The organism is Flavobacterium mesophilum (assembly GCF_039581405.1).
Taxonomy (GTDB): Bacteria; Bacteroidota; Bacteroidia; order Flavobacteriales; family Flavobacteriaceae; genus Flavobacterium.
This window is the reverse complement of the sequence record NZ_JBCPXZ010000004.1, coordinates 1-230,686: the sequence shown is the minus strand read 5'-3', so window position 1 is coordinate 230,686 and position 230,686 is coordinate 1. Positions and strand designations below refer to the sequence as shown.

At 34.0% G+C, this 230,686-nt stretch carries 203 protein-coding genes, 6 tRNA genes and 1 riboswitch (1 of these 210 cut by a window edge); of the genes, 100 read left to right on the top strand and 109 right to left on the bottom strand.

Annotated features, from left to right (window positions below):
• The 6 genes from AAYQ19_RS14175 to AAYQ19_RS14150 all read right to left on the bottom strand — a co-directional run.
• On the bottom strand, positions 1–721 hold the 5' portion of the coding sequence (locus AAYQ19_RS14175) for a multicopper oxidase family protein (RefSeq protein WP_343537097.1). It extends 1,520 nt beyond the left edge of the window; only the first 721 of its 2,241 coding nucleotides appear in the window; its start codon is at positions 719–721; its stop codon lies off the left edge, out of view.
• 212 nt (positions 722–933) lie between these two features.
• On the bottom strand, positions 934–3,462 hold the full coding sequence (locus AAYQ19_RS14170; RefSeq protein WP_343537096.1) for a heavy metal translocating P-type ATPase: 2,529 nt from the start codon (positions 3,460–3,462) through the stop codon (positions 934–936).
• A 229-nt stretch (positions 3,463–3,691) separates the two neighbouring features.
• On the bottom strand, positions 3,692–4,252 hold the full coding sequence (locus tag AAYQ19_RS14165; RefSeq protein WP_343537094.1) for a helix-turn-helix domain-containing protein: 561 nt from the start codon (positions 4,250–4,252) through the stop codon (positions 3,692–3,694).
• A gap of 2 nt (positions 4,253–4,254) precedes the next feature.
• Entirely contained in the window at positions 4,255–4,785 is a 531-nt protein-coding gene (locus AAYQ19_RS14160) for a DUF3347 domain-containing protein (RefSeq protein WP_343537093.1), read from the bottom strand.
• A 97-nt stretch (positions 4,786–4,882) separates the two neighbouring features.
• The gene (locus AAYQ19_RS14155) at positions 4,883–5,242 is read right to left on the bottom strand and encodes a hypothetical protein (protein ID WP_343537092.1); all 360 of its coding nucleotides are present in this window, start codon (positions 5,240–5,242) and stop codon (positions 4,883–4,885) included.
• A gap of 71 nt (positions 5,243–5,313) precedes the next feature.
• Complete coding sequence (locus tag AAYQ19_RS14150) at positions 5,314–6,147, bottom strand: AraC family transcriptional regulator (protein WP_343537091.1); 834 nt, start codon at positions 6,145–6,147, stop codon at positions 5,314–5,316.
• A 105-nt stretch (positions 6,148–6,252) separates the two neighbouring features.
• Between AAYQ19_RS14150 and AAYQ19_RS14145 the strand changes: the two genes are divergently transcribed.
• The 4 genes from AAYQ19_RS14145 (at position 6,253) to AAYQ19_RS14130 (ending at position 14,616) form a co-directional block, all read left to right on the top strand.
• Positions 6,253–7,419: an MFS transporter gene (locus AAYQ19_RS14145; protein ID WP_343537090.1), complete on the top strand. Its 1,167-nt coding sequence runs from the start codon at positions 6,253–6,255 to the stop codon at positions 7,417–7,419.
• 547 nt (positions 7,420–7,966) lie between these two features.
• The gene (locus AAYQ19_RS14140; RefSeq protein WP_343537089.1) at positions 7,967–11,194 is read left to right on the top strand and encodes a SusC/RagA family TonB-linked outer membrane protein; all 3,228 of its coding nucleotides are present in this window, start codon (positions 7,967–7,969) and stop codon (positions 11,192–11,194) included.
• Positions 11,195–11,214: 20 nt separating this feature from the next.
• Entirely contained in the window at positions 11,215–13,005 is a 1,791-nt protein-coding gene (locus AAYQ19_RS14135) for a RagB/SusD family nutrient uptake outer membrane protein (RefSeq protein WP_343537088.1), read from the top strand.
• A 27-nt stretch (positions 13,006–13,032) separates the two neighbouring features.
• Positions 13,033–14,616, top strand: a complete 1,584-nt coding sequence (locus tag AAYQ19_RS14130) for a DUF4957 domain-containing protein (protein ID WP_343537087.1) — start codon at positions 13,033–13,035, stop codon at positions 14,614–14,616.
• An 80-nt stretch (positions 14,617–14,696) separates the two neighbouring features.
• Here AAYQ19_RS14130 and AAYQ19_RS14125 read toward each other — a convergent pair whose 3' ends face one another.
• The 4 genes from AAYQ19_RS14125 to AAYQ19_RS14110 all read right to left on the bottom strand — a co-directional run bounded on the left by AAYQ19_RS14125 (position 14,697) and on the right by AAYQ19_RS14110 (position 17,096).
• Complete coding sequence (locus tag AAYQ19_RS14125; RefSeq protein WP_343537086.1) at positions 14,697–14,897, bottom strand: hypothetical protein; 201 nt, start codon at positions 14,895–14,897, stop codon at positions 14,697–14,699.
• Positions 14,898–14,966: 69 nt separating this feature from the next.
• Positions 14,967–15,887, bottom strand: a complete 921-nt coding sequence (locus tag AAYQ19_RS14120; protein ID WP_343537085.1) for a helix-turn-helix domain-containing protein — start codon at positions 15,885–15,887, stop codon at positions 14,967–14,969.
• Positions 15,888–15,889: 2 nt separating this feature from the next.
• Positions 15,890–16,453 carry a DUF6642 family protein gene (locus AAYQ19_RS14115; RefSeq protein WP_343537084.1) on the bottom strand — a complete coding sequence of 188 codons (564 nt, stop codon included), beginning with the start codon at positions 16,451–16,453 and terminating at the stop codon, positions 15,890–15,892.
• 121 nt (positions 16,454–16,574) lie between these two features.
• Entirely contained in the window at positions 16,575–17,096 is a 522-nt protein-coding gene (locus AAYQ19_RS14110; protein WP_343537083.1) for an Lrp/AsnC family transcriptional regulator, read from the bottom strand.
• A gap of 97 nt (positions 17,097–17,193) precedes the next feature.
• On the opposite strand from AAYQ19_RS14110, the gene AAYQ19_RS14105 reads away from it, so the two are divergent.
• Together AAYQ19_RS14105 and AAYQ19_RS14100 are read left to right on the top strand one after the other, a co-directional pair.
• A complete protein-coding gene (locus tag AAYQ19_RS14105) occupies positions 17,194–18,090 on the top strand; it encodes an EamA family transporter (protein ID WP_343537082.1) in 897 nt (298 codons plus the stop codon).
• Complete coding sequence (locus tag AAYQ19_RS14100; RefSeq protein WP_343537081.1) at positions 18,084–18,866, top strand: alpha/beta fold hydrolase; 783 nt, start codon at positions 18,084–18,086, stop codon at positions 18,864–18,866. Before AAYQ19_RS14105 ends, AAYQ19_RS14100 begins: the two co-directional genes overlap by 7 nt.
• On the opposite strand, the gene AAYQ19_RS14095 is transcribed toward AAYQ19_RS14100, so the two are convergent.
• Positions 18,843–20,306 carry a glycoside hydrolase family 130 protein gene (locus AAYQ19_RS14095; protein ID WP_343537080.1) on the bottom strand — a complete coding sequence of 488 codons (1,464 nt, stop codon included), beginning with the start codon at positions 20,304–20,306 and terminating at the stop codon, positions 18,843–18,845. The genes AAYQ19_RS14100 and AAYQ19_RS14095 overlap by 24 nt on opposite strands.
• Positions 20,307–20,787: 481 nt before the next feature.
• On the opposite strand from AAYQ19_RS14095, the gene AAYQ19_RS14090 reads away from it, so the two are divergent.
• The 3 genes from AAYQ19_RS14090 (at position 20,788) to AAYQ19_RS14080 (ending at position 23,958) form a co-directional block, all read left to right on the top strand.
• A complete protein-coding gene (locus AAYQ19_RS14090; protein WP_343537079.1) occupies positions 20,788–22,596 on the top strand; it encodes a glycoside hydrolase family 2 protein in 1,809 nt (602 codons plus the stop codon).
• Between the two features lie 103 nt (positions 22,597–22,699).
• Positions 22,700–23,329, top strand: a complete 630-nt coding sequence (locus tag AAYQ19_RS14085) for an MgtC/SapB family protein (RefSeq protein ID WP_343537078.1) — start codon at positions 22,700–22,702, stop codon at positions 23,327–23,329.
• 44 nt (positions 23,330–23,373) lie between these two features.
• Positions 23,374–23,958 (top strand): 5'-methylthioadenosine/S-adenosylhomocysteine nucleosidase family protein, encoded by a 585-nt coding sequence (locus AAYQ19_RS14080; protein WP_343537076.1) that lies wholly within the window; start codon positions 23,374–23,376, stop codon positions 23,956–23,958.
• 52 nt (positions 23,959–24,010) lie between these two features.
• Here the strand turns inward: AAYQ19_RS14080 and AAYQ19_RS14075 are convergent, their stop codons facing one another.
• The 7 genes from AAYQ19_RS14075 to AAYQ19_RS14045 all read right to left on the bottom strand — a co-directional run bounded on the left by AAYQ19_RS14075 (position 24,011) and on the right by AAYQ19_RS14045 (position 30,307).
• Positions 24,011–24,850, bottom strand: coding sequence for a DUF4249 domain-containing protein (locus AAYQ19_RS14075; RefSeq protein WP_343537075.1), 840 nt, complete (start codon positions 24,848–24,850; stop codon positions 24,011–24,013).
• Positions 24,851–24,854: 4 nt separating this feature from the next.
• Complete coding sequence (locus AAYQ19_RS14070; RefSeq protein ID WP_343537074.1) at positions 24,855–27,473, bottom strand: TonB-dependent receptor; 2,619 nt, start codon at positions 27,471–27,473, stop codon at positions 24,855–24,857.
• A 103-nt stretch (positions 27,474–27,576) separates the two neighbouring features.
• Complete coding sequence (locus AAYQ19_RS14065; RefSeq protein ID WP_343537073.1) at positions 27,577–28,419, bottom strand: FecR family protein; 843 nt, start codon at positions 28,417–28,419, stop codon at positions 27,577–27,579.
• Positions 28,420–28,428: 9 nt separating this feature from the next.
• A complete protein-coding gene (locus tag AAYQ19_RS14060) occupies positions 28,429–28,638 on the bottom strand; it encodes a C1 domain-containing protein (protein WP_343537072.1) in 210 nt (69 codons plus the stop codon).
• A gap of 47 nt (positions 28,639–28,685) precedes the next feature.
• A complete protein-coding gene (locus AAYQ19_RS14055; RefSeq protein ID WP_343537070.1) occupies positions 28,686–29,207 on the bottom strand; it encodes an RNA polymerase sigma factor in 522 nt (173 codons plus the stop codon).
• Between the two features lie 292 nt (positions 29,208–29,499).
• Positions 29,500–29,976: a hypothetical protein gene (locus AAYQ19_RS14050; RefSeq protein WP_343537069.1), complete on the bottom strand. Its 477-nt coding sequence runs from the start codon at positions 29,974–29,976 to the stop codon at positions 29,500–29,502.
• A gap of 73 nt (positions 29,977–30,049) precedes the next feature.
• Positions 30,050–30,307, bottom strand: a complete 258-nt coding sequence (locus tag AAYQ19_RS14045; RefSeq protein ID WP_343537068.1) for a hypothetical protein — start codon at positions 30,305–30,307, stop codon at positions 30,050–30,052.
• A 383-nt stretch (positions 30,308–30,690) separates the two neighbouring features.
• On the opposite strand from AAYQ19_RS14045, the gene AAYQ19_RS14040 reads away from it, so the two are divergent.
• The 8 genes from AAYQ19_RS14040 to AAYQ19_RS14005 all read left to right on the top strand — a co-directional run bounded on the left by AAYQ19_RS14040 (position 30,691) and on the right by AAYQ19_RS14005 (position 43,261).
• Positions 30,691–31,701: a LacI family DNA-binding transcriptional regulator gene (locus AAYQ19_RS14040; protein WP_343537067.1), complete on the top strand. Its 1,011-nt coding sequence runs from the start codon at positions 30,691–30,693 to the stop codon at positions 31,699–31,701.
• Between the two features lie 501 nt (positions 31,702–32,202).
• Positions 32,203–34,203, top strand: coding sequence for a beta-mannosidase (locus AAYQ19_RS14035; RefSeq protein ID WP_343537066.1), 2,001 nt, complete (start codon positions 32,203–32,205; stop codon positions 34,201–34,203).
• Between the two features lie 188 nt (positions 34,204–34,391).
• Positions 34,392–36,668, top strand: a complete 2,277-nt coding sequence (locus AAYQ19_RS14030; protein WP_343537065.1) for a GH92 family glycosyl hydrolase — start codon at positions 34,392–34,394, stop codon at positions 36,666–36,668.
• 104 nt (positions 36,669–36,772) lie between these two features.
• Positions 36,773–39,055, top strand: a complete 2,283-nt coding sequence (locus AAYQ19_RS14025; RefSeq protein ID WP_343537063.1) for a GH92 family glycosyl hydrolase — start codon at positions 36,773–36,775, stop codon at positions 39,053–39,055.
• 4 nt (positions 39,056–39,059) lie between these two features.
• Entirely contained in the window at positions 39,060–40,520 is a 1,461-nt protein-coding gene (locus AAYQ19_RS14020; protein WP_343537062.1) for a glycoside hydrolase family 125 protein, read from the top strand.
• Between the two features lie 135 nt (positions 40,521–40,655).
• On the top strand, positions 40,656–41,558 hold the full coding sequence (locus AAYQ19_RS14015; protein WP_343537061.1) for an ROK family protein: 903 nt from the start codon (positions 40,656–40,658) through the stop codon (positions 41,556–41,558).
• 260 nt (positions 41,559–41,818) lie between these two features.
• The gene (locus AAYQ19_RS14010; protein ID WP_343537060.1) at positions 41,819–42,763 is read left to right on the top strand and encodes an ROK family protein; all 945 of its coding nucleotides are present in this window, start codon (positions 41,819–41,821) and stop codon (positions 42,761–42,763) included.
• Positions 42,764–42,892: 129 nt separating this feature from the next.
• Entirely contained in the window at positions 42,893–43,261 is a 369-nt protein-coding gene (locus AAYQ19_RS14005) for a DUF488 domain-containing protein (protein WP_343537058.1), read from the top strand.
• Here the strand turns inward: AAYQ19_RS14005 and AAYQ19_RS14000 are convergent, their stop codons facing one another.
• The gene (locus AAYQ19_RS14000) at positions 43,262–43,975 is read right to left on the bottom strand and encodes a LytR/AlgR family response regulator transcription factor (protein WP_343537057.1); all 714 of its coding nucleotides are present in this window, start codon (positions 43,973–43,975) and stop codon (positions 43,262–43,264) included.
• Between the two features lie 66 nt (positions 43,976–44,041).
• Positions 44,042–45,100, bottom strand: coding sequence for a sensor histidine kinase (locus AAYQ19_RS13995; protein WP_343537056.1), 1,059 nt, complete (start codon positions 45,098–45,100; stop codon positions 44,042–44,044).
• 380 nt (positions 45,101–45,480) lie between these two features.
• Here AAYQ19_RS13995 and AAYQ19_RS13990 point away from each other — a divergent pair, with 380 nt between their 5' ends.
• From AAYQ19_RS13990 to AAYQ19_RS13960, 7 genes are all read left to right on the top strand, one after another.
• Entirely contained in the window at positions 45,481–47,358 is a 1,878-nt protein-coding gene (locus tag AAYQ19_RS13990) for a sodium:solute symporter family protein (RefSeq protein WP_343537055.1), read from the top strand.
• A 242-nt stretch (positions 47,359–47,600) separates the two neighbouring features.
• Complete coding sequence (locus tag AAYQ19_RS13985; protein WP_343537053.1) at positions 47,601–48,566, top strand: glycoside hydrolase family 130 protein; 966 nt, start codon at positions 47,601–47,603, stop codon at positions 48,564–48,566.
• Between the two features lie 7 nt (positions 48,567–48,573).
• On the top strand, positions 48,574–49,641 hold the full coding sequence (locus AAYQ19_RS13980) for a carbohydrate-binding family 9-like protein (RefSeq protein ID WP_343537052.1): 1,068 nt from the start codon (positions 48,574–48,576) through the stop codon (positions 49,639–49,641).
• Positions 49,642–49,694: 53 nt separating this feature from the next.
• Positions 49,695–52,841 (top strand): beta-galactosidase, LacZ type, encoded by a 3,147-nt coding sequence (gene lacZ, locus AAYQ19_RS13975; protein ID WP_343537051.1) that lies wholly within the window; start codon positions 49,695–49,697, stop codon positions 52,839–52,841.
• 5 nt (positions 52,842–52,846) lie between these two features.
• Positions 52,847–55,168: a glycoside hydrolase family 20 protein gene (locus AAYQ19_RS13970; RefSeq protein ID WP_343537050.1), complete on the top strand. Its 2,322-nt coding sequence runs from the start codon at positions 52,847–52,849 to the stop codon at positions 55,166–55,168.
• 17 nt (positions 55,169–55,185) lie between these two features.
• Positions 55,186–56,670 carry an alpha-L-fucosidase gene (locus AAYQ19_RS13965; RefSeq protein WP_343537048.1) on the top strand — a complete coding sequence of 495 codons (1,485 nt, stop codon included), beginning with the start codon at positions 55,186–55,188 and terminating at the stop codon, positions 56,668–56,670.
• Position 56,671: 1 nt separating this feature from the next.
• The gene (locus tag AAYQ19_RS13960) at positions 56,672–58,915 is read left to right on the top strand and encodes a GH92 family glycosyl hydrolase (RefSeq protein WP_343537046.1); all 2,244 of its coding nucleotides are present in this window, start codon (positions 56,672–56,674) and stop codon (positions 58,913–58,915) included.
• Between the two features lie 226 nt (positions 58,916–59,141).
• Here the strand turns inward: AAYQ19_RS13960 and AAYQ19_RS13955 are convergent, their stop codons facing one another.
• The 4 genes from AAYQ19_RS13955 to AAYQ19_RS13940 form a co-directional block, all read right to left on the bottom strand.
• Positions 59,142–61,268 carry an alpha-L-fucosidase gene (locus AAYQ19_RS13955; protein ID WP_343537044.1) on the bottom strand — a complete coding sequence of 709 codons (2,127 nt, stop codon included), beginning with the start codon at positions 61,266–61,268 and terminating at the stop codon, positions 59,142–59,144.
• 53 nt (positions 61,269–61,321) lie between these two features.
• Positions 61,322–62,764, bottom strand: a complete 1,443-nt coding sequence (locus AAYQ19_RS13950; protein ID WP_343537042.1) for an alpha-L-fucosidase — start codon at positions 62,762–62,764, stop codon at positions 61,322–61,324.
• A gap of 39 nt (positions 62,765–62,803) precedes the next feature.
• Positions 62,804–63,811: an isoaspartyl peptidase/L-asparaginase gene (locus tag AAYQ19_RS13945; protein ID WP_343537041.1), complete on the bottom strand. Its 1,008-nt coding sequence runs from the start codon at positions 63,809–63,811 to the stop codon at positions 62,804–62,806.
• A 218-nt stretch (positions 63,812–64,029) separates the two neighbouring features.
• Positions 64,030–66,486 carry a prolyl oligopeptidase family serine peptidase gene (locus AAYQ19_RS13940; protein ID WP_343537039.1) on the bottom strand — a complete coding sequence of 819 codons (2,457 nt, stop codon included), beginning with the start codon at positions 66,484–66,486 and terminating at the stop codon, positions 64,030–64,032.
• Positions 66,487–66,970: 484 nt separating this feature from the next.
• Between AAYQ19_RS13940 and AAYQ19_RS13935 the strand changes: the two genes are divergently transcribed.
• The 10 genes from AAYQ19_RS13935 (at position 66,971) to AAYQ19_RS13890 (ending at position 83,692) form a co-directional block, all read left to right on the top strand.
• Positions 66,971–67,837, top strand: coding sequence for an AraC family transcriptional regulator (locus tag AAYQ19_RS13935; RefSeq protein WP_343537037.1), 867 nt, complete (start codon positions 66,971–66,973; stop codon positions 67,835–67,837).
• A 360-nt stretch (positions 67,838–68,197) separates the two neighbouring features.
• Entirely contained in the window at positions 68,198–68,545 is a 348-nt protein-coding gene (locus tag AAYQ19_RS13930; protein ID WP_343537036.1) for an L-rhamnose mutarotase, read from the top strand.
• The gene (locus AAYQ19_RS13925) at positions 68,532–69,359 is read left to right on the top strand and encodes an amidohydrolase family protein (RefSeq protein WP_343537035.1); all 828 of its coding nucleotides are present in this window, start codon (positions 68,532–68,534) and stop codon (positions 69,357–69,359) included. The genes AAYQ19_RS13930 and AAYQ19_RS13925 overlap by 14 nt, the downstream gene beginning before the upstream one ends.
• A gap of 73 nt (positions 69,360–69,432) precedes the next feature.
• Positions 69,433–70,212: an L-fucose dehydrogenase gene (locus AAYQ19_RS13920; protein WP_343537034.1), complete on the top strand. Its 780-nt coding sequence runs from the start codon at positions 69,433–69,435 to the stop codon at positions 70,210–70,212.
• A 24-nt stretch (positions 70,213–70,236) separates the two neighbouring features.
• The gene (gene galB / locus AAYQ19_RS13915) at positions 70,237–72,774 is read left to right on the top strand and encodes a beta-galactosidase GalB (RefSeq protein WP_343537033.1); all 2,538 of its coding nucleotides are present in this window, start codon (positions 70,237–70,239) and stop codon (positions 72,772–72,774) included.
• 21 nt (positions 72,775–72,795) lie between these two features.
• A complete protein-coding gene (locus AAYQ19_RS13910; RefSeq protein WP_343537032.1) occupies positions 72,796–74,133 on the top strand; it encodes an alpha-L-fucosidase in 1,338 nt (445 codons plus the stop codon).
• A gap of 117 nt (positions 74,134–74,250) precedes the next feature.
• A complete protein-coding gene (locus tag AAYQ19_RS13905; RefSeq protein ID WP_343537031.1) occupies positions 74,251–76,920 on the top strand; it encodes a glycoside hydrolase family 3 protein in 2,670 nt (889 codons plus the stop codon).
• Positions 76,921–77,477: 557 nt separating this feature from the next.
• On the top strand, positions 77,478–78,491 hold the full coding sequence (locus AAYQ19_RS13900) for a LacI family DNA-binding transcriptional regulator (RefSeq protein WP_343537030.1): 1,014 nt from the start codon (positions 77,478–77,480) through the stop codon (positions 78,489–78,491).
• Between the two features lie 274 nt (positions 78,492–78,765).
• Positions 78,766–82,095, top strand: a complete 3,330-nt coding sequence (locus tag AAYQ19_RS13895; RefSeq protein WP_343537029.1) for a SusC/RagA family TonB-linked outer membrane protein — start codon at positions 78,766–78,768, stop codon at positions 82,093–82,095.
• Between the two features lie 31 nt (positions 82,096–82,126).
• Positions 82,127–83,692 carry a SusD/RagB family nutrient-binding outer membrane lipoprotein gene (locus AAYQ19_RS13890; protein WP_343537028.1) on the top strand — a complete coding sequence of 522 codons (1,566 nt, stop codon included), beginning with the start codon at positions 82,127–82,129 and terminating at the stop codon, positions 83,690–83,692.
• A 350-nt stretch (positions 83,693–84,042) separates the two neighbouring features.
• On the opposite strand, the gene AAYQ19_RS13885 is transcribed toward AAYQ19_RS13890, so the two are convergent.
• From AAYQ19_RS13885 to AAYQ19_RS13875, 3 genes are all read right to left on the bottom strand, one after another.
• Entirely contained in the window at positions 84,043–85,011 is a 969-nt protein-coding gene (locus AAYQ19_RS13885; RefSeq protein ID WP_343537027.1) for a M20/M25/M40 family metallo-hydrolase, read from the bottom strand.
• Positions 85,012–85,101: 90 nt separating this feature from the next.
• Complete coding sequence (locus AAYQ19_RS13880; RefSeq protein ID WP_343537026.1) at positions 85,102–86,433, bottom strand: alpha-L-fucosidase; 1,332 nt, start codon at positions 86,431–86,433, stop codon at positions 85,102–85,104.
• Between the two features lie 69 nt (positions 86,434–86,502).
• A complete protein-coding gene (locus AAYQ19_RS13875) occupies positions 86,503–88,173 on the bottom strand; it encodes a GLPGLI family protein (protein ID WP_343537024.1) in 1,671 nt (556 codons plus the stop codon).
• A gap of 549 nt (positions 88,174–88,722) precedes the next feature.
• On the opposite strand from AAYQ19_RS13875, the gene AAYQ19_RS13870 reads away from it, so the two are divergent.
• The 10 genes from AAYQ19_RS13870 (at position 88,723) to AAYQ19_RS13825 (ending at position 102,693) form a co-directional block, all read left to right on the top strand.
• Positions 88,723–90,906, top strand: coding sequence for a glycoside hydrolase family 3 N-terminal domain-containing protein (locus AAYQ19_RS13870; protein ID WP_343537023.1), 2,184 nt, complete (start codon positions 88,723–88,725; stop codon positions 90,904–90,906).
• A 57-nt stretch (positions 90,907–90,963) separates the two neighbouring features.
• A complete protein-coding gene (locus AAYQ19_RS13865; RefSeq protein WP_343537021.1) occupies positions 90,964–93,222 on the top strand; it encodes a GH92 family glycosyl hydrolase in 2,259 nt (752 codons plus the stop codon).
• Between the two features lie 228 nt (positions 93,223–93,450).
• Complete coding sequence (fucP, locus tag AAYQ19_RS13860) at positions 93,451–94,740, top strand: L-fucose:H+ symporter permease (protein WP_343537020.1); 1,290 nt, start codon at positions 93,451–93,453, stop codon at positions 94,738–94,740.
• Positions 94,741–94,792: 52 nt separating this feature from the next.
• Positions 94,793–96,412 (top strand): UxaA family hydrolase, encoded by a 1,620-nt coding sequence (locus AAYQ19_RS13855; protein WP_343537019.1) that lies wholly within the window; start codon positions 94,793–94,795, stop codon positions 96,410–96,412.
• 92 nt (positions 96,413–96,504) lie between these two features.
• Entirely contained in the window at positions 96,505–97,269 is a 765-nt protein-coding gene (locus AAYQ19_RS13850) for an SDR family NAD(P)-dependent oxidoreductase (protein ID WP_343537017.1), read from the top strand.
• Positions 97,270–97,274: 5 nt separating this feature from the next.
• Complete coding sequence (locus tag AAYQ19_RS13845) at positions 97,275–98,012, top strand: (Fe-S)-binding protein (RefSeq protein WP_343537016.1); 738 nt, start codon at positions 97,275–97,277, stop codon at positions 98,010–98,012.
• A gap of 47 nt (positions 98,013–98,059) precedes the next feature.
• On the top strand, positions 98,060–99,433 hold the full coding sequence (locus AAYQ19_RS13840; protein WP_343537015.1) for a lactate utilization protein B: 1,374 nt from the start codon (positions 98,060–98,062) through the stop codon (positions 99,431–99,433).
• Positions 99,433–100,017: a LutC/YkgG family protein gene (locus tag AAYQ19_RS13835; protein WP_343537014.1), complete on the top strand. Its 585-nt coding sequence runs from the start codon at positions 99,433–99,435 to the stop codon at positions 100,015–100,017. Before AAYQ19_RS13840 ends, AAYQ19_RS13835 begins: the two co-directional genes overlap by 1 nt.
• Before the next feature lie 30 nt (positions 100,018–100,047).
• Positions 100,048–100,902: a fumarylacetoacetate hydrolase family protein gene (locus AAYQ19_RS13830; RefSeq protein ID WP_343537013.1), complete on the top strand. Its 855-nt coding sequence runs from the start codon at positions 100,048–100,050 to the stop codon at positions 100,900–100,902.
• Between the two features lie 159 nt (positions 100,903–101,061).
• Positions 101,062–102,693, top strand: a complete 1,632-nt coding sequence (locus tag AAYQ19_RS13825) for a beta-N-acetylhexosaminidase (RefSeq protein WP_343537011.1) — start codon at positions 101,062–101,064, stop codon at positions 102,691–102,693.
• Positions 102,694–102,869: 176 nt separating this feature from the next.
• Here AAYQ19_RS13825 and AAYQ19_RS13820 read toward each other — a convergent pair.
• Positions 102,870–102,943: transfer RNA gene (locus tag AAYQ19_RS13820), tRNA-Met, on the bottom strand.
• A 153-nt stretch (positions 102,944–103,096) separates the two neighbouring features.
• Between AAYQ19_RS13820 and AAYQ19_RS13815 the strand changes: the two genes are divergently transcribed.
• Positions 103,097–103,489: an START-like domain-containing protein gene (locus AAYQ19_RS13815; protein WP_026727620.1), complete on the top strand. Its 393-nt coding sequence runs from the start codon at positions 103,097–103,099 to the stop codon at positions 103,487–103,489.
• A gap of 54 nt (positions 103,490–103,543) precedes the next feature.
• Positions 103,544–104,380, top strand: coding sequence for an aminotransferase class IV (locus AAYQ19_RS13810; protein ID WP_343537010.1), 837 nt, complete (start codon positions 103,544–103,546; stop codon positions 104,378–104,380).
• Here AAYQ19_RS13810 and AAYQ19_RS13805 read toward each other — a convergent pair.
• The 7 genes from AAYQ19_RS13805 to AAYQ19_RS13775 all read right to left on the bottom strand — a co-directional run bounded on the left by AAYQ19_RS13805 (position 104,377) and on the right by AAYQ19_RS13775 (position 110,883).
• The gene (locus AAYQ19_RS13805; RefSeq protein WP_026727618.1) at positions 104,377–104,937 is read right to left on the bottom strand and encodes a YqgE/AlgH family protein; all 561 of its coding nucleotides are present in this window, start codon (positions 104,935–104,937) and stop codon (positions 104,377–104,379) included. The two genes, AAYQ19_RS13810 and AAYQ19_RS13805, sit on opposite strands and share 4 nt — an antisense overlap.
• A 128-nt stretch (positions 104,938–105,065) precedes the next feature.
• Positions 105,066–105,338, bottom strand: a complete 273-nt coding sequence (locus AAYQ19_RS13800; protein ID WP_132988368.1) for an HU family DNA-binding protein — start codon at positions 105,336–105,338, stop codon at positions 105,066–105,068.
• A 180-nt stretch (positions 105,339–105,518) separates the two neighbouring features.
• Entirely contained in the window at positions 105,519–106,466 is a 948-nt protein-coding gene (gene fmt / locus AAYQ19_RS13795; RefSeq protein ID WP_343537008.1) for a methionyl-tRNA formyltransferase, read from the bottom strand.
• Positions 106,466–108,361 (bottom strand): RecQ family ATP-dependent DNA helicase, encoded by a 1,896-nt coding sequence (locus tag AAYQ19_RS13790; RefSeq protein WP_343537007.1) that lies wholly within the window; start codon positions 108,359–108,361, stop codon positions 106,466–106,468. Before AAYQ19_RS13790 ends, fmt begins: the two co-directional genes overlap by 1 nt.
• A gap of 64 nt (positions 108,362–108,425) precedes the next feature.
• A complete protein-coding gene (locus AAYQ19_RS13785; RefSeq protein WP_343537006.1) occupies positions 108,426–108,959 on the bottom strand; it encodes an AAA family ATPase in 534 nt (177 codons plus the stop codon).
• 178 nt (positions 108,960–109,137) lie between these two features.
• Positions 109,138–109,914: a hypothetical protein gene (locus AAYQ19_RS13780; protein ID WP_343537005.1), complete on the bottom strand. Its 777-nt coding sequence runs from the start codon at positions 109,912–109,914 to the stop codon at positions 109,138–109,140.
• Positions 109,915–109,965: 51 nt separating this feature from the next.
• Positions 109,966–110,883 (bottom strand): alpha/beta hydrolase family protein, encoded by a 918-nt coding sequence (locus tag AAYQ19_RS13775; RefSeq protein ID WP_343537004.1) that lies wholly within the window; start codon positions 110,881–110,883, stop codon positions 109,966–109,968.
• A 263-nt stretch (positions 110,884–111,146) separates the two neighbouring features.
• Here AAYQ19_RS13775 and AAYQ19_RS13770 point away from each other — a divergent pair, with 263 nt between their 5' ends.
• From AAYQ19_RS13770 to AAYQ19_RS13755, 4 genes are all read left to right on the top strand, one after another.
• Positions 111,147–111,443 (top strand): DUF493 family protein, encoded by a 297-nt coding sequence (locus AAYQ19_RS13770; protein WP_207294875.1) that lies wholly within the window; start codon positions 111,147–111,149, stop codon positions 111,441–111,443.
• A gap of 4 nt (positions 111,444–111,447) precedes the next feature.
• Positions 111,448–112,167: a DUF4290 domain-containing protein gene (locus AAYQ19_RS13765; protein WP_343536999.1), complete on the top strand. Its 720-nt coding sequence runs from the start codon at positions 111,448–111,450 to the stop codon at positions 112,165–112,167.
• An 89-nt stretch (positions 112,168–112,256) separates the two neighbouring features.
• Positions 112,257–113,570 carry a UDP-N-acetylglucosamine 1-carboxyvinyltransferase gene (gene murA, locus AAYQ19_RS13760; RefSeq protein WP_343536998.1) on the top strand — a complete coding sequence of 438 codons (1,314 nt, stop codon included), beginning with the start codon at positions 112,257–112,259 and terminating at the stop codon, positions 113,568–113,570.
• A 102-nt stretch (positions 113,571–113,672) separates the two neighbouring features.
• Positions 113,673–114,548: a cation diffusion facilitator family transporter gene (locus AAYQ19_RS13755; protein ID WP_343536997.1), complete on the top strand. Its 876-nt coding sequence runs from the start codon at positions 113,673–113,675 to the stop codon at positions 114,546–114,548.
• A 254-nt stretch (positions 114,549–114,802) separates the two neighbouring features.
• Here AAYQ19_RS13755 and AAYQ19_RS13750 read toward each other — a convergent pair whose 3' ends face one another.
• From AAYQ19_RS13750 to AAYQ19_RS13740, 3 genes are all read right to left on the bottom strand, one after another.
• Positions 114,803–117,292: a DUF5686 and carboxypeptidase regulatory-like domain-containing protein gene (locus tag AAYQ19_RS13750; RefSeq protein WP_343536995.1), complete on the bottom strand. Its 2,490-nt coding sequence runs from the start codon at positions 117,290–117,292 to the stop codon at positions 114,803–114,805.
• Between the two features lie 192 nt (positions 117,293–117,484).
• On the bottom strand, positions 117,485–117,898 hold the full coding sequence (aroQ, locus tag AAYQ19_RS13745; protein ID WP_343536994.1) for a type II 3-dehydroquinate dehydratase: 414 nt from the start codon (positions 117,896–117,898) through the stop codon (positions 117,485–117,487).
• Positions 117,899–118,032: 134 nt separating this feature from the next.
• Entirely contained in the window at positions 118,033–118,593 is a 561-nt protein-coding gene (locus AAYQ19_RS13740; protein ID WP_343536993.1) for a porin family protein, read from the bottom strand.
• 274 nt (positions 118,594–118,867) lie between these two features.
• Here AAYQ19_RS13740 and AAYQ19_RS13735 point away from each other — a divergent pair, with 274 nt between their 5' ends.
• The 7 genes from AAYQ19_RS13735 to AAYQ19_RS13705 all read left to right on the top strand — a co-directional run bounded on the left by AAYQ19_RS13735 (position 118,868) and on the right by AAYQ19_RS13705 (position 125,069).
• Positions 118,868–119,377, top strand: a complete 510-nt coding sequence (locus AAYQ19_RS13735) for a putative outer membrane beta-barrel protein (RefSeq protein WP_343536992.1) — start codon at positions 118,868–118,870, stop codon at positions 119,375–119,377.
• A 164-nt stretch (positions 119,378–119,541) separates the two neighbouring features.
• Positions 119,542–120,123 carry a porin family protein gene (locus AAYQ19_RS13730; RefSeq protein ID WP_343536990.1) on the top strand — a complete coding sequence of 194 codons (582 nt, stop codon included), beginning with the start codon at positions 119,542–119,544 and terminating at the stop codon, positions 120,121–120,123.
• A gap of 301 nt (positions 120,124–120,424) precedes the next feature.
• On the top strand, positions 120,425–120,982 hold the full coding sequence (locus tag AAYQ19_RS13725; protein WP_343536988.1) for a porin family protein: 558 nt from the start codon (positions 120,425–120,427) through the stop codon (positions 120,980–120,982).
• Between the two features lie 91 nt (positions 120,983–121,073).
• Positions 121,074–121,697 carry a porin family protein gene (locus AAYQ19_RS13720; RefSeq protein ID WP_343536986.1) on the top strand — a complete coding sequence of 208 codons (624 nt, stop codon included), beginning with the start codon at positions 121,074–121,076 and terminating at the stop codon, positions 121,695–121,697.
• Between the two features lie 155 nt (positions 121,698–121,852).
• Positions 121,853–122,434, top strand: coding sequence for a porin family protein (locus AAYQ19_RS13715; RefSeq protein ID WP_343536985.1), 582 nt, complete (start codon positions 121,853–121,855; stop codon positions 122,432–122,434).
• A gap of 76 nt (positions 122,435–122,510) precedes the next feature.
• Positions 122,511–123,407, top strand: a complete 897-nt coding sequence (xerD, locus tag AAYQ19_RS13710) for a site-specific tyrosine recombinase XerD (protein ID WP_343536984.1) — start codon at positions 122,511–122,513, stop codon at positions 123,405–123,407.
• A gap of 141 nt (positions 123,408–123,548) precedes the next feature.
• Positions 123,549–125,069 (top strand): PAS domain-containing sensor histidine kinase, encoded by a 1,521-nt coding sequence (locus AAYQ19_RS13705; RefSeq protein WP_343536983.1) that lies wholly within the window; start codon positions 123,549–123,551, stop codon positions 125,067–125,069.
• Between the two features lie 72 nt (positions 125,070–125,141).
• On the opposite strand, the gene rny is transcribed toward AAYQ19_RS13705, so the two are convergent.
• From rny to AAYQ19_RS13690, 3 genes are all read right to left on the bottom strand, one after another.
• Entirely contained in the window at positions 125,142–126,701 is a 1,560-nt protein-coding gene (rny, locus tag AAYQ19_RS13700) for a ribonuclease Y (RefSeq protein WP_343536982.1), read from the bottom strand.
• A 209-nt stretch (positions 126,702–126,910) separates the two neighbouring features.
• The gene (locus tag AAYQ19_RS13695) at positions 126,911–127,204 is read right to left on the bottom strand and encodes a cell division protein ZapA (RefSeq protein WP_132988385.1); all 294 of its coding nucleotides are present in this window, start codon (positions 127,202–127,204) and stop codon (positions 126,911–126,913) included.
• A gap of 7 nt (positions 127,205–127,211) precedes the next feature.
• Entirely contained in the window at positions 127,212–127,502 is a 291-nt protein-coding gene (locus AAYQ19_RS13690; protein ID WP_133525290.1) for a coiled-coil domain-containing protein, read from the bottom strand.
• A 179-nt stretch (positions 127,503–127,681) separates the two neighbouring features.
• On the opposite strand from AAYQ19_RS13690, the gene AAYQ19_RS13685 reads away from it, so the two are divergent.
• The 4 genes from AAYQ19_RS13685 (at position 127,682) to AAYQ19_RS13670 (ending at position 133,066) form a co-directional block, all read left to right on the top strand.
• Entirely contained in the window at positions 127,682–129,364 is a 1,683-nt protein-coding gene (locus AAYQ19_RS13685; RefSeq protein ID WP_343536980.1) for a M23 family metallopeptidase, read from the top strand.
• Between the two features lie 11 nt (positions 129,365–129,375).
• Entirely contained in the window at positions 129,376–131,838 is a 2,463-nt protein-coding gene (locus AAYQ19_RS13680; RefSeq protein WP_343536978.1) for a TonB-dependent receptor plug domain-containing protein, read from the top strand.
• Between the two features lie 76 nt (positions 131,839–131,914).
• The gene (locus AAYQ19_RS13675; protein WP_343536976.1) at positions 131,915–132,637 is read left to right on the top strand and encodes a CREC-EF hand family protein; all 723 of its coding nucleotides are present in this window, start codon (positions 131,915–131,917) and stop codon (positions 132,635–132,637) included.
• A gap of 9 nt (positions 132,638–132,646) precedes the next feature.
• Positions 132,647–133,066: a hypothetical protein gene (locus AAYQ19_RS13670; protein WP_343536974.1), complete on the top strand. Its 420-nt coding sequence runs from the start codon at positions 132,647–132,649 to the stop codon at positions 133,064–133,066.
• On the opposite strand, the gene AAYQ19_RS13665 is transcribed toward AAYQ19_RS13670, so the two are convergent.
• The 5 genes from AAYQ19_RS13665 to AAYQ19_RS13645 form a co-directional block, all read right to left on the bottom strand.
• A complete protein-coding gene (locus tag AAYQ19_RS13665) occupies positions 133,058–133,759 on the bottom strand; it encodes a DUF2971 domain-containing protein (protein WP_343536972.1) in 702 nt (233 codons plus the stop codon). The two genes, AAYQ19_RS13670 and AAYQ19_RS13665, sit on opposite strands and share 9 nt — an antisense overlap.
• A 120-nt stretch (positions 133,760–133,879) precedes the next feature.
• Positions 133,880–135,709, bottom strand: a complete 1,830-nt coding sequence (locus tag AAYQ19_RS13660; protein WP_343536970.1) for an ABC transporter ATP-binding protein — start codon at positions 135,707–135,709, stop codon at positions 133,880–133,882.
• A gap of 235 nt (positions 135,710–135,944) precedes the next feature.
• Complete coding sequence (locus AAYQ19_RS13655; RefSeq protein WP_343536969.1) at positions 135,945–137,672, bottom strand: phospho-sugar mutase; 1,728 nt, start codon at positions 137,670–137,672, stop codon at positions 135,945–135,947.
• 52 nt (positions 137,673–137,724) lie between these two features.
• Positions 137,725–138,681 carry a glycosyltransferase family 2 protein gene (locus tag AAYQ19_RS13650; RefSeq protein WP_343536967.1) on the bottom strand — a complete coding sequence of 319 codons (957 nt, stop codon included), beginning with the start codon at positions 138,679–138,681 and terminating at the stop codon, positions 137,725–137,727.
• A gap of 9 nt (positions 138,682–138,690) precedes the next feature.
• Positions 138,691–139,221, bottom strand: coding sequence for a DUF4199 domain-containing protein (locus AAYQ19_RS13645; RefSeq protein ID WP_343536966.1), 531 nt, complete (start codon positions 139,219–139,221; stop codon positions 138,691–138,693).
• A gap of 249 nt (positions 139,222–139,470) precedes the next feature.
• Here AAYQ19_RS13645 and AAYQ19_RS13640 point away from each other — a divergent pair, with 249 nt between their 5' ends.
• On the top strand, positions 139,471–139,725 hold the full coding sequence (locus tag AAYQ19_RS13640; RefSeq protein WP_008464817.1) for a type B 50S ribosomal protein L31: 255 nt from the start codon (positions 139,471–139,473) through the stop codon (positions 139,723–139,725).
• Between the two features lie 223 nt (positions 139,726–139,948).
• On the top strand, positions 139,949–141,124 hold the full coding sequence (locus AAYQ19_RS13635; protein WP_343536960.1) for a GlmU family protein: 1,176 nt from the start codon (positions 139,949–139,951) through the stop codon (positions 141,122–141,124).
• A 130-nt stretch (positions 141,125–141,254) separates the two neighbouring features.
• Here the strand turns inward: AAYQ19_RS13635 and AAYQ19_RS13630 are convergent, their stop codons facing one another.
• Positions 141,255–141,698, bottom strand: a complete 444-nt coding sequence (locus tag AAYQ19_RS13630; protein WP_343536959.1) for a PepSY-like domain-containing protein — start codon at positions 141,696–141,698, stop codon at positions 141,255–141,257.
• Between the two features lie 245 nt (positions 141,699–141,943).
• On the opposite strand from AAYQ19_RS13630, the gene AAYQ19_RS13625 reads away from it, so the two are divergent.
• Together AAYQ19_RS13625 and AAYQ19_RS13620 are read left to right on the top strand one after the other, a co-directional pair.
• Positions 141,944–143,578, top strand: coding sequence for an ABC-F family ATP-binding cassette domain-containing protein (locus AAYQ19_RS13625; RefSeq protein WP_343536958.1), 1,635 nt, complete (start codon positions 141,944–141,946; stop codon positions 143,576–143,578).
• Positions 143,579–144,079: 501 nt separating this feature from the next.
• Positions 144,080–145,510, top strand: a complete 1,431-nt coding sequence (locus AAYQ19_RS13620; RefSeq protein WP_343536957.1) for an anion permease — start codon at positions 144,080–144,082, stop codon at positions 145,508–145,510.
• Here the strand turns inward: AAYQ19_RS13620 and AAYQ19_RS13615 are convergent.
• Positions 145,507–145,812: an N-acetyltransferase gene (locus AAYQ19_RS13615; protein ID WP_343536956.1), complete on the bottom strand. Its 306-nt coding sequence runs from the start codon at positions 145,810–145,812 to the stop codon at positions 145,507–145,509. The two genes, AAYQ19_RS13620 and AAYQ19_RS13615, sit on opposite strands and share 4 nt — an antisense overlap.
• 283 nt (positions 145,813–146,095) lie before the next feature.
• On the opposite strand from AAYQ19_RS13615, the gene AAYQ19_RS13610 reads away from it, so the two are divergent.
• From AAYQ19_RS13610 to AAYQ19_RS13600, 3 genes are all read left to right on the top strand, one after another.
• Positions 146,096–146,755: an alpha/beta hydrolase family protein gene (locus tag AAYQ19_RS13610; RefSeq protein ID WP_343536955.1), complete on the top strand. Its 660-nt coding sequence runs from the start codon at positions 146,096–146,098 to the stop codon at positions 146,753–146,755.
• A gap of 175 nt (positions 146,756–146,930) precedes the next feature.
• Positions 146,931–147,233 (top strand): hypothetical protein, encoded by a 303-nt coding sequence (locus AAYQ19_RS13605; RefSeq protein ID WP_343536954.1) that lies wholly within the window; start codon positions 146,931–146,933, stop codon positions 147,231–147,233.
• 155 nt (positions 147,234–147,388) lie between these two features.
• Positions 147,389–147,754 (top strand): hypothetical protein, encoded by a 366-nt coding sequence (locus AAYQ19_RS13600; protein WP_343536953.1) that lies wholly within the window; start codon positions 147,389–147,391, stop codon positions 147,752–147,754.
• Positions 147,755–147,957: 203 nt separating this feature from the next.
• On the opposite strand, the gene AAYQ19_RS13595 is transcribed toward AAYQ19_RS13600, so the two are convergent.
• Complete coding sequence (locus tag AAYQ19_RS13595) at positions 147,958–148,473, bottom strand: hypothetical protein (protein WP_026727579.1); 516 nt, start codon at positions 148,471–148,473, stop codon at positions 147,958–147,960.
• A 169-nt stretch (positions 148,474–148,642) separates the two neighbouring features.
• On the opposite strand from AAYQ19_RS13595, the gene rpmH reads away from it, so the two are divergent.
• Positions 148,643–148,804, top strand: coding sequence for a 50S ribosomal protein L34 (gene rpmH / locus AAYQ19_RS13590; RefSeq protein WP_008464848.1), 162 nt, complete (start codon positions 148,643–148,645; stop codon positions 148,802–148,804).
• A 144-nt stretch (positions 148,805–148,948) separates the two neighbouring features.
• A complete protein-coding gene (carB, locus tag AAYQ19_RS13585) occupies positions 148,949–151,804 on the top strand; it encodes a carbamoyl-phosphate synthase large subunit (protein WP_343536951.1) in 2,856 nt (951 codons plus the stop codon).
• A gap of 316 nt (positions 151,805–152,120) precedes the next feature.
• Here carB and AAYQ19_RS13580 read toward each other — a convergent pair whose 3' ends face one another.
• The 4 genes from AAYQ19_RS13580 to AAYQ19_RS13565 are packed head-to-tail and all read right to left on the bottom strand — an operon-like array spanning position 152,121 to position 154,161.
• Positions 152,121–152,657: a GFO_1091 family lipoprotein gene (locus AAYQ19_RS13580; protein WP_343536949.1), complete on the bottom strand. Its 537-nt coding sequence runs from the start codon at positions 152,655–152,657 to the stop codon at positions 152,121–152,123.
• A 1-nt stretch (position 152,658) separates the two neighbouring features.
• Positions 152,659–153,186, bottom strand: a complete 528-nt coding sequence (locus AAYQ19_RS13575; RefSeq protein ID WP_343536948.1) for a GFO_1090 family protein — start codon at positions 153,184–153,186, stop codon at positions 152,659–152,661.
• A 20-nt stretch (positions 153,187–153,206) separates the two neighbouring features.
• Positions 153,207–153,665 carry a PG0215 family putative anti-sigma factor gene (locus AAYQ19_RS13570; RefSeq protein WP_343536947.1) on the bottom strand — a complete coding sequence of 153 codons (459 nt, stop codon included), beginning with the start codon at positions 153,663–153,665 and terminating at the stop codon, positions 153,207–153,209.
• On the bottom strand, positions 153,652–154,161 hold the full coding sequence (locus tag AAYQ19_RS13565) for a GFO_1088 family ECF-type sigma factor (protein WP_343536945.1): 510 nt from the start codon (positions 154,159–154,161) through the stop codon (positions 153,652–153,654). The genes AAYQ19_RS13570 and AAYQ19_RS13565 overlap by 14 nt, the downstream gene beginning before the upstream one ends.
• Positions 154,162–154,322: 161 nt before the next feature.
• Between AAYQ19_RS13565 and AAYQ19_RS13560 the strand changes: the two genes are divergently transcribed.
• Complete coding sequence (locus AAYQ19_RS13560; RefSeq protein WP_343536943.1) at positions 154,323–155,795, top strand: GFO_1087 family putative carboxy terminal peptidase; 1,473 nt, start codon at positions 154,323–154,325, stop codon at positions 155,793–155,795.
• 72 nt (positions 155,796–155,867) lie between these two features.
• Here AAYQ19_RS13560 and AAYQ19_RS13555 read toward each other — a convergent pair whose 3' ends face one another.
• The 7 genes from AAYQ19_RS13555 to AAYQ19_RS13525 all read right to left on the bottom strand — a co-directional run bounded on the left by AAYQ19_RS13555 (position 155,868) and on the right by AAYQ19_RS13525 (position 163,343).
• On the bottom strand, positions 155,868–156,920 hold the full coding sequence (locus AAYQ19_RS13555) for a YncE family protein (RefSeq protein WP_343536941.1): 1,053 nt from the start codon (positions 156,918–156,920) through the stop codon (positions 155,868–155,870).
• A 5-nt stretch (positions 156,921–156,925) separates the two neighbouring features.
• Entirely contained in the window at positions 156,926–158,779 is a 1,854-nt protein-coding gene (locus AAYQ19_RS13550) for a TonB-dependent receptor plug domain-containing protein (RefSeq protein WP_343536940.1), read from the bottom strand.
• A gap of 27 nt (positions 158,780–158,806) precedes the next feature.
• Positions 158,807–159,013: riboswitch (cobalamin riboswitch) on the bottom strand.
• A gap of 67 nt (positions 159,014–159,080) precedes the next feature.
• Positions 159,081–159,617, bottom strand: coding sequence for an alpha-ribazole phosphatase (gene cobC / locus AAYQ19_RS13545; protein ID WP_343536939.1), 537 nt, complete (start codon positions 159,615–159,617; stop codon positions 159,081–159,083).
• Positions 159,602–160,399, bottom strand: a complete 798-nt coding sequence (locus AAYQ19_RS13540) for an adenosylcobinamide-GDP ribazoletransferase (protein ID WP_343536937.1) — start codon at positions 160,397–160,399, stop codon at positions 159,602–159,604. The genes cobC and AAYQ19_RS13540 overlap by 16 nt, the downstream gene beginning before the upstream one ends.
• A gap of 176 nt (positions 160,400–160,575) precedes the next feature.
• Positions 160,576–162,255 (bottom strand): nicotinate-nucleotide--dimethylbenzimidazole phosphoribosyltransferase, encoded by a 1,680-nt coding sequence (gene cobT / locus AAYQ19_RS13535; protein WP_343536936.1) that lies wholly within the window; start codon positions 162,253–162,255, stop codon positions 160,576–160,578.
• Positions 162,256–162,348: 93 nt separating this feature from the next.
• The gene (gene cobU / locus AAYQ19_RS13530) at positions 162,349–162,873 is read right to left on the bottom strand and encodes a bifunctional adenosylcobinamide kinase/adenosylcobinamide-phosphate guanylyltransferase (RefSeq protein WP_343536935.1); all 525 of its coding nucleotides are present in this window, start codon (positions 162,871–162,873) and stop codon (positions 162,349–162,351) included.
• Between the two features lie 107 nt (positions 162,874–162,980).
• Positions 162,981–163,343, bottom strand: a complete 363-nt coding sequence (locus AAYQ19_RS13525) for a C1orf53 family protein (RefSeq protein WP_343536933.1) — start codon at positions 163,341–163,343, stop codon at positions 162,981–162,983.
• 95 nt (positions 163,344–163,438) lie between these two features.
• Between AAYQ19_RS13525 and AAYQ19_RS13520 the strand changes: the two genes are divergently transcribed.
• The 3 genes from AAYQ19_RS13520 to AAYQ19_RS13510 all read left to right on the top strand — a co-directional run bounded on the left by AAYQ19_RS13520 (position 163,439) and on the right by AAYQ19_RS13510 (position 166,484).
• The gene (locus AAYQ19_RS13520) at positions 163,439–164,581 is read left to right on the top strand and encodes an ABC transporter substrate-binding protein (RefSeq protein WP_343536931.1); all 1,143 of its coding nucleotides are present in this window, start codon (positions 163,439–163,441) and stop codon (positions 164,579–164,581) included.
• A 1-nt stretch (position 164,582) separates the two neighbouring features.
• Entirely contained in the window at positions 164,583–165,608 is a 1,026-nt protein-coding gene (locus AAYQ19_RS13515; protein ID WP_445709696.1) for a FecCD family ABC transporter permease, read from the top strand.
• A gap of 99 nt (positions 165,609–165,707) precedes the next feature.
• Positions 165,708–166,484: an ABC transporter ATP-binding protein gene (locus AAYQ19_RS13510; RefSeq protein ID WP_343536930.1), complete on the top strand. Its 777-nt coding sequence runs from the start codon at positions 165,708–165,710 to the stop codon at positions 166,482–166,484.
• Here AAYQ19_RS13510 and AAYQ19_RS13505 read toward each other — a convergent pair.
• The 3 genes from AAYQ19_RS13505 to AAYQ19_RS13495 form a co-directional block, all read right to left on the bottom strand.
• Complete coding sequence (locus tag AAYQ19_RS13505; RefSeq protein ID WP_343536928.1) at positions 166,471–167,217, bottom strand: hypothetical protein; 747 nt, start codon at positions 167,215–167,217, stop codon at positions 166,471–166,473. The two genes, AAYQ19_RS13510 and AAYQ19_RS13505, sit on opposite strands and share 14 nt — an antisense overlap.
• Before the next feature lie 771 nt (positions 167,218–167,988).
• Positions 167,989–168,447 (bottom strand): tRNA (cytidine(34)-2'-O)-methyltransferase, encoded by a 459-nt coding sequence (locus AAYQ19_RS13500; protein WP_343536926.1) that lies wholly within the window; start codon positions 168,445–168,447, stop codon positions 167,989–167,991.
• 75 nt (positions 168,448–168,522) lie between these two features.
• The gene (locus tag AAYQ19_RS13495; RefSeq protein WP_343536924.1) at positions 168,523–169,086 is read right to left on the bottom strand and encodes a pseudouridine synthase; all 564 of its coding nucleotides are present in this window, start codon (positions 169,084–169,086) and stop codon (positions 168,523–168,525) included.
• A 399-nt stretch (positions 169,087–169,485) separates the two neighbouring features.
• On the opposite strand from AAYQ19_RS13495, the gene AAYQ19_RS13490 reads away from it, so the two are divergent.
• Positions 169,486–169,860, top strand: a complete 375-nt coding sequence (locus AAYQ19_RS13490) for a hypothetical protein (protein ID WP_343536922.1) — start codon at positions 169,486–169,488, stop codon at positions 169,858–169,860.
• A 148-nt stretch (positions 169,861–170,008) separates the two neighbouring features.
• The gene (locus AAYQ19_RS13485) at positions 170,009–170,761 is read left to right on the top strand and encodes an SDR family NAD(P)-dependent oxidoreductase (RefSeq protein ID WP_343536921.1); all 753 of its coding nucleotides are present in this window, start codon (positions 170,009–170,011) and stop codon (positions 170,759–170,761) included.
• Between the two features lie 56 nt (positions 170,762–170,817).
• Here the strand turns inward: AAYQ19_RS13485 and AAYQ19_RS13480 are convergent, their stop codons facing one another.
• The 5 genes from AAYQ19_RS13480 to AAYQ19_RS13460 form a co-directional block, all read right to left on the bottom strand.
• A complete protein-coding gene (locus AAYQ19_RS13480) occupies positions 170,818–171,345 on the bottom strand; it encodes a MepB family protein (RefSeq protein WP_343536920.1) in 528 nt (175 codons plus the stop codon).
• A 90-nt stretch (positions 171,346–171,435) separates the two neighbouring features.
• Positions 171,436–173,460 (bottom strand): hypothetical protein, encoded by a 2,025-nt coding sequence (locus AAYQ19_RS13475; RefSeq protein WP_343536919.1) that lies wholly within the window; start codon positions 173,458–173,460, stop codon positions 171,436–171,438.
• Positions 173,457–174,008, bottom strand: coding sequence for an RNA polymerase sigma factor (locus AAYQ19_RS13470; protein ID WP_343536918.1), 552 nt, complete (start codon positions 174,006–174,008; stop codon positions 173,457–173,459). The genes AAYQ19_RS13475 and AAYQ19_RS13470 overlap by 4 nt, the downstream gene beginning before the upstream one ends.
• A gap of 49 nt (positions 174,009–174,057) precedes the next feature.
• Positions 174,058–174,456, bottom strand: a complete 399-nt coding sequence (locus tag AAYQ19_RS13465) for a hypothetical protein (RefSeq protein WP_343536917.1) — start codon at positions 174,454–174,456, stop codon at positions 174,058–174,060.
• 7 nt (positions 174,457–174,463) lie between these two features.
• Positions 174,464–175,339 (bottom strand): protease complex subunit PrcB family protein, encoded by an 876-nt coding sequence (locus AAYQ19_RS13460; RefSeq protein WP_343536916.1) that lies wholly within the window; start codon positions 175,337–175,339, stop codon positions 174,464–174,466.
• A gap of 188 nt (positions 175,340–175,527) precedes the next feature.
• Here AAYQ19_RS13460 and AAYQ19_RS13455 point away from each other — a divergent pair, with 188 nt between their 5' ends.
• The 3 genes from AAYQ19_RS13455 to AAYQ19_RS13445 all read left to right on the top strand — a co-directional run bounded on the left by AAYQ19_RS13455 (position 175,528) and on the right by AAYQ19_RS13445 (position 178,330).
• On the top strand, positions 175,528–176,901 hold the full coding sequence (locus AAYQ19_RS13455) for a DNA recombination protein RmuC (protein WP_343536914.1): 1,374 nt from the start codon (positions 175,528–175,530) through the stop codon (positions 176,899–176,901).
• A gap of 51 nt (positions 176,902–176,952) precedes the next feature.
• On the top strand, positions 176,953–177,501 hold the full coding sequence (locus tag AAYQ19_RS13450; RefSeq protein WP_343536912.1) for an acyl-CoA thioesterase: 549 nt from the start codon (positions 176,953–176,955) through the stop codon (positions 177,499–177,501).
• A 289-nt stretch (positions 177,502–177,790) separates the two neighbouring features.
• A complete protein-coding gene (locus AAYQ19_RS13445; protein ID WP_343536911.1) occupies positions 177,791–178,330 on the top strand; it encodes a YceI family protein in 540 nt (179 codons plus the stop codon).
• A gap of 91 nt (positions 178,331–178,421) precedes the next feature.
• Here AAYQ19_RS13445 and AAYQ19_RS13440 read toward each other — a convergent pair whose 3' ends face one another.
• Positions 178,422–179,333 (bottom strand): TIGR01777 family oxidoreductase, encoded by a 912-nt coding sequence (locus tag AAYQ19_RS13440; protein ID WP_343536910.1) that lies wholly within the window; start codon positions 179,331–179,333, stop codon positions 178,422–178,424.
• Positions 179,334–179,431: 98 nt separating this feature from the next.
• Between AAYQ19_RS13440 and AAYQ19_RS13435 the strand changes: the two genes are divergently transcribed.
• Together AAYQ19_RS13435 and AAYQ19_RS13430 are read left to right on the top strand one after the other, a co-directional pair.
• Positions 179,432–180,094 carry a TetR family transcriptional regulator C-terminal domain-containing protein gene (locus AAYQ19_RS13435; protein WP_343536909.1) on the top strand — a complete coding sequence of 221 codons (663 nt, stop codon included), beginning with the start codon at positions 179,432–179,434 and terminating at the stop codon, positions 180,092–180,094.
• Entirely contained in the window at positions 180,091–181,395 is a 1,305-nt protein-coding gene (locus tag AAYQ19_RS13430) for an ABC1 kinase family protein (RefSeq protein WP_343536908.1), read from the top strand. Before AAYQ19_RS13435 ends, AAYQ19_RS13430 begins: the two co-directional genes overlap by 4 nt.
• Before the next feature lie 142 nt (positions 181,396–181,537).
• On the opposite strand, the gene AAYQ19_RS13425 is transcribed toward AAYQ19_RS13430, so the two are convergent.
• The 13 genes from AAYQ19_RS13425 to AAYQ19_RS13365 form a co-directional block, all read right to left on the bottom strand.
• On the bottom strand, positions 181,538–182,833 hold the full coding sequence (locus AAYQ19_RS13425) for a cryptochrome/photolyase family protein (RefSeq protein WP_343536907.1): 1,296 nt from the start codon (positions 182,831–182,833) through the stop codon (positions 181,538–181,540).
• Between the two features lie 337 nt (positions 182,834–183,170).
• On the bottom strand, positions 183,171–183,680 hold the full coding sequence (locus AAYQ19_RS13420; RefSeq protein ID WP_343536906.1) for an SRPBCC family protein: 510 nt from the start codon (positions 183,678–183,680) through the stop codon (positions 183,171–183,173).
• A 39-nt stretch (positions 183,681–183,719) separates the two neighbouring features.
• Positions 183,720–184,160 (bottom strand): sterol desaturase family protein, encoded by a 441-nt coding sequence (locus AAYQ19_RS13415; protein ID WP_343536904.1) that lies wholly within the window; start codon positions 184,158–184,160, stop codon positions 183,720–183,722.
• 243 nt (positions 184,161–184,403) lie between these two features.
• Entirely contained in the window at positions 184,404–185,243 is an 840-nt protein-coding gene (locus tag AAYQ19_RS13410) for a phytoene/squalene synthase family protein (RefSeq protein ID WP_343536902.1), read from the bottom strand.
• 4 nt (positions 185,244–185,247) lie between these two features.
• Positions 185,248–186,714, bottom strand: a complete 1,467-nt coding sequence (crtID, locus tag AAYQ19_RS13405; protein WP_343536901.1) for a bifunctional phytoene desaturase/3,4-desaturase — start codon at positions 186,712–186,714, stop codon at positions 185,248–185,250.
• A gap of 34 nt (positions 186,715–186,748) precedes the next feature.
• Positions 186,749–187,651 (bottom strand): MerR family transcriptional regulator, encoded by a 903-nt coding sequence (locus AAYQ19_RS13400; RefSeq protein WP_343536899.1) that lies wholly within the window; start codon positions 187,649–187,651, stop codon positions 186,749–186,751.
• A 264-nt stretch (positions 187,652–187,915) separates the two neighbouring features.
• Positions 187,916–188,416 (bottom strand): tetratricopeptide repeat protein, encoded by a 501-nt coding sequence (locus AAYQ19_RS13395; RefSeq protein ID WP_343536898.1) that lies wholly within the window; start codon positions 188,414–188,416, stop codon positions 187,916–187,918.
• 96 nt (positions 188,417–188,512) lie between these two features.
• Positions 188,513–189,070, bottom strand: coding sequence for a DUF4256 domain-containing protein (locus AAYQ19_RS13390; protein ID WP_343536897.1), 558 nt, complete (start codon positions 189,068–189,070; stop codon positions 188,513–188,515).
• Between the two features lie 18 nt (positions 189,071–189,088).
• Positions 189,089–189,754 (bottom strand): DNA alkylation repair protein, encoded by a 666-nt coding sequence (locus AAYQ19_RS13385; protein ID WP_343536895.1) that lies wholly within the window; start codon positions 189,752–189,754, stop codon positions 189,089–189,091.
• 27 nt (positions 189,755–189,781) lie between these two features.
• Positions 189,782–190,360 (bottom strand): YdeI/OmpD-associated family protein, encoded by a 579-nt coding sequence (locus tag AAYQ19_RS13380; protein WP_343536893.1) that lies wholly within the window; start codon positions 190,358–190,360, stop codon positions 189,782–189,784.
• Positions 190,361–190,371: 11 nt separating this feature from the next.
• On the bottom strand, positions 190,372–190,749 hold the full coding sequence (locus AAYQ19_RS13375; protein ID WP_343536891.1) for a DoxX family protein: 378 nt from the start codon (positions 190,747–190,749) through the stop codon (positions 190,372–190,374).
• Between the two features lie 7 nt (positions 190,750–190,756).
• Entirely contained in the window at positions 190,757–191,224 is a 468-nt protein-coding gene (locus AAYQ19_RS13370; protein WP_343536890.1) for an SRPBCC domain-containing protein, read from the bottom strand.
• Positions 191,225–191,230: 6 nt separating this feature from the next.
• On the bottom strand, positions 191,231–191,554 hold the full coding sequence (locus tag AAYQ19_RS13365; RefSeq protein ID WP_343536889.1) for an ArsR/SmtB family transcription factor: 324 nt from the start codon (positions 191,552–191,554) through the stop codon (positions 191,231–191,233).
• Between the two features lie 327 nt (positions 191,555–191,881).
• Here AAYQ19_RS13365 and AAYQ19_RS13360 point away from each other — a divergent pair, with 327 nt between their 5' ends.
• A complete protein-coding gene (locus tag AAYQ19_RS13360; RefSeq protein WP_343536888.1) occupies positions 191,882–192,367 on the top strand; it encodes a nuclear transport factor 2 family protein in 486 nt (161 codons plus the stop codon).
• Between the two features lie 15 nt (positions 192,368–192,382).
• Complete coding sequence (locus AAYQ19_RS13355; protein WP_343536887.1) at positions 192,383–193,006, top strand: hypothetical protein; 624 nt, start codon at positions 192,383–192,385, stop codon at positions 193,004–193,006.
• Here AAYQ19_RS13355 and AAYQ19_RS13350 read toward each other — a convergent pair.
• Genes AAYQ19_RS13350 through AAYQ19_RS13340 form a run of 3 tightly spaced genes read right to left on the bottom strand, consistent with a single transcriptional unit; the run spans position 193,003 to position 196,540 of the window.
• Positions 193,003–194,748, bottom strand: a complete 1,746-nt coding sequence (locus tag AAYQ19_RS13350; RefSeq protein WP_343536885.1) for a CocE/NonD family hydrolase — start codon at positions 194,746–194,748, stop codon at positions 193,003–193,005. The genes AAYQ19_RS13355 and AAYQ19_RS13350 overlap by 4 nt on opposite strands.
• Before the next feature lie 23 nt (positions 194,749–194,771).
• Positions 194,772–195,485, bottom strand: a complete 714-nt coding sequence (locus AAYQ19_RS13345; protein WP_343536884.1) for a LytR/AlgR family response regulator transcription factor — start codon at positions 195,483–195,485, stop codon at positions 194,772–194,774.
• Entirely contained in the window at positions 195,482–196,540 is a 1,059-nt protein-coding gene (locus tag AAYQ19_RS13340) for a sensor histidine kinase (protein WP_343536883.1), read from the bottom strand. The genes AAYQ19_RS13345 and AAYQ19_RS13340 overlap by 4 nt, the downstream gene beginning before the upstream one ends.
• Positions 196,541–196,725: 185 nt before the next feature.
• Between AAYQ19_RS13340 and AAYQ19_RS13335 the strand changes: the two genes are divergently transcribed.
• Together AAYQ19_RS13335 and AAYQ19_RS13330 are read left to right on the top strand one after the other, a co-directional pair.
• A complete protein-coding gene (locus tag AAYQ19_RS13335) occupies positions 196,726–197,070 on the top strand; it encodes an avidin-fold protein (RefSeq protein ID WP_343536881.1) in 345 nt (114 codons plus the stop codon).
• Positions 197,071–197,241: 171 nt separating this feature from the next.
• On the top strand, positions 197,242–197,829 hold the full coding sequence (locus AAYQ19_RS13330; protein WP_343536879.1) for a helix-turn-helix domain-containing protein: 588 nt from the start codon (positions 197,242–197,244) through the stop codon (positions 197,827–197,829).
• A gap of 58 nt (positions 197,830–197,887) precedes the next feature.
• Here the strand turns inward: AAYQ19_RS13330 and AAYQ19_RS13325 are convergent.
• The 6 genes from AAYQ19_RS13325 to AAYQ19_RS13300 form a co-directional block, all read right to left on the bottom strand.
• Positions 197,888–197,970 (bottom strand) — tRNA-Leu (locus AAYQ19_RS13325).
• A gap of 44 nt (positions 197,971–198,014) precedes the next feature.
• A tRNA-Lys gene (locus AAYQ19_RS13320) sits at positions 198,015–198,087 on the bottom strand.
• A 160-nt stretch (positions 198,088–198,247) separates the two neighbouring features.
• Positions 198,248–199,399, bottom strand: a complete 1,152-nt coding sequence (locus AAYQ19_RS13315) for a DUF6438 domain-containing protein (protein WP_343536877.1) — start codon at positions 199,397–199,399, stop codon at positions 198,248–198,250.
• Between the two features lie 125 nt (positions 199,400–199,524).
• A tRNA-Leu gene (locus AAYQ19_RS13310) sits at positions 199,525–199,607 on the bottom strand.
• Between the two features lie 44 nt (positions 199,608–199,651).
• Positions 199,652–199,724: transfer RNA gene (locus AAYQ19_RS13305), tRNA-Lys, on the bottom strand.
• Positions 199,725–199,764: 40 nt separating this feature from the next.
• Positions 199,765–199,837, bottom strand: a tRNA-Lys gene (locus AAYQ19_RS13300).
• 127 nt (positions 199,838–199,964) lie between these two features.
• Between AAYQ19_RS13300 and AAYQ19_RS13295 the strand changes: the two genes are divergently transcribed.
• On the top strand, positions 199,965–200,483 hold the full coding sequence (locus AAYQ19_RS13295; protein WP_343536876.1) for a shikimate kinase: 519 nt from the start codon (positions 199,965–199,967) through the stop codon (positions 200,481–200,483).
• On the opposite strand, the gene AAYQ19_RS13290 is transcribed toward AAYQ19_RS13295, so the two are convergent.
• Both AAYQ19_RS13290 and AAYQ19_RS13285 read right to left on the bottom strand, forming a co-directional pair.
• Positions 200,475–200,975 (bottom strand): phosphoribosyltransferase family protein, encoded by a 501-nt coding sequence (locus AAYQ19_RS13290; RefSeq protein ID WP_343536875.1) that lies wholly within the window; start codon positions 200,973–200,975, stop codon positions 200,475–200,477. The genes AAYQ19_RS13295 and AAYQ19_RS13290 overlap by 9 nt on opposite strands.
• Positions 200,976–201,098: 123 nt before the next feature.
• Positions 201,099–201,494: an RNA-binding S4 domain-containing protein gene (locus AAYQ19_RS13285; protein ID WP_343536874.1), complete on the bottom strand. Its 396-nt coding sequence runs from the start codon at positions 201,492–201,494 to the stop codon at positions 201,099–201,101.
• A gap of 79 nt (positions 201,495–201,573) precedes the next feature.
• Between AAYQ19_RS13285 and bamM the strand changes: the two genes are divergently transcribed.
• On the top strand, positions 201,574–202,695 hold the full coding sequence (bamM, locus tag AAYQ19_RS13280; RefSeq protein ID WP_343536872.1) for a BamM family beta-barrel-assembly machinery protein: 1,122 nt from the start codon (positions 201,574–201,576) through the stop codon (positions 202,693–202,695).
• A gap of 77 nt (positions 202,696–202,772) precedes the next feature.
• Here bamM and AAYQ19_RS13275 read toward each other — a convergent pair whose 3' ends face one another.
• From AAYQ19_RS13275 to AAYQ19_RS13265, 3 genes are all read right to left on the bottom strand, one after another.
• On the bottom strand, positions 202,773–203,726 hold the full coding sequence (locus AAYQ19_RS13275; protein WP_343536871.1) for a transketolase family protein: 954 nt from the start codon (positions 203,724–203,726) through the stop codon (positions 202,773–202,775).
• Positions 203,727–203,801: 75 nt separating this feature from the next.
• The gene (locus tag AAYQ19_RS13270; protein WP_343536869.1) at positions 203,802–204,653 is read right to left on the bottom strand and encodes a transketolase; all 852 of its coding nucleotides are present in this window, start codon (positions 204,651–204,653) and stop codon (positions 203,802–203,804) included.
• Between the two features lie 306 nt (positions 204,654–204,959).
• The gene (locus tag AAYQ19_RS13265) at positions 204,960–205,253 is read right to left on the bottom strand and encodes a hypothetical protein (protein WP_343536867.1); all 294 of its coding nucleotides are present in this window, start codon (positions 205,251–205,253) and stop codon (positions 204,960–204,962) included.
• A 397-nt stretch (positions 205,254–205,650) separates the two neighbouring features.
• Between AAYQ19_RS13265 and tgt the strand changes: the two genes are divergently transcribed.
• The 13 genes from tgt (at position 205,651) to AAYQ19_RS13200 (ending at position 219,402) form a co-directional block, all read left to right on the top strand.
• Positions 205,651–206,781, top strand: coding sequence for a tRNA guanosine(34) transglycosylase Tgt (tgt, locus tag AAYQ19_RS13260; RefSeq protein ID WP_109190358.1), 1,131 nt, complete (start codon positions 205,651–205,653; stop codon positions 206,779–206,781).
• A 102-nt stretch (positions 206,782–206,883) separates the two neighbouring features.
• Positions 206,884–207,972, top strand: a complete 1,089-nt coding sequence (locus AAYQ19_RS13255) for an LptF/LptG family permease (RefSeq protein WP_343536865.1) — start codon at positions 206,884–206,886, stop codon at positions 207,970–207,972.
• Complete coding sequence (locus AAYQ19_RS13250) at positions 207,959–208,846, top strand: DMT family transporter (protein ID WP_343536864.1); 888 nt, start codon at positions 207,959–207,961, stop codon at positions 208,844–208,846. Before AAYQ19_RS13255 ends, AAYQ19_RS13250 begins: the two co-directional genes overlap by 14 nt.
• Positions 208,847–208,958: 112 nt before the next feature.
• Positions 208,959–209,912, top strand: coding sequence for an acetyl-CoA carboxylase carboxyltransferase subunit alpha (locus tag AAYQ19_RS13245; protein ID WP_320568535.1), 954 nt, complete (start codon positions 208,959–208,961; stop codon positions 209,910–209,912).
• A gap of 140 nt (positions 209,913–210,052) precedes the next feature.
• Positions 210,053–211,597 (top strand): replicative DNA helicase, encoded by a 1,545-nt coding sequence (dnaB, locus tag AAYQ19_RS13240; protein WP_132987443.1) that lies wholly within the window; start codon positions 210,053–210,055, stop codon positions 211,595–211,597.
• A gap of 134 nt (positions 211,598–211,731) precedes the next feature.
• The gene (locus AAYQ19_RS13235) at positions 211,732–212,109 is read left to right on the top strand and encodes a hypothetical protein (protein ID WP_343536862.1); all 378 of its coding nucleotides are present in this window, start codon (positions 211,732–211,734) and stop codon (positions 212,107–212,109) included.
• 653 nt (positions 212,110–212,762) lie between these two features.
• Positions 212,763–213,515: a hypothetical protein gene (locus AAYQ19_RS13230; RefSeq protein ID WP_343536860.1), complete on the top strand. Its 753-nt coding sequence runs from the start codon at positions 212,763–212,765 to the stop codon at positions 213,513–213,515.
• 125 nt (positions 213,516–213,640) lie between these two features.
• A complete protein-coding gene (locus tag AAYQ19_RS13225; RefSeq protein WP_343536858.1) occupies positions 213,641–214,390 on the top strand; it encodes a hypothetical protein in 750 nt (249 codons plus the stop codon).
• 117 nt (positions 214,391–214,507) lie between these two features.
• Positions 214,508–215,257 carry a hypothetical protein gene (locus AAYQ19_RS13220; protein WP_343536856.1) on the top strand — a complete coding sequence of 250 codons (750 nt, stop codon included), beginning with the start codon at positions 214,508–214,510 and terminating at the stop codon, positions 215,255–215,257.
• 118 nt (positions 215,258–215,375) lie between these two features.
• Positions 215,376–216,125: a hypothetical protein gene (locus AAYQ19_RS13215; protein ID WP_343536855.1), complete on the top strand. Its 750-nt coding sequence runs from the start codon at positions 215,376–215,378 to the stop codon at positions 216,123–216,125.
• A gap of 107 nt (positions 216,126–216,232) precedes the next feature.
• Entirely contained in the window at positions 216,233–217,024 is a 792-nt protein-coding gene (locus AAYQ19_RS13210) for a sensor histidine kinase (protein ID WP_343536854.1), read from the top strand.
• 114 nt (positions 217,025–217,138) lie between these two features.
• Entirely contained in the window at positions 217,139–217,804 is a 666-nt protein-coding gene (locus AAYQ19_RS13205) for a response regulator (RefSeq protein WP_343536853.1), read from the top strand.
• A 338-nt stretch (positions 217,805–218,142) separates the two neighbouring features.
• The gene (locus tag AAYQ19_RS13200) at positions 218,143–219,402 is read left to right on the top strand and encodes an asparagine synthetase B (RefSeq protein WP_343536852.1); all 1,260 of its coding nucleotides are present in this window, start codon (positions 218,143–218,145) and stop codon (positions 219,400–219,402) included.
• A gap of 61 nt (positions 219,403–219,463) precedes the next feature.
• On the opposite strand, the gene AAYQ19_RS13195 is transcribed toward AAYQ19_RS13200, so the two are convergent.
• The 13 genes from AAYQ19_RS13195 to AAYQ19_RS13135 form a co-directional block, all read right to left on the bottom strand.
• The gene (locus AAYQ19_RS13195; protein WP_343536850.1) at positions 219,464–220,267 is read right to left on the bottom strand and encodes an endonuclease/exonuclease/phosphatase family protein; all 804 of its coding nucleotides are present in this window, start codon (positions 220,265–220,267) and stop codon (positions 219,464–219,466) included.
• 52 nt (positions 220,268–220,319) lie between these two features.
• Positions 220,320–220,550 (bottom strand): hypothetical protein, encoded by a 231-nt coding sequence (locus tag AAYQ19_RS13190; RefSeq protein WP_343536848.1) that lies wholly within the window; start codon positions 220,548–220,550, stop codon positions 220,320–220,322.
• Between the two features lie 83 nt (positions 220,551–220,633).
• The gene (locus tag AAYQ19_RS13185; protein ID WP_343536846.1) at positions 220,634–221,302 is read right to left on the bottom strand and encodes a DNA-binding transcriptional response regulator; all 669 of its coding nucleotides are present in this window, start codon (positions 221,300–221,302) and stop codon (positions 220,634–220,636) included.
• An 11-nt stretch (positions 221,303–221,313) separates the two neighbouring features.
• Positions 221,314–223,098 (bottom strand): tetratricopeptide repeat-containing sensor histidine kinase, encoded by a 1,785-nt coding sequence (locus AAYQ19_RS13180; protein ID WP_343536844.1) that lies wholly within the window; start codon positions 223,096–223,098, stop codon positions 221,314–221,316.
• Complete coding sequence (locus tag AAYQ19_RS13175; RefSeq protein ID WP_343536842.1) at positions 223,098–224,576, bottom strand: tetratricopeptide repeat-containing sensor histidine kinase; 1,479 nt, start codon at positions 224,574–224,576, stop codon at positions 223,098–223,100. Before AAYQ19_RS13175 ends, AAYQ19_RS13180 begins: the two co-directional genes overlap by 1 nt.
• A gap of 411 nt (positions 224,577–224,987) precedes the next feature.
• Complete coding sequence (locus AAYQ19_RS13170) at positions 224,988–225,422, bottom strand: carboxymuconolactone decarboxylase family protein (RefSeq protein ID WP_343536840.1); 435 nt, start codon at positions 225,420–225,422, stop codon at positions 224,988–224,990.
• A gap of 79 nt (positions 225,423–225,501) precedes the next feature.
• A complete protein-coding gene (locus AAYQ19_RS13165; RefSeq protein ID WP_343536839.1) occupies positions 225,502–226,074 on the bottom strand; it encodes a Crp/Fnr family transcriptional regulator in 573 nt (190 codons plus the stop codon).
• Positions 226,075–226,218: 144 nt separating this feature from the next.
• Complete coding sequence (locus tag AAYQ19_RS13160; RefSeq protein ID WP_343536838.1) at positions 226,219–226,893, bottom strand: hypothetical protein; 675 nt, start codon at positions 226,891–226,893, stop codon at positions 226,219–226,221.
• Positions 226,894–227,046: 153 nt separating this feature from the next.
• On the bottom strand, positions 227,047–227,391 hold the full coding sequence (gene rplT, locus AAYQ19_RS13155; protein WP_008464948.1) for a 50S ribosomal protein L20: 345 nt from the start codon (positions 227,389–227,391) through the stop codon (positions 227,047–227,049).
• 154 nt (positions 227,392–227,545) lie between these two features.
• The gene (rpmI, locus tag AAYQ19_RS13150) at positions 227,546–227,743 is read right to left on the bottom strand and encodes a 50S ribosomal protein L35 (RefSeq protein ID WP_026727505.1); all 198 of its coding nucleotides are present in this window, start codon (positions 227,741–227,743) and stop codon (positions 227,546–227,548) included.
• Positions 227,744–227,859: 116 nt separating this feature from the next.
• Positions 227,860–228,408, bottom strand: a complete 549-nt coding sequence (gene infC / locus AAYQ19_RS13145) for a translation initiation factor IF-3 (protein WP_091497511.1) — start codon at positions 228,406–228,408, stop codon at positions 227,860–227,862.
• 22 nt (positions 228,409–228,430) lie between these two features.
• Positions 228,431–230,377 carry a threonine--tRNA ligase gene (gene thrS, locus AAYQ19_RS13140; RefSeq protein ID WP_343536831.1) on the bottom strand — a complete coding sequence of 649 codons (1,947 nt, stop codon included), beginning with the start codon at positions 230,375–230,377 and terminating at the stop codon, positions 228,431–228,433.
• 128 nt (positions 230,378–230,505) lie between these two features.
• On the bottom strand, positions 230,506–230,686 hold a 181-nt coding region (locus AAYQ19_RS13135; protein WP_343536829.1), incomplete at its 5' end, for a hypothetical protein.

The following is a 230,686-nucleotide window of genomic DNA, read 5'->3' as shown; positions in this document are numbered from 1 at the left end:
CAGGTTTAAAATCAGAAAGTTGTTGTTCGTTTTTTCCGTTAAGAAGAAACTTTTCATAATAAACATCACTGACGTCCATGGCATTCATTCGTTTCCATTCGTTGGTTACTTTCGTAGAAAAATGACCTTGTTTGATGGCTTCGGCATAACTTTGTGTTGTTCCTTTTTTAATGGCAAACCAATCGTTGGCATTGTGCAACATTCGCTGAATATTCTCAGGTTTCAAATCCGACCATTCGCTTAAAATAACCGGAATTGTCGGCAAATCATCAATTCCTTTTCTAATGGTTGGATCGTCTTTTTTCTTATTGATGATAAAAAGTCCATACAAACCAATTTGTTCCTGTAAACCAGAATGGCTATGATACCAATACGTTCCGTTTTGAATAATTGGAAAAGTATATTTATGAGTCGTTCCCGGTTCAATTGGCATTTGCGTCAAGTACGGAACTCCGTCTTCTTTATTTGGAAGAAACAATCCGTGCCAGTGCATCGAAGTCGTTTCTTTTTTTAATTCGTTATGCACATAAATTTCTGCAATATCGCCTTCGGTAAAAGTCAAAGTCGGCATCGGAATTTGTCCATTTACTGCAATCGCACGTTTTTCTTTTCCAGAAAAATTGACAATTGTATCGCGAACGTACAAATCGTATCGGACCACTTTTTGGGCTTTTAGCTGAAAAGCGATTAAGAAAAATATAAAGAGATATTTGATTTTCATGATAGATTATAATTTTTAAATCGTTGGTCTAAATTGAGCGCAATTTATTTTTAACACATAGAAACATTCCCGATAGCTATCGGGATTATGTCTAAAAAGAGAATAAAAGAAACTAGTTTCCACACATAGCGCTATGTGTATTGCAATAAGTGAAACGCCTTTACACGCAATACAGAACTATGTTTCTATGTGTTTAAATAATTTCGTCCAGCCTACAATTTTAGATTTCTCAATCGCAAAGCATTTACGATTACCGAAACAGAACTCAAACTCATAGCAACAGCTGCTAACATTGGCGAAAGCAAGATTCCTAAAAACGGAAATAAAATTCCTGCTGCAATTGGCACTCCTAAAGTATTATAAATAAAGGCAAAAAACAGATTTTGTTTGATGTTTGACATTACGGCGTGGCTTAAGTTTTTCGCTTTTACAATTCCGTTTAAATCGCCTTTTACTAAAGTGATTTTAGCACTTTCAATCGCAACATCAGTTCCAGTTCCCATCGCAATTCCGATATTCGATTGCGCCAAAGCAGGCGCGTCGTTGATTCCGTCTCCAGCCATTGCGACTACTTTGCCTTGCGCTTGAAGACGTTCGATTTCTTTCAATTTATCTTCCGGAAGACAATCGGCTTTAAAAGAACTCAAATGCAAATGATCGGCAACGGCTTTTGCTGTGTTGTGATTATCTCCAGTTAACATAATGACTTCAACGCCTTGATCGATTAATTCTTTAATTGCTTTTGCGCTGTTTTCTTTAATTGCATCGGTAATCGCCACAAAACCTAGAACTTCATTTTCTATAGAAATATACGAAATAGTTTTTCCAAGATTTTGCTCGGCAGTTACTTTGCTTTCTAAATCTGAAGAGATAGAAATACCAATTTCATCCATTAATTTTTTATTTCCTAAAGCTATTTTTTTGCCTTCGATAGTTCCGAAAACTCCTTTTCCGGCAATAGTTTCAAAACCTTCAACATCTTTTAAGGAAGTATTTTTTGCTTTTGCGAAAGAAACTACGGCTTTTGCCAAAGGATGTTCACTATGCTGATTCAAAGAAGCAATGTTTTGAAGCAGAAAATCTTCGTCATTATTTACGGCATATATTTTTTCAACTGATGGTTTTCCTTCCGTAATTGTTCCTGTTTTATCGGTAATTAAAACATCAATTTTGTTCATGTTTTCTAGGGCTTCGGCATTTTTGATTAAAATTCCGTTTTGAGCGCCTTTTCCAACGCCAACCATTACTGACATTGGAGTTGCCAATCCAAGTGCGCAAGGACAAGCAATAATTAATACCGCAATAGCATTAATCAATCCGTAAACATAAGCGGGTTCTGGACCGAATTTTGCCCAGGCAAAAAAGGTTAAAACTGAAATAATCACAACAGTCGGAACGAAATATTTAGAAACGCGATCGGCTAATTTCTGAATTGGAGCGCGAGATCGGCTGGCATTATTTACCATTTCAATAATTTGAGAAAGCATGGTTTCTGAACCTACCTTTTCAGCAATCATTACAAACGATTTTGTTCCGTTTATTGTTCCAGAAATTACAGCATCGCCCGTTTTTTTATCAACAGGAATTGGTTCTCCCGTAATCATAGATTCGTCGATACTGCTTTCACCAGTCGTTATTTTTCCGTCGACAGGAATTTTTTCTCCCGGTTTTACACGAAGCAAATCGCCTTTTTTAATATTGTGGATTGAAATTACTTTGTCAATTCCGTTTTCTACTAAAGTAGCTTCTGTCGGCGCTAGTTTTAATAATTCTTTAATTGCACCATTGGTTTGTCCGTGTGCTTTGGCTTCTAATAATTGTCCTAGTAAAACCAAAGTGATAATGACAGTCGCAGCTTCAAAATACAAATGAATGGTTCCGTGATGCGATTTGAATTCCGATGGGAAAATATCAGGAAAAAACATTCCGACAATACTAAATAGGAAAGCAACGCTGGTTCCAATTCCGATTAGCGTGAACATATTTAAATTCCAAGTAACAATTGATTTATAAGCACGAACGAAAAACATCCAACCTGCATAAAATAAAACTGGAAGAGAAAATAGAAACTGAACCCAATTCCATTTTTCAATTGGCATTATATTGTAAAGCGGATTATTCGGAATCATTTCTGACATAGAAATAATGAAAATTGGAAGCGTAAACAAGATCGCAATTTTCATTTTTTTTACTAAATCAGTATAAGTTTTGTTTTCTTCGCTTTCAGAAGCTTGCATCGGAACCAAATCCATTCCGCAAATCGGGCAATCGCCGGGTTCGTTTGAAACGATTTCTGGATGCATCGGACAAGTAAATTGTGTCGCTGTTATCGCAACTTGCGGTACTAAATCCATTCCGCAAACTGGGCAGTCTCCGGGTTTGTTGTATGTTTTATCGCCTTCGCAATGCATCGGACAATAATAAACGCCATTTGCACTGTGTTGTATTTTTTTAGGTTCTGATTTATGATGCTCATGATTCTCTTTTTTATGGCCCGAACAGCAAGATTTTGGTGCTTCGCCATGATTTTTAGGAGAATCCATTTCAATAGTATAATTTCCCGCAGCAGATAAAACTTCTTGAAATTTTTCTGTCGGAACATGTTTCTCCATTATAATCGTAGCAGTTGGCGGATTCAAAGTTACTTCTGCCTGAACGCCTTCAACTTCGTTCAAAGTTTTTTCGACTTTGGTTCGGCATCCGTTGCACGACATTCCTGAAATTATATATTGATGAGTCATTGTATTGGTTTTTAAGTATTACAATGCAAATTTCTGAACTATCGACGAGTTCGGTTTGTAGAATTTTGGGAATGATTTGTAAGATTTACAAAGTTTTATTTAACCGCAAAGAACGCAAGGTTTTTTTGATTTGCGAGACTTTGTAAAAACGCAAAGTTCGCAAAGCTTTATCTTAAAAATATCTTTGCGAACATTGCGTAAACCTTTGCGTGCTTTGCGGTTAGATTAACTACAAATTCTCAATCTGAATACGTTTTTTATCTTTTGATTGTTTGAAAGAAGTAGGAGTGAAGCCTGTGATTTTTTTGAATTGATTACTTAAATGCGCCACATTGCTGTAATTTAGAATATCGGCAATTTCACTTAACGAAAGTTCATTGTAAATCAGTAATTCTTTTACTTTTTCAATTTTCTGACTGATGAAATACTTTTCAATCGTGGTGTTTTCAATTTCCGAAAACAAATTGCTCAGCGAATTATAATCTTGATTCAGGTTTTCAGCCAAATAATCAGACAAGTTGATTTTGAGATCATTGTTTTTATGATGAACCAAATCGACGATGAGGTTTTTTATTCTTTCAACCGTTTTTGTTTTTTTATCATCAATTAAATCAAAACCTAAAGTTTGCAGGTTTTTCAATAAAACTTCTTTCTGCTCATCGCTGATTTCTTGTTCCAATTCAACTTCACCCAATTCCACAGCAATAGTTTGAAGTCCGAGTTTTTCAAACTCAGACTCCACAACCATTTTGCATCTCGCGCACACCATGTTTTTGATGTAGAGCTTCATATTTATTTGATCGTTTCTACCACATTTCCGCAAGTCAACATCGAAGAACCGTAATACGGATTCTTAACTGCTTTTTCTTTGCTTAACCAATCAGCGTCTGCCATTGGGCAATATTGTTTGTAGATTGGCTGATCTGGACTTGAAACTTTTATTAAATCGTAAGTGCTTTTAGATAAAGATTTAAAAGTCTCACGTTGTTTTTTAAGATCTGTTGTTGATGAAATACTTTTGGCATCAGCAGTTAATTTTTTAACCACTTTCATCCAAACCGTATGTTCGTTGCCTTTTAGTTTGTCCATTTTTACGGCAGAAATCGCTGTCAGTAAAGTTGCAGCTTTCGCCGAAGTCAATTTACTGTCACTTTTAATAAGTGCATCTTTCACATTAAAATAAGCATCATAAACTGATTGAAGCTGGCTCGCATCAACAATTTCGGTTGTTCCTGATTTTGATTTTACTGTATTTGCCTGAATGTTATGTGTACTAAATAAAACTGTTAGTACTGTTGCTAAAGCTATGATTGATTTTTTCATTGTATATAATATTTGGTAAAGGATTTAATTTCCTTTAAAATTAATTAAAAAAGTTGATTTCGAAAAGACCCAATATGGGCTGTCACAAATACAATAATTATATTTTCGGCTTTAGCCAAATAGAAGTAAATCCAGAAGAAATAGTAGAATTAGTGTAGGATGAAATGGTGCTTTTTAAAGAAAAATTAAAAACATCATTTTGTAAATCAAATTCATTTGAATTCAAAATAACGAATTGCAAGGCCGAAGTTGTACATCCCGAATGACGGCATTTACCATCGCATGAATGTTTTTCCTCTTTACTAGTTTTCTTTTCACAGCATTTTTTAGAACAGCTGTTTTCTTCTTTAGAAGCAATTTCTTTATGATTTCCCATATTGCATGCGTAAGTATAACTCGGATTCAAAAAGAAACTAAGCGTTACAAAAAGCAGTATGATGTGGATTTTCTTTTTCAAAGAAATTGTTTTTTAGATGCACAAATTTAGCTAAAAATATTCGAGGAAATTACTTTTTAAGATTTCGATAACTACAGTTTCTTAAAATCAGTTGGTTTCATGTTTTTACGTTTCTTGAAATAATTCGTCAAATGACTTTCGTCGGTAAAACCAAATTCGTAAGCAATCTGTTTAATCGGCAATTGATTGTTGTGAAATCTTTTTTCGATTAAAGTCATTCTCAAATTATGAATGTATTCTCGATAACTGATGCTGAAAGTCCTTTTGAAATAAGCACTAAAATAGGTTTGTGCTATATTAAAATGTTCAGCAATCACTTTTACTTGAACCAATTTTGGCTGATAAATATTCTGATGAATGTAATTGGCGATTTGTTCATTGTCCAAATGTGTCGATTGCATCTGCAGATTCATGCATCGAATTGTTTCTTTGATCAAACCAAAAATGGAAAGAATCTGATAGAAAACAATAGGTGATGAGGTAACATCTATGTAATGTCCGTACGTTATAATGTTTTCGACTGTATTTTTTAAAATCGTTTTACAGGGCTCGTCAAATTTTAAAACCGTTTCTTTTAAGATTTTGTCTCGCATGAAGCTTTCCGGAGTATTCACAAGAAAATCATCGCAAGTTAAATTCTGCTTCGAGTTGAAATAATTATCAGTGAATTTGATAAAAATGAATCGGGTGCTTTTCTTAATATCAAAATAGTGTTCGTCGTCTGGTGAAATCACAAACAAATCACCAGCTTTATATGGAAGTAAATTATTGTTCAAATGATGAACACCGCTTCCTTTTTTAATATAGATGATTTCATAATACGTATGCGTATGCGGAGGAAGATGAAATTTCTCTTCTTCAAATTCATCTAGAACAAGCGTTTTAAACTGATTTAATTTAGGCATAACTTAAATTTACAATTTTATATCGTAAATGTACAACTTTTTTAAAGGTTAACGGTGTTAAATTTGCATCGTAGAAATATAATATTCCTTTCTGCTAAAATCAAAATGAAAAAAAGTCTTATTGCCTTGTCTTTAGGAGGTTTAACCATAGGAATAACTGAATTTGTAATGATGGGTTTACTTCCTGATATTGCTTCAGATATGAAAGTCTCCATTCCGGTTGCCGGATATTTAATATCATCTTATGCACTTGGTGTTGTTATTGGCGCACCTTTATTAGTAATCGCGGGACGAAATTATCCGCCTAAAAAAATGCTTTTAATATTAGCATTGATGCTTACTGTTTTTAATGCACTTTCAATTGTTGCTCCTAATTATAATTTCTTGTTTGCTTCAAGATTTCTTTCTGGATTACCACACGGCGCTTTTTTTGGAGTTGGAGCGGTAGTCGCAAGTCGTTTGGCTGATAAAGGAAAAGAAGCGCAAGCAATCTCTATTATGTTTGCTGGTTTGACGATTGCGAATTTAATTGGTGTTCCAATTGGTACATATATAGGTCATCACTTTATTTGGCGTTACACCTTTATATTAATTGCTTTTGTTGGTTTGTTGACTTTCTTGTTTATTTCGCTTTGGATGCCAAAACTGGAGAAAGCTGGAAATGTAAACATGAAAACACAATTGCAATTTTTCAAAAAAACTGAAGCTTGGCTGATCATCGGGATTACTGCGATCGGCTTTGGCGGACTGTTTGCCTGGATCAGTTATATTGCTCCTTTATTAATAAATATTTCTAAATTTTCGCCAGAAGACGTTTCTTCAATCTTAATTTTAGCAGGATTGGGAATGGTCGTTGGGAATTTTGTGGGAGGCAAATTGGCGGATAAATATTCGCCAGCACCAACGGTACTTGCGTTATTGTTCGTGATGGTGCTTGATTTGCTTATGGTTTACTTTTTCTCTTTCAATCAATATATTTCATTATTTCTGACCTTTTTGACAGGAGCAATTTCTTTCTCAGTTATCGCACCAATTCAAATGCTTATGATTAAAACAGCCAAAGATGCTGAAATGATTGCCTCAGCAGCACTTCAAGGAAGTTTTAATATCGGTAATGCTTTAGGGGCTTTCTTGGGAGGATTACCTTTAGCAGCGGGTTACAATTTTGCTTCACCAAATCTTATAGGTATTGCTATGGCCGTAACTGGAATGATAATTACATTTACTTTAATGCAAAAGCACAAAGCAAATTTACAATTGCAGCGCGCTTAAAAAACGTATAGATTTTTCAAATGCCCTTAAACTTAATTGTTTAAGGGCATTTTTTTTGAATTCATTTTTAAAATTGGTCCATAGTTCTAAGTGTTATTGTAAGAATTAATTGGGTTTTTATGGTTTCTTTAAGTTTTTTGTTCTTCCTCTTCTTCAAAATTGATTCAATATTTTTTTTTCATGTAATCGATTGTTTTTTTGATAAAAACGAAAGAAATTAATATTTGACAATAATATAATTACTATTTATTCATAATATAAATTGCATTTGTGGTATAAAAAAGTGCTTTTATTTTTGATATGTAATTTTTTTTAGCAAATTTTTATGAAAATTAATTTTTTATATAAAAAAAATATCTATGTTTGTGTAATCGATTACATGACTTGATTTTTATTGATTGTAACTTATTTTTTACAAGCGAAATCGATTGAAAGACCTTGCAGTTACTGAGTTTGGTTTAAATTCAAGACGGCAAAAACATCAAAAATTAGAATTTCAAAACCACATAAATTACCATTAACCAATTAATAACTTAAACAATAAACCATGAACTTTAAAGAATTATTAAACAAAGGAGCAAATTATTGCTCTGTACTTGTTTTCTTATTGTGCTTGCTTATGAGTAGTCAGGTAAATGCACAGACTACTACAATAGAGGGAACCGTTAAGGACGCTGCCGGGCTTACTTTGCCGGGAGTAAATGTGCTTGAAAAAGGAACAAAAAACGGTGTTTCTACTGATTTTGATGGACGCTACAAGATCAAATTAACAAATCCTAAAGCTGTTTTGACTTTTTCATTTATCGGATTTGGAACTAAAGAAGTTGCTGTTGCAGGAAAAACAAAGGCAGATGTAGTTCTTACTGAAGATTCTAATAACTTGAATGAGGTTGTTGTAATTGGATATGGAACATCTAAAAAATCTGATTTAACTGGTGCTGTTGCAACATTTTCTGGAAATGAAGCGCGTAAAATTCCGGTTCCTAACGTTGCAGAGGCTTTGACAGGACGTATTGCTGGGGTTTCGGTTAGTACTTCTGAAGGTTCGCCAGACTCGAATGTTCAAGTTAGAATTCGTGGAAACGGTTCTTTAAGTCAGGATGCATCTCCATTATATATTGTTGATGGATTTCCAGTAAATAGTTTGAATGATATTTCTTCTTCAGATATTGAGACTATGACAGTACTTAAAGATGCATCGTCTACAGCTATCTACGGTTCTAGAGGAGCTTATGGAGTTATTATTGTTACTACGAAAAAAGGTAAAGATGGTAAAATTGCAGTAAACTTCAATATGTTCTATGGAATGAAACAGATGGCAAATACGATCCCTGTTACATCTCCTGAGGATTATGTGAAATGGCAATATGAGTATGCATTGCTTGATCAAACTGATAAAACTATTTTGAGTAATCCGAGTTCTTACACAAAATATTTTGGGAATTGGCAAGATTATGACCAATACAAAGGCATGAAAGGAAACGATTGGCAAAAACAAGTTTTTGGACGTACAGGTGAAGTTCAAAGCCGTGACTTGTCTATTCGTGGTGGATCTGATAAAATCAACTACAATTTCAACTATGCTCATTACGATGAAAAAGCAATTATGTTGGGATCAGATTTCAACAGAAATAACTTGTCTCTTGCTTTAAACAGCAAAGCTTCTGATAAGATTGATTTAGCTTTTACAGTTCGTTATTCAGATACAGAAATTAATGGTGCTGGTATGAATGAGCAAAATGAGGTTTCATCTGCAGATTCTCGTTTGAAAAATATTGTTGGATATGCTCCAATCCCAGTTCCGGGTTTAACTACTGATGATACAGACGAAGCAGTAGCGCAAAACTTGACTCATCCATTTGTGGCTATTACTGATAATAATCGTCAGCAGTTCAGAAAAAACTTCAATACTTTAGGAAGTTTTTCTTGGAAATTGACTCAAGATTTAGTTTTCAAATCTGAATTAGGTTTAGACAACTATAACTACCAAGACTATCGTTTCTACGGACGTACAACTTATTATGTGAAAAACAATCCAGCGGCAGAAAGACAAAATATGCCTGCCATGATCATGATGGACAGAAAAGATACTCGTTTTAGAAATGCAAATACACTTAATTATGATTTGAAAAAATTAGTTGGTGAAAATCATAATTTAAAATTCCTTTTTGGAGAAGAAACTATCAACTACCAAAGAAATGATCTTACAAGTACAATTCAGGGTTATCCATTATCTTTTGAGTTAGATGAAGCGAAAAAATTAACTACTCAAGGTACGCCAATTTCAGTTGATAATTTTTATTACCCAGATGACAAATTACTTTCTTTCTTCGGGCGTGCAAATTATGACTACAAAGATCGTTACCTTCTTACTGCAACTTACCGTGCCGATGGATCAAGTAAATTCTTAGGTAGCAATAAATGGGGATTCTTCCCAGCAGCAGCGGCGGCTTGGAAAATTTCAGGAGAAGAATTTATGAAAGATGCTTCATGGATTAATTTGCTTAAATTGAGAGTGAGTTATGGTGAGGCTGGAAACAATAATATTCCTCCTGGACAAATGGTTCAAAGTTTCATTTCGTCTACATCTACTTGGATTAATGGTGTTGATAATTTCTGGGCAGCTTCAAAAACAATGGCTAATCCAGATTTAAAATGGGAAACTACTGTTACACAAAATATTGGTTTAGATTTTGACTTATTCAAAAATAAAGTAACAGGTTCTGTTGAGGTTTATAAAAATAAGACGAAAGATTTATTAATGCTTTTCCCAATTTCTGGAGGTTATGATAATCAATACAGAAACATGGGTGAAATTCAAAACAGTGGGGTTGAGGCAACTTTAAACCTTAATCTTATCGAAAGAGAAAAGTACGGAGTAAGTTTGTCTTTCAACGCTGCATTTAATACAAACAAAATCAATTCTCTTGGTGTAATGAGCAACTTTACTGCAGCATCTGGATGGGCTTCTTCATCAATTACAGGAGATTATTTAGTAAACGTAGGACAGCCATTAGGTATCATGTACGGATATAAGAGCGATGGACGTTATGAAGTAAGTGATTTTGATTACGCTGCAGGAGCTTATACTTTAAAAAGCGGAGTGCCAGATGGTTCTACGGTAGTTGGTAAAATGCAACCAGGTGCTATGAAATTAAAAGATATTGATGGTGATGGAAAAGTAAATGCAAATGACTTAACTGTTATTGGAAATGCAAATCCAAAAAGCACTGGTGGTATGGTGTTGAATGCAAATGCTTATGGATTTGATCTTTCTGCTGCTTTTAACTGGAGTATTGGAAATGATGTTTACAATGCAAACAAAATTGAATTTGCTTCTTCAATTCCGAATGGTCAATACAGAAATTTAAGCACTGAAATGGCAGATGGAAAAAGATGGACAAACCTTGATCCTGCTACAGGACAATTGGTGACAGATCCTGCTGCATTGACTGCTTTAAATGCAAATACAACAATGTGGTCACCTTATATGCCACGTTATGTGTTCAGTGATTGGGCAGTTGAAGACGGATCTTTCTTAAGACTTAATACTTTGAGTTTGGGTTATACAACTCCAAATGCTTTGACTTCTGCTTTAGGAGTTTCTAAGTTGAGATTTTATTTTACAGCTAGTAATGTTTTTGTTTGGACAAACTATTCAGGTCCAGATCCAGAATCTTCAACTAGAAGAAGCACGCCTTATACACCGGGAGTTGATTATTCAGCTTATCCGAGAAGCAAACAGTTGATATTTGGTCTAAACCTTAATTTTTAATTCAGTAAAACTTTCACAAGATGAAACATAAGATATTAATAGCAGGAATATTTGTTGCAAGCCTTTTTGCTTCTTGCTCAGACGATTATTTAGATGCTCCGGCAAAATCAACCTTAGATGAATCAGTTATTTTCTCTAGTCCAGGTTTGGCCGAAGCCGCAATTGACGGAATTAAAATCCCATTTGCTGAAACCAACTCTTACAGAGGGCGTTTCCTTCCTTTTTACGGATTAAATACAGATACAGAGTGGTACAACTCGTCACAAACTGTAAGTGATGCATCAGATTTATGTACATACGATGCAAAACCGAATAACTCACAAATGAATACGGCGAATAATTCTTGGGCAATGAGCTATTCAGGTATTGAGCGTGCTAATATTTGTATTCGTGGTCTGCGTGCATATGGTAACCCAACTCCAGGATCTCAATTAGGATACTTATTAGGTGAGGCTTTGACTTTAAGAGCAATTTATTACGCTGATTTGGTAAAAGCTTGGGGAGATATTCCAGCAAGGTTTGAACCGTTAAATAATGCGACAATTTATATTGCAAAATCAAGCCGCGATGTGATTTACAAACAACTTTTGGCTGATTTAGCTGAAGCAGCAACATTAGTTCCTTGGCCAGGTGAAATTAAAGAGACAACTAGTGTTGAGAGAATTAATAAAGCCTTCGTAAAAGGTTTCCGCGCTCGTTTAGCAATGGCGGCAAGTGGTTATCAGCAATATCCTGACGGAATCAGAAGAAGTACAGATCCAGAATTATCAGTTGCAAATATGTATGCATTGGCATTAGCTGAATCACGTTCGGTTATTGCAAGTGGATCAGCTCATTTGGAGTCTTCATTTGAAACATTTTGGAAAAAATACAATCAAGAATATTTAGTAGCTGGAGGAGAATCATTATGGGAACTTCCTTTCTCAGATGGTAGAGGACGTATGTTGTTTACTTTTGCAGTTCGCCATACAACAAACGATCAGTTCCATGCAAATGGAGCAAACCGTGGAGGAACAGCAGGACCACTTCCAACAGTTTTCTATGATTATGATCAGAAAGATACAAGAAGAGATGTTACTTGTGTTCCTTATAAATACGGAACTGCTGTAAACAATATTGCAAAACAAGAATTGGGAGCATTAAATACATGGTATTTTGGGAAATATCGTTATGAGTGGATGACACGTTTTGTTACTTCAACAAATGATGATGGTGTGAATAAAATCTATATGCGTTATGCTGAAGTTCTTTTAATTGCTGCAGAAGCGGCAAATGAAATAGAAGGACCAGCAGCTGCGGCGCCATATTTGAAAGCAGTAAGATCAAGAGCATTTGCTGCAGCTGACCAAGCTGTTAAAGTTGATGGTTATGTAAATGGTTTAACAACAAAAGATGCAATGTTTAAAGCACTTGTTGACGAAAACAAATATGAATTTACAGGTGAAATGGAGCGTAAACAAAATCTTATTCGTTGGAATTTGCTTAAAGCAAAAATGGATGAGGCTAAAGCGGCTATGAAAGATTTGTCTGCTCGTACAGGACAGTATTCTGATGTTCCAGCAACATTGTATTACAAATATAAAGCAGATAATGTGAGTCTTGATATCTACGGTTTGAATCGTGGAGAAACTACTAATCCTGGAACTGGTTGGAGCAGTTTTGTTTGGACATGGACTGGTACAACAGCAGATACTAAGATCAATACTTTGTACAAACCAGGAGTTAATCCTGATAATAGACAATTCTGGCCAATATGGCAAGTATTCCTAGACGGAAGCAACGGAAAATTGACTAATGATTATGGGTATTAACGTTCTGTAAATTAATAAAGTAAGAGTATGAAAACAAAATATATTTTAAAAGGAGCAATTGCGGCATTAGTTCTCGCATTGACTTTTTCTTCTTGTGAGACTTTTCACGATGAAGTAATTGATACTTTGGATGTAAACAGAGCGTTTTCTCCAATAGACCTTAAAGCAACAGTGAGAAATGAAACTTCTGTAGAGCTGAATTGGACAGCCAAACCAGATGCAGATCATTATGTAGTTCAATTTAGTGCTGATGATCCTGAGTTCAAAACTATTTTCAAAACAATAAATGTTGCACCATCTGAATTGCCAGTGAAAGTGCAGCTTGAAGGAGAAACGGTATATTCAATCCGAGTAAAAGCGATAAGTTCAACTGGTTTAGAAGATTCTAAATGGTCGATTACAACTGCTACTACTTTGTCTGAACAGCTTTTTGTTTCGCCAGTACCGGCATCAGATATTGAAGCGACACAAGTTACTTTAAGATGGCCTGCAAACACTAGTGCAACTACTATTACAGTTGAGCCAGGTACTGTGACCCATACTCTTACGGCAGCTGAAAAAGCAGCAGGAGTTGCTGTTGTAACGGGGCTTAAAGGAGAGACGGCTTATAATGCCTATTTATGGAATGGAACAAAGAAAAGAGGTGCGGTAACTTTTACAACTGGAATTGATATTGGAACTGGTATTTTAATTAAGGCAGAAGATAATAATTTAATTCAAAAAATTACTGATTCTCCAAGTGGTTCTGTTCTAGTATTAATGCCAGGAGATTATACAGCTCAAACTGGATTAGTAGCTATTACTAAAACAGTAACGATTAGAGGTCTTAGAACAGAAAATAAGCCAAAGTTAAAACTTAATTTTACTCTTGCTAATAATCCTGCAAATGCAAGTGAAGTGGTAAATTTCTCTTTGATTGATTTAGATATGAGCGGAAGCGGATTAACTGGCGCTGCGATAGCGATAAGCAGCGCTGCTCCAACACAATTAGGAGATGTTTTAATAAGTAATTCTTATGTTCATGATTTTCCTTCTCAGTTAATGTATGGAAATGCGACAGCTAAATTAAAATCATTTACCGTTGATGGAAGTACTATTAAAAATGTAAATACTGCAGGTTCGGCTGACTTTGTTGACTTTAGAGCTACTTTTGTTGCAAATGTTTCTTTAACAAAAAGCACATTCGATACTTGTTCATCGCGCGATTTTGTTAGGCTAGATGCTGTTCTTCCTGCTAATGGAGGTTTTTCAGGAACAGGTTTAACAAGTAATGTGTTAATTGATCAATGTACAATATATACTCCTACATTGCCTGCAGCAAGTAGAATCTTGTATTTACGTTTTGTTTCGAATTTAGCAACTGTGCGTAATACGTTGCTTGCCGTTGGATCTGCAGTTTATACAAACTCAACAGCAACTGCTGCGCCAACGTTCTTGAATAATAATAATTTCAATTCACCTAATTTGCAGCTTGTAGGAAGCAACAATAGACCTGATGCGTCTGCAACTGTGCTAGACCCACAATTTACAAATGCAGCTGGAGGTAATTTTACAATTGGAAACCAAGCTTTAAAAGATAGAAAAGTTGGGGATCCACAGTGGATTAAATAGATATTAATTAAATATTTTTATAGTTAGTTTGAGAGGGATGCAATATTAAATTGCATCCCTTTTTTATTTTGGAGGATGAATTACTCTAATTCAACACAATCGAAAAGTCCGTTGTTTAAAACCAAATCGGTTATTTCGTGTTCGCTGTCAATTCGCAGAATATTATCACAATCTTCGAGGTCAAAATTCCATGAAGTTGTAGGCAGTAATTCGTCAAGAAGGGCAGAAGCTTGCGCTAATTTTGTTTGACTATCAACAGTAGTTTTGAAAACATAAATCATAATTTGCAGTTTTTGATGGGCAAATTTCTGAAAATGTATTTCGATTAAATAGGATTCTATAATCTAAAATTAGGATTTATCAATCATTTTTCGGTATTGAATAGGAGAAACTCCTTCGTGTTTTTTGAAAAAACGACTGAAATAAGATTGGTCTTCATGACCCACTCTTGCTGCAATTTCGTTAATAGAAAGTGTAGTTTGAAATAGTAAATATTTGGCTTCCAGTAAAATGTTTTCATCAATCCATTTTACGGCTGATTTTCCAGTTACGGTTTTTACACATTTGTTTAAATGATTGGGCGTAACACTTAACAATGAAGCATAATGATTGACTTGATGATGGGTTTTAATATGAAGATGAATTAATTCTTTGAATTTACTTGTGATAATTTCTGAAGCCGAAATATTTTTAGAGGACTTAACGGCATTTTTATTCATCTCAAAAAATAAAGCAATCAAATAGCTTTGCACAATATTTAAATTGGCAACAGTAGTTTCGGTATATTCTTCTTGTAAACGTTTAAAAATGGCAGTAACTATTGGAATATCTTCTGCAACTAATTTTGTTTTTGGATTTCCTGAAATTTTTAAGAAATCAAATTCATTAAGTAGTTCTCGACTGCCATACTTTCCGATTAAAATATCAGGGTGAAATTGGCAAATGTAGCCGTTGTATGTATTGTAAATGTTTTTTATCGAAAAGACTTGGCCAGCTGGAACCATAATAATTTCATTCGGGATCGTCTCATATTCTTCAAAACCCAAATTCATTTTATGACTTCCAGATTCGACAAAAATCAAAGTATGGCACAGGTGTTTTGAGGGCGGAACCGGAAATTGCAAATGCATCATTTCCTCTGTTTTTAAACAAAAGAAATGATCCGAATTCGATTTGAAAAGCAAATGCATCGGATTGTCTTCTCCAAGAAATTTTTCTCGGAATCCTTTTGCTTCGTACGTTTTTATTTTCTCTGCTGTATTTGATTTCATCCTTAGTAATATAATCTGAAATCAAGAAGTTTGCAAAGAGCATAATGTTTTTGGTACAATTCCTCAACCACTTCAGTAAGGTCATCGTTTTCTTGATACAAACTAAAGAAGGCTTTGTCAATTGTACTGCAACTCGCTATTTTGTTGTACGTAGATCCATAGCCAGAAATGGCGCGTGCACCTGTTATGTCTAAGAAATATTGCGCCTCTTCATCGTTGAGGTCCAGTCTTTTTTTGTTGGCAAAATGAATAATTTTCCCTTTCATTTTTCCTTCAAAAAGTTCTGCTATTTCCTCAATGCTGTAATAATAATCATGAAGACAAATATTGTTTTCCTGTCCAGGCATTACCAAATAAATGATTTCATAATCTTTAAAATTATGATCGTCATATAATAAGGTGTTTAAGCTTTCCTCAAGACCTTCAATAGTGTCGCAGGTTTTATGAATGCTGGAAATACCTTGGTCAATTGCAATTTCTTCAAGATTTTTAACCACATCAGTTGTAGTAAAATCATCTACATCAGGAACGCCTTCAAGGCAGAAAATAAATTTTTCATTATCCATACCATGTCTTTTGGATTTCGCTTTGAAAGCGGAAATGTGGTTTTAGACAAAAGTATTTTTTTATGCGGAAAAACAGCTATTTAACACTGATTTTAACGTGGATTTTTGATTTGATTAAGGTTTAGAAATGAAGCTGGGTGGATTGTTTGATATAATTCATGACAAATGAACTCTGAACTTTGCTGATGTTTGGAATATCTGAAAGCTTTCTTATGAAATCATTAAAAGCTTCAGGATCCTTAACAACGACTTTTAAAACATAATCGAAAATGCCACCCGTAACATATCCTTCAACTACTTCATCAAGTGCGGCAACTTGTCTGGAAAATTCTTCAACGATATCTAATTGTTGACTGTTAAGAGAAATATTAATGATTACTGTAAAATTTAGCCCTACTTTTTTTTGATCAATAATGGCGACATAATCTTTGATGTATCCTTCATTTTCTAATTTTTTTATTCGGTCGTAGACAGATGTTCTCGACATATTTAATTTTTCTGTCAGATCAGTAATGTCGAATCTAGCATTTTTCTGAAGAATTCGAAGTAGCTCTATTTCTTGTTTGCTTAAATCTTGCATCGGATTTTTTCCGGTTAAAGTATAAAAAAATATTTTTATTTTGTACAAAAATCTGTTTAACATACTTTTTTTGGAATAAATACGTATTATTTTAATATATAATGTTTGTTGTTCTTTGATTTATATATTTGAGTGTACAAAACATATTTTATTGTAGAAAATGAACAAATATATTATCATCGTTGCGCTTGGTGCATTAAGTTTTGGAATGTTATCTTCCTTTGCAAAAATCGCATATACGCAAGGTTATACTCCTGCTGAAATTACTTTGACTCAAGCATTTGTTGGCACAGTAATTTTATGGTCGATTGCTATTTTTAGAACATTGAAAAAAGGACAGAAACTTACTTTGAATTTACAATTGTTATTGGCGGGAACTTCAATGGGAGCTTCGGCATATACTTATTATCTTTCAGTCGCTTTTATTCCTGCTTCTTTAGCGATTGTTTTACTGATGCAAATCACTTGGTTGAGTATTGTTATAGAATGGATATTCTTTAAAAAAAGGCCTAGTAATATTGAAATTGGCTCGGCAGTTTTTATCATTTTTGGAACTGTTTTGGCTGGAAATCTATCAGATTTGAATAATGCTTCTATTTCAATAAAAGGAGTTTTGCTGAGCTTGTTGTCGGCATTGCTTTATACACTTTATATTGTTTTTACTAGTAAAGTTGGAAAGAAGACTCCAATGTTCGAAAAGAGTGCATTAATGACAAGTGGTTCTGCGATGATTATCTTTTTAATTAATTTTGAAGCAATCACGACAAGCAACCATCTTGATTTTGGGTTGTTGCAATGGGGAACTTTTTTGGCAATTTTCGGAACTGTGATCCCGCCAATTTGTTTTACAGTTGGAATGCCAAAAATAGGAGCAGGATTAAGTTCGGTTTTGTTGACTTTGGAGTTGCCTGCCGCTGTTTTTTGCGCACATATTATTTTAGGAGAAAAAGTTACATTTTTACAGATAATAGGAATTGTAATTATGCTTGGCGCAATTATATATCTTAATATTGCCAAAACGAAAAAACAAAAGAAAATTCAGGAAGCGATATGTTAATTAATATAAACGGAAACAATCTTTATATCGAATATCAGAAGAATTTCGAAAACAAGCCAACAATTGTCTTCCTGCATGATTCTTTAGGATGTATAGAACTTTGGAGAGATTTTCCAAAGAGAATTTCAGATGCTTGCCAATGTAATTTGTTGATTTATGATCGATTAGGATATGGAAAGTCAGATCCAATGCTGAGCTTTGTTCGAAAACCAAATTATTTAGAATCAGAAGCTGAAATTTTAAATCAATTGCTGGGGGCTTTAAATGTTGAGAATGCCATCTTATTTGGCCATAGTGATGGTGGTTCGATAGCATTGATTGCAGCGAGTAAATTTCCCGAGCGAATAAAAATGGTTATTTGCGAAGCCGCGCACATTTTTGTTGAAGAAATTACGCTTAACGGTATCAAAGAAGCGGTCGAAGCTTACAACACGACCAATCTTTCTTTGAAACTTCAGAAATATCACGGAAATAAAACTGAAACTGTTTTTAAAGCTTGGACTGAAACTTGGCTTCGAGATGACTTCAGAAATTGGAATATCGAACATCTTCTTCCTAAAATTCATTCCCCTTTACTATTTATTCAAGGAGAAAATGATGAATATGGGACTTTGGACCAAGTAGAGAAAACTCTAGCTTTAGTAACTGGAGAATCAGAAAAATATATTGTTCCAAATGCAGGTCATACACCACATAAAGAGGTTTCAGATTTTGTAGTTTCTAAAACAACTGAATTTATAAAGAATCATTTATCAACTATTTCTCAAAGCAATTAACAATTCGGTTAGATTGACCGTTGCATAAGTCGAGGAATAATCGGAAACGGCATAAGGCAAAATCAAGCTGTTGTTGTGAATAATTGCACCGCAAGAATAAACCACATTTGGTACATAACCTTCACGTTCATCTTCCAGAGGCGCAAGTAACGGTTCTGGAAGTCTTCCAATTTCTTTTGAAGGATCATCAAGATCAAAAAGTGATGCGCCTATGCAATAGCGTCGCATTGTGCCAACGCCATGAGTAATAACTAGCCAGCCTTCTTCGGTCCATAAGGGCGAACCGCAATTTCCTATTTGGGTAAATTCCCAAGTATAGCGCGGTTTTTGCAAAAGAATAGGATTGTTCCATTGTGTTGCTCGCTCAGAATACATAATGTAATTGTTGACACCATCAATTCGGGCAAGCATGGCATATTTTCCATTGATTTTTTTTGGAAACAATGCTAGATTTTTATTTTGTGCACCATCGCCGTGTAGTGGCAATACTCTAAAACTATAAAAGTCTTCTGTTATAATCAATTTTGGTAAAATTGCGTGTCCGTTATATGCGGTATAGGTTGCCATAACACGCGAAGAGCCATCATCATCTGTAAAACGTACAAATCGGGCATCTTCAATTCCGCGACTTTCCGATTCGGAAATTGGAAAAATAACACGTTCTGTAATATCAGAATCATGACTGAACTGAACATCGTAAAAGGAATTGGCAAGCCAGATTATTTCTTCAAGTGCCGTTCTTCTTTCCTGACGAATTGAAGGGTCATTCAAAGCGGTATTGACTAGATTTTTTAATACTACAAATTCAAATGCATCCGGCAAATCCTGCATGATTTGATCTATATATTTGTTCGTGGTATGCATTTCAGACAATTTCGTTAGAAATCGTTCTTTGTTTAATAAAGTTTTATGCTCAATTTCGGCTTTATCAATTTGATTGCCAATTTTCATGATTTGTAAATTATTGTCTTTATCGAGAATTCCTCTTCTAAAAACAATAGAAGAAATATGTCCTTCTCCCGTTGCTCTAAACGAAATGATGACACGTTTTTCGCCAATTTCAAGACCCGATTGATCAAAATCTTCAATAATTGAAGGATTGAAAATCGCAGCTGATTCGATCGCATATTCCATCGTACAATAGGAACCTATAAGCATTTTTCGATTCAATGAAAGTGCTTCGTAGTCAATTTGCATGGCTACAATGAGCGGTTTTATTTTTTCGCAGTGTCTAAAAAATATAGCCGAGATATTTCGGTGCCTTCTGGCAAATTCACGCAGTGTTTGTTCCAAGGTTTCATAAACCTGTTTTTCGTCGAGTGTCATAATCCGTATTACCATCTGCTGGGTTCGTTCGTCGCCATTCATAAAATATCGGGCAACAACTCTTCTGGAATCTGGGGTAAATTTTATGTTTTTTCGGATAACTGATACTCGCATAGTTTTATTTTTTTTAATTGTAATAAAATAAGTGCCTTTAGTAAAATTTATTTCGGGGAATTAAAATTTGCTTTAAAAAATATAGAATTAAAGCGTTTAAATAAGAAAATTATTGTGCATATTCTTAAGCATAAACAAGTTAGTGATTTTGTTAACGAAAAAAAACATTATTATTAAAAATTTTGCATTTGTGTTTTAAAATTAAGACTGAATTTTAACAAAAGACGTAGTTTGGAAATAGAAAAAGTGAAATTTCGTCCTTGTTGAGAAAAGTAGACTTTTTAAGATTGTCCATTTTTTATAAAAATGAATAATTTCTAGCTCAAAACGTATTAAAAGATGGATTTTGGGCTATAATTGATAAGTATTTGATGGGGTGTTTTGAAGATAATCTGAACTTTTGTAACCCCAATTCTGCTGATAAAAATTTAACTTTAGCGATTAAGAATTTCGAAAAAGAAAAAAATAAATGTTTTTAGTTATGAGAAAAATTATAATGCTGTGCTGTGCTTTTTTGTTTATTGGAAAAACTATAGCGCAGGAAGTACCACTATTGTCCAATATTTCGGCAAGAAACAATATTAACTTAAACGGACAATGGCGTTACATTGTAGATCCGCTCGAAAACGGATATTACGATTATCGTTTAATGCCATTAAAAGACAATGGATTTTTCGAAAACAAAAAGTTTAATACGAAGGAACTTTCAGAATACAATTTTGCGACGGCAGCGGTAATGCAGATTCCGTCAGATTGGAATTCAAAAGACGAAAGACTGTTTTTTTATGAAGGAACGGTTTGGTTTGAAAAAGACTTTAATTATAAAAAAGATGCCAAAACAAAAGGTATTCTTCATTTTGGCGCTGTAAATTATGATGCGAAAGTTTATGTAAACGGAAAATTGGCTGGAACTCATATTGGAGGTTATACGCCTTTTAATTTTGATGTAACCAATTTGCTAGTGGATGGAAATAATTTCGTGGTAGTAAAAGCAGATAACAAACGCCACAAAGACAATGTTCCGACTGTAAATATGGATTGGTGGAATTATGGTGGCATTACAAGAGATGTAAATTTAGCTCAAGTCCCGAATACGTATATTGAAGATTATTTGGTTCAATTGAACAAAAACGAGAAAGGAAAAATTTCTGGTTGGATCAAATTAAACAATGAAACAGCAAACGAATCGGTTTCGGTTTCAATACCAGAGTTAAAAATCAATAAAGAAGTAAAGACCGATGCAAAAGGAATGGCTTATTTTGAAATCAAAGCGAATCCAGTTTTATGGACGCCTGAAAAGCCAAAATTATACGAAGTAAAAATAAGCAAAGCTGATGAAAATTTGGTAGATCAAATTGGTTTCAGAACTATTGAAACTAAAGGAAAAGAAATTCTGCTAAACGGAAAAAAAGTCTTTTTGCGAGGCATCAGTATTCACGAAGAAGCACCTTTTAGATCAGGGAGAGCGTGGTCAACAGAAGATGCTCACACGTTGCTGACTTGGGCAAAAGAATTAGGGTGCAATTATGTTCGTCTGGCGCATTATCCTCACAATGAAAATATGGTAAAAGAAGCGGAGAAAATGGGATTAATGATTTGGTCTGAAGTTCCTGTTTATTGGACGATTTCATGGACAAATCCAGATACGTATGCCAATGCAGAACATCAATTGCATGATATGATTTACAGAGATAAAAACCGTTGTGGTATTGTGATTTGGTCAATTGCAAACGAAACCCCACATGGTGATGATCGCGATGTCTTTTTAAGTAAATTAGCAAAGTATGCTCGTACTCAAGATAATTCTCGTTTAATAAGTATGGCGATGGAAGTGACCAAAAGCCCAAACAATGTAAATACATTGCAGGACAATATGAATGAATATGTTGATATTGTGAGTTTCAATCAATATTTAGGTTGGTACCGAGGAACAAACGAATCTTGCAAAGATATGACATGGGTCATTCCGTACAATAAACCAGTTATAATTAGTGAATTTGGGGGCGAGGCTTTGCAAGGCTTACATGGAGATAAAAAAGATCGTTGGAACGAAGAATATCAAGAAGAATTATATATTCAGAATACACAGATGTTCAATCGAATTGAAGGTTTGGCAGGAGTATCACCTTGGATTTTAGTTGATTTTAAATCACCAAGAAGACAATTGCCAGATATTCAGGATTTCTTTAACAGAAAAGGCTTGATTTCAAGTTCAGGAATTAAGAAAAAAGCTTTTTATGTGATGAAAGATTGGTACGCACAAAAAGAGAAAGAATACAAAGACAATTAAGAGTAATTGTTTGCTACGATCCGAAACCTCCAAAGTCATTTTGATTTTGGAGGTTTTTTTATGTTTTTTATGTAATTTTAACTTGAAAAAACAGGAGATATAAATGGAATTAGAAATTGTAGTCAGATTGCTTTTAGCTGCCTTTTGGGGAGCTTTAATTGGTGCCGAAAGAGAATATCGGGGAAAAGCTGCTGGTCTTCGAACCACAATAATGATTTCTGTGGGAGCTTGTTTTTTTACCTTTATGTCGATTTGGATCGGAGGATCAGGAAATCCAGACCGAATTGCTTCGAATATTGTAACAGGTTTAGGTTTTCTTTGCGCTGGTGTTATTTTCAGATCAGATAGTCATGTCAGCGGCATTACAACTGCAGCAACAATTTGGTCGGTAGCGGCAGTGAGTATGGGAGTAGGAGCTGGGTATTATTTTGCTTCAGCTTGTGCCGCATTAATGATTCTTTTGATTTTGACCATGCTGACCGTTTTGCAAGACAAAATTGATATCAGCAATGAACATAAAATACTTCGTATTACATTTAAGCGTACCGAAGATGGCCATCAAAAATGCAAAGAACTTTTCTCGGAATATGACATAAAATCAAAACTGATTATTCAGCGCTGTAATCAAGATCATGTTACTTTAGAATGGCAAGTACATGCTTCCAAAAAATCAATGGAGTTGCTGACAACAGCACTTTTACAGAATCCAATTTTCGAGGAATTGATTTTGTGATTGAATTTAACCGTATTTTTGCCAACGGAAAATTAAAATCAATCATGATAAAAATTAATCAAACGGAATCTTTTGCCGTTGAAGATATATTATTCTGTTTTGCTTTGGAGTCTGAAGCAGCAGAAGTTTTTAAAGAAAATAACATTTTATTTACTGGAATTGGAAAAGTAAATGCAGCTTACGAATTGGCGAAAGCAATTCAAAACAAAAAGCCTTCCATAATTATAAATCTTGGATCTGCGGGAAGCAGCACTTTTCAAAAAGGCGAAGTTATTTGCTGTACTAAATTTGTACAACGTGACATGGATGTTCGTGGTTTAGGTTTTGCCTTATTTGAAACGCCATTATCTGGTTTGCCTCCGGTTTTAGAATATGGTTTGAAAATGGATGATATGAAAGAAGGAATCTGTGGAACTGGCGATAACTTCGAAATGCAACATTCTTCGCACATATATAATATCGTTGATATGGAGGCGTATGCTTTGGCGATGATTGCGATGAAGGAAAATATTCCCTTTTTATGCCTAAAATATATTTCTGACGGAGCTGACGATAATGCTGCAGAAGATTGGACGATTCAAGTTCATAAAGCGGCAATTGCTTACGGTAAAATTTTAGGATTGATCTAAAAACAGAAAAGCCTTAACATAATCGTTAAGGCTTTTCTGTTTTTGTAAAAATCTATTTTACTAAGTAAGAAACCTGATCAGCTTCGCATAATCTAAAGTAACCCAATGCATAATTATTTACATTGTTTGGGTTTACAATATTCCCTCTGATATTTCCCGGTGGAACCTGAAACGGATTTGAGTTTGAAGCTTCCAAAATCAATTTCATATAATTAAAAAAGTTTTTAGAAATACCACGATGCAAAATATTCAATGTATTTCCAGGCTTCATATCTTCATGCGAATATCTCGTGTTTATTTGGTTTCCGTTATAGAAATCGTCATTTGTTATTTCGTATGCTGGAAAAATTAAAAATTCGCTTTGATAATCGGTTAAGTAGAAATTGACTTGGTCAGCAGGATCGGTGTAATAAAAAGTGACTTCGATTACATCTTTTCCGCCAAAATCAGGAACTATTTTCTGTTCTACTTTATCGATTGGTGTTACCGATGTCAGCTTTTCAACAGCCGTATAACTTTGCCCTTCGGCTTGAACAAACAATTTATAATCCATGTCAATTACAGGAACAAAATTGGTGCATTTATAAACTCCTGCTTCGGCTTCGGTAAAAGTAAAAACGTCGCCATTACTGTTTTCCACACGTACTTGTGCGCCAGAAACTTTTGGCGTTGTGCCATTGTAATAAGGCGCCGTTTTGCTGATTTTTATGGTTTGTTCATTTCCTGCAGTTCCTTTTTTCCAAACGATTTCGGCATCAATTACCAGTTTGGTTTCGCCAGTTTCCAAATCCAGATTTACGACATCTTCACAAGAGCTGAAAAACAAAACAGAAAAAAGACTCAATAAAACCAATGCTTTATTCATGATGCTGTATTTTTTTAATTTTTTCATAGCATTAAAATTTAAAATTATAAGAAACTCCAGGCACAATTCCGAAGATTGAAAGCCTTCTTGTTTCATTCATTCCTGTATCTTCATTGGTTGTAAAATTCATTGAAGCGGCATTTTTTCTATTGTAAATATTATAAATGCTGAATACCCAATAGCTTTGCCATCCTTTCTTTTTCTCTGGTCTTGGCGTATAAGTTGCAGCAACATCTAAATGATGGAAAAGTGGTAATCTGTTTTCATTTCTCAAAGAATAATTTGGAACGTGGATGCCACCAAATTCATAATAACCATTTGCATACGTCACTGGCTGACCAGATTGCAAAGTGAAATTTCCATTAAAAGACCATTTCGGACTAAATTCATAACTCCCAACAACACTTAAATTATGCAATTTATCATAACCAGATAAATACCAATCGCCGTTTGCAATTCCTGGTTCTTCAGGCGTTCTTCCCGGTGTTTTTTGTTCTGCTCGAGATAAAGTATATGAAATCCATCCAGTGAAGTTTCCGGTGTTTTTTCTCAGCAATAACTCCATTCCGTAGGATCTTGCTTTTCCGTTCAAGATAACTTGTTCAATATTATTGTTGGCCAAAACATCAGCTCCGTCGATATAATCAATTCGGTTTTGGACATTCTTATAAAATAATTCTCCCTCAAAAGAATAATCGCCGTCTTTGAAGTTTTTAAAATATCCTGCTGCATACTGATCTAGCATTTGCGGTTTGGTGAAAGGTCCGCTTGGGGTCCATATGCTCATTGGCAAGGGAGATTGCGTATTCGATAAAATATGAATGTATTGCGCCATTCTGTTGTAACTTGCTTTTATAGAAGTGTTGTCATTAAAAGCATAAGACAATGCCGCTCGAGGCTCAAAATTATCAAAACTGCTTATCGTTTTTCCTTTTCCATAATATACGCTTCCAGTTGGCGTTCCTTCCTGATAAATATTATATAACGGATTAAAAATTACCGATTGACCATTTTCATAAGTACTAATTTCTTCTGAACCTAAACGATAAAACATGCTGTAACGAAGTCCGTAACGGAAATTCAATTTTTCTGTAATCTGATTTTCAAAATCGATAAATGCTGAAGTTTCTAAAGCATATTTTTTATCCAATTGCTGATAATTAAACTGGGAATCAGAACTTGTTGGCTGTACAACTCCCGGATTGAAATTATAATACAAACCGTCGATTCCGTAGTTTATTTTGAATTTTTCTGATTTCTGGTAAAACCAATTGTACTTCAATCCGTAACTTTTTATGTTGCTGTCCCATTCAAAATTTTCTGAAGAAAGTCCTAAATTGAATTTGTAATCACTGTAAAAAGCCGAAAGATTAGTATTTAAACGCTCTGAAAATTTATGTTTCCAGCTCAAGATTCCCATCGTGCTTCCGTAAGTGCTTGAAAAACGCTCATTGATATCAAATAAATCATTTCCTAAATAACCAGAAAATGAGATCGTATTATTAGCATTGAAACGATAATTAAATTTAGCATTCAAATCATAAAACATGGCAGAGTTTTTATTGTCTGCCAGTTTCATGAACAAATGCGCATACGAAGCACGTCCGGAAAGGATGAACGAACTTTTCTCTTTCTGTATTGGTCCTTGAACCAAAAGGCGGCTCGAAATAATTCCGATTCCACCGTTTACTTTATATTCTTGAAAATCTCCGGTTTGTTGTGCTACATCCAAAACAGAAGAAACACGTCCACCAAATCGAGACGGAATACCGCCTTTATATAAATCTAAACCATTGACAATATCAGCATTAAAAATCGAGAAAAAACCAAACATATGTGAATCTGCGTAAACAGGAGCACCGTCTAAAAGAATCAAATTTTGGTCGGCAGCGCCACCACGAACGTTAAAACCTGATGAAGCTTCTCCGGCATTGGTAACTCCAGGCAAAGTCAAAATTGATTTTAAAGGATCTGGTTCGCCCATTGCAACAGGAATTCTCTTGATTTCTTGCATCGAAAGCTTGTTGACACTCATTTGAGTGTTTTTAATATCTGTCGCTTTGTTAGTGGTCACGATAACTTCGCCCAATTGCTGACTGTCTGATTCGATATTGAAATTGATAGTCGCATCATCAGAAATCGTGATTTCTTTTTCCTGATTTTTAAACCCAACATAACTAATTACAAAAGTGTAAGTGCCATCTGGAACCTCAAGATTGAATTTTCCATTATAATCTGTTATGGTGCCAGTTTCCAATTCTTTAATGAAAATATTGGCACCAATAACGGGCTGTTTTTCGTCATCAATAATTTGGCCTTTCAGCTTGTTTTTTTTTTTAGCCGTTTTGTGAGATTGCGATTTCTGTTTTACAAAAATATTGTTGCCAACAACAGAAAATTGTATCGTTGCCGTTTTGTTTAATTCAGAAATAAGCTTGTCGATTTCGATTTGTTTATAGGTATTTTTCTTTGTGAAATATTTTTTGTCAGTATCGATTTGATCTGTAAAGGCAAACTTAAAGTCACTTTGATTTTCAATCTGTTTGAAAAATTCTTTTAAGGTCATATTCTGATCTACAGTAACATTTACCTTTTGTGCAGACATGCTTAAGCTGAGTAAAAAAAAGCATGCTGAAATTATATGCTTCATGAATTTTTGTATTTTTGAATATTATTGAATGGAATAACTTCGTGTTATTCTGACTATATAAGGAGGATGTGTAGTTTCGCGGCTTGCATCCTTTTTTTCTTTTCTATTGAAAAGTAATCTGTTTTAAATCTTCATTTATTTCAAAATTTAGGTTATACATTTCGGATATTAATTGTACAATTGTTTTTAAATCTTCTTTTTTATTGATTCGGATTGTGATTTTCTGCTCTAGATTTTCTGATGGAAGAATTACTTTATAGCCATAATTTTTCTCAATGTATTGACTTAGAACCGAAAGCTTTTCGTTGTCAAAATCTATAAAACGGCTGAATTCTTCAACCGAAGCAGTTTGGTTTCCGTAAGTGAATTTTTCTCCCGGCTTCAAAATCCATTTTTGATTTTGCCCTTTTACATTCATCTGAACGCTTCCTTCATAAAGTTCAACAGTTACTTTTTCGTCTTCCGTTTCATTAACAATAAATGAAGTTCCTAAAACCGTAGTTGTCGTTTCATTACAAAAAACCTGAAAAGGATGTTGTTTGTCTTTTTTGACTTTGAAATAAACTTCACCATCAATTTCGACTTTTCGGTTTAAAGCAAAATTTGCTCCGTATGAAATTTTGGAATTCGGACTTAATTCTATTTTTGAACTATCCGGCAAAACGACATATTTTATTTTTGAAGTTGTATTCTCAATTATATTTTCGGCAAGTACAATTGTTTCTTGTTGTGGTTTAGTATTGAAATAAATTCCAGTTCCAATAAGCACAAAAAGCAAAACCGCCGCCGCTGAATAATAGCGCCAAGGTCTAAGTTTTCGTTTTTCTGTGGCGAAAGTTTTTGAATGAAATTGTTTCCACGAAGCTTCTTTCTCATCATTTGAATGCGAAAGTGGGGATTCATTCCATAGTTTTTTGAACTCTTCGTCAAATTTTTCTTTATCCATTTTTTGATATTAAATGATTTGACACTGAAAACCTTGTTTGGTAAAAACACCGTACACCATTTCTTTGATGTCACGATTGGTTTCGATTTTGAGGATGTTTTCTTGACCTTTTCGGTCAAAATTTATGATACAGTCAGAAATGACGAATTGCAAAAGTGCTACAAGTAAGGTAGCTTCTTTCTTGGTTCTGACATTAGTTTTGTACGCTTCGATGTGCATTTTTTTGTTCTTGTTTTTAGATATAACAAACGAGAACAAAAAAGTTCCTAATGGTTTTCGATTTTTTTTCGAATAAATTTACTGGCGAGATAAATATGATTGGCAATTGTTTTCTCAGAAAGTTCTGTGATTTCTGCAATCTCCTTATAGCTAGGGTTTTCCAGTTTGTGTAAAGTGAATATTTTTTGTTGCTGTTCCGGAAGCTGATTGATGAAATTGTGCAATTTTTCGCTTCTTTCATCAAAAACGGCAGTATCAGTTTCTTCTTGTGCAACCTCAACTTGAAAGTTATCAAGCTGAATTATTTTGTTTTCTCTATTGATATGATTGATGATGATGTTCTTGCAAATGACAAATAATTGCTTATCCAGCAAAACATCTTCGTTGAGCAGTTCTTTTTTATTGTATAATCTGATGAAAGTCTCCTGAACAAAGTCTTCTGGAGTTAATACTTGAGAATTAAATCGCTTGGCAATATTTTTCAGTTTGTCGTAGTATTTGAAGTAAACTTCCTTAAAAGCTTCTTCATTACCTTTTTTTAAACTTAAAATTAACTTTTTATTGTCCATAACGAAAAATATCGCGACTAGCTTTTAACTAGTGAAAACTCATTGGAGTCAATATTATTGTATTCAGAATTGAACACTTTCAATTCAGAATGTAATAAGTTGCAAAGAACCGTAATTTAATTGAAGATTTGTCGTCGTTATTGGAAAAATGTTACAAAACGGAATTGTTTTTTTAAGAAGAAATTTTTGTTCGCTGATGATTTTGCGAAGCGAGCAATAAAAAACCGCTAAATTATTTTAGCGGTTTTTTTATAAAATTGAATAAAGTAAGTTTTTGAATTAAAAATGAAAATTAATGATGTCCATTTCCTCCTCCGTGCCCATTTCCATTGTTCCCGTGTCCATGGTTTCCATTATCTTTTCCTTGTTTGTTATTTCCTTTTCCAGGTTTTGGGCCTATAGTTTGTTGCGGTTTCCCTTTATAACCTTTTCCGTATTTAACTTTATGCGTTTTGAAATTATCATAAGGTGAGTTTCCTCTGTAATCTGTCAATACAACTTTGTATTCGTTGTAAAGATCATAGTTTCTATAAACAGTTGGTAATGATTTGGCTCTAATCCATTTTCCATTATTGATATAAATGTAATTAGCAGTATTGATATCATAATAGGTTTCAAGATCTGGCAAATAGTAATAACGTACATCAGTATATCCAACTGGGCCCCAAGCTGGTGGCGTGCCAATATTTACATTCACATTTACTTGTGCATTCGAAAAATAAACGGTGAGAAACAAAATTCCTGTTGCTAAAAATTTAAATGATTTCATAATATGTAATTTTTAAATTATTATTACTTGAATACATCCAAAAAGCGTACCTAAAATTTGTCTAATGCTAAAATCAGCTATTTTCCTCCTCTAAATTAGCAGCAGAAATTTGATCTAAGATATTGGTTTGGTTGGGCGAAATGTAGTTTTTTATTTCAGGAGCATTTTCTTTCTTGAAAAGAAGATCTAATGCATTGTACAATTTTAATAAAACATCTCGGTCAGCCTTTTCAATCTCTAATGCAGTGTTAAAATTAAAAACGTAATTATTGGAATTACGTACCTCAACTTTTATCGTTTTTGATGTGATTTTAAATTTAACTATATCCATTTTTCTGTGTAAATTAATTTGTTGCAAAAATGAGATTTTAACGTCAATTAGCGTTGCAAATTTGTATGTTTTTTTATGTTTTCAATTTTATAATACTAAAAATACGAATTTATTTAAATTAAATCCTAATTCATGATGAATTGATGTTAGGATATTATGCAATAATTCAAGCGGATTTAATTGTTTAAAATCGTTATTGAGAATATTGTGTCTTTTAACTAAGTTATAAATGTAAAATTCTTATAATTGCGAATAATTTCATTTAATATTAATGATAAAAAAATGATTTGTTTAAATATAATTTTTACAAAAACGTTTTAGTTATTATTTTTGTTTATATTTGTGATTACGATTATAGATAACCCAATAAATTAACGCATTACATGAAAAAGATTACAATAAAGGATATTGCTACAGAAGCTCAGGTTTCGGTATCTACAGTATCTTTTGTTATAAATGGTAAAGGCGAAAAAATGGGAATTAGTGCGGCTGTTATCAAGAAAGTACAAGATGTAGCAGAAAAGCTTAATTACAGACCGAGTATGATTGCGACCAGTTTACGAACTGGAAAAACAAGATCAATCGGGCTTATTGTTGAAGATATTTCGAATCAATTCTTTTCTGATCTTGCTCGAGTAATTGAAGACGAAGCCAAAAATATTGATTACAGGGTTTTTTACTGTAGTACTGGAGATGATGATGAGCGTTCAGAAGAATTGATACACAGTCTTTTGCAGGCTAATGTTGACGGATTTATTATCACGCCGACTAAAAATCTTGAAGAGAAAATTGATCTGCTTTTGAAGCTAAAAAAGCCAATGGTATTGATCGACAGATATTTTCCGGGACAAAATGTAAGCCATGTCGTAATGGATAACTACGAAGCAGCAAACTCGGCAACTAAATTTTTGATTAAAAAAAATCGTAAAAATATCGCTGTCGTTAATAATACTTCTGAAATGATTCAGATGAAGTTGAGAGAAGATGGCTATAAAGATGCTTTGAAAGAAGAAGGAATGTACAACGAAGAGCTTGTATTGCACTTAGATTATCACAGCAATGAAGAAACGAGAATTGATGGTCTTGTGAAATTTTTTAAGAAAAACACAAAAATTGATGCCGTTTTGTTTTTGACGAATTATATGGGACTTTCTGGGCTTCAAGCTTTGCGAGGCATGGGAATCAGTATTCCTGAAGATATTTCGATTATTAGTTTTGATGATCACGACAGTTTTAAATTACATACTCCAACCATCACTGTTATAGCACAGCCTATTGTCGATATTGGAGTGAAAGCAATTGAATTGCTAATGAGTCAGATGACGAATATGGAAACATTTGAGGTTGAAAAAAGTCTAAAGAAAGGTGATTTGATTATTAGAGAGTCAGTCTGATTTTCTAAATTTTAAAGAATAAAAAGAAAAAACGATTCGTTTTTTTTTGAGATTTTACTAAATCGTTTTAGGTTGTTTTGACGGTTTTACAAGCGTAAAAGCCACCGAACAAAGAAAATATTTAAAATATAAAATAGATCAAAAAGTTAATTCAGAGCAGGACTTTAATTGTTTTTAAATGGTTGAATTTTGGTTAGTTTAGTTGAATTAAGCCGGGCGAAATTCCTGCAACTCCCGGCTTATTTTGAATTTAAGATGGTGTACTGATTTTGGTAGTAAAAAAATCAGAAAAATAGAAATAGGAATAATTGCTTTTGCAATAAATAAAAGAATAAGTTAAGCTTGGCAGCCGTAAAAAAGGAAAATGATTTCAGTGATATTTTGTTAGTTACCTTTTATTCTGATACAAACCTAAGAGAAGGAAATAATTGTAAATTCAATTGTCCTTCTCCAACTGCCGGCGATCCTTTGCGATGCAAATTAACTTAGCAATTGATTGAAATGAATTATAGAAAAAGAGTTTATTGTTTTTTGGGCATTTGTGCAGCAAATTTTTCATTTGTTGCCAATGCTCAAAATGTTAATATAAAAGAAGGCTGGAAATTTCGTGAAATAAAAACCGAAAAATGGTCTCCTGCAACAGTTCCAGGTGAGGTGCATACAGATTTGTTGAACAACAAAGCAATTCCGGATCCATTTTACAGAGATAATGAAAAGAAACTGCAATGGATTGAAAAGAAAGATTGGGAATACAAAACTACTTTTCAAGTAACGACAGCTTTACTAAAAAAGAAAAACGCCGAATTGGTTTTTGACGGATTAGATACGTATGCAACCGTTTATTTGAATAATAAAGAGGTTTTAAAAGCAGATAATATGTTTCGTCAATGGCGAGTGGAAGTGAAAAATTTGCTGAAATCTGGAAATAATGATTTGGTTATTGTGTTTAAATCGGCGCAAAATGTAGCGGATTCATTGGCCAAAAAAGATTTGCCTTTTGTAATTCCTGATAATCCGCGTGCCTATGTTCGAAAAGCGCAATATCATTTTGGATGGGATTGGGGGCCAAAATTCACGACTTGCGGTATTTGGAAAACACCGCGTTTAGAATTTTATGATAAAAAAACACCTGAGAAACCTTATGTGTTGAACCGTAAAATAGAATTGGTTCAGGAGCCAGACAGTGTTGGTAAATCATTTTATTTCAAAATTGATGAAAAGCCAGTTTACATGAAAGGCGCCAATTATATTCCGTCAGATGCTTTTCTTTCGAGAATGACAAAAAAAGAATATGAGAAAGTAATTTCAATGGCAAAAGGTGCCAATATGAATATGCTTCGCGTTTGGGGTGGCGGTATTTATGAGGATGATTATTTTTATGATTTATGTGATAAAAACGGCATTTATGTATGGCAGGATTTTATGTTTGCCGGAACAATGGTTCCTGGCGACAAAGCCTTTTTTGACAATGTAAAAGCCGAAGTTCAGTATCAAGTAAAACGCCTTCGCCATCATCCTAGTATTGTTTTATGGTGTGGTAACAATGAAATCGACGAAGCCTTTAAAAATTGGGGTTGGCAAAAAAGCATGAACATGTCGAAACAAGATTCAACGCGTTTGTGGCATGATTATGTTCGGTTGTTTCAGGATAGTATTCCAAAATGGGTAAAGGAAGTTGACAATAAACGACCTTATGTAAGTTCTTCGCCTTTATTTGGCTGGGGAAAGAAAGAAAGTCTTACGCAAGGTGACAGTCATTATTGGGGTGTCTGGTGGGGACTTGATGATATAGAAATAATGAACTCTAAAACAGGCCGTTTTGTAAGTGAATATGGAATGTTGGCAATGCCAAATTATGCTTCCATCGAAGCGTTTACTTTGCCAGAAGATCGCTATTTGTATTCAGATATTTTAGAAGCGCATCTAAAAGCTGGAAAAGGTTTCATGAAATTAGATTCTTATTTGAATCGATATTTCATAAATGAGGAAAAAATCAAGAAAATGAGTGTTGAAGATTATACGTATCTCACGCAATGTCTTCAATATTATTCTTTAAAAAACATTATCGGAATTCATCGTTCAAAAGCGCCGTATAATATGGGAACCTTGGTTTGGCAACTTAACGATTGCTGGCCTGTAGCAAGCTGGAGCGTAACCGATTATTATGACCGTCAGCCAAAAGCGGCGTGGTACGCAATGAAAGAAGCTTATAGAGATGATAAAAAGCCCGAAATTGATTTGATGCGTCCGATTAATTTAAAACTAGAAGATCCAAAAATCACTTATAAAATCTCAGGAAATAAAGTGACTTTGAAAGCTTCAAAAGCAGCAAAATATGTATATGTTTCCATAAAAGGATATACCGGAAAATGGAATGATAATTATTTCGATCTGAAAGAAGGAGAAGAGAAAACAATTACGTTTGAAGGTAAAATAGCAAAACTAGACGTGAAGATTGTTTCTTTATATGAGGTTTTAGCAAGGTACAAAGAAACAAAGTAACAAAGGGACAAAGTAACAAAGGGACAAAGTAACAAAGAGACAAAGGTTCAAAGGTTTTTCGTAGAGACGCACTGTAGTGCGTCTAACGCAAAGAATGTAAATTTTAAATTAAAAATATCCGTGTAAATCAGTTTAACCCGTGTCATTCGTGGGTCAAAAGTTACGCAAGCCAAAATAAAAAAGAATATATGTTTACAAAATGCACCAAAATAGCTGTCAGCGGTATTTTCGCTTTAAACTTGTTTTTTTCAACTTCCGCGGAAGCGCAGAAAAAAAGTGCGAATCAAAATAACATAGATTATACCAAATATGTAAATCCGCTAATAGGATCAGCGGGGCATGGTCACGTATTTGTGGGTGCGAATGTTCCGTTTGGTGCCGTTCAATTAGGGCCTGTAAACATTTTTGAAGGTTGGGATTGGTGTAGTGGTTATAATTATGCGAGTAATACTATTTTAGGTTTTACTCACACACATTTAAGTGGTACTGGAATTGGAGATTTAAATGATATCTTATTGCTTCCGGTTACAGGAAAAGTGCCTCTTTTTAAAGGCACAAAAGAAGACATGGCAAATGGGTATGGTTCTTACTTTTCGCATGCAAATGAAGTAAGCAAACCAGGCTATTACAGTGTCATTTTGGATAAATATAAGATTAAAGCCGAATTGACAGCAAGCGAAAGAGTTGGTTTTCATAAATACACTTTTAACTCGCCGTCTGATGCTCATGTTTTATTAGATCTTGCAGATGGAGTTGGCTGGGACAAACCCGTAAAAACATTCATCAAAAAAATAAACGCAACGACATTGGCTGGTTATCGTTTTTCAGCAGGATGGGCGGCAGATCAGCGTGTTTATTTTACAATGGAATTTTCGGAACCTATTTCAAATTTGGCTTTATACGATGATAAAGCACCAGTTTCAGGAACTGAAGGTGAAGGTTTAAAAATGAAAGCAGTTGTTGATTTTGCTACTTTAAAAAACAAACAAGTTTTGGTTAAAGTTGGAATCTCGCCAGTGAGTTCTGAAAACGCTTCGGCAAATATAAAAGCTGAAATTCCGAATTGGGATTTTGATCAAACGGTAAAAACGGCTTCTTCAAAATGGAATGCAGAATTAAATAAAATTCAGATTACAGGAAATGACAAAACAATGAAAGTTTTTTATACTTCATTGTACCATACCATGTTTGCGCCTTCAATTTTTAATGATGTAAACGGCGATTACAGAGGAACGGACAAAAAAGTGTATGAAAAAGCAAATTTCACTAATTACACTACTTTTTCACTTTGGGACACTTATCGCGGACTTCATCCATTGTACACCATCACGCAGCCAGATAAAATTAATGATATCGTAAAATCATTTTTGGCGATTTACGAACAACAAGGGCGATTGCCGGTTTGGCATTTAATGGGGAATGAAACCAATACCATGAATGGAAATCACTCAATTGCTGTAATTGCTGATGCCTACTTGAAAGGATATCGCGATTATGATGTGAATTTGGCTTATGAAGCTATGAAGAAAACAGCCATGCAAACGCGTGACGGAATGGATTATGTTCAAAAATTGCAATACATTCCGGCTGACAAAATGTTGGAAAGTGTTGGAAATGCTCTAGAATATGCAATTGATGATTATTGCATTGCACAAGTAGCAAAAGCTTTAAACAAAACCGAAGATTACGACTATTTCTCAAAGAGAGCGAATTTGTACAAACTTTATTTTGATAAAGAAACGACTTTCATGCGCGGAAAATTGACAGATGGAAATTGGAGAACACCATTTAATCCACTTTCATCAGCGCATCGAAAAGACGATTATGTTGAAGGAAATGCGTGGCAATATACTTGGTTAGTTCCTCAAGATCCGTATGGATTGATTGATTTGTTTGGAAGCGAAAGCAAATTTTTGGCCAAACTAGATTCTCTTTTTCAAATAACAGATAAAGTTGAAGGTGAAGAAGTTTCTCCTGATATCAGCGGTTTAATTGGGCAATATGCACAAGGAAATGAACCAAATCACCACATTCCGTATTTATACGCCTTCGCTGGACAACCTTGGAAAACAGCAAAATTAATTCGAGAAATTGATGAGAAATTCTATTCAACAAAACCAGATGGATTATGCGGAAATGAAGATTTAGGACAGATGTCGGCTTGGTATGTTTTATCCTCAATGGGATTTTATTCGGTTAATCCAGCAAACGGAGTTTACGTTTTAGGAAGTCCGTTAGTGAATTCTGCAACAATTCATTACAAAAAAGAAATTTCGTTTACCGTAAAAGCAGTCGACAACAGTGCTTCAAATATGTATATTCAAAAAGCAGAATACAACGGAAAACCTTATACAAAATCTTATATCACACAAGATATGATAGTTAAAGGAGGAGAACTGAAATTGTATATGGGGAGCAAGCCATCTGCAACATTTGGAGTAAAAAAAGAAGATAGACCTTTTTAGTTTTCGGTCGCAGTCTCAGTTTTCAGTGTTGGAAACGATAGAGTTAAAAGTTCAGTTTAGCCTATAGCTTATTGCTTAAAGCCTAATGCAAAAAATAAAAAAATATGAAATTAAAGAGCTTAGTTTTTTTAGGATTAATACAGTGCGGTATTGCTACGGCACAGGTAAAACCTATCGATCCAGCAGAATATGTAAACCCGTTAATGGGGACGCAATCTGTGCATAGTTTGTCCAATGGAAATACGTATCCGGCAATTTGCAGGCCATGGGGAATGAATTTCTGGACACCACAAACTGGGAAAATGGGTGACGGATGGGCATATACATACACAGCAGAAAAAATAAGAGGATTTAAGCAAACCCATCAGCCATCGCCTTGGATGAACGATTACGGTCAGTTTTCGATTATGCCGGTAACTGGGAAAATAGTAGTTGCCGAAGCAGATCGCGCAAGCTGGTTCAGTCATAAAGCTGAGGTTTCAAAACCGTATTACTACAGTGTTTATCTAGCAGATTATGATGTTACAACTGAAATCACGGCAACTGAAAGAGCAGCGCATTTTCAAATCACTTTTCCTGAAAATGAGCAATCTTCAATTGTAGTTGATGCATTTGACAAAGGTTCGTACATCAAAATTATTCCTTCAGAAAATAAAATAATTGGTTACACAACGCGCAACAGTGGAGGAGTTCTAACTAATTTCAAAAACTATTTTGTACTTGTTTTCGATAAGCCATTTGCAACAAGCAGCACATGGAATGAAAAAGGTGTAGAAAAAGATAAATTAGAATTGCAGGACAATCACGCAGGCGCGGTGGTAAGTTTCAAAACTAAAAAAGGTGAAATTGTAAACGTAAAAACGGCTTCGTCATTTATAAGTCCAGAACAAGCGGAATTAAATTTAAAAACCGAATTAGGAAATGCGACTTTCAATGAAACGGTTGCAACTTCTAAAAAAGAATGGAATAAAGTTTTAGGAAAAATTACGGCCGAAAGCAACGATGTTGATCAATTGAGAACATTTTATTCGTGTTTGTATCGAGCAACTTGTTTTCCTCAAAAACAATATGAAATAAATGCCAAAGGCGAAACGGTACATTACAGTCCGTATAACGGAAATGTTTTGCCGGGTTATATGTACGCAGGAACAGGATTTTGGGATACTTTTCGAGCGTTATATCCTTTGTTGAATTTGGTTTATCCTTCTGTAAACAAGGAAATGCAGGAAGGTTTGATTAATGATTATAAAGAAGGTGGCTTTTTGCCAGAATGGTCAAGTCCAGGTTTCAGAAATGTAATGGTTGGAAATAACTCTGCTTCTGTGGTTTCTGATGCTTATATGAAAGGGCTTCGCGGTTATGATATCAATATTTTGTATGAAGCATTGCTTCACGGAGCAAATAATGAAGGTCCGATGGATGCAGTGGGAAGAAAAGGAGTTTCGTATTACAACACTTTAGGATATGTTCCTTATGATGTGAAAATTAACGAAAACGCAGCGCGAACACTAGAATATGCTTACGATGATTTTGCGATTTGGAAATTGGCGAAAGCCTTAAATCGTCCTAAAAAAGAAATCAGTTTGTTGGAAAAACGAATGATGAATTACAAAAACTTGTTTAATCCTGAAATTGGATGGATGAGCGGCAGAAATAAAGATGGAAGTTTCCCGAAAAACTTCAATCCGTTAAAATGGGGAGATGCTTTTACAGAAGGAAACAGCATGCATTACAGCTGGAGTGTTTTTCATGATATTCAAGGATTGATTAATTTGATGGGCGGACAGAAAAAATTTGTCGAGAAATTAGATGCTGTTTTTACAACGCCACCCGTTTTTGACGACAGTTACTACGGTTCAGTTATTCATGAAATCCGCGAAATGCAGATCATGAATATGGGGCAATATGCCCACGGAAACCAGCCAATTCAGCACATGATTTATTTGTACAATTATGCAGGCGAACCTTGGAAAACGCAATATTGGTCAAGAGAAGTAATAAATCGTTTGTACAAGCCAACTCCAGATGGTTATTGTGGAGACGAAGATAACGGCCAAACTTCGGCTTGGTATATTTTCTCGGCAATGGGATTTTATCCTGTTTGTCCAGCAACAGATGAATATGTTTTGGGCGCGCCATTATTCAAAAAACTGACTTTGGAATTAGAGAACGGCAAAAAGCTGTTTATAAACGCTCCTAAAAATTCTGAAACCAACAAATATGTTCAAGAATTAAAATGGGATAATGCAGATTATACTAAAAATTTCATCAATCATTCAGATGTCTTAAAAGGCGGAGAATTGAATTTTGATATGTCTGCCGAACCAAATGTACAAAGAGGAACTGCGCCAAGTGCTTTTCCATATTCTTACTCAAATTCAAAATAATACTATGCAGTCACGTAGAAAATTTATAAAAAACGCAGGGATTTTTTCCGCTGGATTATTAGCCATTCAAACGGATGTTTTTGCTTCGCAGTCAAATGCATTTGATTTTGCTTTGAAAGATTTTATCAGCAAAAGACCGCCTTTGGCAGAACGAAAATTTACAAGTCCAGCGATTGAAGCTGCAATTGTTCGTATCAAAAAACAAATTGCCAATCCAGAATTAGCTTGGTTGTTTGAAAACTGTTTTCCAAATACTTTAGATACCACAGTTGATTTCGAAATTATCGATGGAAAACCTGATACGTATGTAATTACGGGAGATATTGATGCCATGTGGCTTCGTGATAGTACGGCTCAAATTTGGCCCTATATTCCGTTTGTGAAAGAGGATAAAAAACTGGCTGAATTGGTAAAAGGTGTAATCAATCGTCAGACAAAATGCATCTTGTTAGATCCTTATGCGAATGCTTTTTATAAAGATTTTTCTAAGATAAGCGAATGGAAAAATGACTTGACCAAAATGAAGCCAGGAATTCACGAACGCAAATGGGAAATCGACAGTTTGTGTTACCCGATTCGTTTGGCGCATGGATATTGGAAAGAAACTGGCGACTTAAGTCTGTTTGACAAACAATGGAAAGAAGCCATGCTTTTAGTTTTGCAGACTTTTAAAGAACAACAAAGATGGACTGATAAAGGTCCGTACACTTTCCAAAGAGAAACAGCTTGGGCAACTGATGGCGTGCCTTTGAGCGGTTACGGATATCCTGTAAAACCTTGCGGATTGATTGTTTCTACTTTTAGGCCAAGTGACGACAGTACTTTATTTGGCTATTTGATTCCGAGCAATATGTTTGCGATTGAAGTTTTAGGATATTTAATCGAAATTTTCTCTTTGCCAGCCATGTTGGATAAAGATTTGGTTGCCAAAGCAACAGAATTAAGAGGTCAGGTTCAGAAAGGTTTACAAGAAAACGGAATTATCGACCATCCAAAATTTGGAAAAATAATTGCTTTTGAAGTAAACGGTTACGGCAGTTTTCACATGATGGATGATGCCAATGTTCCTTCTTTACTTTCATTGCCATACTTAGGCGCAATTGAGCCAGACAGCCCATTATATTTGAATACCCGAAAAGTAGTTCTTTCAGAAAACAATCCGTTTTTCTACAAAGGAAAAGCAGGTGAGGGAATTGGTGGCCCACACACCGGAGCCGATACAATTTGGCCAATGAGTATTGTTTTGAGAGCTATTACGAGCGTCGATGAAAAAGAAATCAAAGCCTGCATCAGCAATTTGATTAAGACAAATGCCGATACTGGCTTTATGCACGAATCGTTTCATAAAGATGATGTGGCAAAGTTTACCCGAAAATGGTTTGCTTGGGCGAATACACTTTTTGGAGAAATGATTGTACACACGAGTATCAAATACCCACAAATTTTAAAAGATAAAAATTTATAAAACCTTCGAAAAATAATAACGAAATCAAGAGGTTGAATTAGTTATAGTTTCAAAATGCTATTGGAAAAGTTTATGAATGAAATGAATATTGTTGAGCTAAAGCCAGATTTTAAGAAAATAGATAAAAGTGAAAAAATGAATAAAGAATATGCCGTTGGAGTTGACATTGGAGGAACACATATTACCGCAGCAATTATAGATATTGCGAATATGAAAATGATTGACTTTTCGGTACATAAAGAATCTTTTGATTCTAATTTGCCAGTCGATCAGGTTATGAATATTTGGGAAAAAGTGATTCGCATTTCAATAGAAAACTCAAAAGTAGAAGAAGTAAAAGGACTTGCCGTGTGCATGCCTGGTCCGTTTGATTATGCTAATGGACTTTGCTGGATAAAAGATCAATCTAAATATGAACATTTTTATGGTTTGAATGTTCGTTATTTATTTCAAGGAACGCTTAATTTGTCTAGTGATTTTCCAATTCTTTTTGAAAATGATGCTGTTTGTTTTGGAAAAGGCGAAGTTTTTAAAGATGCTGCAAATCTTTCTAAAAAAGTGATGGCAGTAACGCTGGGCACTGGACTTGGCGCTTGTTTCATTGATAAAGGCGTTTCGGTTTCAACAGGTGAATTAGTTCCTACTGACGGAGAAATTTATAATTTACCTTTCAAAGACGGTATTGCAGAAGATTATGTTTCGGCGCGCGGGCTTTTAGGAGGCTATAAAACATTAACAGGAAAGACTCTTAAAAATGGTTTAGAACTTTATAATCTGGCACTTGCTGGAGATGAAATTGCCATAAAAGTTTTTGAACAAATGGGCGAGGACTTGGCTGAGGTTGCAATTCCTTGGATGACTAAATTTGGTGCAAATCATTTTATCATTGGAGGGAAAATTGCAAATGGAAGCGAATTTTTTCTTTCAGCCTTCGATAAAAAAATTAAAGAAAACGGTCTAGAAGTTAGTGTCGTTATTTCTACAGATAATGAAGGAGCAGCTTTATTAGGCGCCGCTAGCATGCTGTACAAATTGTAATCAAACTTAATTAAGATAAAAAAACACCATTCTGTATTTCTGATGCAGAATGGTGTTTTTTGTTTTTCCAAAACTAAAAGTCATTGAAAAGCATATTATTTAGTACCGCCATTTGACAATATATCATTGTTAGATAAAAATCTTTCTGTTTAAGTTTGAAATGATGCTTAGTAATGAAAAGTTCATGTGGAAATGCTTTAATTACATTGTGTTAGGAGCACAAAGTGTCGGTTTCGGTTAAACAATTAAAATAAACAAAAATGGCAATAATTATAGGCGTGGACATTGGAGGTAGCCACGTAAGCAGCGCAGCAGTTGATAGTGAAAGTTTTAAAATAATGCCTAAAACTTATTTTTGCTGTGCCGTCGATTGTATGGCAGCAAAAGAAACAATTCTTCAAAAATGGGCAGAAGCAATTAATCAGACTATTGAGGTTCTTGAGAAAAATCAATTGATTTTAGAAAATGAAACGATTGGAATTTCTTTCTCAATGCCCGGTCCTTTTCAGTACGAATCTGGAGTCGCAATGTTCAAAGGCAACAATAAATTTGAGTCTTTGTTTAATGTTTCGGTTTCTGATGAACTTTTGAAATACATCAAAAACAAAAATGTAAGTTTCAGATTTTTGAATGACGCAAGTTGCTTTGGCGTTGGCAGTACATTAAAGCAAATAACAGACTCAGAGCATGAAAAAGTAATTGCAATTACTTTGGGAACGGGTTTTGGAGCAACTTTTTTAAATGATAAATTGCCTTTAACTCAAGGCTTGAATGTGCCAAATAATGGCTGTCTGTGGGATAAACCATTTGAAGATGATATTGCAGATAATTACTTTTCTACGCGATGGTTTTTAAAAGAATATGAAAATGCTTCTGGCATAACTGCGAAAGATGGTGTAAAAGAAATTGCAGCTTTGGAAAACCATTCTACAGCTAAAATTTTCGACAGTTTTGCAGATAATCTAACGGAATTTTTATCGCCGTATATTATAAATTTCGATGCCGATTTATTGGTGATCGGCGGGAATATTGCAAAATCCTATAAACTGTTTTTATCCAAATTAGAGGAAAACTTCAAAAGCAGAGATATTGATCTTGCTATTTCTATTATTGATGAAACAGAAGAAACCAGTATTTTAGGATCGAGTTATTTGTATAACGATGTGTTTTGGGAACGCATTAAAGATGAATTGCCGAATTTTTAATATGCTCTTTTAGAAATGTATAGCGTCGATTTCTTTTAAGAGAAATATTCTATTCGTATCTTTATGAAACTAGGATCGTATTCTGAATTTTTCAGATTCGATCCTGTTTGTAAATTATGCCACTAGAAAATGAAAGATATAATTTTAAAAAGAGTTTACGACGCCAAGGAAAAAGACGAAACGTATCGGATATTAGTCGATCGATTGTGGCCGCGTGGTATGAAAAAAGAAGATTTGCATTTTGATGAATGGGATCAAGAAATAACGCCTTCACAAGAATTGCGCTTATGGTTTGCTCATAAAGAAGAGCGTTATGAGGAATTTTCGAAACGATATCTAGAAGAATTAAAAACGAAAACAGAAGAAGTAACGCGTTTGCGAAATATTGCAAAAGATAAACCTTTGACTTTGTTATATGCGGCAAAAGATCCGGTTATTAATCACGCGGTGATTTTGAAAAGCTTTTTGGAAAAAGGAAGTACCAAAACTTTGAAATAATTAAGAAGAAGAATTTAAAATTCTTTGCTTCACCTGTTCCATATATGATCTTCCAATTACATATCGAAGTCCTTCAATTTCGATGCTGTTTCCTTCAACGGCATCAATCTTGTCAATGGCAATTGTAAAAGAGCGATGAATTCGTAAAAAATTTCGCTCCGGCAATAAGTCGGTGAAATCAGACATCGTGCTGTGAATAATGTATTTATTCGTCAGCGTGCTGATTTTTAAATAATCTTTCAGACTTTCAATCACTAAAATTTCATTCAGGAAAATTTTCTTCATTCTTTTCTTGTCAATTTTAACAAAGATGAATGGATTGTCTGCGGTATTTTCGGGAGTAATGTTGTTTATAGTTTCAAGACGTTTGCTGACCTTGTTTAAGGCTTTCATGAGTCTTGGAAATTCAATTGGTTTTACTAAAAAATCCACTACATCAAGTTCGTAGGTCTCAATAGCAAATTGGCTGTAAGCGCTGGTAATAATGACTAACGGCGGATTTTCAAGACTTTTTATAAAATTTATGCCATCCAAAACCGGCATATTAATATCTAAAAAAATGACATCGACTTTATTGTTTTTTAAGAAATTGAGGCCTTCAATCGGGTTGCTAAAAGTATTTAGAACCTCAAAATCTTCAAGGGGTTCCAAATAATTTTTAATAACATTGATTGCCAAAGGCTCATCATCAATAATCAAACAATTTATTTTCATTTTTTTATTATTATTTTTTGCGGAAAATAATTTAGCAGGCACTGTTTTTACACAGCAAAAGTCGTGCTAAGTGACTTTAATTTTAAGCTTTACAACAAAAATATTCTTTTTCTTTTTAAAAGAAAGATTATACTCGTTTTTATTGTAACCCAATTCTAATCTTTTCTTTACATTTTCGATTCCGATGCCGCTCGCAATGTTGAAATTGTCTTCGTGAATCGTAAATTCTGGTTGCGGATTCGAAACGCTAAAATGCAGATAATCATCTTTTACTTTAAAATTGATATCAATCACTACTTTTCCTGTGTTCTTATTTACACCATGTTTAAAAGCATTTTCAATAAAAGTCAAAAGAATAATTGGCGCTATTTCCTTGTCGTGAATATCGCCCGAAATGGACATGTTGATTTCCAGTCGGTCGTCATTTCGAATGCGTTCCAAATCAAGATAATTTTGAATGCAAATGATTTCATTTTCTAAACTCTGTCTTCTGTTTTTTGTTTCATATAGCATGTAGCGCATTAACTCAGAAAGTTTTGTGACGATTCTTGGTGTTTTGTTTGATTTCTCAACAGCTAAAGAATAAATGTTGTTGAGCGTATTAAAAAGAAAATGAGGCGAAATTTGAGATTTTAGGAAAAGCAATTCGGTTTCTAATTGCGATTTTTCTAGATCGACAACTCTTCTTTGTTCTTTCATAAAATCCAATGTAATCTTAATCGCTGTCACAAACGTAATTACATAAAGTTCCCCAATCATCATATCGATAGTGTAGGTAAGCGTCAGTTTGTCAATTTTGGTTGGACCTTCTGGCCAGACATCATGATTGATAAGCAAATAAGTAAGATTGAACTTTAGAACAACCATCAAAAATATAGACGTCAAAACGGCAAGTATGTACAAAAGATATTTTTTACGGTAAACCAAATACGGCATAAAAAGCAAAATATTCAGATAACATAAAGTCATGTGAATAGGAAAACCTAGTAAATTACTTTTGAACGAATAGACGTAATCATTAAAGTAAATTCCCCAGCGAAAAGTGTTAAATAAAAAGTACGTCAACCAGAAAAACACGTGGTAGCGCAAGGGAATCGAATAAAATCTACTGGAACTGAAATTCATAATAATACTACGTTTTGTAACTTTTTTTGATGTTTGTCTTCGTTTAGATGTCGTTTGTCTAAATTACTTTAAGCAAAAATCAATTTTGTATAAATTTAAAGTTAAATTATTAGACAAAAATAATAGTCAACTAGTTTTTTTGTCAACGCTAATTTATTACAAACAATAATAAAGTCTTAAATAAAATATCATTATGCTTACCAAAAGTCAATACCGCATCATCAACAGGTTTTTCTTAAGAATTCTAAAATCAATGTAGAATTACTTTCTTCTAAACCTTTGTTTTTCTTGCCATTTATTTTAGCGGGAATAATAAAAATCGATCCACTTTAGAATGCCCCAACCAAAAAATAACTAACCAACTAATACCATAAAATTTAATGAATATCATTGACATAGCGATCATCATTGCCTACATCGTGCTTTCTGTAGGAATAGGAATTTGGATTTCACGAAAAGCATCAAAAGGCTTAGATGATTATTTTCTTGGCGGAAAAACAATCAAATGGTATTTTTTAGGATTAAGCAACGGATCTGGAATGTTTGACGTTTCAGGAACTTCATGGATGATTGGAGTTTTGTTTTTATACGGTGTCAAAAGCTTTATGTTTATGTGGCTTTGGCCCATTTGGAATCAGATTTTTGTGATGATGTTCCTTGCCGTTTGGATTCGAAAATCAAAAGTAATGACGGGTTCGGAGTGGATTTTGACTCGTTTTGGAAGCGACAAAGCCGGAAAAGCATCACATATTATTGTGGCAATTTTTGCTATTATTTCTACTATTGGTTTCATCGCTTACTTTTTTGAAGGAATCGGAAAATTTGTAACCATCATTCTTCCTTGGGATTTAACGCTTCATTATGGTGATTTGGTTTTACTAACATCAGAGCGTTCTTATGCCTTATTAATTATATTTTTAACTACAATTTACACTGTTAAAGGCGGAATGTTCTCTGTAGTTGCAACTGAGGTAGTTCAATATCTTATCATGATTACAGCAGGAACTTTAATTGCCGGTTATGCATTTGTAAATTATACCGATATTCAAATCAATTCGGTGATTACAGAAGAATGGAAAAATGTCTTTTTCGGATGGCAATTTGAAACGCAGTGGAGTGAAAAATTCCAAACCTTCAATAATTTAATTGATTCGGAAGGCTATAAAATGTTCGGTGCTTTTATCGGAATGACTTTATTCAAAGGATTTTTCGCGAGTGTCGCCGGGCCAACGCCGAGTTATGATTTGCAAAGAATTCTTTCAACAAAATCAGTTAAGGAAGCGGCTTATATGAGCGGTTTTACTAATTTGATTTTATTCATTCCAAGATATTTATTAATTACTGGAATCGTCGTAATTGCATTAGTAAATCTAGCGCCGGAATTAAATGCAAATGCAGGTTTGACTGGAGCTGATTTTGAATTGTTGATGCCAAAAGTGGTTAACTTATACATTCCCGTTGGAATCAAAGGATTGTTATTGGCTGGTTTATTGGCGGCTTTTATGTCTGGATTTTCAGCTTTTGTAAATGCTGGGCCGGCTTACATTGTAAATGACATTTATAAAAAATATTTCAAGCCCGTAGCATCTAATGCGCATTACATCAAAGTAAGCCAAATTTCCTCTTTTTTGGTAGTTGGTTTAGGCGTTTTTATGGGCTTTTTTGCCGAGTCAATCAACTCTTTGACTTTATGGATTACCAGCGCACTTTACGGAGGTTACGTGGCAGCCAATTTCTTAAAATGGATTTGGTGGCGTTTTAATGGCTGGGGTTATTTCTGGGGAATGTTCGCCGGATTAATCATCGCCTCATTGCAATTTATTTTAGGACAGAATCAAGCCAATTTAACGGAAGGTTCATTTTTATATAATTTATCACATGTACAAGCCATTTACCTCTTTCCGTTAATTTTTGGCTTTTCTATTTTGGGTTGCGTTTTAGGAACTTTCTTGAGCGAACCGACAGAGATGGAAGTATTAAAATCTTTTTATTCAAACGTAAGACCTTGGGGATTCTGGAATCCGGTTTATAAAGTTTTAAAAGCGGAAGATGCTACTTTCGAAAAAAATAAAGATTTTGGAAGAGACATGATCAATTGTGCAATCGGAATTGTATGGCAGTCGAGCATGATTTTGCTTCCGATATTTTTTATCATCAAAGATTATCCAAAAGCAATTGTAGCATTAATTGTCTTTTTGGCAACAACAACCATTTTGAAATTTACGTGGCTGGATAGAGTTCGAAAAATCGAAGAATAACTAAATTTTGATCCACATAGAAACATAGTATTTTATTTTTAGAAAAGAAAAATGACAAAAGAGAGATTCCACACATGCTAACTTTTGGACTAACCGAAACCTTTTTTTTATTTTAAAAACTATGTTTCTAAGTGTTTTAATTAAAAGAAAATAAGAAACAATTTCAATATCATTTTAAGAAATGAAAAACGCATTTTCAGATGTTGAAATAATTAAAAATAATAAGCAAAAAACTAGAAAAAATGAGCAGTATTCCTTGGCAAGACAGACCCGAAAACAGTAATGATGTAATGTGGAGATATTCTAACAATCCCATTATACAAAGATACGCCATTCCGTCATCAAATAGTATTTTTAACAGTGCTGTTGTTCCTTTTGGAGATGGTTTTGCGGGTGTTTTCAGATGTGATAACAAAGCAGTTCAAATGAATATTTTTGCTGGATTTAGTAAAAACGGAATTGATTGGGAAATCAACCACGAACCAATCGAAATGAAAGCTGGAAATACAGACATGATCGAGTCTGCTTACAAATACGATCCGCGTGTTGTTTTTATCGAAGACCGTTACTGGATTACTTGGTGCAATGGTTATAACGGACCAACAATCGGAATTGGTTATACTTTTGATTTTAAAGAATTCTTCCAATGTGAAAATGCTTTTTTACCATTTAACCGAAATGGAGTTTTGTTTCCGCAAAAAATCAATGGGAAATATGCGATGTTAAGTCGCCCAAGTGATAATGGACATACGCCTTTTGGAGATATTTGGATCAGCTATAGTCCGGATATGAAATATTGGGGAGAACACCGTTTGGTGATGAAACCAACTCCGTTTGAAGACAGTGCTTGGCAATGTACTAAAATTGGAGCAGGGCCAATCCCGATTCTGACTGACGAAGGTTGGTTGATGATTTATCATGGCGTTATTAATACGTGCAACGGATTCCGTTACGCAATGGGATCGGCGCTTTTAGAAGTTGATTCGCCAGACAAAGTAAAATACAGAACACAACCTTATTTGTTAGGCCCAGCAGAACTTTATGAAATGGTTGGCGATGTGCCAAATGTTGTTTTTCCATGCGCCGCTTTGCATGATACAGAAGAAGATAAATTAGCTGTTTATTATGGTGCAGCAGATACTGTAGTAGCGATTGCTTTTGGAAAATTAAGCGAAGTAGTTCAGTTTACAAAAGATAACAGTTTATAAAAAAGTGATGAATCTGAAATTTAAATGTTTAACAATCGCTTTAGGATTTTTTTCGATTATAGCACATTCGCAATCGAAAAAGACAATTGTGCCTAAAACGTATGTAGCATCCAAAACAATAACTTCAATAACAATTGACGGAGAGGATACTGACGCTGCTTGGAGTAAAGCAGAATGGACTGATCTTTTTGAAGATATAGAAAATGGCATCAAACCCAAATATGCAACGAAAGTCAAAATGCTTTGGGACGAAACCAATTTTTATATTTTGGCTAAAATGGAAGAACCTAATGTTTGGGCCAATCTAAAACAGCGCGACACAATTATTTTTTACAATAATGATTTTGAAGTTTTCATCGATCCGGATAATGATACATACAATTATTATGAATTAGAAATAAATGCTTTAAATACGGCGTGGGATTTATTTTTGACAAAACCGTACAGAGAATCTGATATTGTAGTGGCAAACGGTTGGGATATTCCCGGATTAAAATCGGCGGTGAAGATTAATGGAACAATCAATAATCCAAATGATACAGATCAAGGCTGGGTTTTAGAAATGGCAATTCCGTGGGCATCTTATAAAACTTCTTATTTTGATAAAGTGGTTCCAATTGATAAATTTTGGAGAGTTAATTTTTCAAGAGTGAATTGGCAACATTCCATCAAGAATGGAACTTATGAAAGAAAGAAAGATGCCGAAGGGAAGTTCCTTCCCGAATACAATTGGGTTTGGTCGCCAATGGGCGTCATCAACATGCACGAACCTGAAAAATGGGGCTATGTTTATTTTTCTTCAAAAGAAGGAAAAGATTCGTTTGTAATTCCGCAAGATGAAAAAGTAAAATGGGAACTTTATGCTTTATACCGAGCTCAAAAAGAATATAATGGGAAACACAAAACTTGGGCAAAATCGATAACAGAACTTACAAAAGAACCAATCGTAGTTGACAATAAAACGTTGAAACCTGTACTAGAAAACCATTCATCAGGATACAATATTTTAGTAAAAAGCCCTTTTTCAAACCAAACTTACATCCTAAGACAGGACGGCAAAATTATCTCAAAATAAAATGATTATTTTTCATATGCTTAAAAAGAGCATACAGAGAATAAAACCAAAGAATGAAAAAAGCAATATCCATATTATCCCTATTATTTGCCTCGGCGTTGCATGTTAATGCTCAGGAAAAAGTTCCATTTTGGCAGAATGAAAAAATAAATGAAGAGAATCGTGAACCTATGCACGCTTCATATTTCGTATTTGAAAACGAAGCTTTAGCAACTAAAAACAATTGGAGAGAATCTAAAAATTATTTAGACATTAACGGTCCTTGGAAATTTAAGTATGTAGAGAGCCCAAATGATCTTCCGAAGGATTTTGAAAAAACAGATTACAATGATGCTTCTTGGGACAATTTTAAAATTCCTGCAAGTTGGGATGTAAACGGATATGGATTTCCTATTTATGTAAATACGACCTACGATTTTGATTATTTAATGGCGCCAAATCCGCCGTTTGTTCCAACAAAATACAATCCGACAGGCGTTTACAGAAAAGAAATCACAATTGATAAATCTTGGGAAGGAAAAGATATTTTTCTTCATATCGGAACTGCAAAATCAAATCTTACAGTTTGGGTAAATGGCGTTTATGTGGGTTATGGTGAAGATGGAAAATTGCCTTCTGAATTTAAATTGAACAAATACGTAAAAACGGGTAAAAACTCGATCGTTCTAAAAGTAATGAAATGGAACGACGGTTCGTATCTAGAATGTCAAGATATGTGGCGTATGAGCGGTATCACAAGAGATTCTTATCTAGTTGCCCGAAATAAAGCGCACTTAAATGACTTCGAAATTATTCCAGATTTAGATGCAAATTACATAAACGGAACTTTAAAAATCACCACTGATTTTTCTGATTTAGATAAAAAAGAAACGTACAATTTTGAAGTTCAGTTGAAAGATAACGAAAAAGTTATTGATTCAAAAAAAGCAATTCTTTCTGGCGATTCTAAAAAATTAAATTTTGATTTCGCCGTAAATAATCCGAAAAAATGGAGTGCTGAAATTCCAAATTTATATCAAGTGAGTTTTCTTTTAAAAGATAAAAAAGGAAATACGATCGAAATAATCAATCACAATATCGGTTTTAGAAAAGTAGAAATTAAAAACGGACAACTTTTGGTAAACGGAAAAGCGATTTACATAAAAGGAGTAAACCGCCATGAAACCGATCCTGTTACAGGACAAACGATTTCAAGAGAACGCATGGAGCAGGATATTAAATTGATGAAAGAATTTAATCTCAATGCGGTGCGTATGTCGCATTATCCAAACGATGAATATTTTTATGAATTATGCGATAAATATGGAATTTATGTTGTCGATGAAGCAAATATCGAATCGCACGGAATGGGTTATGATATTACTAAAACGTTAGGGAATAAACCAGACTGGGAATTGGCTCATATTCAGCGTATGCAACGTATGATCGAGCGAGATAAAAATCATACTTCGATTATTATTTGGAGTATGGGGAATGAAGCCGGTAATGGGTACAATTTTTACCGTGGCTATTTATGGATTAAAAACCGAGACAAATCAAGACCAATTCAGTACGAAAGAGCTACTGCGGGCGCGTGGGACGGAAAAGGTTTGAAATTTGAATGGGATTCAGATATTATTGACCCAATGTACAGTGCTCCGGATAAAATGGAGGAATATATTTTAGCTAATCCAAATCCGTCACGACCATATATTCAGTGCGAATATGCACATGCAATGGGGAATTCAATGGGAAATTTCAAAGATTACTGGGATGTGATTCGAAAATATCCGAATTTGCAAGGTGGATTTATTTGGGATATGATCGATCAATCGGTTTATAAAAAATTGCCAAACGGAATTACAGTTTTAGCTTATGGTGGCGATTTTGGGCCGAAAGATGTCAAAAGCGACAACAACTTTGTCAACAACGGGGTTTTTACGGTAGACAGAAAACCAAATCCGCACGCATTTGAAATGCGTAATGTGTTGCAAAATATTTTGACTTCTTGGGAAAATAAAGAAACAACAACCATCAAAGTTTACAATGAATTTTCATTTAAAGATTTAAGCAATGTAAAACTGCAATGGAAATTGATTTTGGATGGAAAAACTGCAGAATCGGGAGTTGTTGAGAATTTAGACATTAATCCAAATCAATCTAAAACATTTGCTTTACCAATTAAATTGGAAGGGAAATCATTCCAAGAAGCCTTCGTAAATATTAGTTATACATTAAAAAATGCCGAACCACTTTTGCCAAAAGGTTTCGAAATTGCAACAGAGCAATTAACTTATAAAGGCGAATGGAAAAATGATATTAAAATTGCTGACAAAGGAAAAATAACGGTAGAGAAAAAAGCAAATAGTACAGTTTTTAAAAGTGAAAATGCCGAAATTGCATTCGATAAAAAAACAGGGTTCATAAACGGCTATTCTTTTCATAATTTGCCAATTATCAAAGAAGGGTATCAATTACGCCCAAATTTATGGAGAGCGCCAAATGACAATGATTTTGGAGCAAATTTCCAGAAAAATTTAGTGGCTTGGAAAGAAGCAACAGAAAATCCAACGTTAGTGAACTGGACTTTTTCGGCTACAAAAGACAATAAAGTTTTAGTAAAAGCGACCTATAGTTTGCCACAGGTTTCGTCTACTTTAGAACTAAATTACGAGCTTAACGCTAACGGAGAATTAAAAGTAAAAGAAGAATTAAATATTGACAAAACCAAAGAACAGCCTCTGTTGCCAAGATTTGGAATGGAAATTATTGTTCCGAAAGATTTCAGCAGTATGACCTATTACGGAAGAGGACCACATGAAAATTATATCGACAGAAATTACAGTTCGCAGGTTGGACTTTACAATCAAACGGTTTCGGAGCAATATTATCCGTATATCCGTCCACAGGAAACAGGAAATAAAACCGATATTCGATTTTTGGAATTATCAGGTGATAAACTGAAATTGACTGTGACTTCGGATGGTTTATTAGCGGTTACGGCATTGCATTATTTAAATAAAGATTTAGATGATGGTTTAGAAAAAGATCAAAGACACGCCGCCGAATTGAAAGAAAGAGATTTAACAAGTTTGAAAATCGATTATAAACAAATGGGAGTTGGCGGTATTGACAGCTGGCAAGCATGGCCAATGAAACAGTATCTTTTGCAAGACAAAAATTATCAGTATCAATTTAAAATAACACCATCTTTAAAATAATAATTATGAGAAAATTAAAATCAATATTCATCTTAATCTTCTTAATGGTTTTAAGTTCGGGTTATAGCCAACAAAAAATGGTGGAAAACGCTATACAAATTATTCCAAAACCAAATCAAATGGTTTTATATCCGGGATCTTTTGTGTTTTCTGATAAAACAACTTTTGTTGCTAATACAGATTTTCAAAAGGAAATTTCAAATGCATTAATCAACAAATTTGGGACTGCGGCAGGTTGGCGTCCTGTTATTGCCACAAAAGCACCAAAAAGCAATTATATTCGATTTGAAGTTGACCCTTCATTTCATAAAGAAGCCTATAAATTAGAAGTAAATCCAAATAGTATTGTTATTACCGCAAGCGCAAATGCCGGTTTTATTTATGGTTTAGAAACTATTCGACAACTGCTTCCTGCAGCTATTGAAAGTAAATATGTAATCACGTCTGCAAAATGGTATATTCCAATTGTAACGATTACAGATGAACCACGTTTTCAATATAGAGGTTTGATGTTGGATTTGTCGCGTCATTTCTTTGATAAAAATTATATTCTTTCGACTATTGATCGTTTGGCAATGCATAAAATGAACGTTTTGCATTTGCATTTAGTTGACGATCAAGGCTGGAGAATTGAAATTAAAAAATATCCAAAATTAACCGAAGTTGGTGCCTGGAGAGTGGATCAGGAAAATTTAGCATGGAATGCAAGATTGGTTACAAATCCAGACGAAAAAGGGACATACGGCGGTTTCTTGACTCAAGAAGAATTAAAAGAAATTGTAAAATATGCGGCTTCAAAAAATGTTGAAGTAATTCCAGAAATCGAAATGCCGGCACACGTGAGCAGTGCGATTGCGGCTTATCCTGAATTAGCTTGTTTCGATCAGCGAATTGGTGTTCCTTCAGGCGGTTTATGGCCTATTACAGATATTTATTGCGCAGGAAAAGAAACTACTTTTGAGTTTCTTGAAAATGTTATGGACGAGGTGATGGCTATTTTTCCTTCAAAATACATTCATATTGGTGGAGATGAAGCGACCAAAACCAATTGGGAAAAATGTCCACATTGCCAAAAAAGAATGAAAGATCTAGGATTGAAAAATGTTCATGAACTGCAAAGTTATTTTGTAAAAAGAATGGAAAAATACATCAATTCTAAAGGCAAAAAACTAATTGGTTGGGATGAGATTTTAGAAGGAGGTTTGGCTCCCGAAGCAACAGTAATGAGCTGGAGAGGAACTAAAGGCGGAACCGAAGCGGCAGCACAAGGACATGATGTAATCATGACGCCAGAATCACCGTGTTATTTCAACTTCTACCAAGGGCCTCAAAACGAAGAGCCTTTAGCTTTTGATGCTTATAATCCATTGAATAAAGTGTATGAATTTGATCCTGTTGTTTCGACCATGTCAGCATCTGAAGCAAAACACGTTTTAGGCGGACAGGCAAATTTATGGGCAGAATTTCTTCCAGGACCAAAGGATTCTGAATATATGATTTTTCCAAGATTGGCTGCATTATCTGAAGTTTTGTGGAGCACAAAAGAAAATCGTGACTGGAATGATTTCACTGAAAGACTTGCCAAGCAATTCAAACGTTACGATTATTTGGGAATCAATTATGCAAAAAGTGCTTTTTTAGTTACTGCTTCTTCAACTGCAGATTTAGTGAACAAACAAGTAAATGTGACACTGAAAAATGAGTTTTCAAATCCAGATATTCGTTATGTTTTAGGGAATAATACTATTGGTCAAAATGCTCAAAAATATACGAATCCTATTCAGTTTAAAGAAACGACAGTTTTAAAAGCTTCACTTTTTCAGGATGATAAACCAGTTGGGAAAACATTTACAGATACAATTGTATTTCATAAGGCAGTGGCGCACAAAGTAGATTATTTGACGCCTTACAATAAAAATTATACAGGAGTTGGAGCTTCTACAATGGTAAATACGATTCGTGGTTCTAAAAATTTCCATGACGGACAATGGCAGGCTTGGCTTGTAAACGATATGGAATTGGTAATCGATCTTGAAAAGCCAGAAAGTATTCAACAAGTTGTTGTTGGAACTTTAGAAAGCCAAGGTGCAGGTGTGTTTTTTCCAATACAGATAAAAATATTGATTTCTACTGATGGCATAAATTATAAAGAAGTTGGAAAAGTATCACGTCCTTATGCGGCGAATCCAGTTTCAGAATTGAAAGATTTTAAAATCAATTTCCAACAGCAAAATGCTCGTTACGTAAAAGTAATTGGAATGAATTTGAAAAAGAGCCCAAGAGGCGAAAGTTCATGGCTGTTCGTAGATGAAATTTTAGTGAATTAAAAATAACAAAACATAATATGAAAAAGGGAATATTCATTTTAGCATTATTATTTTCTGTACAATTGTTTTCGCAAGCAATTTATGAAGATGAACGTTATGTACCAGAAACTGATCCTGCGGTTTTGAAAAATTTGGAAGAATGGCAAGGGAAAAAGTTTGGTCTTTTAATGCACTGGGGAACTTACAGCCAATGGGGAATTGTGGAATCTTGGTCGATTTGTCCAGAAGATTACGGTTGGTGTGAACGAAAAAAAGGAAGCAACCCGAATAATTATACCGAATATGTGAAAGAATACGAAGGTTTGAAAAAAACGTTCAACCCAACAAAATTCGATCCGACGAAATGGGCAAAAGCAGCAAAAGCGGCCGGAATGAAATACATGGTTTTTACCACAAAACACCATGACGGATTCACGATGTTTGATTCAAAATATACTGATTATAAAGTAACTGACAAAGATTGTCCTTTTAGCACAAATCCAAAAGCAGATATTTTAAAAGAAGTTTTTAATGCTTTTAGAAGCGAAAATATTTCAACTGGAGCGTATTTTTCGAAGCCAGATTGGCACAATGAAAACTATTGGGATCCTTATTTCCCGCCCTTTGACAGAAATGTTAATTATGATCCGTCATTATATCCTGAAAAATGGCAGAAATATGTTAATTTTACACACAATCAAATTTTAGAGATTCTGACCAATTATGGTAAAGTAGATATTTTGTGGCTAGATGGTGGCTGGGTAAAAAAGAGAGATTTACAGAACATCAAAGAAAACTATGCTTCGAAATTTGAAGAAAACGAATCTAAAAACGGCTTTATTAAACATAGAGTTGTAGATCAGGATCCTAAAATGGATGAATTGGTTGCAAAAGCACGTCAGAAACAACCGGGATTAATTGTTGTTGATAGAGCCGTTCATGGCAAAAATCAAAATTATTTGACTCCTGAAAATCGAGTTCCTGAAAAAACGTTACCTTATCCATGGGAATCTTGTATTACCTCGGGCGGTGGCTGGTCGTATACTCCTGATGCGAAGTATATGACAGGAAGACAAGGAATTCATATGTTGATTGATGTGGTGGCAAAAGGCGGTAATTTACTGCTGAATATTGCGCCAAGTCCGGAAGGCGAATGGCAGCAAGGCGCTTATGATTTGTTGGCCGCTTACGCAGATTGGATGAAGGTAAACAGTACAGCAATTTATGATACAAAACCAATTGCTCCTTACAAGGAAGAGAATATTTGCATGACGCAAAATAAAGCAGGAAATGTATTTTTGTTTTATTTAGCAAAAGATGGAGAGGACAAAATTCCTTCAGTAGTGACTGTAAAATCTATTAGTCCTAAAGAAGGAACCAAAATAACGATGTTGGGTTCAAAGACTTTTTTAAAATGGACTAAAGAAGCTAAGGGCTTTAAAGTCGTGATTCCGGAAAGTCTGAGAAAGAACCTTCCTTCAAAAGAAGCATGGACTTTAAAAATTGAAGCGATTAACAAATAATATGATATTAAGAAAAAACCGAATTTTACGAGCAGTATGTTTTATCAACATGCTGCTTTTTGGTATTACAGTTTCTGCGCAACAACCGGCAGAGTATGTGAATCCATTAATTGGAACTTCAAATTATGGAGCCACTTTTCCAGGCCCAATTGCGCCACGCGGCATGGCAAGTATTAGTCCGTTTAATGTAGCGGGATCTAAAAATACACCGATGGAAAAAGACAGCCAATGGTTGTCAAATCCTTATGTAAATGAAAATAAGTTTTTGACAGGATTCAGTCAAGTCAATTTGAGTGGTGTTGGTTGTCCGGATTTAGGTGTCATTATGTTAATGCCAACTACAGGAAATGTAGAAACAAATCATTTAAAATACGGATCTACCTATTCGCATGAAGTTGCAAAAACAGCTTATTACAGCGTTGATGTTGACAAATATAAAGTCAAAAGCGAATTTACAGCATCAAAAAGGGTAGGTGTTAGCAGATTCACTTTCCCAAAAGGGCAGTCCAATATTTTGCTGAATCTAGGTTTAGGATTGACCAATGAAGAAGGCGCGATGGTAAAAGTAGTTTCGTCAACAGAAATTGAAGGAATGCGATCTGTAGGTTCATTTTGTTACAACAGTCCTGAAGACGCTTATCCGGTATATTTTGTGGCAAAATTTTCAAAACCAGCTTCCAATTATGGAGTTTGGAAAAAAACACCAAAATATGACGGTGTAGAAGCACAATGGATGGGCTACAACGGAAAAACCCGAATGATGAAAAATACGATCAAAACGGTTGTTGGTGATAGTATCGGAACGTATTTTTCATATCAGTTTGACAAAAAAGAAACGGTTGAGGTTAAAATTGGCGTTTCATATGTAAGTATAGAAAATGCTCGTGAAAACCTAGAAAAGGAAACGGGAGATAAACCATTCGATACCATTTACAAAGAAACGTATGACGAATGGAACAACGAACTTTCGAAGATCATGGTCGAAGGTGGTTCCTATCAGGATAGAGTTATTTTTTATACAGCATTGTACCATACTCTAATTCATCCGAATATTTTAAACGATGTCAATGGAGAATTTCCGGAAATAAAAAGAAGCAAGATTGGCAAAACCGAAGGAACGCGATATACAGTATTTTCTTTGTGGGATACATACCGAAACATGCATCCGTTAATGTCTTTAGTTTATCCGAAACAACAATCGGATATGATAAAAAGCATGCTGAAAATGTATGATGAAAACGGTTGGTTGCCAAAATGGGAATTAAATTCGACAGAAACATTTACAATGGTTGGCGATCCGGCAAGTATTGTTATTGTGGATGCCTGCTTAAAAGGAATTCAGGATTTTGATATTTACAAAGCCTATTACGCAATGTTAAAAGGTGCCGATCAAGTTGAAAATAATCCGTTGCGCCCAGGTCTAAAAGAATATTTGGAAAAAGGATATTTGTCAACGAATTATTCTGGTCCAGTTTCTACAACGCAAGAATATAATACTTCCGATTATGCGATTTCACTTTTGGCAAAAGCATTAGGAGAAAAAGAAGATGCGAAACGTTTTGCCGAACGATCAATATCATATAGAAAATTATACGATAAAGATTTAAAATTGCTCCGACCAAGGCTAGCTAACGGAAAATGGTACGAACCATTTGACCCTTCGTCAGGATCAAATTTTCAAGCAAATGTTGGTTTTGTGGAAGGAAATGCTTGGCAATATGCTTTTATGGTGACGCACGATATCAAAGGATTAATCAAATTGATGGGAGGCGATAAAGTTTTCTCTGAGCAATTGCAAAAAGTTTTTGACATCAAACAATTTGACATGGCAAACGAGCCTGATATTGCTTATCCTTATTTATTCAATTATGTAAAAGGTGAGGAGTGGAAGAGCCAAGAGTTGGTGAAGAAATTAGTAAGAGAGTATTTCAAAAATGAGCCAAAAGGATTGCCAGGAAATGATGATACAGGAACAATGTCAGCTTGGTTGGTATATTCGATGATGGGATTTTACCCAGTATCGCCGGGAGATCCAATGTACACAATGACAACACCAATGTTTGACAAAATAACAATTCAGTTGGATCCGAAATATTACAAAAGAGAAAATGTTGTGATAGAAAGAGAAATCAATTCAGATGGAAAAATCAAAGAAATTCAAGTAAATGGAAAAAGTATGAATAGTTTCTTTATTTCACATGACGATTTTGTAAACGGAACAACAATAAAAGTGATTCAGGAATAACATAAATAAGATTTCAATAAAAAAGGCTGTTCATTTGAATGGCTTTTTTATTGAATTGAGAACATAGCCCAAGGTTTCAACCTTGGGAGACGATAGAAAGGATTATTATTGTGTTCCAATGGTTGAAACCATTGGCAATGTTTCTGAAAAGTATGCCTAAGATGTTTTTATAAAAAAAGCCGTTCATTTGAACGGCCTTTTCTTTACAATAGTTTTGCTATATTTTTTATTTCTTCGTTTTTACGCCAATTTCAGCGATAGAAACATAATTTCCATCTACGCTAGTTTTGCCGACAAACTTAATATATCTGGCTTTCGCCGAAGCTTTTAAAGTAATAATTTGTTCGACAGGGTTGCTTTTAATGTTAGAAAATTCGCCTTCAGCAATAGTTTTCCACGTTGTGCCGTCTGTACTTGCTTCTAATTGGTAATTTTTTACAATTCCTCCTGTACCGTTTTGACGAGGCAAATACGATAAAGCTGAAATCTCCAATTCTTGTCCCATATCTATAATAATAATCTGTGGTAAATGTATTAATGAAGTATTTTCAGCAGTACTCCAGAAAGTTGTTTCATTATCATCAATAGCGTTTGAAGCTTTTTCTTTTTCGAGGTTTTCAAAAGTTGCAGTTACTACTTTCCAATCTTTTTTGCATACGTTAAAAGATTGAATTACAGTTTCGCTTGATTTCAAATCTGTTCCAAAAGATTTCGCTTTAACATCGCCCGACGATAAAAAAGAAAATGCAGTTTCATAAACTGGAGATTGAACTGTAGGTTCTGTTCCGTCAATGGTATAATGAATTTTATTTACAGGCGTTTCCGTAGTAATAGAAACATTTCCGTCTTTGTCTCTTTTGATCTTTGGAAGTGCCAATTGTTCTGGTTCTCTGAAAATACCAACGTCACTCAAAGCAATACAAACTGGAGATTCTTCAATGCGAATTCTTAATTTTGAAGTAGTGATGTAATTTGGTAAACGTACTAATCGGTTAGCTCCAATACTTGTAGTTTCGCCTACTTTTTTCCATTTTCCATTAGAAAAAGCATCAAATTCGACTTTTTCAATACGTTGACCAAGTTTGATATTTTCTCTTAAACGAATGATGTTAAAAGTTTGTTCTTTGTTCCATTCTAAAGTTAGTGCCGCTTTTTTTATCTCATCATTGGTTGCCCAATAAGAGTAACGATCGTTATCAGTAAGATTTTTTGTTCCAAAGAATATTTCATTTTCACCTCGAACTTCAGTTGCTTTAATCACAGCTGATTTGGCAAGATTATCTGCAAAAAGTTTTTTTAGAAAATCACCAAAATCCTTCAATGCCTTGACATCATTTGGATGCAATAGACCGTCTGTGTTTGGTGAAAGTCCTAAATCCAAACAAGCACCACGTCCAACAGAATTCATATAAATCTTAAACAATTCTGAAACTGATTTTACGTGATTGTCATCAGCAGTATGATAAAACCATCCATTTCTAAGCGGTACATCACATTCTGCAGGTTTCCAAAATTGACCGTTTCGAGTTCCTTCTGGAGATTTTTTAGAATCGGTTGCACCTGGAACGGCAATTGTATTTCCAGCGGTTGGCAACGGTGTAAAGGTTGCCCAAGAAGTTTCTGCAGCATAACCGTGTTCGTTTCCTACCCAACGCACGTCGCCCATATCGGCAAAAATAACGGCATCCGGTTGCAGTTTTCTTGAAATTTGCCAAGTGGTTTCCCAACCATAATATTTCGTGCGATCAATGCTTCTTTTTTCATTTTTGCCACCATAATAACCATCTCCTCCGTTAGCGCCATCAAACCAAGTGATAAATAATTTTCCGTAATTGGAATATAATTCAGTTAACTGCTCACGGAATTTAGTTACGTATTCTGGCGTTCCATAAAATTCGTTATTTCTGTCCCAAGGAGAACAATAAAGACCGAATTTCATTCCGGCCTTGCGTGTAGCAACTTCGAATTCTTTTACCATATCGCCTTTTCCGTCACGAAACGGACTTTTGCTGATATTGTAATCGGTCGTTTTTGTTGGCCATAAACAAAATCCGTCATGATGTTTTGCTACAAAAATTAAGCCTTTAAAACCGCCTGCTTTGGCCGCATTCACAATTTGGCTTGCATCAAATTTTGTAGGATTAAAAATTTTAGGATCGGCATCTCCGTATCCCCATTCTTTGTTTTGAAAAGTGGTTGGCGTAAAATGCACTAAAACGTATTGCTCTACTTCGTGCCATTGCAATTGCGCTTCCGTCGGTAACGCTCCATAAGGTGCTGGGGCGCTTACTTTTTGAGCCGTCATAGATGCAAAAATAAAACATCCAAAAAGCGTTAATAACTGTTTTTTCATTCTTAATTGTGGTTTATTAGTCAGTAATATTGTGCCGTTTTTTTAGAATTTCTTTAATTTACCTTAAAGACAACTGCTTCCGAATTTACTAAAGAAGTTCTAAGGTTTTGCGGAATACTAACAATAATCCCGCCACTTATTTTTTTGCTGCTCAGTTTTTGCTTGCTCGCTAATAAAATAACTTTTGGATTCTTTAAGTCCGTTTTGATTGTTATTTCTGCTGGCAATTCTTTTTCATCTTTTGCCGGCATGTAAATTCCGTAAACTGCATTTCCTTTTTGTGTATAACCTACTTTTCCATCTAAATAAGGAGCAACAGGTTTAGTGTCGTAAATCGATTCTCCATTTGCAGAAAGCCATTTTCCAACATTAGCTAAAGTAGTTTCGATTTTTGGATCAAATTCTCCTTTGGCATCTGGTCCAACGCCTAACAATAAATTACCGCCTTTTACCACGATATTAGTCATCAACTGAATTACTTCTTTTGATGATTTGTAATGATCATTTGGCACCCAACCCCAAGCACCGCCAAGTGTAATGCAACTTTCCCAAGGCACTGTCAATGGTTTTTCTGGAGTTTTTTGCTCTGGTGTTAAATAGTTTTCATATTCACTCGGAACCCAACGATCTACCACAAGCATTCCTGGTTGTTTTTTGCGGGCAGTTTCAGCAATATGCTTCATGTCGATATCCATATCATACGGATATTTGCAAAATTCTTCCACTTTTTTATTGATAGTAGAAAGTGGTCGAACCCAACATCCGTCCAGCCAAAGAATATCTACTTTTCCGTAATTTGTAGTTAATTCATTTAGCTGATTTTGAGTATAGTCAACATAGCTTTTCCAACGATCTGGAAATTTTTTAATATCATAAGTCGGATTTCTGTCTTTTGGCGGATAATATGACCACCAAAAATTTTGAGTTGTCCAGTCTGGTTTTGAGAAATAAACACCAACCGCCAATCCTTCTTTTCTTGAAGCATCTAAAACATCTTTTAATACATCAGCTTTTGGATTTTTCGCGTATGGTAATTCTGGATTTGTGATTTTAAAATCGGTAAATTTTGAATCGTACATACAAAATCCGTCATGATGTTTTGAAGTAAAAATCATGTATTTTGCTCCTGCATTTTTGAACATTTTCGCCCATTTTTCAGAATTTAAATTCGTAGGGTTTAATTTGAATTTTGTATTTCTGTAATCAGTAGCATATTTGTAATAATCATCGTAGCCATCTCGGGTCACCCAATCTTCTGGAGCTAATCCCCACGATTCTACTGTTCCTAATTGAGTGTAAAGTCCCATATGGATCAAAACACCAAATTTGTAACCCTGCCATTTGTCAAGATTGGCTTTTACCTGCGGATCTTTTGTCCAAATGTAACCTGCTTCTTCTGATTTATTTGCTTCCATGCTAAAGTCGCCTTGCGCGTGAAGAGAAAACGAACCCGCACAAACTACAGCAGTAAACAATAATTTGAATTTATTTTTCATTTTGTTTTTGGTTAAATCATTAATGGTTTTGACAGATGATTACTTGATATAATAATCAGGATCAATCAAACGATTTCCAGTTTCGTCATAAACAGCGTAGTTGAAACCACTCTGAACACAATATGAGCCATAATCGCCTTTTTTGTTCAAAGCAATAAAACCAACTTGAATATCTTTTAGGTTTTTGTTTCTGTTTTTCATCAGTTTTACTACACGCTGAACCGCTTCTTCACAAGCTTTTTGAGGTGATCTTCCTTGGCGCATTAATTCTACAACCAAATGGCATCCCGCAATTCTAATTACTTCTTCACCATGTCCAGTTGCAGTTGCAGCTCCAATTTCGTTATCAACATATAAACCTGCACCGATAATAGGAGAATCTCCAAGACGACCGTGCATTTTGAAAGCCATACCGCTCGTAGTACAAGCTCCCGAAAGATTTCCGGCGGCATCCAAAGCAATCATTCCAATCGTATCGTGATTTTCGATATTAGCAATGGGTTTATATTCAGATGTTTTTAGCCATTCTTTCCATTCTTTTTCAGAATCGGGAACTAGTAAATTTTCTTTTTGAAAACCTTGCGACAAAGCAAATTGAAGCGCTCCATCACCAACCAACATCACGTGAGGCGTTTTTTCCATCACGGCGCGAGCAACAGATATAGGATGTTTAATATGTTCAAGACAACCAACAGAACCAATATTCGACATCTCGTCCATGATACAAGCGTCTAAAGTCACGCGTCCGTCGCGATCTGGTCTTCCTCCGTAGCCAACACTTCTTTCTTTCGGATCAGCTTCTGGAACTTTCACTCCGGCTTCTACAGCATCAAGAGCTCTTCCTCCATTTTTTAATACTTCCCAAGCGGCTTCATTTGCTTGAAGGCCAAAACGCCAAGTTGAAAGTACGATTGGTTTTCTAACTTTTCCTTCTGGAAGTTCATTTTGTTCCTCTTTAAGTTCTTCCGCATTTCCGGTGAAAGAATTCAGTACAACAGCAGCCGATGCGATTGCAGTTGTTTTTAGAAAATTTCTACGATTTGTCATGTCTTTGTTTATTTTAATCCGACTTAATTCAATCAGAAAGTAGTTTGTTTTTTTGGTTGTAAATAGCGCAATTTCAGAAGATTGTTTTTTCTGTGAGAAATATCGCTACTAGTTTGATTCTCTGTCTTTTTTTGCTAAAAGTAGGTGTTTTTATTGAAATACTAAATCGTATTAGTAAAATTAACGCACCTGCTTTATTCTGAATTTATTTTTTTATTCTAATTGAAAAATTCCAACGTTTTAGCTGACCAGTCATTATCAAAGAAACCGCTTACTTTCATATCTGGCAAACCATTTAAAAGCAAATCGGTTTTGAAAATCATTACGTCAGGAAAGCCTGTAATTCCCGAAATGTAATTGTTTGCCCAAGTCGCTTTCATTCCTTTTTCAGAAGTTCCAGATACAACGCCAACCATTGCAGTTTTGCTGTCTGTTCTTGGTACTACAAAATAAGCAGCCAAATCGTCTCCTTTAATTATTTTGTTGTCAATTTTTACTTGCTGATTATCAATCTGGATTGGAGAATTTTTCAGCAATAATTTCCATGCGCTATTGTTTGAAGCATTTCCGTAAATAATAACATTTCTGTCTTTGTATTTTTCCAATGAAAATTCTTTGTCCGTAATGACATCAATACTTCCATTTCCTCTGTAATAAAAAGTTTCTGCATCAAAACGCGCTCTGTTTTGGTACCATTCTTTTTCTAAAGCAGAACCGCCCGTTGCGTAAACGAAAACAACATTGTTGTTAAAAGCAAATTTAAATCCGCCTTGACGTTCTGCGTATTTTTTAGCAGTATTTATTTCGTTGGCAAAATTCCATTTTCCGTCTTTTAAGGCTAAAATAGCTTTTTTATCAGAAGCTGTTTTCAGAATTTGATCGTCAATATTGATTGTGATTTCCTTGTTTATTTCCAATGAAGGCAAATCAAGTTCTAAAATTGAAGCATTTTTGGTTTTAACAGTAATTGTTTCTTTATCGATTTTGGCATTAATATTAGAAAAATCAAAAGGAAGAATTTGCTGTTGTAATTTGATCCAATAATCAGTTGAAGAAACTGCTGGGGTCGCCGTATAAAAATCAATTTCTTTCACATTTTTATTAGCCGGAATTGTTTGGCGTTTGAAGAATTCAAAAATAGGGAACCAGTCCACCGAATGATCTCCGTACCAATGTTCTCCTCCAGGATATTCATAGTAACAAAAGTTTGGATGAAAAGTGCCTAAAATCTGACGCATTTCGCGCACTTGCGAAATCGGAACCGTTGAATCGGCATCGCCATGCAGAATATAAACTCCGTCTTGTTTTAAGTTTTGCACAAGACTTTTCACACGCCCCGAATTTGCAGAACGTTTAATAGATTCATACGCTTTGAATTTGTCGTGCATTTCGTCTCCTTTGTCAAATCCATAAGTTGAAATGTCAGGATAAGAAGCGCAAGGCGCAATCGCGGCAAATTTTCCTGGATAAGTAGTTCCTAAAAACCAAGTTCCGTGACCGCCCATTGAATGGCCTGTTAAATAGGTTTGCTCTGGAATGGTTTTGAAAACTCTTTTTGCTTCTTCTAAAACTTCCAATGCATCAATTCTTCCCCAGTCTTCCCAATTAAATCCAAACGGACGACGGTTTGTTGCGGCTGCGATAGTAACCCAATCCTTTTGTTTGTAAGCGCGAGCCTGATTTCTGGCTTCAACTGAAGCGCCGTGAACGGATAAAACCAGTGCTTTTGGTCCAGTTCCTAAAGCGGGAGCGATACTGTAATATTGTACACTGTTGTCAACTTTACTTAAAAAAGTACGTTCGTGATGAACAGTTGCAGAACGTTGTTGGATTGGGAATTCTGTTTTGTCTAATACTTTTCCGCTTTTGTCAATTAAAGTAAGTTCTAATTTTAGTTCGCCAGTAAAGTCTTTTTTTGCCGCCGGAATTTTATATTTCACTTTTCGCACAAACATTGGCATAATATCGTCAGTATTATACGAAGCCGTTTCTCCACTGGATAATTTCGCTACGATTTTAAGATTTTTTAAATCCTTTTCGGTTGCATTGATAATACGAACAGAAGCCCATTTTTCATCTTTTTCGCCATTGATAACATCAGGAAGCGTCAAGTCGCGTTTAGTAAATTGAATGTTTTTTGAAAGCGCAATAATTTTTGATTTTACGCGACCAAAACGGCCTTTTGTGTAAACAAATTCGTTCGTCCCTTTTTGAAGTTTAAACGGAATCAAAGTGTAGCCAAAATCATAATGATCTCCTTCATGCGGCATTCCATTTATATAAGTGCGCGTTCCGCCTGTAGTTTCAAGAAGTACGATTTGCTCTTTTGGCGAATTATATTCGGTAAACAAAAAGGCTGATCTCAAATCTTTTCCGCTAAAAACGCCTACTGAATCTACTTTAATGTTCTTCCAATCTCCTTTTTGCTTGTTCGGATTAACAAATTTCCCCGTCGCATATTGCCAAGCAACTGGATCTTGTCCGTTGAAAAGTGTGCCGCTTTTTTTGTCGGCAGGTAGAAAATAACCTTCAGTAAATTGATGCAAAACACTTCCTTCGGCGGTTGTTTCTATTTTTTCTTTTCCAAAATATTCCACAACATTTCCTGTAGTTTTAGTTTGCGCAGTCAAATTTGAACCGAGAGCAAGAAGGAAAATTAAGAGTTCTTTTTTCATTTGTTTTTTAGTTTTTGTTTTTTTATTCCAACACTTTTCAATTAAGCTGTCGTTAAATAATTTTTAAGTTTAGAATAAAAAGGAGCGTTTGTAGATTTTTAAAAACGCTTTTAAATTTTGCTTAAAAACGTTTTGTAAAATTGGTTGTTAATCGAGATATATATTTTTATCGAGAAATCACTTATTAATTCAATTTTGTCATTTTGTCCTCAAAATGGACTTAATTTTTAGGCTTAGTTTTAGTTCTATTTCCAATGTTTTTAGGACTTTCGAAGCAAAAAGCAAGTCTGATTTTTAATTTAAAATAAGAGGTAAAAACAACTTTTTTTTGATTTTTTTATCTTATTAAAACGATTTAGTATTGTGGAATGCATTTTTATATTATTTTTGTTTTTAGGGTAAATTAAAATTATATCTAAATCAATTTAATAATTAATTCAATTTTATCATTATTTAATTATTAATTATCATTATTATTCGGAAAATGAAAATCGTTAAAACTACTATCGCTTCCTATACAAATACATCGTTATCTGTATTCTCTCGTGAAGAGTCGTTTTTTCAATCGCCTTTTCATTCCCATCCAGAATTTGAATTGGTTTACATATTAGAAAGTCATGGCAAAAGAATCATCGGAAATTCGGTAGAATCTTTTCAGCCTGGCGATATGGTTTTTCTTGGAGATGACATTCCACACGTTTGGCTGAACGATGAGATTTTTTATAAAGGAATAAATAGCCTTAAAGCAAAAGCCATTGTAATTTACTTTAGCCGAGATCTTTTTGGAAACTCTTTTTATGAATTGCCCGAAGCGCAAGAAGTTAAAAAGTTTTTCGCCCAAGCTATAAAGGGGGTTTCAATTACAGGAGAAACCAATACTTTGATCGCAAAAAAAATGAACAAACTGCTCAAAAAGAAAGGTTTTGAAGTAGTTATGGGACTTATGGAAATTTTATCGCTCTTGTCGCGAAGTAAAGATTTAAGATACATTAATGATAATTCATATGTTCCAGTTACTGAAGACAATAAAAGTGATCGTCTTGCCGAAGTTTTTAAATATGTAAAATCAAATTATAAGGAGGAGATTTCGCTGGATGAAATTTCGAAAATAGCAAACTTGACACCAACTTCTTTCTGCAGAATGTTCAAGGCCAAAACCAAAAAACCTTTTGTAGAATACTTAAATGAAATCAGAGTTTCAAATGCCTGCAAATATTTAATTGAAACCGATTTGGGTATTTCTGAAATTGCCTACGAATGCGGTTACAAAACGGCCTCAAACTTCAATAAACTTTTTAAAAAGTTAATAGGTACCACTCCAAAAGAGTACCGGAAAAATGCTTTGGTATAAGCCGTAGCTTTTCATTGTAATATTTTTAAAAAATCGGTATTAGATTTTGCTCAAAATTAAAATCTGCATTTTAAGGATTTTCTTTTATAATGTGCTATTTTTTTTTATCTCATAATTTATGTCAAAAAAATAGGTTAAAAATCTGTCTTTTGGCTGGATTTATTAAAAAGATAATAAATGCTTAATTAATGATAATTTTGAGCTAAAATAAAAGATTGTAATGCAATAATTTTATTTTTTTAAGATTACACTAAAACTCTGTTCTAAAATATAAAACGATTTAGTTAATAACTTTATACAGAATAAAGAAACGATAATCCGTAATTTTAGGTTTCAACCTTAAAAAAATAATAAAGTACTATGGTAACTCAGAAATATTGTCTTGCATTAGATTTAATTGAAGATCCGACTTTAATAGCGGAGTATAAAAAGTATCATGAAAAAATCTGGCCAGAAATAACAGAAAGTATTACCAATTCAGGAATTGAGAATCTTGATATTTATTGTGTTGGAAACAGAATGTTTATGATTATTGAAGCTAATGAGACTTTTACTTTTGAAAGAAAAGGAGAAATGGATGCCAATAATCCTGTTGTGCAAAAATGGGAAGAATTAATGTGGAAATACCAAAAAGCTTTGCCATGGGCGAAAGAAGGCGAAAAATGGATGATGATGGAAAAAATATTTGACCTGCATGAAAATCGATAGCCACCAACATTTTTGGAAATACGATCCTGTAAAGGATGCTTGGATTACAGACGAAATGAAAGTAATCAAGCGCGATTTTTTGCCTGCTGATTTGGAGCCCATTTTATTCGAAAATCAGTTTGGTGGTTGTGTTGCAGTTCAGGCTGACCAAAGTGAAGAAGAAACACTTTTTCTGTTGGATTTGGCAAAAGACAATCCTTTTATAAAAGGCGTTGTGGGCTGGATAGATTTATGTGCTAATAACATTGGAGAGCGTTTGGAATATTCCGCCAAATTTGAAAAATTAAAAGGTTTCAGGCATATTATTCAAGCGGAAGCAGATATTGATTTTATGTTGCAACCAAAATTTCAAAATGGAATTTCACAATTAGCAAAACATAATTTCACCTATGATATTTTGATTTTTCCAAAACATTTGGAAAACGCAGCAAAGCTTGTGGCGAATTTTCCAGAGCAAAAATTTGTTATTGATCATTTGGCAAAACCAGATTTTAAAAATAAAGAATTCACAGATTGGGAAAACGGAATTCGAGCAATCGCAAAATTTCCAAATGTGATGTGCAAAGTATCAGGCTTGGTGACCGAAGCCGATTGGAATAATTGGACAAAAGCTGATTTTACGCATTGTTTAGATGTCGTTACTGAGGTTTTTGGACTTGAGCGTTTGATGTTTGGCAGTGATTGGCCTGTGAGTTTGCTCGCAGCTTCTTATGCCGAATCATGTGAAATTGTAGAAGATTATTTTTCGAAATTTTCAAAAATAGATCAGGATAAATTTTGGAGCAAAAACGCGATCCATTTTTATCATTTATAAAAAAAACCGACCGTGATTGTGGGTTTAAATGTATTCGCAATCAAAAAACTATCTAACTAAAATAGCATACAAAATGAATCTTAACCTTACTGATAAAATAATTATTGTAACCGGCGGAGCCAAAGGAATTGGACTTGGAATCTGTAAAGTTTTGGCAGGTGAAGGTGCAATTCCGGTAATTATTGGAAGAGATAATAATGATAATCAAAAAGCAATTAAAGAAATAGAAGCTGATGGAGGAAAGGCTTTATCAGTTGTTGCTGAACTTACAAATCCTGAAGCTTGTAAAAAAGCAGTTGAAGAAGTTATTGCTTTATCGGGAAGAATTGACGGATTGGTTAATAATGCCGGAGTAAATGATGGCGTTGGTTTGGAAAGCGGTGATTACGAAAAATTCATGGCTTCGCTTCATAAAAATTTGGTGCACTATTATTTAATGGCACAACATGCTTTGCCTGAGCTGAAAAAAACAAAAGGAGCGATCGTTAATATCGGTTCAAAAACTGCTGATACTGGACAAGGAAATACATCAGCATACGCGGCTTCAAATGGTGGGCGCAATGCGTTAACCCGCGAATGGGCTGTTGAATTGCTAAAATATGGAATCCGTGTAAATGCCGTGATTGTGGCAGAATGTTATACGCCATTGTATGAAACATGGATCAATACACTTGAAAATCCAGAGCAGAAATTAAAAGAAATTACAGCTAAAATTCCTTTTGAAAATAGAATGACAACTGCTGAAGAAATTGCTAATATGACTGTTTTTCTTTTGTCTGATAGGTCAAGCCATACTACAGGGCAACTGATTCATGTTGATGGAGGATACACACATCTAGACCGTTCACTATAATTAATCAAAAAATAGGAGCAAAAGATGTTTTCAATACGTAATAATTTCGCTTTAATTCTCTGTTTAACAATTGGTTTTTATGGCTTTTCTCAGCAAAAAGCAATTAAAAGAATGGGCTCGGTTGATACCGAATCATTTGATGATAATTGGTCTTTTTCGAGATTCGGACTTCAGGCTGACGGATTAATTAAAGAAGAACCTAAGAATTTAGAAGCCGTTTCCACTAATGAAGCCAATTGGGAAAAATTGAATTTGCCTCATGATTGGGCTATAAAAGGACCTTTCAGAATTGAGCTTAGAGGAGAAACAGGAAAATTGCCTTGGAAAGGAATTGGCTGGTATCGCAAACATTTTACTGTTCCGGCTTCAGATGCTGGAAAACAGATTTTTGTTGATTTTGATGGCGCAATGGCAAATGCCAAAATTTACCTGAATGGGAATTATGTTGGGACTTGGCCGTATGGTTACAATTCGTTCCGCATGAATTTGACACCATTTTTGAAATTTGGAGAAGAAAATGTTTTAGCTGTTCGTCTGGACACTGAAAATTGGGATTCTCGCTGGTACCCGGGCGCCGGTATTTATCGTCATGTTTGGTTGGTAAAAACAAATCCGGTGCATGTTGGACATTGGGGAACTTATATTACAACACCCAATATTACTAAAGAAGAAGCGGCTGTAAAAGTCTTAGTGAAAGTTGATAATGCAACAAATAAAACAGTTAAAGCAGTTGTTACTACCGATTTGTATGAGCTGGGTATTAACAATGTGCCTACAGTAAAAGCAGGTTCGTTAATTGTTTCAACTTTAGAAATTAAACCAAATTCAACTGAAGAAGCAGAAACGCATTCGATTTTGATTAATCCAAAATTATGGGATTTGAAAACGCCAAATCGTTATGTTGCACAAACTAAAGTAAGCGTTGACGGAAAGGTTGTAGATACTTATAATACACCTTTTGGTATTCGTACGATCGAGTTCACACCACGAAACGGATTTCTTTTAAATGGAAAAAGAGTTGAAATTTTTGGTACTTGCAATCATCATGATTTGGGAGCTTTGGGTGCGGCAATTAATACTTCGGCATTAAAAAGACAATTGGTGATGCTAAAAGAAATGGGCTGTAATTCGTTACGTACTTCTCACAATCCTCCCGCTCCAGAATTATTGGAACTGGCAGATAAAATGGGATTCTTGGTTTGGGATGAAGCTTTTGATGCTTGGAAAATCGGAAAAAAGAAATTGGATTATAACACCATTTTTGATGAATGGCATGAAAAGGATTTAATGGCTTTGGTTCATAGAGACAGAAATAATCCTTCGGTATTTATTTGGTCAATCGGAAATGAAGTTCCAGATCAGCAAAATGTTGCATTGACCAAACATTTGGCCGATATTATGCGTAGAGAAGATCCAACGCGTCCGGTTTCAAACGGATACAACGATCCTGATGGCGGAAGAAGTTCTGGTGCTGTTGTAGCATTGGATATCATGGGAGTGAATTACTTTTTTGATCAGCAACCAAAATGGGATGTAGATCCGAGATATGAGAAAAAACCAACCATTGGAAGTGAAACCGCTTCGACGGTAAGTTCTCGTGGCGAATATTTCTTTGATGATAAATACAACAAAACCACTTGGCAGATTTCGTCTTATGATGATGCTTTTCCGGGCTGGGGTTGTTCGCCTGATACCCAATTTAGAACCAATGCAAAATATCCGCATTTATTAGGTGAATATGTTTGGACAGGTTTTGATTATTTGGGAGAGCCGACACCGTATAATTCAGATGAAACCAATTTGCTGAATTTTAGAACGGATCCGTCAAAACAAAAAGAACTAGAGGCGAAATTGGCTGAATTGCAAAAAAGCAATCCGCCATCAAGAAGCAGTTATTTCGGAATTATTGATTTGGCTGGTTTCCCAAAAGATAGATATTACAGTTACAAATCGCATTGGAGACCTGATGTTCCTACAGCGCATATTTTGCCACACTGGAATTGGAGTGAACGAGTTGGGAAAGTAGTGCCTGTTCACGTTTATACGTCGGGGGATGAAGGTGAATTATTCCTAAACGGAAAAAGCCTTGGAAGAAAGAAAATGACAAAAGGAAAAGATTTCCGTTTAACGTGGGACGATGTAATTTATACGCCTGGTGAATTGAAAGTAGTTTGCTATAAAAATGGCAAAACTTGGGCGACAGATATTGTAAAAACTACTGGAAGTGCAGCAAAACTAAAAATGACTGCTGATAGAAATACCGTAATTGCGGATGATGTTGATTTGGTTTTCGTAACAGTTGATGTTACAGATAGTAATGGTTTAGTTGTTCCTCGCAGCAATCCGTTAGTTAAGTTTTCAATAGAAGGAGCAGGTGAAATTGTAGCAACTGACAATGGAGATGCAACGAGTTTTGTACCTTTTCAAAGTACAGAAAGACCTGCTTATAATGGAAAAGTTCTTGTAATTGTCAAAGCCAAAAAAGGACAAAAAGGACAATTTACGGTAAAAGCAAAAAGTGAAGGTTTGCAAACTGCCGCAACAACAATCTTGATAAAATAATAACTACATAAAAACAAAAAAATGACCAAAAAGATAATCTTAGCGATTTTGGTAATTGGAACTACGATCGCAGGCTATTCGCAGAATAAAATTGCACCACAAGATATTGCTGAAAAAATGAAATGGTTTGAAGATGCTAAATTAGGAATCTTCATTCACGCCGGAATTTATTCAGTTGCCGATGTTTCAGAATCGTGGAGTTTTCACAATGGGAAAATTTCTGTTGAAGATTATATGAAACAGCAAAAAGGATATACATTAAGCAATTATGATCCTGCAGCTTGGGCAGAAATGATCAAAAATTCTGGAGCAAGATATGCTGTCATTACTACAAAACATCATGATGGTGTTGCAATGTATGATACGAAATTGGGGAAATTGAGTTCAGTAAAAACGTGTGCTGCCAAAAAAGATATGATTAAGCCATTTTTTGAAGAATTGCGCAAAAGAGATGTAAAATGCGGGGCGTATTTTTCATTAATCGATTGGACGCATAATGATTATCCGGGCTTTTTGAAAGACAAAGCACGTTACGATATTAAAAAAGAACCAGCGCGTTGGGAGCGTTTCCAAAAATTCTACCAAGGTCAAATCAAAGAAATTTCAGATTGGTACAATCCAGATTTATGGTGGTTTGACGGAGATTGGGAGCATAGTGCAGAAGAATGGCAAGCTGAAAAAACACGTAAAATGATGTTGGACAGAAATCCGAACACAATTATCAACGGACGTTTGCAAGGTTATGGCGATTATGACACGCCCGAACAAAATTTCCCAGTAGTTCGTCCGGCATTTAAATGGTGGGAATTATGTATGACGATGAATGAAAACTGGGGGTATCGTGTAAGTGATACGAATTGGAAAACGCCATACGAAATCGTAACGATTTTTGTAGATGCAGTTTCAAACGGTGGAAATTTGTTGCTTGACATTGGACCAAAACCTGATGGTACTTATCCTGAAACAGTGGTGACAACGCTAAAAGAATTAGGTGACTGGAACAGAAGAAACGGCGAAGGTATTTTTGGGACGGTTCCGGGAATTCCGCAAGGACATTTTTATGGACCAACGACACTTTCTAAAGATTCAAAAACGCTTTACTTATTTGTTCACGGAAAAACTTCAGGCCAATTGATGCTGAAAGGGCTTGATAATAAAATTCAGGATATTACGGTTTTAGGCTCAAATGTAAAACTAATGCATAAAGTAGTTGGAAAAATTTCATGGAGCGCCGTTCCGGGATTGGTTTACATTGATTTACCAGAAACTGCAATCGACAAATATGTGACTTGTATCAAAGTTACGTTAGATGCGCCAATAAAATTATATAGAGGTCACGGAGGATTCCTGACAAATTAATAAGTATGAAGTGTCATCTCCAAAAAGGAGATGGCATTTTTTTATCCAATCTCTGAATTGATTTCATATAAAAATCAATAAAACTAATGCCTGTTGAGGCATTTCAATAAATTAATAATGAACAAAAAAATATTTTTTCTAAGTCTATTTCTGGGATTCCAAGCCTTATTTTCTCAAAATACACCAAAATATAAAAATTCAAAATTGCCTGTTGAAGAACGCGTTCAGGATTTGTTGTCCAGAATGACAACGGAGGAAAAATTTTGGCAAATGTTCATGATTCCTGGTGATTTGTCTGATGGAGAAGCGAATTATAAAAATGGAATTTTTGGTTTCCAAGTCAGTGCAAAAGGAAGTTCAGATGCAAGTAATCAGATTTTAGATTATAGCGCGGCAAGTAATGCAAAAGAAACCGTCAAATTAATTAATAAAATACAGAAATATTTTGTTGAGAAAACACGCCTCGGCATTCCGATTATTGCTTTTGATGAAGCTTTGCACGGTTTGGTTAGAGATGGTGCTACAGCTTTTCCACAATCTATTTCATTGGCGGCAACTTTTGATCCAGGATTGGTAAAAAGAGTTTCAACAGCTATTGCATTGGAATCAAAAAGTCGTGGCATACGCCAGATTTTATCGCCAGTTGTTAACTTGGCTTCAGATGTTCGTTGGGGAAGAGTAGAAGAGACTTACGGAGAAGACCCTTTTCTTTCTTCAAAAATGGGTGTAGCTTATGTTTCGTCATTTGAAGAAAGAGGCGTTATCACAACTCCGAAACATTTTCTTGCCAATAGCGGCGACGGAGGTCGTGACAGTTACCCGATTGATTACAGCGAGCGTTATTTGGAAGAATATCAATTGCCACCTTTCCGTGCGTGTTTTACTGAAGGAGGAAGCCGAAGCGTAATGACTTCGTACAATACAATTAATGGAAGTCCGTGTACAGCTAATGATTGGTTATTGAATAAAAAATTAAAAGGAGAAATGAATTTTAAAGGATTCATTATTTCTGATGCAAATGCTGTTGGAGGCGGAAATGTATTGCATTATACGGCAAAAGATTATGCTGGATCTGGAGCAAATGCCATCAATAACGGATTGGATGTGATTTTTCAAACGGCTTACGATCATTACAAATTATTCCAGCCACCTTTCCTTGATGGAAGAATTGATATGAAAAATATTGACGAAGCTGTGGCTCGAGTTTTAAGATTAAAATTTGAATTGGGATTATTCGAAAATCCGTATGCTGATGAAAAAGAAACCAATAAATGGAATGGAAATCCAGCGCACAAATTGTTGTCAAGAGAAGCTGCTGAAAAAGGAATGGTTTTGTTGAAAAATGAAAACAATGTTTTGCCTCTTAAAAAGTCAATCAAATCAATTGCCTTAATTGGGAATGATATTACTGAAGCACGTTTGGGTGGTTACAGTGGGCCGGGCAATGGCAAAGTAAATATGCTTGACGGAATAAAGGCAAAACTTGGAGCATCTGCTCAGATAAATTTTGCAGAAGGAGTGGCGAGAAGAAGTAAAGAATATGTTTCGGTTCCGTCTATCCAATTGTCTAGTATTGAAAATGGCAAAATCAAAAATGGTTTGACGGGTGAATATTTCAATAATGTGCAATTAAACGGAAGTCCGGTTTTGACACGATTAGATCAAGCAATTAATTTTGATTGGACGCTTTATTCTCCAGATCAAGAAAAAATAAATTACGATTTCTATTCTGCTAAATGGATCGGGAAAATAAAATCTCCGATAACTGGAACATACAAAATTGGTTTTGAAGGGAATGATGGTTTTCGTTTATATCTAAACGGGAAACTAATTATCGACAATTGGAAAAGTCAGACCTATTCAACGAAACTAGTTGATTTCAATTTTGAAAAAGACAAAGAATACGACATTAAAATTGAATTTTTTGAATCACAAGGTTATGCGAAATTTAAATTAGTTTGGAATGTTGGCGTAAACAATGATTGGCAAAATAAAATAGATGAAGCCGTAGCTGCTGCCAAAAAATCAGATGTTGCTGTAATTGCAGCCGGAATCGAGGAAGGAGAATTTAATGACAGAGCGTATTTAGGATTGCTCGGACATCAAGAAGAATTGATAAATGCTGTGGCAGCGACTGGAAAACCGGTCGTAGTTGTTTTGGTTGGAGGAAGTGCGATAACAATGGACAAATGGATTAACAATGTGCCATCAATCCTAGATGTTTGGTATCCCGGTGAAGATGGTGGTCATGCTGTTGCCAATATTTTGTTTGGAGATCGAAATCCCGCAGGGCGCTTGCCAATTACGTTTCCTGTTTTTGAGGGACAATTGCCATTGGTTTACAATCACAAACCAACAGGCCGATCAGACGATTATACCAATTTAAACGGTGCGCCATTATTCCCTTTTGGTTTCGGATTAAGCTACTCAACATTTGAATACAGCAATCTTCGTTTTGACAAAAAACAAATTGGAAAATCAGAAACAACAAAAGTGTATTGCACGATAAAAAACACAAGCCAAGTTGACGGTGATGAGGTTGTTCAGTTATATGTGCATGATGTTTTAGCATCTTTGGCTCAGCCAATAAAACAGTTGAAAGGTTTTCAGAGAATTTCGCTTAAAGCAGGAGAATCAAAAGAAGTTTCATTTGAAATCAATAAAGAAGCATTGAAAATGTTGAATGGCGAAATGAATTGGGTTGTAGAACCAGGTGATTTTAGGATTATGATTGGAGCTTCTTCAAGAGATATTCGCTTGAGAGAAATAATTACGGTTATAGAGTAGTAAAATCAACTCAAAAAAGGACAAATTTCAGCTTTGAAGACAAAAGAAACCGAATGAATTTGTGAGTTTTAGCGCTCAACAAAAATCAAATGAAATAAAAAGCTTACAACTTTGAAAATCAAACAAAAAGAAAGCAAGATTGCTGAAAATGTGATTTTCTCTTTTTAATAAAAAAAGAAAAAACAAAAATGCAATTGTTTATAAAGTGAAAAACATAATGAATAAGTAAAGCAATTGTTATATGAATATTAGTTAACATATATTTATGTTAAAAATGTCGCATTTTTCGTGATTTTAAAGCATCGTTTTTTGCAATATTGATTTTTATTGAATTTTTGAACGATTTTCAGCTTTTGTGAGAAAAATAACACTGTGATTTGTGTTAGGTACTGTTTTATTATCAGTAGGTTAGCTGTAAAATTTGATTTTAGGTTTTTTAAATGTTAAAAAAAATAAATTAGCATAAAAAAAATACTAAAACGTTTTTGTAAATCGTTTTATTAAATATATATTTGTTTAAACATATTAACTAAAGTTTAAGATAAGCTTAACGTTTCATGAAAAAAAACATCACCATTAAAGATATCGCCAAAGCGGCAAATGTTTCAGTTACAACTGTTTCATTTGTTTTGAACAACAAAGGCGAAAAAATGGGGATAAGCAAAGAAGTGATTAAGAAGGTTCTTAAAATTAGTGAAGAAATGAAATTTAAACTCAATATGATCGCCAGCAGTTTGAGAACTGGCAAAACAAGATCGATTGGGCTTATTGTGGAAGATATATCAAATCACTTTTTTTCTGACTTGGCGAAAGTGATTGAAAGAGAAGCGATAGATTCGAATTACAGAGTGTTTTATTGCAGTACTGGAGGAAGTGATGAACGTGCAGTAGAGTTGGTAGATAGTTTGTTGCAGGCAAACGTAGATGGTTTTATCATAACGCCTACCGAAAAGATGAAAAGTACGATTGACAGATTATTAGAACTTCAATGTCCGGTTGTATTGGTCGATCGTTATTTTGAAGGACAAGAAGTAAGCCATGTAGTGCTTGATAATTTTGAAGGGGCGGAAAAAGCCACGCAATTTCTTTTAGGAAAAGGATTTAAAAAAATTGCCTTTGTTACCAATTACTCACAGCTGATTCAAATGGATCTGAGGAAACAAGGTTACGTTCATGCATTGAAAGAAGTCGGTTTGTACGATGAGTCAAGAATTCTCGATATGGATTATCAAATAACAGAAGATAAGCGAATAGAAAGAATCTCTGAATTTTTAAGTGCCAATACGGATATCGATGCAATATTATTTGGAGCAAATTATTTGCTGTTGGCCGGATTACAGTCTTTAAGGCGACTCGGATTAAAAATTCCGGTAGATAAGGCAGTGATTAGTTTTGATGATCATGACAGTTTCAGGCTTAATTCTCCATCAATTACGGTTCTAGCACAACCAATTGAAGAAATGGGAAAAAAAACAGTAAAACTTCTAATGCAACAAATGACAGATGGAAGTGATTACAAGATTATAAAAGAAAAGAAAAAAGGGAATTTAACTATAAGAGAATCGGTATAGCACAATGTTCCTTTTTTTAAAAACCAATTGCTAAAACGTTATAGTTGGCAAATAAAAATAATAACTCAGAAAACTCAAACAAATTATTAAACAAAAAACACGCGTATGATATAAAAAGAAAAAATAGAGATGTGACAAACAAGAAACTTAGCTATTGCCAGGTTGAGAAAATGGCAATATGAAAATTAAAGGTTTTAGTATCCAATGTTTTTTTAAATAATCAGAACCTTTTAATTTAAAAATAAATTTAAACCAAACCAAACTAATATTAATTATGAGAAAACTGTTATACAAATCATTGTTAGTTTTTCTAATGATGTTGTGTTACCAAGGAGTAAATGCACAAAACAAGACAATCTCCGGTGTAATTACAGATAATACAAATTTGCCTGTTCCTTATGCAAATGTGAAAGAGAAAGGGACAAAGCAAGAGACAATTACTGATGAAAATGGAGGATTTAAAATTTCAGTAAAAGAAGGAGCTACACTTGTTATAAGTGCTGTAGGATTTAAAACAGTAGAATTAAGAGCTACTGATGGAATGGATGTTAGATTATCTACTGCTACTAATGAGCTTGATGGTATTACGGTTACTGCTTTGGGGCAAACTAAAAAGAATAAAGCTATTGGATATGCTACAAGTATAATCAAAGCAGATGCGATTACAAAAACGGCATCACCAACAATTGCGAACTCTTTATATGGTAAAGCGCCAGGTGTACGTGTTACATCTGCTCCAGGTGGAAATGGTCCAATCAATATCCAGATTCGTGGATTAAATAGTGTTTCTGGTAAAAATCAACCGCTTATCGTTATGGATGGTATTCCAATTCGTGATGGTGATGTTAACAATGGTGATTATTGGAATCAACCACGTATGAAAAGCAATGGTTTAGCAGATATTAACCCTGAAGATATTGAGAACATTTCGATTCTTAAAGGAGCTTCTGCGGCTGCATTATACGGTTCTGAAGCTGTGAATGGAGTTGTTTTGATTACTACAAAATCTGGTAAAGGGAAAAAAGGTTTAGGTATTGATTTCAGTACAAGTTACTCAGGAAATCAAATTGCTTACTTGCCAAGATTCCAATATGAAAGAGGTCCAGGATGGACAAATGCGAACTATTCTTCAGGATTTAATGCACCAGATGGTTTCGCACATTATGATACTAATGGTGATGGTGTTGCTGATATGAGAGGAGTTTCAGCAAGTAGTAACAACTTCGGTCCTTGGTTTGATGGAAAACCAATTATGTCTTGGGATGGTGTGGTTCGTCCATACTCTGCACAAAAAGATGGCTACAAAAACATGTTCCAAAATGCGTGGGATGCTACAACAAACATCGCACTTACAAATACTACTGATAATAGTAATATTCGTTTTTCTTATACACATATTGAATCAGACGGTTTATCTATGGGTAACAGTAATAAGAAAAACAACTTAAGCTTAAATGCATCTTTTAAAACAGGTCAACATTTAAAAACAGATGTTATTGTAAACTATATGAACCAAAATGTTCATAATCGTAGTTATGCTATGGACCGTTTGATTAATAACTTTACAGGTATGCTTAGCCCATTCGACAATGGAGATTGGTACAGAGCTAAATATCAAACAAGTTTAGGTTATAAATATGTTCAAGGTTTATCTGGTCAGAGCTTAACTCCAAGCGAAAACATTATCTATAATGGTTTTAAAGCTGATATTGGAGATTATTTTTGGAATACAAATGCTAAGCAACAAGATGAGATTACAAACCGTTTGATTGCTAGTGTTACAGAAACGCTTACGTTTGGTGATTTTACATTACGTGGTCGTGTTTCATCAGATTTATCTTCTGTGAACATTGAATCTAAAGATCCTGTAGAAGTTCCTTTGATCTATCAATTCGGAGGTGACAGATCTGGTGCTTTCGGAATGGAATCTCAAGATTACAACATCCTTTACGGAGAGGTTTTGTTGACTTACAACAAAAAACTTAATGACGATTTTACTGTAGGAGCACAAGTTGGTTTCAACGGTTCTCAAGAAACAGGTAAATTCTTAACTCGTTCTACAAATGGTGGTTTGAGTGTTGAAGGATGGTACGATATGAACGCATCTATCAATATTGCAAACAGTACTTCTAGAAGATATGAAATTTTGAAAGATGCTGCATTTGGAACAATCAACGGTAGCTATAAAAATTACTTATTCTTAGAAGGTACAATCAGAAGAGACCGTACTTCTACAATGAATCCAAACAACAACTCATTTACATATCCTTCTGTTAACTCAAGTTTCGTATTGTCTGAAGCAGTTAAATTACCAGAAGTAATTAGTTATGCAAAATTACGTGCTTCTTGGGGTATTGTGGGTAGTTATCCAGAATCTTACTTAGCAAACGTTGCATTCAACCAAACTTCATTAGGAACTCAAGGAACTACAACTCCTGTGTTGATTACAACATCTAATGCATCATATGGTAATGAAGGAATTAAGCCTGAAATGAAAAACGAGTACGAACTTGGTTTTGAAACTAAATTCTTCGACAGAAGACTTGGTTTAGATTTCTCATACTATAATGCAAAAATTAAAGACCAAATTCTTCCTTTGACATTAGCGCCTACTACAGGAGCGAAATCTATCTTGGCTAACGTTGGAGAATTGGCTAACCACGGTATTGAAATTGGATTGACAGGTTCACCTTTTAGAACAGAAAGTTTTTCTTGGGATGTAACATTCAACTGGGCTAAAAACGTAAACAAATTAGTATCATTATCTGATGGTTCAAAAGAATTTTTACACCAAGATTATGATGGATCAGCTGCTCAATTAAAATCTGTTGTTGGTGAGCCAATGGGAGGTATTTATGCACACCCTATCAAAACAGATGCTAGCGGTAACAAAATGGTTGATTCTGATGGTTTCTACATGATCGATGGTGATAAATGGGAGAAATACGGAACAGCAATGCCAAAAGGTGTTGGAGGTTTGATCAACACATTTACTTACAAAAATTTCACATTAGATGTAAATATTGATTACTCTTATGGAGGATATTTAATGCCAACTGGTGTTAACTGGATGACTTCAAGAGGTTTGACAGAAGAGAGTTTGAACTTCAGCACGAATGAGCGTGGTGGTTTAACTTACTACATGGATAACGGTAAAGGAGTTCAGGTTCCTAACAGCGCAACTGCAGGACCAGCTGGTCAGCAATTGTTCCGTGATGGTATGTTGATGGACGGTATAGCACCTGATGGTACAAAAAATACAAATGTTATCTCTCAGGCAGGTTACTACAATATGACTTACAACTGGGGTGGACCACAATACAGCAGCTCTCGTTATGAATTGTATATTCAAAAGAATGACTATGTTAAATTGAGAGAATTATCATTAGCTTATAATGTTCCGTCTGCTTTCGCAGCAAAAATTGGAGCTACTAGATTAACGGCTTCTTTATTCGGACGTAACTTGTTTTTTATCTATAGAACAATTAAGGATATGGATCCTGAAGCAACTGTTGCAGGAACAAGATGGGCTCAAAACGTGAACAATGCAGGATTATCTCCAGCAACAAGAAGTTACGGAGTATCGTTAAGAGCATCATTCTAATTTGATAAATTCTAATTTAAAAAAATACAACATGAGAAAATTATTATATATATCATTAGCGTCAGCAGGACTTTTTCTAGGTTCTTGTTCGCAGGATGATTTCGCAGATGCATATAGAGATCCATCAAAGATTGAAGTAACAACTGTGCCTAAACAGTTTGCAGGATTCTTAAAAGTTAATTTTGAAGATGTAATTCCATCATACTGGAACTATTTTACAGTTCTTAGATCAACTTCTCTTTCGTACACTCAAGCACATGGTTTTAGTAACACAACAGGGCGTTATATTCCAGGAGCTGCTACTGTTTACAGATGGGATAGATATTACAATTTTATTACGCAATATAGAGAGTTAGAAAAAGCTTTTGCTGCTTTGCCAACGGCTGAGCAAACAGATAGTAGAATTTATACTATTGCTTCTACAATCTATTTGTACGATCATACACAAAAAATGATCGATAACTATGGTGATATTCCGTTCTCTGAAGCTGGTAAAATCAGTATGACAGGTGGAGACTATACTAAAGCTGCTGCGAAGTATGACAGCCAAACTGAGATCTACACAAAAATGTTAGATGATTTGAAAGGTTTTTCTACTGAATTGAGCACAATTACACTATCTACTAAAGTGGGTGTAGAGTTCAAAAATCAGGATTTGATCAACAAAGGCGACTTGGTAATGTGGAGAAACTATTGTAACTCATTACGTTTAAGAATACTAAACAGAGTTTCAGGAGTTTCATCTTTAGCTGCAAGAGCAAATACTGAAATCGCAGCTATTATTGCTGAGGCAAAAATTGTTGATGAAAATGCAGAAAATATTGCATTCAAAGTATATACTCAAGATACTGATTTAGATACTGCTGGTTTCATCGATGCTTTGGAATCATCAAATAACAATCTTGCTCCAAAAGCAATGATTGACCACATGAATGCTAATCTTGATCCTCGTGAGCCATGGTTATTTGAAAAAGGAGCAAATGCAACAACTTATGTAGGACTTGATCCATCATTGACTTCAGGAGCGCAAGATCAGTTAATTACTGACGGTAAAATCGGAATCTACAACAGATCTGTAATCAGTAGAAACAAATGGTTGCCTGGTACATTAATCAATGCTGCTGAAATTAACTTGCTTCTTGCAGAGTATTATTCAAGAAGTGGAAATGCTACTACAGCTAAAACTCATTTCGAAAAAGCAATCAGACAATCTATCGAGTACTATGTAAGATTAGGAGATAAAGCTGACGTTCTAACTTGGAAACCAACTTCAGAACCAACAGCTGCTGAAATTGATGCCTATATTCTTAAAATAAACTTCGCAGGAGCTACTACAGCGGCGGCACAGTTGCAGTTAATTGCTTTCCAAAAGTACATTCACTTCAACATCATGCAAGCTGACGAAGCTTGGGCTGAACAAAGAAGATTGAAACTTCCAGCATTAACTTTCATGGAAGACGAAACAAGTTCTGTTAGAAAAACACCTCCAACTCGTTGGACATATCCAACTTCTGAGAGTGTTTATAACACTGCAAATTACAATACCGTAAAAGCAAATGATAATTTAAGTACCAAAATTTTCTGGGACGTAAAATAATTTCATTTTTAATGTTTGGTTAGTATTTGTTAAACCCCAGATTCAGGAAACCCTGAGTCTGGGGTTTTTTGTTTGTGAAAACCCAATTCCAGTAATGTGACGGTTGCTGAAACTAAAACCAAACTAATATTAAACGAGTGAGAAAGGCTCGTTACATATAAAGACTTTGGTTTTTATCGAGTGTTACACTTTTGTAGAATTTATTAAAAGATTTTACGTGCTAATTGATTGATTTTTAGGGAAAATAAAAAGACAATTAAGCATAAAAAAGGCGAATCTATTTGGATTCGCCTTTTTTTAAACCTGTTTAATCTGTAAAATCTGTGTGCCAATTTTACATCTTAATTCGTTTAGTTTTGTTTAATAAAAGTCAATGGTTGCTCATAATTGGCAATTGCAGTCAAAGCATTATAAATGTATTTTGAAACCAAAATTGCACCTTCGCTATTAATTAAGGCTGTATCATCTTCTGGTGTATGATATTGTGGGTGCCCGCCTGTATGTAAGCCAATAACAGAAATATTGTTTTTGTAAAAAGTAACATGGTCGGAGCCCCCAACATCGCCCGCAAATACAATCGGATTTAATCCGCTGCCTTCTCCTAATTTTTTCATTAATTCAACTCCATCCGGAAAAGTGCCTGCGCCTCCCATATAAAGTTCTTTTTTGTCATTTAGTCTTCCAACCATATCCATGTTGATCATTACTTTTACTGCATTTTTATCTACAGGCAAATGATTGACAAAATATTTTGAACCCAATAAACCTTCTTCTTCAGCACTAAAAGAAATAAAAATAATGCTTCTTTTCGGAGCGGTTTTAGCATGATGCAGTTCTTCTAAAATAGACAAAAGAGCCGAAACGCCTGAAGCATTATCGTCAGCTCCATTATGAATTGCGATCGTATCTTTTTTCTTGCTTCCAGAACCCTTTCCGCCCCATCCCCAATGATCATAATGTGCGCCAATTACAATAAATTCGTTTTTTAGATTTGGATCAGAACCTTCCAGATAACCAACAACATTTTGAGTGGAAACACTGTCAGATTTCATTTTATTGATATCCGGTTTTATGAAAATTTTGAACGGCTGATAATAATTGTTGTTGAATTTTTTAAGTCCAAATTTTTTGAAATATTTTTTGATGTAAGCCGCCGCCTCATTGTTTCCTTTTGTTCCCGCCAATCGACCTTCTAATTTATCAGAGGCAAGATAGGTGTCGTGTTGCAGAAATTTTTCTGCTGAAAAAGTCGATTGAGCCGTTGTTTTTTCAATTGCCACGAACGCAACAAAAGAGAGAAAAATAGTCTTTTTTAACATTATGAATTATTTTTTTAGTCATAGGCAGTAAGCCAGAAGCTTCATGTAGCTAAGAAAGCGTATAGCCTAAAGCGTACAGCCTATAGCCTTTTAAAGTATTTGCATTTCTATGATAGTATCGACTGCATCAATTTTGATGCCGTTCAAATAAACAAAAGTTCCTTCCGGTTGTTGTTTGAATTTGAGTTCTTTTTTGCTGTCCATCAAATAACATTTTTTGATTTTTTGCTTCATTTCTGGAATAAAAATATAATCTGCTTGTTTTGGAGTATAGATGATATGCGCAAACAAAGTTTTGTCTTTTGCAGTAAATATGCCCCAATCCTGTGATTTTATTACATTGCCTCTTGTGCCGTAAATACTGTTTCCGTTTTTATTCATCCAAACTCCTATTTCTTTTAAAGTTTCAACGAATTCAGGTTGAATTGTTCCGTCTGCCATTGGACCAACATTCAGTAGGAAATTCGCGTTCAGACTTGCTGCATTTATCATATAATGCAATAAATCTTTTGTTGATTTGTATTTTCGGTCATTGATGTTGAATCCCCAAGAATTATTCATCGTTTCACAAGTCTCCAAAGGGAGCTGCGAAATAGATTGTCCTCCAAAACCTGTAGTATTGCCACCTGGTAAATCCTTTTCGAACGCCTGAAAATCTTCTCCCTGAATTGGCAATAAATGATGATTGTTTGAAATCAGACAGTCGGGTTGAAGGGAATGAATCAAAGAATAAATTTCGTCGTAATGCCAATTGACTTTTGAGGTTAATGTTTTGTCTGTATCGTTGTCCAATTGATCCCAGTGCCCATCAAACCAAATACCGCTGATTTTGCCGTAATTCGAAAGTATTTCAGTCAATTGTCCTTTCATAAAACGGATGTAGCTGTTCCAGTCGCTTTTTTGCGTTCTGCCAGTTCCTTTTCCGGTTTTTCCGGTTTCGTATTGGTAATCTGTTCTTGTCCAATCTAAAAGAGAATAATAACAAAATAATTTGATGCCTTCTTTGTGACATTCATCAGAAAGCTCTTTTAGCAAGTCTCTTTTGAAATGTGTATTGGTAATTTTCCAGTCCGATAATTTGGTGTCAAAATTACTGAAACCATCATGGTGACGCGTAGTAAAAGTGATGTATTTCATGCCTGCAGCTTTGGCAATTCCAACCCATTTTTTCGCATCAAAATCTTGCGGGTTAAATACATTAATCAATCTTCCGTACTCGGTTACTTTAATGTTTTGGTTGTTCATAACCCATTCGCCGTTGCCAAGAACACTATAAGGGCCAAAATGAATAAACATTCCAAATTTATCATCCTGAAATTCTTTACGGTTTTTTAAATTTCCTTCCGATGGAGTATAGGTTTGCGCCAAAACTGTCGTCCAGCTGATTGAGCAAAGCAGAAGCGTAATTATGATTTTTTTCATGATTTCTTTGTGGTTTAATTTTGACTTTTTAGAAAATTGTCAAAGTGATAGTTAGTTAATTTTAAAACTTTATTTTTCTCCAATTAAAAATCCAGAAACATTCCAAGCGCTACTGCTAGTTCCTTCAGGTTTTCCAAGCGGAATCATAACACGAATCGTATGTTTGCCAGGAGTTAAATTTCCTAATTCAATTAAGTTTGGATTGGTTGTTGTTCCCGGACACCAGTTTGAACGACTCAAATCTGAGGATGATAAACCATTGCCAAAGTTGCCTGAAGCTGGATTGCTTAATCGGTAAGAACCGCAATCGGTACGCCAAGGTGTGAATCCAAAAACTTCTTTTCCATCAATAAAAATGGTGTTTTTCTTCTGCAAAAATTCATCGCCGTTTTCCCAACCACCGTGGCCAGTTGTAGTATAGCTCAATTTGAAATTTTTATATCCTTGCGGCACTTCAAATGTCAGTTCAAGCCCTTTTTCATTATCAAACATAGTTCCGTATTCTTGTCCTGCCATTTCCATTACATTAAGCGTATTGAAAAGTGGCAAAATATAATCGGCTTTTGTGTTGTTGTCTTCGCCTTCGTGAATCGTAATATTTAAGCTTGCTTTATGTCCGCCCGCATCGTAATTCCCAATAAACATCCCAATATAAACTTCTTGATTGCTCAATTTTGGTTGCAACAACGAGATATCTTGACGATACGAAACACTGTCTTGCCAAACTTTATCTTTTAATTGCAGATAGTTGAAATGTTTTACGCCAAATGGAGTAAAAAAACGCATCAATTCCAATAAAGGAGTGTATTCATCTGTTGCCGTAACACCTTGGTATTTTTTTCCATTTCCATTTTCATATTGTGGTAATGATTTCACGCCATTTTTTAATCCGTCGAGAAAAGACGTTTTTTTGTCCATCGGAATCATAAAAACCGATCCCGTTCTGTCATAAGCGTCTCCATTCGATTGTTGGGTAACGTCAACAAAAATGGCACTTCCTTTTTTGATTTCTGGTAATTTTACTTTTCGAACAATGACAGTTCCGCTGGCAAATCTTAAAATGCTGTCATTCGATTTTGCATCAGATACAAAATGAATTTGTTCTTTGTTGAAAACAGGAATATTGATAAAACGGCTTTTCCACAATAAATCTTTATAAGTCAATTGATCAACAGCTTGTACATTCGGAATTTTTAAAAAAGACGGAACAGTTTTTAAGATTTCAATTTTTGATGCTGTAACAACACTATTACCATTACGAATCGTTTCCAAAACCAAACCTAAATCCTGTCCTAAAACTGATGGTCCACCTTTTAAGTCTAAATCGTTGGTGTACCAAATTTCGATTTTATTAGAGTTCACAGAAGTCGTCGCTTTTTTGCACGTGTAATTCAGGATTTTTTTGGTTTCATTGCTGAATTCAAATTTTTGTTTTCCCAACGCTTCGGTGTCATTATTGAGAATTGATTTGTTTTTAAGTTGCGCCCATTGCGAAATGGTTTTGGTATTAAAATCAATAAAAGTCTGCTCATACGGAAGTGCCGCTTTTTGCTCTAGAATTTTATTGGTCGTTGTCAAACTCAATTCTTTGGTAGCAAACAAAAATAATGGATCTTGATTTTCAGCAATTTTTCCGTTATAGCTTCTTTGATAAGTAACTTTGATCGCTTTCGGATTTTTTTGACCAAATGACAATGCAATAACAAAAATGGCAAGTAAAGTTAAGTGGAGTTTTTTCATGTATGGTTTGGTTTTACGATTGCTCATTGTAATACAAAAAGCAATTGATATGTGATTAGTTTATAAGAATATACAATTCAGGCTAATTTGCTAAATCGATTTAATAAAATAAGATTGAAAGGCGGTAAAACAATTAGAAAATGTCTTCATAGGCGTTTTGAAATTTTAAAAATGGGATTTATGCTCGAACCTCAGCACGAATTTCGTAATAGCTAAAATAGAAAATTTTCAGTTGCGAGAGGGACTCGATATTGCCTTTTTTTAGTGAAAAATTAGCTTTTTTATTTTCTAAACGTCATTTTGTAAAGGCAATTGCTACTTAAATTTAGATAATATCGAATTATTATTTAAAGAAAAGATATTATATCTTTAAATTTCCGAAATTACGCAGATTAATCAAAAGCATTTAATTATTAAATTTTTGAATAATAATGAGTTATGTTTTTGTACTTAGTATGGATTGCAGGAATTACGTTTTCTTTGCGATTTAGTTAGTAAAACGTTTTAGGAAAAACCAAATACGATTTTGAAATTTTAAAAATAGCAATAATGAATTGTTCCAAAACTTACCGATTTGTATTGTTTTTTTGTTTTTGCATTGGTATTGCAAATGCGCAACAAAAGACGCCAGCTTATAAAAATCAAGATTTGCCAATAGATAAAAGGGTAGATGATTTATTGAAACAATTGACGATTGAAGAAAAAATATCGTTGTTAGGTTTTGAAAGCAAAGCGGTAAAACGATTGGATATTCCGCAATACAATTGGTGGAACGAATCGCTTCATGGCGTGGCAAGAGCAGGAAAAGCAACAGTTTTTCCTCAAGCTTTAGGAATGGCGGCAACTTTTAATGATCCTTTGCTTAACGAAGTCGCAAACGCAATTTCGACAGAAGCGAGAGCAAAAAATAATATGGCTGTAGCCAAAGATCGTCGTCTGCAATATATGGGATTGAATTTTTGGTCTCCAAATATTAATATTTTCAGAGATCCACGCTGGGGAAGAGGTCAAGAAACGTATGGAGAAGATCCTTTTCTTACGGGAAAAATGGGGACAGCTTATGTTAAAGGATTGCAGGGAACGGATCCTAGATACATGAAAACGGCGGCTTGCGCCAAACATTTTGCAGTACATAGCGGACCAGAAAAAACAAGACATTCAATTGATGTTACTGTTGATGAAAAAGATTTAAGAGAAACCTATTTGTATGCTTTTAAAAAATTAGTTGATGCTAAAGTTGAAACGGTAATGTGTGCTTATAATAGAGTGAATTCTGAACCTTGTTGTACCGGAAAAAGCTTATTGCAGGATATTTTACGAAAAGAATGGAAATTCGGAGGACACGTCGTTACGGATTGTTGGGCATTGCAGGATATTTATGAAGGTCACAAAACGCTTCCAAATAGCGTAACTGTTGCGGCTGCGGCAATTAAAGCAGGAGTTAATATGGATTGCAGTGGATTGTTGCAAAAAGATGCGATAAATGCCTTAAATCAAAAATTGATTACTGTAAAAGATATTGATAATTCATTGGCACCGACTTTACGAACTCAATTCAAATTAGGGTTTTATGACAAAGCAGAAGATAATCCGTATAGAAAATATGGAATAGACAGTATTGCCAATACGTATCATAGAAATCTGAGTTTGAAAATGGCAGAACAAAGTATGGTTTTGCTTAAAAATGGCCAATTTGGAGATAGCAAAACAAAAGTGTTGCCGTTGAAAAAAGAAGATTACAAATCCATTATGATAGTGGGGCCAAATGCAGCTTCATTAGATGCTTTATTAGGAAACTACCACGGAATTAGCGATAAAGCAGTAAACTTTGTTGAAGGAATTGCCGGCGCAGTCGATCCTGACACACGCGTAGAATATGATATGGGTTGTGATTTTACGAATACCACTGATTTTGGTGGTGTTTGGGCGGCGTCAATGGCAAATGTTACAATTGCCGTAATTGGTTTTACACCGGTTTATGAAGGCGAAGAAGGTGATGCATTTTTAGCTGACGGAAAAGGAGACAGAAAAAATATGGATCTTCCTGCATCGCATATTGCGTACATCAAAGCGCTTCGAAAAGGTACAAAAACGCCTCTTGTGGCTGTCGTAACCGGAGGAAGCGCTGTCGATATTTCGGCTATTGAGCCTTATGTGGATGCTATTGTTTTTGCGTGGTATCCGGGCGAGCAAGGCGGAACAGCTTTAGCAAATCTTCTTTTTGGAAAAGTTTCTCCTTCAGGACATTTACCAGTTAGTTTTTACAAATCTTTCAGTGATTTGCCAGATTACAATAGTTATGCAATGAAGGGAAGAACGTATCGTTATTTTGATAAAGAAGTTCAATATCCTTTTGGTTTTGGATTGAGTTATTCTTCTTTCGGTTACAATTGGGTTCAAAAGCCAGAGAACGCCAAAACAACTTCTGATAAAATTTCGATGCAAATCAAAATTGACAATACAGGTCAATACAATGCTGATGAAGTTGCACAAGCGTATATTGAATATCCAAATGCGGAAAGAATGCCTTTAAAAGAATTGAAAGCGTTCAAACGTGTTGCTTTAGTTAAAGGAAATTCTCAAACTATTACTTTAGAAATTCCATTGGAAGAACTTAAAAAATGGGATGATTCTAAGAAAGAATTCAAAATTTACGAAGGAAAATACAATGTGAAAATTGGTTCTAATTCCCGAGATACTGCTTTGGAAGCTAGTTTTGAAATTGCAAAATAAAAACAGAAACAAAAAATATCGGTATGAATATTTCATGCCACAAAAAAATATCAAATAATGAATAAAAATATCAAAGCCACATTTTTTACACTTTTAGGATTTTGCTGTCTGCAAATGAACAGTCAGACCACAAAACAAAATTTGACGCAATATGTAGATCCTTACATCGGAACAGGATTTCACGGTCACGTTTTTATGGGAGCCAATGTTCCGTTTGGAGGCGTTCAGCTTGGACCTGTAAACATTTCTCAAGGTTGGGATTGGTGTTCGGGTTATCATTATTCTGATCCAACTATTATTGGGTTTTCTCATACGCACTTGAGCGGCACCGGAATTGGTGATCTTGGAGATTTCCTTTTTATGCCAGCAATAGGTAAAGTGAATTTGAAAAAAGGAACTGCAAAAGATATGGCAAACGGATATATTTCTGATTTTGATCATAAGGATGAAGTGGCAAAACCTGGCTACTACTCGGTTATTTTGAAGAAAAACAAAATCAAAGCTGAAATGACTGCGACAGAACGCGTAGGTTTTCAAAAATATACTTTTCCTGCTTCAGATCAATCGCATATTGTTTTGGATTTAGTAGAAGGAATTGGATGGGATAGAGCGGTTGATACTTACATAAAGGTAAAAAATGACACATTAATTGAAGGGTATCGTTTTTCAAAAGGATGGGCGAATGATCAACGTATTTATTTCGCAGCAATTTTATCCAAACCAGCAAAAAAAATCCAATTGTACGACAATACAAGAGAAATGATCAATAAAGTGGTTGTTGGAGATAGCTCAAAAGCGGTTATTCATTTCTCAACTTCAAAAGATGAAGTAATTAAAATAAAAGTTGGAATTTCACCAGTGAGTGCTGAAAATGCTTTGATGAACATTAAAAAAGAAATTTCAGGTTGGAACTTTGAAAAAGTAGTTGCTCAAGCAGATGAAAAATGGAATAAAGAGTTAGGTAAAATTGCAGTAAAATCAGCTGATCCTGCAAAAATGAAAATCTTCTATACTGCTTTATATCACACCATGATTGCACCTTCTATTTTTAATGATAACAATGGTGATTATTATGGTACAGACAAACAAGTTCATAGAGCGGCGGGATTTACCAATTTGACAACTTTCTCTTTATGGGATACCTATAGAGGAGCAAATCCTTTATTCACGTTGACACAACCAGAAAAAGTTTCAGACATGATCAATTCAATGTTGGCAATTTATAAAGAATCAGGACATCTTCCGGTTTGGCATTTAATGGGCAACGAAACGTATTGTATGCCAGGAAACAGTGCCATTCAAATTGTAGCTGATGCTTATTTAAAAGGAATAAAAGGAATTGATGGCGAACTAGCCTTTGAAGCAGTAAAAGCGACTGCGATGCAGGACGATCGTGGCGTGAACTTCGTAAAAAAGTTGGGCTATATTCCTGGAGATAGTTTGAGAGAATCAGTTTCTTACGGATTAGAATATGCAATTTCTGATGGTGCTATTGCTGCGATGGCTAAAAAAATGGGAAAGACAGAAGATTATAATTACTTCTTTGACCGTTCAAAAGCTTATAAAAAATATTACGATCCATCAGTTGGTTTTGTACGCGCTAAATTAAGCGATACAGCATGGAGAACTCCTTTTGATCCATTTAAATCAATACATGAAAAAGGAGATTTTTCAGAAGGAAATGCATGGCAATATACTTGGTTGGTGCCTCAAGATGTTGAAGGACTTATTGCTTTGTTGGGTGGCGAGAAACCATTTTCAAAAAAACTAGATACTTTGTTTACCATTTCGGGTGATATGGGTAAAGAAGCATCAAGCGATATTACCGGTTTGATTGGGCAATATGCACACGGAAATGAGCCAAGTCATCATATTACGTACTTATACAATTTTGTGGGACAACCTTGGAAAACTGCTGAAAAAGTGCGTTACATTGTTGACAATTTATACACCGATAAACCGGATGGATTATGCGGAAATGAAGATGTAGGACAAATGTCGGCTTGGTATGTTTGGAATGCGATGGGAATGTATTCTGCAAATCCGTACAACGGTGTTTATTGTATAGGAAGTCCTTCAATGGATGAAACCGTTTTGAATCTTGCTGATGGAAAAACATTCACAGTAAAAGCGTTGAATAATGATGCAAAAAACATCTATATCCAAAAAGCAACATTAAACGGAAAAGAATATACAAAGAGCTACATTTTGCATGATGACGTTATGAAAGGTGGCGAATTGATCTTTACAATGGGGGCAAAACCTTCTAAAACTTGGGGAGTTTCTGCTAAAGATAGACCGTATTCTACAAAATAAATTCTAAAAAATTCCAATAAAAAAATCCCAAATTCCAAATGTCTTCTAAACTTGGAATTTGGGATTTTTTTTATTGATCATATTCTTTTCAGAAAGCGATATTTTTTCATTCGTTTTTTTTCATAATTGACAATTAATGATTAAACAAGGGCAATATTGAATTAATAAATATACCGCAGGTATTGTATTTTTATATTTCTAAAAAAGTATAATTTTAATAAAAAACATATGGCATTAACAACTGAATTGGATGTGCGAAAAAATGTATCTTCTCGGGAAAATAAGAGATGGTTGTTTCCTTTTATATTGGTTACTAGTCTTTTCTTTTTCTGGGGTTTTGTGCACAACTTAGATCCAATACTTATTCCGCATTTAAGAAAAGCATTTAATCTTACCGATTTAGAATCTTCCTTAATAGACTCTTCTGTATTTGTGGCTTATTTTTTCATGGCTTTGCCTGCCGGATATATAATGAGGAAATACGGTTATAAATCTGGGATTATGATTGGACTGATTTTGTTTGGCATTGGTTCTATATTGTTTGTGCCTGCCGCCAATTCATTGCAATATATTTACTTTTTGGGCGCATTATTTGTAATCGCCTGCGGACTTACTTTTTTAGAAACAGCAGCAAATCCATATGTTACCATTTTAGGTCCATCAGAAACAGCAACCAAAAGATTGAATTTTTCGCAGTCGTTTAACGGACTTGCCGCTTTTATCGCGCCTGCCTATGTTGGTCCAATGATTTTATCGGGAAAGAATTTAACGCAAGCAGAAATGGATGCCATGGCTCCAGCAGATTTGCATGCTTATGTTTTAGAAGAAGCAGCAAGCGTAAAAATGCCTTACTTGATTTTAGGATTGATTATTCTTTCAGTAGCATTGGTTTTCTATTTTACCAATATGCCCGATGTAAAAGATGAAGATAAAGAAGGAGCTGAAGGCGGAAGTTTTTCAGGAGCTTTAAAATCGATACGCTTGCGTTGGGGGATTTTAGCGCAGTTTTTCTATGTAGGAGCGCAAGTTTGCGTGGGGAGTTTTTTTATAAAAATGGCTACTACTTCTGCCGGACTTGGCGAAGATGTTGCAGCAAAATATTTAGGTTTTTTCGGTCTGGCTTTTATGGTAGGTCGTTTTGCAGGAACATTTTTCATGCAATATATTCAGCCAAGAAAATTATTGATTATTTACGCGATCATAAATATTTGCTTATCTATTGTAGCAATTGTTGGCTCAGGAATGATTGTCGTTTACACTTTAATCGCAATAGCCTTTTTTATGAGTATCATGTTCCCAACAATCTTCTCAATGGGAATCGACGGGCTTGGGCATAATACTAAAATTGGATCTTCATTGATTGTAATGGCGATCGTTGGAGGAGCTTTGCTTCCTCCGGTTTTAGGGTTGATTTCAGATGTTACTGGAAGCATTCAATATGGTTATGTGGTACCGTTAACTTGTTTTTCGGTAATACTATTATTTGCATTTAACGGACATAAAACAAATAAAGCATAAATTCTATTTATATAAGATGTTAGAAAACGGAGTTAAAAGATTGGTCATAAAAATGCATCCAGCAGATAATGTTTTGGTTGCCTTAACTGATTTAGCACAAGGAGAAAAAATAACTTTTGAAGGACAAGATTATATTCTTACCGATACAATAAAAGCGAAACATAAATTTTATACAACCGATTTAAAACAAGGTTCTGAAATTACCATGTATGGAGTTTTGGTTGGAAAAGTTCAAAATGACGTTGCAAAAGGAAGTTTAATGACTACCGATAATCTTAAACATGCGGCAGAACCTTATCAATATCGTGATGTCGATTTTAAGTGGCAAGCGCCAGATGTTTCTAAATATCAAAACAGAACGTTTAATGGATATAAAAGAAGCGACGGTCGTGTTGGAACTGCAAATTATTGGTTGTTTATACCAACTGTATTTTGTGAGAACAGAAATCTTGATGTTATTCGCGAAGCGCTTCACAATGAATTAGGATATTCGGTAAGTGATAAATACACGCAATACACACATTATTTGCTTGAAGCGTATAAAAATGGAGAAGATTTAGATTCAGTTGATGTTCAAATGACTCCAACAGAAAATACAAATCGAATATTTAAAAATGTTGACGGAATCAAATTTTTGAATCATCAAGGTGGATGTGGCGGAACACGTCAAGATGCATCAACTTTGAGCGCTTTATTGGCTTCTTACGCCAATCATCCAAACGTTGCTGGAATTACATTATTAAGCTTGGGTTGTCAGCATTTGCAAATTCAGGATTTTGTAAATGATGTAAAAAAACAAAATCCAGCATTCGATAAACCATTGTTGATTTTTGAACAACAACAAGCAAAAAGCGAAGAACAATTAGTTGCCGATGCAATCAAAAAAACATTTGAAGGATTAGTTGAAATCAATAAATTCGAAAGAACGCCAGCGCCTTTAAGCGAATTATGTTTGGGCGTGAAATGTGGCGGAAGTGATGGTTTTAGTGGCGTTTCTGCAAATCCAGCGGTTGGTTATACTTCTGATTTGCTTGTGGCTTTAGGAGGAAAAGTGCTTTTGGCTGAATTCCCAGAATTATGTGGAGTAGAGCAAAATCTTATTGATCGTTGCATAAGCGAGGCGGTAGCGACAAAATTTATTGATTTAATGCAGTCTTATGATGCTTTGGCGCATAAAGTGGGCTCAGGTTTTCATATGAATCCGTCACCAGGAAACATCAAAGACGGATTAATTACAGATGCTATAAAAAGCGCAGGAGCGGCCAAAAAAGGAGGGACAGCACCAGTTGTTGATGTCTTGGATTACACAGAACCTGCAACAAAAGCAGGTTTGAGTTTGGTTTGTACGCCAGGTAATGATGTTGAAGCAACAACAGGCAAAGCAGCATCTGGAGCGACATTAATATTGTTTACGACAGGATTGGGAACGCCAACAGGAAATCCAATTTGTCCAGTTATAAAAGTGGCGACAAATTCTGTTTTGACAAAAAGAATGAGTGATATTATTGATATTGATTGCGGTCCGATAATTAGTGGAGAAAAATCTATTGAAGAAATGGGAGAAGATATTTTGGAATATTGCATCAAAGCGGCAAGTGGTGAAATTATCCCAAAAGCAGTTTCTTTAAATCAAGATGATTTTATTCCATGGAAACGTGGTGTATCTTTGTAAAAATGAATTTCTTATAAAGAAAAATTGAATGTCTAAAATGCAGATTTGAAAAAGAGTTAATTCTGATTTTCGAATCTTTAAAAATAAAAAATATGTTTTCATTACAAAATAAAAAAGCAGTAGTTACAGGTGGTGGAAGTGGAATTGGAAAAGCGATTTCTGCCTTATTTGCAAAACAAGGAGCTGAAGTTCATATTATTGAATTAACGGAAGAAAGCGCTAAAGATGCTGTTGCAGAAATTACAGCTGCTGGCGGAAAAGTATTTTCTCACGCTTGTAATGTGGCGAATCAAAAAGAAATAATAGCAACATTTGAAAAAATTGGAAATATTCAAATTTTGGTAAACAATGCTGGTATCGCTCACGTTGGAAAAGTAGATAACACAGCTGAAGAAGATTTTGACCGAATTATGAATGTCAATGTAAAAGGAGTGTACAATTGTTTACACGGCGCTATTCCGCATTTAAGAGCATCGGGTGGTGGCGTGATTTTAAATATGGCCTCGATTGCGGCTTGGGTTGGAATTCCAGATCGTTTTGCTTATTCGACAGCAAAAGGTGCTGTAATGGCAATGACTTTATCAGTTGCAAAAGATTATATGGCAGAAAATATTCGTTGTAATTCTATTTCTCCTGCACGTGTTCACACGCCTTTTGTAGATGGATTTATTTCTAAAAATTATCCAGGGAAAGAAGCTGAAATGTTCGAAAAATTGTCAAAAACACAACCAATCGGACGTATGGCAAAACCCGATGAGGTTGCGGCTTTAGCATTATTTTTATGCAGCGATGAATCTGGATTTGTAACAGGTTGTGATTATCCTCTTGATGGTGGTTTTATTAAATTGAATAATTAAGTCAAATGAAAATTGCCTTATTCATACCGTGCTACATTGACCAGTTTTATCCAAAAGTGGGCATTGCTACTTTGCAGTTGCTGGAAAAGTTAGGGTGTGATGTTGAATTTCCTTTAGAGCAAACTTGTTGCGGACAGCCAATGGCAAATAGTGGTTTCGCAAGTTTAAGCAAAGGTTGTGATGTAAATTTTGTTAAAAATTTTTCAGGATTTGATTATATCGTTGCGCCTTCGGGAAGTTGTGTTTTGCATGTAAAAGAGCATCTGAAAGATGATACAAATTCAAATGAAGCTGACCATATTCGTAATAATGTTTATGAATTAACAGAGTTTCTTACCGATGTTTTAAAAGTAAAAAGTCTGAAGGCAAAATTCCCTTATAAAGTCGGATTGCATAATAGTTGCCATGGACAACGAGGATTGCATCTTTCTTCAATGACGGAAAGAATGTTGCCTGAATTTTCAAAACCAGAACAATTGCTAAATATGGTCGAAGGAATTGAACTCAGAAAACCAAAACGAAATGACGAATGTTGTGGTTTTGGAGGAACTTTTTGTGTTTTTGAAGAAGCGGTAAGCGTTAAAATGGGAAAAGACCGAATCCAAGAACATGAAGTCAATGATGTTGATTTTATTACTGGAGGTGATACGAGTTGCCTGATGCATCTTGAAGGTTTATTGAAACGAAAAGGAAGTAAAGTTCAAACCATTCATATAGCTGAAATATTGAATAGTTTGATTTAAAATAAAAGTGATTAGTCTGATAAAGAGTAAACTCAAAATAAAATAGAATGACGGTAAAACACGCTGATTTAGCGGAAAAATTTATAGCTGACGAGCCAAGAACCGATTGGCACGATGAAACTTTATGGTTTGTTCGTGCAAAAAGGGACAAGGCCGCTCATGGTTTGCCGGAATGGGAACAATTAAGAGAATGGGGTTCGCAAATTAAGAATCGTACCCTTTCTAATCTTTCCAATTATTTAATAGAATTTGAAAAAAATGCGCTTGCAAATGGAATAAAAGTGCATTGGGCTTCAGATGCTAAAGAACACAATGAAATTGTGCATGAAATCATCAAAAAGCACAAAATTCAGAAGATTGTAAAAAGCAAAAGCATGCTGACGGAAGAGTGTCATCTTAATGAATATTTGCAACATCACGGAATTGAAGTTGTCGATACAGATTTAGGTGAACGAATTGTTCAGTTCAGAAAAGAGCCTCCAAGTCATATTGTTTTGCCAGCAATTCATTTGAAAAAAGAAGATGTAAGTGCTACTTTTCATGAGCATTTGCAAACAGAAAAAGGAAATAATGATCCGCAATATTTAACGGAAGCGGCAAGACAACATTTACGTAATAAATTTGTAGAATCAGATTTAGCGATTACAGGAGTTAATTTTGCAATTGCAGAAACTGGTGGTTTTGTAGTTTGCACCAATGAAGGAAATGCTGATATGGGCGCGCACACCGCCGCCGTTCATATTGCTTGTATGGGATTTGAAAAATTGATCCCGAAAGCAGAACATTTATCGGTGTTTTTGAGATTGTTGGCGAGAAGCGCTACAGGACAGCCTATCACAACGTATTCGAGTCATTTTCATAAACCGAGACCGAATCAGGAAATGCATATCGTGATCGTTGATAACGGGCGTAGCAAGCAATTAGGAAGGGAAGATTTTAGAAACTCGCTGAAATGCATTCGCTGCGCAGCTTGTTTTAATACGTGTCCGGTGTATCGCAGAAGTGGCGGACACAGTTATCACACTGCTGTCGCGGGGCCAATTGGTTCCATTTTAAATCCAAATTTGGATATGAAAGCCAATGCCGATTTGCCTTTTGCATCTACTTTGTGTGGCAGTTGCAGTAATGTTTGTCCAGTGAAAATTAATATTCATGAACAATTATGGAAATGGAGACAAGTAATTGTTTCGGAAGGTTATGTAGCGACAGGAAAAAAGGCCGGAATGAAGGGAGCAAGTTTTCTTTTCTCGAATCCTAAAATGTATCGCTTGATTGGAAAAGTTGGAAGATGGAGTATGCGCGCATTTCCATTGATGATAAACAATAAGGCAAATCCGTGGTTCAAACAAAGAGAAATGCCAGAAGCTCCAAAAGAATCATTTCGCGATTGGTATTTGAAAAACAAGAAAAATAAAAGTTGATGAGCGCGAGAGAAAATATATTGAATGCTATAGCGAGAAATCAACCTGAATTGATTGACGTTCCTGTTATTGATCAAAATGCGGTTATTCGCTATGAAGACAAATATGTGCAGTTTAAAACAGTGTTAGAAAGCATTGGCGGTAAAGCAGAATTAATTTCTGATTTAGCAGTACTTAAACAACAATTAATTGCAGACAAACAAAGTGGGAATTTTGTAGTTAATGCAATTGCAGAGCTTGGCGACATCGACAATCAAATTGCTAAATTGCCTGCTTTTGAACTTGAAAAAATTGAAAAAGCGTATATAAAAGGTACAGTTGGAGTTGCTGAAAACGGAGCAGTTTGGGTTTTTGAAAGCCAAATGATAAACCGATTGGTTCCTTTTATTTGCCAGCATCTGATTTTGGTCATTGAGAAAAAAGATATCGTAGATACAATGCATCAGGCATATGAAAAATTAGATGTATCAAAAGAAGGATTTGGAGTATTTATCGCTGGACCTTCAAAAACAGCTGATATTGAGCAGTCTCTTGTTATAGGGGCGCACGGCGCAAGAAGTGCCAAAATTTATGTAATTGAATAAGAAAAGTATAATATATTAAAAAGTAGTAAAATGAAACTAATACGATTTGGTGAAGCCGGAAAAGAGAAACCAGGTATTTTGGTAGATGAAAAAAGATTTGATGTATCATCGATAGTAACAGATTATAACGAAGCTTTTTTTGAGGAAAACGGATTGGAAAAACTTAAAAAAGCTTTAGAAAGTAATCCTGCATTGCCAGAAGTTGATGCTTCTGTTCGTTTGGGATCTCCGGTTGCAAGACCTTCAAAGTTGATCTGTATTGGATTAAATTATGTGGATCACTGCGTTGAAACGAATGCTCCAATTCCAACGGAACCAATTATTTTCTTTAAATCGACTACTGCTTTATGTGGACCAAACGACGATGTGATTATCCCAAAAAACAGTGAAAAAACAGATTGGGAAATCGAATTAGCTTTCGTAGTTGGAAAAAAAGCAAGTTATGTTGAAGAATCTGAAGCTTTAGATTATGTAGCAGGATATTGTCTTCATAATGACTATAGTGAGCGTGCTTATCAATTAGAGCGTGGCGGACAATGGGCAAAAGGAAAAGGATGCGATACATTTGCTCCACTTGGACCATTTTTGGCAACTCAAGATGAAATTGAAGATGTAAATAATTTGTCAATGTGGTTGACTGTAAATGGCAAAACGTTCCAAAACAGTAATACATCAAATTTGGTGTTTAAAATTCCATTTTTAGTGCATTATTTAAGCCAATTTATGACATTGCTTCCAGGTGATATTATTAGTACGGGAACTCCTCCAGGTGTTGGTTTGGGAATTAAGCCAGATCCAATTTACCTTAAAGCTGGAGATGTTGTTGAGCTTGGAATGCAAGGTTTAGGAAGCAGCAAACAACTTGCTGTAGCTTACACAAAATAGATTAACGCAACCTTTTAGTTGTAATTAATAAAAGGCACACAGAAATATAAACTTCAATGTTTCTGTGTGTTTATAAAATAGTACTGTTTTTAGGGTAAAATGTTATCGTACACACAATAGTTTTTTCGGTTTTTTAATAATAATAAATAAAATATAAATATGGTAAAGTCATTTTTCTTTTCACTTCTTTTATGCAGTGCAATGTCGTTTGCTCAGGAAGTAAACATCATTCCGCAACCGGTAAAAGTGGTTAAAAATGTGGGTAATTTTGTGATTAGTTCACAAACCACTCTAGTTGTTGCAAATACAGAAGACAAGGCTACAGCAACTTTTCTTAATAAATATTTGTCTGATTATTATGGTTTTGTTTTGCCAATCTCTAAAAAGGTAGACAAAAATGCGATTAAACTAATTAGCAAAAAAAATATCAGCGGACTTAAGGCAGAAGGCTATGCTTTAAAGTCAGATAAAAATGGTGTTGAGATAACAGGAAATTCGCCTATCGGTACTTTTTATGGAATGCAGACACTTATACAATTGCTTCCGGTAGAAAAAAGCAACAGTTTGGCAATCGCAGCAGTTGAGGTAAACGACGAACCTCGTTTCGTTTATAGAGGTGCAATGTTGGATGTTGGGCGTCATTTCTTCCCAGTTTCATTCGTTAAAAAATACATTGATTATTTGGCTTTACATAAACTGAATTATTTTCATTGGCATTTAACCGAAGATCAAGGTTGGAGAATCGAAATCAAAAAATATCCAAAACTTACTGAAATTGGTTCAAAAAGAAATGGAAGCATCATTGGAAGATATCCAGGAAAAGGAAGCGATAATACTGTAGAGCAAGGTTTTTACACTCAAGAAGAAGTAAAAGAAATTGTGAAATATGCGGCAGACCGATTTATTACGGTAATTCCAGAAATCGAAATGCCGGGACATGGAAGTGCAGCTATTGCAGCTTATCCTGAATTGAGCTGTTTTCCAAACGAAAAAACAAATCTTCCTGATAATATGATTTCTGACCAAAGCAAAAAAGAAATGGCAAACGGCAGAAATAAAATTGTTCAAGAAACGTGGGGCGTTCATGCTGATATTTTTGTTCCGACTGAAAATACGTTTAAATTTTTAGAAAATGTTATTGATGAGGTTGTGGCTTTATTTCCATCAAAATATATTCATATTGGAGGAGATGAAGCGCCTAAAGATGCTTGGAAAAAAAGCGAATTTTGCCAGCAGTTAATAAAAGAGAAAAATTTAAAAGACGAACATGGCTTACAAAGTTATTTCATTCAGCGAATGGAGAAATACATCAATAAAAAAGGAAAAACGTTAATTGGTTGGGATGAAATCTTAGAAGGTGGTTTGGCGCCAAATGCTGTCGTAATGAGCTGGAGAGGTGAAGAAGGAGGTATCGCTGCAGCAAAAGAAAATCACCAAGTTATCATGACGCCAGGAAGCCACGTTTACCTAGATCATTCTCAAACTAAAAACGATAAAGAAGTAACTATTGGCGGATTTTTACCATTAGAAAAAGTGTACAGCTATGAGCCAATTCCGAAAGAATTGAACGAACAGCAAGCGAAATACGTTTTAGGTGCTCAAGGAAACGTTTGGACAGAATATATGGCAAATCCAGCCAAAGTTGAATATATGATATTTCCAAGATTAAGTGCGTTGAGCGAAGTTTTATGGTCACCAAAAGAAAATAAAGATTGGACTCAGTTTCAAACAAAAATTGAAACGATGAAAAAACGTTATGCAATTTGGGGGGCGAATTACTTTAAGGAGTGATAAAAGAAAGATATTAAGATAAGGCAATTCGGTTTTGAATTGTCTTATTTTTTTACAAAAGACATTAAATCAGCTGTTTTTTAAAATAGCTTTTATGTCAATCTGAAATGTAAATTATTTCGTTATCAGTGTGTTATAAACAAAAAAAAACACCACTAAAAGTGGTGTTTTACCTGTAGCGAGGACGGGAGTTGAACCCGTGACCTCAGGGTTATGAATCCTGCGCTCTAACCAACTGAGCTACCTCGCCTGGACTGCTATTAGGAGTAATTCCTGATTGCGGGTGCAAAGATAGAAATAATATTAAAGCACACAAGCATAAAATGAAGAAAAAAAAATATTTTTAAAAACGCATTGTTTTTGGACATATATTCTTATATTTCGAAAAAATTAAACGCAGCACATGGATTCAAAAATACGTTACGAAATCGAGTTCCCGATCAATTCTTCGCCGCAATTATTGTATCAATATATATCAACGCCGTCAGGTTTGTCAGAGTGGTTTGCAGACAATGTAAATTCACGAGGCGAATTTTTTACTTTCATTTGGAACGACTCGCAGGAAAAAGCGCGTTTAGCATCTAAAAAAACTGGAGAAAAAGTTAAGTTCAAATGGGTTGACGAAAGCAGTAAAGACACTGAATACTTTTTCGAACTGCATATTTTAGTTGATGAATTGACTAAAGATGTATCATTGATGGTGGTTGACTTTGCTGAAAAAGAAGAAGTAGGCGAAGCTAAACAACTGTGGGAGAATCAAATCTCGGACTTAAAACATCTTATAGGATCAGTTTAGTATAAAACTATTTTATCCCTTATATTTGCCCTGAACAAAATTCAGGGTTTTTTTATGATCAATTTTAACGGAAACATCGCGCAGGAAGAAAATATACTAACTCAAAATCGTGCTTTTTTATATGGAGATGGCGTTTTTGAAACAGTAAAGATTTTAAACAATAAAATTTTATTTCTGGAAGATCATTATTTTCGTCTAATGGCCTCGATGCGTGTGGTTAGAATGGAGATTCCCATGGATTTTACAATGGAATATTTTGAAGAACAAGTTTTGAAATTGGTTCAGCAAAAAAATATTGCAGCTTCAGCAAGAGCGCGAATCACCGTTTTTAGAAATGATGGCGGTTTGTATTTGCCTCAAACTAATAATGTTTCGTATTTAATTAACGCAACGCCTCTTGAAAACACTGCCTACGTTTTAAATACGAACGAATACGAGGTTGATTTGTATAAAGACTTCTACGTGGCCAAACAATTATTATCGTCGATTAAAACGACTAATAAGATGATAAATGTCACTGGAAGTATTTTTGCGCACGAAAACGGTCTTGCAAACTGTTTGCTAATCAATGACACTAAAAACGTAATTGAGGGCTTACAGGGCAATTTATTCATGCTTACGGGCAAGAAATTAGTAACGCCTCCAGTTTCTGAAGGTTGTTTAAATGGTATTATGCGCAAACAGATTTTAGCTTTGGCTAAAAAAGTTGAAGGCATAGAAGTTTCTGAAGAAATAATTTCACCGTTTGATCTTCAAAAAGCAGATGAATTATTCTTGACAAATGTAATCACAGGCGTACAGCCGATTACTAAGTATCGAAAAAAAGAGTTTACAAGCAATCTGGCTCATTTATTAGTGCAGAAGCTAAATGAATCCATATCTGAAAATTAATTCAGATACGGATTTTCAGGTGCATTTGACCAAATAAGATAATCACCGCCCAGCTCAATTATTTGTTCTTTCCAAAAATGAGTGGTTGATTTTCCGATAATTTTGTTTTTGTAATTATTATCGGCGATGATCCAGGAGTTTCCCTGCATTTCATTTTCAAGCTGATTTTCATCCCAGCCGGTATAGCCTAAGAAAAAACGAATGTTATTTTTGCTAATAGATCCGTCGTTTATTAAGTCCTTCGTGGATTCAAAATCACCTCCCCAATAAATTCCATTAGAAATCTCGACACTATTCGGGATCAGCTCAGGAATATTGTGAATGAAATATAGATTGTCCTGCTCTACAGGGCCTCCGTTGTATATTTTAAAGTTGGCATCAATTTCCGGTATCAGATCATTAATAGTGTATTTTAAAGGTTTATTAATGATGAATCCTATTGATCCTTCTTTGTTATGGTCTGCTAATAAAATTACCGATCTGTTAAAAGATAAATCTCCAATTATTGAAGGCTCGGCAATAAGCAGGTGTCCTTTTTTTAATTTTTCTGAAATCATACGGCTACAATTTTTATTAAATTTAGTCATAAAAAAATTAAAATCCCAAATAAAATCGTTAAACCGCACAAAAAAACCCTCCATGAGGAGGGTTTTGATTATATTATAAGTTTAGAGAACTTTCTTACTTAGTTCACTGCACCTTCTAATTCAGCACCTGCTTTGAATTTTACTACATTTTTAGCAGCAATTTTGATAGTTTTTCCTGTTTGAGGATTTCTACCATCTCTTGCAGCTCTAGATGATACTGACCAAGATCCAAAACCTACTAAAGAAATTCTTCCACCTTTTTTCAAAGTAGCACCTACATTTCCTAAAAATGACTCTAAAGCTAATTTTGCCGCAGCTTTTGTGATTCCTGCATCAGCAGCGATAGCATCGATTAATTCTGATTTGTTCATAATAATTAGTTATTAATTGTTGGTTAAAAAAAATTGTTAATACACAAATTTAGTAGGAAATCCGTTGCGTGCAAGTGTTTTCTTTAATTTTAGCAATAATTGTTAATAACTTGCTTTTTTTGTTCATAAAGCATGTTGTTCATCGATGAAAATCAGGTAGAAACCCCTGTTTTACTGAGCTTAATACATCTTTGCATCATCAGAAAAAGTGATGCCGTTCAGCAATTCCGCCGCCTGCATTCTCTTTTTTCCTGGAAATTGCAAGCTTAAAAGTTGGATAAAGCCATCTTTCACTGCAATTTTTATTTCTTTTTTAGTGCTAATCAGTTTTCCAGATTCATATGAATGCGCTTCTGACGTAAGTTTTGCATCATATATTTTAATGTTCAGTTCTTCATTTTTGTCTTTCAAAAAACACCAAGCTGCAGGATACGGACTCAAACCACGAATCAGATCATTGATTTCTTTACCCGATTTTGTCCAATCGATTTTGCAGTTTTCTTTATTTAGTTTGTAAGCAGTTTTGATGTCGTCATTGTCTTCTTGAATTGTAGTAGTTACATTTCCGGCTTCAATAACTTTTAAAGTGTCAATAACAGTTGTGCTTCCAAGGTGCATTAATCGGTCGTGAAGTTGTCCGGCATTTTCGGTCGGTTCAATCGCAATTTCCGAATTTAGAATCATCGCGCCCGTATCGATTTTATCATCAATAAAGAAAGTGGTAACACCTGTTTTCGTTTCTCCATTAATAATTGCCCAGTTAATTGGCGCTGCACCGCGATAATTTGGCAGTAAAGAAGCATGAAGATTAAAAGTTCCGAGACTTGGCATTTCCCAAACTACTTTTGGCAACATTCTAAATGCAACAACAATCTGAAGATTTGCATTCAAAGCTTTTAATTCAGCCAAGAAAGTTTCATCTTTTAAATTGGTTGGTTGCAATAAAGGAAGATTATTTTCAAGTGCATATTCTTTAACAGCTGAATATTTTATTTTTTGTCCACGTCCTGCAGGTTTGTCAGCCGCAGTAATAACGCCAACAACTTCATAATCGTTTTTGATAATGGTATCCAAAATGCCAACAGCAAATTCTGGAGTTCCCATAAATATGATTCGTAATTTTTCCATTATGTTTTTAAAGTGTATTTGTTGTTTGCCAGTATCACAATATGATTGTTTTCTAGAAGTTCTTGAATGACTTCTATAACATCATTTGCGTCTAGCTTTATTTGGTTTTGAATTTCGCGCGAAGTTAAGGCAGTTGCTTTTAATAAGTGCAGAATTTTATCAGCAATCGAATCGGCTTCCGTGATTTTTCCTTTTTGAGTAATACAATAAGAACAAACGCCGCAATTTTCATTTGTTTCTTCTCCAAAATAATCCAAAACCAACCTGTTCTTGCAAGTTTTGTCTTCCTTAATATAATAAAGTACAGACGAAAGCTGATCGCGTTTCAGTTTGTTTTGCTTTTCCAAATATTTCGAAACCCTATTTATCGTCAAATCATCTTCTCGAACTTCATTAAATAAAATGGTAGCATCGTTATTTTTGGATTTATATTCGATGATTTCCTTTTCTTTTAATTTTTCCAAAAGTGTAGTAACCTGTTCTTCGGTGTGATTTGATTTTTTTGCAATCAACGAAAGATTCAGCGGTGTTTTCATTTCATGAATTCCCGGATAAGTTCTTAAAATCGCCAAAAGAATTTCTTCATCATTTGGATTCAAACTCATGTACCGAATCACTTCTTTTGATTCAATCAGAAACTGCATCGTCACTTTTTCTGAAAATTCCTGAGACATCGTAATAATTCCCTGCTGATTCAAAAACTGCAAAGCGTTATACGTTTTTAAAGTTGGGAAATCGTATTTGTTGCAGAAATGATTCATTTTAAAAGAATATGAATCGTCCAAACCTTCTCCGTATGCAATCTGAAAATAATTGCACAACTTGATGTACATGGTTTTCAAGAATTTTTTATCGGGCAAGATGTTGATAAACTGCTGTTCGGTTTGTGTTGCATCCGAATTATTATAAAGTAAGACCGAAAATGCTTTTTCTCCATTTCGTCCCGCTCTTCCAGATTCCTGATAATAATTTTCTAAGTTTTCAGGCAACTGTGTATGAATAACCGTTTTTACATTGTCTTTGTCGATTCCCATCCCAAACGCATTTGTGGCTACAATAACCTGCGCTTGTTCAGACATCCACAATTGCATGTTTTTGTCTTTTTCTTGAGATGAAAGTCCGCCGTGATAATAGGTTGCTCGAAAACCTAAAGATTGTAATTGGGTCGACATATTCAAGCACGATTTTCTATTTCGCACATATATGATAGAAGGTTGCGGATTTTTCTTCAAAATCTGCTCCACGCGATACAATTTGTCTTCAACTTCAAAAACCATGTATGCGATATTTTTTCGTTCAAAAGATTTTTGAAAGAGTTGCGTGTCTTTTAATCCTAATTCGGTTTTGATGTCTTCAACAACTCTTGGAGTTGCAGTTGCCGTTAAAGCCAAAAACGGAATTTTAGGAAAGAATTTTTTTAGTTCGGAAATTTTTAAATACGCTGGTCTGAAATCATGTCCCCATTGTGAAACGCAATGCGCCTCATCAATAGCAATCAAATTGATAGGAAGATTTTTGATGCGTTCCAAAATCCAGTCCGATTGCAATCGTTCTGGCGAAAGATATAAGAATTTATAATTCCCGAATTGGCAATTATCTAAAAGATCAATAATTTCTTCGGTGTGAATTCCTCCGGTAAGTGCAATGGCTTTAATGTCTCTTTTTTGCAAGTTTGCCACTTGATCTTTCATCAAAGCAATCAAAGGCGAAATTACCAAGCAAATTCCCTCGCGCATCATGGCGGGAACCTGAAAACAAATCGATTTTCCGCCACCAGTCGGCAAAAGCGCAAAAGTATCTTGACCCTCTAAAACCGAATCAATAATTTCTTTCTGCAAAGGTCGGAAACTTTCATGTTTCCAGTATTTTAAAAGAATCTCTTGTGCTTCCTGCATGGCCAATGTGTTAAAGTTAAAAATTTAGAAATCAGTTTCTAGTTTTGCAACTTTAAACCCGCCACTAAATTTTATCTAAGATATAAAGAATTCTGTTTTCAACCGTATCTTTTGGAACTTCAATCAAATTGTAACCGTATTTCTTATAGGTTTCAACAAGATGATTTTGAATTTCCACTGCTTGTTCAAAATTTTCATAACGCTCTGTATCGCTCTGATAAATTTCTTCCCAAGGCGGTAAAATAAAAGTTTTAGAATATTTGTAATCCTCGCAAGCTTTCGTGAAATGCTCTGGATATTCATCGCCAATATAATCCATATAAGCCACAACATCAGGAATTCCGCGATCAATAAAAACTACATTATCAGGTTCTTCTTTGGCATTTTTAAACTGTTGAATACGGCCTTCAAGCAACATTTCGCTGAACAATAAAGGTTGTTCAAGGAACAATTGCTCGACGCCTCTTTTTTGGGCTTCGAGAGTAACTTCTCTAGAAATTTCAGGGTAACAGCAGTAGCCACGAGCTACTAATTCGTTTATCAGCGTAGATTTTCCTGTACCAGGACCGCCAAGGAGAACTATGATTTCTTTTTGCACTATTCTAAAAATAAAGGGCAAATTTACCTAAACTTATTCATAATTAAAAAGAATATTTGTCAGAAGCGAAAAATTTGGCATTTTACATAATTAAATCACTGCAGCTTTTAATTTTCATAAATTGAATTAGCCATAAATATTTTGCTCCGCTCAAGCAATTTTAGAGATAAAAAAAATGCTAAGCTTCTCCGGCTATGTATAACTTAGAATAATTATGTTTGGTTAAATTGATTCTTACGCTAACATTGCAGTTTCCACCATCGCTCATATCAATTAATGAATATTTATATTCTGTTTCAATATAAGAATCTTTGCAATAACAGTTAATCAGAACTTCTATTTCTTGCTTGTCGTTTATGATTACAATACATTGTTTTACATATTGATTTATTTTTTTTAGTAATAAAGCATTCTTAGAAAAACATTTTTTTAAAATTTGATCTGTCTCAATTAGTTCTTCTTGATTCAAATCGTATGGTTTTATGGTATTAGGCTTGTAATCAAAATAGATTTCATAAAATTTTGGATCAAAAGTAAAAAACGTATAGTCGTTGTATTTTTTAAGATCTAATTTGCTTTTTGTTTGAAATAGATTTTTAGTAATTTCAATTTTTAGGGGAGATTTGCCGTCTATAAATTCGATAAAATTATTCTTAATTACTGCTTTTTTGCTTTCATTAAAACTAAAGTTTGTTGGCTTAAAGTAAAGAGTGTCATTTTTAAAGAAACAAGAGCCTTCAAATTTTTCTTTTTTGTTGTTAATAGGATGATTTTTAATGTGAATGAATGTATAAGTGCTGTCAGAATAGAATTCGAAATTCATGCTTCCCCCAAAATGATACTTATTTGAAGCAATAATTTGTGCTGTTTTTTCTGTCTTGATTTTTTTGATATTTTCCGTATTGTATTGAAAAAAGTTAAAAAACAATAAGAAAGTTATGAGTTGTAGTTTCATTTTTTTAAGCCTTTATTTTTTTTCAAATATCATCTTCATCTTTATCTAAAATTACTCACAAAACAAATACTTCCCAGAATCCTTCCCCTTTTTATCAGAAGGAATAATCAAATGCGATTGAAATCTTTTTCCTTTTAAAACATCATTTACAAAATCCAAAACATATTGTTGTCCTTGGTGAAAAAGATAGCCCGAAAATTCATGCCCACCTCCGCAGAAAGTAATCAGTTCAACATCTTTGTGCAAATCATTCATTTGGTTGTAAACCGCATAAGATCCGAAAAGAATCAACCAACCCGAAGCATTTGTTGGGCAAGAACGATGCGAACCTGCGGCATAAGGAACCGTTTCGTCACTATTTCCATGTGCCAATAACATCGGAATTGCTTTTTCTTTCGTGATCAAATTAATGTCTTGTATCGCGCCAGAACCTCCAATCAAACCTTTGTATTTAAAGTTTGCAGGAAGGTTGCTTTTGTAAAGATTCATCAATTTATAATCCCAAAAAGTAGCATGGTAGCTGATTTCTGCTCCAGCACTAATTCCCGAAATAAAGATTTTTGAAGTGTCAAGATTGTATTTATCGGCATTTTCGATTAAATAGCCTGTTGCTTGCCACATATCGCTAACGCCAATCTGAATTGCTTTAATTTTTTCAGTCAAAGTTCCTTTGCAACCAAAATCTTTTCCTTTCATATACAGGCTATAAGAAATGCTTGCAACGGCATATCCGTTTTGTGCCATAAACATTGCAAATTCTTTTTCGCTCGTGCGTTCTCCGCCAGAAAATCCTCCGCCAAAAGCAAACATGATCAACGGAATTTTTTCATTTGATTTTTTCTTTGGCAGATATAAATCTAAATCCAGTTTTAAAGTGTCGTTTTGGAAATAAGTCATGGTTTTGACTTCTTGAGCATTGCTGTTATAAAAAGTGAAGAATGTAAAAAGTAAGAAGATGATTTTTTTCATTGTGATTGTGTTTTTAATCTCGCAAAGTTGCAGAGTCGCAAAGTTTTTTGCCACGGATTCCACGAATTTCGCTAATTTTTATTTTTTTTGATTTGCCAAGTTAATTAAAATTTGGGAAATTGAATTTTAGGGTTGAGTAATTTGTGTTAATTAGTGTAATTCGTGGCAAAAAAATACCTTGATTTTTAGAGTCAAAAAATCTAAAATCTAAAATCATAAATCTGAAATCAAAAACGTATATTTGCGTTTATTTTTAATTACGAATGGAGAACGATAACGAAAAAAATACGGCCGAGTTTTACGAAAGATTAAAATTGGAGCTTGATAATGCAAACACCTGGCCAGCAGAATATTTATACAAATTTATTGTGCCGTCTGTTGCAGATAATGTAGAGCGAGTTGAAAAAGCTTTTGACAGAATGGGGGCAGTTATTAAAACAACAAAATCAAAAACAGGTAAGTTTACCAGCGTTTCTGTAGATGTTACCATGCACAGCTCTGATGATGTTATCAGTAAATACAAAGAAGTTTCTACTATTGAAGGTATAGTTTCATTATAAACTTATGATCGAAAAATATAAAAGAGAAGCCGCGAGCGACGTTGTTTACAATTTGGAATACAATTCTGAAAGGCAACGATTAATTATTCCTGAGTATGGTCGTCATTTGCAAAAATTGATTGATCAGGCAACTGCTATTGAAGATGATGAAACGCGCAATAAAGCTGCGAAATACATCATTCAGGTAATGGGAAGCTTGAATCCGCATTTGCGTGATGTGCCCGATTTTCAACATAAATTATGGGATCAGCTTTTTATCATGTCTGATTTTAAATTGAATGTCGAATCGCCATATCCAATTCCGTCGCGAGATGTTTTGCAGTTAAAACCAGAGACTTTGCAATATCCGCAGAACTTTCCAAAATACAGATTTTATGGAAACAACATTAAATATATGATTGATGTTGCCAATAAATGGGAAGAAGGCGAAATGAAAAACGCTCTTGTGATGGTGATTGCAAATCACATGAAAAAATCATTCTTGAGCTGGAATAAAGACACGGTAAAAGACGATGTGATTTTTGAACATTTGTACGAACTATCGGGAGGGAAAATCAATTTGTTGCACAGTACAGAAGAGCTTTTGAACACAACAGATTTGATGCGCACCAACAAACGTGTCTCAAACAAAACAGCTTCTGGCGGACAAGCAAAAACACAAAACAATAAAAATAATAAAGGAGGTCAAAAAAAGACTTTTCAAAAAAACAATAATCAGAAATAAAAAAGGAACTAAGATGCTAAGGGACTAAGATGCTAAGATTTTAGCTCAGAACCTTAGAACCTTAGAACCTTAGAACCTAAAAAAAATCTATGGGAATTTTTAAAATCGAAGGAGGAACTCCTTTAAAAGGAGAAATCACTCCGCAAGGAGCAAAAAATGAGGCATTACAAATTTTATGTGCCGTGCTTCTAACAGGAGAGAAAGTGAAAATTAATAACATTCCTGATATTATAGACATCAATAAATTAATCACTTTGTTGGGTAATTTAGGTGTGAAAATTCAACGCAATGAGCCAGGTTCAATCACTTTTCAGGCTGATGAGGTTAATGTTGGATATTTAGAAACAGAAGCTTTCAAGAAAGAAGGAGGAGCGCTTCGTGGTTCTATTATGATTGTTGGACCGCTTTTAGCTCGTTTCGGGAAAGGATATATTCCAAAACCAGGAGGAGATAAAATTGGTCGTCGTAGATTAGATACACACTTTGAAGGTTTCATCAACCTTGGTGCAAAATTCAGATACAACAGAGAAGATCACTTTTATGGGGTTGAATCTCCAGCAGAAGGATTGACTGGAACAGATATGCTTTTAGACGAGGCTTCTGTAACAGGAACTGCAAACATTGTAATGGCTGCGGTTTTAGCAAAAGGAACAACAACTGTTTACAACGCTGCTTGTGAGCCTTACTTGCAACAGTTATGTAAAATGTTGAACTCTATGGGAGCAAAAATCACTGGAGTTGGTTCTAACTTATTGACTATCGAAGGAGTTGAAAGCCTTGGTGGATGTGAGCACAGAATTTTGCCAGATATGATCGAAATTGGTTCTTGGATTGGTCTTGCGGCTATGACAAAAAGCGAAATTACAATCAAAAATGTAAGCTGGGAAAATTTAGGTTTGATTCCGAATACTTTCAGAAAATTAGGTATTACAATCGAAAAACGTAACGACGATATTTATATTCCTGCTCACAAAGACGGATATGAAGTAAAAACAGATATCGATGGTTCGATCTTAACTATTGCCGATGCACCTTGGCCAGGATTTACGCCTGACTTATTGAGTATTGTTTTGGTTGTAGCAACACAAGCAAAAGGCGATGTTTTAATTCACCAAAAAATGTTTGAAAGCCGTTTGTTCTTCGTGGATAAACTAATTGATATGGGAGCTAAAATTATGTTATGTGATCCGCACAGAGCTGTGGTTATGGGACATAATTTCGAATCTCAATTGAAAGCAACTACAATGTCTTCTCCAGATATTCGTGCGGGAATCTCATTATTGATTGCGGCGCTTTCTGCAAAAGGAACTAGCACAATTCAAAATATCGAGCAAATCGACCGTGGATACGAGCGTATCGACGAGCGTTTAAGAGCGATTGGTGCTAAAATCGTTAGAGCATAAAAAAGTTAGCCACGAATTTCACTAATTTTTAAAACACAAAGCTAATCTTCGTGTAATTTGTGATCCCGATAGCTATCGGGAGTGGCGAAAAAAATAGTCTAAATGACAAACGAACAAAAAGCTATAAAAGCTACTATATTTAGTATAGCCGGAAATACCTGCTTAGCCTTGATAAAAGGTTTAGCAGGTTTTTTTGGCAATTCTTACGCCTTGATTGCTGATGCAATCGAATCTACAACAGACATATTTGCCTCTTTTTTGGTTTTATTCGGAATCAAATATTCGAATAAACCAGCAGATGAAAATCACCCCTATGGGCATGGACGTGCAGAACCTCTAATTACTTTTTTAGTTGTTGGATTTTTAATTACTTCGGCAACTATTATTGGTTATGAAAGTATCTCGAATATCGGAACTTCACACGATTTGCCTAAATCTTGGACTTTGTATGTGCTTGGAGCTATTATTGTCTGGAAAGAATATTCATTTCGTTTGGTAATGAAGCGAAGCAAGCAGACGAATAGTACATCTCTCGCTGCTGATGCTTGGCACCACCGTAGTGACGCGATAACTTCTGTTGCCGCTTTCATCGGAATTTCGATTGCGCTTGTAATGGGAAAAGGTTACGAATCAGCAGATGATTGGGCGGCACTTTTTGCTGCGTTTTTCATCTTATATAATAGCTATAAAATTTTCAGACCCGCGCTTGGCGAAATTATGGATGAAAACCTTAATGAAGATTTAGTTGAAGAAATTCGCGTAAAAGCTTTATTGGTTCCAGGAATTCTTGGGACGGAAAAATGCTTTATACGTAAAGCAGGAATGAAATACCATGTGGATCTGCATGCGATTGTTTCTGCAAAAATTTCGGTGAAAGAAGGGCACGATTTAGCACATTTATTAAAAGATACTTTAAGAAAAGAAATCCCAGAACTTGGACATGTTTTGATACATGTTGAGCCAGATGACTATAGTTGAAGGTACTAAGGTTCTAAGATACTAAGATCCTAAGTTTTTCCGTTAGAATCAATATTTTTTGTCAGGCCGAGCGAAGTCAAAGCCCACGCAAAGAAAATCAAAATAAAAAATCCGCTTAAATCTGTAAAATCTGCGTGAAACCGGACATAAAGATTTAAGCGGATTTTTTAATTGTAGATAGGGTCTTGGTTTTGATCAAAGAAATAAAAGAAAAAAACTTAGGGCCTTAGAATCTTAGCATCTTAGAGCCTTTTTTAATCCAACACATTCAAAATCTTCAACCCAAATACAACACCGTTTTGCTGTGCGCCACCTTGGTAAGAATGCACATAATCAATTCGGAATAATTTAAATTTTCCAAAACCTAAATTGTCTAAACCAACTGTGAATTCTGAATAAGGTTTTCTATCTGGAATTGCCAATGCATGAAACCCAATATTCATAGTTGATTTTAAAAGATTGATCAATGGGATTTTATTGGTTACAAATCCCATGTCATTGTGCTCCAAATGCATTTCAAAATAACTGTCGTTTGTAGAATTTGTGTAATATGGCATTAAGTTGAAAACATTCAAATAACGGTCTGTTGTGCCAATATGGGTTTGGTTTCCGTTAAAATGTCTATAATCCATAAAAGCAATATTTTCGGCATTATAGAATTTTCCAGCTCTGAAATTTGTTCCAAGAATTCCTTTGTTTCCTAAAGATAAATCATATTGAACGGAAGCTCCAAGTCGCTCAAATTCGTATTTTTTCTCGCTTGCAGCAAAAGCTTTTTCAAAAATTAAATAGACCGTTGGATATTTTTCATTTTTGACATTGAATCTTTCGTTTGGTCTCGAAATGTATTTATTTCCAAAATTAATTCTTGCGCTTAAAGCAGTCTTAAATAAATGATGTTGATCGAATGCCGGCGTGGTGAAATCATTTGGTGCTAATGGATTATTAGATGAATAAACATCGTCTTGTTTAAAGAACGAATAATCTGTTGTATTAAAAAGCGGTTTTCGCTGTTCGTAGGCAATTTTTGCATTCAAATTTATCCCGTTTGCAACATCTTGACCGTAGTTGATTTGTGCAAATTCCAAATTGTACAGCTTCATATAATTGTCTTTGAAAAATAAAGAACTTATCGAATTGACAAAATTTGTAATCGGTTGTGCGTTGTTGAATTGCATTGTTTTTGTTCCTCCCGAAATATAAACCGAAGCATAATTTATGGTATTGAAGCGATGACTGAATTCGCCTATAACACGCAAACGATCATCTGAAAAGCCGTAATTGAAAGTTGTGCTTATAAAAGTGCTTTTTCCTTTTTCCTCATTCCATTTTCTGAAAGAGAAACCAGAATCCAAATTGAAGCCTTGAACCGTATTAAAACTTAAAGAACTCAAGTTTAATAAACCTTTATAATTGAAAGAATAGCTTTTGAAAGTATTTTTGTAATCATACCCCATTAGGATATCCCAAACTTTGAATTTATTGTTTTTTGCATCGATGGAATCAGTATATTTTCTTGATTTTCTAATGGTCAGCAAGCTATCTTTTTTAGTATAATCAGTACTTTCTTCAATGGTTAAAGGAATTGGACGAATTTGGCTCCAGAAAGCCTCATCTTTTTTATTTGCATTCGGTTCAAATGCCACGATTTCATTGCCAAAAGTCTTCTTGTCGAATGACACTGGAAATTCATAATTGGAATAGACATAATTAAATGTTCCAGAGAATTTAATTCCGAAAACGCCCGCGTTAAAGGAAAGCGATTGTGCATTTTTTGACCATATTTTATTCGCCGAATTATAGCTGAAACTTTGTTTTAAGTTCATTGTTTCGGTAAATTCATTTTTCATTCGGTAGCCTTTGATGTCTAAGTCAATCGCATAAATGGCAAAACTATCGTCAATAATATAAATGTAACCTTCAAAAACGGGTTCTTTGTCTCGTTTTGGCGTAACTTTAATTTTATTGATCTGATGATTGTTGTCATCAAAAAAAGTCCCTTCAAGTTTGTATTTATAATAACTGAAAGCATTGTCTGCAATCGGAGAAATGAGTTTAATGTCGAAATCTAAAGTATTATCATAAAAGTCATAAGTTGATAATGCGGCAGTGTTGTAACTGTATCCACGGTTATTTCCAGAGATTTTAGAAGCGATTATTTTCTCCTTTAATTTATCAGGTTTTTCAAATGAAATTTTTGATACGGTTTCCGATAAATACAAAATTCCTGTTCCGGTTGAATCTAAATTAGAAGCCATATCGTCGCCGAGTTCTACTTTTTGGCCTAAGATTTTTTTGGGTAAATCTTTTACTTTGAACATTCCTTTCGAATAAAAATCGGCTGTGTAGCGACCTGTTTTATCTGAATTGTCTTTTTTATTTGCAATCGCACTTTTTATGATGGCGTCAGCGGGATTGTTTTTAGGATCAATGACAACTTCATTCAAAGCAAAACTTTCCTCAAGCATTTTGACATCAAGAATGATCGTTTTTGAATCTGAAGATACCGCAAGCTTTTGCGTTTTAAAACCTAGATATTGAAAAATGATTTTGTTTTTACCGGGCTCTTTTACATTTAGTTGATATTTTCCTTGTTCGTTTGAAGTGGTTCCAACATAAGTGTTTTCTTCAAAAACAGAAACAAAAGGCAACGGATTTCCTTTTTCATCGGTGATAGTTCCTTTGATTTGGGCAAAGGCAGAAAATGAAAAAAATAAAAGGGCAGATAAAATAAAGTTTCTCATGTAAGTGGTTTATCTTACAAAAATAGAATAACTTGAATCTGAGGGTATTAATAATTTGTTAAAAAAGTGAAGTCGAAAGTCAAAAGACAAAAGTCGAAAGTCAAAAATAAAATGTAAAACGTAAAAATGCCAAATGTCAGGCTAAGCGAAGTCGAAGCCTTTTAAACAAGCTTTGACTTCGCTTAGTTATTTTTATAAAAAAGATTGAATAGCCAATTCATAACTTTTAAGGCCGAAACCTAAAATCACTCCTTTGGCATTTCCAGACAAATACGATTGATGTCTAAAACTTTCTCTAGCGTACGTATTAGAAATATGAACTTCAATTACTGGAGTTGTAACGGCTTTCATAGCATCGCCCAAGCCTATAGAAGTATGTGTGTAAGCGCCTGCGTTTAAGATAATTCCGTCGAATGTAAAACCACATTCTTGGATTTTTCCAATTAACTCGCCTTCAATATTGCTTTGGTAATAAGAAAGTTCAATATTTGGAAATTTTGATTTCAACGTTTCAAAATAATCTTCAAAAGTTTGGCTTCCGTAAACTTCTGGTTCTCTTTTTCCTAAAAGATTCAAATTGGGTCCGTTGATAATGCAGATTTTCATATTTAATGTTATTGTTTTAGATTTCAAATTTTGATATTGCAATTGATTTTTGCAATTGTCATTGTACTTTGTAAAAATAAAAAAACCGTTCTAAATAAATAGAACGGTTTTTATAAAAGTATGTGATATTCTTTTTAGAACATGAATCCTGCTGAAAGCTGGAATACTGAGTTTTTAAGATCTGCATGAGTTGAAACTTCTGTTAGTCCTAAACCATAGCGCGCTTGAACAAAAAGACCTTCAGTAATTTTTAAACCAAGTCCGGCGTTAACTGCAAAGTCAAAAGTTTTTGGATCCTGAACGTCAAATTCTTTTTTGTTGCTTAATAAAAATGAAGCTTGCGGACCAACTTCTAAACTTAAAGACTTAGTCATGTAAAATTTAGCCATTACCGGTATAGATAAATAACCAAGTTCATTTTTAAATTCATCAACAGCATTTTTATAAGTTGCTCCTTGAGTTGAATATAATAGCTCTGGCTGAATTGAGAATTTTTCTAACAATTTAACTTCTGCTACTAAACCCGCATGATAGCTTGTCAAGCCTTCTTTGTCAACAGAAATTCCATCAAAACTAGCATCACCATGCTGATTTGCAAAGTTAACCCCAGCTTTTACCCCGATTTTTAATAATTGTGCGTGTATTGCAGTTGATGCCATCATGAACATAACAGCTGCTAAAAATAATTTCTTCATAAAAAATGTTTTTAAAAATTGGTATTTATATGTTATTTATCCAATCAAAACTACATTATTTAGATTTTATTGTTTTATATCAAACTAAAAAAAAATATTAAAATTCTCACTTTATATACCTCTGAAGACGTTATGTTTCCTCAATTGCTTGAATACTAGTAATTTTTGGTAAAGCTTTGAATTTGCCTTATTCTGATATTTTCTTACCGTATAGTGCAATTTTTTTTGTAGCCATATTTTTACTTTTGAATATTGTAATTAAATAAAATTCATTATGAAAAAGATTATTTTGGCTGCTATTGCAGTTATGGCATTCGGATTTGCAAATGCACAAGAGCAAACAGCAAAAGGGAAATGGTTGATTGAAGCTAATACTGGTTTTGGTGCTGTTAACGTAGGAAACACAAGTTTTCAATTATCATCTTCTGATGGAGAAACACAGTGGGGTTTAGGAGGAGAAGCTGGTTATTTTATTGCAGATAATTTAGCTGTTAAAGCTGGGCTTGGTTATGCTGACATGGGGCATAGTATAAATGCATTCTCTTATAAAGTTGGAGCGAAATATTATTTATTAAATAAATTTCCTCTTGAAGCTTCTTATACGGGAGCAAGCATAAAAGACGCAGATGAAAATCCATCTTTTATTGGTATACAAGGTGGTTATGCTTGGTTTGTTGGGAAAAATATTTCTATTGAGCCAGGACTTCGTTACAACATTTCTATGAACGACGATTATGGAAAAGATGTATTCCAATTAAATATCGGATTTGCATTGCACTTCTAAAATTAAATATTTAGTTAATTTGTTTTTGTTAACCTTCCTCATAATTGAGGAAGGTTTTTTTTGCTATACAAACGGTACTATTTTTTTTATTAAAAATCTATTTTATTTTTAATAGGTATATATTTATATTTGACCTAATTAATTATAACCCAAAACAAATTAGAATGAAAAAAATTATTTTATCTGCCATTGCAGTAATGGCTTTTGCATTTAGTAATGCTCAGGAAACTAGATTTGGAATTAAAGGAGGTTTAAATATTACAAGTTTTGCTGGTGGAGACTATTGGGATGCTAAGTCTCTTGTTGGCTACCAAATTGGAGGTTTTGCCGAAATTAAAATTATCGACAGATTATCAATTCAGCCAGAGGTATTATTTTCTGCTCAAGGAGCAAGAATTGACGTTGGAAACAGTGATTCAGACATTAAATTGAATTATATCAATGTTCCGGTTTTGGCTAAGTTTTATATTACAAAACAATTTACTGCAGAAGCAGGTCCGCAACTTGGTTTTTTAGTGTCTGCTAAAAATGAAGGCGATGATGTAAAAGATAATTTCAAATCTGTTGATACAGGTTTTAATTTTGGAGTTGGATATAATTTTACAGATAATTTCTCAGTTGGAGCTCGTTATACAGTTGGTTTGGCTAACATTTTAGACAATAATGTTGATACTATTGATGAATATTATGATAGTCCAAAAAACAGCGTTTTTGCTTTAACTTTGGCATATAAATTCAATAAATAATATATAAAAAAATATCTTTTTAAAGCCTCCTTTTGTAGGGAGGCTTTTTTTATTTCGTGTTGTATTATTTTTTTGTTAAATAATTTGATCAAAAAAAATCTAAAGAATAAAAAAGCATGTTCATAAGCTTTTGCTGGATTTGTTAGTGCTCGAGAAGTTAAATTTAAAGTAAAAGGAATGTTAATTTCAATCAAATTTTTAAAAAAAATCATGAAGTAATTATGCTTTTACGTTTTTCCGTAATGTTTTTCGTTATGTTGCGTCTATATTTGACTCATAAATTTTAACCAAAAAAATTGTAATGAAAAAAATTATTTTATCTGCAGTTGCAGTTATGGCATTTGGATTTGCGAATGCTCAAGACGTAAAATTTGGAGTAAAAGGAGGTTTGAACTTTGCTAATTTAGGCGGTGACGCAGATGGCGATGGTGTAACAAGCTTTCATGTTGGTGCTTTAGCAGAAATCAAACTAACTGATAAATTCGCAGTACAACCTGAGCTATTGTATTCTGGTCAAGGATCTGATTTTGGAGAAGGTGGTTTTGACTCAACATTGAAACTTTCTTATTTAAACCTTCCAATTATGGCGAAGTACTACGTAATCGATAAGTTAAGTCTTGAGGCAGGTCCGCAAATTGGATTTTTATTATCTGCTAAAAATGAAGATGAAGACGTAAAAGATTCTTTCAAAAGTGTAGATTTCGGTCTTAATTTTGGAGCTGGTTACGATTTCACAGAGCATTTTTTCGCTGGAGTTCGTTATAATGTAGGTTTGTCAAACATTGCTGATGTTCCAGACGAAGCTGACTTTAAAACTACTAATGGTGTTTTCTCAGTATCTGTAGGATATAAATTCTAATAAAACATAATAAATATAGCACGGCCTTTCGTTAACAACGAAAGGCTTTTGCACGAAATTTAAACTACCAAAACAATAAAAAATCTAAAAAATGAAGAAAATTATTTTATCTGCAGTTGCAGTTATGGCATTTGGATTTGCGAATGCTCAAGAAGTGAAGTACGGTGTAAAAGGAGGCTTGAACCTTTCAAATTTTTCAGGAGATACTGAAGGCGTAAATTTGAAATCTAAAGCAGGTTTTAATGTTGGAGGATTCGTAGAAATTAAATTATCTGATAAATTCGCAATCCAACCAGAGCTTTTATATTCAACTCAAGGTGCAAAAGCAGACAATCAACAAGAAGAAATTGGTGACGTAATCTACACAGCAGATGTATGTTTTAACTTGTCATACATAAATGTTCCAGTAATGTTTAAATATTATGTTGCTGATAAATTTAATGTTGAAGCAGGTCCACAGATTGGATTTTTAACTTCTGCAAAAACTAAAACTACAGTTGAAGGATTTAGCGGTTCAAATGAAATGGATGTTAAAGATGCTTTTGAATCAATTGATTTTGGCTTAAACTTTGGTGCTGGATATGATTTTACAGATCATTTTAATGCAGGATTAAGATATAATTTAGGATTAGCAAATATTGCAAAAACAGATGCTGGGGATGACACTAAACTTCACAACGGTGTTTTCTCATTATCTGTAGGATATAAATTCTAATCAAAAAACATCCTATTTTTTTAAACCTTCCTAATTCTCAGGAAGGTTTTTGCATTTATAGTACTACTTTATTTATTAATTTAAAAATGAATCTTTAGTAGGTATATTTTTATATTTGGATAATTAATTTAACCAAACAAAAAAATCAAATTAGAATGAAGAAAATTATTTTATCTGCTCTTGCAATTATAGTCTTTGGTTTTGCAAATGCTCAAGGAACTGGGAGTAGATTAGGAATTAAAGCAGGTGTTAATTTTCCAAATAACGCTGATTTTAATGAAAATAAAAATTTAATTGGGTATCAGATTGGTGTTTTTTCGGAAATTAAAATGGAGGAGAATTTTGGGATCCAACCTGAACTTTTTTACTCAACTCACGGAGTGAGAAATAAATTTATAATGGATGATATAGCATACGATAATGAAATTAAATTAAGCTATTTGAATTTGCCAATTTTGGCTAAATATTTTGTTACACAAGGATTAAGCGTTCAAGCTGGTCCGCAAATTGGTTTTTTAATGCAGGCTAAAGAAAATGGTATAAACATTACAGATCATGTCAAAACTGTTGATTTTGGTTTGAATTTTGGTATTGGCTATAATTTTCTGGAGTACTGCTCTGTAGATCTTCGCTATAACTTAGGTTTGTCAAATGCATTGGATTATAATATTGGTGATAATAATTATAAAATTAAAAGCAACGTATTTTCTTTGGCTGTAGGGTATAAATTAAATTGAATATTTGATAATTGTAAAAACCTTCCGAATTCTGAGGAAGGTTTTTTTATATCTAAAAAGTATTTACTTTGTATTTATGAATTGGAACCGATATATAAAAGATTATCAATCGTATTTGCGAATTGAGAGAGGATTATCTAAAAATACAATCGAAAACTATGGTTTTGATATTGAGCGATTATGTCTTTTTTTGGAACAAAATAAAATAGATGTTTCGCCGGTGAAAATTTCAGATGAAACTTTGCAACAGTTTATTTATTCGGTAGCGAAAGAAGTAAATCCGCGCTCGCAAGCCAGAATTATTTCTGGATTGAAAAGCTTTTTTAATTATTTGATTTTTGAAGATTATCGAAATGATAATCCTCTTGAGTTAATTGAAAGCCCAAAAACGGGGCGAAAATTGCCAGACACGTTATTAGTTGAAGAAATTGATGCTTTGATTGCGGCAATTGATTTAAGTTCCAATGAAGGAGAACGTAATAGAGCAATTTTGGAAACTTTGTATGGATGCGGTCTTCGGGTATCAGAATTAACGACACTTAAAATATCCGATTTGTATTTCGATGAAGGTTTTATAAAGATTACTGGAAAAGGAAATAAAGAACGTTTTGTTCCCATTGGAAAATTGACAAAAAAATATATTGAAATTTATAAAGATGAAGTTCGTCCTGATCTTAATATTAAAAAAGGTCATGAAGATACTCTATTTTTAAACCGAAGAGGAAATCAACTTACGCGTGCAATGATTTTTACCATTATAAAAGATCTAGCAGTAAAAGTAGGTTTGCATAAAAATATCAGTCCACACACATTGCGTCATTCTTTTGCAACTCATCTTTTAGAAAATGGAGCCGATTTAAGATCGATCCAATTAATGTTGGGTCATGAATCGATTACAACAACCGAAATTTATGTGCATTTAGATCGAAGTTTCTTAAAAGAAGTGATGCATACTTTCCATCCACGAAAGTAATTTTTTCAATCTAAAGTTAATTTTTATTTCAAAAATTAATATATTGTATGATAATTTCTATTAAAAGCAAATAAAATCGACGAACTGCATGTTTTTCGTTTTTTAGGGTAAAATAGACCTAATTTGCATAAATGTTATTGTATGGTTTTTGATTTATATGGAAATGAAGACTGTCTTGAGGTAAATAATTTTTATAAAAAATTATTGGCTGAAATGCCTGATTTACTTTTTCAATTTGTAATCGATAACAATAATAATTATTCCTTTCCTCTTGTCAGCAAATCAGCTGATGATATTTTTGAGATTTCAGCAAAAGAATTTACCAATGACATTAAGTTAATCGTCTACGAAAGAATTTTTCCGCAGGATAGAGATTTGTTTTTTCAATCATTAGTTAAAGCGCGAAAAGAAATCAAGCCATGGGAAATTGAGTTTAGAGCTGTTTTGCCTAAAAAAGGACTTCGCTGGTTTAAAGTATCTTCAAAAACTGAATTATCGCCAGATGGTAGCGTGAGTTTTTTTGGACATGTTTCAGATATCACCGATTTAAAAGATAAAGAAGAAAGGTTGCGTATTTCTGAAGAACGATTTCAGTTTGCTTTAGATGCTTCGACAGTTGGAATTTGGGATTGGGATATGGTGACCAACCAAGTTTTTTATTCTTCTCTTTCCCTGAAAATATTGGAATTAGAATCAACAGATATTTTTGACGATCCAGAACGTTGGGACAAAATTGTTCATCCAGATGATCTTCCAAAATATTATTCGGATATTCATGAGCATTTCGACAACAAGATTCCGTATTACGAGAATTACCATCGTGTAATGACGTCAAGCGGTAATTATAAATGGATTCTAGATCGTGGAAAGGTTATCAAACGTGATGAAAACGGCAAGCCTTTGCGTGTAATTGGAACTCATACTGATGTTTCGCAGCAAAAAGAAAAAGAGCTTGAGTTGCTAAAAACAATGAAATTATATAGCGATCAAAATAGCCGATTGCTGAATTTTTCGCACATCGTTTCGCATAATTTGAATACACAGGCAGGCAATATAAAATCAATATTGGATTTTATTGATGCCGATGTTGACAAACAAACCGTGAGTGAAATGCTGATTCATTTGAGGACTGTTTCGAATGATTTGAATGATACGATTTCGAATTTGACTCAAATTGTAAAAACACAAAGCAATATCAATATTGCTGTCGTTCCTTTGAAATTATGCGAATATATAGAAAAGACTATTTCGGCAATTAAAGGCTATGATAAACGCAAGAATGTGACAATTGTAAATAATGTCCCGAACTATTTGACCATTAATTTTAATCCAGCTTATTTGGAAAGTGTTTTGCTCAATTTTACCACAAATGCTATAAAATATGGGCATCCTGATCGTGATCCTTTGATTGTTTTTGATTTTGCGATTGAGCCCGAAGGTCATAAGTCATTAAAAATTACAGATAATGGTCTGGGGATTGATTTAGCGGTTCACGGCGATCTTTTGTTCGGAATGTATAAAACGTTTCATAAGCATGAAGATGCGCGCGGAATTGGCCTTTATATTACGCGAAATCAAATCGAAGCGATGAAAGGGACAATTTGTGTTGAAAGTGAAGTAGGAGTTGGGACAAGTTTTAAAATTATATTTGGTGATTTATAAATTTCGGTTTATCTAAAAATAAAAAAAGGCTATCATTTTCAGATAGCCTTTTTTGTTTATTTAAACAGAGAATTATTTCGCAATGTTTACTGCTCTTGTTTCTCTAATTACAGTTACTTTTACTTGACCTGGATAAGTCATTTCTGTTTGGATTTTTTGAGAAATTTCAAATGATAGGTTTGCGGCATTATCATCAGAAACTTTTTCGCTTTCTACAATTACACGAAGCTCTCTACCGGCTTGAATTGCGTAAGCATTTTTCACACCGCTGAATCCGTAAGCAACATCTTCAAGGTCTTTCAAACGCTGAATGTATGAATCAAGAACTTGGCGTCTTGCTCCAGGACGAGCTCCAGAAATAGCATCACAAACTTGAATAATTGGAGATAATAATGATTTCATTTCAATCTCATCGTGGTGTGCTCCAATCGCATTACATACTTCTTCTTTCTCACCATATTTTTCTGCCCACTGCATCCCTAAAAGTGCGTGTGGCAAATCACTTTCTGTATCTGGCACCTTACCAATATCGTGTAATAAACCAGCTCTTTTTGCAAGTTTAACGTTTAAGCCTAACTCCGCTGCCATGATACCGCAAAGTTTAGAAACCTCTCTTGAGTGCTGTAACAAGTTTTGTCCGTAAGATGAACGGTATTTCATTCTTCCAACCACTTTAATCAATTCAGGGTGTAATCCGTGGATTCCTAAGTCGATTACAGTACGTTTTCCAACTTCGATAATTTCATCATCGATTTGTTTTGCTGTTTTAGCAACAACTTCTTCAATTCTCGCTGGGTGAATACGTCCGTCAGTTACTAATTTATGCAATGACAAACGAGCGATTTCTCTTCTAACAGGATCAAAACAAGAAAGAATAATAGCTTCCGGAGTATCATCAACAATAATTTCTACACCAGTAGCTGATTCTAAAGCTCTAATGTTACGTCCCTCACGTCCAATAATTCTACCTTTTACATCATCAGATTCAATGTTGAATACAGAAACGCAATTTTCAACTGCTTCTTCAGTTCCAACTCGTTGAATTGTATTGATGATGATTTTTTTAGCTTCTTGTTGCGCAGTAAGTTTAGCCTCTTCAATAGTGTCTTGAATATGAGACATAGCTTTGCTTTTAGCTTCAGCTTTTAAACCTTCAACTAATTGTTCTTTTGCTTCTTCAGCAGAAAGTCCTGAGATTACCTCAAGTTGTTGCAATTGGCTTTTGTGAAGTTTGTCAACTTCAGCTTGTTTTTTGTCTAAAAGCTCAATTTTGTTGTTGTACTCTTGAGTTTTAGACTCAAAATCATCATTCACTTTTTTAGCTTTCGAAAGTTCATTCGAAACCTGAGATTCTTTATCGCGCACGCGTTTTTCTACTTCAGCAACTTTTTTGTCACGCGCTAAAATAACTTGTTCGTGTTCTGATTTTAATTCGATAAAACGTTCTTTTGCTTGAAGAATTTTATCTTTTTTAATATTTTCAGCTTCTAAATTAGCATCTTTCAAAATTGAAGCAGCTTCTTTTTTAGCGTTTTTGATTAGATTAGAAATATTGCTTTTCTCGATGATTTTAGCAATTGCAAAACCTGCTGCAATTCCTACAATACCAATAATGATCGTTATGATGTTCATGTTTGTTAGGGTTTATATATAAAAAAAGCCTACATTAATTGCTTGTATAAACTCGTAAAGACAAGTTTTGAGCTAACTCACTGTTCAAGTTTCCCAGCCAAAAGGAGGGCATACTATAGTAGCGACGATTTGCTCATTCTAAATTGTTAGTGTTGAGTTTACCAATTGTGAACTAATGTAGGCAGTATCTTAGTTTCTGTAAAGAACGTTTATTTTTCGAGATATTGATCTAATAGCGAATTTAATTTTTTAATTCGTTCAATGGTTTCTTCTCCATCGATTGCGTTATCAATTTGTTTTTGTTCCACTTGTGATGCAAATTGCAATGCACACATAGCTAATACATCTTGTTTGTCACGAACTGCGTAATTTTCTTCGAATTGCTTGATCATCGTATCAATTTTTTTAGAAGCACTCCTAAGTCCTTCTTCTTGAGCAGGTTCAACCGTTAAAGGGTAAACGCGGTCTGCAATTGATATTTTGATTCTAAGCTTTCCGTCCATGTTTTTACTAATCTGATAGTTGCGCTATACAGTAATCAATTTCGCGAATTAATGAATTTATTTTAAGCTTTGTCTCTCTCTTGTTATTGTCGCTGCCGAGCAACGAATTGGCTATTTTAAGTGTATCATATTGCTTTTTCAAAGCTTCAATTTCTTCAGATTGTTTCTGGATAATTTGCACAGCTTTGGCTAGTTCTAATTGTAAATCCTGATTGTTCTTCTCCAAACCTTTTGACTTTTCAAAAAGCTTCTCGACTTTATATTCAAGAGTATCAATTATTTCGGCAATTACACTCATTATAAATCCTATTCATTACTTAATCATACAAAGTTAGTATTCCTTTTTATTAATGCAATTTTTTATCGATTTTTTTGTAGTTAAAATAGGCAATTAAATGAAATTCAGTTAATTGTATTTTTGTAGCTAAATACTCGGTTTTGGCTTCATATTTTTTTATCTTAGCAAAAATGTTGTTTATGAGATTTACGCTATTCACCTTATTATTTAGTCATTTTATTTTTGCTCAAAGCCCGTATCCTAAAGATTATTTTCGCGCCCCACTTGACATTCCGATGCAACTTTCTGGGAATTTTGGAGAGTTAAGGCCAAATCATTTTCATGCTGGTTTTGACTTAAAAACGAATCAAAGAGAAGGGTTGAATGTATATGCTGTGGGTGATGGATATATTTCAAGAATCAAGATTTCGACTTTTGGCAATGGAAAATGCATTTATATAACACACCCAAATGGGTATACCTCTGTTTATGGGCATTTGCAAACTGCAGTTGGCCCTGTTCAGGATTATATTCAAAAAACACACTATAAAGAAAAGGCTTTTGAAATTGAAATGTTTCCAAAACCTGATGAATTGCCAGTAACCAAAGGACAATTGATTGCGCTTTCTGGAAATACAGGATCTTCTGAAGGCCCTCACTTGCATTTTGAAATTCGTGATACGAAATCGGAATTTATAATTAACCCAATGTTTTTTGGCTTTGACCAAAATATAAAAGATACCAAAAAGCCTACTTTATCCAGTTTGTATGTTTATCCTCTGTACAACTCTGTAGTCAATCAATCAAAACAGCCGTTAATGCTTAATCTGTCTTTGCAGAAAGATGGAACTTATTTGGCAGGAAAAGTCAAAACAAATGGAAAAATTGGTTTCGGAATTAATGCTGTTGATACCGATGATGTTTCTAATAATAAAAATGGCGTTTTTAATGTCTCGACTTTTTTAAACGGAAATCAGAATTATAATTATCAGTTTAATACGTATTCATTTGATGAAATGCGATTTGTAAATGCCTTTATTGATTATCCAAGATATAAAAAGTCAAGCCAGCGTGTTCAAAAACTTTTTATGAAAACGCCATATGCTTTGAGTATTATTAAAACCGATTCTGTTAGAGGGATAATTTCGGCGCAGCCTAATTTAGCTTCAGCATACAGAATTGAGGTTTCAGATTATAACGGGAATATGAATTCGATTACGGTTCCAATTGAATATGATGCCGAAACACCACTTATTCCGGCAGAACCAATTACGTCAAAATATTTTGTGAGATATAATAAAGACACCAATTTTGAAAAAGATAACATGTCTGTGTTTTTTCCGGCAGGTACTTTTTATGAAGATTTTAATTTGAATTTTGATGTAAAAAACAACAAAATATACATTCATGATGATGTTGTTCCAGTGCATTCAAATTTCACGATTACGATTAAAGATGATACTTATCCGGAGGCTTTGCGAGATAAGCTTTACATCGGAAGAGGTAATGGCTATAATGCAACTTCCCGAAAAGAAGATGTTTTTACAGCAAAATCAAAAACTTTAGGACAATTTGGTTTAGTCTTGGATACGATTGCGCCAAAAATTTCGATTGCTAAACCAATTCAAGACAAATGGATTAGCGATGTGAAGAAAATACAATTTACAATAAGCGATTCTTTGTCGGGCATTAAGTCGTATAATGGCTATTTAAATGGAAATTGGATTTTGTTTGAATATGATAATAAAACTAGAAAAATTACGCATACTTTTGAAGACGCTTTACTGCTTGAGGGTGAAAATAATTTAAAAATCGAAGTGACTGATAATGTTGGAAATGTCGGTTTTTTTGAAACTAATTTTTTTAGGAGTCAACAAAAATAAAATCAAAACATTTGAATAATTATAAGCTAATATTTGTTTTCTTTTTTTTATGCATCGGATCTATTGCATTTGCTCAAAACGCTCATGTGAAAGGTGTTATTTTAGATACGGAAAATCATCCTGTTGCCGATGTTAATATTTCATATCTAGGAAATGTGGTTCAGTCAAATCAAAATGGTGTTTTTGATATTGAAGTGCCGGCAAATAAAAAAGTTTCTTTGATTTTTACCTACGTTTCTTTGAAAATGATGAGCCTTACGGTAAGTTTAAAACCGAATGAAGTTTTTCTTTTTAATCCAGTGATGAGCAGTTCTGCTGAGCAAATGGGCGAAGTTTTTGTTTCTTCTAAAAATAAAAAACGAGTCCAAGGCATTGTCACTGTTGAGCCAGAAACTATTAAGAAAATTCCGGGAGCAAACGCCGGAATAGAAAACATTTTAAAGACATTGCCGGGTGTAAATTCCAATAATGAATTGAGTACACAATATGCGGTTCGTGGCGGAAATTATGATGAAAATTTAGTTTATGTAAATGAAGTCGAGGTTTATCGTCCGTTTTTGATTCGTTCTGGCCAGCAAGAAGGTTTGAGTTTTACCAACACCGATTTGGTTCAAAATGTCGATTTTTCAGCTGGAGGATTTCAAGCTAAATTTGGAGATAAACTATCTTCTGTTTTGGATATTACATATCGCAAGCCAACTCAATTTGGAGCTGCTTTTGAAGCTAGTTTTTTGGGTGCAAGTGCCGCTGTTGATTTGGTTTCTAAAAATAAAAAATGGTCGGCCGTTACTGGAATTCGTTACCGAAACAATAGCCTTTTGGTGAACAGTCAAGATGCGGAAACAAATTATACTCCAGTTTTTGCAGATATTCAAACGAATGTCAATTATGATATTTCCGAAAAATGGCAAATGAGCTTTTTAGGAAATATTTCTCAGAACAAATATTCGTATCAGCCGTTAGTGCGCCAAACGAATTTTGGTACAATTGATCAGCCAATGGCTTTGACGGTTTATTATGACGGTCAAGAAAAAGATAAATATGAAACGTATTTCGGGGCTTTAAAAACAACTTATAAAGCTTCGCCAAGTTTGACTTTCAAATTGATCGGTTCGCTTTTCCATACCACAGAACAGGAACATTTCGATATTTTAGCACAATATCGTTTAGGAAATGTTGATGAGGATGGAAATGTTGAAAACATCGATTTTACAAAAGGAATCGGTTCGCAGCTTAATCACGCTCGAAATGACCTCGATGCTTTAATCGCTAATGCCGAAATAAAAGGGTTTAAAGAGTGGCTTAACGATAGTGAACTGGAATTTAGTTTGAAATATACTCGAGAATCCATTCGTGATCGTGTAGTCGAGTGGGAGGTGATTGATTCAGCTGGATTTTCAATTAATCCTCCATTGGTTATTTTGCCTAAAAATAATCAGCCTTATCAACCGTATACAGGACCTTTGTTGCCTTATCAAGATGTTCGCGCTACAAATTTTAATACCATAAACAGACTTTCGGGTTATATGCAGTTTAATAAAAAAACGGCAATTGGTTCTAGTCAGGTTTGGTATCATGCAGGTGCTCGTTTTCAGAGCTGGAATGTTTTGGGCGCTTTAGAAGAAGGCAAAACGCAGTTTGTTTTGAGTCCGCGTGCGCAATTTGCAATCAAGCCAGATTGGGATATGGACATGGTTTTTCGAGTTTCGGGCGGATTGTATCATCAGCCGCCATTTTACAGGGAACTTCGTGATTTAGACGGAATTGTTCATCCAAACGTAAAAGCGCAAGAGTCAGTTCATATTGTTTTAGGAAATGACTACAATTTTAAAATGTGGAATCGTCCTTTTAAATGGGTGACCGAAGTATATTATAAGTCACTTTCAGATGTAAATGTTTATTCCATAGACAATGTCCGAATTCGATATGTTGCCAATAATAATGCAAAAGCCTACGCACAAGGTTTTGATTTTAGGCTAAATGGAGAATTTGTTCCAGGTACAGAATCATGGGTAAGTTTTGGATATTTGAAGACGGAAGAAAATTATGAAAACAAAGGATATATAGCAAGACCAACCGATCAGCGTTTGAAATTTGCAATGTTGTTTCAAGATTATATGCCAAACATTCCGAGCGTGAAATTGTATCTTAATTTAGTTTATAATACAGGATTGCCAGGTGGAGCGCCGGCGTATTCTGATCCGTATTTATACCAAAACCGATTAAATGATTATAGAAGAGCAGATGTTGGTTTTGCAAAAGTTTTTGTGGATAGTAGTACGAAAGTTGCCAAAGCAAAATGGCTGAAAGACTTTAAGGAATTATCAGTGGGGTTGGAGATTTTTAATCTTTTTAATAATCAAAATGCTATTACTAATACTTGGGTTCGTGATGTGTATTCTAAAAATGAATATGCGATTCCAAATTATATGACTTCGCGAGTTTTTAACGTTAAGTTAAATGCGAGATTGTAAGCTTTAGTAAAATTCAATAAAACAAAAATTTACAATCAAAAATAGTATATTTGATATTCTAATATAATTGCCAAACATGAAAAACTATATAAAATATATCGCCTTAGTAATTATCGGAACTACAGTGAGTTGTAAGGATGAAGTGCAGAAGCCGAAAGTGATTTATGATGCTTCGAACAAAGCTAGTGTTGTGGCTAAAACGGATTCAACGCAAATTGAAGTGTCAGATTTGCCAGTTCAAATGGAAGGAACGAATTATTTGATTCATCCTGTTGGCGATTTGAGAGTGTATGAAAGAGGTACAAAAGGACGTTACGGTTCATCGAGTGTAAATGATGTGAGCTTTACGATTTCTAATTTAGGAGAATATGAGATTACCGGCTATCTGCAAAATTTGAAATTTCAGAAAGTCGATTCAGATTCGATTAGGCCTCTATCAGATAAGCCAGTTTTGATCATGACGGCGACGTATTTAAAAACCGTTGCGGATAAAACTCATAATAATGTTATGGTATACACACTGACGGATTCAGATACCAATAAAGACGGGAAAATAGATACAGGAGATATTAAAACCTTGTATTTAAGTGATATCAGTGGGGAGAATTTCACCAAAGTTTCACCGGATCTTCAAGAATTGGTCGATTGGAGCTTAATAGAATCTAAAAACCGTTTGTATTTCAGAACTATTGAAGATACTAATCAAAACGGACAATTTGATAAAAATGATGTTTTGCACTATAATTACATAGATCTTGCTTCTAAAAAATGGGAGGTTAAGTCTTATAAACCTATATAGTTTCAAGAATTGTATTCCGAAAAAGAATTAAACGATCAAGATAAAGAGATTGGCAAAGTGCGATATGTTTTTTTGCCAATTTTGTTTTTTATAATAGTAATGTGTTGCTTCGCAGATAAATCGAAAGCAGAACGCAATTATAGAGAAGCAAATGAAGAAGCATTTTCCGGAATTGTAAAAGATAAAGAGGGAGATGAAAAATGTATTCGATGTCCTCATTTTATATATTTAAGGCTAGTAGAATCACATCAAGTAAGTGCTTTTATATATTCCAGAATTGAAATTGGAGACTCTGTTGTGAAGAAAGCAAAATCGGATTCTGTTTATTATTTTAAGAAAAATGGGGAAATTATCATAGATGATCAAAATCGGTATTTAAGAGAATACTACTTTGCTGAAATGGATAAAAATAATTCCACATCAAATTAAAATATCACTTTCCAAATCTGATTTTTCGATTTCGAAACCAAAATCCAAGCGTTCTACTAATTCAATAACTAGTTTTTTATACCAGTTTTCAGATTTTGGATGAATGTAAATCTTTTCAATCAATTGATTGATGTCAACATTGATTTTTAATCCATCGTTTAGTTTTAAGGTGCTGTGGGAAGTGTCGGTAATGATCCGGACTTCGCGTTCGTATTGAAAGCTTTTTCGTTTAAATAAAAACGGAAAAAACAAATCATCAAACGGAATATATTCTTTTTTGTAGTCGATGTAGTTTACTTCGCCAATATATTGGTCAAAATTATTTTCGGGTTTTAAGGCTTTTTGCAATCTTCCGATTGTAGACTGAATCGCCAGCCCTTCGCTGTTTTGCGTAAAAATCTGCCACATAGCAAACGATTCATATTCGTTGATATGCCAACTGCTTATAGCGACTTTTTCCCTGTGTGTTTTGTAATAAGTTATAAAATCAGGATTATCAACCGCCAGTTTTTTTATTTCTTCATAAGTCGGCTCGCTGAAAGTGCCTTCGTATTGATCTTCAAATTTGTCGGAACGCGACATGAATAATTTTTTCGAAAGCAATAAATCAAGAAATTTAGATAAGTCAAGATACTTCCAAACGACAGTATCCGGATCTTCGGGCAATTTTATATTCGGATTATTGATGTACATTTTTAAAGAGTTATCAATAGCTACCTAAAGTTATAAAAATAAAAACAGATTAAAGAATATTAAATGCTGTTTTAATATTTCCTTAATCTGTTAAAATGATTTATTTCTTTTTTATGAATCTTAAGATTCGAAAGACTGCATCGTAACTAGTTTGTTATAAGTTCCGTTTAGCGCAATTAATTCTTCATGCGTTCCTTGCTCAACAATTCTTCCTTTTTGCATTACCACAATTACATCAGCTTTTTGAATAGTAGAAAGTCTGTGCGCAATTACAATTGAAGTTCTGTTTTGCATCATATTTTCAAGCGCCACCTGAACAATTTTTTCGCTTTCAGTATCCAATGCTGATGTTGCTTCATCCAAAATCATAATCGGAGGATTTTTCAATACAGCTCTTGCAATCGATAAACGTTGCTTTTGTCCACCCGAAATTTTGCTTCCGCTATCTCCAATATTAGTATAAATTCCATTTGGAAGATCTTTTACAAACTCGTAAGCATTGGCAATTTTTAAAGCTTCAATAATTTCGTCGTCAGTTGCGTCAAGTTTTCCTAATGCGACGTTTGCTTTAATGGTATCATTAAATAAAATAATGTCTTGTGTAACCAACGCCATCAAACTGCGAAGAGAGTGCAGACTCATATCTTTTATGTTGATTCCGTCAATAGAAATTGTGCCTTCGTTTACATCATAAAAACGCGTTAATAAATTCGCAATCGTACTTTTTCCGCTTCCAGATTGCCCAACAAGCGCAACAGTTTGTCCTTTTTTAATTTGAAGAGAAAAATCTTTTAAGATGCTTGTTTCTTCATATTTAAAGTTGATGTTTTCAATGCTTATTTGATCATCAAAAGTGTCCTTTTCAACGGCTTTTTCTTTAGAGACTATAGTGTTTTCTTGTTCTAAAATTTCAAGAACACGTTCTGCTGCAGCATTTCCTCTTTTTACTCCGTAAGAAGCTTTAGAAATTGCTTTTGCAGGAGTTAAGATATTATATGCTAATCCCATATAGGCAATAAAAGAGGCTCCATCTAGAGTTTTGTCGATCAAAACCATTTGACCACCGTACCAAAGCAAAATGGCAATTACAGTGATCCCCATGAATTCACTCGCAGGAGACGCTAAATTTTGGCGATTACCGATGCTGTTTGATAGTTTGAAAAAACGCTCAGTAGAATTTTGAAAAACAGTGTTGAAATAATTTTCAGAATTATAGCCTTTAACAACTTTTAGTCCTCCAATAGTTTCTTCAATAGTTGATAAAAAATGTCCTTGTTCTTGTTGTGCTTTTGTAGATTGTTTTTTAAGCTGTTTTCCAATTAAAGAAATAATATAACCTGAAACCGGAATAAAAATAAATACAAATAAAGTCAGTTTTGGACTAATGAAAAGCATAGCTGCGATAGTGAATACAATCGTTAAAGGCTCTTTTACGATAAGTTCCAGAATGGCAAGAAAAGAAGTCTGCAATTCATTTACATCTGCAGAAATTCTCGAGATTACGTCACCTTTTCTTTTTTCAGAATAAAAAGATAGGGGCAGTTCTAATGTTTTTTTATACATCGCATTACGCATATCTCTCAAAACACCATTTCGTAAGAAATTAATGAAGAACATAGCCAGGTAATCAACAAGGTTTTTCAATAAAAAGATAGTAATAATTCCTGCTACCATTATCGATAAAGTGCGTCCTACGCCATACTGATCTGTGGTTTGCGTTACAAAATAGCTTAAATAATTTTCACCGTACTTTTTGATGTGTAATATCCCTTCGTACACCGGCTTAACGGTATTTCTTTTGGTTTGGTCAAATAAAACCTGAATCATAGGGATTAATGACATAAACGAAAGTGTGCTGAAAAGTGCATACAAGACATTGAAAAAGATGTTCAGATACGCATATCTTTTATATGGATATATAAAAGGAACTATTTTTTTGAAATTACTCATTTATTTTTTTTGATGTTGTTTTCTTTGTTTAGGGTGGCTTTACCAATATTTAACGATTTGATAAAGCAATTTTCACTGCACAAAATTAATCCAATTGAGGTGTTTTCAATTTCTTTTTGCTTTTTTTTATAAAAAAAACTCTGACTTCCATTTCAAGAATGTAAATCAGAGTTTGTTAGAATCAATTTTTTCAATCGTGCACAAACTTTGTGCGTAATTGGAAATGTATTGAGATTTATTTCAATTGCATGTCTGCAATGATGTTTTGTATTTTTTGGTCTAAGAATTTCTCTGCTTCATCAAATTCTAAAACCGATTCGATTGCAGCATTTACGCTGATGTAGAATTTAATTTTAGGCTCAGTTCCGCTTGGTCTTGCACAAATTTTAGAACCATCTTCAGTATAATAGATCAATACGTTTGATTTTGGAATATCCATTGTTGATTCTTCGCCAGTCAATAAATTCAAAGCAATTGATGATTGGTAATCTTCAACCATAATTACGCGTTGAGCATTGATTTCTTTTAAAGGATTTTGGCGTAAGTTGATCATCATTTGATTGATTTCTTCTAAACCTTCCATTCCTTTTTTAGTTAAAGAAACCAAGTGTTCTTTGTAGAAGCCATTTTCAACGTAAAGTTGAAGAAGCTCTTTGTAAACAGAACTTCCTGCAGCTTTTGCTTGTGCAGCAACTTCACAGATTAATAAAGTAGCGGCAACGGCATCTTTATCTCTTACAGCATCACCAACCATAAAGCCAAAGCTTTCTTCACCGCCTCCAATAAATTGAAGTTCTGGGAAATCTTTGATCATTTTTGCGATCCATTTGAATCCAGTCAATCCAACTTTGCATTCCACTCCGTAGCTTGATGCTAGTTCCATCATCATTGGAGTTGAAACGATTGTTGATCCTACAAATTGTTTCCCGTTTAGTTTTCCAGCTTTCTGCCATTGTTTCAACAAGAAAGAAGTCATCAAGATCATAGTTTGATTTCCGTTCAATAGAATCATTTTGCCGTCGTTGTTACGAACAGCAACACCTAAACGGTCACAATCAGGATCTGTACCGACAACAATATCAGAGTTTGTTTTGTCTGCCAAAGCCAATGCCATAGTCAAAGCTTCTGGCTCTTCTGGATTTGGAGATTTTACAGTTGGGAAATCTCCATCAGGAATAGCTTGCTCAGGAACAATATGAACATTTTTGTATCCAGCTTGTGATAAAGTATCTGGAATAGATTTTATAGAAGTTCCGTGCAATGAAGTGAAAACAACATGTAAGTTGTCTTTAGCTTCAGCCGGAGTATTGAAACTTGCATTTTCAATAGACGATTTCACAAAAGCCTTATCAATATCAGTGTCGATATATTTGATTAAACTCTCATTCGCGTCAAATTTAATTTTGTCGTAGCCTAAATTTTCAATTACGTTGATAATGGCTTTGTCTTGTGGAGGAACAATTTGTCCACCATCTTGCCAATATACTTTATATCCATTGTATTCTGGCGGATTGTGAGAAGCAGTCAAAACGATTCCGCATTGGCATCCTAAATATTTAAGAGCAAAAGACAATTCTGGAGTTGGTCTTAAGTCTGAAAACAAATAAACCTGAATTCCGTTTGCAGAGAAAACATCTGCAACCACTTTTGCCAAAGTATTACTATTATGACGGCAGTCGTAAGCAATAACCACTTTTAAAGGCTCATTTGGAAAAACTTCATATAGGTAATCAGATAATCCTTGGGTGTTTTTTCCAAGTGTATATTTATTGATTCTGTTGTCTCCAACGCCCATTACGCCACGCATTCCGCCAGTTCCAAATTCAAGGTTTTTATAAAAACTTTCCTCAAGTTCTTTTGGAGAAGTTGTCATTAATTCCTTAACTGCGGCTTGCGTTTCTTTGTCAAATGTTGGTGTCAACCATTCATTTACGGCGCTTAATATATTAGGTGCTATATTCATGTAATTTTTTTTATTATTTAATTAAATGTGTAGGGCGGGTCAGTGCTCTACATTAAAAATTAACCTCTCGGGAAACTTTGTATCTTGCTTCATTGCTTTTGGTTCTTAAAATGATTTCGCCTAAAAATCCAGCAAGAAACAGCTGAGTGCCTAAAATCATTGTAGTCAAAGCAATATAAAACCACGGATTGTTTGTAACAAGCGTATATTTCATTCCTTCATACATGTGGTACAATTTAGAAATACCAATATAACCTGCAGATAAAAATCCGATAATAAACATTAACGAACCAATTGCGCCAAATAAGTGCATCGGTCTTTTTCCGAATCGAGATAGAAACCAAATCGTAATTAAATCCAGAAAGCCGTTTATAAAACGTTCCATTCCAAATTTTGTTTCACCGTATTTTCTAGCTTGGTGGATAACCACTTTTTCGCCAATTTTTCCAAATCCAGCATTTTTCGCCAAAACAGGAATATAACGGTGCATCTCGCCAGAAACTTCAATGTTTTTTACGACAACATTTTTGTAGGCTTTCAATCCGCAATTAAAATCGTTTAATTCAACACCAGAAGTTTTTCTAGCCGCCCAGTTAAATAATTTTGAAGGCAAATTTTTTGCTACAACTGAGTCATAGCGTTTCTTTTTCCAGCCCGAAACCAAATCGTATTTCTGCTTTGTAATCATTTCATACAATTCAGGAATTTCGTCAGGACTGTCTTGCAAGTCGGCATCCATAGTAATGATAACATCACCTTTTGCTTTTGCAAAACCAGCATGCAAAGCCTGAGATTTTCCAAAGTTTTTCATGAAACGAATACCTTTTACATTTGGGTTCTCATTAGAAAAACTTTCGATAATATTCCAAGAATCATCTGTACTACCATCATCTACAAAAATGATTTCATAAGAGTAATTGTTAGATTGCATCACTTTAATGATCCATGTGTAGAGTTCTTTAAGTGATTCCTCTTCGTTTAGAAGCGGTATAAGTATAGATAAATTCATTTATAATTTTTATTCTTGAGTAGTTTTGCTTTTGAAAAATGCGGCCAAAATTAATCCTAAAATAGAATAAAGGGCAAGGCTGAAAGCTAATCCTTTAAGTTGTTCTAGAGTTGAAAACGGGCTAGTTTTTCTCATTTTATCCAATGCTTCATTTATTGCAGAAGCAGGTGTTCCGAATTTTTGCAACGTTTCGGCCATATATTTTATAAGATATTCTCCTATTGTTTCTTTTGCAGCGGGGTCAATAACGTTAAATAATAAAATACTGAAAAATGTTGAAATTAATAAAGCAATAAGTGTGGTAATAAAATAGGTTGTAAATGCATCTTTAAAAGAGAACGAACCATTGATTTCTTTTTTTGTCTTTGTCAGTAATAGGATTCCAATTACCAGATAAATGACAAAGCTCAATGCGCCAATCCATCCAGAAACAAACAATTTAAGATCTATTGAATAGATGCTCGCTGTAATTAATGCTAGAATAACTCCTAAGACAATTCCGTAAGTAATACCATTCTTTTTTATAACTTCATTGATCATATTTCTATATGTTTTAAAATTAATCCACAAATATAGTAATTCCCGCTATAATCGTAGATAAAAAAAGCTTTTCGAAATAAAGTAAAAAAAAGTAAGCTAACTGTTTGTTTATTAAAAAAGAATTGTAAATTTGCACACTCAAAAATAATTAAATTTTTAAACAAAAAGAGTGTTATTTGTTTATACCTTTTTCTAATCACGAAAAAGCTTCAAAATAAAAATGCTCCAAACAATAAATAAAAAGAAAAGATGAAAAAAGGAATTCACCCAGAAAATTACAGATTAGTTGCATTTAAAGACATGTCTAACGATGAGGTTTTTATCACTAAATCTACTGCAGATACAAAAGAAACAATTGAAGTTGACGGAGTTGAGTATCCAGTTGTAAAAATGGAGATTTCTAGAACATCTCACCCTTTTTATACTGGTAAATCTAAACTTATCGATACTGCAGGACGTATTGATAAATTCAAAACTAAATACGCGAAACACGCTAAAAAATAATAGCTGTTTTAAATTATACAAAAGCCTTCCAATTTGGAAGGCTTTTTTTATGCCATAATTTTTGTTGCTCAAACTTTGGTTGGATTGTGGTTGTTTTGTGCAGGAGTATTTTGGATTCAATTCATTATGAACTACTAAAACAAGTTTAGTAAAAACATAAATATTTGTAACTTTGGCCTCGATAACCAAATCAAGATTTTAACAAGTACCAAATTTTTTATTTATGAATTACATTCTTTTTGACGGTCCCGTTCGGAATGCTTTATTACCTTTTACTTTTACGAGGCCCGTGGCCGATATCTTAATCGGAATTATGACAATTCGTCAAAAATGGGAAATGCGCCTTGGCTCAACAATAACAACAATTACTGAAGAATATTTGTCTGAAAAATTTCCAATGGTGGAAATGGAAGAAAACGTAATGATCAATGCCGCTTATTTGCCAAATGATAAGCTTGTTGAGATGATTTCTGATTTAACGGCAAATCAGGCAATCTTTAAAGGCGAGGATGTAATCGCTTTTTTTGCGTCAGAAAATCAAGAAGAAGTTGATTTTGACTCTTATGAAATCATTCAGTATAACGATGATTGTTTGACTGTTGAGCATACTTGGGATATTTTTTCTAAAAACGATGCGGCAATTCGTGCTGATTTTGCTTTTTTGACTGAAGACAGAAAATCACAGCCAATTCCGAAAAGCGTAAATGTCATAGCGCCTGAAAATATTTTTATTGAAGAAGGAGCTAAATTAGAGTTTGTAACCCTAAATGCTTCAACTGGTCCTATATATATAGGTAAGAATACTGAAATTATGGAAGGAACCGTAATTCGAGGGCCATTTGCTTTATGCGAAAATGCAATGGTGAAAATGTCGGCTAAGGTTTATGGCGCAACTACAGTAGGTCCTGGATCTAGAATAGGTGGTGAGGTTAAAAACTCGGTTCTTTTTGCTAATTCAAATAAAGGGCATGAAGGATTTTTAGGTGATTCTGTTTTGGGTGAATGGTGTAATATTGGTGCCGATTCTAATAACTCAAACTTGAAAAACAATTACGAAGAAGTGAAATTATGGAGCTACGAAACAGAAGGTTTTGCTAAAACCGGACTTCAGTTTTGTGGTTTGATGATGGGAGATCACAGTAAATGTGGCATCAACACGATGTTTAATACCGGAACTGTTGTTGGTGTAAGCGCTAATATTTTTGGATCTGGTTTTCCTCGCAATTTTGTTCCGAGTTTTTCTTGGGGCGGCGCTGCAGGATTTACAACTTATGTAACTAAAAAAGCGTTTGAAACAGCGCGTTTGGTTTTGTCAAGAAGAAATATTGATTTTGATGCAACTGAACAAGCGATTTTAGAACATGTTTTTGAAGAAACCAAAAGATGGAGAAAAGATTAATTAGATAATTAGTCAATTTGAAAATTAGATAATTTTTTCAAACCCGACAGTTTTCAAAACCTGTCGGGTTTGTTGTTTATAGTTTTGGTAATTTTCTAATTTTCAAATTGCCACATTTTTCTAATTTCCATTATTTATCGATTTTAACAAAATCTTCTTTTAAGTTGAATTTCAATTCTAAACCGTTGCTCAATTTTGTTTCATAACCAGAACTTTCGATTTCAATTTTGGTTACATCTTCTTTTGGAAAATTTGTTTTTATGTAAGAAGCAATTTTTTTAGGAACGATCGATTTTGGAATTTTGGAGTTTTTGCCATCAACTTCTTTCCAGTTTCCTTTTTTGTCAAATTCGATTTCAGTTTCATTATCAAATTTCACTTTATATTCTGTAGAAAGGATTTCTTTCTCTTCTAAAATATAGCTTGGTTTTTTCGATCCGAAATGCGTCTTCAAAAAAGTTTGAGCATTTGCAGGTAAAGCTTCTTTTTTAATTACAGTTTTTTGTGCATTTGCAGAAAAACCAAATAATAATCCTGCAATTAAATAAATGGTCAATTTTAATTTCGTTTTCATAATTCGCTGATTTTTAAAATCATATCACAAGTTAAGATTAAAATTTCGAAATAATACTAAACCATTTAGGTTTCGTTCGCTATGATTATGATGTTATTTAATTGGCAAATTGCTTAATTGACAGATTTTCAAAATTATCTAATTTTCAAATTGCCAAATTATCTAATTAATCTATCTTTGCGGCACGAAAAAAATGGGTAGTCAAAAAGAAACGATTAACCGATTAAACAAATTAACAAGAACAAATGATTACAGTTAACGATATTTCGGTTCAGTTTGGCGGAACTACACTTTTTAGCGATGTTTCTTTTGCTATAAATGAAAATGATAAAATTGCCCTTATGGGTAAAAATGGTGCGGGAAAATCGACACTTTTAAAAATAATAGCAGGAGTTAATAAGCCTTCTACAGGAAATATTTCGGCTCCAAAAGAAGCTGTGATCGCATATCTTCCTCAGCATTTATTGACTGAAGATGGTGCGACAGTTATGGAAGAAGCATCAAAAGCATTCAGTGAAATTTTTACAATGAAAGCTGAAATCGACGATATCAATGAGCAATTGACAGTTCGTACCGATTATGAAAGTGACGAATACATGAAATTGATTGAAAGAGTTTCTGACTTAAGCGAGAAATTTTATGCAATCGAAGAAGTTAACTACGAAGCTGAAGTTGAAAAAATATTAGTTGGTTTAGGATTTGAACGTGAAGATTTTAACCGTCAAACTTCTGAATTTTCTGGGGGATGGAGAATGCGTATCGAATTGGCTAAAATTCTATTAAGAAAACCAGATTTGATTTTGCTGGATGAGCCTACCAACCACATGGATATCGAAAGTATTCAATGGTTAGAAGAGTTTTTGCTGAATCAAGCAAAAGCTGTTGTAGTAATCTCGCACGATAGAGCGTTTGTAGATAATATTACAAACAGAACTATCGAAGTTACAATGGGAAGAATTTATGATTACAAAGCAAAATATACGCATTATTTAGAATTAAGAAAAGACCGTAGAATTCATCAGCAAAAAGCATACGATGAACAGCAAAAAATGATTGCTGAAAACCGTGCGTTTATTGAGCGTTTCAAAGGAACATTCTCTAAAACCGATGCGGTTCAGTCTCGTGTAAAAATGCTTGAAAAATTAGAAATTGTTCAAGTTGATGAAGTTGATACTTCTGCACTGCGATTAAAATTCCCGCCTGCAGCGCGTTCTGGGCAATATCCTGTTATTGTAAAAGAAATGTCTAAAGCTTACGGAGATCACGTAGTTTTTAAAGATGCAAACATTGTAATCGAACGTGGTCAAAAAGTAGCTTTTGTTGGAAAAAATGGTGAAGGTAAATCGACAATGATCAAAGCGATTATGAAAGAAATCGGTGTTGATTCTGGAAGTGTTGAAATTGGCCATAATGCTCAAATTGGGTATTTCGCTCAAAATCAAGCGGCATTATTAGATGAAAATGCTACAATTTTTGAAACGATCGACAGTATTGCGGTTGGAGATATCAGAACACAAATCAAAAATATTTTGGGGGCTTTCATGTTCCAAGGCGATGATATTACTAAGAAAGTAAAAGTGCTTTCTGGAGGAGAAAAAACGCGTTTGGCAATGATCAAATTATTGTTGGAGCCAGTGAATTTGTTGATTCTGGATGAGCCTTCAAATCACTTGGATATGAAAACAAAAGATATTATTAAAGATGCGTTGAGAGATTTCGACGGAACTTTGATCTTAGTTTCTCACGACCGTGATTTCCTTGACGGATTAGCAACTAAAGTTTTTGAATTCGGAAACAAAAGAGTAAAAGAACATTTTGAAGATGTGGCTGGTTTCTTGGCACATAAGAAAATGGATTCTATGAGAGAAATCGAAAAATAGAAATACTTTAAAAATAGTAAAAGGCGCAAGAATCAACTTGCGCCTTTTTTTGTTTTGTTAAAAATGATAATCGTATTTTAATGCAACTATTTTTACAAGTTGTCTTTTTTTTATTATTTTTATGATGCCCTTTGTGTTGATTAGTAAGTCTTTGTGTCTTTTATTGTTTTGTTAAGAAGACTAATTCGAATTTTTGATGAAGTTGGATTTATAAGCCTATTAATAAAAATTACTAGCCATAAATGTTTTCATCTTTTTTATTGTGTCATTATTTTATAATGCACATACTGCTGAAACCCAATCTGCAGTTGATTCAGAAAACAATTTGAAATATCCAATGTTTCAATTTAAGAGACTTATTCAGGCATGATATCTAGAAGGTTTTGGAGATAATGAAGGTGTTCTAGGAGTAAATCATTCGAATTCCAGATTCGACAACATATTATTATGATTTGTTTTTAATGCATAGCTCAGACTTTAATTAATTTAAATCTTGTTTTTATGAAAGAAGTGCAAATTCCCCAAACCTTGATTACGCTTGCCGTTGGAATCGCAATTTGGTTGATTCCTGCCCCAGAAGGTGTTGTTGTTGAAGCATGGCATTTGTTTGCCATTTTTGTCGCGACCATTTTAGGAATTATTCTAAAAGCTGCGCCAATGGGAACCATGTGTATGATTGCCATTGCAATTACGGCTTTTTCGCAAGTTTTGGCTCCTGGAGATGCAGGAAAGTCAATAACTTTAGCTTTAAGAGGATTTGGCGATAAGGTAATTTGGCTTATTGGAATTTCGTTTTTTATTGCGAGAGGATTTATTAAAACGGGTCTAGGAAACAGAATCGCTTTTTTGTTTGTTCGGATTTTTGGGAAAAGCTCGCTTGGATTGGCGTATGGTTTAGGTTTAGCCGATTTGGTTTTGGCGCCAGCTGTTCCAAGTAATACGGCAAGAGGAGGCGGAATTGTATATCCAATTATGAAATCAATGTCAATGAGTTTTGGCTCAATGCCAGATAAGCCAGAAACACATCGAAAATTAGGAGCTTATCTTACTTTGAATAGTTATAATGCAAATTTAATCGCGTCATCAATGTTTTTGACAGGAACGGCAAGTAACCCAATGTGTCAAAAATTTGCGCTTAATCTCGGGATTAAAATCAGCTGGATGTCTTGGGCAATTGCAGGGATTGTTCCTGGGCTTGTTGCTTTTTTTGTGATTCCGTTCGTGCTTTATAAAATATATCCGCCAGAATTGAAAAAAACCGGCGATGCTCCACAATTTGCAGCTCAAAAATTAAAAGAAATGGGCGCTATAACACGTAATGAATGGCTGATGCTTTTAACTTTCTTTATTTTGCTGTTTTTATGGATGACAGGAGATTTGTTTTCTATAGATGCAACAACAACGGCATTTATAGGTTTAGTTATTTTACTTTTGACTTCAGTTTTAACTTGGGATGATGTAAAAGCAGAAACAGGTGCTTGGGACACTATTGTATGGTTTTCGGTTTTGGTGATGATGGCCAGCTCGCTCAATGAATTAGGATTTATAGGCTGGTTCAGTGATTTAGTAAAAGTGCAAATAGGTGGCTTAAGCTGGCAAATGGCTTTTCCTATTATTATATTAGTCTACTTTTTTAGCCATTATTTATTCGCAAGCGCAACTGCCCACGTAGCGGCAATGTATGCGGCTTTGTTAGGTGTTGGAGTTTCGCTTGGAATTCCAGGTTTGCTTTTGGCTTTTATGCTTGGTTTTGTAGGATCGCTATACGGAACTTTAACACATTACGGACATGGACCAGCACCAGTTTTCTTCGGAAGTGGTTATGTCGACCTAAAAAGCTGGTGGGTCAAAGGGTTAATAACCGGATTGGTTATGCTCTTTATCTATATGGTAATAGGAGGTTTGTGGCTCCGTGTAATAGGATACTTTTAAATCCTGATTCCTGGAGGAAGCAATTCCTTGTATTTTGGATTTTTTTTGAAAAAAGTTACAATTTTCGGGTGAATCGGAACAACTCTGAATTTCTTTTCGGTATTCAGTTCCATAATGCTTTTTAGCATGTTGTCAATTGCGGCTTGATTGTCAAAACCTTCTGGTGTATTGATTTTAGTTAGAAAAATTTTCTTTTCCTGAAATGAATATTCTACAGAAAGCATTCCTTCTGGCGCAATAGTTTCAAATTGTCTTGCAAAAGCATTGTCTTTGATCGGAGCAGTGATTTCAGTTGATTCCATAATTTGTCATTTTTTTAATAGGTTTAAAATATAAAATAGATTTAGGGCGTTGTCCTGTTTAAAAAGCTTATGTAGGAATCTTAAACGGGACAGATTTGGACTGCAAAGTTAATCATTTGATTTTCAATATAAAATTATTTTTTTTGGAGATCGATTTTTGCATATTTTGTAATTTAATTTGTTTTAATATATAATTATGGTGTAAGATTTGCTGTGCATATTGTTTAAAAAAGTAAATTTATCTAGAAATTAAGATTTGTAATTAAAATCCCTTTTTTGACAAATGAGTAAAATTCCTGTTTATTTTATGCCTGGCCTTGCAGCTAGTCCAGCTATTTTTGAAAGAATTAAATTAGATGAATCTGTTTTTGAAACTCATTTGCTTGAATGGGAAATTCCAAAACAAAAAGAATCTTTGTCTGATTATGCGCTTCGTATTGCTCAGAAAATTAAGCATGAAAATCCGATTTTGATTGGAGTTTCATTTGGAGGGATTTTAGTTCAGGAAATTTCGAAACATATAAAAGCTCAAAAAGTAATTATTATTTCGAGCGTAAGAAGCAATGCTGAGTTTCCGAGAAGAATGAAAATCGGGAAATCAACAAAAGCCTACAAGCTAATTCCGATGAAACTGATTTTGAATATTGAAAATTTGGCGAAATATTCTTTCGGGGAAAAAGTAAAGAAAAGAATCAAATTATACGAGAAATTCTTAGCAGTTCGTGATCTTAATTACCTACAATGGGCTGTAGAGTCAGTTATTTTATGGGATCGAAATACAGTTGACGATAATGTAATTCATATTCATGGCGATCAAGATGATGTTTTTCCAATAAAATACATCAATAAATGCATTGTTGTGAAAGGAGGGACTCATATTATGATCCTTAATAAGTATAAATGGCTGAATGAGAATTTGCCTTCTATAATATTGGAAGATTAAAAAAATAAATTCCAATTTTTTTAAATTCCAAATTCCAAATTTCAATTTTCAAGTTTCGATCTTTGTCAAAGTTTCAAACTTTGACAAAGGTTTGCGCAAAGTAACCATTTAGTTTGTCATCCCGAGGAACGAGGAATCTCCGCAAGTAGCTCCACAAAGTAATTTAAGAAAAAGTATGAGAATCTGTATAATTGTTTTGGTTCTGGTTCTAGTGGGATGTGAGTCTCCAAAGAAAAAATATGATTTTACTTTTTATAAATGGAATATCCATGAATCGTATTATTTGAAATTTAATTCTTCGGATACGCTTTATTATGTGGATGCTTACGGTTTTAAAAAAGAAGAAACTTTTTTTACAATTTTGAATAAAGAGGAAAAGGAAAGAATTCAAAATATATTGGATACGATTACTTTTCCGAAAGAAGAAAGTTTTGAAAATAGTACGGTGATGATGGAGAAACTAATGCATTTGTATTAAAGAGCGAACAAAAGTCTAAAAAACTTAAAATTCACGAATCTGGTCCTGAACAATTTTGGCTTTTTGGGAAAGTATTAGAGAGAATTAAGCTTGGCCATGAATTTGCTAAAACAAATAAAAAAGTAGATTTAAAGGAAATTAATGATATGGTCTTAATGAAGGTGCCATCTTCTTTTGTTGTTGAAACTAAATTTAATAATCATTATGATATTTATCCACCAGATTGTTATTTAATTTTTCAAAATAAAAAACACTTAATAAAAGAAATTTATAAGTACAAGCGTGGGATTTTAAATGAATACTGGTTCTTAGGGAGTGAAGGTTTTGCTGTTGAAAAGTTGGGTATGAATGGGAATAAATATAGCAAAGAACAAGAATGTTTTAAGTTTTTAAATTTAGAAAAAGCAAAAGATTATTTGGCTTTTAATTCTGTAAAATATAAAATTGATTACATTAAAGGGGATACAAGTATATCTAAAATTGATACAAATGACATTGTTATTTTTATTGATGAGAAATGATTGTATAAAGTATTTACATGCAAATATCTTTCGTGGATTAGCTTATAAAACCTATCACCATAGCCTTTATAAAAGTGAAAATCTTTTTGAGATGCTTCTTTAGCGAAACAAAAGATTATAAAGGATAGCAGAAAATGCTTAAAAAAAATCCCAAACACCAGAAAATTGGAATTTGGGATTTAAATATTGTAATTTAAAGAAATCTAGATTTTCTTCATTTGTTCTTTCATCATCGAGATTTGCTCTTTCAGCATTCCTTGTTTGTCTAATTTCTTAGCTTCGTTTAATAAATTAGTCGCTTCAAGTTTTCTTCTGCGTGACATGGCAACTCCCGCAAGGTTTAATTTGGCTACGGCCAAATCCATATCCATTGACAATCCAAACTCGATTGCTTTTTTGAAATGTTTCTCCGCCTGATTGATATTTGTTTGAGACAACATGATTCCGTGAAGGTAGTTGAAGTATCCTTGTTGTTTTCTTACCAAAGCTGTTTCAGGATTTTTGATGTATGCAAGCCATTTTTGAGCTCCAGGAAAGTCTTGTTTTCTTAATTTAAGGAAAGCTAAAAGGATGAATTCGTTTTTGAAATAAAGAAAAATCGGAATTGCAGTCAATAAAATCAAGAATATACCATTCCCAATATTACTTTCTGTAAATTGCCAAATGCCCGCCACTACTAGAAGTCCGGCCAAAATAAGTTTAATATTTTTGTTAAACATAATAGATGTATATTTGTGATTGCAAATATAGTAAAAGGAATTAAAAATATTTTTATAAAAGTGCTTGCCAGTGAAAAAAGTCTTTGTATATTTGCACTCGGTTTTTGAACAACGATATCCAAAACCAAAATAAAGAGTTAATAGATACCATTTTTAAAGATACAAAGCAATGAGCAAAAGAACATTTCAACCATCGAAAAGAAAAAGAAGAAATAAGCACGGATTTATGGACAGAATGGCTTCTGCGAATGGAAGAAAAGTTCTAGCGCGTAGAAGAGCAAAAGGAAGACATAAATTAACTGTTTCTAGCGAGCCTAGACACAAAAAATAATGTTTGTATAAACATACATAAGGCGATTACTTTTTTAGTATCGCCTTTTTTTATACCTTGTCGGTAAAATTTTCTCAACTTTCTAGTTTATAGTGTACTAGAAATGTTTTTTCAAATCGTAAATAACTACACAATACATACAAAATGCCTAAAGACACATCAATAAAATCAGTTTTAATAATAGGTTCAGGACCTATTGTTATTGGTCAAGCTTGCGAATTCGATTATGCGGGATCTCAATCTGCACGTTCGATTCGTGAAGAAGGAATTGAGGTTATCTTGATTAACTCGAACCCAGCAACGATTATGACCGACCCATCTATGGCCGATCATATTTATTTGAAACCTTTAACTACAAAATCGATTATTGAAATTCTGAAGGAACATCCACAAATTGACGCTGTTTTACCAACAATGGGAGGACAAACAGCTTTGAACTTGTGTTTGGAAGCTGAAGAAAAAGGAATCTGGCAGGATTTCGGAGTAAGATTAATCGGTGTTGATGTTAACGCAATTAATATTACTGAAGACAGAGAGCAATTTAAACAGCTTTTAGAGAAAATTAATGTACCAACTGCACCTGCAAAAACAGCTACTTCTTACTTAGAAGGAAAAGAAATTGCTCAAGAGTTTGGTTTCCCGCTTGTAATTCGTCCTTCGTTTACACTTGGAGGAACTGGAGCTGCTGTGGTATACAAAAAAGAAGATTTTGATGAGCTTTTAACACGCGGACTTGAAGCTTCTCCAATTCACGAAGTTTTGATCGACAAAGCTTTGATGGGATGGAAAGAATACGAGTTAGAGCTTTTAAGAGATAAAAATGATAACGTTGTAATTATCTGTTCAATCGAAAACATGGACCCGATGGGAATCCATACTGGAGATTCGATTACAGTGGCACCAGCGATGACATTATCGGATACAACTTTCCAAAAATTACGTGACTACGCAATCTTAATGATGAGAAGTATCGGAAACTTTGCGGGAGGATGTAACGTACAATTCGCAGTTTCGCCAGACGAAAAAGAAGATATCGTAGCAATCGAAATCAACCCTCGTGTGTCTCGTTCTTCTGCTTTAGCATCAAAAGCGACTGGATATCCAATTGCGAAAATTGCTTCTAAACTTGCTTTAGGATACAACTTAGATGAATTGCAAAACCAAATTACAAAATCTACTTCAGCTCTTTTCGAACCAACGTTAGATTATGTAATCGTAAAAATACCACGTTGGAACTTCGATAAATTTGAAGGTTCAGACAGAACTTTAGGACTTCAGATGAAATCTGTAGGTGAGGTTATGGGAATTGGACGTTCTTTCCAAGAAGCACTTCACAAAGCAACTCAATCTTTAGAGATTAAGAGAAATGGCTTAGGTGCTGACGGAAAAGGATACAAAGATTATGAAATGATTATCGATAAACTGACTCACGCAAGCTGGGATCGTGTTTTCGTAATTTATGACGCAATTGCGATGGGAATTCCATTGAGCACAATTCACGAAATTACAAGAATCGATATGTGGTTCTTGAAACAATACGAAGAACTTTATATTTTAGAAAAAGAAATCTCAAAATACAAAGTTTCTGATCTTCCTAAAGAATTGTTGCTTGAAGCGAAGCAAAAAGGTTTTGCTGACAGACAATTGGCTCACATGATGAGTTGTCTAGAGAGTGAAGTTCACACTTTGCGTACGGACATGAATATCAACCGTGTGTTCAAATTAGTTGATACGTGTGCGGCTGAGTTTAAAGCAAAAACACCTTATTACTACTCAACTTTTGAGGCAGAAATCGAAAAAGCTAACGGAGAACGTTATGTAGAGAACGAAAGTGTTCATACAGATAGAAAGAAAGTAATCGTTTTGGGTTCTGGTCCAAACAGAATTGGACAAGGAATCGAGTTTGATTACTCTTGTGTGCACGGGGTTTTAGCAGCTAAAGAATGTGGTTACGAAACGATCATGATTAACTGTAATCCTGAAACAGTTTCTACGGATTTCGATACAGCTGATAAATTATACTTTGAGCCAGTTTTCTGGGAGCATATTTATGACATCATCCAACACGAAAAACCAGAAGGTGTAATCGTTCAATTAGGAGGACAAACTGCTCTTAAATTAGCAGATAAACTTTCTAAATATGGAGTGAAAATCATCGGAACTAGTTTTGATGCTCTTGACTTAGCAGAAGATAGAGGGCGTTTCTCTGACTTATTAACTGAGTTAAACATTCCTTTCCCAAGATTCGGAATCGCTGAAACGGCAGATGAAGCTTCTAAATTAGCGGATACTTTAGATTTCCCACTTTTAATTCGTCCTTCTTATGTATTGGGAGGTCAGGGAATGAAAATTGTAATCAACAAAAAAGAGCTTGAAGAACATGTTATCGATTTGTTGAAAGCAATTCCAGGAAACAAATTATTGCTAGATCACTACTTAGCTGGGGCAATCGAAGCTGAAGCTGATGCAATTTGTGATGCTGATGGAAATGTGTACATCATCGGAATTATGGAGCATATCGAGCCTTGCGGAGTTCACTCTGGAGATAGTAACGCAACATTGCCTCCTTTCAACTTAGGAGAATTTGTAATGCAGCAAATTAAAGATCATACGCATAAAATTGCTAGAGCTTTAAAAACAGTTGGATTAATCAACATCCAATTCGCAATTAAAGATGATACGGTTTACATTATCGAGGCAAATCCTAGAGCTTCTAGAACGGTTCCGTTCATTGCAAAAGCTTATGGCGAGCCTTACGTAAACTATGCTACAAAAGTAATGTTAGGACACAATAAAGTAACAGATTTTGATTTCAATCCGCAATTAAACGGATTTGCAATCAAACAACCAGTTTTCTCTTTCAGCAAATTCCCGAATGTAAACAAAGCATTAGGGCCAGAAATGAAGTCAACAGGGGAAAGCATCTTGTTTATTGATGACTTGAAAGATGATCAATTCTACGAATTGTACTCTAGAAGAAAAATGTATTTGAGTAAATAATCTCAGACTCTAACATAAAAAAAGCTCCAATGAAGATTGGAGCTTTTTTATTTTCTGAAACGGATAGTGAAAAGTACACCAATTATGATTGTGGGCAACCATAATATAAATGAAAATTCTCCTAATGTTTTTTTAAACTGACCAACTGATTCTCGGCTAGTGAATTGGCTTATACCAAAAAAAAACATTGCAATGCCTAAAATAACTATCCAGCACCCGAGTTTTGATTTTTTATTCATTTGAATTAATTTAAGAAGGCTTAAATATAAAAAAAGCCCCAATGTTATTTGGAGCCTTTTGTAAAGTAAAATTCTAATTATTTAACCAGCTGTTGCAAAGGCTTTAATTGTTCCATATTGATGTTTGATTTCTGTATAACTGACATCAATGTCATAATGTTATTTGGGTTCATGTTTTTTCCTAAAACACGTACTACTGCAAAACCATTTTCCTTTCTGTTGGCAAAAATGACAAACTCTTCGATGTTTTCATCAGTTCCAACATAACTTACTGAAGCGCCGTCTTTGCCAGAACCCACTTTCATCAATTGCTGATATTTTGGATCTTTTAAAATGGCATTTACTTTTGTGCGTTCTGTTTCAAATTCGGCTTGATTTTTATCTGTTGCTTTAAAAGCTAAAATGTTCATCTTGTCAAACGATTTTATAGCTTCGTTTTGCTCGGCAGTCAAATTTGTTTTATCTAAATTCAAAATATTAGACGAAACATCAATTGCGATAAAATCCTTCTTTTCGTTATGTTCAACAAAATATTTTTGTAACGATGGTTCAGAATTGCAGCTTATCAAAGTCAGCAATAGTATAAGGGCTGAGGTAAAAACACGAACTTTCATCTTATTTTTTGCCTTTAGAGGCTTTTTTTAAGTCGCTTCCGCCAGGAAGTTGCATTTTGTCTGTCAATACTGAAATCTCGTTTAAGTCAAAATTACCAGTCAAGGATAGCAACACTGTTTCATCGGTTTTTGCTCCATCAACAAACATCAGCAATTCTCTTATTTGAGAGTCAGTTGCGCCTGATTTTACCATTATTCTAACATTTTTACCGCTGTCGTTTACTCGCATTAATTCTTCTAAACCAGCAGTTTTGATGTATTTGTCCGCAGAAGCTTTCATATCAGCTTCAATTTTTGGATTTTTAGTGGTGAACACTTTTAAATAATCTAATTTTTTGATCAGATTAATGTATTGTTGCGTTTCTTTATCCGAAGCATCAACTTTTACTTTGCTCATTAAATCGAACATTTTTTTGTTTACAATTACTGAAGTTACATCGTCTTGACCGTCAAATTTGTCAAAAGCGCCTTGTGCGTAAAAAGTTGTGGTAACAAAGGCGAATACTAAGGTTATAATGAAATTTTTCATGATTATTTTTTTGTGTTTAATTACTGTTTAAAGATTTTGTTTTTTGATTGTTCATATTCGTTAATGTATTGCACACTTTCAATGCCTACATTAACATGTGTTGATAATAATGCCAAAGCTTTTTGCGTAGCTTTCAACGCTTCTTCAGGATCGTCATAGGTTCCTAATTCTGATTGTGCTACTGCAGAAGCTGCAGTTTTTTCGCCTGCAAAATAGTAAGCACCAATCCCTAGTAAAACAACTGCCGAAGCTGCAATTGATAACCACGCCACATTTCGTTTTTTAGTTTGTAGCGGAATCTCTTGTGTTGATCTTTGTTGTTTTACTTGAGAGAAATAACCAAACATTGGCTGATATTGCTCTAAATGCTGCGCAACATTTGGAGACGAAAAGTACTCTTTAAGTTCTTTTTCTTCAGCAATAGTGGTTTCTCCCTGAAAGTATTTTTCTAATATATTTTCTATTCTATCTAATTCCATAACTGTGTGTGTTAACCATTGATTCTCGTATTTTTTTTCTCGCTCTTGAAAGTGCTACTCTGATAGCAGTTTCATTCATGTTGACAATTTTCGCAATTTCATCAAATTCATATTGTTCAACATCGCGAAGCTGAATTAATATTTGGAGCTGCTCTGGCAGCTGACTTATGATTTTTTCTACCCATTCTAAGCTGTCAGAATCTTCTAGTTTTCGATCTAACTGAGGTTCTCGATCTGTAAAATTGTTGTGCACAATTTTGAGATTTCCTGCTCTTTTAGATTTCAATTGATCCAAACAATAATTTTTTGTCATGGTCATGGCAACTGCTTCGATATTATTATAGGAATCCAAATTGTCTTTTTTGTTCCATAATTTTGCCATCACTTCCTGAGTAGCATCTTCGGCCTCTTCGGTGCTGGTGAGCAATCTTTTTGCCAGACGAAAAACTTTGTCTTTGAAAGGATTAATTAATTCTATAAACACATTCTGATTCATAAAATTGGTTGGTTATTCGTTAGCTTATATAGTCAAGACGAGGCACTATTATTTTTGTTACAGCCACTTTCAAAAAAAATTACAGAAAAAATGAAATAAACTTGCGTCTGTTAAAACTAAAGATAGTATTTTTACGTTAATAGATTACCAAAAGCATTATTATGAAAACAATTTTAAGGAGTTTATTGCTGATTTTTCTGCTGGCATTTGCTTTGCAGTCCTGTGAAGACCAGGATGATGTAGAGTCTCCGGCAACTTTGCAAGTAAATGATTTTATCTGGCACGGATTAAATGAAGTTTATTTGTGGCAGGCTGATGTGCCAAATTTAGCAGATGATCGATTCAGTACGAAGGCTGAATTAAACTCTTACTTGTCTGGATATTCAGATCCCGAAGAATTATTTCAAGATTTACTAAATAAACCAATAAGCAAGTATCCTGCAACGGCAATTGACCGTTTTAGCTGGATTGTTGACGATTATACTGTTTTGGAACAAGAGCTTAACGGAATTACCAAAAATAATGGCGTTGATTTTAAATTGAGCAGAGTTTCTGATGGATCAAATGATGTGGTAGGTTATGTACGTTACATTATTCCAAATTCTGATGCTTCAACTAAAGCTATAAAAAGAGGTGATTTTTTTACGGCTGTAAATGGTACAAAACTTACGGTTTCTAATTATCAGTCATTATTGTTGACTCCTGACAGTTACACTTTAAATCTTGCGGATTATAATGGTTCTTCATTTACATTGAATGGGAAATCTGTTGCTTTGACTAAAACAGTTTTAGAAGAAAACCCGATTTTGATCAATAAAGTAATCACTACTGGGGGGCATAAAATTGGTTATTTAATGTATAATGGATTTTATTCTGAATATGATACTAAACTAAATCAGGCTTTTGGGGAATTAAAAGCGCAAGGAGCGACAGATTTAGTTTTAGATTTAAGATACAATGGAGGAGGTTCTGTGCGTTCTTCAACTCGTTTGGCAAGTATGATTACAGGCCAATTTGATGGAAAAGTGTTTTCAAAACAGCAATATAACTTAAAATTAATGGCTACGATGACTACAGAAGATTTAGAGTCATTGAATCAGCGATTTGTTAATAATATTGATGGTACAGCGCTAAATAGCTTGAATTTGCCAAAAATATATGTTATAACAACGGGTAATACTGCATCTGCAAGTGAATTGGTTATTAACGGATTGAAACCATATATTAGTGTTATTCAGATTGGAGAAACAACGATTGGGAAAAACGTAGGGTCATTTACGGTTTACGATTCTCCAACTTTTACAAAAACTAATGTAAATCCAAATCATAAATACGCAATGCAACCATTGGTTTTTAAAATTACCAATTCGCTAGATTTTGGAGATTATACTTCTGGATTAGTTCCTACTTATGTTCAGCCAGAATATGTTAGCAGTTACGGTGTTTTAGGGGATCCTTCTGAGCCGTTATTGAATTTGGCAATTTCTAAAATTACTGGAGCTACAGCTAAAAAAGTTCAAACCGACAGATCTCCTGATTTACCTTACATAAGCGATTCGAAAAAAATCAACGGAATACGAAATGAAATGTACTTGGAAAATGCTCCAAAAGAGTTTACAAGATCTTTAAAATAAAAAAAAGGCTTTCAGAAATGAAAGCCTTTTTTTCAAAAAAAATCCAAAAACTAATTTAAAAATAGGTATTTATTAATTGTTGAAGTAAAAACCATTTGGCCCAATACCAACAGTTAATTCTTTTTGCGATACACCACTTAAGTTGTAGATGTAAGCTTTGCTGTTTGAAGCGTAATCTCCTGCATCAGCAATAAAAATTTTATCATTGTTTACTGCGAAACCATATATTGAACCTCCAGTTGAAAGCGTTGCTGTAAAGATTGGAGTAGTTGCGGCATCAGTTGCTGTTGCGTTAATAGCGTAAACTGCTTTGCCTACGGTGTAATAAATCTTGTCATTGTAAATGTCTAGATAACCAGCACGTCCTTGAGCTTGTGGAATTGTAATTTTTGAAGCTGTCTTGTCAGCAAGTTTTACTTTTACAATTTCGCTGCTTGCACCTGAAAGACCTCTCAAGATGTATAATATGCCGTCTTTTACTTCCATAGAATCAGCATTGTAGCCAACAGTTACAGGTGTTTCCAATGCTTTTGTAGCAGGATTTACAACTAATAATTTATCGCTTGAATAAGGCTCTGTGATGTATAATTTGCCATTTTCTAACAAAATTCTGTTTGCTGTAGCATTCAAGTCGATTTTAGACTCATATTTGTTAGTTGCTAAGTCAATAATTGCAACATAATCATCTGTATCACCAGTAGCTGGATTGATGTATGAATATGTATTTGCATTTGTTACATATGCTTTTCCGTCTTTTACAACACCATATCTTGGGTTTGCAAGACCAGAATCAATTTTTGCAACTAATTTAAAAGTGTAACGGTTTACAACATTAATTACGTTTGATCCACCAGCGATGATATATGCATTATCGCCATTGAAAAAGATGTTTTGAAGATATACTCCTGCAAAATCACCAGCATTTGCAGTTTTATAAACGTCGGCAGTAAAGTTTGATAAATCGTCACTTGCAAAAGAAACTGATCCACCTCCAGTACTTCCTTCATTCAAGATGAAAAATCCATTATCATAAGCTCCTTTTGGAGTATCATTATCATCATCATTAGAACAAGAAACAAAGAGCGAAACGCTGATTGCTAATAAAAATAATCTAGTTAATTTCATTATATTTAGAATTTAAGGTTTAAGTACATATTAAAATTTCTTCCCGGCATCGGCCTGTTTTCAAGACTTTCATAATTTTCGTTCCAAAGATTCAAAACCTGAAAACCAAGCTTGAAAGAACTCAAAAGTTTAAAATCATAATCAATTCCTATGTTTGAAACCGTGTAAGCATCAACAATTTGATTTGGATCATTGTCAGCTTGCGTATAAACAAAACCGTTGTAAAGGAATTGATAGTAAGCTGAAATTCGACTTCTTGAATATGAAACCCCAGCAGTCACTTTATTGAAGGGAACAAAAAAGAGTTGTTTTTCAGTTTCTACATTTTTTGAAACGGTGTAGGCATAAGTTGCATTGGCTCCAAAATAATTCTTCCCGTATTGTTTTTTCCAGCTCAACAAAGTTTCAGCGCCATAGCTGTTGACTTTGTCTGTGTTTTGTGGTGTCCAAATTCCATTTGCTCCAGGAACCCAACGTAGCAAATCAGTGATTTTGATGTAATAGATGGTTTGTGTAAGCGAAATGTTTTTGAAAGTAAAAACGTTTCCAATTTCCGCTTGATAGGAGCTTTCGGGTTTTAAATTTGGATTTCCGCCTTCTTCCCAGTACAAATCATTAAAAGTCGGAATTCTGAAATTTCGAGATAAATTCAGTTTCAAATTATACAGTTTTCCAAATTGATAAGAGGAACCTAAATTGAACAAAACTGGCGATTTGTAATTGTCTGTAAACTCTTTTCTAATACCAAACTCATTTTTCCAATCCTTCGAAAAATCTTGTTTAACTAATAAAGCGGCAGAACTAATTTCTCGCGTATTATCGCCAAAACCACTTCCGTAGCCTTTGGTGCGATTGTAATCTAAAATTCCGTTTACTTGTGTTGATTTGAAAAGCGTGTATCCTAAATCTGCTTTCGTAATAAAGCTTTCTGTTTTCCCGTAAGTATATTGATTGAAAGCGTTGTTTGCGTAATATTGATAATTTTCAAAAATATACGCTGTTTTGAAATTGGCTGTAAACTTGCCGTAATTTCCGTCGTATTCCAATAGATTTCTGTTGAAGCCGTTTACGTATTTGCTTTTGGTTTCAGATTCTGTTACTAATGATGTATTTCTGTCCGTATTCGATGTTTGAGTGTATAATTTTAAGCTGTTTTTAGCATTAAGTTTATAACCCAAATTCGCGCTCATCGTGATAATGTCGTATTGGCCGTTTTGATTCCAGCGTTGTTCGCCTTGCCAAGTATATCGATTCAAATATTTATAATCGTTGGTTGAGCTGTTTTTTGAAAAACCAATTTGTGCGCTCCATTTTTGATTGGAAATATTTGTTTTATAATTGATTCCGATTGTGTTAAAACTCCCATAATCAAGTTTTAAATTATTCTCAAAACGATTATAAAATGCCAAATCGTTATTTAAATGGACTGTTCCGCCAACCGCTCCACTTCCGTAAATGACACTTCCGCCACCAGCTTTTACACTAATCGAATTATAATCGGCACCAGAAATTGTGTTGAAATCGGTACTTCCATTCATTTGAGAATTGATGTTGATTCCGTTCCAAATCACTGCGGTCTGCGAAGCTGTCGTTCCTCTAAAGGCAACTGTCGAAAGCATGCCTCGACCATATTCTTTGAAATAAATGGTAGAGTTGAAATTCAATAAATCGGTCAATAAAGCCTCATTTTTATTGATGACAGAATCATTGAGTTTTAAAACTGATTGTGAAGTAGAATATTTTTTAAGATTAGAATCAGAAACTAAAACTTCTTTTAAACTGGTAATAGAATCTTTCTGCGCCGAAATTAATTGGCACAATAATAATAAACTAAAAGCGAAATATTTTTTTAAAGTCATAATTTCTACACTCTTTTTCCCGAGAGTTCGATCTTTGTTTCAAAGGCAGGTCTCCTGGCTTGCGTCTTGTTGTTTGCCTTCCCATCACGCAAGGCGTGACAGTGGATTTGTAGTTACAACAAGCATTCTTTTTAGAACTAAGCTTACAGTTGCGGGTACAGCTCAAGATTTTACTTGATTCCCTTTTAATGTGTTTTCTTAAATTAAAACACAACCTTAATTTTGCGCAAAGATAAAGTTAAAATTATGGAATTTTCAAATTTGTTTTGCATTTTCGATCAAATTCTGAACAAAAGCTTTGTCAAAGCTCAATTTTAATGACTTGTCCAAAATCAACTTTATTTTGAAAAGCTTCTTTTAAAGGCAATGAAGTATGATGACATAAGATGCTTCTGATGATTCCGGCATGTGCCACAACAACAATTGGATGTTGTATGTTTTTTGAAATATGATTCAACAAAAAATCACCGACACGATAGTGTAAGTCGACAAAGGATTCTCCGTTTGAAACTTTAATATTCACAAAATCTTCCATCCACGGATTGAGTTGTTCGGGCGGAATTTCGTTCCAATTTTTAAGTTCCCAATCGCCAAAATTCATTTCTTTCAAACGGTCATCTTCGTGATACGAAATGGTTTTGATGTTGTTTTGGATGTGTTTTGACAAAGTCACACAACGCTTCAATGGACTTGAATAAATAATTGCTTCTGGAGGCAATTGCGAAACAATTTCATCAAAAATTTGATCAAAAGGAACAGCAATATCTACATCCGATTGTCCATAGCAAATTCCTTTTTCGCAAACAGTTTCGGTATGGCGAACTAGATAAATTTCCATATAAAAAGAAGGCTTAAGTAAAAAATAACTTCACAGACTTGTTGCGTTGCGCCAAGACAATCGCCAGTATAACCGTCAATCCATTTTTGGAAATAGCGAGCCAAAAAATATCGAGTCAAAAAAACAGGAATAACAATTAAAAGTGTTTTTATTTCAAAAGAAAAATAAGCGAGTGCCAACAACGGAAGTAATCCGAAGAAAAAAGATCCGAAAATTTCTTTCCAAGTATGCTGTTTTGCAATGGGCTTGCTTTTGCTAGTTGCATCATCTCTAGAATATTCATGCGTAAAAATAATACTAATGGCACTCAATCGGCTTAAAGAATGAACTGAAATAAAAAATAAGTATAATAAAAAATAGTTGTGATTATTTTTAAAAATAAGAATCGATTCTGAAAGCAATTTGAATTTAGCTAAAAACAACAAAACCAATCCAATCGCCCCGTAAGCTCCAATGGCACTGTCTTTCATAATTAAGAGGATTTTTTCTTTGGTCCAACCTCCACCAAATCCGTCGCAGACATCCGCAAAACCATCTTCGTGAAATGCACCTGTCGCTAAAATCGAAGCGATAATCGCAAAAATCACAGCACTTTCAATTGAAAGAAATAAAGAAAAAATATAGAAAGCCGAAAATGAAATACTCCCAACAATCCAGCCAATTAAAGGGAAATATCGGGTTGCTTTGTTTAAATAATCAGGATGATGCGTAATGTTTTTTGGACAAGGAATTCGGGTGTAAAACATTAAACAGGTGAAGAAAATGTGGAGTTCTTTTTTCATTATATATTGATTTTCCATTTAGTATGTCATTTCGACGAAGGAGAAATCTCCGTTAGAAGCTCGACATAGTTTGGCAATTATCTGAGTGGAGTTCCATGCGAAGATTTCTCCTTCGTCGAAATGACAAAAATGAGAATAAATCATAACGAAACATAATTATTTTAAAAAATAGAGGATTATTTCCTGCTAACTCCCGCAGTTTCAAAACTAGCCATTTCATTCAAAAATGCCTCAGCCGATTTCAAAATTGGAAAAGCAATTGCACAGCCAGTTCCTTCTCCCAGGCGCAAGTCTAAATTTAAAATGGGTTTTGCATTTAAGTACTGAAGCAGTTTTTGATGTGCATTTTCAGCAGAGCAATGGCAAAAAACAACATTTTTTATAATTGCAGGATTAAGTTTTGAAGCAATTAAAAATGCCGTGCTGCAAATAAATCCATCGACTAAAATCAGCATTTTGTGCTCAAAGGCTGTTAGCATGCCACTCGCCATTTGAATAATTTCAAAACCTCCGAAGAAAGCTAATTGTTCTTTTAATTCGGCTTGACCGGAATAATTTTCGATTGCTTTTTTGAGTAAATTATGTTTCTGAATTAATTTTTCATCAGCAACTCCTGTACCTTTTCCTATACATTCTTCAATCGGAAAACCAGTTAAAATGCTTATCAAAACCGAAGCGGTTGAAGTGTTTCCAATTCCCATTTCACCAAAACCAATGCAATTTGAACCTGTTTTGGCAATACTTTCAACTATTGATTTTCCTTTTTCAAAACATAATTTTAATTCGGATTCGCTCATGGCAGGCACATGTAGAAAAGACTGTGTGCCTTTGGCAATTTTAGCATCAATCAATTTTGCATTTGTAGGGAAGTCATAATTGACACCAGCATCAACAATTGATAATTGAATATCATTTTGTTTGCAAAAAACATTAATTGCAGCGCCTCCATCCAGAAAATTAGTAACCATTTGTCGCGTCACATCTTGCGGATAAGCGCTTACGCCATGATTTGCAATTCCGTGATCGGCTGCAAAAACAACCATATTTGGATTTATGATTTTTGGATTTAAGGTTTCGAAAACGGTCGCTATTTGAAAAGCAATTGTTTCTAAAGTGCCAAGTGCGCCAACTGGTTTTGTCTTTGAATCTATTTTTTCCTGCAGTAGTTTGTCAAAATTGGCCGCAGTTTTGTGTTGTGACGAAAAATTGGTGTTGATTTCTGAAATAGCGTTTTCGTTGATATTTTGAATTTCAGTACAAATTGGTGCTTCTGATTTCTGCCTCCAATGCAATTGCTGCAACATTGGTTGATTGTTATAATTTGTTGCAGGTTTCCCGATGCAGAAATAACCAAGAGGTTCAATGTTTTCAGGTAAATCAAGGATTTTCTTAAATTGATAATAATTTAAGATAGAAACCCAGCCCATGCCGTAACCTTGCTCTGTTAGCGAAAGCCAAATATTCTGTGCCGCGCAAACCGAGCTGAATTTTACTGCTTCATTGCTGCCAACAGTTCCAATTGTAAATTGATTCAAAACTGAACGGTCGTAGGCAATTATTAGTCCGATTGGTGCTTCTTCAATGGCCTCCAATTTCAAAGATTTGTAAAGTGCTTTTTGTTTGGGATTGTCGGTAAGTGATTCTGCTTTTTTATTATAATCTAAAAATAGGTTTTTAATGGCTGTTTTAACTTCAGAGGATTTTATGAGATAATATCGTGTAGCGTCAGTCAGTCCAACAGAAGGCGCCCAATGTCCAGCCTGTAAAGCTTTTTGGATCACTTCATCAGGAACTTCATCGGTGGTAAAATGTCGGGTGTCGCGACGTGATCTTAATATATCGTCTAAATGGCTCATTCTTTTTTAAATTCCAATTTTTAAATTCCAAATTCCAAACGCGAAAATGAAAAAATGATAGTAAAGGTAAACTATAGCTTTGGAATTTGGAATTTATATTTTGGAATTTTCGCCTTTTATTTTAACCGGAATTCCCGAAACCATTAAAACAACTTCATCAGCATTTGAAGCTAAAAATTGATTCATCCAGCCTTGCAATTCAGTAAATTTTCTGCCAATATGAGTGTCAGCGTGAACGCCCATTCCGATTTCGTTGGTAACAATAATGAGTGTAGCATTTTCCTGATTGGCAATCGAAAGAAATTCTTTTTTTGCTTCCTCTAATGCTAGTAAAACGTCATTTTTAGTGTCTACAAAAAAGTTGGTTAGCCAAAGTGTAACGCAATCGATAAGAGCGACTTTTCCCGAAAAATCAATTTCGCTTAAATGTTTTTCTTTTTCAATATTAGTCCAACGCTCGTCGCGTTCTTGTTGATGACGATCGATTCTATTTTGGAAATCTGAATCCCATTTTCTGGCTGTTGCTACATAAAGTGGCGAATCAGAAAGTTGTAAAGCTAAATTTTGAGCATAACTGCTTTTTCCGGATCTTTCACCGCCAGTAATTAAATAAATCATTTTATAGTGAGTTATAAATTATAAATTATGAGTTATGAATTGTCTTTGAGTTACAAGTTATACTTATGATCTAAAACTCATAATTTATAACTTATAATTCATAATTCTTAATAAGGACAATGACGACAACCGTTTCCGCAACAGCTTCCTCTTTTGAGATGGTACCAGGTTTTAAAAACCATATTGCCATTTTCCATATAATAGTCAATTCCTTCGATAAGTTTTTCTGTTTTGGGCAACAAGGCAGCTTTGTTTTTTAAAGCTTTTTCGGGAGTTATGGTTTCTATATAAGCATCAATTTTATCTTCGCAGGCCTCTTTGAAACAAGTAGGGCATAGGCAGTCGCCTCCTTCCGAAAGATTAAAAATATGTGGGTAATCATTGCACCAACATTTGTTTTCAACTGAAATATCTCCACAGCTGAAAGAAGTCTCACAGCTTGAGCAAATTTTTGTTTTTATGATATTCATAATGTAAAGATACAATTTGTTGAATTTTGTAAGAATAAAAGTAAACAAAAAAATCAGAAAATGATTTACCTTTGTCCCTATCCAAAACGTTAAACATGAAATTTTATTTACCTAAGTTAGTATTTTTTCTTTCTTTTTTTATTCTTACAGGATGTAAAAAAAGTGAGAATATTGAAACCGTAAAGTCAGAAACTGCAAAAAATAGCATCGAATTTGCATCAGGGCTTTCGATTGTAAAACAAGAAGGATATTCTGTAGTTACAATCTCAAATCCTTGGCCTAATGCAAATAAGGATTTTAAATATGTCCTAAAAGAAAAAGATGCTAAAGTTCCCGACAGTCTTCAAAACTATACTACAATAAAGGTGCCACTAGAATCGGTAGTGGTGACTTCGACAACAAATATTCCGTTTTTAGAAATGTTGGAAGTGGAAGATAAACTAGTTGGTTTTCCGCACACGGATTATATTTCTTCTGAAAAAACTAGGGCGCTTATTGATAAAGGTTCAGTAAAAAATGTTGGACAAAATGAGAAATTAAATATGGAGCAGTTGATCGAATTGTCTCCAGATTTGATCGTAACATTTGGAGTAGACAACAACAATCCGATGTTGGATAATTTGAAGAAAAGTGGATTAAACGTTTTAATTCAAGGCGATTGGATGGAACAATCTCCACTTGGAAAAGCCGAATGGATTAAGCTTTACGGCGCTTTATTTGGTAAAGAAGATCAAGCCAAAGAGTTATTTGATAAAATTGTTCAGAGTTATAATCAAGCTAAAAAATTAGTGGCAGATAAACCAGCAACAACAAAAGTTTTATACGGCTCAATGTATGAAGATGTTTGGTATGTAGCCAAAGGGAATAGCTGGGTTGCGCAATTTATGAAAGATGCAAAAGCGGATTATTTATGGAGCAATCTAAAAGGAACAGGAAGCGAAGGTTTGTCTTTCGAAAAAGTGCTGGATAAAGCAAAAGAAGCAAATGTTTGGGTAGTTTCGGGCTCTTTTAAAACTTTGGAAGAATTACAAAAAGCGAATCCGCATTATGCTGAATTTGATGCTTTTAAAAATAAAACGGTTTATTCTATGGAAAGTAAATTTGGAGCCACTGGCGGGACTATTTTTTATGAATTATCGCCAAGCCGTCCGGATTTGGTTTTGAAGGATTATATCAAAATTTTTCATCCCGATTTATTAGAAGGTTACGAATTTACTTTTGCATCAAAATTGAACTAAATTGGCAAATAAAAAACGAAATACCATTTTATTTGTCGTTTTATCTCTCGGGCTTTTGCTGATGTTTTTTGCAAGCATCAGTTTTGGATCTGTGATGATTCCGTTAAAAGAAGTTTTTACAAGCTTAACAGGCGGGCAGGCGACAAAATCAACTTGGGAATATATCATCATTAATTACCGTCTGCCAAAAGCCATAACGGCAGTTTTAGTCGGAACTGGACTTTCCATCAGCGGACTTTTAATGCAGACTTTATTCCGAAATCCGTTGGCTGGGCCTTATGTTTTAGGACTGAGCTCAGGAGCGAGTTTGGGTGTTGCTTTTGTCATTCTGGGTGCCGGATTTTTGCCTTCTTTTTTGCAGGCAATTGCGTTGTCATCGTACGGAATTGTGATTGCTTCAACTTTTGGAAGCACGTTAGTTTTGCTCTTGGTTTTAGTGGTTTCGCAACGATTGCGTGATACTATGGCAATTTTGATTGTTGGATTAATGTTTGGAAGTTTTACGACGGCGATTGTAAGCGTTCTAACTTATTTCAGTACAGCAGAACAACTTCAGAAATTCACTTTTTGGTCAATGGGAAGCCTTGGGAATCTTTCTTGGGGAACGATCATAATTTTGACAGTTTGTGTTGCAATCGGTTTGCTTTTAAGTGCAAGTAGTATAAAACCTTTAAATGCGTTGCTTTTGGGTGAAAACTACGCAAAAAGCATGGGACTAAATTTTAATAGAGCCAGGCTGATCATCATATTTGCAACGAGTATTTTATCCGGAAGTATTACGGCTTTTGCGGGACCAATTGCTTTTATTGGTTTGGCTGTTCCGCATATTGCTAAACTGACATTTCAAACGAGTAATCATACGATTTTGTTTTGGAGTACTTTGTTTTTCGGATCCATCATAATGCTGTTTTGTGATATCGTTTCACAAATGCCAGGATTCGATGTGACGCTTCCAATCAATGCAATTACGTCGATAATCGGTGCGCCGGTTGTGATTTGGCTTTTGGTTAGAAAAAGAAATATTTAAATGAATTTATTGGCCACAGATTAAAACGGATTAAAACGGATTTTCACGGAGAATAAAGACTTAGAAATTTAGCATCTTAGTAACTCAGAATCTTTAAAAATGAAAAATATTTTAACTACTTCAAATTTAACTATTGGATATAAATCCAAGAAGGGAGTTACGACTATTGCTGAGAATCTAAATCTAAGTTTAGCCTCTGGAAAACTCATTACTTTGATTGGTGCAAACGGAATTGGAAAATCAACTTTACTTCGAACCATTACTGGAATTCAGAAACCTTTAGTGGGAAATGTTTATCTGAATGAAAAAAGCATTTCGGCTTACAAACCTTTAGAATTAGCACAAAATCTAAGTTTAGTTTTAACCGAGAAATTACCTCCAAGTAATCTCTCTGTTTTTGAATTGGTCGCACTTGGTCGCCAGCCTTACACCAATTGGGTTGGAACTTTAACTCCAGAAGATATTGTAAAAGTAAACGAAGCTTTAGCCTTAACCCAAATTTCGCATTTAGCAAAAAAGAAACATTTCGAAATCAGCGACGGACAATTGCAGAAAGTCTTAATTGCAAGAGCTTTGGCACAAGATACGCCATTAATTATTTTGGATGAACCTACAACGCATCTTGATTTGCTTCATAAAGTTTCATTATTCAAATTATTGAAAAAACTGACACAGGAAACCGAAAAATGCATTTTATTTTCAACGCACGATATTGACCTCGCCATTCAATTAAGTGACGAAATGATTATGATGACGCCTGAAAATATAGTGCAAGACGAGCCATGTAATTTGATTTCAAACGGAAGCTTTAGCAATTTGTTCAAAGACGAACATATTGTTTTTGATGCTGAAAAAGGGAAGTTTATTGTGAGTTAAGAGCTTCATAACGCACGCGATAAACATGAAGCAAATTTTCTAATTTTTTAGTTTTTATATCTAATTCTCCAATGTTAATTTTTTCATCATTAAAAGCTAGATAAGTTGTAGAATTTTTTCCTCTCGTTTCGACAAAAACTCTATCATTTTTAATGTTTTTCCATTTGACAAGTTTTTCATCTTTAACTTTTATACCTTCTGCATTGATTATAATCTGAGGCCCTTTATCAAGTAATTTTTTAATTTGAGTATAAGCTGAATAAACACTAAGTCCTATGAAGAAAAATCCGAAATAATGTTCTTCATGTAACAAGTAAATACCCATAACAAGCATTCCTAGGCCAAGTAAAAGTGAAAAAAGAATGATGATTTTGGAGTTGTAAATAATAGTTTCTTTTGGTACAGAAATATCATCTTTATAAACATCTTTTTCGAGAAATTTTTTCTCTAGATATTTTAATTTTTGTTTCTGTTCATAATCTTTAAATTCTGTTTTTTCAAACCAGCTTCCACTTTTCCAAATTAATTTTTCTTCAACGGCTTTTCGTTGTAATTCGTGGACATTTCTAACATTTTCGTATGCCCAAATTTTCCATCGATTAACATAATAACTCCATACTAACCATCCCGAAACAAATCCTGAAATAAATCCCAAGGCAATAATCCAACCTTCAAAAATTTGTGCATAGGAAAGGTAGAATCCAATGCCAATTATTGCAAAAGTTACAATCATTGGCAAATGTTTTAATTGCCATCTTCCTTTGCTTAAAGCTTGTTCTACGGTTATAGTGTTGGTCATGTTAGTTTGGGGTGAAATTTATGTTAGTTAATATTGTTTTTTCTGAAGATTCTTTTTTTTGATTCTTAAAGTTTATTTTGAGTCGTTTTTTGCCGTTTTCCATTCGTTAATTTTTCGATGAACAATTTTGAAAATCAAGATTGAAAGCAGAAAAATAGAAATTTTAATTAATAACTCAAGAAATAAATTTGAGGAATATGAACTTGAAGTCATTGTCCAGGAACTTGGCAAGTAATCTCTATGGAAAGAAGTGATAATAATTACTATTCTTTCGATAGAAACTATAAAGAAAAAACTGAAAATTAGTTTTAAAAGAATATTCTTTTGGATTGATTTGATTCTCAGAAGTTGACTCATAGAAAACCAAAGCAAAGGCTGAAGCCAAAATCCAAACCAATATTCACTAAACATTCTGTTGAGCAAATAATTTTTGCTTTCCTGATCGGAAATATTTAATTCGACGATTGTTGCGAAAAAGAAGATGATCAAATAAAGAATTCCAATAAATGAAATGAAGCGGTCTGATTGACTTTGGATTTTTTGGAGAATCGGATTTTTTAGAAATATTGAAAGAAATAAGCAAATAATAGTAATTATTCCATACGTAGAAAAAAAGTCTACCAAAATAAATTCTAAGAAAAACAATAATCTTTCAACCATATATAAATTTGTTCTTTCTGATTAAACAGTAAAACAAATAAACGATTAAATTTTCTTTATTCCAATTTGCCTTTTCGCTTCACCAACCACAAAAGCAACAGAATTTGCAATATTAAAACTGCGAATAAGCGGTGACATCGGAATAGTTAAATGATTTTCGAATCTTGCCATAAATTCCTTGCTCAAACCAACACTTTCTTTCCCGAAAACCAACCAATCGCCATCTTGGAATTCATTTTCTAAATATGATTTTTCAGAATGGGAACTCATTAAAAACACACGAGATTGATCTGGAATCTGAGCAATCCATTCCTCAACATTTTGATATTCGGTTACGTCAAGATGAACCCAATAATCCAAACCAGAACGTTTCAAGTTTTTGTCATTAATGACAAACCCAAAAGGGTGAATCAAGTGCAATCGGCTTTCGGTGCCTACGCACAATCTTCCAATATTTCCAGTATTATTTGGTATTTCTGGTTCAACAAGAACAACGTTTAGCATCTTTTTTGAATTATGAATTATAAGTTATGAATTATGAGTTTTTAGAATTATCTAATTGGCAAATTGCCACATTATCTAATTGAATTGATCCACTTCGAGAACTTCTCCCGCTTTTAGGTTTTGCAAATATACGTTTCCAATTCGAACACGGACTAATCGTAAAGTAGGAAAGCCAACTGCAGAAGTCATTTTTCGAACTTGGCGAAATTTACCTTCATTGATAGTGATTGAGGCCCAAGAAGTAGGCCCGTGGCGCTCATCTCTGATTTTTTTGGCTCTTGGCCCAAAATCAGGGATTTCAGTGACAATAAAAGCTTTACAAGGTCTTGTTTTGTATTTTCCGCCATCAAAACCAATTTCGACACCTTTTTGTAGTTGTTCGATCGCTTCTTGCGTAATAATTCCGTCAACTTGAACATAATATTCTTTGTCGACTTTTTTGCTTCTTACCAGTTCGCTTACCATTCCATCAGTAGTCAGCAAAAGCAAACCTTCAGAATCTTCGTCAAGTCTTCCAATCGCCATTGTTCCTTCGGGGAAATCATACAATTCGCCCAAAAGCTTTTTCTTTCTTTTTAATTCATAAATAAATTGGCTCAAATAGCCGTATGGTTTAAAAAGAATGAAGTGTCTATGCATTTTTTAATTTTTTGCAAAGATAGTTTCTTTGAGAAAATTAACAGAGAAAGTTTGTTTTATGCCTTCAATTTTTTTAACCATTGATACACAAACCAAATTACGGTTATGCCAAAAACAGCAAGTAGAAGAGTATAATAGTTTTGAAAAAAATCATGAAAATAACTTCCAATGAAAATATAAATCGAAGCCATGCATAATTTTATCAGAATGAATTCGGCGTTTGACCAACAAGTTTTTATTTTAAAGAAATTCATAATAATGAGCATTAAGTTGTTATAATTAAAGGTAATGAATTTCCAAAAAAAAGATGGCAATTATAAAACAAAAGCAGTGTGAAGCCATAAAATTTCCTATCTACAAATTCGTAATATTATAATACGAATTCAAAATTATAATATTATGGAAACGAATAATTTAGGGACAAAAAAAATGAACGGAGTCCAGAAAAATATTGATGAAGTAAAAGGGAAAAACATATCACATGACTCGAAATATGATCAGGCAAATTTGGAACAAGAAGTGGTAACGGATGAAAAAGGGGCAAAGGAAATTGTGGATCGTGCAAGAAATGTAAATGAAGAAATCGAGAAAGTTGCTGATAGCGTAAATCCAAACAATCCAAATGCAAATCGCGGTGTGGCAACAGATGAAGAAGCTCAAAAAACAGTTGAAAATAAAGATCGAAATTCTGATATCACTCCAAATCGGTATCCAAATTCAAATCCAGAAAGTCATGAAGATCGAGGAAATATGAAATTGGACGAAGAACATTAAATACGAATTTTTCCGCAGCTATTCGTCAATTTATCATCAAATAACATTTGATTGGCATATCAGGTTAATGTTATGCTAAACTGAGATTTTACGGCTTCTAACCATTAATATCTTCGTAAATTGTAGAAGCAATTTAAATTTTTAGAATATGGCACTTTTAGAAAACAAAGTAGCTTTTGTATCTGGTGGAGGTTCCGGAATTGGACGCGCTGTTGCAGAAGCCTATGCTCGAGAAGGGGCAAAAGTTGTTCTTTCAGATATTAATGTTGAACATGGCGAAGAAACCGTACAAATGATTAAAGATAGTGGAGGGGAAGCCTTTTTTGTGAAAGGTGACTCATCGAGTGCAAGTGACAACAAACATATGGTTGAAGTTGTGGTTTCAAAATATGGACGCCTAGATATTGCCTGCAATAATGCGGGAATGGGTGGGCCTGCAAAACCAACCGGTGAATATGAACCAGAAGCCTGGGATCGCGTTATTGCACTTAATTTAAGCGGTGTTTTTTATGCTTGCCGATATCAATTAGAGCAAATGGAAAAAAATGGTGGTGGAAGCATTGTGAATATCGCTTCAATTCATGGTCAGGTTGCTGCGCCAAATAGCCCTGCTTATACAGCCTCAAAACATGGGGTGGTAGGTTTGACTAAAAATATCGCTGCTGAATATGCGTTGAAAAACATTCGTTGTAATGCAGTTGGCCCAGGTTATATTGAAACTGCTTTGTTGAAAGATAATCTGACTCAAAATTTAATGGATGCCGTTGCGGCAAAAGCACCAATGAATCGATTAGGAACTGCTCAAGAAGTTGCAGATTTGGTTGTATTTCTAAGCTCTGAAAAATCGTCGTTCACGACAGGAAGTTATATTATTGCAGATGGAGGTTATACTGCAGTTTAAATTTTAGCATAAAAATGAAAAAGGCTGTCTAGAAAAATAGACAGCCTTTTTTTGTATTAATAGGCAATCAATTTTTTAAAAACATCAAAATCAGGATCTGGAACTATTGGATAAAAATATTCCAATTGCCATTGTTGTGATTTTTTTGCTTGTTTGCTCTCAGTTTCATCCCAAGGCGGATAAACTCTGATAGCTCTTTTTCCTTCGTGAGTCTTGGAAGAAAAAATGAATTTTTCCAGTAAAACATTTTTTGGAAAGATAAATTGTCCCAAAAGATCATCTTTGCGGACACTTATGATCACAAAATCAATAGCATCAGAATGATCAAAAGGTTCAATCACTCCAAGTCGGCTTCGTTTCCACAAAGTGACAAACTGCCCAGTTTTTGCTGGAGTAATTTTAGCCTCACGATAACAAATGTGTTTTTCATTCATCAGGAAACGATACGCACTATAATCTAGGCTCTCGCTTTCCTGCTGTGGCTGGGTGCAATCAAAATCAAAGCAATCATAAACCAATTCTTTGGCTAAAATTAAATCCTGGGGGAAAGATTTGTGGTTGGACCAATGGTTTTTTACGATCATTTTGAGAAGACTGGCTTTTAGGCTTGTTTTCAAAATTATGTAGGTTTAGGGGGTTACTTAGATTTGGGTTTTAAATGGTTAATAATTTATTTAAAATGAAACATTCAATCCAAAGTTCAATCCCAATTGGAATTGATTGAAAGACTGAGTGCTCAAAGGGTTAATGTAATAATTCATAGCTGGTTCTACAAAAACATTTGTTTTTTTATAAACGCGATATTGTATGGTACTGCTTAAAGTTGAACCGTATACAAAATCATTTGCATTTTCGTTTTGACCAATCGAATTTCCGTCAAGAGCAATATTGTTTGAAATTAACTTTCCAACAAAACCTCCAGTATTTAAACTGATGCTCGCTTTGTTTTTAGAAAAAACAGCATACGAAACTTCTAACGGCATTTCGATATATTTTAAGCTTTGATCTATATTACCAGTCTGAATGTTGTTGCTTGCTAGCGCATTCCTTGTGGTATTAGAAACCAGTACGTAACCTTCGTTTGTTGCAATTTGTGGAACAGTTGCGTTTTGAACTAAATAATCGCTCGTTCCTAAAAATGCATTATTTTTCGTGCTAATATAGGAAACATTTGCTACACTTTGACCTAATTCATTTATTTTAAATCCAGAACCCACTGCCCATTTCTTGTTGAGCTTGTATTTTGTTTTTACCCCGAAACTATTGCTTTGTTTTGAATCGTTGACATTCCCTAGTGTTTTGTCGTTTTTATAGTTTTCTGAATTGGCAACTCCAGCAAAAACTTCAAGTGCCCATTTTTCAGCATTTGTTGTTTTTGGATCTTTCTTTTTTTCTTTTTTTGCCTCAGGAGTTATAATTCCTTTTTCCAGATTTTGAAGTTCTGCCAATTGTACAGAATCTTTTTTGCTTAAAACATCATTGAATTTTGAATTGCTTTTTTGTGTATTGTCAGCAATCGCTTTTTCTGATTTTTGATCCTTGATTATCGTTTCATTTTTGTTTTCAGAAACAGCATTTTGTTTGTTGCTTTCCGTTTTTGTCGAATTAAAAGCAACATTGTTTTTGTTTGAATTCACATTGCTTTCAAAAATAGAATTTGGAAGCTGATTTTTTGAAGCATTGTTAAATGAATTCGTGCTTTTACCTGTAAAGGTTTTTTCTGCTACAACCTTGTCAAGATTTCTTTTTTCATTTTCAGAAAACTGATTTTTGTTTGCAGAATTAAATGCATTCTGTTTTTGTGGCGAATAATTTTTTAAGGCTAAAGCTTCGTTTGAATTTTTCTTTCCAGCATTTAGATTTTGATTTCCAGAAGTCGCAAATTGATTTTTATTTGATGAATTAAATGCATTCTGTTTTCCTGAATCGTAATTTTTAGAAGCAATAGTCTGATTCGGTTTTTGATTTCCAGAAGTATTGAACTGATTTTTGTCAGATGAATTAAATGCGTTCTGTTTTCCTGAATCGTAATTTTTAGAAGCAACTGCTTGATTTGATTTTTGATTTTCAGAAGTATTAAACTGATTTTTATCAGATGAATTAAATGAATTCTGTTTTCCTGAATCATAATTTTTAACTGCAACAGCTTGAGTTGTTTTTTGATTTCCAGAAGCAGAGAACTGATTTTTATTTCCATTAACTGTAGTTCCTTCAGCAACAGCTTGATTCGAATTATTTGCTGAATTTGATTTTGAAACTACTGTTTTTGAACTATTAGAAGTTTTGGAATCAATATTTGCAACCGCAGTTTCTTCAACTGAATTTTTATCTGAATGATGAACAGGATTTGAAATGTTTTCAGAATCAGGATTTACAATTCCGTTTTTAGTTGTTTCAGAATCTTGATTTCCTTTTGAAGTTGCGTTTTTATGAGTTTCGTTATTTTTATTTTCGTCAAGAACTACCTTGTTTTTTTCTACGGCATTTCCGGTGCCAATTTTATTGCCAGAATCAGACAAAGCCATAGGAAGTGATAAGCATAATAACAAACATGCTGCCGCCGACCACCAAAGAATAGCTCGCTTTTTCTTTTTAGGTTTATCTAGTTTTTCCTCAATACCAGCCCAAAGTTCTGGTGGCGGAACACTCGAAAAGTCTTCCATTGATGAAAAAATATCTTCTATTTTTTGCTTTTTCATGCTGTTTTAAAATTTTTTATGCTCAAAATCCTTTTCTGCAAAATGCCCTTTGCTCTATTTAAATTTGATTTTGATGTTCCTTCTGAAATCTTCAATAATTCGGCTATTTCCTTATGCTTCATGTGTTCAAAAACATATAAGTTGAAAACCGTCCGGTATTGATCGGGCAAATCCCGTATGTATTCTAATAATTTTTCTTTCTCAATCGGAATTGTTTCTAATTCTTCTTCTTCGATAAAATCAGTATCAGGATCAAAAACATCTAAAAAGAAACTTTCTTTTTTCTTCTTGTTTAAAGTTTCAATAAGCTTGTTGATGAAAATTCGCTTCATCCAGCCTTCAAAACTTCCTTCAAATTTATATTGGCTTATTTTCTGAAAAACGATCACAAATGCTTCCTGGAAAACATCTTTTGCGTCATCTTCATTTTTCATATACTTTAAGCAAATACCATATAGAACCGGAGAAAACAGCTGATAGATTTTCAGCTGTCCTTCTCGGTTATTCTGCATGCATTGCTTGATGTATTTTTCTAAATCGTCTTTCAAAAAGTGGTATTGTTTGGTTTTGCAAAAATAGTTTTTAAAACTTAAAAAACTATCTTTTAAAGATGCTTCGTGCCGCATCTTGATTATTGCTTACAATGGTTAGGTTTTGATTGTCAAGGTTTTCTATGACGTATGTTTTCCCCTCGAAGGTAATTAAGTCATGTTCTAACTGATCAGAAAAACCAATTCCTTTTCCTACTTCATAACTGCTGTTTCTAATTTCTACATCATTTTTATAAGTAATAACTCTTCCGTTTGAGGTGAAGATTACTTTTTTAGTAAAACCAGCTGTTTTTGGTGTTGCCGTGTATGGATTGCTCGCGCCTCCAACAGATTTTTCCCAAATCCATGTATTTACAATCGATACTGAATTTATTTTTGAAGCATCAATTGAATAAGCATTAGAAAAAAGTCCAAAGACAATAAGAAATAAAAAATGTTTCTTCATGATCAGATTATTTTAAACTTGTGATTTTATCTTTAATCGCTTTTTTGAAAGTCTTGATATCCTCGCTTTGATCTGCTGTATCGTTGTTGTCAATGAATATTTTAGTTACAGAAGCGCCTTGTTTTAATTGGAAGAAAATACCACCTTGATCTGCTGAGTCAGGAGATCCAAATGTTTTAGTTTGCCCTTTTAGGAGGTAAATTTCTGCTGGAATAGATTTAGCAAATGTTGTAAATTCATTTCTTTTTGTTTTAGCGAAATATGCAGATTGCTCAAAATTGAAGTTTCCAGGCGCTGTACTAACTAATTTCAAAATGTTGTAATCATTTAACTGAAAGAAATTTTGACAATCAGATCCTGTACATTCTCCAAAATAACTTCCAATGATAATATTGTCTTGGCTTTCATTTGTTTTGTTGAAAATGATTGTTTTATTTGATTTTGGAATCAAAATAAAATCTGAAGGATAGGTTGGAGTTGATGATGTCGTTTCACCAGATTGAGGACCACTTTCAAAATAATTGATTACAATTTCGCAGTTGTTTTGAACCACCGATGTCATTTTTATAGAATAACCGCTAGTTGATTTTACACCTGCAAAAATACCCACTAACATGTTTTTAGTGAAATCAATAGTCGGGTCAGTAGCGACTGGGCAAGTATTTTCGTGTTTAGTAAAAAGAGCAGTCATTTTATCCTCGCTTGTCACAACTACAGCAACAGGATTATTAGGCAACGTTTTAACTGCGTAATTGCATAAAAGAGGATAACCTGCAAAAGGTACTTCAACATTAGCGCCACAATCCATATTTACACCATCATTTCCAAGTGAGCACCCGCTCAATCCAAAAGCTATAAACAAGCTCAACATTAATTTTTTCATTATATTATTTTAATAGGTTATATACTGTAGATGGCTGAGGTTTAAAATGGTTGCGTCGAAAATATTTTTTTCTTCAATTTTTTTAAAATGTTTGTTTAATTTAGAATGCACACGAATTAGTGAAATTTTAATTTTAAAAAATCAGAACTACGTATTATTGCGTACTTTTACTTAAAAAAAACTTAGTTATGTTTGACTTTCTCCCAATTCTACTGGCTTTTATTGTTGCATTGTTTTTAGGTATTTACTTAGGAAAGCAACTGATGTCAGCCAAATCACAAACCGAAAAAGTAAGTTTGGAAGAGAAATTAAATGCAAACTTAAATCAGCTGCAGTTGCAAAAAGAGCAATTTGAAAGTGAAAGAAATAATTTTCAGAAACAGGTTCAAGTAATTAATTCTGAAAAAGAAAATATTAGAACTGAGAAAGACAGTCTGGCGATTCAGCTTTCAAAAAAGGAAGTTGATTTTGAAAATTTATGGGAACGTCATAAAGAGCAAAAAGTTGAAATAACCGAACTACAAGAAAAGTTCACCAAAGAATTTGAAAATCTCGCCAATAAAATTCTCGAAGAAAAGTCGGCTAAATTTACCGAGCAGAACAGCGAAAACATGAAAAGTATTTTGTTGCCGTTACAAGATAAAATTCAAGGATTTGAGAAAAAGGTAGAGCAAACGCATAAAGAAAGTATTGATTATCATGCTGCTTTACGCCAACAGATTATTGGTTTAAGCGAAATGAATGCCCAAATGAGCAAGGAAACGCTGAATTTGACCAAAGCCTTAAAAGGCGATACAAAAATGCAAGGAAATTGGGGCGAGCTAGTTTTAGAGCGTGTTTTAGAAAAATCAGGTTTAGAAAAAGGCAGAGAATATGAAGTGCAGCAAAGTTTTACAAATACGGAAGGAACCCGTGTTTTGCCTGATGTTGTAATTAATTTGCCTGACGGAAAAAAGATGATTGTCGATTCTAAAGTTTCGCTAGTGGCGTACGAAAAATGGATCAACGAAGAATCGGAAATATTGAAGATTGATTTTCTGAAAGAGCACGTTAGTTCAATAAAAAGACATGTTGAACAACTTGGAAATAAAAATTACCATGATTTGTACCAAATGGAAAGTCCAGATTTTGTATTGCTTTTTATTCCGATTGAGCCGGCTTTTGCCATTGCTCTAAACGAAGATTCGACTTTATATAATAGAGCTTTCGATAAAAATATTGTGATTGTGACGCCAAGTACTTTGTTAGCTACTTTGAGAACGATAGACAGTATGTGGACGAATCAAAAACAACAAGAAAATGCTTTTGAAATTGCCAGACAAGCAGGAGCACTCTACGATAAATTTGAAGGTTTTGTAACAGATTTAGTTCGAATTGGGAATAAAATCAAAGACACCAAAACCGAATATGAAAGCGCCATGAACAAATTAGTTGACGGAAAAGGAAATCTAATTTCAAGCGTTGAAAGGCTTAAAAAGATGGGAGCAAAGGCAAAAAAATCGCTTCCAGAAAATATTATTGCAAGAGCTTCAAATGAAGACGAAAATCAACTTTTGAATTAGAAATTAGATTTAACATAAACCAGAATAACACAAAATAATACCAAAAAAAGCATGACTACAGATTTTAAACCCGTTTCTTCATCAAAAATTAGCATATCCGAATTAATGTTGCCATCGCATACCAATTTTAGCGGTAAAATTCACGGAGGGTATATTCTACAATTGCTGGATCAGATTGCTTTTGCCTCAGCATCAAAATTTTGTGGCAATTATTGTGTGACTGCTTCGGTAGATACAGTGAACTTTTTAAAACCGATTGAAGTTGGTGAATTGGTTACTATGAAAGCTTCAGTAAATTATGTGGGAAGAAGTTCAATGGTTGTGGGCATTCGTGTAGAGGCGGAGCACATTCAAACGGGAGTGATAAAACATTGTAATTCATCATATTTTACAATGGTTGCCAAAGATAAAGACGGAAAAAGCGTTCAGGTTCCAGGGCTTATTTTGTCCAATCTTGATGAGGTGCGCCGTTTTAGAAAAGCGATCAAACATATCGAAATCAAAAAAGAAATCGAAGAACACGAGAAGATTGCCAATATTAGTTCGATTGAAGATTTGGCAAGCCTAGAGAAGTATAATGTGCTTTTAGAAATCAGCTAAAAAAATGTAAGATGTAAGATGTGAAATGCGAGAAGGGAAAATTTTGTACTTTCTCACATTTTACATTTTTACAATACTCATTTTACTGCCCAAAATATTCACAAATTTTTAGGAATAGTTGAGCAACTTTGTACCTAGAAATTTCGTAACTTTAAGTATATATTTATTCGGTTATGAAATATTCACGGAGTACTGCCATTCTATTTTTTTAAGCCTTTATCTTAAGTTCTGATATTTCTCTTCTTAAAATAAAAAAATCGAATGACATAATTGTTTAATGCTGACGATTATGAAAAGAACTACTTTATTAATTTTACTTTTTACTGCATTTTCTTTGTTTGCTCAAGAAAAATTTAAAACCAATACAGCGGTTGTGAATTTTGAAGCTTCGGTTCCTTTTTTTGAAGAAGTAAAAGCGGTAAATAAGCTCGGAACGCTTGTTCTGGAACCTGAAAGCAGTACGCTAATTTGTACTGTTGTAATCAAAGATTTTCGATTTAAAATGGATTTGATGCAAGAGCATTTTAATGATAATTATATTGAAAGCCATCGTTATCCAAAAGCCGTTTTTAAAGGAAAAATCGAAAAATTTGATTTAAAAAATATTGATGAAACCGAAAAAGAATATGATATCAAGGGGAAATTATACCTGCACGGAAAATCAAAAATAATCGCCGTTAAAGCGATGATGAAGCGAGTTCCTGAAGGAATCCAGATTGTTTCAAATTTTCCGATTTCAGTAGAAGATTTTAATATTGAAATTCCTTATGTCGTGGCAAACAAAATATCAAAAACAGTCAATACCGATTTAACGGGAATCATGAAATAAAAAATGACTCAGATTTCCAAAATTCTTTAGACTTTAAAATAAATGGGTAGCAGCATATCGGCCTCAAGAATTTATAGAATCTGAGTCGTTTTTAATGCAAACAACTTAAAAGTGTTTTTTCTAGATCAGTAAATTGGAATTCAAATCCTGTTTTTTGGATTTTTTGAGAAGAAACACGTTGTCCTTTTAAAACCGCTTTGCTCATTTCTCCTAGCGTTAATTTCAGGAAAAAAGCAGGTATTTTTGGCAACCAAATCGAATAGCCTAAAATAGTAGCCAATGTTTTTGAAAACCCAAAGTTTGTAGTGTTATCTGTAATGCACGCATTATAAGCGCCGTGCATGTGTTCATCTATAATTGCTTTCAGATAAATTTCGGATAAATCGTCAATATGAATCCAAGGCAAATATTGTTTTCCTGTTCCTAAAACAGCTCCAAAACCTGCTTTAAAACTCGGAACCACTTTTTTCAGAAAGCCTTCGTCTTTTCCAAATACAATTCCGGTTCGCACTTTTACAGTCCGAATTCCTAATGTATTTATTTTGTCTATTTTGCTTTCCCATTCTTGGCAAGTTCTTCCTAAAAAATCGTTTGCTGGAGGTGTTTCTTCGATACAAATTTTATGACTCGTAACAGCGCCATAAATCCCAACTGCTGATGCAGAAATGAATCCGTTTAAGGTTTTGTTGTTTTCTTCTAAAATTGAAAAGATAAGTTCAATAGGTTTTGTACGGCTTTCTAAAATTGCTCTTTTGCGTTTTTTTGTCCATCTTTTTTCTACAATTCCTTCGCCCGCAAGGTGCACAATATAATCGGCTTTTAAAATGGCTTCTTTTTCAATGAAATTCTTTTTCAAATCCCATTTGTAATAGGTTATCGATGGCGTATCTTTTCGTTCTTCTCTGCTCAAAATAGACACCGAAAAGCCGTTGTCGATAAGAACATCTGTTAGATGTTTACCCACAAATCCGCTTCCGCCGGTAAGCAAAACATTTTGAGCCATAATAGTTTATAATATATTTAACAGTACTTCTTGTTTAAGAATAAGTAAAGGTACTTAAACAATGTTTACCTTTATGGCAAATTCTAAATTTTAATAAAATGGCGACTAAAAAAAAGGTAATTACCAAAGATGATATCGTTTCAAAATATATGGATGAAGTTTTGGAAAAAGGCCAAAAACCAAAATCAGTTTATCATTTTGCAAAAGAAAATGATTTTACAGAAGCTGAGTTTTATACTTTTTTTGGAACATTAGAAGGTTTAGAAAAAGAAATATTCCGACTGTTTTTTGAAAACACGGTGAATCTGCTTCACAAAAATGAAGAATATCAGCAATATGATATGAAGAATAAAATGCTGAGTTTCTACTATACTTTCTTTGAGATTTTGACAGCAAACAGAAGTTATGTTTTGCAATCGCTTAAAATCGACAGAAACCCGCTTAAAAATTTAGTGCAATTGACTTCGCTCAGAAATAGTTTTAAAGAATATGTTTCTGAAATTCTGACTGATGATTATAGATTGGAACAAGAAAAACTTCAAAAATTTCAAGAAAGCGCTATTCAGGAATCAGCTTGGTTGCAATTAATGCTGACCATTAAATTCTGGATGGATGATGAATCTGCCGCTTTTGAGAAAACCGATATTTTTATCGAAAAATCAGTTAATGCTTCATTCGAATTGATGAATGTTGCGCCAATGAATCATTTGATAGATCTTGGAAAATTTCTGTTCAAAGAAAAAATCTACAGCAAACAATGAAAACAATCGATTATATCCCAACTTCAAAAATAGAAAGAGCAGGAAAACTGGTTCAAACCGGCGCCAAAATTGGTGTAAACTATGTAAAGCATTATGCCGAGAAAATTGTAAATCCAGATTTGACGCGTGATAAACTAAACGAAAACAACGCCGAAGATATTTATGACGGACTAAAAAGCTTAAAGGGAAGTGCTCTTAAAGTAGCCCAAATGCTGAGTATGGACAAGAATTTCTTGCCTCAGGCTTATGTGGAGAAATTTTCGCTTTCGCAGTTTTCAGTTCCACCGCTTTCTGCACCTTTGGTTTTAAAAACATTTAAAAGCAATTTCGGAAAAACGCCTTATGAAATTTTTGACGAATTCAATCCAAATTCTGTAAATGCGGCAAGTATTGGGCAAGTTCATTTGGCAAAGAAAAATGACAAAAAACTAGCCGTTAAAATTCAATATCCTGGGGTTGCCAATAGTATTTCTTCTGATTTGGCTTTGGTAAAACCAATTGCCATCAGAATGTTTAATTTGCAAGGAAAAGATTCGGATAAATATTTTAAAGAAGTTGAAGACAAACTAATTGAGGAAACAAACTATTTGTTGGAACTAAAACAAAGCCAAGAAGTTGTTGATGCTTGCAACAAAATAGAAAATATCATTTTTCCGAATTATTATCCGGAGTTTTCATCGGAGAAAATTATCACAATGGATTGGATGACGGGAATTCATCTTTCTGAATTTACAGCAAAAAATGCAGATCAGGAAGTCGGAGACAAAATAGGGCAGGCGCTTTGGGATTTTTATATGTACCAAATTCATGTTTTACGAAAAGTTCATGCCGATCCGCATCCTGGTAATTTTTTAGTTGATGATCAAAATCAGTTGATTGCTTTAGATTTTGGATGTATGAAACAAATTCCGAATGATTTTTACACGCCATATTTTGAGCTAATCAATAAAAATGTGATTACAGATGAAGCGTTATTTAATAAAAAGTTATTTGAATTAGAAATTCTTCGTGAAGACGATTCGCCTGCAGAAATTGAATATTTTACCGAAATGTTTCATGATTTATTGTCGCTTTTTACCAGACCTTTTCAAAATGAAACTTTCGATTTTGCCGATGAAACTTTCTTTAACGCGATAGCCGAATTAGGAAAACGTTTTTCAGAAGATACCAACTTGAAAAAAATGAACGGAAATCGTGGTTCTAAGCACTTTATTTACATGAATCGTACTTTCTTTGGTTTGTACAATTTAATGTTCGATTTGAAGGCTAAAATTGTCGTGGAGAATTATTTGAAATACTAAAGTCTGTTTGTTTTGTTTCAGGTTTAAAGTTTCAAGTTGCACACTGAGCGTCTTCACTTTGTGATCCTTCGATTTCGCTCAGGAAGACAAAGATTTTGTTTAATCTAATAACGTGAAACTTTAAACCTGAAACAAAAAAAAACTATTTCAAAATCCCTGCTTTATAAGTCGCAATCGCACGATCTCGCGCAAATGCATGATCAACCATAGGTTCTGGATAGCCAAAATCAAATTCAGGAATCCATTTGCGAATATATTCCCCTTTTTCATCAAATTTCTTTTGTTGGATTTCGGGATTAAAAACTCTGAAATACGGCGCGGCGTCGCAACCAGTTCCAGCCGCCCATTGCCAGTTTCCTACATTGGATGCCAATTCAAAATCCAAAAGTTTTTCGGCAAAATATGCTTCGCCCCATTGCCAGTTGATGAGCAAATGTTTGCATAAAAAACTTGCCACAACCATTCGTACGCGATTGTGCATATAGCCGGTTTCATTAAGCTGACGCATTCCTGCATCGACCATTGGGTAGCCTGTTGTTCCTGAACACCAGCGTTTGAAATCTTCTTCGTTATTGCGCCACTGAATTCCGTCATAATTGGATTTGAAATTATGATTGACGCAGTTTGGAAAGCTGAACAGAATTTGAATAAAGAATTCACGCCAAATCAATTCACTCAAAAATGTTTGATTTTTTCGGTTGGCCCAATTTACTAATTTTCGAATGCTGACCGTTCCAAAACGTAAATGGGGAGATAAATATGAAGTACTATCTAAAGCTGGAAAATCCCTAGTTTCTTTATAATTGGCTATTTGAGTCAAGTTATGTGGAAGGACTTGTATGGAACTTCTTTCAAAACCAATTTCTGATAAATCAGGAAATTTGAAATTATTTTCCGCAAAATTAGAATGAAATGGTACCGAATCATATTCTGGTGCTGAACCTAAAAAATGATATTTTTCCAGCCATTTATTTTTATAAGGCGTGTAAACCGTATAAGGATTTCCGTCAGCCTTTGTAATTTCTTTTTTTTCAAATATTACGTGGTCTTTATATGAAAAAGTTTCAATGTGGTTTTCTTTTAATAAAGCTGAAATTGCTGTGTCACGTTTGATGGCAAAAGGTTCGTAATCTTTGTTGAAGAAAACATTTTGAATGTCAAATTCTGCAATAAGCGATTTCCAAACGTCTTTTGTTTTTCCTTTTTTGATTAAAATGGAAGAACTAAATTTATTTAATTCCGAATTTATTTTTTCAAGCGAATCATAAATGAAAGTTACTCTAGCATCATTTTTTGGAAGATTATCCAAAATATCATCATCAAAAATAAAAAGAGGAACAACAGGAAAGTCGGATTGCAAGGCATGGAATAATCCAGTGTTGTCTTCTAACCGCAAATCGCGTCTGAACCAGAAAAGAGTAACTTTTTGTTTTGTCATTGTTTTATGTGAATTTTTTAGTGATTACGATAAAAAGATTTTTGTTTCAAGTAAATTCTTTTGATTTATGCAAAAATCTCCGCAAATCTTTTAAGCGCAATCAAAATCTGCTATATCTGCCAAATCTGCGAGAGAAAAATATAGCCATAGATTTAAAAAGATTTAAAAAGATTTTTTATCTCTTGTATGCAATTTTTAAACACATAGAAACATAGTTTTGTTTTCTTAAAAGATTGTAGAAAGAAACTGGTTTCTAACACATAGCTATGTGTATATATGTGCGTGAAACGCCTTTTTCAGTTTAGAAATTCTATGATTCTATGTGTTTAAATGATATTTAAACGCTCTTTTGCTCAGCATGAATCTTTATTATTTTAGGCTGTGATTTTGAATTGAACAATTCCTCGATTTTGTTATAACGGAAATCAAAAATGGTTTTCAGTTTGTTTTTTACCACAAACCGATTCATAATTCGGCCTAAGATTCCGAGTGGGAGTGCATAATGAACTATGTCTGTCATTTTGGTTCCTCCATCAGAAGTTCGCTCAAAAAAGTGTTTGTGATGCCACAACTTATAAGGTCCAAAACGCTGTACGTCTATAAAATAGTGGTTTTCTTTACAAGCTGTAATTTCAGTAACCCAGGAAATCTTGATTCCTAAAAGTGGTCGTAAAGTATAGGTTATAATTTGTCCGTGATACATTCGTTTTTCATCGAAATCTTTAATTTCGAAATTCATATTGTCAAGCGTGATCGTCTGAAGGTTTTTTGGACTCGAGAAAAAATCCCAGCAATCTTCTACGCTGGCATTTACATATTGAACGGTTGCTATTTTGTATAATTTCATTTTCTTGCTGATTCAATTGTTACAAATGGCTTTTTAAAGCTACATTTTATAATACTTAAACGGTACAAACAACATTCCGAAACATTCTCCTTTTTCCTTATTTAAGTGTTTATGATGTATTTTATGTGCTTTTCTGAGTCCGATGAGGTATTTGTTTTTAGTGTTTTTGAACCACTTAAAACGCTGATGAATCAAAACATCGTGAATCAAAAAGTAACAGGCACCGTAAAGCGTAATGCCGCAAGCAATAAAAAACAAATAATTGAATCCGCCCTGAACACCAAAGTAAAACAAGATGATACTCGGAACCGCAAAAATGACAAAGAAAATATCATTGCGCTCAAAAGTATGCTCGTATTTTGGCTGATGATGATCGGCGTGAAAATACCACATAAATCCGTGCATTACATATTTGTGCGTGAGCCAAGTAACACATTCCATGAACAGAAAAACGCTTAAAAAGATTAAAAAAGAAATCATTTTATAATGTTGATGTTTTAAAATTATAATTTTATTTTTTTCGAGTTTAGCTTTAAATTATAAAAGATTAACTCAAAAAATATTTTATTAAGTCTGCAATTCCTTCAATCTTGTCATTCCGAGGAACGAGGAATCTCCACAAGTAGCTCCACAATCTTTGTCGATTTAGCAACGAAGATTTGCTTCGCCTGTTCGCTATCGCTCGGGTCTCGTTCCTCGCAATGACAAACGGGATGAAATAATCTACACGAGTTTCAATTTGTATGTCACAAAAGATTGCGCTAAAAGCCCCGCTTTTGTATAATTAGAAACTCTTATTCTGGAATTCCCAATTTCGTGATACGGCGTTTTTTTTAGTTTTTTAAGCAGTTTTTTGTAATAAACATAAGCGGTATAAACTCCGAATTTGGCTTCCATTGGTAACTTTACAATTCCTTGGTATGCAACGCGAAAATCTTCTTCGATTTCCTTTATGATCTGCGCTTTTGAATCTTCGTTGAAATTGTTGAGGTTGATTCCTGGGAAATAAGTTCGATTTAAAATCAGATTGTCATCTCTTAAATCTCTTAAGAAATTCACTTTTTGAAAAGCCGAACCCAAACGCATGGCTTCGTTTTTCAGTTGTTCGTATTTATGTTCTTTTCCAGAAACAAAAACTTTTAAGCACATTAATCCAACAACATCTGCAGAGCCATAAATATAATCAGCATATTCGGTTTGCGTGTAATACGTTGATTTTATAAGGTCTAGTTTCATGCTTTTTAAAAATGCTTGAACTAAATCATCGGTAATATTATATTCTTTAACTGTATGTTGAAACGAATTTAGAATGGGATTGAGGCTGATTCCTAATTCCATCGCTTTGTAATATTCTTTCTCGAAATCATCGATTAAATATTCTTTTTCATAATCATGAAACGAATCAACGATTTCATCAGCAAAGCGAACAAAGCCGTAAATGCTGTAAATAGCATCACGAATACTTGGTGAAAGCATTTTTACTGCCAATGAAAAAGAGGAGCTGTAATTTTGCGTAACGAGTTTACTGCATTTGAAAGAAACGGCGTCGAATAGTGATTTCATTTTTTTAAGATCTAAAAGATTTTTGAATTAACTCAGCAACCAATTTTCCTGAAATTAAAGCAGGCGGAACCCCTGGGCCAGGAACAGTCAATTGTCCTGTAAAATATAAATTACGTATTTTTTTGCTTTTCAGTTTTGGCCTTAAAAAAGCGGTTTGTAATAGTGTATTGGCCATTCCGTAAGCATTTCCTTTATAGGCATTGTAATCTGCTACGAAATCATTTTTGCAGAATGATCTCTTAAATATAATGTTATTTCTAACGCTTTGTTGTGTCAAATTTTCAAAGCGTGAAATTATTTTTTCAAAATATTCTTCCCGAAGCACTTCATTATCTTCAATTCCAGGTGCAAGCGGAATTAAGAAAAATCCAGATTCCATTCCGTTTGGCGCAGCGGTCAAATCGGTTTTTGATGGGAAATTGGCGTAAAATAATGGTTCGTTTGGCCATTTTGGCTCGTCATAAATATCTTTTGCATGTGTGTTGAAATCAACATCAAAGAATAAGGCGTGATGTGAAATATTCTCTATTTTTTTGTTGAAACCAATGAAAAATAGGAGCGAAGAAGGTGCGAAAACGCGACTTTGCCAATATTTTTTAGAATAGGCACGATGTTCTTTTTCGAGCAAAGTTTCAGTATGCTGATAATCGGCGCCACTTAAAATAATATCAGCTTTTTTGATTTCGTTGTGAACTACAATTCCTGTCGCGGTTTTGTTTTCGACGATAATTTTTTCCACTGGCGAATTGGTTTCAATCGTAACTCCAAGTTCTAATGCCAGTTTTTCGAGGCCCAAAACAACATCAAACATTCCGGTTTTTGGATGCCAAGTTCCTAAACCAAAATCAGCGTAATTCATGAAATTGTAAAACGAAGGTGTTTTGTTGGGTTTTGCTCCAAGAAACAAAACAGGAAATTCCAGGATTTGAATTAATTTTTCATTTTTGAATTTCTTGCGGATATCCTCACTTACATTGCTTAAAAACTGATTGAGTTTTAAAGCAGTTTTTGGCGTAATTAATTCTAAAGGAGAAACTCCAGGGCGATAAACCAAATCTTTTATAGCAATGTCATAGTTGCTTTTTGCTTGATCGATAAAGTCTTGAAGTTTAGTGGCACTTCCTTTTTCGATAGTTTCAAAAGAAGTTTTGATTTCTTCCAAATTATCACAAATTGTAACAAAATCATTTACTCCAAAATAAACCCTGTAAGCCGGATTTAGTTTGATAAGCTCATAATAATCTGAAGTTTGTTTGTTGAAATCCTGAAAAAAACGGTCAAAAACATCAGGCATCCAATACCAGCTTGGCCCCATATCAAAGGTAAAGCCGTCTTTTTTGAATTGTCTCGCACGGCCGCCAATCGTTGGATTTTTTTCATAAATAACAACCTTGTTTCCTTGTTTTGCCAAGTAACATGAAGCGGCTAATGATGAAAAGCCTGATCCTAATATGAATATCGTTTTTGTCATTTGTTTAACAAATATACAAAAACTTTAAACAAAACTATTGCATTTCTTCGATAGTTTCTTCCATTGAATCAAAAATGCGAATACGTTCTGGAAGATTAGATTGATCAATATGTTCAACCATATTACCCATAAGCCAGATTTCGTTGTTTTTCAGCAACAATTTTTGCCCCATAGTTTTTACATATTGGTTAATTACAGTTCGGTCTGGTTGTACGGTCATGAAGGAAACGAAAGTGATGTTTTCAAAATGACGCGTAAGATCTTGAAGGTTTTCAATTGGCATACTTTCGCCTAAATATATAGTCTTGTATCCTCTTGATAAAATCTCATATTGCAAATACAAAAGACCAATTTGGTGTATTTCATTCAATGGCAATGAAAGAACAAAAATTCGATCTGTTTTGGTTGGTTTTAATATTTGAAGACTTTCGGTGTAAATTAGAATTTTTTGCTTGATCAAATGGCTCATAAAATGCTCATTTGCAGGTGTAATAGTTTCAGATTGCCACAATAATCCTAATTCTTTCAACAATGGAAGAAAATGTTCTTTGAAAACCTCTTTAAAGCTTTTTTCTGAAATAAGCCAATCAAAAGTGTTGAAAAACAATTCTTGGTCAAAATTCATCATCGCCATTTTGAATGACGTAATCGCATAGTTTTGTGAATTTTTCTTTGAAATGATCTCACGTACCAGTTGTGGAATTTTTTCCTCTGGATAAGTAGCAATTTTAGATATTTTATACCCGTATTCGTGCAGTAAAGTAATATTTAAAAGCTTCTGTAAATTTTGCAAATTGTATAGCCTGATATTAGTATCAGTTCGCATTGGTTCAAGAATGTTGTATCTCTTTTCCCAAATACGAATTGTATGCGCTTTAATTCCAGATAAGTTTTCAAGATCTTTTATGCTGAAAACTGTTTTTATATTGTTTACCATTTTGAATTGTTGAATAAACAAAAATAAAATAAAATCTGAAAAAACCTTTAAAACTTTATCAAAATGATCGATTATTAAGAGTTTGTAGTAACATACTGATTTAATTGGGTTAAAAGAGGCTTTTTTTCTGTGTTATTTTGCTTTTTTGATAAATAATTCGCAACTATTTAGAGTCAATCTAAGATGTTTTTTTGCCAATATATTGAAAAAGAAACAGCCTGTAGATAAATTTCTACAGGCTGTTTTAATGTTTTTTTGGTTGAATTATTTACAAAATGTGGCTTTGTTTTTTATAGCACTTTGACTTCCTAATTCAACGGCCTTTGAAAAATCTTTGCATGAATTCTTCTTGTCGCCAATTTTATTATAAGCCAAACCTCTCAAATTATAGGCGATATAATCTTTGGGATTTAAACCTAATGATGAAGTACAGTCTGCAATTGCTTCGTTATAGTTCATTAATTTGTAATTGACATTTGCTCTTCCGGTATAAGCGTAAACATTCATGTCGTCTAATTCGATGGTTTTGTTAAAATCTGCCAATGCACCTTTTAAGTCATTGATTTTGAGTTTTGCAACGCCTCGGTTTTGATAAGCTTCAACAAATTTGGCATTCATGTTGATGGCTTTGGTGTAATCGGCAATGGCGCCTTTTGTGTTTCCTGCTTCGGCCTTTTTCATGGCTTTGTCAAAATAAGCCGTTGCAGATTGCGCCCATGAAGCGCAGGTAATCATAATAAATGATGCTAATAGTAGGTTTTTCATAAACTAATTTGGGATTAGTGATTAATTATTTCCAAACGAATTTAATGAAGTTTTGTTTTGTAAGAGAATTTCTTTTGTGAAATAATCGTGATTAAATTAAATTTTTAGACTACCACGAAATCCTCTTGCAGCATAGTACGATTCAGCTCCATTATGATAAAGAAATACGCGGCCATAACGATAATCACAAAAAACGGCACCACCCAATTTGCGAACATTTTCTGGAGTTGCGACCCAACTTGAGGTTTTATTGTCAAAATTTCCAAGTTCCTGCAATTGTTTGTATTGTTCTTCGGTCAAAAGCTCGATTCCCATTTCTTCGGCCATATCAACAGCGCTGTTTTTTGGTTTGTGCTCTTTTCTTGAATCCAAAGCTTTTCTGTCGTAGCAAAGACTTCTTCTTGATTTCGGACTTTCAACAACACAATCGAAAAAAATATATTCGTCTGAATTTTTATCGTAACCTACCACATCTGGCTCGCCTTCCGTTTTTTCCATTTGCAATAACGACCAAAGTTTTTCTGGATTAGCTATAAGTTTTGCTTCCACTTTTGACCATTCTATGTTTGCATGTCGGTTCATGTTTTTTTCAAAACGAACTTTCAAAATACTGATCAGCTGTTCTTGTTCTTCTTGCGAAATCTTATTTTTCATGATGTTGTTTTTTGATTTTTATTCTTGTCGGCGAACCATTTCATTGATCCAAATTGGAGCAAAAGGAGAAGTACAGCCTTTTGAAGTTGGATAATCTCTATAAATCCCTAATTTTTCTCCAATTGCTAAAGCACGAGCACGATATTCCGGAAATTTAATCCCGATTTGTGCCAAAGTGCTGTTCATTGTCCATTGTACTTCTGGTGCGGCAGTTGGCATTTCATTTTCGATTCTGTCAAGCAAGGCTGGCAAATCTAGAATACCTGGATTTCGGGCAACGCATCCGCTGGTAAGGCTCCAGGCGGCGCGTCCATGCATAACATCATCAGTATGCATCCAAGCTTGTCGCAAAGTTTCACGATCGGAATAATCCTTTATTATATAAGAATAAAACCAATCGGCGATATGAACGAATTTTTCCGAAGATACCATTTTAGCGATTTGCTCTTTCGAAAGTTTTTCAGGTTCGATAATTAGAATTGCTAAAAAGCGAGCATCTGCATTTCCAGTTTCCCAAAGTTCTAAAGCCAACTCATGATTGGTTTTGATTTTTTTTGCGAATGTTCGAATGTCGCCCATTTTCACGCCAAATTGATTTTCGCTAGCGCCTCTTTTTTTATTCTGAGCAAATACTTTTGGATCACCAAGAGCTTTGAGTTTATCTAAAATTTCTTTTGCTGTCATATTGATTTGGTTTTGTTGAAAGGAAAATTAATCGTTTAGGCCTTTTCCGTCGAGAATATTCTGGCGGTGTTTTTCAACTCTTGCTTCACGTGTTTTGGCTTGTTTTGGTTGCGAAAAATGAAGCAAATAGGCTCTTTGTCTGCCAGGAGTCAGGGCTTCAAAAGCTTTTTTTAATTCTGGAGTTTCATCTAATTTCTTTTGAAATTCTTCTGAAACAGGAAAATCCGAAGTTTTTTTCAAAATCACTTTTAGGCCAGCTTTTTCAATTTCAATTGCTTCATAAATATAAGCTTTCAAAATAGGTTTCAAATCAATTATTTCCTGCAGATTCGTAAATCGGATATGTCTTGCGGCCTGCACATTTTCAGATTGCTGAATCAAAATTCCGTCAGTGTCATTTAGCAACGCGCCTTTGAAGAATAGAAAAGCGCAATAATCCTTAAAAGCATGAATTAAAACAACATTGCTATCTTGATACATATAACAAGGATTTCCCCATTTTAATTCTTCTGTAAGTTGGCATTCAAGAGCAATGGTTCGCATTTGTTTCAGTTCTTCCTGCCATTTTGTGGCTTCGTCAAAGAAAAAATCAACTTTCGGATTCATTATTTATCAGTTTAAGCGTTAATGAGTTTTCGTTCTGCCGGTCTAAAATACCAAGAAATTACAGTAAGAACTAACAATAGTGTTGGTCCAAAAAAATCTTTTGCACCGTCATTTGCTGCAAAATGTGAAAATATTGCGCCTGACATTGCAAAGAAAAATCCAGCATAAGCCCATTCTTTCAGCAACGGAAATTTTGGAGCCAGAACGGTTATTACACCTAATAATTTCCAAACTCCTAATAAAATTAGCAAATAAATTGGATAACCCAAATGCGACATTCTATCTGTTTCGTCTTTTGACTGAAGCAATTGTACAATTCCTGTTGCTGTCATTCCTAGTGCTAACCAAAGTGTAGCAACCCAATAGATAATTTTGTTTCTTTTTGTCATGATGCATTTATTTTAGTTTGTTGCAAATTTCTTCTAATCGATTGTGCGCCATATTAAGGCCTTGTTTAAATGGCAATTGTAGCATTTGATCTCGTAATGCTATTGATCTGTAAACAATATGCATGGTCAGTTTGCTTGTAGAGTCACTTGATTTTTCAAATTCCAAAAATTCTAATTGAACGTCAAAAGGCGAGTTCTCCATTTCAAATGTTCTGGTGATTTTTTCGTTCGGAATCAATTCGTGTATGGTTCCGTTGGCTTGAAAAACCACATTTCCTTTGGCATCGCTGGTTTCAAAACGATAACCGCCGTGTTTTTTGTTTTCAAGTTTTACAACTTTGGTTCCCATCCATTGCGAAACAATTTCAGGTTCGATGTAGGCTTTGAAAAGCAATTCTACCGGAAGGTCGAAACTTCGTGTAATAGTAAGCTCTTGTTTGCCGTCCTGCGCATGTATTTGAGTTTTTAATTCCATAATTTTTTAGTTTTCTGGTTTATAGTTTTTCATAATGTCTTCAAGCTTGTTGAATCTTTCGTCCCACATTTGGCGGAAAGGCTCTATAAATTCAGCTATTTCTTTCATCTTTCTTGCGTTTATGGTGTAGTAAACTTCTCTTCCGTTTTGCGTTTGTTGCAATAATTCACATTCGGTCAAAATTTTTAAATGTTTAGAAACCGTTGGCCTAGCTGTGTCAAAGTTCGAGGCGATCGCACCTGCAGTCATAGAGTGCGAAGTCACCAAAAGTAATATAGCTCTTCTCGTAGGATCGGCTATTGCCTGAAAAACATCTCGTCTTAAATTCATAATATGAAGTTATTTGACTACAAATTTATATGAAGTCATTTGGCTACGCAAATTTTTTAACAATTATTTTTTGTAATGAACTGAAATTGTGTACTTAATACGGATTTTTAAGCCTTTTTAGAGATTGTAAAGAAGGCTGTTTTCAAGAAGAAATCACTGGTTTGTTTAGGTTTTAATGAAAATAAAGGAATTTAAATCCTTTGTTTTAATATGAAATTGCAGATTTGGAAAAAAGTAAATCAATGCGTTACATTAATTTCGTTTTGATTACTAATGAAGTTAAAAGCTGTATTCGTTTTAATAATTAACCTCTAAATAAATTTAGATATGAAAAAAATCCTATTACTATTTTTATTGATTACTTCAACTTGTATTTTCGCACAAGTATCGAAAGATTCAGAATTGTTTTTGGCACTAAAGAAACACGATAGCCTTTTCTTTGAAAAGAGCTTTAATCAATGTGATATTGCTTTTTTGGAAAAAGCGATTCATCCTGATTTGGTTTTTTATCATGATCAAGGCGGGATTCAGAATAAAAAGACTTTTTTAGAAAATGTCAAAAAGAATATTTGTGGAAATGGTCCTCAAAAACCAATCAGAAAAGTAAAACCCGAAAGTCTGGAAGTTTATCCGCTTTATAGCGAAGGAAAGCTTTATGGAGTAGTGCAAACCGGAATTCATGATTTTTATTTAAGAGAAGCCAATAAACCTGATGTTTTTACCAGCGAAGCTAAGTTTACTCATGTTTATCTTTTAATCAATAATCAGTGGGTTTTGAAAGAGGTTTTGAGTTTTGATCACCAGAGTAAATAAGAGAGTATTTTAAATATGATAGAAAACATTGCGGTTCCCGAGGTTATGAAGGAAGCTCTTGGGAGTGAAAAAATAGAGTTTTTTGTAAAAGCTAAAAAGGATCAGCCTATAAAACATTGTTGGAGTGTCATTCGATCTGGCATTTTCTGGATTTTTGTTGTGTCCTTGATCTTTTCTTGTTTTGTTTGGGAATTGTTTAATGGAGGATGCACAACAATTTCTATTGATGGCGTTCCGACAGAAGTTTGCCCAGATAATTTGTCGCCACTAAAAGGTCTGTTTGTAATGTATTGTGTTTTTTCATCTATTGGAATTATACTTCTTGTGCTTGGTATTTTAGGTTTGTTTAAATCTGGGGGTTATTATATTGGAACAGAAAGCAGATTGATTCAATACAGCTGGAACGAAGTAAAATCTTTTCCGTGGGAAGAATTTACAGATGAAATTAAAGTGTTCGGAAAAAACGAGGATGGAAATATTGTCTTCAAATTAAAAACAGGCATTTACATTACCCGAAATCATCGAAAAGTATTATCAAATACAATGATTAATATTGGAAGTATTCTCTATGCTTATGAAATTAGGGATTATTGCCGAGATAAAATCCTTGAAACCAAAGAACAGGAAGCTTTAGTTTAAGGTTTCCAAATAGGGACTTTTATAAAACTGTCATTGTACCAATTTATTTTTAGTGGTTCTTTGGCATCTTTTATGGTTTCGTCGCTGACTTCTTTTCCTGTTCCGTAATTCAATTGTGCAAAAGCATTTTTATTGACATTGATGACTACCAGCAAACGGCTTCCTTTGCTTAATTGTTTGCTGATTAAATGCGTGTTTGAAAAAGGAATCGTTTCGGTTTCATTCGGTTTTAATAAATTTCGTTTGGTACTATCTTTTGCATAACTGGCACGGCCAATGAAGTAAGACAAATGGAAATATTCGCCATTCGGCAATACTTCATAAAGTGTAACGCCTAAATCCATATCTTTTTTATTGATGCTCGCTTTTATTTCTCCTAAAAAAGAGCCGTTTATTAAAATGGATTCTTTTAAAGGTTCGCTAATAAAAGCATAGCCATTAGTGGTGTCGATTTCTTTTCTAATTATTGGATCTGGATAATATTCATTGTTGAATGTTTGTCTGTCGGCAAAATCGACTTCTTGATAAAGTGATTTTTTTTGGCTTGGTTTTTTGTTGTCCAAAGCATAAAATGGGCCTGATTTTTTATCGGTTAAATATAATTTGAGAAAATTGTTGTGCATTTTATCAAGCGACGGAGCACTTCGCCATTCGTTTGTTCCTACGACTTGATAATTGATTTTATCTTTCAGCATTTCTGGTTTAGCGCCGTTTTTTAAAATATGGTCAAACCATTCGTAAGTTATTTTTTTAATGTTGAACAACGCAATCGGATCGACAGTATAACCATACAGACTTTTTTCGCCCCCCATTTGAGTTCCAAAATGCCCGTAAGGACCAATAACCAAATAAATAGGTGCTTTTGGATTGTATTTTTGAAGTTCTCGTAAATAGTATAAACTAGAATTTTGAGAGTCATTATAATATCCGTCAAAGGCTAATATAGGAATGTTGATTTGGGCGAAATCTTTTTCATAAGGCGCCATTTTTTGCCAATATTTGTCAAAATCAGGATGCGCAATCCAGCGTTGAAACAGCTTGTTGGGATGACCGTCTATGCTGTCTAATTTTTTGTACGCTGTTCCAGTTTCCCACCATTTGAACATCATTTTTCTGAAACGTTGTCTGTCATTTCCGGCAATCGTGTCTAAATATCTGTTGTTGCCAACATAAAACGACCATTCGTAATTAGGATTTATAAAAACATTATTTTCCATAGGAAGTCCCATTCCAGGTCGGTTGGCAACAGCAGGAACAATGGTTTTGAGTGCAGGATGCATTTTTTTGCACGCGGCCCATTGTGTGAAACCATTGTAACTTCCGCCGTATATTCCGATACTGCCATTGCACCATTCTTGTTTGCTGATCCAATCAATAACGTCATAAGCATCATTTGCCTCATTTTCATAAGGAATTATTTCTTCTGAGCTAAATCGTTTGCCTCTGCTATATGCGATAACGCCAATATAATCTTTGTCTGCTGCTTCTTTCAGGGATTTTAAATCTCGGCCTTTGTCTCTGACATAAATTGTAAATTGCAGAATAACTGGTTTTGGACTATGATTGCCTTTTTTTTGAACGACCATTGCCGAAATTAACGCACCATCTCGCATTTTGATCATCACGCTATCTTGAATGTCATAAGTGCTTTTCAAATCTGCTGATTTTGTGACCTGCGTTTGTTGTGAAAATGCTTTTGTAAATATGAGAAGTGCAAAAACTAGATTATAAATAAATTTCATGGATTCGTTTTTATTTTAGCGATTTAAAGTTCGTTGCTGTTTTTGAATTTAGCCGATTGCCGAATGGAAACTTCCAGCAATTCTCCGGTTCTGAGTTTGATTTGTAATCTACCGCCCTCTATTCTGGTTACTTCCTGAATGTATTTTACATTGATGATTTCAGTTCTGTTGATTCTGAAAAAAGTATTTTCATCAAGCAGTTCTTCCCATTGTTTGAGTGAGCGTCGTTGTAAAGCTTTTTTATCCTGAAAAAATAATCGGGTGTAATTTTCAAGTGATTCGATTAAGTAAATTTCGTCAATGCGAATGAAGAATCGTTTTTCGCCATCTTTAATAAAAATTTGTTTATTTTTAGGTTCGATTGCTTCAGATTGGGACTTAAGTGTTTTTCTTATTTTTTCAATTGCCTGCGCAAAACGTTCTTCTCTAATTGGTTTCATTAAATAATCTAAAGCATTGACTTCAAATGCTTGTACAGCATATTGATCATAAGCGGTAGTAAACAATACTAATGGTGTAAAGTCTAAAGATTCTAATAAATCAAAACCGGTTTTTTCGGGCATTTGAATGTCTAAGAAAACTAAATCAGGTTGCTCAGATTCGATCAAATGTTTTGCGTCATCAGCATTTTCAGCTTCGGCGACAAGAACAAAATCATCGTAAAGTTTCAATGCTCTTTTTAATTCTTCTCGCGATAAACGCTCATCATCTACCAGTATTACTTTTATCTTTTTCATTTCGATGGAATTAAAATTGTTGCCAAAACAGTTTCGTTTTCGGTTTCTTTAATTTCGAAAGAAGCATTTCCGTTGTATTGAAGCTGTAATCTTTCTTTTAAATTGTTCAATCCGATGCCTGAATTTTTATCTTCAATATTTAATCTTCCTGAGTTTTCGACACTGATTTTTATGTAATTGTTCTCTGTTTCTGTTTTTACATATATAAATCCGCCAGTCTTTCTTTTTTCGATTCCGTGTTTTATGGCATTTTCAACCAATGACTGAATGCTTAAAGGCAAAATCAGAAGTTCTGACACATTTTGACTCGTTTCAATATTTATTTTTAGTCGATCTTCAAATCGCATCTTTTCTAATTCAAGATAATCTTTGACAAGGCATATTTCATCATTTACAGAAATGAATCGGACAATATTATTATTTAAAGAATTCCGTAAAAGCTCAGATAAAAGATCAATTGCTCTTCGTGCCAAATCTGGATTTTCTATAATCAGGTATTTTATGTTATTCAAAGAATTGAAAAAGAAATGCGGATTAAGTTGTGTGCTGAGGTTTTGTAGCTGCGCTTCTTTTACAACGAGCGATAATCGGGCATTTTCTTTTACTGTTTCTAGCTCAAGCCTTGAATAATGATAAAGGTGATAGGCCAATAGCCAGACAGACATCAATCTAGTTCCGGTAATAAAAACCTGCAATTGCACCGATTTGAAAAAAGCTAAAAAAGAAAGCGTCATGCTTTTTAAGATGAGAAGACGGACCAAATAAAGTTTGATAGCAATTGCAATAGTGTACAAAAGGGAAAGAACTAAAACACTAATTATGATTCTTGGAATCAATTTTTTTAAATTGAGTTTGTGCCATCCTTTTCGGATTGCAAAATTTCGGTAGAGATGTGTCAGTGCAATACCAATTGCAACATCGAAAATAAAATCGAGTAAACCCATTTCCCAAATGAAACGATCGCTTAAAAAATAGCCCGAAAGTCCCCAATATAAAGCAGCGGAAGCCCATCCGACAATTTGTATTTTCCAGTAATTTGATAAAGATATGCTCATTTTTTAAAAGCAATAATTAGTAATGCTTTAGTAAAGGTATTTCTCTAATACAGAATGAACAAATAAAAGTATGCGAACGGAAAATAATAAGGGATGAGTGTAAAGATGGACAATAAGATAACTCGAAGATTTGAATAAAAAATTTTAGTAAGTTTAAACTTCGGAAAATAATATTCAAAAGAAACATGGAGGAATTTAATTTCAATAATAAAAGATTTGTGCTTATTCAGAATTCACAAAGTGGTCAGGTGAATTCAGAAACCATTTTTAATTACAAACAGGAAAATAATCTCATAACTGCCGATTATTTTGGAGGAACCATTAAATACGGAAAAATCATTGCTGAACTGCAAACAGATAAATTAAATATGCTCTATCAATGTTTGACAACGGATAACCAATTAAAAGCGGGAAAAGCAACAGCTCAAATTACATTAATGGAGAATGGGAAGATGAAATTGACCTTAAATTGGGAATGGCTGACGGATGGAAATGAAAAAGGGGAGTCTGAGTATGTTGAGATTGATTAGGGGGAATGTTATCTTGAATGTGAATTTAAAAGATCGATTAGTTATTGAAAAAAGAGTTTTAAAAGTTGTTTGTATTGCAAAAGTCGTGTCAAATGTCGCAAAGATGTCGCGCGTCGGTCGTTAGTAGATGCTGTTTTTTGAAATAATTTTGGCTAAACAAAACTTGTTATTATGAATTCTATAGGAAAAAAAATTAGCGACACGAGAAAGCAAAAAGGTTTTACTCAAGAAGAATTGGCAGAATTATCAAAAGTAAATTTGAGAACAATTCAGAGAATTGAAAACAACAAAAATGAACCTCGTGGAAAAACTTTGAGTTTGATTTGTGATGCGCTTGAGATTGATAAATTAGATTTACAAGAATTAAATGAATTTTCTAAAAATCGATCTGTTGCAAATTTCTTTATCAATGGCATTTATTTGATTCTTCTAAATATTGTATTGACGTGTATTATTTTGTATTTGTCTGTGGATTCGGAAGCAAATGTAAATAGTAGAATTGGAGCGCTTCTTTTGAGTTTTTTGATTCCTTTTTTTATTGTTTGTTTTGTGCAAAATATGAAAGGAATTGAGCGAGTTTTGAAGTTTAGTATTGGTTGGGGAGTATGTCTTACGACTCTCTTTTTTGCACAAGGACTTCGTGGCGGAATGGCTGTGGGCTTTAGGACATGGATATTTTCATGTATGCTAATATATGTTGGCGTTTTGTTTTATGGAAATATCCTTTTTAATGCGGCTAACATCAAGAATAAGGAATAGCTAGTAATCAATAAAAAAGTAAAAGCCTGAGAATATAATTCCTAAGGCTTTTTTTGTGTGACCATGGAGGGATTTGAACCCTCACGCCCTTGCGAGCACCACCCCCTCAAGATGGCGAGTCTACCGTTTCTCCACATGGCCTAAAAAGAAAAAAGGCCAAGTAAAATTAATTACCTGACCTTTTGTGACCCGACTGGGGCTCGAACCCAGGACCCCATCATTAAAAGTGATGTGCTCTACCGACTGAGCTATCGAGTCATTTCATTTCTTCAATGAGGGTGCAAATATAAGTACTTTATTTAGCTTTTGAAGCCTTTTTTGAGATGAATTTTGCAATAAATTTTAAATAAAATATTAAGGAGTTGTTTTATAGTTAAATAAGCTTTTGATTTTAATTAAATTTAAATCCAATAAGATTCTAATCGTTTTTGTCTTTTAGTTTAAATTTTGTCGTGAAATTGTTTGTTATCAGGAAATTATAACCAATATCGATGGTTTTGTTTTTAGTTTTAAAATATCTTCCATCAGTATACATTATTTCTTTCTTGTCTTGATTGTTCCAAAATTCAATATAGTATATGTTCTTAAATGTGTCAGTTGTTTCTTTGCCTTTGAAGATCTCTGTAAATAGATAATAACTTTCGGATTCTGACAAATCACAAAATTGATTTCCTTTTTCGAAACTGATTCCCCATCTTGGAAATAAAAGTTTTTCTGTTTTTAAAGGGACTAATTTTATTTGTTGATATAAATATTGGACAGGTACATATGCCCAAATTAGAGCTTCAGGAGATTGTCTTCCGTAATCGCTAACCGATTTTACAATTTTATTGTTTTTAATGAATGTTATAGTGACCGTTTGATCATCTGTCCAGTTTGCGACATATTGATCTTTAAGATTCATTATGTCAGCTTTCTTAAATTTAGTTTGAATTTCTTTGTATTGAGTTTTAGTAATTTTAGATTTGAAAAAGCCATTTTGAGTATTGTAATGTTGACCATAGTATAAGACATTGCCATTGTTTTCAATGCTGATGTTTAAAATAGGACAAGGGCCAAAACAAGGCGAAGATGACACTATAATTTGATCATAATTCTCATTTGCGCTGATTTTGTATTTTGTTCTTGCGTATTTTGCAAAGATGCTATCGTCTACTTTTGTTGTTAATGTGTCTCCAAGAATAGATTCTATTTTTTGATTTTCCCAAGTTTTGCTTTCTAAATCAAAAATTTTCAAACTATCATTTTCGATTTTGTATTTAGTACTGGTTCCTAAAAAATAACGTTTTCTATCGTCCCATTCCTTTGCTTCAGTTAATTTAAAGTATCCAGATTTGTTTTCGCACACATTATTTTCAAAAAAAATATATCCTATCATTCGTTTGGGAAAAGGAAGCGGTGGTGGAGGCGGGATTTTAGAACCTTTAAGTTTTTGTGGTTTTTTTATGCTTTGTGTTTTAATATAAATCCATTCGCCAATAATGTCCTTTTTTAGTTTTTCATCATTATTTGTCTGACAAGAATATAAAATGAAAAAGAGCATGATGCATAATACAAATGTTGACTTCATATAATTGTTATTGTGGTTTTTAGTTTACAATAATGTAAATATAGTCGATTTTTTAGGTAGTTTTTAAGGGATAGTTTTAAAACTAAAAAAGCGGAAATCTTACTTATAAAGATTTCCGCTTTAAGTGACCATGGAGGGATTTGAACCCTCACGCCCTTGCGAGCACCACCCCCTCAAGATGGCGAGTCTACCGTTTCTCCACATGGCCGAAAATGAAAAAAGGTCGAGTAAAATAAATTACCCGACCTTTTGTGACCCGACTGGGGCTCGAACCCAGGACCCCATCATTAAAAGTGATGTGCTCTACCGACTGAGCTATCGAGTCATTGCTTTCAAGAAACTTATTTTGTTAATCACAAATTTTGTGACCCGACTGGGGCTCGAACCCAGGACCCCATCATTAAAAGTGATGTGCTCTACCGACTGAGCTATCGAGTCATATTCGTTTCTTGAATGCGGGTGCAAATATAAGGAGTTATTTTCGAAGTTTCCAAGCATTTTTATTATAAATTTGTGTTTTTTTACAAAAAGTTCCCAATGTCTTAGTTTATAAGGTTTTATTAATATGAAAAAAATAGTGTTATTAGGTTACATGGGTTGCGGAAAGTCAACGATCGCCCAAAACTTGTCAAAAATTACAAATATTCCGTTCCTGGATTTAGATACTTGCATTGAAAAAAGAGCAAATTTGTCCATAAATGAAATTTTTTCGAAACATGGAGAGGTCTATTTTAGAAAATTAGAACACGAAATGTTTGTCGAATTATTAAAATCTCCAGAAAATTACATTATAGGTCTTGGAGGAGGAACTCCATGTTATGCGAACAATCATTTATTGTTGCAAAATGAAGATCTTGTATCTATATATTTAAAAGCTTCAATCGATACTTTATATAATAGGTTAGTCTACAATAAGAGCAAACGCCCACTTATTGCCAATATGAACGAAGAAGAAATGAAAGAATTTATCGCAAAGCATTTGTTCGACAGAAGCTTTTATTACAACCACGCACAGCATAAAGTGTCGGTTGATGATAAGTCAGTCGAAGAAACAGTTGAGGATATTTTGAAAATCTTAGCTTAAAAAAGCATAGTTGTCGCCGTTTTCGTCAAAAACAACTTGAACATGCTCCAATAACGAAGTTGATAACGAGATCCCTTTAAAATCAGCTTTTACTGGGTATTTTTTATGGTTTCTGTCAACAAGTACTGCTGTTTTGAATTTCTTAAGTGGAACATCTAGGAAATGACGAACAGCATATATTAATGTAGTGCCTGAGTTTAAAACATCGTCAACTAAAACTAATCCTTTGTTTTGGTATTCTTCTTTGGTCAAAGAAGTCTGAATTGGTGATTGCGGATTTTGTTTGTCGACTTTAACTTCGCAAGTAGAAACTTTAAGTGTTGAGATACTGCTTAAGGCAGTGGCAATTTTTTGGGCAAAAACAGATCCGTTAGTAGCGATTCCGGCAATCACGACTTCTTCTTCGTCAACAAAGGTTTCGTAAATTTGATAAGCGATACGTTTGATTTTGTGTTCGATTTCTTGATTGGTCAAGATGATGTTTTTGCTCATGATTTTATTTTTTGCTAATGTACAAAATTATAAAATTTAAAATTCCAATTATTGAAATTCCAAATTCCAAAAGGAAATAGAAGAATTTTTCAAAATTGGAATTTGGAATTTCGTTATTGGAATTTAGATATCGTGTTCTTCATCTTCATCGAAAAATTCATTTCCGTAGTCATCAATATCTCTTCGGTCTTTTTTGGTTGGTCTTCCTGTACCGCTTTTTCTGTAATGTTCTTTCGAAAGTTTTAATAATTCTAAATGAGCATAAGCTTCTGGCGGAGTTTCATTTTTGCGGTAAATATCTACAAGTTTTGCACCCACACGGCTTTCTGGGATGTCAAGTACGGTAATAATTTGTGTTATTTGATCCTTTCTGAAAGTGATTTTGTCTGTAGGAAAAACTTCTTTAGAAGGTTTTGCAATCTGCCCATTTACAGTGATATGGTTTTTTTTGCATGCTTCTGTGACCATGTTTCTGGTCTTGTAATATCGCACGCACCAGAGGTATTTATCTATTCTCATAATTTTTCTAAAATCCAAGTTAAATTCTTTACAAAAATAAATCAATATTGTATCTTGCGCACTTAAAAAATTAACAATAATGAATAAATTTAAATATTATTTTCTTTTACTACTTGCTGGCATTGCTTTGGTTTCTTGCCATAAAAGCGATGATGATGAAACTACAGTTGAGGTGCGAGACTATAATGAGCAATATAAAGTAGATAAAGATTCTATTGAGACTTATTTGAAGACGAATTACATCAAGGAAGTTACTGCGAATTATGATATTGTTTTCGAAAAAATTCCTGCCGGAGGTACTCAAACTTCAATTTGGGATCAAAAAGATTATCCTTTGCAATCCCGTCTAGTTTATAATCGTGATGTTAATTATACTGTTTATTATTTAGTTTTAAGAGAAGGAACGGGTGTGCATCCTTCGAATACAGATAAAATTAGTGCATCTTATACAGGAACTCTATTAAATAACAAAGAGTTTGATTCATCTCATGGATATGCAAACAGTTTTTTCTTGTTTCCGTATGATCAATCTAATTCGGAAGCATTTACTGTAATTGATGGGTGGAGTGAGATTTTTCCTAAATTCGGAATTGGAACTTCTACAACAGCGGCCAATGGAGAAATAACGTATGACAATTATGGGGCAGGTGTAATGTTTCTTCCGTCTGGATTAGCATATTATTCAGAAGCCAAGGATAGCTTCCCCGCGTATACATGTTTGGTATTCAGTTTTAAATTGTTTGGTCTCTTTAGGCAGGATCATGATATTAAAATTGTAGGTACAAGTGTGACCTCAGAGCCAGATGGTGTTCCTGATTATTTTGAAGATGTAAATAAAGCGGATAATAATAATGGTATTGGTTATGTTTATGATTTAAGAGATAAAGTGAGATATCCAAATCCGCCAGCATGGATGGTTGATGATACAGATGGAGATGGAATTGCAGACTTCTTAGATGTTGATGATGATGGGGATGGCTATACAACTCGTTATGAAATTACCAAGCCTACAGGTGCTCCTTTTACAGGAATAAGCAAATATTATCCTTTTGATCCAATAGGCGATAATCCTAGTACGCCAAATGTAGATGAAAGTGAAGTATGGGGTATTCCGGCTTTTTCAGCGTCAGGAACTCCTGATTATACTTCACCAGATAGGAAAAGAATTCATGTTGATAAAGATCATCATACAGCGAAATAAGCGTTGTATGTTATAGATAATAAAAAACCTCGAAATTCACATTTCGAGGTTTTTTTATAAAGTAAGAAAAGTAAAAATTACTTTCTTTTGATTACTCTTTCTACAGCTTCAACAATTGCTTGATTGTTTAGTTTGTATTTTTCCATTAATTGCTCTGGAGTTCCAGATTCTCCAAAACTATCTTTTACAGCTACAAATTCTTGTGGAGTTGGATTGTTTAAAGCTAATACGCCAGAAACGCTTTCTCCAAGACCTCCAAGGTAGTTGTGCTCTTCTGCAGTAACTACACATCTCGTTTTAGCAACAGATTTAAGAATAGCTTCTTCATCAAGTGGCTTAATAGTGTGGATGTTAATTACTTCAGCAGAAATTCCTTTTTCTTCTAGTTTTTCAGCAGCGATAAGCGCTTCCCATACCAAGTGTCCTGTTGCAATGATTGTTACATCAGTACCTTCGTTTAACATAATTGCTTTTCCAATTACGAATGGCTCATCAGCAGGAGTGAAGTTCGCTACAACTGGACGTCCGAAACGTAAATAAGCTGGGCCGTGGTGGTCTGCTAATGCTAAAGTTGCAGCTTTAGTTTGGTTGTAATCACAAGTATTGATTACAGTCATACCAGGCAACATTTTCATTAAACCGATATCTTCTAAGATTTGGTGAGTTGCTCCGTCTTCTCCTAAAGTCAAACCAGCATGAGAAGCACAGATTTTTACATTTTTGTCTGAATAAGCAACAGATTGACGAATTTGATCGTAAACTCTTCCTGTAGAGAAGTTAGCGAAAGTTCCTGTAAAAGGAATTTTTCCTCCAATTGTTAAACCTGCAGCAATTCCGATCATGTTAGCTTCTGCAATTCCGATTTGGAAAAAACGCTCTGGGTGATTTTTCTTGAAATCATCAAATTTTAATGATCCAATCAAATCAGCACATAATGCTACAACATTTTCGTTTTTTTGACCTAGTTCAGTCATTCCCGCTCCAAAACCTGAACGAGTATCTTTACTTCCTGTATTTTCGTATTTTTTCATTTTTGTTCTTTTGCTGTGCGCAATAGGCTATATGCAATAGGCTTAAAGCTTACTGCTTATGGCTTAAAGCTTTTTTTAATAATCAACTTGATCTTTAGAGTAATTTTGAGCTAATGCCGCAGCCAACTGATCGTTGTTTGGCGCTTTTCCGTGCCAAGCGTGCGTATGCATCATGAAATCAACTCCGTGCCCCATTTCTGTGTGCAATAAAACACAAACTGGTTTTCCTTTTCCTGTTCTTGATTTAGCATCAGTTAATCCAGCAATGATTGCTTCGATGTTGTTTCCTTCTTTGATTTCTAAAACATCCCAGTCAAAAGCTTCAAATTTAGCGCGAAGGCTTCCCATTGCTAAAACTTCGTCAGTTGTTCCGTCAATTTGTTTTCCGTTAACGTCAACAGTTGCAATTAAGTTATCCACTTTTTTAGCAGAAGCATACATGATAGCTTCCCAGTTTTGACCTTCTTGCAATTCTCCATCTCCGTGAAGAGTGAAAACTAAATGTTTGTCTCCGTTTAATTTTTTAGCTTGAGCAGCACCAAGAGCAACAGATAAACCTTGTCCTAATGATCCAGAAGCCATACGAACTCCAGGCAAACCTTCGTGAGTTGTTGGGTGTCCTTGTAAACGTGAATTCAATAATCTGAAAGTAGCAAGCTCTGAAACTGGAAAATAACCGCTTCTTGCTAAAACGCTATAAAATACTGGTGAAATATGACCATTTGAAAGGAAAAAGATATCTTCTCCAATTCCGTCCATATCAAAACCTTCTTTGCGGTCCATGATATTTTGATATAGTGTTACCAAAAATTCAGTACAACCTAATGAACCACCTGGGTGTCCAGAGTTTACAGCATGTACCATTCTAAGAATATCTCTTCTTACTTGGATCGTTAAATCGCTTAATTGTTGTGTGTTAGGCTTCATTTTCTATGTAAAATTTAAACTGGAGCAAAAGTAGTCGTTATTTTGCGGGGAGACAAATCATTTTCTGCTTTAGTTTAACATAATTGTGAAATTTCAGCTCTTTTTTATTAATCTTAAAAAAAAGGATGAATTGATTTAAATTCTTTAAATTATGTCTCGGATGAGGTATGTTGAATGCGATTTCAAAAAGCAAAAAAGCTTTTGTTTGATAGTAGTAAAAATTTTGCCAGAGATTTACGAATTAAAATGATTGAAAATCAATAATAATCGCTGTAATCTCTGGCAAAAAAAGTTTTGAGAATGGATTTAATTAGTGTCGCTTTCGCTGTAGTAGTTGTTTTCTTCGTCTTCTGATCCAATTTCTTCCTGTTCGTCATCAAGTTCTGAACCTGGAACGTCTAAATCATTTCCGATTTTGTCGCTGTTTTGCTTCCATTCATGGTTTTCGGGAATGCTTTTGTCGGTTGGAATATTTTCTGGATCGATGTCTAAATTGTCTTCTTGATTGTAAATGTCTTCACTTGGAGGATAATTTAGGTTTTCTAAATTTCTTTCGATTTCATTTTCTTTTGCTGTGCTTTTATTTTCTGAATTTATCATGATTTCTAAAAATTAATATTGTGGAGTATTAAAATTAAAAAATCAAGCGTGTTTATGAGTTATATTATAATTGCTTGAAATTGCAGATTTTACACTCGGTTTTGGAAAGGATTTTAATTTCCCGATAAAATGTTGTTTCTCTTGCGTTAGGGATAGTAGCGGCATCTCCCGATTTAGAAAAACAAGGCTTTTTAACCGTAGTTTTTGTTAATCGGGAATACAGCGGATAGCCCGGCCCGGAGGGAAACGCCCAAATTAATGAAATTCCAATTTTTAAAAATCCAAATTCCAAGTTTAGGTCTTGAATAGCATTATCTAATTTTCTAATTGACAAATTATCTAATTGCTTAAACTTCTCTGAAATTAGCTTATCTTTGCGCTCTGAAAAAAGAAACAGATGAAGTTTGATTTATTACAAAAAGATCCGCAATCGAAAGCGAGAGCAGGAAGTATTACTACAGATCACGGCGTAATTGAAACGCCTATTTTTATGCCTGTTGGAACGGTAGCTTCTGTAAAAGGAGTACATCAGCGTGAATTGAAAGAAGAAATTAATCCGGATATTATTCTTGGAAATACCTATCATTTGTATTTGCGTCCACAGACAGAAATTCTTGAAAAAGCAGGAGGATTGCATAAATTCATGAATTGGGATCGTAATATTTTGACCGATTCTGGTGGATATCAAGTATATTCTCTTTCTTCAAACAGAAAAATTAAAGAAGAAGGTGTGAAGTTCAAATCGCATATTGACGGTTCGTATCACTTTTTTACACCTGAAAATGTAATGGAAATTCAGCGTACCATTGGTGCTGATATTATTATGGCATTTGATGAATGTACGCCATATCCTTGTGATTACAGATATGCACAACGTTCGATGCATATGACACACCGTTGGTTGGATCGTTGTATTAATCATTTAGAAAAAGTTCCTTATAAATACGGTTACGAGCAAACGTTTTTTCCAATTGTTCAAGGAAGTACTTATAAAGATTTACGTCGCCAATCGGCGGAATATATAGCAAATGCAGGTCAGCAAGGAAATGCAATTGGTGGACTTTCGGTTGGTGAACCAGCTGAAGAAATGTATGCAATGACAGAAGTAGTTTGCGAAATCCTTCCAGAAGACAAGCCTCGTTATTTGATGGGTGTTGGAACTCCAATAAATATTTTAGAAAATATTGCTTTAGGAATTGATATGTTTGATTGTGTTATGCCAACGCGTAACGCGAGAAACGGAATGTTGTTTACAGCAAACGGAACAATCAACATCAAAAACAAAAAATGGGAAGCTGATTTTTCTCCAATTGACGAAATGGGACACACTTTTGTAGATACAGAATATACAAAGGCTTACTTGCGTCACTTATTTGCAGCGAACGAATATTTAGGAAAACAAATCGCTACGATTCATAATCTTGGTTTTTATATGTGGTTGGTTCGTGAAGCGAGAAAACATATCTTAGCCGGAGATTTTAGACCATGGAAAGAAATGATGGTTAAAAATATGAGCCAAAGACTATAAAAAAGTTTCAAGTTTTTTTAGTTTCAAGTTTCAAGTTGCACTCCTGCCTGAAACTTGAAACCTGAAACCTGAAACTTTTAAAACTTGAAACAAAAAAAATATATGCTGACGATAATAGATAAGTATATTTTAAAAAGATATTTAGCCACTTTCTCGGTGATGATCTTATTATTTATTCCGATTGGGATTGTAATCGACGTTTCTGAAAAGGTGAATAAAATGTTGGAGAACAAGATTCCGTTTATGGATATTGCGCTCTATTACTACAATTTTACTATTTATTTTGCGAATTCTCTTTTCCCGATATTTTTGTTTTTATCGGTGATTTGGTTTACTTCAAAATTGGCGAATAATACTGAGATTATTGCGATTTTAAGTTCTGGAATTTCATTTACGCGTTTTTTAAGACCTTATATTATTGGCGCTTCTATTGTTTCGATTTTTGTGCTTTTGATGGGATTTTTTATTGTTCCAGCGGCGAGTGAAGGATTTAATAATTTTAGATACACGTATTTAAAAGGAAATGGAAAGGCTGAAATGCGCGGTGACAACACAAATGTGTATCGACAGCTGAATGATCATGATTTTATTTTCGTAAACAGTTTTAACGAAGAATCTAAAACGGCTTTCAATTTTACGTTGGAGCATTTTGAGAAAGAAAAAATGATCTACAAAATTTCAGCAAGCCGAATTAAATGGGATCCAAAAAAGAAAACATACGTTTTGTACGATTATGTCAAAAGAACGGTTGGAGAGCTAAATGATATAATTGAAAAAGTTCCTGAAAAAGAGGTGAAATTCAAATTTGAATTAGCCGATTTGACACCGGTTGTATATATTGCCGAAACACTTTCTCTTGGTAAATTGAACGATTTTATCGAAAAGGAAAGAAAAAGAGGTTCTGGAAATATTAATACGTATTTGGTTGTACTTTATAAAAAATACAGTGTTCCAGTTTCAGCTTTTATTTTGACGATTATTGCTGTGGCTGTTTCGTCTATGAAACGTCGTGGCGGAATGGGAATGAATTTAGCGATTGGTATTGCAATTGCCTTTTCATTTGTGTTTTTTGATAAAATATTCGGAACCCTAGCCGAAAAATCTACATTTTCACCTTTATTAGCTGTTTGGTTCCCAAATATTGTTTTTGGAATCCTTGCAGTTTACCTACTACGTAATGCGAAACGATAATTTAAAAAGTTATTTAAATCTTCATTTAATTGTTTTTATCTGGGGTTTTACAGCCATTTTAGGCGCCTTGATTACTATTGATGCTGAAAATTTGGTTTGGTTTAGAATGCTTCTTGCCATGATTTTTTTGGGTGGATTTATTTTGTACAAAAAACAATCTTTTCAAGTTCCGATAAAAGAGCTTTTTAAATTGATTTTTGTCGGATTACTGATTGCTTTGCATTGGATTTTCTTTTTTAAGGCAATTCATGTTTCAAATGTTTCAATTACGCTTTCCATATTTTCTTTAGGAGCTTTTTTTGCTTCTTTGTTGGAACCGCTTTTCTACGGAAGAAAAATATTGTTTTATGAAGTTTTCTTCGGATTGGTCATTATTGCTGGTTTGGCTCTGATTTTACAAGTTGAAATCAAATATCTTACAGGTGTTTATTATGCTTTGGCCGCAATAATTCTGGGCGTTTTATTTACGCTGATGAATGGAAAATTAATTTCAGATCATGAGCCTTCTGTAATTACGTTTTATGAATTTGGTGCAGGAGTTTTCTTTATTACTTTATATTTTTTAGTGCAAGGAAAATTTTCTGCTGAATTTTTTTCGTTGTCATTAAATAATTGGATGTGGTTGTTTATTCTGGCATCGGTTTGTACGGCATATGCTTTTACAGCATCGGTTAAAGTTATGCAACGATTGACGCCTTATACAGTAATGTTAACGACTAATTTAGAGCCAGTTTACGGAATTATGCTGGCTTATTTTATCCTTGGTGGAAAAGAAAAAATGAGCACCGAATTTTATATCGGAGCCGTAATAATTATAATTACAGTTATCTTAAACGGAGTTTTTAAACATTACAAAAACAAGAAAGAAGTGTAATAGTTTACTTATCTTTTAAATCACAATTTGATACTTTACTAACAATTAACTATGCCAATGATATAATATTTTTATATTTGCGGTTCGATTTAAAAACAAAATTCAAAAATCCATGGAATATTTAGATTTTGAGCTTCCAATCAAAGAACTTGAAGAACAGTTGCAAAAGTGTGTTGTAATTGGAAAAGAATCTGAGGTTGATGTAACAGCAACTTGCAAAGAAATCAACAAAAAATTAGAGCAAACTAAGAAAGACATATATAAAAACCTTACGGCTTGGCAACGTGTACAATTGTCAAGACACCCAAACAGGCCTTATACTTTAGATTATATCAGAGCAATTTGCGGTGAGACTTTTTTAGAGCTTCATGGAGACAGAGGTTTTAAAGATGATAAAGCGATGGTTGGTGGTCTTGGTAAAATAAACGGACAATCGTTTATGATTATCGGACAACAAAAAGGTTTTAATACAAAAACACGTCAATACCGTAATTTCGGTATGGCCAATCCAGAAGGATACCGTAAAGCTTTGCGTTTGATGAAAATGGCAGAGAAATTCGGAATTCCAGTTCTTACGTTAGTAGATACTCCGGGTGCATATCCAGGACTTGAGGCTGAGGAAAGAGGACAAGGAGAAGCGATTGCAAGAAACATTTTTGAAATGGTTCGCTTGCAAGTGCCAATCATTACCATTATCGTAGGTGAAGGTGCTTCTGGAGGAGCTTTAGGAATTGGAGTTGGAGATAAAGTTTATATGTTAGAGAATACTTGGTATTCTGTAATTTCTCCAGAATCTTGTTCTTCGATTTTATGGAAAAGCTGGGAGTACAAAGAACGTGCTGCTGAAGCTTTGAAATTGACTTCTTCAGACATGAAAAAACAAAAATTAGTAGATGATGTAATTCCAGAACCTCTTGGTGGAGCGCACTACGATCGTGAAACTACTTTCAAGACTGTAGCGGAATATATCACTAAAGGATATAACGAATTGAAAGACTTATCAACAGCCGACTTAATTGCCCAAAGAATGGACAAATACAGTAATATGGGCGAGTTTAAAGAATAAATTCAAATAAATTGATTGAAAATCCGAAGCCCTGCGGTTTCGGATTTTTTTTTGGTTATCAACAAAAAAACTTATTTATAAACATCATACTAGTTATAACTCACTGACAATTTTTTTTTAAATTTTGTTACTTTCGCTATATGGAAAATTTCAAAAATGTAAACCCTGTAAAGGTAGATAAAACCACTATTATTAATCTCGAAAAAGGAAAACTCCCTCCGCAAGTTATTGATCTTGAAGAGGCTGTTCTTGGCGCAATGATGATTGATAAAAAAGGTGTAGATGATGTAATTGATATTTTGCAGCCTGATGCTTTCTATAAAGATGCGCACAAACATATTTTTGAAGCGATTTTGCAGCTTTTTACAGAAACACAGCCAATCGATTTATTGACTGTTTCGACACAATTAAAGAAAAATGGAAAGTTAGATGTTGCTGGAGGTGATTTTTATTTGATTCAGCTGACGCAGAAAATTGCGTCTTCTGCGCACATTGAGTTTCACTCGCGTATTATTCTTCAAAAATTCATTCAAAGAAGTTTGATCAGAATTTCTTCTGAAATTATCGAAGAATCGTATGATGAAACTACAGACGTTTTTGATTTGCTAGATAAAGCGGAATCAAAATTATACGAAGTAACTCAGGGAAATATCAAGCGTAGTTCTGAAACTGCGCAGAGTTTGGTTCTTCAAGCGAAAAAACGTATTGAAGAAATTGCAGGAAAAGAAGGTTTGAGTGGAATCGCAACTGGTTTCGAAAAACTGGATGAAGTAACTTCTGGATGGCAACCTTCGGATTTGATTATTATCGCGGCACGTCCGGGTATGGGTAAAACGGCGTTCGTACTTTCAATGGCGCGAAATGTTAGTATTCAGTTTGGGCATGCGGTGGCAGTTTTCTCTCTTGAGATGGCATCAGTTCAGTTGATTACGAGGCTTATTTCTTCGGAAACTGGATTGTCTTCTGAAAAATTGAGAACGGGAAAATTAGAAAAACACGAGTGGGAGCAATTAAGTACTAAAGTAAAAGATTTAGAAAAAGCGCCATTATTTATTGATGATACGCCTTCGCTTTCAATCTTCGATTTACGTGCAAAATGTCGTCGTTTGGCTTCGCAACACAATATCAAATTAATTATTATTGACTACTTGCAGTTAATGACTGCCGGAGGTAATGGTAAAGGAGGAGGAAACCGTGAGCAAGAGATCTCGACAATTTCCCGAAACTTAAAAGCATTGGCAAAAGAGCTTAACGTTCCGGTAATTGCACTTTCACAGTTATCGCGTGCAGTTGAGACCCGTGGATCAAGTAAACGTCCACTTCTTTCGGATCTTCGTGAATCTGGAGCGATCGAGCAGGATGCTGATATTGTATCGTTTATCTATCGTCCTGAATATTATAAAATTGAAGAATGGGATGATGATGAGGCATCTCCAACAACAGGACAAGCTGAGTTTATTATAGCCAAACACCGTAATGGTGGATTGGAAAATATTCGTCTGAAATTCTTAGGACATTTAGGTAAGTTTGATAACCTTGAAGAATTTACGGGAGGATTTGATGATTTGCCTTCAAAAATGAATCATGACGATAACCCGTTTATTACTAAAAATCTGCCGTCGGCCAATGAAGCTTTTGGAAGCAATCTGAATGATGATGATGACGACAGTGATGTACCATTCTAAAACAATTTAAAAACCTTTTTATAAGGTTTTTTTTATGCCTAAATGTTAAATTAGTAAATTAATTTCATTAGATTAGCCAATCGGTTGTGTAAACAATCGGATATTAACTTGTAACCAATAAACAAATTTATATTATGGCAAATCAAAAATTACCTGAAAGAGACACTGACATCACATTAGAGGTAGCTCAAACTTGGGTTGCAAAATGGAAAAAACAAACTGATGAGGAAACGGCAAAAAAACGTGTAAACTCGTTTTTGATTCCTAAAGTAAATCTAGAAAAAGTCTTGGCACAAGGAATTGATGCTGCAAGAGCTTATATCGGAATTAACGATCAAGGTTTACAAACATTGATGATCGTTGGAACAACTTATAATGAGAAAACGGGAATTTATGAAGATCAAATTCCTAACGACAAAGATGTAGAAGGTGGTGACGGTGCTGGTATTTATGATTTTTCTGAGCCAAGCCCTCCTGGAACTCCAGATCCAAATAGCCCAATGAACGAATAACATATGAATTCGTATCTTGTAAATACAGGGCATATACTTTTATTGATAAACTTTATTTTATATGGATTAGGCTTTTTTAGAAATAAATCGGCTTATAAAATTTTTACTGTCTATTTGTTTGTGTTGATATGCATTCAGCTTGGTGCTCGCATTATAAGACAAATGGGAGGTAACAATCTTTTTTTATCTCACATTTATTTCGTTGGACAGTTTATAATTTTAAGTTTTTTCTATTTGGATCTAGTCAAAGATCAATTTCAGAGAAAATTTATAAAAATTGGTTTTGCGCTTGTGTTGTTGACCTTAGCAATTCAATATGCACTTAAGCCAGAATTGTTTTTGAAATTTAATTTATATGAAATTTTTATTACTTCTTTTTTGTTGATTATCTACGCCGTATTTCATTTCTACAATATGTTGGATGAAAAAAAGGAGTTTTATTTTATCAACATGGGACTCTTATTGTACCTCTTTGCAAGTACAATTTTATTTCTAGTTGGCAATTTAACTACAAAATTAAGCAAGGATCTCAATATGATAACTTGGACATTGAATGCAGTTTTTGTTATCGTTTATCATGTATTCTTCTTTTACGAGTGGAAAATCAATTATTATAAAAAGAATACAATTAGTTCTAATTAATTATTTAAACAATGATTAAAAAAACAACTTTATTTGGGCTTGCAGGAGTCGCGCTTATTGTGTTTTCTTGTCAAAAAGATAATTCACAAGATAACGGTTCTGCAGTTTCGGCTACAGAACAAGAGAATTGGTTGACAGCAAAATTAGATAATAACTTTGCTAGTTCTCAAAAACAAGTTACCGCTTATTTGTTTTCAACGACTGAACTTTCAGCACTAGTAGAAACTCCTAATGTAGAAAATGTGCAATTTATTTTAGGATATAGTGACAATACGTTGCAAATAAAAGTAATTGGAGTTGATAAATCGGGGAAAGAACTTGCTAGTGTTGATTCTAAAATACTAAAAGATCCATCTTATGCTGATAAACTGGCAAAATTGCAAAATGGTGAAACCAGCAAGACAGACAAAGGTTCAGCTCTTTTAAACGAGCATTTGATACTGTCTCAAGAAGCTTTTGACGGTATTGTGGCATGGCAGGAAAAATTACAAACTGTAACAGATTTGGACAAAGTAACTTCTTATGAAGGAGCTCGTTTTCAGCATTACAGTTTAGAAGCTGCCGTCGTTGCAGAAATGCTTAAAGGTCAAAATACCGAAAATATCGGCTTATTTTTAGGTCTTAATGGCATCGGAAAGGTGACAGCATTTTTAGTAGAATTGGACAAAAACAATGCTATAAAGTCAAAAACATCTTTGACGGGCAAAACAATGGACAATCCTGAAGATGTTTATGATGGTATACGCCCATCACCTCCGTATTAAGAATCACTTTTGTTATTTAATTAATTAAGCCTTTATCAGAATATATATTCTGATAAAGGTTTCGATATTTTACGATAATTAATGTCGAAAATGATATTTGAAAATTCATTCCTAAATCCTTAATAATGAAAAAAGTAACTTTATTTGGGCTCGCAGGAGCCACATTAATGATGTTTTCCTGCCAAAAAGATAATTCACAAGATAATAGTTCTGCAGTTTCGGCTACAGAGCAAGAAAACTGGCTGACAGCAAAATTAGATGCTGACTTTGCTAGTTCACAAGAACAGGTTACGGCTTATTTATTTTCAACGACTGAACTTTCTAAATTGGTAGAAACTCCTAATGTAGAAAATGTACAATTTGTGTTAGGCTATAGTGACAAGATATTGCAAATAAAAGTAATTGGAGTTGATAAATCAGGTAAAGAACTTGCTAGTGTTGATTCTGAGATATTAAAAGATCCATCTTATGCTGATAAACTGGCAAAATTGCAAAATGGTGAAACCAGCAAATCAGATAAAGGTTCTGCTCTTTTGAATGAGCATTTAATGCTGTCTCAAGAAGCTTTTGAAGGTATTGTGGCATGGCAAGAAAAATTAAAGACGGTAACAGATTTGGATAAAGTAACGTCTTATGAAGGTGCGCGTTTTCAGCATTACAGTTTAGAAGCAGCCGTTGTTGCGGAAATGCTTAAAGGTCAAAATACCGAAAACATTGGATTGTTTCTAGGTCTTAATGGGATCGGAAAAGTAACTACGATTTTGGTAGAATTGGATAAAAATAATGCTATCAAGTCAAAGACATCTTTGACGGGCAAAACAATGGACAATCCTGAAGATGTTTACGATGGTACACGTCCGTCGCCTCCATTTTAATATTGACTAATTAATTAAGGCTTTTATCACGATATATTCTGATAAAGGTTTTCGATGTTTTACGATAATAAATTTCGAAAACAGCATTTCAAAAATTTACCCACTAAATCCTTAATAATGAAAAAAACAATTTTATTTGGGCTTGCAGGAGCCACACTACTAATGTTTTCCTGCCAAAAAGATAATTCACAAGACAATGGTTCTGCAGTTTCAGCAACAGAACAAGAGAATTGGTTGACAGCAAAATTAGATGCTGACTTTGCAAGTTCACAAGAACAAGTTACTGCTTATTTATTTTCAACAACTGAATTTTCTAAATTAGTTGAAACTCCTAATGTAGAAAATTTGCAGTTTGTGTTAGGTTATAGCGACAAGACATTGCAAATTAAAGTAATCGGTGTTGACAAATCAGGAAAAGAACTAGCAAGTATGGATTCTAAAATTCTAAAAGATCCTGCTTACAATGATAAATTGGTAAAGCTTAAAAATGGTGAAACGAGTAAAACTGATAAAGGATCAGCGCTTTTAAACGAACATTTGATGCTTTCTAAGGAAGCTTTTGATGGGATTGTAGCATGGCAGAATAAATTGAAAACAGTAACGGATTTAAATGAAGTAACTTCGTACGAAGGAGCGCGTTTTCAGCATTACAGCCTAGAAGCAGCTGTTGTGGCTGAAATGCTAAAAGGTGGCAATACAGCAAATATTGGATTATTTCTTGGACTTAATGCAAAAGGAAAAGTAACTACGATTCTGGTAGAATTGGATGAAAATAATGCTATCAAGTCAAAGACATCTTTAACAGGCAAAACAATGGACAATCCTGAAGATGTTTATGATGGTTCACGTCCTTCGCCACCATTTTAATATTGAATATTGTAATTAAGACTTTTATCACGATATATTCTGATAAAGGTTTTCGATGTTTTACGATAATAAATTTCGAAAACAGCATTTCAAAAATTTACCCACTAAATCCTTAATAATGAAAAAAACAATTTTATTTGGGCTTGCAGGAACCGTACTAATGATGTTTTCCTGCCAAAAAGATAATTCACAAGATAATGGTTCTGCAGTTTCAGCAACAGAACAAGAGAATTGGTTGACAGCAAAATTAGATGCTGGCTTTGCTAGTTCACAAGAACAAGTTACTGCTTATTTATTTTCAACAACTGAATTTTCTAAATTAGTTGAAACTCCTAATGTAGAAAATTTGCAGTTTGTGTTAGGTTATAGCGACAAGACATTGCAAATTAAAGTAATCGGTGTTGACAAATCAGGAAAAGAACTAGCAAGTATGGATTCTAAAATTCTAAAAGATCCTGCTTACAATGATAAATTGGTAAAGCTTGAAAATGGTGAAACGAGTAAAACTGATAAAGGATCAGCGCTTTTAAACGAACATTTGATGCTTTCTAAGGAAGCTTTTGATGGGATTGTAGCATGGCAGAATAAATTGAAAACAGTAACGGATTTAAATGAAGTAACTTCGTACGAAGGAGCGCGTTTTCAGCATTACAGCCTAGAAGCAGCTGTTGTGGCTGAAATGCTAAAAGGTGGCAATACAGCAAATATTGGATTATTTCTTGGACTTAATGCAAAAGGAAAAGTAACTACGATTCTGGTGGAATTGGATAAAAATAATGCTATCAAGTCAAAGACATCTTTAACAGGCAAAACAATGGACAATCCTGAAGATGTTTATGATGGTGCTCGTCCTTCGCCACCATATTAATGCTTGAATTTAAAAAAAAATATCAAGACTCTCTCATAATTACTTATTTTGAGAGAGTTTTAATTAAAACATTAGAAAGTAAATCAACACATAATTCTTAAAATAATATGACAGCAAAAGCAATCTCAGAATCCGAAATTGTTGCAACCGCAATATTTAGTTGTGTTTCTTTCTTTTTGATGGGTCTTGTTTTGATCTTGTTTTTTTACTTTTCGAGAAAAAAGATAACTCAGAAAGAATTAGAAAAAAGAGATTTGGAAATTCAGTATCAAAGAGAACAATTGCATGCAATTATTGTGACTCAAGAAGAAGAACGGAAACGAATTGCTCAGGATCTTCATGACGATATCAGTTCAAAATTGAATATTGTTTCTTTGAATACACATTTGCTGTCTGCTCCAAATTTGACCGAAGTTGAAACTAGGGAAATTACGGATAATATTATTAGCTTAACAACCAAAGCTTTGGAAAACTCCCGAAAAATTGCCCACAATTTATTGCCACCGGTTTTTGAAAAATTCGGACTTAGTGCTGGTGTTGAGGAGTTGTGCGCAGAATTTGAATCGAGCAAAGCGGTAAAAGTTTATTATAAAAATAATGTTGATTTTCATGAAAATGATATTGATCGTCATTTGCATGTTTTTAGAATTCTTCAGGAATTTATGAATAATTCACTCCGACACGGAAAAGCGAGTGAAATCAAAATTGAGTTTATTAATGATAACGGAATTTTCACTTGTAATTATGAGGATAACGGAATTGGTTTTGATAGTAAAGATGCAGAAAATCAAAAAGGGCTCGGCATGAAAAATATTGATAGCCGTATTTCCTTTCTAAACGGAACTATTCGAATTTCTTCAGAAATAAATAAAGGTTTCGCTGCAAATTTTACATTTTAAGTTAAATTATTGTATTAATTGTAGATTTAAAACGACATATTGGATTTCCGCAGTCAATGTTTGCTACATATTTTGTAAATTCGGCATACCAAACGACCAAAACAATAAATAAAAATGAATGCTGCTATTAAAATTGCTTTAGTTGACGACGAAGTTTTATTTCGAAAAGGAATTGCCTTTTTATTGCAGAGAGAAGAAAATATCGAAATTATTTTTGAAGCATCAAACGGCGAAGAACTTCTTGCTAGCTTAGAAGAAAACGAAATCAAACCGGATATTATTATCATGGATTTGAAAATGCCTGTCCTTAATGGTGTTGAAGCGACAAAAATTATTCGTAAATCTTACCCAGATATTAAAATAATAGCACTGACTAGCTATGACACCAAATCATTTATTGCTAATATGATTCAGGTTGGCGCCGTAGCTTATCTTATAAAAAATACTACTCCAAAAGATTTAATACTTACTATTAATGAAGTCGCAAAAAAAGGATTTTATTATAATGAGAGCGTCTTAAAAACAATTCAAGATACTATAGTTTCATCAAAAACTTCGAAAGTGAATCTTGAAACTAGTTTTCTTTCTCCTCGTGAAATCGAAATATTGCAACTTATTTGCCAGCAAAAAACAACTTCTGAAATTGCTGAACATCTTTTTTTGAGTCCGAGAACTGTTGAGGGGCACAGAAACAATTTGCTTCTTAAAACAGAATCAAGAAATATAGCGGGATTAGTTGTGTATGCGATTCAAAATGAAATCGCTGTTTTGACACTATAATTATTAGGCAGTCAAAAATTGTATCGATAGAACATAATACAAAATGATGGTAAGGACTAGAACACAAATACCAATTTTTTGAATGACATTTAATCCTTTTGGCTGGTTATTACTTTCGTTAAATTTCATAGTTTTGGTTTTCATTGATTTATTACTCAATGATTTGGGTTACCAAATGTAGTTAGAATTTGCTTTTACGAAATACGTGTTTTTACCTGTTTTTGAGTTAGGTGCAAAAACACTAAAAGCTTTTTTAACTTTTCTTTCAGTTATAAATCAGAGATAACGTTACTGTTTTTAATTGCTTCCTTCCTATCTTTACTAAAATAATTTTTTTAATGAAGAAGAGTCTACTTTTTATCTTGATCATATTGTTTTCGTTTTCGGCAAAGGCATCATTTATTTTATTGCCAATGGACGAAACAACGCAACAAAATCATCTTAAAGCCTATGGAATCACCTATTGGTGTTTAAGTAAAGACTATAAGGCAAGTTGGCTTCTTAATTATAGAGGAGGTTCTTTTTTATTGCCTGACGCCGAAGAAATTAGAAAGGAATGTAAGATAAGAGGGGTGAGTTTTGAAGTTTTGTCGGACAGCGAAGAAGCAGCAATTTTAAATGAAATTTCAAGTCCATCTCAAAATATGGAATCTGTGGTTTTAGAAAAAGCTCCAAAAATTGCCGTTTATACGCCAAAAGGCAAACAGCCATGGGATGATGCCGTTACTTTGGTGTTAACTTATGCCGAAATTCCGTTTACGCCAATATATGATGAAGAAGTTTTAAGCGATCAGTTGTTATTATACGATTGGCTTCATTTGCATCACGAAGATTTTACGGGACAATACGGTAAATTTTATGCTGCATACAAAAATACACCTTGGTATATTGATCAGAAAAAAGATGCGGAAGCTTTAGCCGCAAAATTAGGTTATGCTAAAGTTTCGCAGGAGAAAGGTGCAGTGGCAAAAAAAATTAGAGATTTTGTAATCGGTGGCGGATTTATGTTTGCGATGTGCTCTGCTACAGATAGTTTCGATATTGCTCTTGCGGCAGACGGAGTTGATATTTGCGAAGCCATGTTTGATGGTGATCCAAGTGAATCTAACTATCAGTCTAAATTGGATTTTGGAAATTCTTTCGCTTTCAAAAATTTTACATTGGAAAGAAGACCAGAAGTTTATGAGTTTTCAGATATTGATATGACCTTGAAACGCAAAGTTCCTATGGAAAAGGATTATTTTACTTTAATGGAATTTTCTGCAAAATGGGATCCTATTCCGAGTATGTTGTGCCAAAATCACACACAGTTGGTTAAGGGATTTATGGGGCAAACCACTTCATTTGATACTTCACTAGTAAAATCAAATGTTTTGATTATGGGAACTTGTGAATTAAATGGCGAATCGAGATACATTCATGGCGAAAAAGGAAAAGGAATGTTTACTTTTTTTGGTGGTCATGATCCTGAAGACTTTCAGCATCAAGTTGGAGATCCGCCGACAGTTTTAGATTTGCATCCAAATTCTCCTGGTTATCGATTAATCTTAAATAATGTTTTATTTCCTGCAGCAAGAAAGAAAAAACTTAAAACTTAAATAAGTCGAAAGTCTAAAGTCTAAAGTGCAAAGGCTTGTTTTGAATGATGCCGTAAATGATTTAGTTCAAGGAAAATTCAAACCAAATAGGCAAATGGTCTGATATTTTTCGGGCTTGAGGTAATGAATCGAATTTTGCATAAAAATGAATTACACCTGACTTTTTGTAATTCAATACAGTTGATTTGTAAAAAATATTATCAAACTCAGATGCCAGGCATACATTGTTTTTGCATTTTTGTTTTAAAGTTGTCTTTTGATTTTGCAAAATAGACGCGTAGCCCATTTTCTTTAAAGGAAAAAAAACGGTGTGGGACTGGGGACAGTTGAAGTCTCCGAGAAAAATTAGATTCAAATCAGGATAAAGAGTAGGAAGAAATTTAAAGTATTTAATTTCTGTCTCTGGATTTTTATTTTTGGTAATCGCGTGAAAGTTGCTTAAAGTAATTGTTTTTTTGCCTATTTCAAATGTGGCATAATAAGGTTCGCGATCAATTTCTAGATTATATTTTTGTTCCAGCCAAGGTTTTCCTCTTAATTTTGCTTTACTTGTTTTCCAAATAAAAGCATAACGTTCGGCTTTATAACTACTACTGCTTGTGGGTTCACTAATTACGTAATCCCATTTTGAGCCTTTTTCGTTTAATACGCTTGAAAGTTTGGCAATTGCCTGAGCTCCGCCATAACCAGCAACAACTTCCTGAATAGCAATAATATCATAATCAAGGACAGTCGAAGCGATAAAATTTATTTCGGAATCAGATTTTGATTTTCCAAAATTTTCTAGATTCCAAGACAGAATTTTAGTTTGTGAAAAAGAAAGGAACGTAAAAAAATAAAAAAGAATGCTTAAAGTAGTTTTCATTTGAAATTTAAAAATTCAAATATAAGCATTACAAATTTTGGCCTTTGTATTCTTAATTCTTTTTGTATCTATTTTTTAATGCAGTCGAAATGATGATAATTTGCAAAACAAGTAATGCAGGAATAAAAACCATTTTCCATTCAATTTCAAAGCCACCAGCTTTTTCAGATACAAATGCAAAACTTACCGATAAAAAAATACAAAGAAGCATTGTTTTCATAATAATTCTATTTTTAGTTGTATTAATTCTACGGATAAAATTAATGCGATATTTAGGTTTCATGGTTCAGTTAATAGGATAGCACACAAATTTATGAGTATAAAAGGGCAATTCATTACGGAAAACCGTAACGAAAATGTTAATTTTTAGACCAACCCAAAATCTTTTGCAATGGCAATTAAATGAACATTGTTGTTTGCTTTGAAATATATTTTTAATTTATTGATTCGTTTTTCAATGCTGCTCGTTCCGTTAGGAGTTATAGACATTGCTTTGAATTCATTTGAAATGTGTTCTAAAATGTAGCCTTTTGCTAAAAGCGATAAAATAGAAATATCGTATGATTCAATTTCAATTAATGATTTATCGCTGAAGCTAAACGATAAATCAGAGGATAAGATTTTTTCTTCATTTCGATAAACACCTTCAATAGCTTTTCTTAATTCTTCAATACTATTACGGCCTTTTGATACATAAGCATTTATGCCTAAATCATTAAAAAGTGATTTTATGCGAAATGATTTGTCTTCTATTGAAAATATAATCTTTTTTAAATTCGGCTGTACTTTGTTTACAGCTCCAATAAGATCTTCACCACTGTTTAGTTGGTTTTTTCGATAATCTGATTTGAATGATAAATCGCTAATCAGTAAATCATATGGTGCATTTTCTGCAAGCGCTTTTTTGACTTTTAATAAGCCGTCATCACAATATTTTACATGATCTATTATAGGAACTTTTAAGTCTTCAAGTACTTGAATTACGGCAATGCTAATACTGTCTAAATCTTCGGCAACTAAAACTTTTTTGAACATATAATTTGTTTTTAAATTGGGAAAGTGAAACTTAATTTAAAACCTTTGTCAGAATTTTTGTCAAAAGTAATAGTTCCTTTTATAGTTTTAATACGGTTTTCCACATTTTGGAGACCATTTTTTAGAATTAGTGCATTATTTTTTGTTCCGATGCCATTATCAATATATAAAACAGTCAAATTATGGTTAGAAACCTTCATAATTACACTTACTAAACTAGCTTCGCTGTGTTTTTTCATATTCAGAAATAATTCCTGCATTATCCTGTAAAGAATTATTTTTTTGTTTTTTTCAACTTGATTCCATCGAACAGTATCAAAACCTTGCAATAGAATGTTTACTTTTTGGGTTTTGTAGCCAGAAATCATTTCTTTTAATTCGGAAATGTAATTTTCATCAGTAGTGATAAAACTATTTTCTTTAGAAATATTCCTTGCCTTTGAATAAATGTTTTCGAGGTTATTCAATAACTGATCTTTATTTTGGTTTACTTCTAGATTTCCTTTTTGAATTAAAGCTATGGTATGGTACAAGTCATTTGCAAGTTCATCATCTAATTTTTTGGAAATTCTGTTTTCGCTGAGATAAATAGCATCATTTTTTTCTTTTTTCCCCTTTGAAGACATATAAAAAGAAAGAAATAGAACTAAGAAGATACTGAAAGTAATGATTACATATGAGATAATGCTTCTATTTTTCTGCCTTTCCAATTGGAGTTCATTTTCTGCTTTTTTGTTTTTCAAATACAAATTTTCATCCTTATCTTTTTTGGAATTGTAAATTACATCGGCAAATTGATTTTGTGCTTTTTTACGGCTAAGCATTAAGCTGTCAACCATCCTGCTATAAATCTTCCAGTGTTTTTTTGTGTTTTTAGGACTATCAGCTTCAATTAAATAAGCTAACATGTTGACTTGATTAGATACGGATTTCGCTCTTTTTGCACAATAATATGCTTTTTCAATATTACTCTTTTTTAGCTCGGGGTTATTGTATTTGTCATAGAATAAATAATAAGCATAATAACTAGCAATTAGTTCGTAATCATTTGTTTTATTCGTTAATTTGAAGCTTTCATTAAAACAATTTAATGTTAATTGTTTGTCTTTTTCTGCACGTAAATAACAAAGACCAAGCTGATAAAATACGCTTGAACGTACAACATCCGTATTTGAAGGGTCAACTTTGTCTATAATTTTATACTTGGCAAGAGGCTCTAATAAAGCTATTGCTTCATTATATTTTTTTTGTTGCATGTAAACAAATGCAATTTCAGATAATATTTGAGCTTTCCTAAAGGTTGAAACGGCTTTTTTTAATGCCTTTTTATGGTAATACAGTGCTTGTTCATAATCATAAATGTAATAATAATTATATGCCATAATTGTGTAAGCATTAATAGCATATTTAGGGTTTGATGATTTTTCTAAATAGGGAAATGTTTTTGTAAGCGTAGTTCCCACTGCGTTAAAATCGCCTGTTCTTTGCAAAGCTTCTGCGCGGTGATTTAGTGCAGAGAGGTATTCATCAACATAATTTTCTATAGGCCTGCATAATAATTGTGTCTTGTCTAGATAAAAAATAGCACTATCTATTTTTCCTTCTTTTAAAAAGTCTTTTCCTTTTTTTAAAGTTTTTGTGATTTTGGCTAAATGATCTTTATTAACGGGCTCACTTTTTAAGCTTTTTATTTCTGATAATGGTACAGAAAAAGACACCACTAAAATTGCAGTAAAGAGTACTAAGCAAATAATAATGTAATTTTTTTGAAAAAAACGAAATAGGTTCTTACTCATTATACGGGAAATTTAATATGAACTTTAAACCCTTTTCCAAAATCTGAATGAATTTCAATCTCTCCTTTAATGGCATTAATTCGATTTTCAATATTATGTAAGCCATTTTTTAGGACCATTTTATTTATGTCAATTCCTTTTCCGTTATCGGTATAATTGATTATTATATTATTTTCTTTTTCTTTAAAAGTTATCGCAACCAAACTGGCATCACTATGTTTTTTCATGTTTACAAGTAATTCTTGAATAGCTCTGTAAACCGATACTTTTTTTATTTTGTCCAGTTGATCCCATGAAATTTCATCTAAACCATTAATCAAAAGGTTTAAATTAGAAGTGTGAAATCCAGAGATCATTTCTTTAAGCGAAATTTTATAATCTGGATTGCCCACAATTGGATTGTTTTCCTTTGATACATCTCTTATTCGGGAGTAAATATCTTCCAATCTTTTTGATAAATGATTTTGGTTTTCCTCGGATGAAAGATTTCTGTTTTCAACAAATGCCATTGCATGATAAATATCGTTTGCAAGTTCGTCATGTAATTTTTTTGAAATTCTAGTCTCGCTTTGATAAGTAGCTTCAAGTTTTTGGCGATTTGCCCTAGCAGTTAAATAAAAATAAATAAATACAATTAGGCATGATGCTAATATGATCATGATATATGAAATGATATTTTTACTTTCTTGTTTTGCTAATTGAAGTTCATTTTTAATTTTTTGAGCCTTTAATTTTAAGTTTTCTTCCTGTTCGGTTTTAGAATCATATTTCATTTTTGCGAATTGATTTTTTGCTTTTTGTCTCACTTCATAAATGCTGTCAATCAATTCGGTGTAAATAATAGAGTTTTCTTTTGACTCTATAGCCGAGTCAGTGTTTTCTATAATGAATTTTAAGGCAAGTAGGCGTTTATCTATATTCTTGGACAATGTATAATTTTTATAGCTTAATTTTGCATACATCATCGATAAAGCCTTGTCATTTTTATAATATTCAGTAAGATGATAATATGTTTTTCCTAAGCCATCCTCATCTTTTGCTTTAGACTTAATTTGAATGCTTTTTTGAAAAAAGAACATTGCTTTTGGATCCTTAAGCTTGAAATAGCAATAACCAATATAATCGAGTATTTTTGAGTAGTAATCTGGTTTTTCCTGCACAATTTTTTCTTCACTAATTACAAGGAAAATTTGTAATGCTTTTTTGTAATTGTACTGTTTTATTGCGATGGTCGCTATATTGTTTTTTGCTTCAAGAACATTAATCTTTTCAGTTTTTAAAGTAAAGGCTTTCGAATAATAGTAAGTCGCACTTGGGTAATCATAAGTGTAATAATAGTTTCTTCCTAAGACACTATATATGTTCCAAATGTAATTTTGATCTTGTATTTTGTTTAAGTAAGGAAGGGTTTCATTTGCTGTAATAGTACTTCCAATAAAATCTTCATGGTCTTGTTGAATTTCGGCCATGTAGTACATGCAATAAACATATTTTTTGGGGTCTTGATTTGGGTCGCATTTTGTTCTTGCCTTGTTGTAAAGACAAAATGCGCTATCTAATTGTTTTTTCTTATATAAAGAATCTGCAGCATTTATTATCTGGTCAATTTTGACCTTGTTATTTGTAATATCCTCCGTAAAGCATTTTTTCTTCTGACAGGCAAAAAAGACTGTAAAAATTAAAATTATATATAGAGAAAATTGTATTATTTTTGAAATCATGCGCCAAAAATAAAAAAATATAGATTTTACAAAAGCGTATAAATACGGTATTTTGCAAAATAGCATTTTTTTTTAAGTTGTTGATTCTCATTTACAGATATATACAAAATAACCCTCTGAAGAGAGGGTTAAAATTTATAAATTTGTTGTAAAATTTATCCTTATAAATTATTCTGCGCGCATACCAGTTGCAATTCCAATTCTGTTCCAAGCATTGATCGTAATGATTGCCATAATGATTTCGGCTAGATATTTTTCGTCAAATAATTTTGCGGCCTTTTGATAGACTTCTTCAGAAACATGATTGCTTATTAGAGTTATTTCTTCAGTCAATGCAAATATTGCTTTTTCTTCCTCAGTATAAAAATCAGCTTCACGCCACGCATTTAATAAATAAATGTGTTGTTCTGTTACGCCTAGTTTTCGAGCATCGGTAGTATGCATTTTTATGCAATAGGCACAACCATTTATTTGCGATGCTCTAATTTTAATCAATTCTTTATGTACTGGAGATAATGATGTTGAAGCCATGTATTTTTCTAAGTTTAACATAGCTTGATAAGCTTCTGGGGCAACTTGTGGGATAACGATTCTTGAGTTCATTTTTATATGTTTTAAAAGTTCATTACAAAGGTCAGCAATGAATGTTTTTAAAAACTTGAACTACTTCAAGAAATTCAATTCACACTTTTCCAGCTCTGATTTTACTCATAAATTCTGCTGAAAAATCGAGATAGGAGGCAAGCATGTATTGTGGAACGCGCTGGGCAAATTCTGGGAAGTGATCGTTAAAATGATGATATCTCTCTTCTGCTGACATTGTAAATAAGAATTTAATTCGCATTTGCATCGCACCAAAAGTTTTTTGAGTAATGATTCTGAAATACCTTTCCAAGTTTGGGATTTCGATCAGTAGTGATTCTAGAACAGTTTTATCAAGGGCAATAACTTCTGAATTTTCTACTGCCTGTAAATAAAAACTTGACGGAATATGATTGTGGTAGCTTAAATAATCAGTAATCCACCAGTTTTCAATACCAAATTGTAATGTTTGTTCGGTTCCCTTAGGATTAATAATGTATTGTCTCATACAACCCTTAACAACAAAATACATGGTATTGCAGATTTGGCCTTCTTTTAAAACATGCTCTTTCTTTTTTATTTGCAAAGTACTGAAGCATGATTCTAAAATATCAATTTCCGAAGGTTCAAGATTGATAAACTTTTGAATATGATTTAGAATAGCGTTCTGCATTATTTTGCTTGTTATAAAGATTTTAAAGTTCTCTACTTTTTAATGGAAATTTTGATTGTAGAAGGTGATATCAAAGTTACAATTTACTTTTATACCGTCACTAACTGCAGCTTGCCAATCTGCATGTTTAACAAATTCACTAATTTAATTAATTAAGAAGTTATTAAACTCTTCATTCTTTGAGTTTTTAAATTTAATCTTTACGGTAATGTTAGATATTGTATTGTTTCTGTTGATTGTAAATTTAGTTTTGGCATAAAAATCGCTTTTTTCACTGCTTTGAATGAAATTTTTTGGGAACACAAAAGAAGAGAAAAAGTCTTTTTGAATTTCAATTTTTTGCTCTAAAAAGTCTCCGGCTTTTGGATATATCAAACAATAATCATCTACTCCAAATGGATATTCAAAAGGGATTTCTATTCTGCTCATTACGTACAAACTGTCTGCGGTTTTGGTGATGTTCTTAACAAAGTTTTGTCCATATTTTTCCTTTAGTAGTTCATTAGATGCTTTGCAGTAACAATTTGCTATTAAAGGATATTCAGTTTCATCATCTAAAATCCAAGATGGACCAAAATCAAGAGATTCTGAAAAGTTAATTCCTTTTTCTTTTAGCAGACCTATTAAATGAGAATAATGCCTATTATAATCGCTGTCAAGATATCCTTCCGAGATTAGTTCGTAGAGAACTTCTTGTTTTTTAAAGTCAATTTTCGCTTGTTTGATTTCAGAGAGGCAATTTACATCACGTTTATCAATTATACCAATAATTGTTTGTATTGAATTCTTGTTCAAATCCTTCTCTTGAGCTTTAGCCAAAAGTGTTAGTGTAAGAAATAAAATTGCAAAAAGATTCTTCATTGTCTTATTGTGTTGGAATCGAAAGATAATAAAAACAAAAAAAAACCATTCGAATAAACGAATGGTTTTATATAATAAGTAAGTAATCTTAAATTGAGTTTATAAAACGTTTTATTTTACTTTATTAAGAATAGCTTTGAAAGCTTCTGGGTGGTTCATAGCTAAATCTGCAAGAACTTTACGGTTCAATTCGATTCCGTTAGCTTTAACTTTCCCCATGAATTGAGAATAAGACATTCCTTCTAATCTAGCTCCAGCGTTGATACGTTGAATCCATAATGAACGGAAATTTCTTTTATTCTGTTTTCTATCACGGTAAGCGTAGCTCATTGCTTTCTCTACCGCGTTCTTAGCAACTGTCCAAACGTTTTTACGTCTACCAAAGAAACCTTTGGCTTGCTTCATTATTTTTTTTCTTCTTGCTCTTTTAGCAACTGAATTTACCGATCTTGGCATAATTTTAATGTTTTTTTGTAGCAGGCGTCCTGAATTGAATCAAAGGAACTTAAAGCCATACTCCAAGGTTATATAAATAATTTTTTAACCTAAAGAATTTTAGTCAAAATCACAAACGACTTTAGACTTTATAACTTTTGTCTTTCGACTAAAATTAGATAATTCTTAATTGTTGTTTAATGCTTTTCATATCTGTTTGGTGAACTAGCGCTGAGTGTGTCAAAGCTAATTTACGTTTTTTAGATTTTTTAGTCAAGATGTGACTTTTAAAAGCATGCTTTCTTTTAATCTTTCCAGAGCCAGTAACTTTAAAACGTTTCTTAGCGCTAGATTTTGTTTTCATTTTAGGCATTTTTCCTAGTGTTTTAATTTATTCTTACTTACTTATATCTTTGGTCTAAAAGTTTAAAAGTCAAAAGTCAAAAGTCAATTTATGACTTTCGACTTTAAGACTTTCGACTTTAAGACTTATTTCTTTTTCTTCGGAGCAATGAACATAATCATTCTCTTTCCTTCCAAAACAGGCATAGCTTCAACTTTACCGTGTTCTTCCAAATCCTGAGCAAGACGTAATAATAGAATCTGACCTTGATCTTTGTAAATGATAGAACGTCCTTTAAAGAATACGAAAGCTTTTAATTTTGCTCCTTCTTTTAAGAATTTCTCAGCGTTCTTTCTTTTAAATTCATAATCATGCTCGTCAGTTTGAGGACCAAATCGAATTTCTTTTACAACAACTTGAGAAGATTTAGCTTTTAAAGCTTTATCTCTTTTCTTTTGTTCGTAAACAAATTTCTTGTAGTCCATAATTTTACAAACCGGCGGTTCCGCGTTTGGCGAGATTTCAACTAAATCCAATTCAAATTGGTCAGCTAAACGTAACGCATCTGCGATTTTAAAAACGCCAGGCTCGATATTTTCACCTACAAGACGTACCTCTGGAACACGAATAAGATTGTTTATTCTGTGTGCATCTTTTTTTTCTACTCGAGGTTGAAAACCTCTGTTGCTTCTTATTGCTATGACTTTCTAATTTAAGTTAAACTGTAAATACTTTTAATGTCTTTTTTATTTCTTCGTCTACAATCGCAGCAAATTCTTCGATTGAAACTGTGATATTACCTTTTCCTTCTTGTCCATGACGACGAATCGAAATCGTACCGTTTTTCTCTTCTTCCTCGCCTACAATAAGCATAAATGGGATTTTTTGCATTTCTGCATCTCTAATTTTCTTACCGATAGTTTCGTTTCGGTTGTCAATTAGGGCGCGAATTTCGTGATTTTCTAGCAAATCTAAAACTTTTTTAGCATAATTTTCGTATTTCTCGCTCAAAGACAAGATAATAGCTTGCTCAGGCATAAGCCAAAGTGGGAAATTTCCTGCAGTATGCTCTAATAGAATTGCTATAAAACGTTCCATAGATCCAAAAGGAGCTCTGTGAATCATAACAGGGCGATGTAATTCATTATCAGCGCCTTTGTAAGTCAAATCAAAACGCTCAGGCAAGTTATAATCTACCTGAATTGTACCTAATTGCCATTGTCTTCCTAGGGCATCTTTTACCATGAAATCCAGTTTTGGACCATAGAATGCGGCTTCACCATATTCAACAACAGTGTTAAGGCCTTTGTCTTTTGCTGCGTTGATAATAGCGTTTTCTGCCTTTTCCCAGTTTTCATCAGTTCCAATATATTTTTCTCTGTCTTCCTGATCTCTCAATGAAATTTGAGCTGTAAAGTTTTCAAAACCTAAAGACCCAAATACGTATAATACAAGGTCAATTACTTTTTTGAACTCTTCATCCAATTGTTCTGGAGTACAGAAAATGTGCGCATCATCCTGAGTAAATCCTCTAACACGAGTTAAACCGTGTAATTCTCCAGATTGCTCATATCTATAAACAGTACCAAATTCAGCATAACGCTTAGGTAAATCTTTATATGACCAAGGTCTTACGTTGTAGATTTCACAGTGGTGTGGACAGTTCATTGGTTTCAATAAAAACTCTTCACCTTCTGCTGGAGTATGGATTGGCTGAAAACTATCTGCACCATATTTTGCATAGTGACCAGAAGTAACATATAATTCTTTCTGACCAATATGAGGAGAAACAACTTGCTCGTATCCCGCTTTCTTTTGAGCTCTTTTCAAAAATTGCTCTAAACGCTCTCTTAAAGCAGCTCCTTTTGGCAACCATAAAGGTAAGCCTTGACCCACTTTTTGAGAGAAAGCGAACAATTCAAGTTCTTTTCCTAATTTACGGTGATCACGGCGTTTTGCTTCTTCGAGAAGTTCAAGATATTCAGTCAGATCTTTTTGTTTAGGGAAAGAAGTTCCATAAACACGAGTCAACTGTTTGTTTTTCTCGTCACCTCTCCAATAAGCACCAGCGACGCTCATGATTTTTACAGCTTTGATGATTCCAGTATTCGGAATATGCCCACCGCGGCATAAATCAGTAAAAGTTGCGTGATCGCAGAAAGTAATAGTTCCGTCTTCAAGGTTCGAAATTAATTCAGTCTTGTAAACGTTGTCTTTGTACATTTCCAATGCTTCTGCTTTGCTTACCGGACGCATTTTGAAATCATATTTTCCTCTTGAAATTTCAAGAATACGATCCTCAATCTTTTTGAAATCAGCTTCAGAAATTTTCTGATCTTCAAAATCCACATCATAATAGAATCCATTAGCAATTGCAGGTCCAAGAGTTAGTTTAATTCCAGGATACAATTCCTCAAGGGCTTGAGCCATGACGTGCGAAGTCGAATGCCAGAACGCTTTTTTGCCTTCCGCATCATTCCAAGTATATAATATAAGATTACCGTCGGTCGTCAATGGAGTTTCGGTTTCAATAGTTGTACCATTAAAAGATGCTGAAATCACGTTTCTAGCAAAACCTTCGCTAATGTTTTTAGCGACCTCCATTGGAGTTACGCCTGAAGCGAACTCTCTAATTGACCCATCGGGTAAAGTAATCTTGATCATTGTTTATAATTTTGTGAATGCAAATATACATGATTACAAAAATACATACAATATATATGGAGAAGTTTACTCTATTATATAATAAGTATAGTTTTTGTTGTACTATAATATATGGTTGTTGTGTATTCTCAACCGGACAGTTTTTCAAAACCTGCCGGGTTTGTTTTTATATACATATAATATATGAGTACATCTTGCCCGTGCGAGCGGAGCCGAAGCCCTTCATTTTTGGGATTCGGGATTTCAGGATTGGATTTTGGCAATAATAAGGAGCTTATTCCCGCTATCCGCTCCAATCTTTTCATGGCG

What these genes read in the sequence shown, in the direction of transcription:
- AAYQ19_RS14170 (WP_343537096.1), bottom strand. Translation starts at nt 3,462, where the DNA reads ATGACTCATCAATATATAATTTCAGGAATGTCGTGCAACGGATGCCGA.
- AAYQ19_RS14165 (WP_343537094.1), bottom strand. Translation starts at nt 4,252, where the DNA reads ATGAAGCTCTACATCAAAAACATGGTGTGCGCGAGATGCAAAATGGTT.
- AAYQ19_RS14160 (WP_343537093.1), bottom strand. Translation starts at nt 4,785, where the DNA reads ATGAAAAAATCAATCATAGCTTTAGCAACAGTACTAACAGTTTTATTT.
- AAYQ19_RS14150 (WP_343537091.1), bottom strand. Translation starts at nt 6,147, where the DNA reads ATGCCTAAATTAAATCAGTTTAAAACGCTTGTTCTAGATGAATTTGAA.
- AAYQ19_RS14145 (WP_343537090.1), top strand. Translation starts at nt 6,253, where the DNA reads ATGAAAAAAAGTCTTATTGCCTTGTCTTTAGGAGGTTTAACCATAGGA.
- AAYQ19_RS14140 (WP_343537089.1), top strand. Translation starts at nt 7,967, where the DNA reads ATGAACTTTAAAGAATTATTAAACAAAGGAGCAAATTATTGCTCTGTA.
- AAYQ19_RS14135 (WP_343537088.1), top strand. Translation starts at nt 11,215, where the DNA reads ATGAAACATAAGATATTAATAGCAGGAATATTTGTTGCAAGCCTTTTT.
- AAYQ19_RS14130 (WP_343537087.1), top strand. Translation starts at nt 13,033, where the DNA reads ATGAAAACAAAATATATTTTAAAAGGAGCAATTGCGGCATTAGTTCTC.
- AAYQ19_RS14125 (WP_343537086.1), bottom strand. Translation starts at nt 14,897, where the DNA reads ATGATTTATGTTTTCAAAACTACTGTTGATAGTCAAACAAAATTAGCG.
- AAYQ19_RS14120 (WP_343537085.1), bottom strand. Translation starts at nt 15,887, where the DNA reads ATGAAATCAAATACAGCAGAGAAAATAAAAACGTACGAAGCAAAAGGA.
- AAYQ19_RS14115 (WP_343537084.1), bottom strand. Translation starts at nt 16,453, where the DNA reads ATGGATAATGAAAAATTTATTTTCTGCCTTGAAGGCGTTCCTGATGTA.
- AAYQ19_RS14110 (WP_343537083.1), bottom strand. Translation starts at nt 17,096, where the DNA reads ATGTTAAACAGATTTTTGTACAAAATAAAAATATTTTTTTATACTTTA.
- AAYQ19_RS14105 (WP_343537082.1), top strand. Translation starts at nt 17,194, where the DNA reads ATGAACAAATATATTATCATCGTTGCGCTTGGTGCATTAAGTTTTGGA.
- AAYQ19_RS14100 (WP_343537081.1), top strand. Translation starts at nt 18,084, where the DNA reads ATGTTAATTAATATAAACGGAAACAATCTTTATATCGAATATCAGAAG.
- AAYQ19_RS14095 (WP_343537080.1), bottom strand. Translation starts at nt 20,306, where the DNA reads ATGCGAGTATCAGTTATCCGAAAAAACATAAAATTTACCCCAGATTCC.
- AAYQ19_RS14090 (WP_343537079.1), top strand. Translation starts at nt 20,788, where the DNA reads ATGAGAAAAATTATAATGCTGTGCTGTGCTTTTTTGTTTATTGGAAAA.
- AAYQ19_RS14085 (WP_343537078.1), top strand. Translation starts at nt 22,700, where the DNA reads ATGGAATTAGAAATTGTAGTCAGATTGCTTTTAGCTGCCTTTTGGGGA.
- AAYQ19_RS14080 (WP_343537076.1), top strand. Translation starts at nt 23,374, where the DNA reads ATGATAAAAATTAATCAAACGGAATCTTTTGCCGTTGAAGATATATTA.
- AAYQ19_RS14075 (WP_343537075.1), bottom strand. Translation starts at nt 24,850, where the DNA reads ATGAAAAAATTAAAAAAATACAGCATCATGAATAAAGCATTGGTTTTA.
- AAYQ19_RS14070 (WP_343537074.1), bottom strand. Translation starts at nt 27,473, where the DNA reads ATGAAGCATATAATTTCAGCATGCTTTTTTTTACTCAGCTTAAGCATG.
- AAYQ19_RS14065 (WP_343537073.1), bottom strand. Translation starts at nt 28,419, where the DNA reads ATGGATAAAGAAAAATTTGACGAAGAGTTCAAAAAACTATGGAATGAA.
- AAYQ19_RS14060 (WP_343537072.1), bottom strand. Translation starts at nt 28,638, where the DNA reads ATGCACATCGAAGCGTACAAAACTAATGTCAGAACCAAGAAAGAAGCT.
- AAYQ19_RS14055 (WP_343537070.1), bottom strand. Translation starts at nt 29,207, where the DNA reads ATGGACAATAAAAAGTTAATTTTAAGTTTAAAAAAAGGTAATGAAGAA.
- AAYQ19_RS14050 (WP_343537069.1), bottom strand. Translation starts at nt 29,976, where the DNA reads ATGAAATCATTTAAATTTTTAGCAACAGGAATTTTGTTTCTCACCGTT.
- AAYQ19_RS14045 (WP_343537068.1), bottom strand. Translation starts at nt 30,307, where the DNA reads ATGGATATAGTTAAATTTAAAATCACATCAAAAACGATAAAAGTTGAG.
- AAYQ19_RS14040 (WP_343537067.1), top strand. Translation starts at nt 30,691, where the DNA reads ATGAAAAAGATTACAATAAAGGATATTGCTACAGAAGCTCAGGTTTCG.
- AAYQ19_RS14035 (WP_343537066.1), top strand. Translation starts at nt 32,203, where the DNA reads ATGAATTATAGAAAAAGAGTTTATTGTTTTTTGGGCATTTGTGCAGCA.
- AAYQ19_RS14030 (WP_343537065.1), top strand. Translation starts at nt 34,392, where the DNA reads ATGTTTACAAAATGCACCAAAATAGCTGTCAGCGGTATTTTCGCTTTA.
- AAYQ19_RS14025 (WP_343537063.1), top strand. Translation starts at nt 36,773, where the DNA reads ATGAAATTAAAGAGCTTAGTTTTTTTAGGATTAATACAGTGCGGTATT.
- AAYQ19_RS14020 (WP_343537062.1), top strand. Translation starts at nt 39,060, where the DNA reads ATGCAGTCACGTAGAAAATTTATAAAAAACGCAGGGATTTTTTCCGCT.
- AAYQ19_RS14015 (WP_343537061.1), top strand. Translation starts at nt 40,656, where the DNA reads ATGAATAAAGAATATGCCGTTGGAGTTGACATTGGAGGAACACATATT.
- AAYQ19_RS14010 (WP_343537060.1), top strand. Translation starts at nt 41,819, where the DNA reads ATGGCAATAATTATAGGCGTGGACATTGGAGGTAGCCACGTAAGCAGC.
- AAYQ19_RS14005 (WP_343537058.1), top strand. Translation starts at nt 42,893, where the DNA reads ATGAAAGATATAATTTTAAAAAGAGTTTACGACGCCAAGGAAAAAGAC.
- AAYQ19_RS14000 (WP_343537057.1), bottom strand. Translation starts at nt 43,975, where the DNA reads ATGAAAATAAATTGTTTGATTATTGATGATGAGCCTTTGGCAATCAAT.
- AAYQ19_RS13995 (WP_343537056.1), bottom strand. Translation starts at nt 45,100, where the DNA reads ATGAATTTCAGTTCCAGTAGATTTTATTCGATTCCCTTGCGCTACCAC.
- AAYQ19_RS13990 (WP_343537055.1), top strand. Translation starts at nt 45,481, where the DNA reads ATGAATATCATTGACATAGCGATCATCATTGCCTACATCGTGCTTTCT.
- AAYQ19_RS13985 (WP_343537053.1), top strand. Translation starts at nt 47,601, where the DNA reads ATGAGCAGTATTCCTTGGCAAGACAGACCCGAAAACAGTAATGATGTA.
- AAYQ19_RS13980 (WP_343537052.1), top strand. Translation starts at nt 48,574, where the DNA reads ATGAATCTGAAATTTAAATGTTTAACAATCGCTTTAGGATTTTTTTCG.
- lacZ (WP_343537051.1), top strand. Translation starts at nt 49,695, where the DNA reads ATGAAAAAAGCAATATCCATATTATCCCTATTATTTGCCTCGGCGTTG.
- AAYQ19_RS13970 (WP_343537050.1), top strand. Translation starts at nt 52,847, where the DNA reads ATGAGAAAATTAAAATCAATATTCATCTTAATCTTCTTAATGGTTTTA.
- AAYQ19_RS13965 (WP_343537048.1), top strand. Translation starts at nt 55,186, where the DNA reads ATGAAAAAGGGAATATTCATTTTAGCATTATTATTTTCTGTACAATTG.
- AAYQ19_RS13960 (WP_343537046.1), top strand. Translation starts at nt 56,672, where the DNA reads ATGATATTAAGAAAAAACCGAATTTTACGAGCAGTATGTTTTATCAAC.
- AAYQ19_RS13955 (WP_343537044.1), bottom strand. Translation starts at nt 61,268, where the DNA reads ATGAAAAAACAGTTATTAACGCTTTTTGGATGTTTTATTTTTGCATCT.
- AAYQ19_RS13950 (WP_343537042.1), bottom strand. Translation starts at nt 62,764, where the DNA reads ATGAAAAATAAATTCAAATTATTGTTTACTGCTGTAGTTTGTGCGGGT.
- AAYQ19_RS13945 (WP_343537041.1), bottom strand. Translation starts at nt 63,811, where the DNA reads ATGACAAATCGTAGAAATTTTCTAAAAACAACTGCAATCGCATCGGCT.
- AAYQ19_RS13940 (WP_343537039.1), bottom strand. Translation starts at nt 66,486, where the DNA reads ATGAAAAAAGAACTCTTAATTTTCCTTCTTGCTCTCGGTTCAAATTTG.
- AAYQ19_RS13935 (WP_343537037.1), top strand. Translation starts at nt 66,971, where the DNA reads ATGAAAATCGTTAAAACTACTATCGCTTCCTATACAAATACATCGTTA.
- AAYQ19_RS13930 (WP_343537036.1), top strand. Translation starts at nt 68,198, where the DNA reads ATGGTAACTCAGAAATATTGTCTTGCATTAGATTTAATTGAAGATCCG.
- AAYQ19_RS13925 (WP_343537035.1), top strand. Translation starts at nt 68,532, where the DNA reads ATGAAAATCGATAGCCACCAACATTTTTGGAAATACGATCCTGTAAAG.
- AAYQ19_RS13920 (WP_343537034.1), top strand. Translation starts at nt 69,433, where the DNA reads ATGAATCTTAACCTTACTGATAAAATAATTATTGTAACCGGCGGAGCC.
- galB (WP_343537033.1), top strand. Translation starts at nt 70,237, where the DNA reads ATGTTTTCAATACGTAATAATTTCGCTTTAATTCTCTGTTTAACAATT.
- AAYQ19_RS13910 (WP_343537032.1), top strand. Translation starts at nt 72,796, where the DNA reads ATGACCAAAAAGATAATCTTAGCGATTTTGGTAATTGGAACTACGATC.
- AAYQ19_RS13905 (WP_343537031.1), top strand. Translation starts at nt 74,251, where the DNA reads ATGAACAAAAAAATATTTTTTCTAAGTCTATTTCTGGGATTCCAAGCC.
- AAYQ19_RS13900 (WP_343537030.1), top strand. Translation starts at nt 77,478, where the DNA reads ATGAAAAAAAACATCACCATTAAAGATATCGCCAAAGCGGCAAATGTT.
- AAYQ19_RS13895 (WP_343537029.1), top strand. Translation starts at nt 78,766, where the DNA reads ATGAGAAAACTGTTATACAAATCATTGTTAGTTTTTCTAATGATGTTG.
- AAYQ19_RS13890 (WP_343537028.1), top strand. Translation starts at nt 82,127, where the DNA reads ATGAGAAAATTATTATATATATCATTAGCGTCAGCAGGACTTTTTCTA.
- AAYQ19_RS13885 (WP_343537027.1), bottom strand. Translation starts at nt 85,011, where the DNA reads ATGTTAAAAAAGACTATTTTTCTCTCTTTTGTTGCGTTCGTGGCAATT.
- AAYQ19_RS13880 (WP_343537026.1), bottom strand. Translation starts at nt 86,433, where the DNA reads ATGAAAAAAATCATAATTACGCTTCTGCTTTGCTCAATCAGCTGGACG.
- AAYQ19_RS13875 (WP_343537024.1), bottom strand. Translation starts at nt 88,173, where the DNA reads ATGAAAAAACTCCACTTAACTTTACTTGCCATTTTTGTTATTGCATTG.
- AAYQ19_RS13870 (WP_343537023.1), top strand. Translation starts at nt 88,723, where the DNA reads ATGAATTGTTCCAAAACTTACCGATTTGTATTGTTTTTTTGTTTTTGC.
- AAYQ19_RS13865 (WP_343537021.1), top strand. Translation starts at nt 90,964, where the DNA reads ATGAATAAAAATATCAAAGCCACATTTTTTACACTTTTAGGATTTTGC.
- fucP (WP_343537020.1), top strand. Translation starts at nt 93,451, where the DNA reads ATGGCATTAACAACTGAATTGGATGTGCGAAAAAATGTATCTTCTCGG.
- AAYQ19_RS13855 (WP_343537019.1), top strand. Translation starts at nt 94,793, where the DNA reads ATGCATCCAGCAGATAATGTTTTGGTTGCCTTAACTGATTTAGCACAA.
- AAYQ19_RS13850 (WP_343537017.1), top strand. Translation starts at nt 96,505, where the DNA reads ATGTTTTCATTACAAAATAAAAAAGCAGTAGTTACAGGTGGTGGAAGT.
- AAYQ19_RS13845 (WP_343537016.1), top strand. Translation starts at nt 97,275, where the DNA reads ATGAAAATTGCCTTATTCATACCGTGCTACATTGACCAGTTTTATCCA.
- AAYQ19_RS13840 (WP_343537015.1), top strand. Translation starts at nt 98,060, where the DNA reads ATGACGGTAAAACACGCTGATTTAGCGGAAAAATTTATAGCTGACGAG.
- AAYQ19_RS13835 (WP_343537014.1), top strand. Translation starts at nt 99,433, where the DNA reads ATGAGCGCGAGAGAAAATATATTGAATGCTATAGCGAGAAATCAACCT.
- AAYQ19_RS13830 (WP_343537013.1), top strand. Translation starts at nt 100,048, where the DNA reads ATGAAACTAATACGATTTGGTGAAGCCGGAAAAGAGAAACCAGGTATT.
- AAYQ19_RS13825 (WP_343537011.1), top strand. Translation starts at nt 101,062, where the DNA reads ATGGTAAAGTCATTTTTCTTTTCACTTCTTTTATGCAGTGCAATGTCG.
- AAYQ19_RS13815 (WP_026727620.1), top strand. Translation starts at nt 103,097, where the DNA reads ATGGATTCAAAAATACGTTACGAAATCGAGTTCCCGATCAATTCTTCG.
- AAYQ19_RS13810 (WP_343537010.1), top strand. Translation starts at nt 103,544, where the DNA reads ATGATCAATTTTAACGGAAACATCGCGCAGGAAGAAAATATACTAACT.
- AAYQ19_RS13805 (WP_026727618.1), bottom strand. Translation starts at nt 104,937, where the DNA reads ATGATTTCAGAAAAATTAAAAAAAGGACACCTGCTTATTGCCGAGCCT.
- AAYQ19_RS13800 (WP_132988368.1), bottom strand. Translation starts at nt 105,338, where the DNA reads ATGAACAAATCAGAATTAATCGATGCTATCGCTGCTGATGCAGGAATC.
- fmt (WP_343537008.1), bottom strand. Translation starts at nt 106,466, where the DNA reads ATGGAAAAATTACGAATCATATTTATGGGAACTCCAGAATTTGCTGTT.
- AAYQ19_RS13790 (WP_343537007.1), bottom strand. Translation starts at nt 108,361, where the DNA reads ATGCAGGAAGCACAAGAGATTCTTTTAAAATACTGGAAACATGAAAGT.
- AAYQ19_RS13780 (WP_343537005.1), bottom strand. Translation starts at nt 109,914, where the DNA reads ATGAAACTACAACTCATAACTTTCTTATTGTTTTTTAACTTTTTTCAA.
- AAYQ19_RS13775 (WP_343537004.1), bottom strand. Translation starts at nt 110,883, where the DNA reads ATGAAAAAAATCATCTTCTTACTTTTTACATTCTTCACTTTTTATAAC.
- AAYQ19_RS13770 (WP_207294875.1), top strand. Translation starts at nt 111,147, where the DNA reads ATGGAGAACGATAACGAAAAAAATACGGCCGAGTTTTACGAAAGATTA.
- AAYQ19_RS13765 (WP_343536999.1), top strand. Translation starts at nt 111,448, where the DNA reads ATGATCGAAAAATATAAAAGAGAAGCCGCGAGCGACGTTGTTTACAAT.
- murA (WP_343536998.1), top strand. Translation starts at nt 112,257, where the DNA reads ATGGGAATTTTTAAAATCGAAGGAGGAACTCCTTTAAAAGGAGAAATC.
- AAYQ19_RS13755 (WP_343536997.1), top strand. Translation starts at nt 113,673, where the DNA reads ATGACAAACGAACAAAAAGCTATAAAAGCTACTATATTTAGTATAGCC.
- AAYQ19_RS13750 (WP_343536995.1), bottom strand. Translation starts at nt 117,292, where the DNA reads ATGAGAAACTTTATTTTATCTGCCCTTTTATTTTTTTCATTTTCTGCC.
- aroQ (WP_343536994.1), bottom strand. Translation starts at nt 117,898, where the DNA reads ATGAAAATCTGCATTATCAACGGACCCAATTTGAATCTTTTAGGAAAA.
- AAYQ19_RS13740 (WP_343536993.1), bottom strand. Translation starts at nt 118,593, where the DNA reads ATGAAGAAATTATTTTTAGCAGCTGTTATGTTCATGATGGCATCAACT.
- AAYQ19_RS13735 (WP_343536992.1), top strand. Translation starts at nt 118,868, where the DNA reads ATGAAAAAGATTATTTTGGCTGCTATTGCAGTTATGGCATTCGGATTT.
- AAYQ19_RS13730 (WP_343536990.1), top strand. Translation starts at nt 119,542, where the DNA reads ATGAAAAAAATTATTTTATCTGCCATTGCAGTAATGGCTTTTGCATTT.
- AAYQ19_RS13725 (WP_343536988.1), top strand. Translation starts at nt 120,425, where the DNA reads ATGAAAAAAATTATTTTATCTGCAGTTGCAGTTATGGCATTTGGATTT.
- AAYQ19_RS13720 (WP_343536986.1), top strand. Translation starts at nt 121,074, where the DNA reads ATGAAGAAAATTATTTTATCTGCAGTTGCAGTTATGGCATTTGGATTT.
- AAYQ19_RS13715 (WP_343536985.1), top strand. Translation starts at nt 121,853, where the DNA reads ATGAAGAAAATTATTTTATCTGCTCTTGCAATTATAGTCTTTGGTTTT.
- xerD (WP_343536984.1), top strand. Translation starts at nt 122,511, where the DNA reads ATGAATTGGAACCGATATATAAAAGATTATCAATCGTATTTGCGAATT.
- AAYQ19_RS13705 (WP_343536983.1), top strand. Translation starts at nt 123,549, where the DNA reads ATGGTTTTTGATTTATATGGAAATGAAGACTGTCTTGAGGTAAATAAT.
- rny (WP_343536982.1), bottom strand. Translation starts at nt 126,701, where the DNA reads ATGAACATCATAACGATCATTATTGGTATTGTAGGAATTGCAGCAGGT.
- AAYQ19_RS13695 (WP_132988385.1), bottom strand. Translation starts at nt 127,204, where the DNA reads ATGGACGGAAAGCTTAGAATCAAAATATCAATTGCAGACCGCGTTTAC.
- AAYQ19_RS13690 (WP_133525290.1), bottom strand. Translation starts at nt 127,502, where the DNA reads ATGAGTGTAATTGCCGAAATAATTGATACTCTTGAATATAAAGTCGAG.
- AAYQ19_RS13685 (WP_343536980.1), top strand. Translation starts at nt 127,682, where the DNA reads ATGAGATTTACGCTATTCACCTTATTATTTAGTCATTTTATTTTTGCT.
- AAYQ19_RS13675 (WP_343536976.1), top strand. Translation starts at nt 131,915, where the DNA reads ATGAAAAACTATATAAAATATATCGCCTTAGTAATTATCGGAACTACA.
- AAYQ19_RS13665 (WP_343536972.1), bottom strand. Translation starts at nt 133,759, where the DNA reads ATGTACATCAATAATCCGAATATAAAATTGCCCGAAGATCCGGATACT.
- AAYQ19_RS13660 (WP_343536970.1), bottom strand. Translation starts at nt 135,709, where the DNA reads ATGAGTAATTTCAAAAAAATAGTTCCTTTTATATATCCATATAAAAGA.
- AAYQ19_RS13655 (WP_343536969.1), bottom strand. Translation starts at nt 137,672, where the DNA reads ATGAATATAGCACCTAATATATTAAGCGCCGTAAATGAATGGTTGACA.
- AAYQ19_RS13650 (WP_343536967.1), bottom strand. Translation starts at nt 138,681, where the DNA reads ATGAATTTATCTATACTTATACCGCTTCTAAACGAAGAGGAATCACTT.
- AAYQ19_RS13645 (WP_343536966.1), bottom strand. Translation starts at nt 139,221, where the DNA reads ATGATCAATGAAGTTATAAAAAAGAATGGTATTACTTACGGAATTGTC.
- AAYQ19_RS13640 (WP_008464817.1), top strand. Translation starts at nt 139,471, where the DNA reads ATGAAAAAAGGAATTCACCCAGAAAATTACAGATTAGTTGCATTTAAA.
- AAYQ19_RS13635 (WP_343536960.1), top strand. Translation starts at nt 139,949, where the DNA reads ATGAATTACATTCTTTTTGACGGTCCCGTTCGGAATGCTTTATTACCT.
- AAYQ19_RS13630 (WP_343536959.1), bottom strand. Translation starts at nt 141,698, where the DNA reads ATGAAAACGAAATTAAAATTGACCATTTATTTAATTGCAGGATTATTA.
- AAYQ19_RS13625 (WP_343536958.1), top strand. Translation starts at nt 141,944, where the DNA reads ATGATTACAGTTAACGATATTTCGGTTCAGTTTGGCGGAACTACACTT.
- AAYQ19_RS13620 (WP_343536957.1), top strand. Translation starts at nt 144,080, where the DNA reads ATGAAAGAAGTGCAAATTCCCCAAACCTTGATTACGCTTGCCGTTGGA.
- AAYQ19_RS13615 (WP_343536956.1), bottom strand. Translation starts at nt 145,812, where the DNA reads ATGGAATCAACTGAAATCACTGCTCCGATCAAAGACAATGCTTTTGCA.
- AAYQ19_RS13610 (WP_343536955.1), top strand. Translation starts at nt 146,096, where the DNA reads ATGAGTAAAATTCCTGTTTATTTTATGCCTGGCCTTGCAGCTAGTCCA.
- AAYQ19_RS13605 (WP_343536954.1), top strand. Translation starts at nt 146,931, where the DNA reads ATGAGAATCTGTATAATTGTTTTGGTTCTGGTTCTAGTGGGATGTGAG.
- AAYQ19_RS13600 (WP_343536953.1), top strand. Translation starts at nt 147,389, where the DNA reads ATGAAGGTGCCATCTTCTTTTGTTGTTGAAACTAAATTTAATAATCAT.
- AAYQ19_RS13595 (WP_026727579.1), bottom strand. Translation starts at nt 148,473, where the DNA reads ATGTTTAACAAAAATATTAAACTTATTTTGGCCGGACTTCTAGTAGTG.
- rpmH (WP_008464848.1), top strand. Translation starts at nt 148,643, where the DNA reads ATGAGCAAAAGAACATTTCAACCATCGAAAAGAAAAAGAAGAAATAAG.
- carB (WP_343536951.1), top strand. Translation starts at nt 148,949, where the DNA reads ATGCCTAAAGACACATCAATAAAATCAGTTTTAATAATAGGTTCAGGA.
- AAYQ19_RS13580 (WP_343536949.1), bottom strand. Translation starts at nt 152,657, where the DNA reads ATGAAAGTTCGTGTTTTTACCTCAGCCCTTATACTATTGCTGACTTTG.
- AAYQ19_RS13575 (WP_343536948.1), bottom strand. Translation starts at nt 153,186, where the DNA reads ATGAAAAATTTCATTATAACCTTAGTATTCGCCTTTGTTACCACAACT.
- AAYQ19_RS13570 (WP_343536947.1), bottom strand. Translation starts at nt 153,665, where the DNA reads ATGGAATTAGATAGAATAGAAAATATATTAGAAAAATACTTTCAGGGA.
- AAYQ19_RS13565 (WP_343536945.1), bottom strand. Translation starts at nt 154,161, where the DNA reads ATGAATCAGAATGTGTTTATAGAATTAATTAATCCTTTCAAAGACAAA.
- AAYQ19_RS13560 (WP_343536943.1), top strand. Translation starts at nt 154,323, where the DNA reads ATGAAAACAATTTTAAGGAGTTTATTGCTGATTTTTCTGCTGGCATTT.
- AAYQ19_RS13555 (WP_343536941.1), bottom strand. Translation starts at nt 156,920, where the DNA reads ATGAAATTAACTAGATTATTTTTATTAGCAATCAGCGTTTCGCTCTTT.
- AAYQ19_RS13550 (WP_343536940.1), bottom strand. Translation starts at nt 158,779, where the DNA reads ATGACTTTAAAAAAATATTTCGCTTTTAGTTTATTATTATTGTGCCAA.
- cobC (WP_343536939.1), bottom strand. Translation starts at nt 159,617, where the DNA reads ATGGAAATTTATCTAGTTCGCCATACCGAAACTGTTTGCGAAAAAGGA.
- AAYQ19_RS13540 (WP_343536937.1), bottom strand. Translation starts at nt 160,399, where the DNA reads ATGAAAAAAGAACTCCACATTTTCTTCACCTGTTTAATGTTTTACACC.
- cobT (WP_343536936.1), bottom strand. Translation starts at nt 162,255, where the DNA reads ATGAGCCATTTAGACGATATATTAAGATCACGTCGCGACACCCGACAT.
- cobU (WP_343536935.1), bottom strand. Translation starts at nt 162,873, where the DNA reads ATGATTTATTTAATTACTGGCGGTGAAAGATCCGGAAAAAGCAGTTAT.
- AAYQ19_RS13525 (WP_343536933.1), bottom strand. Translation starts at nt 163,343, where the DNA reads ATGAATATCATAAAAACAAAAATTTGCTCAAGCTGTGAGACTTCTTTC.
- AAYQ19_RS13520 (WP_343536931.1), top strand. Translation starts at nt 163,439, where the DNA reads ATGAAATTTTATTTACCTAAGTTAGTATTTTTTCTTTCTTTTTTTATT.
- AAYQ19_RS13510 (WP_343536930.1), top strand. Translation starts at nt 165,708, where the DNA reads ATGAAAAATATTTTAACTACTTCAAATTTAACTATTGGATATAAATCC.
- AAYQ19_RS13505 (WP_343536928.1), bottom strand. Translation starts at nt 167,217, where the DNA reads ATGATTGTAACTTTTGCAATAATTGGCATTGGATTCTACCTTTCCTAT.
- AAYQ19_RS13500 (WP_343536926.1), bottom strand. Translation starts at nt 168,447, where the DNA reads ATGCTAAACGTTGTTCTTGTTGAACCAGAAATACCAAATAATACTGGA.
- AAYQ19_RS13495 (WP_343536924.1), bottom strand. Translation starts at nt 169,086, where the DNA reads ATGCATAGACACTTCATTCTTTTTAAACCATACGGCTATTTGAGCCAA.
- AAYQ19_RS13490 (WP_343536922.1), top strand. Translation starts at nt 169,486, where the DNA reads ATGGAAACGAATAATTTAGGGACAAAAAAAATGAACGGAGTCCAGAAA.
- AAYQ19_RS13485 (WP_343536921.1), top strand. Translation starts at nt 170,009, where the DNA reads ATGGCACTTTTAGAAAACAAAGTAGCTTTTGTATCTGGTGGAGGTTCC.
- AAYQ19_RS13480 (WP_343536920.1), bottom strand. Translation starts at nt 171,345, where the DNA reads ATGATCGTAAAAAACCATTGGTCCAACCACAAATCTTTCCCCCAGGAT.
- AAYQ19_RS13475 (WP_343536919.1), bottom strand. Translation starts at nt 173,460, where the DNA reads ATGAAAAAGCAAAAAATAGAAGATATTTTTTCATCAATGGAAGACTTT.
- AAYQ19_RS13465 (WP_343536917.1), bottom strand. Translation starts at nt 174,456, where the DNA reads ATGAAGAAACATTTTTTATTTCTTATTGTCTTTGGACTTTTTTCTAAT.
- AAYQ19_RS13460 (WP_343536916.1), bottom strand. Translation starts at nt 175,339, where the DNA reads ATGAAAAAATTAATGTTGAGCTTGTTTATAGCTTTTGGATTGAGCGGG.
- AAYQ19_RS13455 (WP_343536914.1), top strand. Translation starts at nt 175,528, where the DNA reads ATGTTTGACTTTCTCCCAATTCTACTGGCTTTTATTGTTGCATTGTTT.
- AAYQ19_RS13450 (WP_343536912.1), top strand. Translation starts at nt 176,953, where the DNA reads ATGACTACAGATTTTAAACCCGTTTCTTCATCAAAAATTAGCATATCC.
- AAYQ19_RS13445 (WP_343536911.1), top strand. Translation starts at nt 177,791, where the DNA reads ATGAAAAGAACTACTTTATTAATTTTACTTTTTACTGCATTTTCTTTG.
- AAYQ19_RS13440 (WP_343536910.1), bottom strand. Translation starts at nt 179,333, where the DNA reads ATGGCTCAAAATGTTTTGCTTACCGGCGGAAGCGGATTTGTGGGTAAA.
- AAYQ19_RS13435 (WP_343536909.1), top strand. Translation starts at nt 179,432, where the DNA reads ATGGCGACTAAAAAAAAGGTAATTACCAAAGATGATATCGTTTCAAAA.
- AAYQ19_RS13430 (WP_343536908.1), top strand. Translation starts at nt 180,091, where the DNA reads ATGAAAACAATCGATTATATCCCAACTTCAAAAATAGAAAGAGCAGGA.
- AAYQ19_RS13425 (WP_343536907.1), bottom strand. Translation starts at nt 182,833, where the DNA reads ATGACAAAACAAAAAGTTACTCTTTTCTGGTTCAGACGCGATTTGCGG.
- AAYQ19_RS13420 (WP_343536906.1), bottom strand. Translation starts at nt 183,680, where the DNA reads ATGAAATTATACAAAATAGCAACCGTTCAATATGTAAATGCCAGCGTA.
- AAYQ19_RS13415 (WP_343536904.1), bottom strand. Translation starts at nt 184,160, where the DNA reads ATGATTTCTTTTTTAATCTTTTTAAGCGTTTTTCTGTTCATGGAATGT.
- AAYQ19_RS13410 (WP_343536902.1), bottom strand. Translation starts at nt 185,243, where the DNA reads ATGAAATCACTATTCGACGCCGTTTCTTTCAAATGCAGTAAACTCGTT.
- crtID (WP_343536901.1), bottom strand. Translation starts at nt 186,714, where the DNA reads ATGACAAAAACGATATTCATATTAGGATCAGGCTTTTCATCATTAGCC.
- AAYQ19_RS13400 (WP_343536899.1), bottom strand. Translation starts at nt 187,651, where the DNA reads ATGGTAAACAATATAAAAACAGTTTTCAGCATAAAAGATCTTGAAAAC.
- AAYQ19_RS13395 (WP_343536898.1), bottom strand. Translation starts at nt 188,416, where the DNA reads ATGAAAAACCTACTATTAGCATCATTTATTATGATTACCTGCGCTTCA.
- AAYQ19_RS13390 (WP_343536897.1), bottom strand. Translation starts at nt 189,070, where the DNA reads ATGAAAAATAAGATTTCGCAAGAAGAACAAGAACAGCTGATCAGTATT.
- AAYQ19_RS13385 (WP_343536895.1), bottom strand. Translation starts at nt 189,754, where the DNA reads ATGACAGCAAAAGAAATTTTAGATAAACTCAAAGCTCTTGGTGATCCA.
- AAYQ19_RS13380 (WP_343536893.1), bottom strand. Translation starts at nt 190,360, where the DNA reads ATGAATCCGAAAGTTGATTTTTTCTTTGACGAAGCCACAAAATGGCAG.
- AAYQ19_RS13375 (WP_343536891.1), bottom strand. Translation starts at nt 190,749, where the DNA reads ATGACAAAAAGAAACAAAATTATCTATTGGGTTGCTACACTTTGGTTA.
- AAYQ19_RS13370 (WP_343536890.1), bottom strand. Translation starts at nt 191,224, where the DNA reads ATGGAATTAAAAACTCAAATACATGCGCAGGACGGCAAACAAGAGCTT.
- AAYQ19_RS13365 (WP_343536889.1), bottom strand. Translation starts at nt 191,554, where the DNA reads ATGAATTTAAGACGAGATGTTTTTCAGGCAATAGCCGATCCTACGAGA.
- AAYQ19_RS13360 (WP_343536888.1), top strand. Translation starts at nt 191,882, where the DNA reads ATGAAAAAAATCCTATTACTATTTTTATTGATTACTTCAACTTGTATT.
- AAYQ19_RS13355 (WP_343536887.1), top strand. Translation starts at nt 192,383, where the DNA reads ATGATAGAAAACATTGCGGTTCCCGAGGTTATGAAGGAAGCTCTTGGG.
- AAYQ19_RS13350 (WP_343536885.1), bottom strand. Translation starts at nt 194,748, where the DNA reads ATGAAATTTATTTATAATCTAGTTTTTGCACTTCTCATATTTACAAAA.
- AAYQ19_RS13345 (WP_343536884.1), bottom strand. Translation starts at nt 195,485, where the DNA reads ATGAAAAAGATAAAAGTAATACTGGTAGATGATGAGCGTTTATCGCGA.
- AAYQ19_RS13340 (WP_343536883.1), bottom strand. Translation starts at nt 196,540, where the DNA reads ATGAGCATATCTTTATCAAATTACTGGAAAATACAAATTGTCGGATGG.
- AAYQ19_RS13335 (WP_343536881.1), top strand. Translation starts at nt 196,726, where the DNA reads ATGGAGGAATTTAATTTCAATAATAAAAGATTTGTGCTTATTCAGAAT.
- AAYQ19_RS13330 (WP_343536879.1), top strand. Translation starts at nt 197,242, where the DNA reads ATGAATTCTATAGGAAAAAAAATTAGCGACACGAGAAAGCAAAAAGGT.
- AAYQ19_RS13315 (WP_343536877.1), bottom strand. Translation starts at nt 199,399, where the DNA reads ATGAAGTCAACATTTGTATTATGCATCATGCTCTTTTTCATTTTATAT.
- AAYQ19_RS13295 (WP_343536876.1), top strand. Translation starts at nt 199,965, where the DNA reads ATGAAAAAAATAGTGTTATTAGGTTACATGGGTTGCGGAAAGTCAACG.
- AAYQ19_RS13290 (WP_343536875.1), bottom strand. Translation starts at nt 200,975, where the DNA reads ATGAGCAAAAACATCATCTTGACCAATCAAGAAATCGAACACAAAATC.
- AAYQ19_RS13285 (WP_343536874.1), bottom strand. Translation starts at nt 201,494, where the DNA reads ATGAGAATAGATAAATACCTCTGGTGCGTGCGATATTACAAGACCAGA.
- bamM (WP_343536872.1), top strand. Translation starts at nt 201,574, where the DNA reads ATGAATAAATTTAAATATTATTTTCTTTTACTACTTGCTGGCATTGCT.
- AAYQ19_RS13275 (WP_343536871.1), bottom strand. Translation starts at nt 203,726, where the DNA reads ATGAAAAAATACGAAAATACAGGAAGTAAAGATACTCGTTCAGGTTTT.
- AAYQ19_RS13270 (WP_343536869.1), bottom strand. Translation starts at nt 204,653, where the DNA reads ATGAAGCCTAACACACAACAATTAAGCGATTTAACGATCCAAGTAAGA.
- AAYQ19_RS13265 (WP_343536867.1), bottom strand. Translation starts at nt 205,253, where the DNA reads ATGATAAATTCAGAAAATAAAAGCACAGCAAAAGAAAATGAAATCGAA.
- tgt (WP_109190358.1), top strand. Translation starts at nt 205,651, where the DNA reads ATGAAGTTTGATTTATTACAAAAAGATCCGCAATCGAAAGCGAGAGCA.
- AAYQ19_RS13255 (WP_343536865.1), top strand. Translation starts at nt 206,884, where the DNA reads ATGCTGACGATAATAGATAAGTATATTTTAAAAAGATATTTAGCCACT.
- AAYQ19_RS13250 (WP_343536864.1), top strand. Translation starts at nt 207,959, where the DNA reads ATGCGAAACGATAATTTAAAAAGTTATTTAAATCTTCATTTAATTGTT.
- AAYQ19_RS13245 (WP_320568535.1), top strand. Translation starts at nt 208,959, where the DNA reads ATGGAATATTTAGATTTTGAGCTTCCAATCAAAGAACTTGAAGAACAG.
- dnaB (WP_132987443.1), top strand. Translation starts at nt 210,053, where the DNA reads ATGGAAAATTTCAAAAATGTAAACCCTGTAAAGGTAGATAAAACCACT.
- AAYQ19_RS13235 (WP_343536862.1), top strand. Translation starts at nt 211,732, where the DNA reads ATGGCAAATCAAAAATTACCTGAAAGAGACACTGACATCACATTAGAG.
- AAYQ19_RS13230 (WP_343536860.1), top strand. Translation starts at nt 212,763, where the DNA reads ATGATTAAAAAAACAACTTTATTTGGGCTTGCAGGAGTCGCGCTTATT.
- AAYQ19_RS13225 (WP_343536858.1), top strand. Translation starts at nt 213,641, where the DNA reads ATGAAAAAAGTAACTTTATTTGGGCTCGCAGGAGCCACATTAATGATG.
- AAYQ19_RS13220 (WP_343536856.1), top strand. Translation starts at nt 214,508, where the DNA reads ATGAAAAAAACAATTTTATTTGGGCTTGCAGGAGCCACACTACTAATG.
- AAYQ19_RS13215 (WP_343536855.1), top strand. Translation starts at nt 215,376, where the DNA reads ATGAAAAAAACAATTTTATTTGGGCTTGCAGGAACCGTACTAATGATG.
- AAYQ19_RS13210 (WP_343536854.1), top strand. Translation starts at nt 216,233, where the DNA reads ATGACAGCAAAAGCAATCTCAGAATCCGAAATTGTTGCAACCGCAATA.
- AAYQ19_RS13205 (WP_343536853.1), top strand. Translation starts at nt 217,139, where the DNA reads ATGAATGCTGCTATTAAAATTGCTTTAGTTGACGACGAAGTTTTATTT.
- AAYQ19_RS13200 (WP_343536852.1), top strand. Translation starts at nt 218,143, where the DNA reads ATGAAGAAGAGTCTACTTTTTATCTTGATCATATTGTTTTCGTTTTCG.
- AAYQ19_RS13195 (WP_343536850.1), bottom strand. Translation starts at nt 220,267, where the DNA reads ATGAAAACTACTTTAAGCATTCTTTTTTATTTTTTTACGTTCCTTTCT.
- AAYQ19_RS13190 (WP_343536848.1), bottom strand. Translation starts at nt 220,550, where the DNA reads ATGAAACCTAAATATCGCATTAATTTTATCCGTAGAATTAATACAACT.
- AAYQ19_RS13185 (WP_343536846.1), bottom strand. Translation starts at nt 221,302, where the DNA reads ATGTTCAAAAAAGTTTTAGTTGCCGAAGATTTAGACAGTATTAGCATT.
- AAYQ19_RS13180 (WP_343536844.1), bottom strand. Translation starts at nt 223,098, where the DNA reads ATGAGTAAGAACCTATTTCGTTTTTTTCAAAAAAATTACATTATTATT.
- AAYQ19_RS13175 (WP_343536842.1), bottom strand. Translation starts at nt 224,576, where the DNA reads ATGTACTACATGGCCGAAATTCAACAAGACCATGAAGATTTTATTGGA.
- AAYQ19_RS13170 (WP_343536840.1), bottom strand. Translation starts at nt 225,422, where the DNA reads ATGAACTCAAGAATCGTTATCCCACAAGTTGCCCCAGAAGCTTATCAA.
- AAYQ19_RS13165 (WP_343536839.1), bottom strand. Translation starts at nt 226,074, where the DNA reads ATGCAGAACGCTATTCTAAATCATATTCAAAAGTTTATCAATCTTGAA.
- rplT (WP_008464948.1), bottom strand. Translation starts at nt 227,391, where the DNA reads ATGCCAAGATCGGTAAATTCAGTTGCTAAAAGAGCAAGAAGAAAAAAA.
- rpmI (WP_026727505.1), bottom strand. Translation starts at nt 227,743, where the DNA reads ATGCCTAAAATGAAAACAAAATCTAGCGCTAAGAAACGTTTTAAAGTT.
- thrS (WP_343536831.1), bottom strand. Translation starts at nt 230,377, where the DNA reads ATGATCAAGATTACTTTACCCGATGGGTCAATTAGAGAGTTCGCTTCA.